The 197,568-nt window shown below is 71.8% G+C and carries 188 protein-coding genes, 1 tRNA gene, 2 pseudogenes and 1 riboswitch; of the genes and pseudogenes, 98 read left to right on the top strand and 93 right to left on the bottom strand.

The genetic code is table 11. The annotated features are described in order from the left end of the window. Positions 1-168 precede the first annotated feature (168 nt). Together AB0K36_RS09620 and AB0K36_RS09615 are read right to left on the bottom strand one after the other, a co-directional pair. Positions 169-1,518, bottom strand: coding sequence for an MFS transporter (locus tag AB0K36_RS09620; protein WP_364590676.1), 1,350 nt, complete (start codon positions 1,516-1,518; stop codon positions 169-171). Between the two features lie 67 nt (positions 1,519-1,585). Then, positions 1,586-2,032 (bottom strand): MarR family winged helix-turn-helix transcriptional regulator, encoded by a 447-nt coding sequence (locus AB0K36_RS09615; RefSeq protein WP_189468766.1) that lies wholly within the window; start codon positions 2,030-2,032, stop codon positions 1,586-1,588. 130 nt (positions 2,033-2,162) lie between these two features. On the opposite strand from AB0K36_RS09615, the gene AB0K36_RS09610 reads away from it, so the two are divergent. Continuing rightward, on the top strand, positions 2,163-2,345 hold the full coding sequence (locus AB0K36_RS09610; RefSeq protein ID WP_005315906.1) for a hypothetical protein: 183 nt from the start codon (positions 2,163-2,165) through the stop codon (positions 2,343-2,345). A 111-nt stretch (positions 2,346-2,456) separates the two neighbouring features. On the opposite strand, the gene AB0K36_RS09605 is transcribed toward AB0K36_RS09610, so the two are convergent. Beyond that, on the bottom strand, positions 2,457-3,911 hold the full coding sequence (locus AB0K36_RS09605; protein WP_364590672.1) for an NCS2 family permease: 1,455 nt from the start codon (positions 3,909-3,911) through the stop codon (positions 2,457-2,459). Positions 3,912-4,117: 206 nt separating this feature from the next. Here AB0K36_RS09605 and AB0K36_RS09600 point away from each other — a divergent pair, with 206 nt between their 5' ends. Beyond that, positions 4,118-4,417, top strand: coding sequence for a DUF2530 domain-containing protein (locus tag AB0K36_RS09600; RefSeq protein WP_364590669.1), 300 nt, complete (start codon positions 4,118-4,120; stop codon positions 4,415-4,417). A gap of 88 nt (positions 4,418-4,505) precedes the next feature. Next, positions 4,506-6,947 (top strand): HAD-IC family P-type ATPase, encoded by a 2,442-nt coding sequence (locus AB0K36_RS09595; protein ID WP_364590666.1) that lies wholly within the window; start codon positions 4,506-4,508, stop codon positions 6,945-6,947. A gap of 46 nt (positions 6,948-6,993) precedes the next feature. Here AB0K36_RS09595 and AB0K36_RS09590 read toward each other — a convergent pair whose 3' ends face one another. Together AB0K36_RS09590 and AB0K36_RS09585 are read right to left on the bottom strand one after the other, a co-directional pair. Further along, positions 6,994-7,797, bottom strand: coding sequence for a MerR family transcriptional regulator (locus AB0K36_RS09590; protein ID WP_364590663.1), 804 nt, complete (start codon positions 7,795-7,797; stop codon positions 6,994-6,996). After that, complete coding sequence (locus AB0K36_RS09585) at positions 7,790-8,326, bottom strand: VOC family protein (protein ID WP_364590660.1); 537 nt, start codon at positions 8,324-8,326, stop codon at positions 7,790-7,792. Before AB0K36_RS09585 ends, AB0K36_RS09590 begins: the two co-directional genes overlap by 8 nt. Before the next feature lie 143 nt (positions 8,327-8,469). Here AB0K36_RS09585 and AB0K36_RS09580 point away from each other — a divergent pair, with 143 nt between their 5' ends. Further along, a complete protein-coding gene (locus tag AB0K36_RS09580; RefSeq protein WP_364590657.1) occupies positions 8,470-9,213 on the top strand; it encodes a hypothetical protein in 744 nt (247 codons plus the stop codon). A gap of 197 nt (positions 9,214-9,410) precedes the next feature. Further along, positions 9,411-10,718 carry a phytase gene (locus AB0K36_RS09575; protein ID WP_364590654.1) on the top strand — a complete coding sequence of 436 codons (1,308 nt, stop codon included), beginning with the start codon at positions 9,411-9,413 and terminating at the stop codon, positions 10,716-10,718. Between the two features lie 55 nt (positions 10,719-10,773). Here the strand turns inward: AB0K36_RS09575 and AB0K36_RS09570 are convergent, their stop codons facing one another. Beyond that, positions 10,774-11,181 (bottom strand): VOC family protein, encoded by a 408-nt coding sequence (locus AB0K36_RS09570; RefSeq protein WP_364590651.1) that lies wholly within the window; start codon positions 11,179-11,181, stop codon positions 10,774-10,776. Between the two features lie 276 nt (positions 11,182-11,457). On the opposite strand from AB0K36_RS09570, the gene AB0K36_RS09565 reads away from it, so the two are divergent. Beyond that, positions 11,458-12,057, top strand: a complete 600-nt coding sequence (locus AB0K36_RS09565) for a hypothetical protein (protein ID WP_364590648.1) — start codon at positions 11,458-11,460, stop codon at positions 12,055-12,057. Here the strand turns inward: AB0K36_RS09565 and AB0K36_RS09560 are convergent. Beyond that, a complete protein-coding gene (locus AB0K36_RS09560; protein WP_364590645.1) occupies positions 12,015-12,509 on the bottom strand; it encodes an ATP-binding protein in 495 nt (164 codons plus the stop codon). The genes AB0K36_RS09565 and AB0K36_RS09560 overlap by 43 nt on opposite strands. Before the next feature lie 193 nt (positions 12,510-12,702). Between AB0K36_RS09560 and AB0K36_RS09555 the strand changes: the two genes are divergently transcribed. From AB0K36_RS09555 to AB0K36_RS09520, 8 genes and pseudogenes are all read left to right on the top strand, one after another. Continuing rightward, positions 12,703-13,617, top strand: coding sequence for a helix-turn-helix domain-containing protein (locus AB0K36_RS09555; protein ID WP_364590693.1), 915 nt, complete (start codon positions 12,703-12,705; stop codon positions 13,615-13,617). Next, positions 13,580-13,708 (top strand): DUF397 domain-containing protein, encoded by a 129-nt coding sequence (locus tag AB0K36_RS09550; protein ID WP_307707056.1) that lies wholly within the window; start codon positions 13,580-13,582, stop codon positions 13,706-13,708. Before AB0K36_RS09555 ends, AB0K36_RS09550 begins: the two co-directional genes overlap by 38 nt. A gap of 273 nt (positions 13,709-13,981) precedes the next feature. Continuing rightward, positions 13,982-14,947, top strand: a complete 966-nt coding sequence (locus AB0K36_RS09545) for a hypothetical protein (protein ID WP_364590642.1) — start codon at positions 13,982-13,984, stop codon at positions 14,945-14,947. 83 nt (positions 14,948-15,030) lie between these two features. Continuing rightward, positions 15,031-15,687, top strand: coding sequence for a DUF433 domain-containing protein (locus tag AB0K36_RS09540; protein WP_364590639.1), 657 nt, complete (start codon positions 15,031-15,033; stop codon positions 15,685-15,687). After that, positions 15,677-15,919, top strand: coding sequence for a PIN-like domain-containing protein (locus AB0K36_RS09535; RefSeq protein ID WP_364590636.1), 243 nt, complete (start codon positions 15,677-15,679; stop codon positions 15,917-15,919). The genes AB0K36_RS09540 and AB0K36_RS09535 overlap by 11 nt, the downstream gene beginning before the upstream one ends. 79 nt (positions 15,920-15,998) lie before the next feature. Next, a complete protein-coding gene (locus tag AB0K36_RS09530; protein WP_364590633.1) occupies positions 15,999-16,796 on the top strand; it encodes a DUF4158 domain-containing protein in 798 nt (265 codons plus the stop codon). After that, a complete protein-coding gene (locus AB0K36_RS09525) occupies positions 16,724-17,917 on the top strand; it encodes a hypothetical protein (RefSeq protein WP_364590630.1) in 1,194 nt (397 codons plus the stop codon). Before AB0K36_RS09530 ends, AB0K36_RS09525 begins: the two co-directional genes overlap by 73 nt. Next, positions 17,914-19,035 (top strand): annotated as a pseudogene (locus tag AB0K36_RS09520) (Tn3 family transposase). The gene AB0K36_RS09525 and the pseudogene AB0K36_RS09520 overlap by 4 nt, the downstream one beginning before the upstream one ends. A gap of 72 nt (positions 19,036-19,107) precedes the next feature. Here the strand turns inward: AB0K36_RS09520 and AB0K36_RS09515 are convergent. Continuing rightward, entirely contained in the window at positions 19,108-19,566 is a 459-nt protein-coding gene (locus AB0K36_RS09515; protein ID WP_364590627.1) for a carboxymuconolactone decarboxylase family protein, read from the bottom strand. An 87-nt stretch (positions 19,567-19,653) separates the two neighbouring features. On the opposite strand from AB0K36_RS09515, the gene AB0K36_RS09510 reads away from it, so the two are divergent. From AB0K36_RS09510 to AB0K36_RS09500, 3 genes are all read left to right on the top strand, one after another. After that, the gene (locus AB0K36_RS09510) at positions 19,654-20,529 is read left to right on the top strand and encodes a sigma-70 family RNA polymerase sigma factor (protein ID WP_364590624.1); all 876 of its coding nucleotides are present in this window, start codon (positions 19,654-19,656) and stop codon (positions 20,527-20,529) included. Between the two features lie 360 nt (positions 20,530-20,889). After that, a complete protein-coding gene (locus tag AB0K36_RS09505; protein WP_364590622.1) occupies positions 20,890-21,819 on the top strand; it encodes a recombinase family protein in 930 nt (309 codons plus the stop codon). Between the two features lie 121 nt (positions 21,820-21,940). Further along, positions 21,941-22,093 carry a hypothetical protein gene (locus tag AB0K36_RS09500; protein ID WP_364590620.1) on the top strand — a complete coding sequence of 51 codons (153 nt, stop codon included), beginning with the start codon at positions 21,941-21,943 and terminating at the stop codon, positions 22,091-22,093. Positions 22,094-22,231: 138 nt separating this feature from the next. Here the strand turns inward: AB0K36_RS09500 and AB0K36_RS09495 are convergent, their stop codons facing one another. The 4 genes from AB0K36_RS09495 to AB0K36_RS09480 form a co-directional block, all read right to left on the bottom strand. Then, positions 22,232-22,885, bottom strand: coding sequence for a class I SAM-dependent methyltransferase (locus AB0K36_RS09495; RefSeq protein ID WP_364590617.1), 654 nt, complete (start codon positions 22,883-22,885; stop codon positions 22,232-22,234). Positions 22,886-22,897: 12 nt separating this feature from the next. Next, positions 22,898-24,064 (bottom strand): cation diffusion facilitator family transporter, encoded by a 1,167-nt coding sequence (locus AB0K36_RS09490; RefSeq protein ID WP_364590614.1) that lies wholly within the window; start codon positions 24,062-24,064, stop codon positions 22,898-22,900. Positions 24,065-24,178: 114 nt separating this feature from the next. Continuing rightward, positions 24,179-27,325 (bottom strand): sacsin N-terminal ATP-binding-like domain-containing protein, encoded by a 3,147-nt coding sequence (locus AB0K36_RS09485; RefSeq protein WP_364590611.1) that lies wholly within the window; start codon positions 27,323-27,325, stop codon positions 24,179-24,181. A gap of 938 nt (positions 27,326-28,263) precedes the next feature. Beyond that, on the bottom strand, positions 28,264-29,208 hold the full coding sequence (locus AB0K36_RS09480; RefSeq protein WP_364590608.1) for a DUF3027 domain-containing protein: 945 nt from the start codon (positions 29,206-29,208) through the stop codon (positions 28,264-28,266). A 501-nt stretch (positions 29,209-29,709) separates the two neighbouring features. Here AB0K36_RS09480 and AB0K36_RS09475 point away from each other — a divergent pair. The 4 genes from AB0K36_RS09475 (at position 29,710) to AB0K36_RS09460 (ending at position 33,239) form a co-directional block, all read left to right on the top strand. Beyond that, the gene (locus AB0K36_RS09475; RefSeq protein WP_364590605.1) at positions 29,710-31,062 is read left to right on the top strand and encodes an MFS transporter; all 1,353 of its coding nucleotides are present in this window, start codon (positions 29,710-29,712) and stop codon (positions 31,060-31,062) included. 141 nt (positions 31,063-31,203) lie between these two features. Beyond that, positions 31,204-31,683, top strand: coding sequence for a hypothetical protein (locus AB0K36_RS09470; RefSeq protein ID WP_005315843.1), 480 nt, complete (start codon positions 31,204-31,206; stop codon positions 31,681-31,683). Positions 31,684-31,704: 21 nt separating this feature from the next. Next, the gene (locus tag AB0K36_RS09465) at positions 31,705-32,394 is read left to right on the top strand and encodes a futalosine hydrolase (RefSeq protein ID WP_364590602.1); all 690 of its coding nucleotides are present in this window, start codon (positions 31,705-31,707) and stop codon (positions 32,392-32,394) included. After that, a complete protein-coding gene (locus tag AB0K36_RS09460; RefSeq protein WP_364590599.1) occupies positions 32,391-33,239 on the top strand; it encodes a 1,4-dihydroxy-6-naphtoate synthase in 849 nt (282 codons plus the stop codon). Before AB0K36_RS09465 ends, AB0K36_RS09460 begins: the two co-directional genes overlap by 4 nt. 18 nt (positions 33,240-33,257) lie before the next feature. Here AB0K36_RS09460 and AB0K36_RS09455 read toward each other — a convergent pair whose 3' ends face one another. After that, complete coding sequence (locus AB0K36_RS09455) at positions 33,258-33,641, bottom strand: cold-shock protein (RefSeq protein ID WP_356630895.1); 384 nt, start codon at positions 33,639-33,641, stop codon at positions 33,258-33,260. A 181-nt stretch (positions 33,642-33,822) separates the two neighbouring features. Between AB0K36_RS09455 and AB0K36_RS09450 the strand changes: the two genes are divergently transcribed. Then, entirely contained in the window at positions 33,823-34,071 is a 249-nt protein-coding gene (locus tag AB0K36_RS09450) for a hypothetical protein (protein WP_189468719.1), read from the top strand. Here AB0K36_RS09450 and AB0K36_RS09445 read toward each other — a convergent pair. Beyond that, a complete protein-coding gene (locus tag AB0K36_RS09445) occupies positions 34,050-34,685 on the bottom strand; it encodes an HAD family hydrolase (protein ID WP_364590595.1) in 636 nt (211 codons plus the stop codon). The two genes, AB0K36_RS09450 and AB0K36_RS09445, sit on opposite strands and share 22 nt — an antisense overlap. Before the next feature lie 147 nt (positions 34,686-34,832). Here AB0K36_RS09445 and AB0K36_RS09440 point away from each other — a divergent pair, with 147 nt between their 5' ends. The 4 genes and pseudogenes from AB0K36_RS09440 (at position 34,833) to AB0K36_RS09425 (ending at position 38,736) form a co-directional block, all read left to right on the top strand. Next, a complete protein-coding gene (locus AB0K36_RS09440) occupies positions 34,833-35,843 on the top strand; it encodes a FecCD family ABC transporter permease (RefSeq protein ID WP_364590592.1) in 1,011 nt (336 codons plus the stop codon). Then, positions 35,840-36,910 carry a FecCD family ABC transporter permease gene (locus AB0K36_RS09435; RefSeq protein ID WP_364590589.1) on the top strand — a complete coding sequence of 357 codons (1,071 nt, stop codon included), beginning with the start codon at positions 35,840-35,842 and terminating at the stop codon, positions 36,908-36,910. Before AB0K36_RS09440 ends, AB0K36_RS09435 begins: the two co-directional genes overlap by 4 nt. Next, positions 36,907-37,737: an ABC transporter ATP-binding protein gene (locus AB0K36_RS09430; RefSeq protein WP_189468711.1), complete on the top strand. Its 831-nt coding sequence runs from the start codon at positions 36,907-36,909 to the stop codon at positions 37,735-37,737. Before AB0K36_RS09435 ends, AB0K36_RS09430 begins: the two co-directional genes overlap by 4 nt. A gap of 13 nt (positions 37,738-37,750) precedes the next feature. After that, positions 37,751-38,736, top strand: a pseudogene (locus AB0K36_RS09425) (ABC transporter substrate-binding protein). A gap of 446 nt (positions 38,737-39,182) precedes the next feature. Here the strand turns inward: AB0K36_RS09425 and AB0K36_RS09420 are convergent. Next, positions 39,183-40,247 carry a hypothetical protein gene (locus tag AB0K36_RS09420; protein ID WP_364590586.1) on the bottom strand — a complete coding sequence of 355 codons (1,065 nt, stop codon included), beginning with the start codon at positions 40,245-40,247 and terminating at the stop codon, positions 39,183-39,185. Positions 40,248-40,396: 149 nt separating this feature from the next. Between AB0K36_RS09420 and AB0K36_RS09415 the strand changes: the two genes are divergently transcribed. After that, on the top strand, positions 40,397-42,859 hold the full coding sequence (locus AB0K36_RS09415; protein ID WP_364590690.1) for a helicase-associated domain-containing protein: 2,463 nt from the start codon (positions 40,397-40,399) through the stop codon (positions 42,857-42,859). Here AB0K36_RS09415 and AB0K36_RS09410 read toward each other — a convergent pair. Beyond that, complete coding sequence (locus AB0K36_RS09410; RefSeq protein WP_364590583.1) at positions 42,822-43,388, bottom strand: VanZ family protein; 567 nt, start codon at positions 43,386-43,388, stop codon at positions 42,822-42,824. The two genes, AB0K36_RS09415 and AB0K36_RS09410, sit on opposite strands and share 38 nt — an antisense overlap. A 107-nt stretch (positions 43,389-43,495) precedes the next feature. Here AB0K36_RS09410 and AB0K36_RS09405 point away from each other — a divergent pair, with 107 nt between their 5' ends. Continuing rightward, entirely contained in the window at positions 43,496-45,151 is a 1,656-nt protein-coding gene (locus tag AB0K36_RS09405; protein WP_364590580.1) for a DNA repair helicase XPB, read from the top strand. 438 nt (positions 45,152-45,589) lie between these two features. Here the strand turns inward: AB0K36_RS09405 and AB0K36_RS09400 are convergent, their stop codons facing one another. Continuing rightward, positions 45,590-45,772, bottom strand: coding sequence for a hypothetical protein (locus AB0K36_RS09400; RefSeq protein ID WP_364590577.1), 183 nt, complete (start codon positions 45,770-45,772; stop codon positions 45,590-45,592). A gap of 321 nt (positions 45,773-46,093) precedes the next feature. On the opposite strand from AB0K36_RS09400, the gene AB0K36_RS09395 reads away from it, so the two are divergent. Next, positions 46,094-48,166: a HelD family protein gene (locus AB0K36_RS09395; protein ID WP_435877820.1), complete on the top strand. Its 2,073-nt coding sequence runs from the start codon at positions 46,094-46,096 to the stop codon at positions 48,164-48,166. A gap of 635 nt (positions 48,167-48,801) precedes the next feature. Here AB0K36_RS09395 and AB0K36_RS09390 read toward each other — a convergent pair. Next, positions 48,802-49,500 carry a copper homeostasis protein CutC gene (locus AB0K36_RS09390; RefSeq protein ID WP_364590574.1) on the bottom strand — a complete coding sequence of 233 codons (699 nt, stop codon included), beginning with the start codon at positions 49,498-49,500 and terminating at the stop codon, positions 48,802-48,804. Positions 49,501-49,687: 187 nt separating this feature from the next. Here AB0K36_RS09390 and AB0K36_RS09385 point away from each other — a divergent pair, with 187 nt between their 5' ends. The 3 genes from AB0K36_RS09385 to AB0K36_RS09375 all read left to right on the top strand — a co-directional run bounded on the left by AB0K36_RS09385 (position 49,688) and on the right by AB0K36_RS09375 (position 53,954). After that, entirely contained in the window at positions 49,688-51,946 is a 2,259-nt protein-coding gene (locus AB0K36_RS09385; protein WP_364590571.1) for a heavy metal translocating P-type ATPase, read from the top strand. 66 nt (positions 51,947-52,012) lie between these two features. Next, positions 52,013-52,663 carry an HD domain-containing protein gene (locus AB0K36_RS09380; protein WP_364590568.1) on the top strand — a complete coding sequence of 217 codons (651 nt, stop codon included), beginning with the start codon at positions 52,013-52,015 and terminating at the stop codon, positions 52,661-52,663. A gap of 88 nt (positions 52,664-52,751) precedes the next feature. Beyond that, positions 52,752-53,954: a Cmx/CmrA family chloramphenicol efflux MFS transporter gene (locus AB0K36_RS09375; protein WP_364590685.1), complete on the top strand. Its 1,203-nt coding sequence runs from the start codon at positions 52,752-52,754 to the stop codon at positions 53,952-53,954. Between the two features lie 54 nt (positions 53,955-54,008). Here AB0K36_RS09375 and AB0K36_RS09370 read toward each other — a convergent pair whose 3' ends face one another. Both AB0K36_RS09370 and AB0K36_RS09365 read right to left on the bottom strand, forming a co-directional pair. Further along, complete coding sequence (locus AB0K36_RS09370; protein ID WP_364590565.1) at positions 54,009-54,275, bottom strand: DUF4031 domain-containing protein; 267 nt, start codon at positions 54,273-54,275, stop codon at positions 54,009-54,011. Next, positions 54,272-54,628 carry a DUF8819 family protein gene (locus AB0K36_RS09365; protein WP_364590562.1) on the bottom strand — a complete coding sequence of 119 codons (357 nt, stop codon included), beginning with the start codon at positions 54,626-54,628 and terminating at the stop codon, positions 54,272-54,274. Before AB0K36_RS09365 ends, AB0K36_RS09370 begins: the two co-directional genes overlap by 4 nt. Before the next feature lie 56 nt (positions 54,629-54,684). Here AB0K36_RS09365 and AB0K36_RS09360 point away from each other — a divergent pair, with 56 nt between their 5' ends. Beyond that, positions 54,685-55,599 carry a MurR/RpiR family transcriptional regulator gene (locus AB0K36_RS09360; protein ID WP_159690556.1) on the top strand — a complete coding sequence of 305 codons (915 nt, stop codon included), beginning with the start codon at positions 54,685-54,687 and terminating at the stop codon, positions 55,597-55,599. A gap of 39 nt (positions 55,600-55,638) precedes the next feature. Then, positions 55,639-56,571: an N-acetylmuramic acid 6-phosphate etherase gene (murQ, locus tag AB0K36_RS09355; RefSeq protein WP_364590559.1), complete on the top strand. Its 933-nt coding sequence runs from the start codon at positions 55,639-55,641 to the stop codon at positions 56,569-56,571. Between the two features lie 133 nt (positions 56,572-56,704). On the opposite strand, the gene AB0K36_RS09350 is transcribed toward murQ, so the two are convergent. Next, entirely contained in the window at positions 56,705-58,150 is a 1,446-nt protein-coding gene (locus tag AB0K36_RS09350) for an alpha/beta hydrolase (protein WP_364590557.1), read from the bottom strand. A 49-nt stretch (positions 58,151-58,199) separates the two neighbouring features. Next, complete coding sequence (locus AB0K36_RS09345) at positions 58,200-62,609, bottom strand: AAA family ATPase (RefSeq protein WP_364590554.1); 4,410 nt, start codon at positions 62,607-62,609, stop codon at positions 58,200-58,202. A gap of 87 nt (positions 62,610-62,696) precedes the next feature. On the opposite strand from AB0K36_RS09345, the gene AB0K36_RS09340 reads away from it, so the two are divergent. Next, positions 62,697-63,692, top strand: coding sequence for a translation initiation factor 2 (locus AB0K36_RS09340; RefSeq protein ID WP_364590551.1), 996 nt, complete (start codon positions 62,697-62,699; stop codon positions 63,690-63,692). A gap of 201 nt (positions 63,693-63,893) precedes the next feature. Here AB0K36_RS09340 and AB0K36_RS09335 read toward each other — a convergent pair whose 3' ends face one another. After that, a complete protein-coding gene (locus AB0K36_RS09335) occupies positions 63,894-64,586 on the bottom strand; it encodes an ABC transporter ATP-binding protein (RefSeq protein WP_189468687.1) in 693 nt (230 codons plus the stop codon). A 49-nt stretch (positions 64,587-64,635) separates the two neighbouring features. Continuing rightward, complete coding sequence (locus AB0K36_RS09330) at positions 64,636-66,096, bottom strand: ABC transporter permease (RefSeq protein WP_364590548.1); 1,461 nt, start codon at positions 66,094-66,096, stop codon at positions 64,636-64,638. 149 nt (positions 66,097-66,245) lie between these two features. Between AB0K36_RS09330 and AB0K36_RS09325 the strand changes: the two genes are divergently transcribed. Both AB0K36_RS09325 and AB0K36_RS09320 read left to right on the top strand, forming a co-directional pair. After that, a complete protein-coding gene (locus AB0K36_RS09325) occupies positions 66,246-66,914 on the top strand; it encodes an ArsR/SmtB family transcription factor (RefSeq protein ID WP_364590545.1) in 669 nt (222 codons plus the stop codon). Further along, positions 66,911-68,269, top strand: coding sequence for an MFS transporter (locus tag AB0K36_RS09320; protein ID WP_364590542.1), 1,359 nt, complete (start codon positions 66,911-66,913; stop codon positions 68,267-68,269). Before AB0K36_RS09325 ends, AB0K36_RS09320 begins: the two co-directional genes overlap by 4 nt. Here AB0K36_RS09320 and AB0K36_RS09315 read toward each other — a convergent pair. The 3 genes from AB0K36_RS09315 to AB0K36_RS09305 all read right to left on the bottom strand — a co-directional run bounded on the left by AB0K36_RS09315 (position 68,251) and on the right by AB0K36_RS09305 (position 72,049). After that, on the bottom strand, positions 68,251-70,572 hold the full coding sequence (locus AB0K36_RS09315) for a hypothetical protein (RefSeq protein WP_364590539.1): 2,322 nt from the start codon (positions 70,570-70,572) through the stop codon (positions 68,251-68,253). The genes AB0K36_RS09320 and AB0K36_RS09315 overlap by 19 nt on opposite strands. 128 nt (positions 70,573-70,700) lie before the next feature. Then, complete coding sequence (locus AB0K36_RS09310; protein WP_364590536.1) at positions 70,701-71,726, bottom strand: hypothetical protein; 1,026 nt, start codon at positions 71,724-71,726, stop codon at positions 70,701-70,703. 116 nt (positions 71,727-71,842) lie between these two features. Further along, a complete protein-coding gene (locus AB0K36_RS09305; protein ID WP_364590533.1) occupies positions 71,843-72,049 on the bottom strand; it encodes a hypothetical protein in 207 nt (68 codons plus the stop codon). Positions 72,050-72,570: 521 nt separating this feature from the next. Between AB0K36_RS09305 and AB0K36_RS09300 the strand changes: the two genes are divergently transcribed. Further along, entirely contained in the window at positions 72,571-73,800 is a 1,230-nt protein-coding gene (locus tag AB0K36_RS09300) for an MFS transporter (protein WP_364590530.1), read from the top strand. On the opposite strand, the gene AB0K36_RS09295 is transcribed toward AB0K36_RS09300, so the two are convergent. The 5 genes from AB0K36_RS09295 to thrC all read right to left on the bottom strand — a co-directional run bounded on the left by AB0K36_RS09295 (position 73,785) and on the right by thrC (position 79,833). Next, positions 73,785-75,296: an alpha/beta hydrolase gene (locus tag AB0K36_RS09295; protein ID WP_364590527.1), complete on the bottom strand. Its 1,512-nt coding sequence runs from the start codon at positions 75,294-75,296 to the stop codon at positions 73,785-73,787. The genes AB0K36_RS09300 and AB0K36_RS09295 overlap by 16 nt on opposite strands. Before the next feature lie 235 nt (positions 75,297-75,531). Further along, positions 75,532-77,154 (bottom strand): chaperonin GroEL, encoded by a 1,623-nt coding sequence (gene groL, locus AB0K36_RS09290; RefSeq protein ID WP_005315739.1) that lies wholly within the window; start codon positions 77,152-77,154, stop codon positions 75,532-75,534. Between the two features lie 402 nt (positions 77,155-77,556). Continuing rightward, the gene (locus AB0K36_RS09285) at positions 77,557-77,760 is read right to left on the bottom strand and encodes a cold-shock protein (RefSeq protein WP_005315736.1); all 204 of its coding nucleotides are present in this window, start codon (positions 77,758-77,760) and stop codon (positions 77,557-77,559) included. A gap of 434 nt (positions 77,761-78,194) precedes the next feature. Continuing rightward, entirely contained in the window at positions 78,195-78,470 is a 276-nt protein-coding gene (locus tag AB0K36_RS09280) for a MoaD/ThiS family protein (protein ID WP_283299638.1), read from the bottom strand. A gap of 49 nt (positions 78,471-78,519) precedes the next feature. Then, positions 78,520-79,833: a threonine synthase gene (thrC, locus tag AB0K36_RS09275; RefSeq protein WP_364590523.1), complete on the bottom strand. Its 1,314-nt coding sequence runs from the start codon at positions 79,831-79,833 to the stop codon at positions 78,520-78,522. A gap of 17 nt (positions 79,834-79,850) precedes the next feature. After that, positions 79,851-79,978, bottom strand: a riboswitch (SAM riboswitch). Between the two features lie 173 nt (positions 79,979-80,151). Between thrC and AB0K36_RS09270 the strand changes: the two genes are divergently transcribed. The 3 genes from AB0K36_RS09270 to AB0K36_RS09260 are packed head-to-tail and all read left to right on the top strand — an operon-like array spanning position 80,152 to position 83,159. Further along, positions 80,152-81,120 carry a glucosyl-3-phosphoglycerate synthase gene (locus AB0K36_RS09270; protein ID WP_364590520.1) on the top strand — a complete coding sequence of 323 codons (969 nt, stop codon included), beginning with the start codon at positions 80,152-80,154 and terminating at the stop codon, positions 81,118-81,120. A 38-nt stretch (positions 81,121-81,158) separates the two neighbouring features. Continuing rightward, entirely contained in the window at positions 81,159-81,644 is a 486-nt protein-coding gene (locus tag AB0K36_RS09265; RefSeq protein ID WP_364590517.1) for a hypothetical protein, read from the top strand. 57 nt (positions 81,645-81,701) lie between these two features. Next, entirely contained in the window at positions 81,702-83,159 is a 1,458-nt protein-coding gene (locus AB0K36_RS09260; RefSeq protein WP_364590514.1) for an alpha,alpha-trehalose-phosphate synthase (UDP-forming), read from the top strand. Here AB0K36_RS09260 and otsB read toward each other — a convergent pair. From otsB to AB0K36_RS09245, 3 genes are read right to left on the bottom strand one after another with little or no spacing between them, the layout of a single operon-like run. Continuing rightward, entirely contained in the window at positions 83,156-84,010 is an 855-nt protein-coding gene (otsB, locus tag AB0K36_RS09255; RefSeq protein WP_364590511.1) for a trehalose-phosphatase, read from the bottom strand. The genes AB0K36_RS09260 and otsB overlap by 4 nt on opposite strands. Positions 84,011-84,020: 10 nt before the next feature. Then, positions 84,021-84,299, bottom strand: a complete 279-nt coding sequence (locus AB0K36_RS09250) for a DUF3263 domain-containing protein (RefSeq protein ID WP_364590508.1) — start codon at positions 84,297-84,299, stop codon at positions 84,021-84,023. Positions 84,300-84,358: 59 nt separating this feature from the next. Further along, positions 84,359-85,585: an extracellular solute-binding protein gene (locus AB0K36_RS09245; RefSeq protein ID WP_364590505.1), complete on the bottom strand. Its 1,227-nt coding sequence runs from the start codon at positions 85,583-85,585 to the stop codon at positions 84,359-84,361. 333 nt (positions 85,586-85,918) lie between these two features. Between AB0K36_RS09245 and AB0K36_RS09240 the strand changes: the two genes are divergently transcribed. The 3 genes from AB0K36_RS09240 to AB0K36_RS09230 all read left to right on the top strand — a co-directional run bounded on the left by AB0K36_RS09240 (position 85,919) and on the right by AB0K36_RS09230 (position 89,106). Next, positions 85,919-86,851, top strand: a complete 933-nt coding sequence (locus AB0K36_RS09240) for an ROK family protein (protein ID WP_364590502.1) — start codon at positions 85,919-85,921, stop codon at positions 86,849-86,851. Then, positions 86,851-88,053: an N-acetylglucosamine-6-phosphate deacetylase gene (gene nagA / locus AB0K36_RS09235; RefSeq protein WP_364590500.1), complete on the top strand. Its 1,203-nt coding sequence runs from the start codon at positions 86,851-86,853 to the stop codon at positions 88,051-88,053. The genes AB0K36_RS09240 and nagA overlap by 1 nt, the downstream gene beginning before the upstream one ends. A gap of 117 nt (positions 88,054-88,170) precedes the next feature. Continuing rightward, complete coding sequence (locus AB0K36_RS09230; RefSeq protein ID WP_364590498.1) at positions 88,171-89,106, top strand: 1-phosphofructokinase family hexose kinase; 936 nt, start codon at positions 88,171-88,173, stop codon at positions 89,104-89,106. Between the two features lie 116 nt (positions 89,107-89,222). Here AB0K36_RS09230 and AB0K36_RS09225 read toward each other — a convergent pair whose 3' ends face one another. Both AB0K36_RS09225 and cdgB read right to left on the bottom strand, forming a co-directional pair. Next, on the bottom strand, positions 89,223-90,209 hold the full coding sequence (locus AB0K36_RS09225) for a carbohydrate-binding protein (RefSeq protein WP_364590496.1): 987 nt from the start codon (positions 90,207-90,209) through the stop codon (positions 89,223-89,225). A gap of 163 nt (positions 90,210-90,372) precedes the next feature. Next, a complete protein-coding gene (cdgB, locus tag AB0K36_RS09220) occupies positions 90,373-92,010 on the bottom strand; it encodes a diguanylate cyclase CdgB (RefSeq protein ID WP_364590494.1) in 1,638 nt (545 codons plus the stop codon). A 384-nt stretch (positions 92,011-92,394) separates the two neighbouring features. On the opposite strand from cdgB, the gene AB0K36_RS09215 reads away from it, so the two are divergent. Beyond that, the gene (locus tag AB0K36_RS09215; RefSeq protein ID WP_364590491.1) at positions 92,395-92,895 is read left to right on the top strand and encodes a flavin reductase family protein; all 501 of its coding nucleotides are present in this window, start codon (positions 92,395-92,397) and stop codon (positions 92,893-92,895) included. Between the two features lie 108 nt (positions 92,896-93,003). Here AB0K36_RS09215 and arfB read toward each other — a convergent pair whose 3' ends face one another. Beyond that, a complete protein-coding gene (arfB, locus tag AB0K36_RS09210; RefSeq protein WP_189468639.1) occupies positions 93,004-93,438 on the bottom strand; it encodes an alternative ribosome rescue aminoacyl-tRNA hydrolase ArfB in 435 nt (144 codons plus the stop codon). Between the two features lie 220 nt (positions 93,439-93,658). On the opposite strand from arfB, the gene AB0K36_RS09205 reads away from it, so the two are divergent. Continuing rightward, a complete protein-coding gene (locus tag AB0K36_RS09205) occupies positions 93,659-94,234 on the top strand; it encodes a TerD family protein (protein WP_005315705.1) in 576 nt (191 codons plus the stop codon). Between the two features lie 89 nt (positions 94,235-94,323). Here AB0K36_RS09205 and AB0K36_RS09200 read toward each other — a convergent pair whose 3' ends face one another. Then, positions 94,324-95,733: a M1 family metallopeptidase gene (locus tag AB0K36_RS09200; protein ID WP_364590487.1), complete on the bottom strand. Its 1,410-nt coding sequence runs from the start codon at positions 95,731-95,733 to the stop codon at positions 94,324-94,326. Positions 95,734-95,845: 112 nt separating this feature from the next. Continuing rightward, entirely contained in the window at positions 95,846-96,385 is a 540-nt protein-coding gene (locus AB0K36_RS09195; RefSeq protein ID WP_364590484.1) for a GlcG/HbpS family heme-binding protein, read from the bottom strand. Positions 96,386-96,760: 375 nt separating this feature from the next. Here AB0K36_RS09195 and AB0K36_RS09190 point away from each other — a divergent pair, with 375 nt between their 5' ends. The 4 genes from AB0K36_RS09190 to AB0K36_RS09175 all read left to right on the top strand — a co-directional run bounded on the left by AB0K36_RS09190 (position 96,761) and on the right by AB0K36_RS09175 (position 99,763). Then, the gene (locus AB0K36_RS09190; protein WP_364590682.1) at positions 96,761-97,894 is read left to right on the top strand and encodes a sensor histidine kinase; all 1,134 of its coding nucleotides are present in this window, start codon (positions 96,761-96,763) and stop codon (positions 97,892-97,894) included. After that, positions 97,891-98,514, top strand: coding sequence for a response regulator (locus AB0K36_RS09185; RefSeq protein WP_364590481.1), 624 nt, complete (start codon positions 97,891-97,893; stop codon positions 98,512-98,514). Before AB0K36_RS09190 ends, AB0K36_RS09185 begins: the two co-directional genes overlap by 4 nt. Positions 98,515-98,730: 216 nt before the next feature. Further along, entirely contained in the window at positions 98,731-99,249 is a 519-nt protein-coding gene (locus AB0K36_RS09180; protein WP_364590478.1) for a hypothetical protein, read from the top strand. A gap of 13 nt (positions 99,250-99,262) precedes the next feature. Then, a complete protein-coding gene (locus AB0K36_RS09175; protein WP_005315692.1) occupies positions 99,263-99,763 on the top strand; it encodes a hypothetical protein in 501 nt (166 codons plus the stop codon). A 26-nt stretch (positions 99,764-99,789) separates the two neighbouring features. Here AB0K36_RS09175 and AB0K36_RS09170 read toward each other — a convergent pair whose 3' ends face one another. After that, positions 99,790-100,458, bottom strand: a complete 669-nt coding sequence (locus tag AB0K36_RS09170) for a pentapeptide repeat-containing protein (protein ID WP_364590475.1) — start codon at positions 100,456-100,458, stop codon at positions 99,790-99,792. 120 nt (positions 100,459-100,578) lie between these two features. Here AB0K36_RS09170 and AB0K36_RS09165 point away from each other — a divergent pair, with 120 nt between their 5' ends. Further along, a complete protein-coding gene (locus AB0K36_RS09165; RefSeq protein WP_364590472.1) occupies positions 100,579-101,763 on the top strand; it encodes an NAD(P)-binding protein in 1,185 nt (394 codons plus the stop codon). Between the two features lie 61 nt (positions 101,764-101,824). Continuing rightward, entirely contained in the window at positions 101,825-102,820 is a 996-nt protein-coding gene (locus AB0K36_RS09160) for a zinc-binding dehydrogenase (RefSeq protein ID WP_364590470.1), read from the top strand. Between the two features lie 59 nt (positions 102,821-102,879). Here AB0K36_RS09160 and AB0K36_RS09155 read toward each other — a convergent pair whose 3' ends face one another. Beyond that, positions 102,880-103,350, bottom strand: coding sequence for a GNAT family N-acetyltransferase (locus tag AB0K36_RS09155; protein WP_364590467.1), 471 nt, complete (start codon positions 103,348-103,350; stop codon positions 102,880-102,882). A 167-nt stretch (positions 103,351-103,517) separates the two neighbouring features. Here AB0K36_RS09155 and AB0K36_RS09150 point away from each other — a divergent pair, with 167 nt between their 5' ends. Beyond that, entirely contained in the window at positions 103,518-104,909 is a 1,392-nt protein-coding gene (locus AB0K36_RS09150; protein ID WP_364590464.1) for an NAD(P)/FAD-dependent oxidoreductase, read from the top strand. Positions 104,910-104,962: 53 nt separating this feature from the next. Here the strand turns inward: AB0K36_RS09150 and AB0K36_RS09145 are convergent. Next, positions 104,963-105,039, bottom strand: a tRNA-Thr gene (locus tag AB0K36_RS09145). Between the two features lie 175 nt (positions 105,040-105,214). On the opposite strand from AB0K36_RS09145, the gene AB0K36_RS09140 reads away from it, so the two are divergent. The 3 genes from AB0K36_RS09140 to AB0K36_RS09130 all read left to right on the top strand — a co-directional run bounded on the left by AB0K36_RS09140 (position 105,215) and on the right by AB0K36_RS09130 (position 107,908). Next, a complete protein-coding gene (locus AB0K36_RS09140) occupies positions 105,215-106,342 on the top strand; it encodes an ABC transporter ATP-binding protein (protein WP_189468622.1) in 1,128 nt (375 codons plus the stop codon). A gap of 230 nt (positions 106,343-106,572) precedes the next feature. Continuing rightward, a complete protein-coding gene (locus AB0K36_RS09135) occupies positions 106,573-106,995 on the top strand; it encodes a hypothetical protein (RefSeq protein ID WP_364590461.1) in 423 nt (140 codons plus the stop codon). Positions 106,996-107,185: 190 nt separating this feature from the next. Beyond that, complete coding sequence (locus AB0K36_RS09130; RefSeq protein WP_005315660.1) at positions 107,186-107,908, top strand: nucleotidyltransferase family protein; 723 nt, start codon at positions 107,186-107,188, stop codon at positions 107,906-107,908. A gap of 99 nt (positions 107,909-108,007) precedes the next feature. Here the strand turns inward: AB0K36_RS09130 and AB0K36_RS09125 are convergent, their stop codons facing one another. From AB0K36_RS09125 to AB0K36_RS09100, 6 genes are all read right to left on the bottom strand, one after another. Beyond that, a complete protein-coding gene (locus tag AB0K36_RS09125) occupies positions 108,008-109,558 on the bottom strand; it encodes a DoxX family protein (protein ID WP_364590458.1) in 1,551 nt (516 codons plus the stop codon). A gap of 179 nt (positions 109,559-109,737) precedes the next feature. Next, positions 109,738-110,691 (bottom strand): 23S rRNA (guanosine(2251)-2'-O)-methyltransferase RlmB, encoded by a 954-nt coding sequence (gene rlmB / locus AB0K36_RS09120; RefSeq protein WP_364590455.1) that lies wholly within the window; start codon positions 110,689-110,691, stop codon positions 109,738-109,740. A 78-nt stretch (positions 110,692-110,769) separates the two neighbouring features. Beyond that, positions 110,770-112,164 carry a cysteine--tRNA ligase gene (cysS, locus tag AB0K36_RS09115; protein ID WP_364590452.1) on the bottom strand — a complete coding sequence of 465 codons (1,395 nt, stop codon included), beginning with the start codon at positions 112,162-112,164 and terminating at the stop codon, positions 110,770-110,772. A 97-nt stretch (positions 112,165-112,261) separates the two neighbouring features. After that, complete coding sequence (gene ispF / locus AB0K36_RS09110) at positions 112,262-112,765, bottom strand: 2-C-methyl-D-erythritol 2,4-cyclodiphosphate synthase (RefSeq protein ID WP_364590449.1); 504 nt, start codon at positions 112,763-112,765, stop codon at positions 112,262-112,264. Then, positions 112,755-113,492: a 2-C-methyl-D-erythritol 4-phosphate cytidylyltransferase gene (ispD, locus tag AB0K36_RS09105; protein ID WP_307707128.1), complete on the bottom strand. Its 738-nt coding sequence runs from the start codon at positions 113,490-113,492 to the stop codon at positions 112,755-112,757. The genes ispF and ispD overlap by 11 nt, the downstream gene beginning before the upstream one ends. Before the next feature lie 287 nt (positions 113,493-113,779). Further along, the gene (locus AB0K36_RS09100; RefSeq protein WP_003953493.1) at positions 113,780-114,262 is read right to left on the bottom strand and encodes a CarD family transcriptional regulator; all 483 of its coding nucleotides are present in this window, start codon (positions 114,260-114,262) and stop codon (positions 113,780-113,782) included. Between the two features lie 693 nt (positions 114,263-114,955). On the opposite strand from AB0K36_RS09100, the gene AB0K36_RS09095 reads away from it, so the two are divergent. After that, a complete protein-coding gene (locus AB0K36_RS09095; RefSeq protein WP_364590446.1) occupies positions 114,956-115,648 on the top strand; it encodes a DUF461 domain-containing protein in 693 nt (230 codons plus the stop codon). 91 nt (positions 115,649-115,739) lie between these two features. On the opposite strand, the gene phoP is transcribed toward AB0K36_RS09095, so the two are convergent. Together phoP and phoR are read right to left on the bottom strand one after the other, a co-directional pair. Next, positions 115,740-116,420 (bottom strand): two-component system response regulator PhoP, encoded by a 681-nt coding sequence (gene phoP, locus AB0K36_RS09090; RefSeq protein WP_189468606.1) that lies wholly within the window; start codon positions 116,418-116,420, stop codon positions 115,740-115,742. Then, on the bottom strand, positions 116,417-117,673 hold the full coding sequence (gene phoR, locus AB0K36_RS09085; protein WP_159690443.1) for a two-component system sensor histidine kinase PhoR: 1,257 nt from the start codon (positions 117,671-117,673) through the stop codon (positions 116,417-116,419). Before phoR ends, phoP begins: the two co-directional genes overlap by 4 nt. A 196-nt stretch (positions 117,674-117,869) precedes the next feature. Between phoR and phoU the strand changes: the two genes are divergently transcribed. The 3 genes from phoU (at position 117,870) to AB0K36_RS09070 (ending at position 119,326) form a co-directional block, all read left to right on the top strand. Continuing rightward, a complete protein-coding gene (phoU, locus tag AB0K36_RS09080; protein WP_005315637.1) occupies positions 117,870-118,547 on the top strand; it encodes a phosphate signaling complex protein PhoU in 678 nt (225 codons plus the stop codon). Between the two features lie 115 nt (positions 118,548-118,662). Then, positions 118,663-118,812 carry a hypothetical protein gene (locus tag AB0K36_RS09075; protein WP_364590442.1) on the top strand — a complete coding sequence of 50 codons (150 nt, stop codon included), beginning with the start codon at positions 118,663-118,665 and terminating at the stop codon, positions 118,810-118,812. Between the two features lie 268 nt (positions 118,813-119,080). Beyond that, on the top strand, positions 119,081-119,326 hold the full coding sequence (locus AB0K36_RS09070) for a hypothetical protein (protein ID WP_364590439.1): 246 nt from the start codon (positions 119,081-119,083) through the stop codon (positions 119,324-119,326). A gap of 111 nt (positions 119,327-119,437) precedes the next feature. Here the strand turns inward: AB0K36_RS09070 and AB0K36_RS09065 are convergent, their stop codons facing one another. Beyond that, complete coding sequence (locus AB0K36_RS09065; protein WP_364590436.1) at positions 119,438-119,839, bottom strand: DUF4234 domain-containing protein; 402 nt, start codon at positions 119,837-119,839, stop codon at positions 119,438-119,440. 141 nt (positions 119,840-119,980) lie between these two features. Here AB0K36_RS09065 and AB0K36_RS09060 point away from each other — a divergent pair, with 141 nt between their 5' ends. Next, positions 119,981-120,739 carry a DUF6928 family protein gene (locus AB0K36_RS09060; protein WP_364590433.1) on the top strand — a complete coding sequence of 253 codons (759 nt, stop codon included), beginning with the start codon at positions 119,981-119,983 and terminating at the stop codon, positions 120,737-120,739. Positions 120,740-120,806: 67 nt separating this feature from the next. Here AB0K36_RS09060 and AB0K36_RS09055 read toward each other — a convergent pair whose 3' ends face one another. Further along, a complete protein-coding gene (locus AB0K36_RS09055) occupies positions 120,807-121,568 on the bottom strand; it encodes a phosphoglyceromutase (RefSeq protein ID WP_364590430.1) in 762 nt (253 codons plus the stop codon). A 153-nt stretch (positions 121,569-121,721) separates the two neighbouring features. On the opposite strand from AB0K36_RS09055, the gene AB0K36_RS09050 reads away from it, so the two are divergent. Further along, positions 121,722-123,050, top strand: coding sequence for an MDR family MFS transporter (locus AB0K36_RS09050; protein WP_364590427.1), 1,329 nt, complete (start codon positions 121,722-121,724; stop codon positions 123,048-123,050). A gap of 31 nt (positions 123,051-123,081) precedes the next feature. Here the strand turns inward: AB0K36_RS09050 and AB0K36_RS09045 are convergent, their stop codons facing one another. From AB0K36_RS09045 to mshA, 3 genes are all read right to left on the bottom strand, one after another. Next, a complete protein-coding gene (locus AB0K36_RS09045) occupies positions 123,082-124,758 on the bottom strand; it encodes a glycosyl hydrolase family 28-related protein (RefSeq protein WP_364590424.1) in 1,677 nt (558 codons plus the stop codon). Between the two features lie 114 nt (positions 124,759-124,872). Then, on the bottom strand, positions 124,873-125,373 hold the full coding sequence (locus tag AB0K36_RS09040) for a type III secretion system chaperone family protein (RefSeq protein ID WP_364590421.1): 501 nt from the start codon (positions 125,371-125,373) through the stop codon (positions 124,873-124,875). A 77-nt stretch (positions 125,374-125,450) separates the two neighbouring features. Next, positions 125,451-126,791 (bottom strand): D-inositol-3-phosphate glycosyltransferase, encoded by a 1,341-nt coding sequence (mshA, locus tag AB0K36_RS09035; protein WP_364590418.1) that lies wholly within the window; start codon positions 126,789-126,791, stop codon positions 125,451-125,453. Positions 126,792-126,993: 202 nt separating this feature from the next. On the opposite strand from mshA, the gene AB0K36_RS09030 reads away from it, so the two are divergent. The 3 genes from AB0K36_RS09030 to AB0K36_RS09020 all read left to right on the top strand — a co-directional run bounded on the left by AB0K36_RS09030 (position 126,994) and on the right by AB0K36_RS09020 (position 130,641). Beyond that, positions 126,994-127,779, top strand: coding sequence for a class I SAM-dependent methyltransferase (locus tag AB0K36_RS09030; RefSeq protein WP_364590415.1), 786 nt, complete (start codon positions 126,994-126,996; stop codon positions 127,777-127,779). 260 nt (positions 127,780-128,039) lie between these two features. Next, a complete protein-coding gene (locus AB0K36_RS09025; RefSeq protein WP_364590412.1) occupies positions 128,040-129,137 on the top strand; it encodes a C40 family peptidase in 1,098 nt (365 codons plus the stop codon). A gap of 265 nt (positions 129,138-129,402) precedes the next feature. After that, positions 129,403-130,641 (top strand): PP2C family protein-serine/threonine phosphatase, encoded by a 1,239-nt coding sequence (locus AB0K36_RS09020; RefSeq protein WP_364590409.1) that lies wholly within the window; start codon positions 129,403-129,405, stop codon positions 130,639-130,641. Positions 130,642-130,953: 312 nt separating this feature from the next. On the opposite strand, the gene AB0K36_RS09015 is transcribed toward AB0K36_RS09020, so the two are convergent. From AB0K36_RS09015 to AB0K36_RS09000, 4 genes are all read right to left on the bottom strand, one after another. Continuing rightward, positions 130,954-131,298, bottom strand: a complete 345-nt coding sequence (locus AB0K36_RS09015; RefSeq protein ID WP_364590406.1) for a DUF2516 family protein — start codon at positions 131,296-131,298, stop codon at positions 130,954-130,956. 130 nt (positions 131,299-131,428) lie between these two features. Then, positions 131,429-132,031: a hypothetical protein gene (locus AB0K36_RS09010; RefSeq protein WP_364590403.1), complete on the bottom strand. Its 603-nt coding sequence runs from the start codon at positions 132,029-132,031 to the stop codon at positions 131,429-131,431. A gap of 25 nt (positions 132,032-132,056) precedes the next feature. Next, complete coding sequence (locus AB0K36_RS09005) at positions 132,057-132,494, bottom strand: helix-turn-helix domain-containing protein (RefSeq protein WP_159690415.1); 438 nt, start codon at positions 132,492-132,494, stop codon at positions 132,057-132,059. Between the two features lie 275 nt (positions 132,495-132,769). Further along, a complete protein-coding gene (locus tag AB0K36_RS09000) occupies positions 132,770-133,363 on the bottom strand; it encodes a hypothetical protein (RefSeq protein ID WP_364590400.1) in 594 nt (197 codons plus the stop codon). Between the two features lie 291 nt (positions 133,364-133,654). On the opposite strand from AB0K36_RS09000, the gene AB0K36_RS08995 reads away from it, so the two are divergent. The 3 genes from AB0K36_RS08995 to AB0K36_RS08985 all read left to right on the top strand — a co-directional run bounded on the left by AB0K36_RS08995 (position 133,655) and on the right by AB0K36_RS08985 (position 136,116). Beyond that, positions 133,655-134,107 (top strand): hypothetical protein, encoded by a 453-nt coding sequence (locus tag AB0K36_RS08995; RefSeq protein ID WP_364590397.1) that lies wholly within the window; start codon positions 133,655-133,657, stop codon positions 134,105-134,107. A 67-nt stretch (positions 134,108-134,174) separates the two neighbouring features. Next, positions 134,175-135,083, top strand: coding sequence for an aminoglycoside phosphotransferase family protein (locus AB0K36_RS08990; RefSeq protein ID WP_364590394.1), 909 nt, complete (start codon positions 134,175-134,177; stop codon positions 135,081-135,083). Positions 135,084-135,132: 49 nt separating this feature from the next. Further along, entirely contained in the window at positions 135,133-136,116 is a 984-nt protein-coding gene (locus tag AB0K36_RS08985) for a phosphotransferase family protein (protein WP_364590391.1), read from the top strand. On the opposite strand, the gene AB0K36_RS08980 is transcribed toward AB0K36_RS08985, so the two are convergent. The 3 genes from AB0K36_RS08980 to AB0K36_RS08970 all read right to left on the bottom strand — a co-directional run bounded on the left by AB0K36_RS08980 (position 136,107) and on the right by AB0K36_RS08970 (position 138,544). Continuing rightward, a complete protein-coding gene (locus tag AB0K36_RS08980; protein ID WP_364590388.1) occupies positions 136,107-137,009 on the bottom strand; it encodes an aldo/keto reductase in 903 nt (300 codons plus the stop codon). The genes AB0K36_RS08985 and AB0K36_RS08980 overlap by 10 nt on opposite strands. Before the next feature lie 93 nt (positions 137,010-137,102). Next, positions 137,103-137,732, bottom strand: a complete 630-nt coding sequence (locus AB0K36_RS08975) for a TetR family transcriptional regulator (protein WP_364590385.1) — start codon at positions 137,730-137,732, stop codon at positions 137,103-137,105. Further along, positions 137,729-138,544, bottom strand: a complete 816-nt coding sequence (locus AB0K36_RS08970; RefSeq protein ID WP_364590382.1) for a TetR/AcrR family transcriptional regulator — start codon at positions 138,542-138,544, stop codon at positions 137,729-137,731. The genes AB0K36_RS08975 and AB0K36_RS08970 overlap by 4 nt, the downstream gene beginning before the upstream one ends. 122 nt (positions 138,545-138,666) lie before the next feature. Here AB0K36_RS08970 and AB0K36_RS08965 point away from each other — a divergent pair, with 122 nt between their 5' ends. Beyond that, a complete protein-coding gene (locus AB0K36_RS08965; protein WP_364590379.1) occupies positions 138,667-139,659 on the top strand; it encodes an ATP-binding cassette domain-containing protein in 993 nt (330 codons plus the stop codon). Then, on the top strand, positions 139,652-140,425 hold the full coding sequence (locus tag AB0K36_RS08960) for an ABC transporter permease (RefSeq protein WP_364590376.1): 774 nt from the start codon (positions 139,652-139,654) through the stop codon (positions 140,423-140,425). The genes AB0K36_RS08965 and AB0K36_RS08960 overlap by 8 nt, the downstream gene beginning before the upstream one ends. Here the strand turns inward: AB0K36_RS08960 and AB0K36_RS08955 are convergent. The 3 genes from AB0K36_RS08955 to AB0K36_RS08945 form a co-directional block, all read right to left on the bottom strand. Continuing rightward, positions 140,406-141,482 (bottom strand): phosphotransferase, encoded by a 1,077-nt coding sequence (locus AB0K36_RS08955; protein WP_364590373.1) that lies wholly within the window; start codon positions 141,480-141,482, stop codon positions 140,406-140,408. The two genes, AB0K36_RS08960 and AB0K36_RS08955, sit on opposite strands and share 20 nt — an antisense overlap. A gap of 122 nt (positions 141,483-141,604) precedes the next feature. Then, the gene (locus AB0K36_RS08950) at positions 141,605-142,327 is read right to left on the bottom strand and encodes an HAD family hydrolase (RefSeq protein ID WP_364590370.1); all 723 of its coding nucleotides are present in this window, start codon (positions 142,325-142,327) and stop codon (positions 141,605-141,607) included. Between the two features lie 2 nt (positions 142,328-142,329). Next, positions 142,330-143,256, bottom strand: coding sequence for a GntR family transcriptional regulator (locus AB0K36_RS08945; protein WP_364590367.1), 927 nt, complete (start codon positions 143,254-143,256; stop codon positions 142,330-142,332). A 222-nt stretch (positions 143,257-143,478) separates the two neighbouring features. On the opposite strand from AB0K36_RS08945, the gene AB0K36_RS08940 reads away from it, so the two are divergent. Beyond that, positions 143,479-143,646: a hypothetical protein gene (locus AB0K36_RS08940; protein ID WP_189468559.1), complete on the top strand. Its 168-nt coding sequence runs from the start codon at positions 143,479-143,481 to the stop codon at positions 143,644-143,646. A gap of 23 nt (positions 143,647-143,669) precedes the next feature. Here AB0K36_RS08940 and AB0K36_RS08935 read toward each other — a convergent pair whose 3' ends face one another. Continuing rightward, positions 143,670-144,551, bottom strand: a complete 882-nt coding sequence (locus tag AB0K36_RS08935) for a winged helix-turn-helix domain-containing protein (protein ID WP_364590363.1) — start codon at positions 144,549-144,551, stop codon at positions 143,670-143,672. 149 nt (positions 144,552-144,700) lie between these two features. Between AB0K36_RS08935 and AB0K36_RS08930 the strand changes: the two genes are divergently transcribed. Next, on the top strand, positions 144,701-144,868 hold the full coding sequence (locus AB0K36_RS08930; protein WP_229834970.1) for a hypothetical protein: 168 nt from the start codon (positions 144,701-144,703) through the stop codon (positions 144,866-144,868). 28 nt (positions 144,869-144,896) lie between these two features. On the opposite strand, the gene AB0K36_RS08925 is transcribed toward AB0K36_RS08930, so the two are convergent. Genes AB0K36_RS08925 through AB0K36_RS08915 form a run of 3 tightly spaced genes read right to left on the bottom strand, consistent with a single transcriptional unit; the run spans position 144,897 to position 147,842 of the window. Then, entirely contained in the window at positions 144,897-146,141 is a 1,245-nt protein-coding gene (locus AB0K36_RS08925) for a GNAT family N-acetyltransferase (RefSeq protein ID WP_364590360.1), read from the bottom strand. Positions 146,142-146,201: 60 nt separating this feature from the next. Beyond that, the gene (locus AB0K36_RS08920; RefSeq protein WP_364590357.1) at positions 146,202-147,173 is read right to left on the bottom strand and encodes an asparaginase; all 972 of its coding nucleotides are present in this window, start codon (positions 147,171-147,173) and stop codon (positions 146,202-146,204) included. A 45-nt stretch (positions 147,174-147,218) separates the two neighbouring features. Further along, a complete protein-coding gene (locus tag AB0K36_RS08915) occupies positions 147,219-147,842 on the bottom strand; it encodes an RsiG family protein (protein ID WP_364590354.1) in 624 nt (207 codons plus the stop codon). A 168-nt stretch (positions 147,843-148,010) separates the two neighbouring features. Here AB0K36_RS08915 and dtd point away from each other — a divergent pair, with 168 nt between their 5' ends. Further along, on the top strand, positions 148,011-148,448 hold the full coding sequence (gene dtd / locus AB0K36_RS08910; RefSeq protein WP_364590351.1) for a D-aminoacyl-tRNA deacylase: 438 nt from the start codon (positions 148,011-148,013) through the stop codon (positions 148,446-148,448). Positions 148,449-148,493: 45 nt separating this feature from the next. Here dtd and ygfZ read toward each other — a convergent pair whose 3' ends face one another. The 6 genes from ygfZ to AB0K36_RS08880 form a co-directional block, all read right to left on the bottom strand. Beyond that, on the bottom strand, positions 148,494-149,465 hold the full coding sequence (gene ygfZ / locus AB0K36_RS08905; protein ID WP_189468546.1) for a CAF17-like 4Fe-4S cluster assembly/insertion protein YgfZ: 972 nt from the start codon (positions 149,463-149,465) through the stop codon (positions 148,494-148,496). A gap of 9 nt (positions 149,466-149,474) precedes the next feature. Further along, positions 149,475-149,912: a Fur family transcriptional regulator gene (locus AB0K36_RS08900; RefSeq protein WP_189468544.1), complete on the bottom strand. Its 438-nt coding sequence runs from the start codon at positions 149,910-149,912 to the stop codon at positions 149,475-149,477. A gap of 89 nt (positions 149,913-150,001) precedes the next feature. Then, entirely contained in the window at positions 150,002-150,574 is a 573-nt protein-coding gene (locus tag AB0K36_RS08895; protein WP_189468542.1) for a heme-binding beta-barrel domain-containing protein, read from the bottom strand. A 245-nt stretch (positions 150,575-150,819) separates the two neighbouring features. Then, positions 150,820-151,761, bottom strand: a complete 942-nt coding sequence (locus tag AB0K36_RS08890; protein ID WP_364590346.1) for a hypothetical protein — start codon at positions 151,759-151,761, stop codon at positions 150,820-150,822. Continuing rightward, the gene (locus AB0K36_RS08885; RefSeq protein ID WP_364590344.1) at positions 151,758-152,675 is read right to left on the bottom strand and encodes a hypothetical protein; all 918 of its coding nucleotides are present in this window, start codon (positions 152,673-152,675) and stop codon (positions 151,758-151,760) included. The genes AB0K36_RS08890 and AB0K36_RS08885 overlap by 4 nt, the downstream gene beginning before the upstream one ends. After that, positions 152,672-153,304, bottom strand: coding sequence for a hypothetical protein (locus AB0K36_RS08880; protein ID WP_364590341.1), 633 nt, complete (start codon positions 153,302-153,304; stop codon positions 152,672-152,674). Before AB0K36_RS08880 ends, AB0K36_RS08885 begins: the two co-directional genes overlap by 4 nt. A 432-nt stretch (positions 153,305-153,736) precedes the next feature. Between AB0K36_RS08880 and AB0K36_RS08875 the strand changes: the two genes are divergently transcribed. After that, entirely contained in the window at positions 153,737-154,099 is a 363-nt protein-coding gene (locus tag AB0K36_RS08875; protein WP_189468536.1) for a DsrE family protein, read from the top strand. 27 nt (positions 154,100-154,126) lie between these two features. Here the strand turns inward: AB0K36_RS08875 and AB0K36_RS08870 are convergent, their stop codons facing one another. From AB0K36_RS08870 to AB0K36_RS08835, 8 genes are all read right to left on the bottom strand, one after another. Next, complete coding sequence (locus AB0K36_RS08870; protein ID WP_364590338.1) at positions 154,127-154,390, bottom strand: DUF3099 domain-containing protein; 264 nt, start codon at positions 154,388-154,390, stop codon at positions 154,127-154,129. A gap of 86 nt (positions 154,391-154,476) precedes the next feature. After that, positions 154,477-154,764: a DUF1416 domain-containing protein gene (locus AB0K36_RS08865; protein ID WP_159690353.1), complete on the bottom strand. Its 288-nt coding sequence runs from the start codon at positions 154,762-154,764 to the stop codon at positions 154,477-154,479. A 28-nt stretch (positions 154,765-154,792) separates the two neighbouring features. Further along, positions 154,793-155,632: a sulfurtransferase gene (locus AB0K36_RS08860; protein ID WP_364590335.1), complete on the bottom strand. Its 840-nt coding sequence runs from the start codon at positions 155,630-155,632 to the stop codon at positions 154,793-154,795. A gap of 148 nt (positions 155,633-155,780) precedes the next feature. Further along, positions 155,781-155,864, bottom strand: coding sequence for a putative leader peptide (locus tag AB0K36_RS08855; RefSeq protein ID WP_355648638.1), 84 nt, complete (start codon positions 155,862-155,864; stop codon positions 155,781-155,783). A 190-nt stretch (positions 155,865-156,054) separates the two neighbouring features. Further along, complete coding sequence (locus AB0K36_RS08850; protein ID WP_364590332.1) at positions 156,055-156,747, bottom strand: LmeA family phospholipid-binding protein; 693 nt, start codon at positions 156,745-156,747, stop codon at positions 156,055-156,057. A 129-nt stretch (positions 156,748-156,876) separates the two neighbouring features. Further along, a complete protein-coding gene (locus tag AB0K36_RS08845) occupies positions 156,877-158,163 on the bottom strand; it encodes a hypothetical protein (protein ID WP_364590329.1) in 1,287 nt (428 codons plus the stop codon). A gap of 10 nt (positions 158,164-158,173) precedes the next feature. After that, complete coding sequence (locus AB0K36_RS08840) at positions 158,174-158,428, bottom strand: MoaD/ThiS family protein (protein WP_364590327.1); 255 nt, start codon at positions 158,426-158,428, stop codon at positions 158,174-158,176. A gap of 44 nt (positions 158,429-158,472) precedes the next feature. Then, positions 158,473-159,300, bottom strand: coding sequence for an alpha/beta hydrolase (locus AB0K36_RS08835; protein ID WP_364590324.1), 828 nt, complete (start codon positions 159,298-159,300; stop codon positions 158,473-158,475). Between the two features lie 239 nt (positions 159,301-159,539). Between AB0K36_RS08835 and AB0K36_RS08830 the strand changes: the two genes are divergently transcribed. The 6 genes from AB0K36_RS08830 (at position 159,540) to abc-f (ending at position 166,491) form a co-directional block, all read left to right on the top strand. Beyond that, entirely contained in the window at positions 159,540-160,319 is a 780-nt protein-coding gene (locus AB0K36_RS08830; protein ID WP_005315520.1) for a winged helix-turn-helix transcriptional regulator, read from the top strand. Between the two features lie 23 nt (positions 160,320-160,342). Then, positions 160,343-161,371, top strand: a complete 1,029-nt coding sequence (locus AB0K36_RS08825) for a LacI family DNA-binding transcriptional regulator (protein WP_189468519.1) — start codon at positions 160,343-160,345, stop codon at positions 161,369-161,371. Between the two features lie 199 nt (positions 161,372-161,570). Then, positions 161,571-162,653: a S1C family serine protease gene (locus AB0K36_RS08820; RefSeq protein ID WP_364590321.1), complete on the top strand. Its 1,083-nt coding sequence runs from the start codon at positions 161,571-161,573 to the stop codon at positions 162,651-162,653. Between the two features lie 20 nt (positions 162,654-162,673). Then, positions 162,674-163,387 (top strand): response regulator transcription factor, encoded by a 714-nt coding sequence (locus AB0K36_RS08815; RefSeq protein ID WP_189468515.1) that lies wholly within the window; start codon positions 162,674-162,676, stop codon positions 163,385-163,387. Next, positions 163,384-164,784 carry a HAMP domain-containing sensor histidine kinase gene (locus tag AB0K36_RS08810; protein ID WP_364590318.1) on the top strand — a complete coding sequence of 467 codons (1,401 nt, stop codon included), beginning with the start codon at positions 163,384-163,386 and terminating at the stop codon, positions 164,782-164,784. The genes AB0K36_RS08815 and AB0K36_RS08810 overlap by 4 nt, the downstream gene beginning before the upstream one ends. 108 nt (positions 164,785-164,892) lie before the next feature. Further along, entirely contained in the window at positions 164,893-166,491 is a 1,599-nt protein-coding gene (gene abc-f / locus AB0K36_RS08805) for a ribosomal protection-like ABC-F family protein (RefSeq protein ID WP_364590315.1), read from the top strand. A gap of 105 nt (positions 166,492-166,596) precedes the next feature. Here abc-f and AB0K36_RS08800 read toward each other — a convergent pair whose 3' ends face one another. Together AB0K36_RS08800 and AB0K36_RS08795 are read right to left on the bottom strand one after the other, a co-directional pair. Beyond that, positions 166,597-167,469 (bottom strand): phosphatidylinositol-specific phospholipase C, encoded by an 873-nt coding sequence (locus tag AB0K36_RS08800; protein ID WP_364590312.1) that lies wholly within the window; start codon positions 167,467-167,469, stop codon positions 166,597-166,599. A gap of 109 nt (positions 167,470-167,578) precedes the next feature. Continuing rightward, positions 167,579-169,399 (bottom strand): bifunctional metallophosphatase/5'-nucleotidase, encoded by a 1,821-nt coding sequence (locus AB0K36_RS08795; protein WP_364590310.1) that lies wholly within the window; start codon positions 169,397-169,399, stop codon positions 167,579-167,581. A 397-nt stretch (positions 169,400-169,796) separates the two neighbouring features. On the opposite strand from AB0K36_RS08795, the gene mshD reads away from it, so the two are divergent. The 11 genes from mshD to pstB all read left to right on the top strand — a co-directional run bounded on the left by mshD (position 169,797) and on the right by pstB (position 181,548). After that, on the top strand, positions 169,797-170,720 hold the full coding sequence (mshD, locus tag AB0K36_RS08790; RefSeq protein ID WP_364590307.1) for a mycothiol synthase: 924 nt from the start codon (positions 169,797-169,799) through the stop codon (positions 170,718-170,720). 107 nt (positions 170,721-170,827) lie between these two features. After that, positions 170,828-171,226, top strand: a complete 399-nt coding sequence (locus AB0K36_RS08785) for a GntR family transcriptional regulator (protein ID WP_189468502.1) — start codon at positions 170,828-170,830, stop codon at positions 171,224-171,226. After that, positions 171,223-172,107 carry an ABC transporter ATP-binding protein gene (locus tag AB0K36_RS08780; protein ID WP_364590304.1) on the top strand — a complete coding sequence of 295 codons (885 nt, stop codon included), beginning with the start codon at positions 171,223-171,225 and terminating at the stop codon, positions 172,105-172,107. The genes AB0K36_RS08785 and AB0K36_RS08780 overlap by 4 nt, the downstream gene beginning before the upstream one ends. Then, the gene (locus AB0K36_RS08775) at positions 172,104-173,069 is read left to right on the top strand and encodes an ABC-2 membrane transporter-related protein (protein WP_364590301.1); all 966 of its coding nucleotides are present in this window, start codon (positions 172,104-172,106) and stop codon (positions 173,067-173,069) included. The genes AB0K36_RS08780 and AB0K36_RS08775 overlap by 4 nt, the downstream gene beginning before the upstream one ends. A gap of 213 nt (positions 173,070-173,282) precedes the next feature. Further along, positions 173,283-175,514, top strand: a complete 2,232-nt coding sequence (locus tag AB0K36_RS08770) for an RNA degradosome polyphosphate kinase (protein WP_364590298.1) — start codon at positions 173,283-173,285, stop codon at positions 175,512-175,514. After that, positions 175,501-176,829 (top strand): CHAD domain-containing protein, encoded by a 1,329-nt coding sequence (locus AB0K36_RS08765; protein ID WP_364590295.1) that lies wholly within the window; start codon positions 175,501-175,503, stop codon positions 176,827-176,829. The genes AB0K36_RS08770 and AB0K36_RS08765 overlap by 14 nt, the downstream gene beginning before the upstream one ends. Beyond that, positions 176,826-177,245 (top strand): NUDIX hydrolase, encoded by a 420-nt coding sequence (locus AB0K36_RS08760; RefSeq protein WP_364590292.1) that lies wholly within the window; start codon positions 176,826-176,828, stop codon positions 177,243-177,245. Before AB0K36_RS08765 ends, AB0K36_RS08760 begins: the two co-directional genes overlap by 4 nt. Before the next feature lie 221 nt (positions 177,246-177,466). Next, complete coding sequence (pstS, locus tag AB0K36_RS08755) at positions 177,467-178,603, top strand: phosphate ABC transporter substrate-binding protein PstS (RefSeq protein ID WP_189468489.1); 1,137 nt, start codon at positions 177,467-177,469, stop codon at positions 178,601-178,603. A 95-nt stretch (positions 178,604-178,698) separates the two neighbouring features. Continuing rightward, entirely contained in the window at positions 178,699-179,694 is a 996-nt protein-coding gene (gene pstC / locus AB0K36_RS08750) for a phosphate ABC transporter permease subunit PstC (RefSeq protein ID WP_364590289.1), read from the top strand. Continuing rightward, the gene (gene pstA, locus AB0K36_RS08745) at positions 179,691-180,764 is read left to right on the top strand and encodes a phosphate ABC transporter permease PstA (RefSeq protein ID WP_189468485.1); all 1,074 of its coding nucleotides are present in this window, start codon (positions 179,691-179,693) and stop codon (positions 180,762-180,764) included. Before pstC ends, pstA begins: the two co-directional genes overlap by 4 nt. A 7-nt stretch (positions 180,765-180,771) precedes the next feature. Then, on the top strand, positions 180,772-181,548 hold the full coding sequence (gene pstB, locus AB0K36_RS08740) for a phosphate ABC transporter ATP-binding protein PstB (protein WP_159690301.1): 777 nt from the start codon (positions 180,772-180,774) through the stop codon (positions 181,546-181,548). Between the two features lie 815 nt (positions 181,549-182,363). Here the strand turns inward: pstB and AB0K36_RS08735 are convergent. Beyond that, the gene (locus tag AB0K36_RS08735; protein WP_364590284.1) at positions 182,364-183,362 is read right to left on the bottom strand and encodes an inorganic phosphate transporter; all 999 of its coding nucleotides are present in this window, start codon (positions 183,360-183,362) and stop codon (positions 182,364-182,366) included. Between the two features lie 5 nt (positions 183,363-183,367). Next, positions 183,368-183,988: a DUF47 domain-containing protein gene (locus tag AB0K36_RS08730; protein WP_344357841.1), complete on the bottom strand. Its 621-nt coding sequence runs from the start codon at positions 183,986-183,988 to the stop codon at positions 183,368-183,370. Positions 183,989-184,181: 193 nt separating this feature from the next. On the opposite strand from AB0K36_RS08730, the gene AB0K36_RS08725 reads away from it, so the two are divergent. Next, positions 184,182-184,526, top strand: a complete 345-nt coding sequence (locus tag AB0K36_RS08725; RefSeq protein ID WP_229834967.1) for a metal-sensitive transcriptional regulator — start codon at positions 184,182-184,184, stop codon at positions 184,524-184,526. 100 nt (positions 184,527-184,626) lie between these two features. Here AB0K36_RS08725 and AB0K36_RS08720 read toward each other — a convergent pair whose 3' ends face one another. Together AB0K36_RS08720 and AB0K36_RS08715 are read right to left on the bottom strand one after the other, a co-directional pair. Next, on the bottom strand, positions 184,627-184,797 hold the full coding sequence (locus AB0K36_RS08720; RefSeq protein ID WP_189469521.1) for a hypothetical protein: 171 nt from the start codon (positions 184,795-184,797) through the stop codon (positions 184,627-184,629). 149 nt (positions 184,798-184,946) lie between these two features. Continuing rightward, positions 184,947-185,786 carry an SCO4651 family lipoprotein gene (locus tag AB0K36_RS08715; RefSeq protein ID WP_364590280.1) on the bottom strand — a complete coding sequence of 280 codons (840 nt, stop codon included), beginning with the start codon at positions 185,784-185,786 and terminating at the stop codon, positions 184,947-184,949. A 397-nt stretch (positions 185,787-186,183) separates the two neighbouring features. Between AB0K36_RS08715 and AB0K36_RS08710 the strand changes: the two genes are divergently transcribed. From AB0K36_RS08710 to AB0K36_RS08690, 5 genes are all read left to right on the top strand, one after another. After that, positions 186,184-187,743 carry an FAD-binding oxidoreductase gene (locus AB0K36_RS08710; RefSeq protein WP_364590277.1) on the top strand — a complete coding sequence of 520 codons (1,560 nt, stop codon included), beginning with the start codon at positions 186,184-186,186 and terminating at the stop codon, positions 187,741-187,743. Positions 187,744-187,878: 135 nt separating this feature from the next. After that, positions 187,879-188,304, top strand: a complete 426-nt coding sequence (locus tag AB0K36_RS08705) for an SseB family protein (RefSeq protein WP_100107924.1) — start codon at positions 187,879-187,881, stop codon at positions 188,302-188,304. Continuing rightward, a complete protein-coding gene (locus AB0K36_RS08700; RefSeq protein ID WP_364590679.1) occupies positions 188,301-188,948 on the top strand; it encodes a hypothetical protein in 648 nt (215 codons plus the stop codon). Before AB0K36_RS08705 ends, AB0K36_RS08700 begins: the two co-directional genes overlap by 4 nt. Positions 188,949-188,975: 27 nt before the next feature. Next, positions 188,976-193,652 (top strand): putative T7SS-secreted protein, encoded by a 4,677-nt coding sequence (locus AB0K36_RS08695; protein WP_364590273.1) that lies wholly within the window; start codon positions 188,976-188,978, stop codon positions 193,650-193,652. 6 nt (positions 193,653-193,658) lie between these two features. Beyond that, on the top strand, positions 193,659-194,054 hold the full coding sequence (locus tag AB0K36_RS08690; protein ID WP_364590270.1) for an Imm7 family immunity protein: 396 nt from the start codon (positions 193,659-193,661) through the stop codon (positions 194,052-194,054). A gap of 84 nt (positions 194,055-194,138) precedes the next feature. Here AB0K36_RS08690 and AB0K36_RS08685 read toward each other — a convergent pair whose 3' ends face one another. The 3 genes from AB0K36_RS08685 to AB0K36_RS08675 form a co-directional block, all read right to left on the bottom strand. Further along, on the bottom strand, positions 194,139-194,855 hold the full coding sequence (locus AB0K36_RS08685) for a phosphatase PAP2 family protein (protein ID WP_364590267.1): 717 nt from the start codon (positions 194,853-194,855) through the stop codon (positions 194,139-194,141). 249 nt (positions 194,856-195,104) lie between these two features. Then, entirely contained in the window at positions 195,105-196,124 is a 1,020-nt protein-coding gene (locus AB0K36_RS08680) for a C40 family peptidase (protein ID WP_189468467.1), read from the bottom strand. A 188-nt stretch (positions 196,125-196,312) separates the two neighbouring features. Then, positions 196,313-197,101 (bottom strand): SAM-dependent methyltransferase, encoded by a 789-nt coding sequence (locus AB0K36_RS08675; RefSeq protein WP_364590264.1) that lies wholly within the window; start codon positions 197,099-197,101, stop codon positions 196,313-196,315. 221 nt (positions 197,102-197,322) lie between these two features. On the opposite strand from AB0K36_RS08675, the gene AB0K36_RS08670 reads away from it, so the two are divergent. Further along, positions 197,323-197,493 carry a hypothetical protein gene (locus tag AB0K36_RS08670; protein WP_167306841.1) on the top strand — a complete coding sequence of 57 codons (171 nt, stop codon included), beginning with the start codon at positions 197,323-197,325 and terminating at the stop codon, positions 197,491-197,493. The last annotated feature ends 75 nt before the right edge of the window (positions 197,494-197,568 follow it).

Below are 197,568 nucleotides of genomic sequence, written 5' to 3'. Positions count from 1 at the left end.
CCGAAAACACGAGGTAAAATCCGATCTGCATTATGAGCCGCGGGGGTCCGGTGGGGGTCCCCCCACGCCGCCAGGCGTAGGGGGAGGAGCCCCCGGTTACGGGAAGGGGCGGGTAGGGGAAAACGCCCGCCGCAGGCGACACGCACCCGCAGCGGCCCGCCCCAAGGGCTACGCCGCCGTCGTCAGCCCCTCCCGCGCCACGAACCGCACCTGCGGATGCCCCCGGTGCCAGCCGACCGACAGGCGCAGGCCGCCGACCCGTGCCAGCATCACGCCGACGCCGGCCGCCGCCACCGCGGCCACCGCGCCGCCCGCGGCGAAGCCGACGCGGGCGCCGTACGTGTCGGTGACCCAGCCGACGAGCGGCGCGCCCAGCGGCGTGCCGCCGGTGAAGACCATCATGAACAGGCTCATCACGCGGCCCCGCATGAGCGGATCCGTCGCCATCTGGACGCTGGAGTTGGCGGTGACGTTGACCGTCAGGCCGAACATGCCGATCGGGACCATCATCACCGCGAAGATCCAGAACGCCGGGGCGAAGGCGGTCACGATCTCCAGCACCCCGAAGAGCACCGCGGCTCCGACGAGCAGCCGCAGCCGTGAGGTGCCGCGCCGGGCGGCGAGCAGCGCCCCGGCCAGGGAGCCGGCGGCCATCAGCGTGTTGAGCAGGCCGTACGTACCGGCGTCGCCGTGGAAGACGTCGTCGACGAACGCGGACAGCCAGATCGGGAAGTTGAAACCGAAGGTGCCGATGAAGCCGACGAGGACGATCGGCCAGATCAGCTCGGGCCGGCCGGCGACGTACCGCAGGCCCTCACGGAGCTGGCCCTTGCCCCTCGGCGCGCGCTCGACCTTGTGGAGTTCGGAGGCCCGCATCATCAGCAGTCCGGCGATGGGCGCGATGAAGGACAGGCCGTTGAGCAGGAAGGCGTACCCGCTGCCGACGGCGGTGATCAGCACACCGGCCACGGCGGGTCCGACGAGGCGCGCGGACTGGAAGTTGGCCGAGTTGAGGGAGACGGCGTTGCGCAGCTGGTCGGGGCCGACCATCTCGGCGACGAACGACTGCCGGGCCGGGTTGTCGACGACGGTGACCAGACCGAGCAGGAACGCCGTCAGGTAGACGTGCCAGACCTGGACGTGCCCGCTGAGCGTGAGCACGGCGAGCGCCAGGCCGGTGAGGCCCATCGCGGCCTGGGTGGCGAGCAGCAGCTGCCGCTTGGGCAGCCGGTCCGCGAGCACCCCGCCGTACAGGCCGAAGAGAAGCATGGGGAGGAACTGCAGCGCGATGGTGATGCCGACGGCGGACGCGGATCCGGTCAGGCTGAGCACCAGCCAGTCCTGGGCGATGCGCTGCATCCAGGTGCCGGTGTTGGACACGACCTGTCCGGTCGCGAAGAGCCGGTAGTTACGGATCTTCAGCGAGCTGAACATGCTCTGCTTGCGGTCGGGCCGGGTGGACAGGGTGTCGGGGTCGGTCGGTGCGGGGGCGGAGTCTGCTCCGGATCCCGTACTCAAAAGGGTTCGCCTCCTCAAGGCCGGCGTGCAGGGCGTACGGGCGGACGGGCTGCGCTTCCGCCCGCCGTCATTGCAGGTGTGCGAGCTTCTCCAGGACGGGGGCGGCTTCGCGCAGCTTCGCCCACTCCTCCTCGTCCAGACCTTCGGCGAGCGAGGCCAGCCAGGCGTTCCGCTTGCGGCGGGACTCCTCGAGCATGGTCTCCGCCTGTGCGGTCTGGCTGACCACCTTCTGCCGGCGGTCGTCGGGGTGCGGCTCGAGCCGGACGAGTCCCTTGGCCTCGAGCAGTGCCACGATGCGGGTCATCGAGGGCGGCTGCACGTGTTCCTTGCGGGCCAGCTCACCGGGGGTGGCCGACCCGCAGCGGGCGAGTGTGCCGAGCACCGACATCTCGGTGGGGCTCAGCGATTCGTCGACGCGCTGGTGCTTCAGGCGGCGGCCCAGCCGCATGACGGCCGAGCGGAGCGAGTTCACGGCGGCGACGTCCGCGTCAGTACCGTGGGACAGGTCAGGCATGTTGTTAGCGTAACTCATTACCCTGGCTAAAGACCAGTCGGTTACGGGCCTGATAGATGTGTCACCCATATGAGTGAGAGACAGCCGGAAAGTGACGCCCTGGCGGCGGGAGTGCGGCGACTCTGGCCCCATGAAATCGACTGTGCTCAGCCTGCGCATGGACGGTGAGCTGCTCGACCGGCTCCGGCAGCATGCGGCGAAACGACAAATGAGCGTCCAGGACTATGTGGTCCGGACGCTCATTCGCGACGACTTCGACGAGCGCTTCAAAGCGGCGGTCGACGAGACGGAGAAGTTCTACGGCGTCACGTGAGGGAGCCCCTCGCGGGCGGCCCGCCGGACGGCCCCGCAGAAACGATCACGCGGTGGCGTTCAGGCAAGGGCGACCGTCAGGCACGGGCGGCCCGTCACGCGGGGGCACCCGTCAGGTGAGGCCGAGAGCCGGCATGGCGTAGTAGAAGACGAACACCGCCGACACCGCGTACATCGCCGCGGGCACCTCGCGCCCGCGCCCGACGGCCAGGCGCAGCACGCTGAACGTGATGAAGCCGATGCCGATGCCGTGGGTGATCGAGTAGGTGAACGGCATCATCACCATCGCCAGGAACGCCGGCGCGGCGATCGTGAAGTCGCTCCAGTCGATGTCCTTGACCGAACCGGCCAGGATCAGGAAGCCGACCGCCACCAGCGCGGGCGTCGCCGCCTGGGACGGCACCATCGTGGCGAGCGGCGTGAGGAACAGCGCCAGCGAGAACAGCGCGCCGGTGACGACCGACGCCAGACCCGTACGGGCGCCTTCGCCGACGCCCGCCGTGGACTCCACGAAGCAGGTGTTGGCGGAGCACGAGGCGCCACCGCCCGCGGCGACGGCGAGGCCGTCGACGACCAGGACCTTGTTGATGCCCGGGTAGTTGCCGTCCTTGTCCATGAGCTTCGCCTCGTCGCCGACGGCGAGGATGGTGCCCATCGCGTCGAAGAAGCAGGACAGCAGCACGGTGAAGACGAACAGGACGCCGGTCAGCAGGCCGACCTTCTCGAAGCCGCCGAACAGGCTGACCTGGCCGAGCAGGCCGAAGTCGGGCGTCGAGAGCGGATTGCCCGGCCATTCGGGCGTCGTCAGGCCCCAGGACTCGATGTCCGCCACCGCGTGGATGATCATCGCGAGCACCGTCATGACGACGATCGAGATGAGGATCGCGCCCGGCACCTTGCGGATGATCAGCGCCAGCGTGAGCAGCGTGCCGAGGGCGAAGACCAGGACCGGCCAGCCGAGCAGATGACCGCCGGTGCCGAGCTGGAGCGGGACGGTGGTGTGGGCGGCGTCCGGGATGCGGGTGATGAAGCCCGAGTCCACGAGCCCGATCAGCATGATGAACAGGCCGATACCGATCGCGATCGCCTTGCGCAGGCCGAGCGGGACGGCGTTCATCACGCGCTCACGCAGGCCGGTGGCCACCAGCAGCATGACCACGACACCGGCGAGCACGACCATGCCCATCGCGTCCGCCCAGGACATCTGGGGCGCGAGCTGGAGGGCGACGACCGTGTTCACGCCGAGGCCGGCGGCGAGCGCGATCGGGACGTTGCCGATGACGCCCATCAGGAGGGTCGAGAAGGCCGCGGTCACCACGGTGGCGGTGACCAGTTGGCCGCCGTCGAGCTGGTGGCCGTACATGTCCTTCGCGCTGCCCAGGATGATCGGGTTCAGCACGAGGATGTAGGCCATCGCGAAGAAGGTGGCGACTCCGCCCCGGACCTCGCGGGCGACCGTGGAGCCGCGTTCGGTGATCTTGAAGAAGCGGTCAAGACCGCCGGACGGCTGCGGGGTCGTGGGCGGCAGGCCGGGAGACCCGACCTCGACGGTGGCCGTGGGGGACATGCGGAAACCTCAGACGTACGCGAAGGGGGGCGACACGAGAAGGGCAGAGAAAACCGGCCAGACTTGGATGATCCAACGAAGGAAACCAGTCAGCCGGAATCGGTTTCAGTATGAACATATGAACGAAAGATCGCCACTCTCCGCGCGTAGACCCTTGTGGTTCCTGACCCCTCAGCCGTCCCGCCCGCCCCGCCTACACTGTGCGCATGGCGAAATGGACCCCCCGGCACGAGGCACCCCCACCCCTTGAGGGCCCGATCGTCGCCACCATCACGGGCGGCACGATCCTGTGGTTCGTGATGTTCCTCGTCCAGGTCCCCTTCTACGGCTGGTTCGACGACCGCGACCTGACCTGGTGGGTGTGGACCTGCCTGGCCGGCGCGGGCCTCGGGCTCATCGGCATCTGGTACGTGCGCAGCCGGGAAGCCGCGATCAAGCGCGCCGCGACCTCCGACGCGGCCGACGCGACCGAGCATCCGGAACCGGGTGCCCCGCCTGCTCCGTAGTCCCCCAGGGGGATTCGTGTCCGACCGTGGTCCGATCTTCCCGCCGTCCGGGGGGTGAACGGTCCGGCCCGGCCGTAACGTCGGAACCATGACGCAGCGGGCGGACATGGGCCGCGGCCCCGAGCCGGAAGGACCCGTCATCGACGCGGGCGCAGAACTCGACCCCGTACACCCCCGGCGGCCACCGGGCGGCGGGCCGCCCGCCACCGGTCTGACGTCGGCGGAGGTGGCGGAACGGGTCGCACGGGGCGAGGTCAACGACGTACCCGTACGCAGTTCACGCTCCGCCGTCGACATCGTCCGCGCCAACGTCCTCACCCGCTTCAACGCCATCATCGGCGTCCTCTGGGTGATCATGTTCTTCGTCGCGCCGATCCAGGACAGCCTGTTCGGCTTCGTGATCATCGCCAACACCGGCATCGGCATCATCCAGGAACTGCGCGCCAAGAAGACCCTGGACTCCCTCGCGGTCATCGGCGAGGCGAAACCGAGAGTCCGCCGGGACGGTGTCGCCGCCGCGGTCTCCACCTCCGAGATCGTCCTTGGCGACCTCGTCGAACTCGGCCCCGGCGACAAGGTCGTCGTCGACGGCGAGATCGTGGAGGCCGACAACCTGGAGGTCGACGAGTCGCTGCTGACCGGCGAGGCCGACCCCGTCCTCAAGCAGCGCGGCGACCAGGTCATGTCCGGGAGCTTCGTGGTCGCGGGCGGCGGCGCGTTCACGGCCACGAAGGTCGGGCGCGAGGCCTACGCGGCGCAGCTCGCGGAGGAGGCGTCCCGCTTCACACTCGTCCATTCCGAGCTGCGCTCCGGTATCTCCACGATCCTCAAGTACGTGACGTGGATGATGGTCCCCACCGCCATCGGACTGATCATCAGCCAGCTGGTGGCGAAGGACGACAACTTCAAGGACTCGGTCGCGAGGACCGTCGGCGGCATCGTGCCGATGATCCCCGAGGGGCTCGTCCTCCTCACCTCCGTCGCCTTCGCGATCGGTGTCATCCGTCTGGGCCGCAAGCAGTGCCTGGTGCAGGAGCTCCCCGCCATCGAGGGCCTCGCCCGCGTCGACGTCGTCTGCCTCGACAAGACCGGCACCCTCACGGAGGGCGGCATGGACGTCACCGAACTGCGCACGCTGGACGGCGCGGACGAGGAGCGCGTCCGGGCGGTCCTGGGCGCGCTCGGAGCGTCCGACCCGCGGCCGAACGCCTCGCTCCAGGCCGTCATCGCCGCCTACCCGGACGGCGGGGAGCACCGCTGCACCGCCGCGCTGCCCTTCTCCTCCGCCCGCAAGTACAGCGGCGCGACCCTCGCCGACGGCGACGGCGCGAGGTCGACCTGGCTCCTCGGCGCACCCGATGTGCTGCTGCCCCCCGGCAACCCGTCCCTCGCCGAGGTGGACCTGCTCAACCGGCAGGGCCTGCGGGTGCTGCTCCTCGCGCGGGCGGAAGGCACCCTGGAGGCCCCGGAGGAGAAGACGCCGACCGCTCTGGTCGTGCTCGAGCAGCGCCTGCGCCCCGACGCGTCCGCGACCCTGCGCTACTTCGCCGACCAGGACGTCGCGGCGAAGGTCATCTCCGGCGACAACGCGGTCGCGGTCGGCGCGGTCGCGGCCAAGCTCGGCCTGCCGGGCGCCGACTCGACGCTCGACGCGCGCAAGCTGCCGGCCGAGCGCGAGGCGATGGGCGCGGAGCTGGACGGGGCGGCGGTCTTCGGCCGGGTCAGTCCGCAGCAGAAGCGCGACATGGTCGGCGCGCTCCAGGCCCGCGGCCACACCGTCGCGATGACCGGCGACGGCGTCAACGACGTCCTCGCGCTGAAGGACGCGGACATCGGCGTGGCGATGGGGGCGGGCTCGGAGGCGACGAAGGCCGTCGCCCAGATCGTCCTGCTGAACAACAGCTTCGCGACGCTGCCTTCGGTGGTCGCGGAGGGCCGCCGGGTCATCGGCAACATCACCCGCGTCGCCACCCTCTTCCTGACGAAGACGGTGTACTCGGTGCTCCTGGCGATCCTCGTGGTCTGCAGCCAGGTCGAGTACCCCTTCCTGCCCCGGCACCTGACCCTGCTCTCCACCCTCACCATCGGCGTCCCGGCCTTCTTCCTGGCGCTCGCCCCCAACAAGGAGCGCGCCAAGCCCCACTTCGTCCGCAGGGTGATGCGCTACGCCGTGCCGGCGGGCGTGATCGCGTCGGCGGCGACGTTCTGCGCGTATCTGCTGGCCCGCTCCCACTACTCGGGGCCGTCCTCGCTGGCCGCGGAGACGAGCGTGGCGACGCTGACCCTGTTCCTGGTCGCCATGTGGGTCCTCGCGATCATCGCCCGCCCCTACACGTGGTGGCGGATCGGCCTGGTGGCGACGATGGGGCTGGGCTTCCTGCTGGTGCTGACGGTGCCGTGGCTCCAGGACTTCTTCGCGCTGAAGCTGGTGGGTACGACGATGCCGTGGACGGCGGTCGTGATCGCGGCGGTGGGGGCGGCGCTGCTGGAGCTGTCGTGGCGGATGGTGGGGCGGCGCTTCCCCGCCTAGCAGCTGTCCGGGCGCGCCCTCTGCTGCCGGGTCGAGGGCGCGCCGTCTACTGCCAGGTCGCGGTGTCGGGGTCGATGCCGTGAGCGCGCGCGCCGGCGTCGATGATGCGACGGAACCACGTGGCAAGGCCGGGGCGGATGCCGTCGTAGTGGGCGGCGAATCCCGGATCGGCCTCGTACTTACGGCCGAGACAGACCTGCATCTGCCTGGTGAGGGGAAAGTACGAGGCGAACACTTCGCGGTGCCGCTCGACGAGTCGATTCGCCTCCGGGCTGCCGGGTACGACGCCGGCGTCCATCGCGTCCCCGAGGGCGCGTTCGAGGCCGGCCATGTCGTCGGCGACGGCCTGCCATTCCTCCGGACCGCGAGAGGCAGAGCGTTCGGCGTACTGCCGCCATTGCGTCGTGTCTCCGTAGCGCTGACGGGCTTGGGCGGGCAGGTCCGGGTTCCACCGGGGGCCGAAGATCGCGGCCTGCTGCTCGGTGGTCAGCAGCAGACCGCGCTCGTGGGCGTCGATCATCCGGTCCAGTCCGGCCGCGAGCTGTCGGAGCCGGTCGATCCGTTCGGCGACCTGGGTGCGCTGCGCGCGCAATGCGGCGGGCACGTCCGCGGGCGAGTCGTCCAGGACGGCCCGGATCCTGTCCAGGCCGAGACCGAGCTCGCGGTAGACGACGACGCGGTGCAGGCGTTCCAGATCAGCAGCGGTGTAGAGCCGGTATCCGGCAGCCGTGCGCAGCGACGGTCGCGCCAGTCCTGTCTCGTCCCAATGGTGCAGCGCGCGGACCGTCACACCCAGGCGCGCCGAGACCTGACCGACGGTCAGGCCATCGGTGTCGGTGGCATCAGGCATGCTCCCCATTGTCACCGCGACGCTCGCCCGGTGGAGTGATCCCGATGGCTTCAAGGTTCCGCGCCTCCTGACTGGTCGGATCAAAGGGCTTCGCCGCGGTGAAGACGATCCGTGCGTTCTCGGGGGTGATCACCTCCACGTCGCGGGTGTTCCAGGGAGTGTCCCGCGGCCCGTCGACCGAGTCGGGGCGCACCGCACGACATGCCTCGACAAGGGAATCGACCTGGCTGAGCACGCCCGCGAAACTGAAGCCCATCGCCGGCGGCTGCTCGGGCACGCTCTCCGCCGAGACGAGGAGGACGTCCTGGAACGCCCACCGGCGCAGATGCACGAGCCTGCCGGGGATGCTGAACAGCTCGAAGAACCCGAGCCCACGGATCCAGAAGTCCACGGACTCCGCCAGGTCGCTCGTGGGGATCGTCACGAACGCGGGCATTCCGTAGATGCCACGGAACGGCTCCGGCGGAACCGCGTCCGGGCCGGGAGCGGGCACGGGACTGATCTCGAACGCGTTGTAGTAGTCGCTCATGCACCCCACGGTCCGGCCTCACGCGGCGTGAGGGTCAAGCCGGTCCGTGAATCCGGCCCTGCTCCGACGGTGAGTGCGGCGGCGCGGCCGGAATGAGTACGCGTACTCAAGGGCGGCGGGCGGCTCGGCCGAAGACTGTGCACATGACACACACCCCCGCCCTCGCCGACTCTCCCGCCCCGACCGTCCTGACCGGCTCGACCGTCCTGACCGGCTCGACCGTCCGCTCGCCGCGCCGCCTGCGGCTCAGCCTCGTCGTGACGGTCGTCGCCGCCACTCTGGCGCTCACCGCCTGCGGCACGGAGAGACCGGGTGCCGACGGCTCCCGCAGCAAGCCCGCCGGAGCCGTCGGCGCCCGGACCACCGAGTCACCGGCCGCCCCCGATCCGCAGGTGGCTTTCGCGGAGATGCTGGAGACGGTCGCGCAGCCGTGCTCCGCGGAAACCCCGTCGTCCGGGGAGGAGCCGGCCGCTCCGGCGGAGACGCCGGCGACCGGCCCGGCGAAGACGCCCAGGCCCGGTCCGGCGAAGACGCCGTGGCAGGACGGTGACGACCCGGCGGCCCCCACGACGGGTCCGGGAGTGGACATGAGCGCTGCCGAGTGGTGCGCGGGCCACCTCCACGTCGAGCGGGTCACCCACGCGCTCATGGGGCCGGCCGATCCCACCCCCGCCAAGGTCAGGAAGGTCCTGAACGGTCTCGGCTACATCGACGAGCGCATCCACGGCCTCGAGCAGTCCGGCCCGGTCACGCGGTTCTTCGTCGACCTGCGGGTCGCGGGCGGCTCGCTCTGCCTGAAGGGATCGGCGGCCGGAGAGAGCACCGACATCGAGTTCTTCGCAGCTTCCGGTACCGGCCCGTTCACGCCGGTGAAGCGGAAGCAGTGACCGACGCGCGCGCGGAACGGTACGGCGGCGCCACCGCCGCCCCCGGTGGGCGCCCAGGCGGACCCGCCGCCCCCGGTTCGCGTCGGCTCGCCCGAATTCACCTGGGCGACATGCGGCCATCACGCATTGCCCACCGGCCGCGACAAGGGTCCACTACGACGAGCGAAGCGTCATGTACTCGACATAGAGGAGCTCATGTGACCCCCCGCCGCCCCCTCTGCACCGCCGCTCTCGTGGCGGGTACGGCCCTCGCGGCCGTCGCCGCGACCGTGCCCGCCGCCGCCCACCCGCACGGCCGGGCCGACGCTCTGCCCGCCGTCCAGCCGCGGGCCGAGACGGCCACGCTCTACGACGACGAGGCGGGCGGCAACGCCAACGCCGACGACCCCGCGATCTGGCGCAACCCCGCCGACCCGGGCCGCAGCCTCGTCGTCGCCACGGCGAAGGAGGGCGGCCTGCGGGTCTACGACCTCGACGCACGCCAGGTCCAGTCGATCGCGGCGCCCGCCCCGGCCACGGAGGACGACGCCCCCGGTCGCTTCAACAACGTCGACCTCCTCCAGGGCCTCCGGCTCGGAGCCGGCCGCGCCGACCTCGCCGTCGTCAGCGACCGCGGCAACGACCGGCTGCGCTTCTACCGCATCGACCGCGACCGCCCCGGCGGCCCGCTGACCGACGTCACCGATCCCGCGGCCGCGCCCGTGTTCTCGTCCGGCCAGGACGAGATCAACGAGCAGGCGACCGCCTACGGCCTGGCCACCTGGACCGACCGGTCGACGGGCCGCTCCTACGCCCTGGCCAGCCGCCGCAACCGGACGGGCATCGCCCTGCTGGAGATCACCGCCCGTCCCGACGGCACGGTCGGCTACCGCAAGGTCCGCACCCTCGAACTGCCCTCCGCCTTCCGCCTCCCCGACGGCACGTCCTGGTCCCCGTGCGGCGAACCCGGTGAACTGCCCCAGGTCGAGGGCATGGTCGTCGACCCGGCGAACGGCATGCTCTACGCGGGCCAGGAGCGCGTGGGCGTCTGGCGGATGCCCGCCGACCTCACCGGCAGGCCCGTCCTCGTCGACAAGGTCCGCGAGTACGGCGTCCCCGGCACGTACGACGAGGAGACCGAGGAGTGCACGCCCGGCGCCGACCCGGGCTACGGCGGCACGCGGCTGGCAGCCGATGTCGAAGGGCTGGCCCTGCTGACCGAGCCGGACGGCGACGGCTATGTGATCGCCTCCGGCCAGGGCGACAACAGCTTCGCCCTCTACGACCGTGAGGTCGGCGACCGCAACGAGTACGAGGGCGGCTTCCGGATCACCGCCGCCTCCGCCACGCTCGACGGCTCCGAGGAGTGCGACGGCGCGGCCGTGCTCAACGCCCCGCTCGGCCACCGGTACCCGAACGGCCTGCTCGTCGTCCAGGACGGCCACGACGCTCCCGGGGACGGTGACCGCGAGGCGACCAACTTCAAGTTCGTCGACCTGGCCGACGTCCTCGACACCGTCGACTGAGACCGGCCCGCGCGGGGGCGCCCGGCCGCCCCCGCGCGTACGGAACCCCGGTCCGCTACGGCCGGGCGTAGGGCCGGGTCATGATCTCCATGTTGTGGCCGCTCGGGTCGTCGAAGTACGCGCCCCGACCGCCGAACAGCCGGTTGACCGCGCCCGGTTCGGTGTGGCCGGGGTCGGCGTAGTACGTGACGCCGATCGCCTCCAGGCGGGCGATCATCGCGTCGAACTGCTCGTCGGGCACCAGGAACGCGTAGTGCTGCGCCTGGATCGGCTCGTCGGTCAGCTCGTAGTAGTCGAGCGTCACGCCGTTGCCGAGGTCCACGGGCAGGAACGGCCCGAACGGCGCGGCGACTTCGACGCCCAGGACGGCGGCGATGAACTCCGCCGACAGCCGCCGGTCCTTGGCGTACACGGCCGTGTGGTTCAACTGGACGGTGGTGACAGGCGGTTGCTGCTGAGGCATGGTGTGGTGACTCTCCAGGTCTTGGTTTTCCTCGAGGGACAGGTCGGAGATGGAGAGACAACGGCGGGCCCCTGGCCCGCCCCGGGCTCACGCCGAGGCCGGGCGCCTCACTCGTGCGTGGCCCATGGCCGACCCGGCAGTCACGTTGCCGAGCGTAGTCCCCGGCCGGACACGGCGCACCCGCATAAGCAGGCGTACTCATGACAACGCCACCCGCGGGGCGAGATGATCAGCGAACGCGTATGCCACGCCCTCGCTGACCGCCGGAGTGCCCAGGTGAAACGACTCGCCCCCGCCATGACCGGCGTGGCCGCCCTGCTGCTGTCGCTGCCCCTCGCCGCCGGTTGCGGGACCCTCGTCGGCGACGACACGGGCGCCTCTCCCCCGCGTGACGCGTCGAGCGCGCCGGCCATCGACCACGCGGCACAGGTCAAGGCGGCGAAAGCCGCACACGACCGGAAGTTCCCGGAGGTGGCGAAGATCTGCGCCGACGCGCCGGCGAAGCCGTCCGAGGAACCGACCCCTTCCGAGGCGCCCACCGACCCGTGGGCCCGCAGGGTCGCGGAGAACCACGCCTACAAGGCACAGGCACGCCTGGACGACGACGCCCGCTGCCGTGGCGACGCCCACGCCCGCCGGATCACCGCCGGTCTGGAGGGCGTACACGACGAGAAGGCGCTGCGCTCCGCACTCGGCCGTCTCGGCTATCCGCCGGAAACGGTGGAGGTGTACGGAACAGGCGCCGCCCCGGGATTCACGTTCGGCATCCCGGACGCCGGTCCGTGCATCACCGGCACCCTGACCGACCCGGCGAAGGCGGAGGCGCACGCGCACTACGTCGAGGGCGGCTGCATGGAGCCCAAGGGAGGGCACTGAGCCGCGACTTCGGCCCAGACGGTCTTCCCGACGGGGCCGCGCGGCTCCACGCCCCAGCGGTCGGCGAGTACGTCCACGAGGACCAACCCCCGCCCCGACACGTCGTCGTCGGCGGGGGTCGGTACGTCGGTCGGCGGATGCACCGAGGAAGCGTCCGAGACCTCGACGCGCACCCGCCGTCCGTCCAGCGTCAGCCGGAGCCGGAAGTCCCGCCCCGGTACCCGCCCGTGCCGTACGGCGTTCCCGGCCAGCTCCGCCACCAGCAGGGCGACGGTGCAGGAGAGGTCGGAGCCGGCGGGGTGACCCCACTCGGCCAAGTGCCGCACGGCCACCCGCCGGGCCAGCCGCGCGCCCCGGGGCGTCGAGCCGAACAGCGCCGCGAACCGGCCTTCCGTGCGCGGCTCTTCGTCCGCCGCCCGCTGGTGGTCCGGGCCTTCGCCCGGCGTCGTCATGGTCCTCAGCACTGTGTCGCCCGTCCCGTTTCGCCGCTTACTCGATGCACGACCCGTGCGTGTACGGACCGTGACGTTCCGTGTTCAAGAGTCGTCGCGCGGCTCTACGCTCGGAAGGGCATGCAGCCTTACACCGCGAGCCGTAAGGAACGGAAGTAAGCCCATGGCCAAAGCAATTGAGCCCGAGGAGTCGATGGCCGCGCTCTTCGGCTGCCGGGTCCGCCGACTGCGCACGGCCGCCGGTCTGACGCAGGAACAACTGGGCGCGAAGACCCATGTGGTGAGCACCCGCATCACACAGGTCGAGCGGGCGTCCGGCGCCCGGCCGACGCTGGAGCTCGCGCGCGCACTCGACGCGGCGCTCGGAGCGGACGGGCTGCTGGTGGACCTGTGGCCGCACGTCTACCGGGAGTCGTTCCCGGACTGGTCGCGGACGTTCATGGCGTACTCGGCGCGGGCCGACGCCATCCGTGAGTACACCGCACACGTCGTGCCGGGTCTCCTGCAGACGGAGGAGTACGCCCGGGCCGTGCTGAGCGTCGGCCTGTCCCACCGGGACGAGCAGCACCTGGAGGAGCGGCTGGCCGCCCGGCTGGAGCGGCAGAAGCGGCTCGCCTCGCCGGACCGCCCGGAGCTGCTGGTGATCCTCGACGAGACGGTGCTGCGGAAGCGGATCGGCGGAGACGATGTCATGCGACGGCAGCTCGCGCGCCTGCTGAAGGCCGCCGCCGAGCCGCACATCACCGTGCAGGTCCTGCCGTTCGACGAAGGCGCGCACGACGTGCTGGGCGGCTCGCTGACCGTGCTGACCCTGGCGGACGGATCCGAAGTCGCCTACACGGAAGGCGCGGACCACGGTCAGCTCTTCGAAGACCGGCCGGATGTGCGGCGTTTCGCGGTGGCCTACGATCGGCTGCGGGCAGCGGCCCTGCCCCCGCGCAGGTCGCTCACCATGATCCGATCCGCGATGGAGGAGGACTACCGTGACCCCGAACTCCCTTCCCGGTCCGCGCGACGCCGCCTGGCGAAAGAGCAGTTACAGCAATCAGGAGGGCGGCAACTGCGTCGAGGTGGCCGACGGAATCCCCGGCGTGGTTCCGGTACGTGACAGCAAGGCCCCGCACGGTCCCGCGCTCACCTTCGCCACCGCGTCCTGGACCGCGTTCATAGGCGAGTTGAAGGCCGCCGACCGGGCCTGAGCCGAGCGGGACCCGGTGCGCACGCCGGTCCTCCCGGCCCGCCGGGACCTCGCCCGCGAGGCGTCGGTGAGCCACGAACTCCCCCGAAGAACCTGGGGGAAAGAACCACCTGCCCACCCTCCCCTCCCCGCATCACCCGGACGGGTGACCGGCTTGCGGGGGCGGGAAGTCGGCCGTTACGTTCGCGGCAACAACCTCAGACATATGACGGCCCCCGGCCGGGACGGCAATCCCGATCGAGGGCCTCACCGATCAGGAAGCGATACCTTCCCGATGGCTGAACGGCAGTCTAACGCGCCCCTGCGCGCCCCCGCCGGAGCTCCGACCTCCGGCGTGATCCACGTCCGCACCCGGCTCGCCGGCGACTTCACGGTGATCGCCAACGCCCTGCTCCAGCGCCGGGGCAGCGCGGTCACGGTCGGCGTCGCGGGCTACATCCTGTCGCTGCCGGACGGCGCGGCCGTACGCATCGACGCGCTGTGCGAGCACTTCACCGAGGGCGAGATCCTCATCTCCCGGGCCCTGCGGGAGCTGGAGGCGGACGGCTATCTCGAGCGGCGCCGTGAGCGCGGCCCGAGCGGCCGGCTCCGCACCCGGACGTTCTTCCACGACGTGCCACCGGGCGCCGACCCCGAGCCCCTTCGCCCGCGCCCCCACAGGCCCGAGCCCTCCCCGCCGCAACAGCCCGCACCCGGGCCCCGGCCGGAGTCGCGGCCCGGGCACGAGCCGCATCACGCACCGGATCGCGCACCGGAGCACGAGCCGGACCCGGCGGCCGCCGCGGAGAGCGCCACCACGGAACCGGGCCCTGCCGCCCCGGAGCCCACCGGCACGGAACCTTGCCCCGCCCGGGGCCCGGCCGCCCAGCCCGCGCCCGACCCCCGCGCCTCGGTGATCCTGGCCTCGCTGCGCATCGTGGACCGCAGGCTGATCCTGTCCCGGCGCGAGGCGGATCGGCTCGCCCCGGCGGTCACCCAATGGCTCGACCACGGCGTCAGCCCCGAGGACATCACCGCCCACCTCACCACCCGCCTGCCGGAACCCTTGCGGGCCCGCCCGGCCCGCATCCTCGCCTACCGCCTCCGCGAACTCCCCCCACCCCTCCCCGACCGGCCCCCGGCCCCCGCCGTCCTCCCCTGGCAGACCTGCGACGGCGGCTGCGAACGCGCCTTCCGCGCGGCCGAACCGGGCCACTGCCGCGACTGCCCACCGGCCGCGGGCCTGGCGACAGCGTGCTGACCCGCTCCTACGTGGGCGGCGCCCGCGGGCAGACGTGGTTGTGCGACGATGCAGAATCCGACGGCTGCGGGAGGTGGCGCATCATGGTCGACAGATTCACCGACGGACTTCTCACGCCCACGGAGACATCCTCGTACCTGCAGATCCCGTCTTCGACGCTCACCTCCTGGCTCAGGAGCACCGCCGCAGACGCACCTCTGGTGCACCAGGTGGAACCGGCGCGGAAAGGCCAGCCTTCGGTGCCGTTCATCGCCGTGGCCGAGGCGCATGTTCTCCGCTCGCTCCGCTCCCTCGGCCTGCGGATGAGCGAGATCAAGGAAGCGGCGGCCGCAGTACGAACCGCCTTCGACACGCCGTACGGCCTCGTCTCCAGGCGGATCGCCACCGATGGCGTCGACATCTTCGTCGAGCACGGCCTTGGGGACCTGCGCAGGGCCCGCGACGGCCAGGCACCTATCCACGAGGTCGTGTCCGAGTACCTCCGCTATCTGACCTGGGATGCGGACGACGACTACCCGTCCAGCCTGAGGCTGCGCCAGTACCCGGACTCCGTTCCGGTCATCATCGATCCGCGCTTCGGCCATGGCCTGCCGGTCATCGCCGCCAACCGCGTCCCGGTCAAGGCCGTCACCGACCTCTGGGAAGCCGGCGAGACCGTCGAGGACATCGCCTACGAGTTCGACATGCGCCCCGAGCAGGTGGACTCCCTGTGTGACGCCGTGGTGCACCTTGCCGCCTGAGTTCTTCCTCGACCGCAACCTCGGACGCCGCGTCGCGGAAGATCTCAGGATGCGCGGCTGGATCGTTCACCGGATCGGCGACGTCTTCCCCACGGACGCTCAGGACATCCCGGACGAGCAATGGATTGCCCACGGACTTGACCGCGCCTGGGTACCGCTGTCGAAGGACGGCCGCATCAAGACGGCCCTGTTCTCGTATAGCTACGGTCAGGTGGCGTGTAGCCCTGCGTAACGACTCGGGTCGTCGTTTCTCCTCGTCGGTCGGCTCGTTGAGCTGAACGAGTGATCGCGGGTGGGGCGGAGGGGCGCAGGTGCGGCAGGACTGGGAGCCGGAGGACCTGATTGAGGTCTGGACGCTACTCGAAGACGACATGAAGCGGGTGCGGAACAAGTCCGGGGCGACCCGGCTCGGGTTCTCGTTGTTGCTGAAGTTCTTCGAGGTGGAGGCGCGGTTCCCGGAGTCGGCCGGGGAGATACCGACCGTCGCGGTGGAGTACGTGGCCCAGCAGGTGAAGGTCCCCGCGGAGGCGTGGGGCGCCTACGACTGGCAGGGCGACCGGATCAAGCGGCACCGCAAGGAGATCCGGGCGGCGTACGGGTTCCGGGCGAACACCGAGGAGGACCAGGACCGGTTGGCCGCGTGGCTGGCGACCGAGCTGTGCCCAGTGGAGCTCTCCCGCGACCGGCTCGCCGCCGCAGTGGTGGCCCGGTGCCGCAACGACCACATTGAACCGCCGGCCCCGGGGCAGGTGCGGCGGCTGGTCGGCAAGGCGGTCAAGGTCTTCGAGAAGCGGTTTTGCCGCAGCACGCTGGACCGGCTCAGCCACACGACCCGCTCGCGCCTGGAGGACCTGATCGCGGGTGACGACGGCGGCCGGGACGTGGACGGCGGCGTCGCCGTGGCGGGCGGTGGACGCTCGCACTTCGCCGAGCTGAAGATGGACCCCGGCGCCCCGGGGCTGGAGAGCCTGTTGGCCGAGGTGAACAAGCTGGAGCGGTACGGCGCCTGGAGCTGCCCGCAGACCTGTTCGCGGACGTGTCGGAGAAGCTGGTCGACGCCTGGCGGGCGCGGGCGTCGAAGGAGTACCCGGCGAACCTGGAGCGGATGACGCCGCCGCGGCGGCTGACGCTGCTGGCCACGCTGTGCCATGTGCGGCAAGCGGAGATCACCGACTCGCTGGTGGACCTGTTCATCCAGCTCGTGCTGAAGATCAACACGCGTGCGGAGCGGAAGGTCGACAAGGAGCTGGGGGCGGAGCTGAAGAAGGTCCGCGGCAAGGAGGCGATGCTGTTGCGGGTCGCGGAGGCGGCGTTGTCGGAGCCGTCGGGCACCGTGCGGAGGGTGATCTTCCCGGTGGTCGGAGGAGAGAAGACGCTCAAGGCGCTAGCGGCGGAGGCCGCAGCGAACGAGGCCCGCTACAAGGCGAGGGTCCGTACGGTGCTGCGGTCGTCGTACTCGGCGCACTGGCGGCGGATGCTCGCGCCGCTGCTCAAGGCGCTGGAGCTGAAGTGCAACAACACCGCCTACCGGCCGGTGATGGACGCGATCGACCTGCTCAAGCGGTACCTGGAGCAGCCGCTGAAGGAGGGCGCGTTCTTCGACCCGGCCGAGACGGTGCCGCTCGACGACGTGGTGCCCGAGCAGTGGCGGGCGGCGGTCGTCGACGACGACAAGGGCCGTGTCGAGCGGATCCCGTACGAGCTGTGCGTGCTTGTGGCGCTGCGCGACGCATTGCGGCGGAGGGAGATCTGGGTGGTGGGCGCCAGCCGGTGGCGGAACCCGGAGGACGACCTGCCCGCGGACTTCGAGGACAACCGGGACGTCCACTACGCCGCGATCCGCCAGCCGCAGGACGCCGACGAGTTCATCACGGCGCTGCAAGGCAGGCTCCGCACGTCGCTGGACCGTTTCGAGGCGGCCCTGGCGGAGGGCACCACGGGCGGGGTCGCGATCGTCAAGAAGCACGGCGAGCCGTGGATCAGGTTCTCCCCGCGCGGCAAACAGGAGGAGCCGGAGTCCCTGGTCGCCATCAAGGGGGAGATCGAGCGCCGGTGGGGCACCATCGACCTGCTGGACATCCTGAAGTACGCCGAGTTCGATACGGACTTCATCGCCGAGTTCACCTCGGTGGCCACCCGCGAGAACCTGTCCAAGGACGTGCTGCGGCGCCGCCTGCTGCTGGTGCTGTTCGGGCTGGGCACCAACATGGGATCAAGCGGGTCGCGGTGACCGGCAAGCACGGCGAGTCCGAGGCGACGCTGCGCCGGGTGCGGCACCTGTTCGTCAACCGGGCCAACATGCGCGCCGCGCTGGTGAAGCTGGTCAATGCCACCCTCGCCGCCCGCGACGAGGTGTGGTGGGGCACGGGCACAGCGTGCGCGTCCGACAGCCGCAAGTTCGGCTCCTGGTCCTCGAACCTGATGACCGAGTGGCACCAGCGCTACCGGGGCCCCGGCGTGATGATCTACTGGCACGTCGAGCGGAAGTCGGTGTGCATCTACTCCCAGCTCAAGAGCTGTTCGGCCTCCGAGGTCGCCTCGATGATCGAGGGCGTGCTGCGGCACTGCACCGACATGGACGTCGACCGGCAGTACACCGACACCCACGGCGCCTCCATCGTCGGGTTCGCCTTCGCGCACATGCTGGACTTCAAGTTGATGCCCCGGTTGAAGAACATCGGCTCCGCGCGGCTCTACCGGCCGGCTGCCGGGCAGGACGAGAGCTGGCCGCACCTGGCGCCGGTGCTGTCCACCAAGACAATCAACTGGGATCTGATCCGCCAGCAGTACGACCAGATCGTGAAGTACACCACCGCCTTGCGCCTGGGTACCGCCGAGGCCGAGCAGGTCCTGCGCCGCTTCACCCGCGGCGGCCCCAAGCACCCCACCTACCAGGCGATCGAGGAGCTGGGCCGGGCGGTGCGTACGGCGTTCGTCTGCGATTAACTCGCCGACGTCGAACTGCGCCAAGAGATCCACGAGGGATTGCAGGTCGTGGAGAACTGGAACTCCGCGAACAAGGACCTCTTCTACGGCAAGGACGGCGACCTGGCAGGACAGGACAAGGAGTCCCAGGAGGTGTCCATGCTCGCGCTCCACCTACTCCAGTCCGCCCTGGTTCACGTCAACACGCTGCTGATGCAGCAGGTCCTCGCCGACCCGAAGTGGGCCGACACCCTCACCGACGCGGACCGGCGGGCACTCTCCCCGCTGTTCTGGACCCACGTGAATCCCTACGGCCGGTTCGAACTCGACATGAACAGACGCCTCGACCTGGATCTGACCGCCCGGGACGCCCTGCCCGCGCCGCGCATCCCCGAGGACAGACCAGCTGCGGCCCCGGGGTGAGGAGCTGGGGCCCCGATCTCCCTACGAGCTCAGTCACCACTGCTCGGTCAGTGGGTAAGCGCCACGCTGGGCTCAGCCCCAGGTCTGGCCGGCCGGTTCCTTGATGGTGCGGTTGATCCGGTTGAAGAAGTTGGTCAGCGCGATCTCCAGGTTGATCGCGCCGATCTGTTCCTCGGTGAAATGGGCGTTGATCTCTTCCCAGATCTCATCGGTGACGCCCTCCGCACCGTCCTGCAGCCGGGTGGCGGCCTCGGCCAGCGCCAATGCCGCGCGCTCCGCATCGGTGTAGAACGGCGCCTCTCGCCACGCCGCCACGTTATGCAGCCGCTCGTCAGTGTCACCGGCCTTCTTCCCCCCGGCGACACTGGCGTAGACGCACGCCGAGCAGCCGTTGATCTGGCTGGCGCGCAGGTGGACCAGCGCGAGCAGCTTCGGGTCGACGCCCCCGGCGGCGATCGCCTTCTGCAGGTGCCCGACCGCCTTCCACACGTCGGGGTTGTTGGTGCTCTTGTTCTTCAGTCGGTTCTGCATGGCAGGGTGCTCTCCTTGATCGGGGTTACCTTGCGGGGCTGGTGCCCGTCACCCCTATGACGGAGCAGCTTCCAGGGAGGTAACACCATGTCCGGCGCCCATCCCGCCGATCCGATCGCCGAGGCCTTCGAGGGGCACCGCGCCCGGCTCACAGCCGTTGCCTATCGCGTGCTCGGCTCGCACGCCGACGCGGACGACGCGGTCCAGGAGGCGTGGCTGCGTCTGTCCCGCCAGGACGCCGACGCCATCGACAATCTCGGCGGTTGGCTGACCACCGTGGTCGGCCGCATCAGCCTCGATCTCCTACGCTCGGGCCGAACGCGCCCGACAGTCCCCCTCGACGACCAGCTGCCCGAACTTACCGTGACGCTCGACGATGGCCCGGCTCCTGAAGAGGTTGTGGCACTGGGCGACTCGGTGGGCCTGGCGCTGTTGACGGTCCTGGACTCGCTGCGCCCCGACGAGCGGCTGGCGTTCGTGCTGCACGACGTGTTCGCCGTGCCCTTCGCGGAGATCGGCATCATTCTCGGCAAGTCCGCTGACGCGACCAAGATGCTCGCCAGCCGCGCCCGCAGGAAAGTACAAGCCGCCCGGCAGCCGGCGAGCGCCGGACGACAACGACGCGAGGTGGTCCAAGCCTTCCTGGCCGCGGCCCGCGACGGTCAGTTCGAGCAGCTGCTGCAGGTTCTCCACCCCGAAGTGAAGTTCACCGTCCACACACCGAACGGCACGTTCGTCACCCTCGGAGCCACCGAAGTCGCCACCCGCGCACGAGTGGCCGGCAGCGCGGCACGAGGACATGCGGCGACCGTCAACGGCCTCCCCGGCGTCATCTCCTGGAGTGAAGACGGCATCCCGCTCTCCCTCCTTGCCTTCATCGTGGCCGCCGGCCGCATCACCGAGATCATCGCCGTGACAGACCCGGCCAAACTTGCGCTCATTGACCTGCCGGACCCGGTGTGACTCCCTGCCGGCGACGGCCGCTCGGTCCATGCCGGATCCCGCCGAGACGGTGGTGTAGCCCACCTGGTGGATCGAGAGTGCGGGGCCTGGGATGAGCGCCCCGCACCGATCGGCAGGGCCCCTTGCAGTACAACGAGCGCTCGACCCCGGTGCCGGGCGGTCAGCACCCCACCGCTGTTCCGCCCGCCGCTTTCCGCCCTGTCGGCAAACGATCGTTTGACGACAGACGTCCGACGCGCCCAATGAACCCGTGCAATCCGGGGGTCCGAGGCGGCGCGAATCCAATCAGATCCGATGGCGATTGCTGACAGGGTTTGACGACAGATAGGGTCCGATCCTCCGTACGGAAGGGGCTCCTCGGTGGCGAACCTGGTCTACAAGCGGGTCTCGACCGACCAGCAGTCGACCGCTCGGCAGAACCTCGTCCTGGACGGCGCCGGGATCGCGGCCCCGGTCGTCTTCGAGGAGGAGCCGGGCACCTCCAGCCGCCTCCACCCCCTCCAGCGCCCAAAGTTCCGCGCGCTCCTCGACTACGCGCGGCCGGGCGACACCGTCCACGTCTCCGAGATGTTCCGCCTCGTGCGCGGCACCGGGCACATCCTCGACGTGCTCGACGTCCTGCACCGCGACCAGCTCGCCCTGCGCATCCACGACGGCGCGTTCTCCGCGATGGACCTCACCGCCCGCCACCCGCGCACCGGCGAGCTGCTGTCCACCGTGAAGTTCATGGTGCAGACCCTCGCCGCCGCCGGCGAACTCCAACGAGACCTCCAGCGCGAGCTGACGTACGACGGGCTGCGGGCCGCCGAGGCGAAGGGCAGCAAGGGCGGGCGCCGCCCTGCCGTCCCGGCCGCGAAGACCGGCGACGTGCGCACCGCGTACCTGGAGGGCCGCTCCATCGCCGCCCTGGCCCGCGACCACGGCGTAAGCCTGGGCGCGATCCGCACGGCCGTCGCCGACCTGATGCCCGACCACACTGCCATCGAGGAGGACGCCCCCGCACCGGAGCTGCCGGTCGCCCTCGACATGCCGGGCAAGGTCGCCGACTACCTCCGCACCACCGACCTGGGGCCCGACGAGCGGACCGCGCTCGACCAAGGGGTGACCGTACGACGCGGCCAGGGCTACACCTTGCGCGTCACCGCCGCCCCCGCCGTGCACCGACAACTCCTCATCCGCTGCCAACCACTCGACGGCGGCCAGGGTGTACTGACGGTTCCCGCCCAGCGCAAGGCCCGCCGTGAGTACGAGAACCGCGTCAACGCCCTGGAGGGTGCGGCGCGGCGCTGAAGAGCTGTCAGGGCCGCAGCCCGAGCGTTACGCAGTGCTACACGCCACCTGGCCGTAGCTATACGAGAACAGGGCCAAGACCCGCGACCTGGAGATCCAGCCCGTACTCGACCGCAGTGCGGTGCTCTTCTACCTCGACAACCAGCAGCTCCGCAGCATCGAGATGGTCGAGCGTCTCGACGCGCACCGCGACGCGATCCATCGGGCCATCGAGAAGGGCGGCCCCGCCGCGTACGCCGTACGGCGGGACCGCGTCGAGCGCACCTGGCCCTGACGGCTCGCGACGTTTGATCGGACCCTGTTGGTCGCCGTCGGCCGTGGGACCGTGCCCGTGGTCTCGCGGTCCGCCGCACGCGCCTGAGCGCAGGGTTCCGGCCCGGGATCCGTATGCCGCCCGGGCCCCCCGGCGCCGTCAGACGCGGGCGATCAACGCGTAACGCTCGTCCGGCACCGGGCCGCCCCACAAGACCGGGTCGCCGCTGAGGAGTTCGACGCGCAGGTCGGCCACGAGAGGCCGGACGGCCGCCGACAGGTCGGCGGCCGTGACGCCGCCGTGCCAGGGCAGGGCGTCCGCGCCCGCCACGTACTCCACGCCGGCCTGACCGGACTCGCGCCAGCGGCCTTCGACGAGGATCAGCGTGCCGCCGGGGCGGATGCGGGCCGTCCAGTCGGCGAGGGCGGCCTCGGGGTCGGGCAGGGTCCACACGAGGTGGCGGGAGAGCAGGGCGTCGAACCGCTCGTCGCCGGTGGGTGGTGCCGCCGCGTCGCCCACCAGGAAACGGGCCGGGAGACCGGCGGCGGAGAGCTTGGCCCGGGCCTGGTCGACCATCCGGGGCGAGAGGTCGACCCCGGTGACCCGGTGCCCGGCCTCCGCCAGCAGCGCGGAGAGCGAGCCCGTGCCACAGCCGACGTCCAGCACGGACGACGGGTCCGACGGGAGCCAGGCGGTGAGCAGTCGGGACCAGGCAGCGCGGGTCCCGGCGGCCCTCAGGCCGTGATCGGGCTCCGCGTCGAAGTCGGCGGCGGCTGCATCCCAGTACGCGGTGATCGCTGCGGAGTCGGTCATCCGCCGATCCTCTCAGCCGCCACCGACAGTGCCGTGGTGGGCGAGCGCCGCGTGCGGATCGCCCTCGACGGGACGGTGGTCGATGTGAACGGTGGCCGCCGTCAGCCGGGGCACGGCGTGGATCAGCGCGTGCTCGGCCGCGACGGCCAGCGAATGCGCCTGGACGACGGTCAGTCGCGGGTCGACCACGATGTCGGCCTCCGCCCGCAGCGCGTGCCCGATCCACCGCATCCGCACCTGCCCGGTGCCCAGCACCCCGTCCACGCCGCGCAGCGCGGTCTCCGCCGTCCCGACGAGGGCCGGATCGACCGAGTCCATCAGACGCCGGCAGACCTCACGGGCGGCGTCCTTCAGGACCAGCAGAATGGCGGCGGTGATCAGCAGACCGACGACCGGATCGGCCCACCGGAGGCCCAGCGCGGCGCCGCCCGCGCCCAACAGGACGGCCAGCGAGGTGAATCCGTCCGTACGGGCGTGCAGACCGTCCGCGACGAGCGCGGCGGAGCCGATCCGGCGGCCGGTGCGGATGCGGTAGCGGGCGACCCACTCGTTGCCCGCGAAACCGACCAGCGCGGCCGCCGACACCGCCCACAGGTGCGTGATCTCACGAGGATTCAGCAGCCGGTCGACGGCCATCCAGGCGGCGACGACCGCCGAGGCCGCGATGGCGGCCACGATGACGATGCCCGCAAGGTCCTCGGCCCGCCCGTAGCCGTACGTGAAGCGGCGGTTCGCCGCGCGTCTGCCGAGGATGAAGGCGATGCCGAGCGGGACGGCGGTCAGCGCGTCGGCGGCGTTGTGGACCGTGTCGCCGAGCAGCGCCACCGACCCGGACAGGGCGACGATGACGGCCTGGACGACGGTGGTCGCCCCCAGCACCACGAGCGAGATCCACAGCGTGCGCATCCCGTCGCGGGACGTCTCCATCGCCGCGTCGACCTTGTCACCGGACTCGTGGCTGTGCGGCCGGAGGAGATGGGCGAGGCGGTGCGCGAATCCGTGCCGCGGCCCGCTGCGCCCAGGTCCGTGATCGTGACGGGCGTGATCGTGACGGGCGTGATCGTGATCGCCGTGGTCGTGATCGCCGTGGTGGTGAGCGCCGTGTTCGTGATCGCCGTGGTGACGATCACCGTGGTGGTGTTCGTGCCCGTTCGGATGCCTGTGCCGAATCCCCGCCATGGCACCCACCGTCGCACAGGAACCACGTTGCGGCTACAGCCGTCATACGCCCTGTGACCAGGTGCGATTCCCTCGCAAGTACGCGCGGGCGGCACCTGGCCCACCAGAGACGGCCTACGCGTCGAACCAGCGGTCCCGCGCCAACTCCTCCGTACGGGACGGGTCCTCCAGCAGCGCCGCGACCTCGAAGCGGCGCGGCCACTGGCCCGCCGCCCAGGCGAGACCGGCCGCCACGCCTTCCAGCGTCGCGGCGTGCAGCACGCCGTCGGGCGTGCGGCGCCAGTCGAGTTCGGTGCCGCCCGCGACCAGTTCCTCGTGCTCGACGTACGAGTCGGGCGTCGCCGGGCCCAGCAGGACGCGGACCGACTCCGGGACCTCGTGCTCCTCGCCCTCCGTCGTGACGTCCGCGTCCACCGTCTCGCTCAGGCGCCTGACCTGGAACAGGTCCGCCAGGTCCGCCGCGCGGGTCGGCGCCACCGGAAGCAGGGGCAGACCGGCGGACAGCGGCAGCAGGTCGGGGGTGTCCGCGACGACCGCGTCGGCGGCGTCCACCACACGCACCTCGCCGTCCACCACCGCGCGCAGCTCGTCGGGGAGCGTGACCTGGTCGGGGTCCAGATCGGCGAGCGCCGTGTACAGGCCGTGCAACTGCCGGCCGGTCACCTCGCGGTCGGGGTCGGCCAGGCGGGACAGCAGCTCCGCCGCGCCACCCGGCTCGTCCAGCAGCGCCGCGACCGAGGTGCGGACGCCGAGGGCGTGCAGCACCTGCGCGTCGGCGAAGCCGGTCGTGTCGGCCGACTCGTACAGGCCCTCCAGCAGCGGGTCCGCGCCCGACGCGCGCAGACCGGCGGGGCGGCGGCCGTCCAGCACCGGATGGTCGCGCAGCCACCACGCCGTGTACGGGCGCACGGTCTCCGTCGTGCCGTCCGGCATCAGGATCCGTACGGACTGGGTGAGCGCGTCCCGCAGCGGCGGCTGCGCCAGCAGCGCGAGCGCCTGCGGCCAGCAGTCGTCGTCCACCAGGTCCAGGTCGCGCACGGCGACGATCTCCGTGGCGACCGGCGGCACGGGCGTGTCCGGCAGCCGGTCGAGGAGGTCCTCGCACCACACGTCCACCGCGTCGAGCAGGCCCGCGTCGTCGGGCTCGGCGAAGTCGCCTTCGCGCGGCTCGAGTTCATCGGGGTCGAGGACGACGTCGGTGGCACGGACCAGGGCGAAGTTCGCGAGGACACCACAGGCGGCGAGGGGCTGTTCGCCCCAGCGCTCGGCCAGCTCGGCGTCGCACAGGGCGAGTTCGCCCTCGCGCATCACCGAGGCGAACGGGCTGTCCGGCAGGACCAGTTCACCGGCCGGGGCCGGCTCGCCGTCCTCGTCGGGCAGGGCGAGCGCGCCGAGCCACGGCTCGTCGCCCGGCTCCAGCTCCGCGTCGCGGACCAGCGCCAGCACCGTCTCGGCGAGCTCTTCGGCGTCGAGCGTGTCGGCGTCCTCGTCCCACACCTCGCCCTCGTCGAGCGAGGCCGCCACCGCCGCCCGCACCTGCGGGGTCCGCAGAACGGCGCGCGGCGTCGCGGGCAGCGCCCCCAGCTTCTCCAGCAAGGGGTGGGCGGCGTCCGGGTGGACGACCTTCAGGCCGAGGCGGGCCAGGTCGGCCGGGGTGTCCGCGAGCGGGAGCAGCGTCTGGCGGGGCCCGATGGTGGTGCGCGAGTCGGCGAGCGGGACGGGGAGACCCGACAGACGGTCCGGGTCGACGCCCGCGAGGCTCTCGTACAGGCGGTGCCACCAGGCCGGTTCGCGTTCCAGACCGGCCAGCCGGTCGATCGCCTCCGTGAGCGGCACCCGTGCCACGCCCAGCGTGCGCAGCTCCACCCGGCGCTCGAGACCGGCGGGCAGCAGCGTCGGCATGACCTCCGCGAGTACGCGCACGGTGTCCGTGCCCGCGCCCTCCAGCACCTCCGCCTCGATGGGCCGCAGGCCACCGGTGGTCACCCGGTCCGGCAGCCCGGTGTCCTCGTCGGACATGTCACGCGGGACCGCCGCCTCGAGGAACGCGGTACGCGGCAGGCGCCGCAGGATCGCCGCCCGCAGCGCGCCGTCGAGTTCGCCCTTGCCGAGCGGGCCGGGCACGAGGTCGATGACGCCGGTGGTCACCGGCTGCCAGCCGCCGAGCAGTTCGGCGTACGCGTCCGCCGCGCGCTCCACCAGGAAGTCGGTGAGCGGCCCGCGGGCCGGGTGGCGGCGGGTCGTGTCCAGCGGCAGCGACGCGATGAGCAGCGCGGGCACGCCCAGGGGCTCGTCGGTGGGGGTCGGCGCGTGCACCACGGGGGCGGTGAGCGGCCGGGCGGGCGCGCCCTCGTCGTCGACGGGGACGGCCCAGGTGACGGTCCAGTGCGGCCGCAGCCGCTCCTCGACCGGCCGGTCCGCCAGCAGGGCGGGCTCGGTCGCCCCGCCGTGGCTGACGACGCGCCAGCGGCGCTCGCCGTGGACGCTGTCCTCGATCCGGACGTACGGCTCCTGCTCGTAACGCTTCAACACCCGCGTCGAGTCGGGGGTTTCGATGACGATCTCGGCGAGGCCGGGCAGCGTGAGCAGCAGCGCGTCGTCGATGCCGGCGAGCAGACGCTCGACGAGGTCCACGGCGGCGCCGTCGCGCAGCGGCAGCACGACGACCGTGTCGTAGCCCTCCGGCGCGGTGCCCTCCGCGGGCAGCGGGAGCCGCAGCAGGGGCACGTGCCCGTCCCTGCGGCGCAGCTCGTCCCCGAGGCCGGGGCTGGCCTGGGCGGCCCGGCCCGCCAGCTCCCTGGCCTCCGCCAGGGACCAGCGCACGCCGCCGTGCCGGCCGACGACGGCCGGCTCGTCGCTGACCGCGAGGACAGCGGCGAAACCGACACCGAACCGGCCGACGGCCGCCTCGTGGCCCTCGCGCTTCGCGGAGGCCCGCAGGGTGCTCAGCGACTCGACGCCGGTGGCGTCCAGCGGGGCGCCGGTGTTCGCGGCGGCGAACACGGGGGGCTCGCCGGCCGCTCCGGCGGGCCGCAGGTTCAGCCGCAGCCGGCCGGGGACACCGGCACGGGCGGCGGCGTCGGCGGCGTTCTGCGCCAGCTCGACGACGAGACGGTCCCGGTAGCCGCCGAGGGCGAGATCCTCCTCGGCGTTGGCGTCCTCCCGGAAGCGGGCGGGGCTCGCGCCCCACGCGTCGAGCACGCCGCGCCGCAGCCGCGCCGTCCCGAACGGGTCGGCCCACTCGGTCGTCCTGACGCTCACGCTGTGCTCCACTCTCTTACGGCTCCCGGGCGCGGGGCCGGCCAGGCCGGCCTGCTCCGACTCCTGATGGGCCCGAAGGTACCGCGTACCGGCGCGAGGTGCGGTCCCCGCCCACCGCTCGCCACGACGCACCGGGCGTGTCCCCCTGCCCCGCCGGCCCCACGCAGCTCCGCCGTGCCGGCGGAACCACCGGCCGCCACCTCCGTGGCACCCGACCCGCCGGCAGCCCCCGCCCGGAACGCCGCGACGCACCGGGGCGGAACGGGTGCCCGGGCCGCGGAAACGGGGGCAAAGCCGGGGCACGGCCCGGCCGAGAAGGGACGGGATGGGACACAGCGGACCACACCCCCCGGGACCGGTAGCCGGGCCATTGCCCCCGGACCGAGCGCAGGACCGGGACACGGAAGCTCCGAACCCGAGGTGCTGGGCCGGAGCCGGGCCCGGCCCCGGGCCCCGGAAGAGCACGGGTTCAGGACGCGGGCGGGGCCGTCGCCCCCCGCAGGGGCAGGGCCGGGACCGCACGCGCAGGCAGTGAACGGCGCGAGCCCCGAGGCACGCGCGGCGACCCGGTGGAACCCTCGCCAGGCACCGGCGCAGAGCCAGGCATCGCGGGTCCGGGCCTGGACGAGGGCGAGGCCCGGGACCACCCGCACAGGGCAGGGCTCGGCCCCCGGCCGGGAGAGGCGAGGCTCCGGCCAGGCACGCCGGGCCGGGGCCCGGGCGTGGTGGGCCGCGGCCCGCACCCGGACTCCACCGGGACGGAACCGCCGCCACACGCCAGGGCAGGGCGTAGCCCGCTCCTGGGCGCAACGCCGACGGGCCGACGGCCAACCCGCCACGGATGCGCTCAGACTCCCCCGGGACGGAACCGTCGCCACACCAGGGCAGGGCGCAGCCCGTCCCCGCGCGCAACGAGAACGGGCCGACGGCCCAGGCCGCTACGAGTGGCCGAGGTCGTCCGACGTGCCGTCAGGCTCCTCCGGGACGGAGCCGCCGTCGCGGGGCGGGCGCAGCGGGAACTCGTCCGCCGCCATGGAGTCGAAGACCGGCGGCGGCGGTGTCGGCGGCTTCGGCATCACCGCGGCCTCCGAGTGGCCGCCGCAGCCGTACGCCAGCGAGACCACGCGGCCGTCGGCCGGCGAGAACTCGTTCGCGCAGATGCCGAACGCCTGCCGCAGCGAGCCCGCGATCGGGACGAGGAAGCCGCAGGACTCGCAGGACGCCGGGGCAGCCTGCGCCATGGGCGTCTTCGCGCCGTAGGACTCCTCCCAGCGGTCGGCCGCCGCGTGGAGGCCGTACCGGGACAGCACGCGCGCGCGGCGCATGCCCAGTTCCTCGGCGAGCGCCGCGATCCGGCCCCTGCCGTTGTCGGTCGTGGACTCGATCGCGGTCCTGCGGTCGGTGAGCTCCGCGTCCTCCGCCTCGACCAGCTCGACCAGGTCGTGGGTCGGGGGGTGCTCCGCGAGGACCGAGTTCGGCGGCGGCTCGTCCTCGCCGCTGTAGCCGGGCTCGAGGCGGAGATCCTCCGCCTCGGTGGGCAGCAGGTCGCCCGGGCCCATGTCACCGGGCCGCAGCCGCTCGCTCCACGGGACCCACTCGGGCGCCAGCAGCGCGTCGGGGCCGGGCAGCAGGACGGTTTCGTCAAGGGTGACGTTCTTCGCCCGTGAGGCGCGTGTGACGGTCACGGCCCAGCGCCAGCCTCGGTAGCCGGCCTCCTGGCACTCGAAGAAGTGCGTGACGACCCGGTCCCCCTCGGAGACGAGCGACACATGCTCTCCGACCACCCCTGGCGCCGCGGCCTCCTCGGCCGCCTTCCTGGCGAGGTCTACCGCCTCGGCGCACAGGCGGTCGGGGGTACGGCTTCGCGTCGTCGCAGCACTCACTAGTCTCGCTTCTCTCCTACGCCGTCTCACGGATGCGCTCGGCCGATGACGAGGTACGGGGCGGCGCACGGAGCGGACCAGAGGGCCGCATCGACGTCCACACGCCCGGACCGTCCTGATCCCGGGCACACCTAACGTCATCCATTCTGCGGGATGCCGAAGAGGCGCGCGGCCGAGAACAACCGCCGGTGGCGCGCTACGCACGCTACCCCTTCCTACGCCCGCCGCCCACCTGCCCGTCCCAACACGGGCCGAACCGGCCCCGGCGAAAGGGCCGCCGCGACCGGCACGAAGGCTGCGGAAACCGTGCAGGAAGGGGGCGGGAAGCGGTCGGGGACCGGGCCGGGGCCCGCAGGAACAGCGCGGCGGCCCGGCACGGACCGGTCACGAACCCACGCAGGAAGACCGCAGGAACACCCACGGAACTCCGCAAGGAGAAAACACGCCGCACCGCGGGCGGGATCCGGTTCGGGGCGGCCGGGCTTGGGGCACTATGACGGGGTGGCAGCCGCAAGGTCGTCCGAAGGGGACGGCCCGGCCCGCAGGGCGGGCCGGGCGGTCGGCCGTGCCTTGCACCTTCCCTTCACCGGCACCGCCCGCGGCATCCGCAGGGCGACGCACGCGCACGGCGCGGGCGAATCGGGCCTCGGGAAGCTGATCGAGCTGCACGCCGTGAACGGCGCGGGGGACGTCATGATCACCGTGGCGCTGGCGTCCACGGTGTTCTTCTCCGTCCCGACCGACGAGGCACGCGGCCGGGTCGCGCTGTACCTGGCCGTCACGATGGCGCCCTTCGTCCTGCTCGCTCCCGTGATCGGCCCCCTCCTCGACCGCCTCCCGCACGGCCGGCGCGCGGCCATGGCGGGCGCGATGCTCGCCCGCGCGCTGCTGGCGATCATGATGTCGGGCGCCGTCGCGACGGGCGGCCTGGAGCTGTACCCGGCGGCGCTCGGCGTGCTGGTGTCGTCGAAGGCGTACGGGGTGGTCCGCAGCGCCGTCGTGCCCCGGCTGCTGCCACCGAAGTTCGCGCTGGTGAAGGCGAACTCCCGGGTGACGCTGGCAGGTCTGCTGGCCACGGGAGCCGCCGCGCCGATCGGTGTGGGGCTCCAGCAGATCGGGCCGCAGTGGCCGCTGTACGGGGCGTGCGCGCTGTTCGTCCTCGGCACGTACTGGGCCTTCACGATGCCGCCCAAGGTCGACTCGGCGAAGGGCGAGACGCCCGTGCGCATGCTCGCGCACGGCGAGAAGAGGCCGACGCTGCGGACGGTCGGCCCGTCGGTGCTGCACGGCCTCCAGGCGAACGCCGCGCATCGGGCCCTGTCCGGCTTCCTGATCTTCTTCCTCGCGTTCCTGCTGCGCGAGCATCCGCTCTCCGGGCAGTCGGCCGCGGTCTCGCTGGGAATGGTGGGCGTCGCCGCCGGCGTGGGCAACGCGCTCGGCACGGCGATCGGCGCCTGGCTCAAGGCCCGCGCCCCGGAGGCGATCATCGTCACGATGCTGGCTCTGGTGCTGGGCGCGGCCGTCATGGCGGCCGTGTTCTTCAGCACGGGCATGGTGGCGGTCCTCGGCGCGACAGCGGGGCTGTCCCAGGCACTGTCCAAGCTGTCCCTCGACGCGGTGATCCAGCGGGACGTGCCGGAACAGGTCCGCACGTCGACGTTCGCCAGGTCGGAGACGCTGCTCCAGATGGCATGGGTCGTGGGCGGCGCGATCGGCATCGTGCTGCCGCTGAACGGCGTGGTGGGCATGTCGGTGGCCGCGGGCATCGTCGCGGCGGGAGGGATCACGGCGGGGCGCGGGCTGCTCGGCGCGGCACGTCACCGCGGGGCCACGCCGAAGGCCCGGGTGGCGTAGGCCCGGCCCCCCGGGGCACCGGGCCCGCCGTGCGACGTGCGGTCACGGGTACCTCCCGCGGCGTAACCGGGGCGCGCTTCGGGCCGCCGCGCCGCGCACCCCCGCGCGGCAGGGCGAAGCGCGCCCGATAGCCTTCGGCTCATGACCGTTGCGTTCTTCTCGGGCAAGCGCCGCCGGGCCGCTGCCGCTCTCGGTGCCGTCTCCGCCGGGCTCCTCGTCCTTTCCGCCTGCGACAAGCCGACGCCGCTCGTCACGGTGACCATCGGTTCGGACTCCGTCCACGCGGAGGCCGCCTGCTACAACGACGGCGAGGCGATCAAGGAGTCCGAGATCCAGGGCTGCCTGACCAAGAAGCCGTCGGAGATCATCAAGGTCGCCATGGACGACCAGGTCCGCATGGGCGTCGACCCGGAGATCGCGGACAACGGCTGGACCCTGTTGTTCGGCGCGCAGCCGGTGGAGCAGGAGCCCTTCAAGAAGACGTACCGGACGATCCCCGGCAACGCCTTCTTCTCCTCCGCGACCGGCGAGCCGACGACCAAGACGGCCGTCAGCGTCATGGAGACCAAGGGCAAGAAGGTCGTCGGCATCTGGAACTTCCAGTTCGAGAAGGAGTCCTGACCGGGACCGGAAGGTGACACCGTGCGCGTGCTCGTCGTGACCGCGGTGGCGGCGGAGGCCGCCGCCGTCGTCGCGGACGCCGGTCCTCCCGGCGCCGCCGCCGTGCCGCTCCCGGGCGGATATGCGCTGACCCGCACCCCGGACTACGACGTGCTCGTCGGCGGGGTCGGCCCCGCCGCTGCCGCCGCGGCGACCGCGACCGCCCTCGCCGTGGCCGACACGCCGTACGGTCTCGTCGTCTCCGCCGGGATCGGCGGCGGCTTCCCGCCGCACGCCCCCGTCGGATCACTCGTCGTCTCCGACGCCGTCGTCGCCGCGGACCTGGGCGCCGACACGGCCGACGGCTTCCTGCCCGTCGACAAGCTCGGCTTCGGCCGTACCGTGCATCCCTCGCCCGCCGGCCTGTCGGCGCTCGTCGCCGCCGCCCTCGGCGCCGCGCACGCGCCCGTGCTGACCGTGTCCACGGTCACCGGCAGCGCCGCCCGTGCGGCCGAGCTCGCCCGCCGGCACCCGCGTGCCGCCGCGGAGGCGATGGAGGGTTTCGGCGTCGCCGAGGCCGCCGCCGCCCACGGCGTACCCGTCGTCGAGATCCGCGCGGTCTCCAACGCCGTCGGCCCCCGCGACCGCGCGGCCTGGCGCATCGGCGAGGCGCTGGCCGCCCTGCGGAAGGCGTTCCAGCAGCTCGCCCCCGTCCTCCAGGAGCAACCGTGACCCTGCGTATCGCGTACTCGCCCTGCCCGAACGACACCTTCGTCTTCGACGCCTGGGCCCACGGCCGGGTCCCCGGCGCGCCCGCGCTCGATGTGACGTTCGCTGACATCGACATCACCAACGGATGGGCCGAGCACGGCGGCGCCGACGAGTACGACGTGCTGAAGGTGTCGTACGCGGTGCTTCCGTGGGTGCTCGACGAGTACGCCCTGCTCCCGTGCGGCGGCGCGCTGGGCCGGGGCTGCGGGCCGCTCGTCCTCACCCGGGAGGCGGGCACGGAACTGACCAGGAAGACGGTCGCCGTGCCGAGCGAGCGGTCGACGGCGTACCTGCTGTTCCGGCTGTGGGCAGCGGAGGTCGTGCCGGAAGGCGTCGGCGAGGTCGTCGTGATGCCGTTCCACGAGATCATGCCCGCCGTGCGCGACGGCAAGGTCGACGCCGGACTCGTCATCCACGAGGCCCGCTTCACGTATCAGGACTACGGGCTGCACTCGCTCGCCGACATGGGCGAGCACTGGGAGTCCACGACGGGCCTGCCGATCCCGCTCGGCGCGATCATCGCCAAGCGGTCGCTGGGCGAGGAGACGCTGCGCCTGCTCGCCGAGTCGGCCCGCGCCTCGGTACGGATGGCCTGGGACGACCCGGAGGCCTCGCGGCCGTACGTGCTCGAGCACGCCCAGGAGATGGACCCGGCCGTCGCCGACCGCCACATCGGGCTGTACGTCAACGAGTTCACCGCGGATCTCGGGGACGACGGCTACGCGGCCGTGCGCGGACTGCTCACACGCGCAGCGGCCGAGGGGCTCGTACCGCCCCTCGGCCCGGAAGCGCTCGACTTCGTGTGACGCACCCTCCCGCGACGGCTACACGTCCAGCTGGTCCGCCACCGCCCGCAGCAGGCCGGCGATCTTCGCGCCGTGCACCTTGTCGGGGTAACGGCCGCGCTCCAGCATCGGGGTGATGTTCTCCAGGAGTGTGGTGAGGTCCTGGACGATGGACGCCAGCTCGTCCGGCTTGCGCCGCTGCGCGGCCGCGACGGACGGTGTCGGGTCCAGCAGCGTCACCGACAGCGCCTGGTCGCCGCGCTGGCCGGCCACCACACCGAACTCGACGCGCTGGCCCGGCTTCAGGGCCTCTACCCCGGACGGAAGTACAGAGGAGTGCACGAAGACGTCGCCGCCGTCGTCGCGGGAGAGAAAGCCGAAGCCCTTCTCACTGTTGAACCACTTGACCTTGCCGGTAGGCACGTCTGTCCTCGTCCTCGTACTCGTTGGGCGCTGGGGCACCGCAAGTCGGTCCGCCGAAAAACGGCTCTTGATAGCACTACAGCGGGTCGCCTGACCCGCCACCCCCAAGGCTAATGGTCCAGAGGCTGGTGACAAGACGTCCCCGGTCGGTTCGTACGCGCAAGGGAACTACCCTGGCCGAATGACTGCTACTCCTCCCGCCACCGCTCCCGCCCCGGGCGACGGGCTGGTGCGTGCCGGCGCTGTCCTGTTCATCGTCGGCGCGGTGGCCACTCTGGTCACGGTCGCCCCGCTGTTCCTGGGAACCGAGCCGTTTCCGACCGTCGCGTACATGGTGAGCATGCTGATGGGCGTCGGTTTCATGGTCGCCGCCGCGGGCGTGCTGCGTTCCATCGCCGCGCAGCGGCGTCAGGCCGGATCCGGGCGGTAGGAACGCAGCCACGCCGGGAACGCGGTCAGGTCGTCGAGGACCACGTCCGCACCCGCCGCGCGCAGTTCGTCCGCGTCGCAGGGGCCCGTCGTCACCGCCACGGAGAGCGCGCCGGCGACCCGCGCGCCGCGCACGTCGCCGATGTGGTCGCCCACGTACACGCTCGCCCCGTGCTCGTGCAGCGCCTCCCCCTTGGCCTCCGCCCACAGCCAGCCGATCGTCTCGTCGGGCACGATGCCGAGGTGCGCGAGGTGGAGCTTCGCGTTCGGCTCGTGCTTCGCCGTGACGACGATCGACCGGCCCCCGGACTCCCGTACCGCGGCCATGGCCTCGCGGGCACCGGGCATCGCGGTCGTCGGGGCGATCGCGTGCACCGGGTAGATCTCGCGGTACCTGTCGGCCGTCTTCTGGATCTGCTCGTCCGGGAACCAGTGCGCCAACTCCTGCTCCAGCGGCGGCCCGAGGCGCGTGACGGCCAGGTCGGCGTCGATCGGCACGCCCGTCTCCTCCGAGAGCGCGCGAAAGGCCGCGCGGATACCCGGCCTCGAATCGATGAGCGTCATGTCGAGGTCGAAACCGACGGTCAGGGGGCGCGGGGCGGGGTGAGCGGCCATAGGGGTCATTGTGCCCGCCCGTAGGCACGCGTTTTCGGACGCATAGACTTAGCCAAGCCTTACCAACCCTGGCCCGGTCCTGGCGCTGCCGCGCTCCGGCCCCGGGCCGTCCTCATGCCCGACACGACCGCACCTCGATTGGTTCCCATGTCAGCCAGACGCGCGCTCGCGGCCCGCCGCATCGGGTGGACGGCCGCCGCCGTCGCGGCCCTGCTGCTCGCGGTGCTGCTCAGCCTCGCGGTGGGGGCGCGCCCGGTCGCCCCGACCGCCGTCCTGGACGCCGTGCTGAACGGCGGACACAGCCCCGACGCCGAAGTCGTACGCGAGCTCCGGGTGCCGCGGACCCTCATCGCACTGATGGTCGGCGCGGCGCTGGCCCTCGCCGGCACGGTCCTCCAGGGCATCACCCGCAACCCGATCGCCGACCCCGGCATCCTCGGCATCAGCCAGGGCGCCTCGGTCGGCGTGGTGCTGGCCATCGCCTTCGCCGGGGTGCACACGCTGAGCGGATACGTGTGGTTCGCCTTCGCGGGCGCGGCGATCGCCTCGGTCGCCGTGTACGCGATCGCCGCCCGCGGCCGCGGCGGCGCGACGCCCGTCAAACTGGCGCTCGGCGGCGCGGCGATCAACGCGCTGCTGGTCTCCGTGACGATGGGCGTGCTGACGACGAAAGCGGCGGCGCTGGACGAGTTCCGCTTCTGGCAGGTCGGCTCGGTCGCCGGCCGTGACGCCGAAGTGGTCGGCCAGATCTGGCCCTTCCTGCTCGTGGGCACCGTCCTGGTGATCTCCGTGGCCCGCGGCCTGGACGCGCTGGCGCTCGGCGAGGACATGGCGAAGGGCCTCGGCCAGAACGTCGCCACGGTACGGATCGTGGGCGGCGTCGGCGCCACCGTGCTCACCGGCGCCGGGGTGGCGGCGGCCGGCCCGATCGCGTTCATCGGCCTGGCCGTCCCCCACATCGCCCGCGCCGTCGTCGGCAGCGACCACCGGTGGGTGCTGCCGATGGCGGCGCTGATCGGCCCGGTGATGCTGCTCGTCTCCGACGTCATCGGCCGGATCGTCTTCCCGCCGGGCGAGGTCCCGGCGGGCGTGATGACGGCCCTCATCGGTGTGCCGTTCCTGGTCACCCTGGTCCGCCGCAAGGCGGTGCCGGCATGAGCGCGGAGACCGTCACCGGCCGCCGGATCCGGCCCGCCGGCTACACCCTCGTCCGCACCACCCGCGGCAGCTTCCTGCTCCACCGTCGCGCCGCCGCCGTCGCCCTCGGCCTCACCGCGGTGCTCGCCGCGGGCTGCGTGGCCTACCTGAGCGTCGGCGAGAGCTTCGTCGCCCCCGCCGAGGTGCTCAAGGTGGTCCTCGGGCAGCCCTCGCCGGACGAACTCGTCGTCGGGACACTGCGGCTGCCCCGTATGGTCCTCGGACTCCTCGTCGGCGCCGCCTTCGGCGTCGCGGGCGCACTGATCCAGACCGTCGCGCGCAACCCGCTCGCCAGCCCCGACATCATCGGCATCAGCCAGGGCGCGAGCGCGCTCACCGTGGGCGCGATGACGTTCGGCGTCACCTCGTACTCGGTGCTGCCGTACCTGTCCGTCACCGGCGGCATCGTCGCCGCCGCGCTGGTGTACGTGTTCGCCTGGCGCGGCGGGCTGCACGCCACCCGGTTCGTGCTCATCGGCATCGGCTTCGCCATCGCGCTCCGCTCGGTCACGACGCTGTTCATGACCAAGGGCGACTACCTCGTCGCCCAGCAGGCACAGATCTGGATGACCGGGTCGCTGAACGGCCGCGGCTGGGAGGAGGCCGCGCCGCTCGGCTGGACGCTGCTCGTCCTGCTGCCCGCCGTGCTGTGGGCCGCCCGCGCCCAGCGCACGGTCTCCATGGACGACGACACCGCGACCGCCCTCGGCGTACGGCTCGGCCGGGTACGGCTCGGGCTCGTGCTCCTCGGGGTCGTGCTGGCGTCGGTCGCGACCGGCGCCGCCGGGCCCGTCGACTTCGTGGCGCTGCTCGCACCGCAGATCGCCCGCCGTATGACCCGGACCGCGCAGATCCCGCTGCTGTGTTCGGCGCTGCTCGGCGCCGTGATCGTCGTTCTCGCCGACCTCGCGGCCCGCCGGATGTTCTCGCCCACGGAGCTGCCGGTGGGTGTGCTGACGGCCGCGATCGGCGCCCCCTACCTGATCTGGCTGATCGTTCGCAGCCGCACCGCTGGAGGTAAGTCGTGAGCAGGCTGACGGCGCGCGAGCTGACGCTCGCCTACGAGGACCGCACGGTCGTGCACGAACTCGACCTCGCGGTCCCCGACGGGCAGGTCACGGTCATCGTCGGCCCCAACGCCTGCGGCAAGTCGACCACCCTGCGGGCGCTGGGCCGGCTGCTGAAGCCGAAGGGCGGCGCGGTCCTCCTCGACGGAGCGGAACTGTCCGCGATCCCGACGAAGAAGATCGCCCGGTCGATCGGACTGCTGCCGCAGTCCCCGGTCGCACCGGAGGCCATCACCGTCGCCGATCTCGTGGCCCGCGGCCGCCAGCCCCACCAGCACTGGTGGCAGCAGTGGTCCCAGGAGGACGAACGAGCCGTGACGGACGCCATGGAGCGCACGGACGTCACAGCCCTCGCCGACCGGCCCGTCGACGAACTGTCGGGCGGTCAGCGGCAGCGCGTGTGGATCGCGATGGCGCTCGCGCAGGAGACGGACCTGCTGCTGCTGGACGAGCCGACGACGTTCCTCGACATCGCGCACCAGGTCGAGGTGCTCGACCTCGTACGGCAGTTGAACCACGAGCGCGGCCGCACGGTCGTCGCCGTGCTCCACGACCTCAACCAGGCCGCCCGCTACGCCGACCACCTCGTCGCCATGAAGGCCGGCCGGATCGTCGCCGAAGGCGCCCCGGCCGACATCGTCACCGCCGAGCTGGTCCGCGAGGTGTTCGGCATGGAGTCGGTCGTGGTGCCCGATCCCGTGACCGGGTCGCCGCTCGTCGTGCCGGGAGCGCCGTACTCCCCTCCGGGCCGGCCCAAGACCCCCACATCCACCGCACAGTCCGCCTGAAAGGTTCCCGTCCATGAGCAGCACGCTTCGCCGCCGCGGCCTCCTCGCCGGATCCCTCGCCCTCACCGCCGCGATGACGCTGGGCGCCTGCGGCGCGAACGACGACGCCGCCTCCTCCTCCGACTCGGCGGCCTCCGGCGGCGCCGGGGGCAAGCACACGGTGAAGACGGCCATGGGCGACGTCGAGGTCCCCGACGCGCCGAAGCGCGTCGTCGTCCTCGACACCGCCGAGCTGGACTCCGCGATCACCCTGGGCGTCAAGCCCGTCGGCGCCACCCACACCGGCACCGAGTCGGGCTTCCTGAACTACCTGCCCAAGGACAGGCTCGAAGGCATCACGGACGTCGGCGAGATGATGACCCCCAACCTGGAGGCCATCGCCGCGCTCAAGCCCGACCTGATCCTCACCAGCAAGATCCGCCACGGCGACAAGTACGCCGAGCTGAGAAGATCGCGCCGACGGTGATGACCGAGACCACCGGCGAGCCCTGGAAGGAGAACTTCCGGACCCACGCGGACGCGCTCGGCAAGAAGGCGGAGGCGGCGAAGGCCGTCGCCGCGTACGAGGCGCACGCCGGGAAGGTCACCGAGGCGCTCGGCGGCAAGGAGAAGGCGGCGGCGACCGAGGTCAACGTCGTCCGCTTCGTCGAGGGCGCGGACATCCGCATCTACGGCAAGAAGAACTACATCTCGACGATCCTCGCCGACGTCGGCCTGGGCCGCCCGGCCATCACCGACAAGGCCAAGGACGGCTTCTCCTACGACGTGAGCCCCGAGAAGATCGACCTCGCGGACGCGGAGGCCGTCTTCCACTCGACGTACGGCGACCCGGAGAAGGCGAAGCGGAAGCAGACGCTGGACAGCGCGCTGTGGAAGAGCATGAAGGCGGTCGAGAACAACAAGGTCTTCGCGGTCGACGACGAACTCTGGATCCAGGGCATCGGCTACACGGCGGCGTCCCGCATCCTGGACGAGCTCGAGGCGAACCTGACGAAGTAGCGGGCGGGGCGGGTTCCGCTGCGCGGGGCGGTTCCGCTGCGCGGGGCGGTTTCGCTGCGCGGGGCGGTTTCGCTGCGCGGAGCGTGGCCGCGGGAGCGGGGGGCGTCGGCCCCCGAGCGCTCGCCGGTGCCACGGGCGCGCTGAGCGGGGGCGGGTTCCGCTGCGCGGGGCGTTTCCCCTACCCGCCCCTTCCCGAACCGGGGCCAGCCCCGGGCCCCGTGCCGCCCTGCGGGCGGCGTACCGCGCTTCGCGCGGTGCCCTCAAACGCCGGGCGGGCTGACTTTGTCAGCCTCGCCGGCGGCGGAGGCAACTTCAGCCCCGCCGGCGATTGAGGCGCGGGGGTGCGGGGGCGGAGCCCCCGGAAACACCGCGCGCAGCGCGGTGGCGGGTCCGGGCGGAGCCCGGTTCGGGAAGGGGCGGGGTGGGGAACAGGCCCGCCGCAGGCGTCAGCGCAGGCGCCGCGAGCGCCACGCCAAGAACACCGCCGACGCCACCGCCGCCCCCCTCACCACCCACGGCCACGTCCCCGTCAGCGCGTCCCGCATCCCGTCCTCGGGAATCTCGTCGCCCCAGTGGCGGTTGATGCGGCCCCACAGCCACAGCGCACCGCCCGCCACCGCGGCACCCGGCAGGCCGAGCACGGCGAACTTGACCTCCGTGCGGGACAGCCGGCGGGAGCCGTACGCGAGGAGCCAGCCGAGGCCGAGCGCGACGAGCGAGCCGAGGACCGCGCCGGCGACGAGCAGCGCCGCGGCGAGCAGCAGCATCGGGCTGCCGAGGCCGGTCCGGGCCCCGGCGGCGGTGTCGGCGTCGGTGTCGGCGTCGGCCGCGGCCCGGCGGCGCAGCAGCCGCCTCAGCGAACGGCGCCGCCCGCGCGCCCCGGCGTCCTCGCCCTCCGAATCGTCCTCGGACTCGGACTCGGCCTCGTTCTCGTCCTCCGACGGCGGTGGCTTCAGTATCTCGGGGATCTCGACACCACCGACGAACCCGGCCACGGCGTCGCCCGGGCCGAACGGTGCCGGATCGATACGCCACCAGTCCGGCTCGGAGCCGGAGGGGCCCAGTTCGTCCATGCCGGCGAGATGCGGCGGCGACGCCGCCTCACGCGGCAAAGGCGAAGGAGTGGGCGTGGGCGCCTCCCCCGCACGCGGCCGCGGCACGCGCCGCCGCCCCCGCGGACGCGGCGGCGCGGACGCCTCCGGCTCCATGTCCCGGGCCGCCGGGGCCGCCTGACGTGACGTCGGCCGCGACTCCGCGTCCCGGGAGCCGGCCGGGGCCGCGGGGGTCGACGTCGCCGACGCCACCACTTCGTCCGGCGTGCCGAGCCGCCCGAGGATGCGGCGTACGCCCGCCGGGCTGTCCCCGCCGAACTTCGTCCGCTGCTTGTCGATCTCGGTCCGCAGCGTCGTCACGAGCCGCATACGTTCGCCGGACGGAAGCTGGGCCTGCTGGGCCAGGTCGCCGACACGGCTCAGATAGTCGTAGACGAGCTGGTCGCTCTCGATCCCCACCGACGGTTCCCCTGACGTTCCCGGTGTGCCCGGCGTTCCCCGGTGTTCCCGTGCGCAGGCCGGCGGACGCCAAGAGCCGGCCCGCCTTCCCGGGCCGTCCCGTCCCCGACGGTAGCGCTCCAGGGGCTAACGTGGGGCGGATGGGGACCATGCCCGAAGAACGCGGCGGCAGCCCGCGCACGCTCGCGGAGGCGCTGCGCGCCCGCGACGACGAGGAGCTGGCCGCGCTGTTGCGCGCCCGCCCCGATCTGCTGAGCCCGGTGCCGAACGACGTCACCCAGCTCGCCACCCGGGCCGGTACCCGCGCTTCGGTCGTACGGGCGCTGGAGCGGCTGGACCGGTTCACCCTGCAGACCGCGGAGGCGCTGGCGGTGGCGCCGGACCCGGCACCGTACGGGACCCTGCTCGCGCTGATGGGAGGCGACGACGGGGACGCGGACGTCGAGGCCGCCCTCCCCGGCGCCCTGGGGGTCCTGCGCGGCCAGGCCCTGGTGTGGGGCGACGACGACAAGCTGCGGCTGGTGCGCACGGCCCGTGAGCTGCTCGCGCCGTCGCCGACCCGTCCTTCGCCGACCGGGCTCGGCCCCACGGTGACGGAGGCGACGGCCGGGATGTCGCCCGGCCGCCTCCAGGAGATCGTGGCGGCGGCGGGCCTGCCGACGACGCACGACCCGGTGTCGGCGGTGGCGTCGCTGACCGCGCTGTTCACGGACCGGACGCGGATGGCGACGCTGCTGGACACCGCCCCGTCCGACGCCCTGGCGGTCCTGGACCGGCTGGTGTGGGGGCCTCCGTACGGGGAGGTGACGGCCGATCCCACGCCGCCCGTGCGCTGGCTGCGGGACCGCGGTCTGCTGCTGCCGGCGTCGCCGCGCACGGTGGTGCTGCCACGGGAGGTGGCGCTGCATCTGCGGGCGGGTCGAGCGCACCGGGTGCCGGAGCCGGTTCCGCCGGCCGTCACGCCGGCCGCGGAATACGGTCCACGGGCTGTGGACAACGCGGCGGCCGGGCAGGCGTACACGGCGCTGACCACGGTCGAGGACCTGCTGAAGGACTGGCACGAGGGCGGCCCGGCGGTGCTGCGCGCCGGAGGTCTGGCCGTGCGGGACCTCAAGAGGGCGGCCGCGGCGCTGGACACCAGCGAGCAGCTCGCCGCGTTCTGGATCGAACTGGCCTACGCCGCGGGGCTGCTGGCCTCCGACGGCGAGGCGGAGGAGCGGTACGCGCCGACACCGGCGTACGACGAGTGGCTCGAACTCCCGACGGCGGAGCGGTGGGGTGAACTGGCCGTCGCCTGGTTGACGGCGACGCGTACGCCGGGCCTCGTCGGCAGCCAGGACGCCAAGGGCCGCACGCTCTCCGTCCTCGGCCCGGACCTGGACCGCTCGGCCGCCGTGGAGGTGCGCCGGCGCGTCCTGGAACTGGCGGCGGAGCTTCCGCACGGCACCGCCCCCGCCCCCGAGTCGCTGCTGTCCCGGCTTCGCTGGGAGCGGCCGCTCCGCGGCGAAGCGGCGGGCTCCACCAAGGACCTGCGGGCACGCGTCGCGGCATGGACCCTCTCGGAGGCGGAGCTGCTCGGCGTGACGGGCCGCGGAGCGCTGTCCACGCACGGCCGCGCCCTGCTCGGCGGGGAAGGGCCCGGTGCCGGCGGCACGCTCGCCGACCGGCGCGCCCGGGCCGTCAAGTCCCTCACGCCGCTCCTGCCGGAGCCGCTCGACCACGTCCTGCTCCAGGCCGACCTCACGGCGGTCGCCCCGGGGCCCCTCGACCGTCCCCTCGCGGAGACGCTCGCCGTCCTCGCCGAGATCGAGTCCAAGGGCGGGGCCACCGTCTACCGCTTCACGCCCGGCTCCGTACGACGGGCTCTCGACGCCGGCATGGCCGCCTCCGACGTGCACACGTTCCTGGCCACGCACTCCCGCACACCCGTGCCGCAGCCGCTCAGCTACCTCGTCGACGACGTCGCCCGCCGCCACGGCCATCTGCGGATCGGCGCCGCCTCCGCCTACGTGCGCTGCGACGACGACGCCGTCCTCGGCGAGATCCTCGCCGACAAGCGGTCCCAGGGCCTCGGGCTGCGCCGCCTGGCGCCGACCGTGCTCGCCGCCCAGAGCGATCCGCGGACCCTGCTCGAGGGCCTGCGCGCGATGGGCTACGCGCCGGCCGCCGAGTCCACGGAGGGCGATGTGGTGATCACCCGCGCCCATGCCCGCCGTACCCCGCCGCGCACCCCGCCCGCCCCCGTACCGGAAGGGCCGCCCGTACCGGACAGCACGCTGCTCGGCGCGGCCGTGAAGGCGATCAGGGCCGGTGACATGGCGGCCAGCGTCGTACGGAAGCCGGCCGCCGAGGAGGGCCGGCCGCCGGCCGGTGAACTGCCCCGCACCTCGTCGGCGGAGACCCTGGCCACCGTCCAGGCCGCCGCGCTCACCGGTTCGGCGGTGTGGATCGGTTACGTCAACGCGGAGGGCGCCGCCAGCCAGCGCGTGATCGCGCCGGTCCGCGTGGAGGGCGGCTTCGTGACGGCGTTCGACCACACCGCGGACGAGGTGAGGACGTATCCGCTGCACCGCATCACCGGCGTGGCGGAACTGGCCGACGACGCCCTTTGAGCCGCCCGGTGAGAAGCCCGGAACGTCCGGTCGCGGGCTCTGCGGGCTCCGCCTCGCCGCGCCGCCGGCGCCAGGCACGGCCCAGCCTGCGACCGAGCAGGACGTAACCGATCAGCGCGCCCGTGGTGTTGAGGATCACATCGTCCACGTCGAAGGCCCGGCCGGCGACGATCGCGCCCTGCGCCAGCTCCACCAGGGCCATCACCACGACCGTGAGCACGATCACCCGCAGCAACCGCAGCGACCGGGGCACCAGCACCGGCAGCAGCACGCCGAAGGGCACGCCGAGCAGCAGATTGCCGCCGGCCTGCTTGGCGGCCGCCAGGAACGTGTAGTCCTCCGCGTACTGCCGCAGCGACGCTCCGGGACGCATGTTCGCCGTCGCGACGCCCTCGGAGGCGTGCGACGGCGTGAGCGTCAGCCGCGCCAGGACGGCGGAGAACAGGACCAGGGCGGCGAAGGCGCAGACGATCAGACCTGCGCGGAGGAGGGTTCTGCCCCACTCGCGGGGCGGGTCATCTGTGGTCATGACAACCCGGCTACCCGCGCGCTCCCCGGACAGGCCCGCGATGCGGGACACTGGATGTTTGGCCGTGTCCCGGACGGACGGACCGGCCCGACCGAAAGGGTGTGGCGTTGAACGGACCGCTGATCGTCCAGAGCGACAAGACGCTCCTGCTCGAGGTGGACCACGAGCAGGCGGACGCCTGCCGTCGCGCCATCGCGCCCTTCGCCGAACTGGAGCGCGCGCCGGAGCACATCCACACCTACCGGGTCACTCCGCTGGGCCTGTGGAACGCCAGGGCCGCGGGCCACGACGCCGAGCAGGTGGTCGACGCGCTGGTCGAGTTCTCCCGCTACCCGGTGCCGCACGCACTCCTCGTCGACGTGGCGGAGACCATGGCCCGCTACGGCCGGCTCACCCTGTCCAAGCACCCCACCCACGGGCTCGTCCTCACCTCCACCGACCGGCCGGTGCTCGAGGAGATCCTGCGGTCGAAGAAGGTCCAGCCCCTGGTCGGTGCCCGCATCGACCCGGACACGGTCGCCGTGCACCCCTCGGAGCGCGGCCAGATCAAGCAGACGCTGCTGAAGCTCGGCTGGCCGGCCGAGGACCTCGCGGGCTACGTCGACGGCGAGGCGCACGCCATCGAGCTCGACGAGTCGGGCTGGGCGCTCCGCCCGTACCAGAAGCAGGCCGTCGAGGGCTTCTGGCACGGCGGCTCCGGCGTGGTCGTCCTCCCCTGCGGCGCGGGCAAGACCCTCGTCGGCGCGGGCGCGATGGCCCAGGCGAAGGCCACCACGCTGATCCTGGTCACCAACACCGTCTCGGCCCGCCAGTGGAAGCACGAGCTGGTGAAGCGCACGTCGCTGACCGAGGACGAGATCGGCGAGTACAGCGGCACGAGGAAGGAGATCCGCCCGGTCACCATCGCCACCTACCAGGTGCTGACGACCAAGCGGAAGGGCATCTACCCCCACCTGGAGCTCTTCGACTCCCGCGACTGGGGCCTGATCCTCTACGACGAGGTGCATCTGCTGCCCGCGCCGGTGTTCAAGTTCACCGCCGACCTCCAGGCCCGCCGCCGGCTCGGCCTCACGGCCACGCTGGTGCGCGAGGACGGCCGGGAGTCGGACGTCTTCTCCCTCATCGGCCCCAAGCGTTTCGACGCGCCGTGGAAGGAGATCGAGGCCCAGGGCTACATCGCCCCCGCGGACTGCGTGGAGGTCCGGGTCAACCTGACCGACTCCGAGCGGCTGGCCTACGCGACGGCGGAGCAGGAGGAGAAGTACCGCTTCTGCGCGACGACCGCGACGAAGCGCAGGGTGACCGAGCAGCTGGTGCGCAAGCACGCCGGTCAGCAGACCCTCGTCATCGGCCAGTACATCGACCAGCTCGACGAGCTCGGTGAGCACCTGAACGCGCCGGTCATCAAGGGCGAGACGCCGAACACCCAGCGCGAGAAGCTCTTCGACGCGTTCCGCAACGGCGAGATCAGCGTGCTGGTGGTGTCCAAGGTCGCGAACTTCTCGATCGACCTGCCGGAGGCGACGATCGCCATCCAGGTGTCGGGGACGTTCGGCTCCCGGCAGGAGGAGGCCCAGCGCCTCGGCCGGGTGCTGCGACCGAAGGCGGACGGCCACAAGGCGCACTTCTACTCGGTGGTGGCGAGGGACACGATCGACCAGGACTTCGCGGCACACCGCCAGCGGTTCCTGGCCGAACAGGGCTACGCGTACCGGATCATGGACGCGGACGACTTGCTGACGGGCGAGGACCCGGTGCGCTGACGTCGGGGGCGCGTACCCGCTGCGCGGGGCCGTTCCCCTACCCTCCCCCTACGGCCTGGCGGCCGTGGGGGGACCCCCACTTCCCGACCCGGGGCAAGCCCCGGACCCTGTGCCGCCCTGCGGGCGGCGTACCGCGCTCCGCGCGGGGCCCTCAATCTCCCCCTACGGCCTGGCGGCCGTGGGAGGTGCCCCCAGGCGGGCTGAAATGCCGCTGCGCGGCATCCAGCCAGGCCGGCGGCCGAGGCCACTTCAGCCCCGCCGGCGTTTGAGGCGCGGGGGTCCGGGGGCGGAGCCCCCGAAACACCGCGCGCAGCGCGGTGCCGGGCCCGGGCGGAGCCCCCACGCGGCGGAGCCGCACATCGGTACAGCGGGAAGGGGCGGGGTGGGGAAACGCCCCGCGCAGCGGCCCCAGGCACAGACCCCACGCCGCCACCCCGCTCAGCGGCGCCGGACGCCGGCCTCCTCCGCGTACTCGCCGAGGACGGCGACGCTGAAGACGGCACCCGCGAAGACCCTGACCGCGCGCAGCGCGTTGCCGACGCGATGGTGCCGGTCGTCTCCGGCACCGCTCGCGGCGGCTCCGTGGCGGGTGGTTCCCGGGGTGAGGATCGCTGTGGTCATGAGTCCATGGTGCTGCGCGTCACCCGTCCGGAGCATCGGGCTGCGGGGTGAACCGGAAGGCACTCCCCGTACTACTCCAGACAGAGCGCGTCCCCTACGGGAATGACCCCGCCGCCCCTACGGCCGGGAACAGTTCGCCGTCGCACCCCCTGGAAAAACCGTTCGCGCCCCTTCGGCCGCCCCACTAGAATCGCGGGCTTGCCCCTGGTCGCCTGTCCGCTGCCCGGGGCCTTCCCCGCCTCCCCCGAGGAGAGCCGCCGCCCGGACGGAAACCGGCCGGTCCGCCATGTCGTGATCACGCAGCTCAGCCGGAGGCAACTCGTGCCCGCGCACGCCCCTGTACCCGACGTATCGACCTCCACCGTGGCCATCGACGGGGACGACCCGCTCTCCCGCGAGCGGGCCCACCTCGCCGCGTCGCGGTCCGCCCTGCGCGCGATGCGCGAGGACGTCCAGTCCCTCGACATCAAGGACGTCACCGCGAACTGGGTCAACGCCGCCGTCCTCCAGTCGCAGATCGAGGACCGCATCAAGGCGCTCGCCGACCTGTCCCACACCCCGCTCTTCTTCGGCCGCCTCGACTACCTGCCCACCACGCAGGAGGGCCGCCGCTTCTACATCGGCCGCCGCCACGTCCACGACGCCGGGGGCGACCCGATGGTGATCGACTGGCGTGCGCCGGTCTCGCAGCCCTTCTACCGGGCCTCCCGCAAGGACCCGCAGGACGTCGGCCTGCGCCGGCGCTTCGGCTACACCGGCGGGGACCTGACGGCGTACGAGGACGAGCACCTCACCGACCCGTCGGAGACCGAGCAGACCTCCAGGCTCCTCCAGGCGGAGATCGAGCGGCCGCGCGTCGGCCCCATGCGGGACATCGTCGCGACGATCCAGCCCGAGCAGGACGAGATCGTGCGCAGCGGCCTGTCGGGCACGGTGTGCGTGCAGGGCGGGCCGGGCACCGGGAAGACGGCCGTCGGCCTGCACCGTGTCGCGTACCTGCTCTACGCGCACCGGGAGCGCCTGGCGCGCACCGGCACCCTGGTCATCGGGCCGAACCGTTCCTTCCTCCACTACATCGAGCAGGTGCTGCCCGCCCTCGGCGAGCTCGAGGTCAAGCAGGCCACGGTCGACGACCTGGTCGGGCACGTGGAGGTCAGCGGCCGGGACACCGCGGCGGCGGCCGTCGTCAAGGGCGACGCCAGGATGGCGCAGGTCCTGCGGCGCGCGGTCCGTTCGCACGTCACGATGCCGACCGAGCCGGTGGTCGTGGTCCGCGGATCACGGCGCTGGCGGATCCCGGCGTACGAACTCGAGGAGATCGTCCGCGAGTTGCTCGACCGCGACATCCGCTACGGCGCCGCCCGCGACGCCCTCCCCCAGCGGATCGCGCACACCGTGCTGGTCCGCATGGAAGAGGCGGGGGAGGCGCCCGACGACCGGGTCCAGGACGCGGTCGCCCGCAACCCCGCCGTCAAGGCGGCGGTCAAGGCGATCTGGCCGCCGGTCGACCCGGCGAAGCTCGTGCTGCGGCTGCTCTCCGACGCGGAGTTCCTCGCCGCGCACGCGGAGGGCGTCCTGACCCCCGAGGAGCAGGCGACGATCCTGCTGCCGAAGCCCGCGCGCAGCGTGCGGTCCGCGAAGTGGTCGGCGGCGGACGCGGTGCTGATCGACGAGGTGACGGACCTGGTGCAGCGCACCCAGTCGCTGGGCCATGTCGTCCTCGACGAGGCGCAGGACCTGTCCCCGATGCAGTACCGGGCGGTGGGCCGCCGCTGCTCCACGGGTTCGGCGACGGTCCTCGGCGACCTGGCCCAGGGCACGACGCCCTGGGCGACCGCGTCGTGGGCGGAGGCGCTGTCCCACCTCGGCAAACCCGAAGCGGTCGTCGAGGAGCTGACCGCGGGCTTCCGCGTCCCCCGCGAGGTGATCGCCTACGCGTCGCGGCTGCTCCCGCACATGTCCCCCGGGCTCGCGCCGGTCTCCTCGGTCCGCGAGTCCCCCGGTTCCCTCGAGGTCCGCGCGGTCGCGGACGTCGCGGACCTCGACGCGGCGGTCGTCGCGGCGTGCGCGGAATCCCTCCGCAACGAGGGCTCCATCGGCCTGATCGCGGCGGACTCCCGTGTCCCCGCGCTCTCCGCCGCGCTGGCCGCGGCGGGCCTCCCTTACCTCTCCCCCGGCGAGGAGACCTCCGCGGAGGCGCGTCTCACCCTCGTCCCGGCGTCGCTGGCGAAGGGCCTGGAGTACGACTACGTGGTCCTCGACGAACCGGCGTCGGTCATCAGCGACGAGCCGGACCTCCGCACGGGCCTGCGCCGGCTGTACGTCTCCCTGACCCGCGCGGTCTCCGGCCTCACGATCCTCCACGCGGCCCCGCTCCCGCCCCAGCTGACCTGACCACCGCCGGGCGGCTGCGCCACGCGCCGCCGGGGTCCGGGACCACCCGGCCGCGCCGCCGCACGAGACCGGACCTCCCGCGCCCGCGACCGGATACCGACCGCATCCACATCCCGCCCGGACCGGCCCCCCGGCCCCGGCGGGAAGCCCTTCGCCCGGAGGGGCGTGGCCCGCCGCACCTGCGGGCCTGAGCCGGACCCGAGCGGCAAGCCCCCGCCCGGCACACCGGCGGCCGGGACCTGACCCGGTCAGGAAGCCCGTCGCCCGGCGGGGCGGGACCGGGCACACCCGGCGGGAAGCCCCTCCGGCTGGCACATCCGCGGTCGGGGCCGGACCGGGAAGTCCCTCGCCCGGCGGGCGCGTGGCCATGCGCCCCCGGCCGGTGTGGCATGGGCCGTCCTGCCCACCCCGGCCAGGGCCGCACGGCCCGACTTGTCACCCGTCCAGGGCCGAACCCCGTCGGCACACCCCTCGCCCGGCGAGCGCGCGACCGGGCATACGCCCGGCCGGTGCCGCATGGGGCCGACCCGCCATCCCCGCCTGGGCCGCACGGCCCGACCCGTCACCCCGGCCGAGGCCGGCATGGCCCCCGGCCCGGGCCGGGCCGGGGGCGAGACCGCCGCGCCCCGGGCTCGCTACGCGTCGAGCGCCGTGCGCCATTCGCGGACCGCTGCCGGGTCCACGGGGGTCGACCATCCGCCGGGACGTGCCGCGCCGCCGATGTGGAAGCCCGTCAGGCCCGCCTGCCGCAGACGCGGGACGTGGTCCAGGCGCAGGCCCCCGCCGACCAGGAGCCGCGGCTCGTAGCCCGGTTCGCCGTGCCGTGCGGCTTCGGCGAGAAGCGTGCGCATGCCGTCGTCGACGCCCGCGGGGGAGCCGGCCGTGAGATACGTGTCGAGCCCGGGCAGGTCCGCCAGTTGCTTGCGCAGGGAGTCGCGGTCCGCCGCGTGGTCGATCGCGCGGTGGAAGGTCCAGCGGCAGTCGTCGACGACGGCCAGCAGCCGTTCGATCGTGACGAGGTCCGGCTGCCCGTGGTCGTCGAGGAACCCGAGGACGAACTCGTCCGCCCCCACCTCACGCAGTGCTTGCGCGGCCCCGACGAGGGCGTCCACGTCCGCCGGGCCGCCGGCCGCGAAGCCGTCGGAGAGGCGGAGCATCACGCGCAGCGGGATGTCCACGGCCGCGCGGATCGCCGTGAAGGTGGAGACCGGCGGCGTCAGCCCGTCGGCCGCCATGTCGGTGACCAGCTCCAGCCGGTCGGCCCCTCCGGACTGGGCGGCGACCGCGTCCCCCGCGTCGAGGGCGATCACCTCCAGGAGTACACGGTTGCTCATGGGACCCATTCCTCCAGGCTCCGACAGGTCTAGTCCATTGGCCAGCCTAATGCTCGGCGAGCCGGACGGCAGCCACACCCCTGATCCTTCCCGGGAAGCGGGCTTGCATCCAGTACGGGGTGGGGGTATACATGGAGACATCAAGAGATACCCCCTAGGGGTATCGAGAGAGGCCGAGGAGAACACCATGCCGCAGACAGCGACCGAATCCCGCTCCGTAGAGCTCGCCATCGGCGGGATGACGTGCGCTTCGTGCGCGGCGCGGATCGAGAAGAAGCTCAACCGCATGGACGGTGTGGAGGCGACCGTCAACTACGCCACCGAGAAGGCGAAGGTGACCTTCGCCGAGGGCACCGCCGTCGCCGATCTGATCGCCACCGTGGAGGCGACGGGCTACACCGCCGCCGAACCGGCGCCGCCACCTGTCGAGGGCGGGCCGGCGGCGCAGGAGGAGGCCCCGGCGGACGACGGGCTGACCCCACTGCGGCAGCGTCTGGTGACCGCGGTCGTCCTCGCCGTCCCGGTGATCGCCATGGCGATGATCCCGGCGCTGCAGATCGAGTACTGGCAGTGGCTGAGTCTGACCCTGGCCGCGCCGGTGGTCACCTACGCGGCCTGGCCCTTCCACCGGGCGGCGTGGACGAACGCGAAGCACGGCGCGGCGACGATGGACACGCTGATCTCGGTCGGTACGTCGGCGGCGTTCCTGTGGTCGCTGTGGGCGCTGTTCTTCGGCACCGCCGGCACTCCCGGCATGACGCATCCGTTCGAGTTCACGATCGCCCGCAGTGACGGGGCGGGGAACATCTACCTGGAGGCGGCGGCAGGTGTCACCGCGTTCATCCTGGCCGGGCGGTACTTCGAGGCGCGCTCGAAGCGCCGGGCGGGCGCGGCGCTGAAGGCGCTGCTGGAGCTGGGCGCCAAGGACGTGACCGTGCTGCGCGACGGCCGGGAGGAGACGATCCCGACGTCCGGCCTGAAGGTCGGGGACCGGTTCCTGGTCCGGCCGGGCGAGAAGATCGCCACCGACGGCACGGTGGTGGAGGGCGCCTCCGCCGTCGACGCCTCGATGCTCACCGGCGAGTCCGTCCCGGTGGAGGTCTCGGTCGGCGACACCGTCACCGGCGCCACCCTGAACGCCGGCGGCCGCCTCGTCGTCGAAGCCACCCGCGTCGGCGCCGACACCCAGCTCGCCCGGATGGCGAAGCTGGTCGAGGACGCGCAGAACGGCAAGGCCGCGGCCCAGCGCCTGGCCGACAGGATCTCCGCCGTGTTCGTCCCGGTCGTCATCGCGCTCGCCCTGGGCACCCTGGGCTTCTGGCTCGGCAACGGCTCCGGCCTGACCGCCGCGTTCACGGCCGCCGTCGCCGTCCTGATCATCGCCTGCCCCTGCGCCCTGGGCCTGGCCACCCCGACCGCGCTGATGGTCGGCACCGGCCGCGGCGCGCAGCTCGGCATCCTGATCAAGGGACCCGAGGTCCTGGAGACCACCCGCAAGGTCGACACGATCGTCCTCGACAAGACCGGCACCGTCACCACCGGCAGGATGACCCTGCTCGCCGTGCACACCGCCGACGGCACCGAGGAGGCCGAGGTGCTGCGGCTGGCCGGTGCGCTGGAGAACGCCTCCGAGCACCCCATCGCCCAGGCCGTCGCCGCCGGGGCCACCGAGAAGCTCGGCGGCCTGCCCACCCCCGAGGACTTCGCCAACATCCCCGGCCTGGGCGTCCAGGGCATCGTCGAGGGCCACGCCGTCCTCGTCGGCCGCGAGCGGCTGCTCGCCGAGTGGGCCATGGAACTGCCCGCCGGCCTCGCCCGCGCCCGGCACGAGGCCGAGGCCGCCGGCCGCACCGCGATCGCCGTCGCCTGGGACGGCGAGGCCCGCGCGGTCCTCGAGGTCGCGGACGCCGTCAAGGACACCAGCGCGGAAGCCATCAGCCGCCTGCGCGCCCTGGGCCTCACTCCCATCCTCCTGACCGGCGACAACGAGGCCGTCGCGAAGAGCGTGGCCGCCGAGGTCGGCATCTCCCCCCAGGACGTGATCGCGGAGGTCATGCCCGAGGACAAGGTGAACGTCGTCAAGCGCCTCCAGGCCGAGGGCCGCAGCGTCGCCATGGTCGGCGACGGCGTCAACGACGCCGCCGCCCTCGCCCAGGCCGACCTCGGCCTCGCCATGGGCACCGGCACCGACGCCGCCATCGAGGCCGGCGACCTGACCCTCGTCCGCGGCGACCTCAACGCCGCCGCCGACGCCATCCGCCTCTCCCGCAAGACCCTCGGCACCATCAAGTCCAACCTGTTCTGGGCCTTCGCCTACAACGTCGCGGCCCTCCCCCTCGCCGCCGCCGGACTCCTCAACCCCATGATCGCCGGAGCCGCCATGGCCTTCTCCTCCGTCTTCGTCGTCGCCAACTCACTGCGACTGCGCGGCTTCAAGGCCGCGTGAAGGCACGCGAAGGGCCCCGGGGCACCCGCCCCGGGGCCCTTCGCGTGTGCGGGCACAATATGAGCCATGACCGATCGATCCGCCGACCTCCGCGCCCGCTGGACCGACGCGCTCCTCGCGGCCCGCGGGGACGCGAACGGCCCCGACCCGCTGCCGTACGGGGAGAACCTGCTCGCGCGCTGGGCCGAGCCGCAGCGGCGGTACCACACCACCGGCCATCTGATCGCGGTCCTCGGCCACATCGACACCCTCGCCGGCCATGCGGACGATCCCGACCCCGTACGGCTGGCCGCCTGGTTCCACGACGCCGTGTATCTCCCCGACCGCTCGGAGAACGAGGAGCGCTCCGCCCGCCTCGCCGAGCGCGCCCTTCCGGAAGCCGGGCTGAGTGAGCGGGCGACCGCGGAGGTGGCCCGGCTGGTGCGCCTGACCACCACCCACGCCCCTGACGACAGCGACCGCAACGGCCAGGTGCTGTGCGACGCGGACCTGGCGATCCTGGCCGCCGCCCCCGACGCGTACGCCGCATACGCGGCGGCGGTACGCGAGGAGTACGCCTTCGTCCCGGACGAGGCCTTCCGTGACGGCCGTGCCGCGGTGCTCCGGCAGCTCCTCGCCCTGCCCCGGCTGTTCCGTACGCCGCACGGCCGGCAGGAGTGGGAACAGAAGGCCCGCCACAACCTCACCGTCGAGCTGGAGCTGCTCGCCGCGTCCTGACCACGCGGCCCGGCCGGGAATTCCAGGCTTCAACCACCTGTTGGCAACTGTCATGCCCGACCCTTCCGAACGCCCCGCTCGCGCCCGTATGCCGCTCGCCGTCTACATCCTCGGCCTCTCCGTCTTCGCCCTCGGGACGAGCGAGTTCATGCTCTCCGGGCTGCTGCCGCCCATTGCGGCGGACATGGACGTCTCGATCCCCCGGGCCGGGCTGCTGACCTCGGCGTTCGCGGTCGGCATGGTGGTCGGCGCCCCGCTGCTCGCCATCGCGACGCTACGGCTGCCCCGCAGGACCACGCTGATCACGCTGATCTCCGTCTTCGGCGTCGGCCAGGTCGCCGGCGCCCTCGCGCCCAGCTACGAGATCCTTTTCGCTTCCCGTGTGATCAGCGCGCTCGCCTGCGCCGGCTTCTGGGCGGTGGGCGCGGCCGTCGCCATCGCGATGGTGCCGGTGACCTCCCGTGCCCGGGCCATGGCCGTCATGATCGGCGGACTGTCGATCGCCAACGTCCTCGGCGTCCCCGCCGGCGCGTTCCTCGGCGAGCACCTGGGCTGGCGGTCCGCGTTCTGGGCGGTCGGCGCGGCGTCCGCCGTGGCGCTCGTGGGCGTACTGATGCGGATCCCGCACATCCCGCTGCCCGAGCAGAAGCCGCAGCTCCGGAAGGAGCTGACGATCTACCGTGACCGCCAGGTCTGGCTGGCCGTGGCGATCACCGCGCTGGCGGCGGGCGGTGTGTTCTGCCTGTTCACGTACCTCAGTCCGCTGCTCACCGATGTGGCGGGACTGGACGCCGGCTGGGTGCCGACCGTGCTCGCGCTGTTCGGCATCGGCGCGCTGGCCGGCTCGACGATCGGCGGGCGGGTGGCCGACGCGCACCTGTTCGGCGTCATGCTCAGCGGCATAGCCGCGTCGACGGTGCTGCTGACGGCGATCGCGCTGTTCGCCTCGTACGCCGCCGCAGCGGTGGCGCTGTCGTTCCTGCTCGGCTTCTCCTCGTTCTTCACGGCCCCGGCGCTCAACGCCCGGATGTTCAACGTCGCGGGCGCGGCGCCGACGCTCGCCGGAGCGACGACGACCGCCGCGTTCAACCTGGGCAACACCGGCGGGCCCTGGCTCGGCGGCGTGGTGATCGACGCGGACCTCGGCTTCACGTCGACGGCCTGGGCGGGCGCGGCCATGATGGTCGTCGCCATCGTCCTCGTGGCGGCGGCGCTGCGGCTCCACGGCAGCTCACGGGTGGTGTCCCAGTCGGTCCCGGGCGAGCGGGCCGTCTCCGCGGAACGGGTGTGAGCGGACGTCCGGGCGAACGGGTCCGGGCCGCCCGGTTCCCCCTCCGCCGGTCCCTCAGACGGAACGCCCCTTGGGCCGCCGCAGCCCCGCGCCCGTGAGGCGGCGTACGAGCTCCTTGGAGCCGATCTCCACCGCGCCCGCCGCGACGGCGTCCGCGTAGCGGTGCGAGGGGACGTCGTAGTGGTCGCGTTCGAAGGCGCGCGGCGGGCAGCCGATGGACGCGGCGAAGGCGTGGAGCTCCTCGAACGACACGTCACTGACCAGGTGGGACCACATGCGGCCGTGACCCGGCCAGGTCGGCGGGTCGATGTAGACCGTCACGTCAGGCCGCCTATGGGTGCCACCACCACGCCCGCCTTGCCGCACACCCAGTGCGGGTCGGGCCCGAGCTCCGGCTGGATCTCCAGGGCGTGCGGGTCGCCGGCGTCGCACACCGGGCACAGCGGCCAGCGGCCGTGCCGCTCCAGCAGGGCGTCCTGGACGTCTTGGGCGACCAGACCGGCGATGTACTCGACGCCTTCCGGCCACTGCTCGACCCACCAGCGGCGGTGCGTGACGGCGTCCTCGACCATGGAGACGACTCCCGCGTCGGCCACGTCTCGGGCGGCCAGATCGGTGAGGACCAGGGCCCGGGCCCGGTGCAGAGCCTGTTCCAGTGGGTTCGAGTCGTCCATGCACCCATTGTCTCCGGGTCTTGACGCCACCCGAAACGCGAAAATACCTTTCAAGTGTGACCAATCAAGTGAAGGAAATTTTCAGCGGTGACGCTCCCGCCCCCGCCGCCCTCGCGGCCAAGGTGCGTACGCTCTCGCCGTCCATGACCCGCTCCATGCAGCGGGTCGCCGAAGCCGTCGCCGACGACCCGGCAGGCTGCGCGGCCCTCACGGTCACCGGCCTCGCCGAGCTCACCGGCACCAGTGAGGCCACCGTGGTCCGCACCGCCCGCCTGCTCGGCTACCCCGGCTACCGCGACCTCCGCCTGGCGCTCGCCGGCCTCGCCGCCCACCAGGAGTCCGGCCGGGCGCCCGCCATCACCACCGACATCGCCGTCGACGACCCCATCGCGGACGTCGTCGCCAAGCTCGCCTACGACGAGCAGCAGACCCTCGCCGACACCGCCGCCGGTCTCGACACCGTCCAGCTCGGCGCGGCGGTGGCCGCCGCGTCGACCGCCCGCCGCATCGACATCTACGGCGTCGGCGCGTCCTCGCTCGTCGGCATGGACCTCGCCCAGAAACTGCTCCGCATCGGCCTGATCGCCCATGCCCACGCCGACCCGCACCTCGCCGTCACCAACGCCGTGCAGCTGCGCTCCGGCGACGTGGCCATCGCGATCACCCACTCCGGCTCCACGGGTGACGTGATCGAGCCGCTGCGGGTCGCCTTCGACCGCGGCGCCACGACGATCGCCATCACCGGCCGCCCCGACGGCCCGGTCTCGCAGTACGCCGACCACGTGCTGACGACGTCGACCGCCCGCGAGAGCGAGCTGCGGCCGGCCGCGATGTCGTCCCGCACGAGCCAACTGCTCGTCGTGGACTGCCTGTTCATAGGCGTCGCCCAGCGTACGTACGAGTCGGCGGCCCCTGCCCTCGCCGCCTCGTACGAAGCCCTCGCGCACCGCCACAGCCCGCGCACCCGCTGACCGAACCCCCCGCGTACCAAGAAAGCCGAGCCGCTCTTCATGACCTCCACCTACGGTGAACTCCGCGCCCAGCTGGCCACTCTCACCACTGAGGCGTTCCGGCCCGAGCTCGCCGACATCGACCGGCTGCCGACGCTCGAGATCGCCCGGATCATGAACGGCGAGGACGAGACCGTCCCCGCCGCCGTCGCCGCGCAACTGCCCGCCATCGCCGCCGCGATCGACGGCACCGCGGAGCGGATGTCCCGCGGCGGCCGGCTGATCTACGCGGGGGCCGGCACGGCGGGCCGGCTGGGCGTGCTCGACGCCAGCGAGTGCCCGCCCACCTTCAACACCGACCCGTCGGAGGTCCTCGGCCTGATCGCGGGCGGCCCGACCGCGATGGTCAAGGCCGTCGAAGGCGCGGAGGACAGCAAGGAACTGGCCGCGGCGGACCTGGACGGCCTGGAACTCACGGCCGACGACACGGTCGTCGGCATCTCGGCGTCCGGCCGCACCCCGTACGCCATCGGCGCGGTGGAACACGCCCGCGCCCTCGGCGCCCTCACCATCGGGCTCTCCTGCAACGCGGACAGCGCGCTGGCCGCGGCCGCGGAACACGGCATCGAGGTCGTCACCGGGCCCGAACTCCTCACGGGGTCCACCCGGTTGAAGGCGGGCACCGCGCAGAAGCTGGTGCTCAACATGATCTCGACGATCACGATGATCCGCCTGGGCAAGACGTACGGGAACCTGATGGTCGACGTCCGCGCCTCCAACGACAAACTCCGCGCCCGTTCCCGCCGCATCGTGGCGCTGGCCACGGGCGCGTCCGACGAGGAGATCGAGTCGGCCCTGGAAGCGACGGACGGCGAGGTGAAGAACGCGATCCTGGTGATCCTGGGTGACGTCGACGCCCCGACGGCGGCCACGCTCCTGGCCCGCACCTCGGGCCACCTGCGCGCGGCCCTCACGGCCTCGTCGGGGACCTGACCGGGCTCACTTCCAGGACCGCCGGCCACACCTGCCGGCCCGTCACCGGTGAGGGACGGTCCGATCCGCCACATCGGGCCTCGACGACCGTGACGACATCGCGTCGGCCCTCGACGACCGTGACGACATCGCGTCAGTCCTCGACGACCGTCACGACGTCACGGCACAGCACCCGCGGCCGCTCCGCCTCGACCTCCAGCACCCAGGTACCGGAAGGGGCCGTGAGGTCCGCGACCAGGCTGCCCGTACCGTCCGGTTCCAGCCGGACCGGGGCTGCCGCCGGCACCCCGTCCCGGACCATGCGTGCCCGTACCGTCCTTCCCAGGTCGGCCATCCCGGTGACCGCGACCTCGAAGGGCTCGCCCGCGACGGCGAAGTCCGGAGCCGCCAGTCCGAAGTCCTCCCCCGCCAGCGTTTCCCTGGCGGGCTTGCCCCTGCGGATGGCGGCGAGTTGGTGGCCGACCGACTCCGCCCCCGCCATCGTGGCGTGGCGCTCACCGCCCCAGACCGCCTGCGACATGTCGTCGAGGGCCCACTTGGCGAAGGCCGACTCCTCCGGGACGGTGCCGTCGCCGGTCCACTCCTGGGAGTTGTCGAGCCAGGTGGGGAACTCGAGCGTTCCCTCCACGCCGACCACCACACCGTGCACGGTGGGGTGCGCCCTGCCGCCCAGGCAGTGCACCCGGTACGGAGGCACGGGCAGGGCCGACCGGCTCGCCTCCCAGGCATCGGTGAACTCGCGATGGAAGGCGAAGGCGTCGTCCACCAGCTCCGACGGCAGATCAGGCACGAACCCGTCGGTCAGCGGACGCCACCGGCTGCCGCCGTCGGCCATGGCCGCCTTGTACACCGGCAGCAGCTGCGCCACGGACGGAAACGTGCGGGCCAGGTCCACCAGTGCGGAGTTGACCCGCGCCGCCTTCCGCATCGCCTTCCGGCGCAGCCTGCCCTGGTCCGCGCCGGGCCCCACACCGTTCTTCGTGAGGAAGCGGACCGCCTTGGCCGCGCCGCGGTGCGGCGTGCCGATGGTGACCAGCGAGCGGGCGATGTCCCGGCCGCCCAGGCACTCCAGGTAGTAGCGGGCGATCAGGCCGCCCATGGAGTGGCACATGAACACGACCTTCGGCACGTCGTCGTGTGCCTGGGGATAGAAGCCCGCGGCCCGCTCCCGCCATCGGGCGAGCGCCGATTCCACCCGGGTCCGCAGACGGCGCGCGTTGAGCCGATTGGACAGACGCCAGTCGTAGGCGAAGGCCACGTACTGCCCGGGGCGCAACCCGCCCTGCGGATGGTGGTCGGGGCTGCGCTCCAGCATCGCCCTGACGTCCGGGTAGCCGAGGAACGACACCAGACCGGGCAAGGCGTCGGGTCCCTTGAGCAGTTCGTCGGCGTCCACCGCCCACGGCTCTTCCGGTTCGTCGTCGCCGATACCGGGCGGCAGCGCGAGGCGCTCCGCGGCCTTGGAGGGGCGCAGCATCTGCAGCGCGGCCTGCTTCGACTGATGCCACAGGTCCCGTCCGTCCCGGGTCAGCCGGCTGCCGAGAATGCCCGGCACGAAGACCACAAGGTCGTGCTCCATCGCGGATGTTCTCCCTTTCCTTGTCCGTTCGGGCTGCCGTCCCGGGCCGTCAGGACCGGGCGGCCTGCACGGCACTCCGGATCAGCGGCTCCGGCAGTCTGATCTGGTCGCAGCGGACGCGTCCTTGCACCGCGAGCGTGATGCCGAGCCCGGCGTCGAACGCGGCGTCGGCCGCCTCGATGTCCAGGCCCCGGTGCGGCGCGGTGAGTTCGTCGAGCCACACCTCACCCCCGACGTGCCGCACGGACGCGGTCCGCGCGCCGCCGAGGACCAGCAGCAGCGGATCGCGGGCGCGCCCGCAGAAGGCGAGGGCCGCAGGGCTTCCGTGCGCGTGCGCGAAGCTGGTCGTCGTCCACTCCCCCTCTTCGCACTCCGCCAGATGCACCGCGCCCGCACGGGTCCAGGCGATCAGTGGCAAGAGCTCGCCGTCGACGAGTCTCGCGCCGAGCGCGGCACCGACGGGGCGGTCGGGTGCGGCCCGCTGCCCACCGGCGGCGACGAGGCCCGCCCCGGTGCTCTCCCACAGCCGCAGGGCGTCCACGCAGTCCGCCAGCACCCAGGTGCGCCCACCCGCCGAGTGGGCGTGCACGTCCCGGATCCGCACCTCCGGGACGCCCGCTTCGCCGGAGCTCTGCCACGGACCGGTCCCGTCGGGCCGGGTGAAGCGCCGGACCTGACGTCCGTCGGGGACGAACAAGTGCAGGCCGTCGGGCGTGGACGCGAGTCCCAGGCCCTCCGCGTGGTCGCCGGCATCGCCGCCGAGGCCGACATGCCCGTCGCGTTCCCAGTCGCCCGTATCGTCGGCGAGCCGCCACATCTGGACGCGCCGCCCGGCGACAGCCGCGACCACCCACTGTCCGCCGTGCCGGACCGAGGACACGGCAGTGACCCTCGCGTCGTGACGCAGCACGGCTTCCGCGCCGACCGGTCCTTCACGGGCGTCCTGCCGGGTGACGAGCACATCGCCGCCCCAGACCCTGGTGAGCAGGGCGGGAGCCCCTGGTTCCGCCGCTGTCAGCCGCACGACCGGGCGCTCGTCGTGATCGCGCCGCCGGACCTCGCGGCCCGCGCGCACCGCGGCGGGCACATCGAGCAGCCTCACCTCCGCGCCGTCGCCGACGGCAAGCCGGCCCGAGCCCGACGGGTCGAAAGCCAGGCCGTTGCGCCTGCTGCCCAGGCCGAAGGAACACCCGAAGGTGCTGTCGGTGACACCCGTCACCCGCACCGTGCTGCCATGGTCCTCGTACAGCGCGACGAGCGGCAGTTCACCGCACAGCCCGAGCGCCACGTCCCTGGAGGCCGACTCGGCGACGAGCTCCGGCGTGAAGCGCGGGGTCGCGGTGTACCCCTCCGCGAACAGCCGCCACACACGGACCTGTTCACCGTCGACCACCGCGAGCAGGCCCCTGTCGTCCCCTTCCGGCAGCGCCGCCGCGGCGAACGCGGTCCCGTGGAGCGTGTCGAGCTCCCACTCCCGCCGGACCCAGTGCTCGTCACCGGAGAGCTTGCCGTGCAGTTCGTGCACGGTCACCGTGCGGCCCGCGGTGAGCAGGAAGCCGCGGTCGCGCAGCCCGAGCAGCGCGACGCGACCCGCCTCCACGGGCAGAACGGTGCCGCGGACCTCGGCCGACAGTCCTGCCACGACCGGCCAGCGCCACGCCCAGACACGGCGGCCGTCGGCCGCGGCGACCAGCAGGTCGTCGCCGAGCCGCGCGGCGGCGACGCTGCCCGGCGTACCGCCCCAGTGGAACGTCCTCCGCGGCAGGCGTTCACGCCCCGACCACAGGTGCACGGAGGAGCCGTCGTGGGCGACCGTCACCCGCCGGGTCCGGGTACCCGCTTCGCACACCTCTGTCAGAACGGCCCGGCTGCCGTGCTCCGACCCGGTGGTGCGGCGTGTCAGCACATGGTCGCCGGTGCCCGCGTCGCGGACGGAGATCTCTCCTCGCCCCGCGACGGCGATCGTGCCTCCCTCCGCGGCCGACCAGCTCACCGCCCGGGCTCCGCCGAGGGGCGCCGGCAGGGACAGCTCCAGCGGCTCCGGTGGCGTGTCGGTCCACACCTCGTCCCAGCACAGTTCCTTGAACTCCCGCAGGCCCTCGATCCGGCGTACGTACTCCGGATGGCCGGCGTGGGCCACCGCACGAAGAATCGCTCTGCGCTCCCGGCGATCGGTGTGCCGCCGGAATTCGCCGCCCACCCGCCGGTACAGCGCCGCGCCCTCACAGGTGGCGGCCAAGGAGGCGGCGAGCGGCAGCATCACGTCCGGCCGGGTCCGCACCAGGAAACACGGGTCCCCGAACAGCTCCTCCAACGGATCCGGCTCGTCGTCGAGCACGACCGCCGCGCTCCGGGCCTGCGCTGCGTGCGCTCCGAGGTAGGCGAGGGTGTACTCGTCGGCCGTGTCCCAGTCACCGGCCAGTTCGTCGTAGACGCGGCGGTGGGCGGCGGCGTGACCGAGCTTCGCGCGGGCCAGCAGCGCCGTTCCGTAACTGGCGTGCCCCAGGCGGTGAACGGGAGGTCTCCCCCGCCGGTGCTCCACGGTCAGGAGGACGTCGGTGACCCTGCTCAGCACGGTGTCGAGCGACTGACGCGACACCTTCGGCGAGCCGCGGCGCAGCAGTGCCCGCGCCATGCGGAACCACAGGTCGCGATCGGACAGTCCGTCGCCCTGGGCCAGGGCCAGCGGCAGCAGCAGTTCAGCGGCGCCGAACCGGCCGGACGGATCGAGGGCCTCGAGCTCGTCCTCCATCCGTGCCCGCAGGTCCGTGCCTCCCTCGCGGACGAACTCCTCCAGCCGGCTGCCCGACAGGCACTCCGGCTCCCGGGCGAGGGCCCGGGCGACCAGCTTCGCCACGAGAAATCGCCGCCGGCACTGTTCCGCCACACGCCGAGCGGTCTCCAGGCGCACGCCGTCGTTCTCGCGACCCGCGTAAGGAGAACCCTCGTACGCGGCGAGGTCCGCCGCGACGACGGAGGCGATGTCCCGCTCGGTGTCGGCGTCCTGGTCGATCCGGAGGTCGGGCGCCGTCCGGTCCAGAGCGTCCAGCAGCGATTCGCGGCCCACTCCGTCGGTGATCTGCCGGGGGTGGGCACGGGTGGCCACCACGACCTTCACGCCCGGGCGGTGCGACAGGGGGTTGAGCAGCCTGCGCGCGATCTCGTGGGCCTGGCCGGGCATGGCCTCGTCGAGGCTGTCGACCAGCAGGTTCAGCCCACCCACCCGCTCCACCAGCGAGCTCACGCGGTCCACGCACTGCTCCGGGGTGATACCCGCCGGCGGCGGCTCGGCACCCAGCGGCCCCAGCGCCTCGACCACGGTCCTGGCCAGCGAATGCGGCGACCCGCCCTGGCAGGACACCGCGGCGTGGATCGAACCGGGGCGGGGCCGGGTCCGGACCGGGGGTTCCGGCCGGAGCGACTCGCGCATCTCCGGCACGGACAGCAGGGCCAGCCGGCCGAGCAGTGCGGACTTGCCGGTGCCGGCCGCGCCGGTGACGACGAGCATGCCCTGCGTCGTCGCTTCGAGCCAGGTGACCAGTCTGCTCAGCGGCTGTACGCGGCCGGTGAAGCGGAGCCGGGAGGCGCGGTCGGAGATCTGGTCGAAGTGTTCCGGCCGGAGCCACGGCAGGTGGTCGGGCGGCCGGGCGGCCGTCCGGAACACCTTGTTCTTCTCCGAGAAGTACGGATTGTGCAGGAACCGCGTGTCCAAGGGCCGGATCACGGCCGCCCTGGGCCGCTGTTCGGGATCGGTCAGACCCGCTTCCCTGGCCTTGAGGTCTACGGCCTCCAACAGGTCCGGTAAGGAGAGGTAGAGCGCCGTGGGCTCGAAGGGCCGCACCATGCCCTCGAGTTCGAGCCGCTCGTCCGCGACGGCCTGCTCCAGCCAGTCCACCCAGCGGCCCTCGTCCACCTTCAGGCCGGCGCCTGCGGTGGCGGCGACGACGAGGCCCCGTTCACGCGGCGATCCGCCGGAGAATCGGCCGTACGCCTCGACGAGGGGGCGCGCGGCTCCCAGCGTGCTCTGCGACTGGCAGGCGTCGACGACGATCAGGAATTCGGTGTCCCGCTCGACGGCGCACCTCTGGAGCAGGTCCGTGAAAGGCATGGCCCGGTTCAGGTCCATGCCTCCGGTGGAGAAACTGTCCCGGCAGCCCAGGATGTAGCCGCGGTCCCCGAGGTCGTAGCCATGACCCGTCCAGTAAAGGATCTTGCGGGTCGCCTCGTGCTCGAGGAAGCGGCTGAGCCCCGCCTTGACGTCGTCCAGCGTGCCGCCGCCGTCGAGCCGCATCTCGTGGGCGAACCCGAACCGCTTCACGCACAGCTCGGTGAACCGCCGACGCGCGTCCTCGACGAGCTTGCGGTCGAGCCGCCCCTCGGGATCGTCGTACGCCTCCATGGCCACGGTGCCGACCAGCCCCGACGCCCTGAGTTCCTCACGTACGAGGTGAACAGTCATCCCCTCCCCCTCCCGTCCCTATCATGGTCCATCTGCCGTGACGTGCGTCATGCCGACTGTCAACCGCCCGGGGCGAAAGGCGAATTGATGACTCAGAGGGACCGTTTCACCGTGGTCGGACGACAGACCGACTGCCATGTCTACGAAGGCGACGGGACACGGCCGATCGCCGAGGAGAACATGCGGGTGAAGTACGTTCCCGGGCGCGTCCGCTTCCCGGAGGAGATCGGCCGCTGGCGGCGGGAGATCGAGGAGGAACAAGCCGCCAAGGAGGCGGCCGGGGAACCGCATCGCTGGAACAACCCGCGCTTCGCCGTGGAGCGCCTGACCGTCGCCCGCACCCACACCGCGGAGGAGCCGGTCGCGACGCTCACGCTGCGGGACGCGGACTACTACGACTTCCTCACCACCTCCATCAACCTCGACCGCATGAAGAGTGACGGGCAGACGCTCCGCGAGCAGTACATCGACGGCAAGGACCCGCTGGACGCGGAGCCGTTCATGTTCTGCAGCTTCGGCGTGAACGTCGCGGTGGAGACGGGCAAGGACAAGAAGACGGTCATCTCCCACCGCAGTTCCCGGGTGGCGGGACACAACAAGTCGAAGTGGAACTCGTCCGCGAACGAGGGCCTGGCCCGTAACCACGACCTGGCTCCCGACGGGAGGATCAGCCTGCACGCCGTGGCCCGCCGGGCGATGCGCGAGGAGCTGGCCGTGTACGAGTCCGACGAGGTCGACCTCGAACTCCTCGGCTTCGGCCTCGATGTGCGCAACAACCAGTGGGCGGCGTTCTTCCGGGCGGTCCTCACCGATCTGACCGAGGAGGAGCTGAGGGCGCGGTGGAGCCGCGGCATCGAGGACAAGTGGGAACACGACCGCCACGCGTTCGTGCCGGCCGACCCGGAGAGCGTTCTGCGCTTCCTCCGCGACGAACCGGCGGAGAACTGGACCCCGTGCGCCCCCGCCCTCTTCTACCTGTCGCTGGTCCGAGCGGCGGTCCGCGCCCGGGACAACGACCCCGCGGCCCGCTTCGAGGTGGAGGCGATCGAACGCAGGATCGTGCGGGAACTCGACGACGAGTAGCCCCCGGGACGGAGCCCCGGCGACCGGGCGAGCGCCACGTCTCCGGCCGCCCGGTCGCTGCTCACCTCCGAGGGTGCCCTCAATCGCCGGACAGGCCGAGGCCGGCAAGTTCAAGCCCCGCCGGCGATCGAGGCGCGGGGCCCGGGGCGGAGCCCCGACAACCCGGCCGCGCCACGACGCCGACCCCGGCCACGCCCCGCGCTACGCCGCGTCGACCGCTCGTTCCTTCACCGTCACCCGCCCCTTGCGGATCGTCGCGATCCGCCTCGTCCGGCGCGCCAGCGCCGAGTCGTGGGTGACCATCACGAACGTGAAGGCGTGCTCCTCCCACAACGCCTCCAGCACCTCCATGATCTCGTCGCGCATCGACTCGTCCAGGTTTCCCGTGGGCTCGTCCGCGAGCAGTACCGCCGGCCGCTTCACCAGCGCACGCGCGATCGCGACCCGCTGCTGCTGCCCGCCGGACAGCTCGCCGGGCAGGTGCCGCAGCCGCTCGCCGAGCCCGACGGCGGCCAGCGCCTCACCGGCGCGTTCCCTGCGTTCGCGCGCCTTGAGACCGGGGAGCGGCACGAGCGCCGTCTCGACGTTCTCCTGCGCGGTCAGCGTGGGGATCAGGTTGAAGCTCTGGAAGACGAAGCCGATCTTCTCCGCCCGCACCCGCGTCAGCCTCGCCTCCGGCAGGGTCGCCAGGTCCGTCCCGTCGAGGACCACGCTGCCCTCGCTCGGCCGGTCGAGGCCGCCGAGCATCTGCAGCAGCGTGGACTTGCCGCCTCCTGTGGGGCCCTGGATGACGAGCCGGCCGCCGTCCTCGATGGTCAGGTCGACGCCGTCGAGGGCGTTCACACTGTCCTTGCCCCGCCGGTAGCGCTTGGTGACGCCACTGAGCTGGTACATCGTCAACTCCTGTTGTACGTGGAAGAGAAGGGGCCCGGTCCGGGCCTGGTCACTCGACGCGGCGCAGCGCGTCGGCGGGCCGGAGCCGGGACGCCCGCCAGCCGCCGAAGCCGCCCGCGACGAGACCGCCGGCGACGGCGAGGGTCACGGCGAGGCCGATCGTGGTGAGCGAGACGGGCGCGGTGAGCGCGATGTCGAGGGCGCGGTCGGCCGAGTCCCTCAGGGGTCCGCCACCGCCGCCGGGACCGGCGACCCGGAGGCCGCCGCCACCGCCCGCCGCGCCCGCCCCGGCGCCGCCGCCGAGCTGAGCCGTGAGCGTCGGACTGAAGGTCGTGATCAGCCACGCACCGGCGAGCCCGAGCGCGATCCCGAGCGCACCGCCGACGAGCCCGTTGACGAGGGCCTCACCGGCGACCTGCCGGGTCACCCGGCCGCTGCGCCAGCCGAGCGCCTTGAGCGTGCCGAACTCCCGTACGCGTCGGCTGACCGCCGAGGACGTCAGCAGTCCGGCGACGAGGAACGCCGCGGCCAGCACCAGGAAGGAGAGCCACTTACCGACGCCCGACGCCAGGTCGGACGCCGTGGACAGCGATCCGGAGACCGTCTCCGCGAGGTCGGCGGACGTGGTCACGGTCGTACCGGAGATGTTCTTCTGGATGGTCTCCTTGACGCCGTCGATCTTCTGCGAGTCGGTCGCCTGGACGTAGACCGTGGTCACCTTGTCCTTGGCGTCGGCGAGCTTCTGCGCCTGGGCCAGCGGAAGGTAGACGTTGGCCGCGGCGTCGCCGCTGTCCGCGGTCGCGATGCCGATGATCTCGAAGTCCGTGCCGGAGATGGTGAGTTTCTTGCCCGGGCCGAGGTCCTTCTCCTTCGCGTAGGCGCTGTCGAGGACGGCGACCCGCGCGTCGGTCTCGCTCTCCTTGAAGGTCCGCCCGGAGGTGATCGTCGAGGAGGTCAGGGGCCCGAGCTCCTGGTGGGCGACGTCCGTTCCGTACGCCGTGTACGAGTCGACGTCGAAGTCGGCCCCACCACCGCGCACCGCGCCCCCACCGGCGCCCGGCCCGCCCTGGCCGGGCTTCTGCTGCACCGCCCCGCGCTTGAACTCGCCGTTGACCTTCATGACGTTGACGCTCAGTCCGCCGACCGCGCCCGCGACGCCGTCCTGCTTCGCGACCTCGGCGACGGTCGAGGAGGCGAGGGTCTCGAAGCCCTGGACCATGACGATGTCGCTGCTCTGCTCCGCGTCGTCGCCCTCGTCCTTGGCGTCGAACCGGAAGCGGGGCCGCCGCACGGTCTCGCCCTCGCCGGGCGGCTCCGCGGCCTTGGTGACGGTCATGTCGGTGCCGAGCCCGTACAGCGATTCCAGGACCTTGTCCTGGGCGCGGTTCATCCCGGACGAGACGGAGTTGACGACGATGACCAGCGCGATCCCGAGGGCGAGCCCCGAGGCGACGACGAGCGCCGCTTTTCTGCGGCGGCGGAGTTCACGCCGGAGGTAGGTGAAGAACATGGCGTGACGGTATGGACGCGGCGTGATGAGGAGTTAAGGCCCGCATGAGAGCCGCATGAGTTGTTCCGCCGACGCCGGGCGGCAAGACTCCCAAACAAATTCTGCAAAAACTATTTTGCTAAGTACCCGGCTCGCCCTACGCTCGCCCCGTGACCGATGACGAACACCGCCGCCGCGTACTCGATCCCCACCAGGACGCCGCCGCCCTCAAAGCGCTCACGCACCCGCTGCGGATCCGGCTGCTGGGCCTGCTGCGCATGGAGGGGCCGGCCACAGCGAGCGAACTCGCCGTCAGGACGGGCGAGTCGTCCGCGTCGACCAGCTACCACCTGCGGGTGCTGGCCAAGTACGCGTTCATCACGGAGGCGGAGCACCGCGACGGCCGCGAGCGGCGTTGGAGGTCCGTCCACGAGGTCACGAGCTGGAGCAACGCCGCGATGGCCGGCTCACAGGAGGCGCGGGCGTTCGTCGACGTGGCCCGCCGCGCCCAACTCGACCATCTGGCGCGCTCCCTGGCCCGGCACCAGGAGGACCTCGACACCGGAAGGCTCGACGGGGAGTGGCTGGAGCCGTCCGGCTTCACCGACCTGGTGGCCCGCCTCACGCCGGAGTCGCTCACCGAACTGTGGGCGGCGTTCGAGCGCACCGTGAGCGAGCTCGCCGCCCGCGACGAGGGCGACCCCCGCACCGAGCAGGTCGTGCTCTTCACGGCCGGGCTGGCACTCGCCCCGGAGACCGGGGCGCGCGGAACGGCGCCGGACGTGGGAGCGAACAGCGCGAAGGCCGGTACGGAGTCAGCGACGGAGGACGGCTCGTGAAGCCGCTGGACCCCCGCGCCGCACGCCGCCGCTTCGCCACCGTCACGTTCCTCTTCTGGCTCCCCGTCGGCCTCTACCTGCCGTCCCAGGTCCTGCTGCTGACCGAACGCGGCATGAGCCTCGCCGTCGTCGCCGGGCTCTTCGCCGTCCACTCCCTCACCGTGTCCGTCATGGAGCTGCCCACCGGCGGCCTGTCCGACGTCCTCGGCCGCCGGCCCGTCCTCGCCGCGGCGGGTCTGCTCAACCTGTGCGCCCTGACCGTGATGGCACTCGGAACCACCGTGTGGGCGCTCGCCGTCGCCATGTTCCTGATGGGCTCCGGCCGCGCCCTGTCCAGCGGCCCCGCGGAGGCCTGGTACGTGGACACCGTCCAGGCCCACTCCGGCGCGGGCGCCGAGCTGCGCACGGGCCTGGCGCGCGGCAACACCGCATCGGCCGCCGCGCTCGCCGCCGGAACCCTCCTCGGCGGGACGCTGCCGCTCCTGCTCGGTCTCGGCGCCGACCCGGGCGCCCGGCTGGCCGGCGCCACCGGCGGCCTCGTACTGCCGCTGTCGGTACCCGGCCTGCTCGGCGCGGCCGTCGGTGTCGGTTTCGTCGCGTACGTGCTCACCGCCCTGCCGGAGCCGCCCCGTCCGCCGGCCACGCTGCGCGGGGTGCTCCGCGGCGTCCCGGCGACGATGCTGGGCGGGCTGCGCCTCGGTGTGCGGGACGCCCTGATCCGGCGGGTCCTGCTGACAACAGGGGCCGTGGGCGCGGCGCTGGCGGCCCTGGAGCTGCTCACCCCGGGAAGGGCCGCCCGGCTGACCGGCGCCCCCGAGTCGGGCGCGGTGCTGTACGCGGCACTGGCCTGCGCGGGATTCGTCTGCACGGCGGTCGGGAGCCACTGCGCCCCGTGGGCCGCCCGGCTGACGGGCAGCAGCGAGCACGCCGTACTCGCGAGCATCGGCACGGGGGCCTGCGGGCTGACGCTTCTGGGTGTGACGGCGGCCTGGGACGGCCCGGCCTCCCTGGTCCTCGCCGTCGCCGGCTACGCGCTCGTCCACCTCGGCCTCGGCGCCGCCGGCCCGAACCAGAACGACCTCCTCCACCACCGCGTCGACAGCACCGTCCGTGCGACCGCGCTGTCGGTGAAGTCCCTCGCGCTCCAGTCGACCGCCGCCCTCACCGGTCTGGTCGCGGGCTCCCTGCCGATCGGGCCGCTGCCCTGGCTGGTGAGCAGCGCGGTCCTGTTCACGGGCGCCCTGCTGTGGACGCGCCGGGCGCGGACCTCACTCCCGGCCCCGGCCCCGGCGGTCGCCGGCCTCCGGCCCGGACACCCGGCGCAGCCGGCTTCCCTTCAGAAGAAGTCGTCCTGACTTCCGCGTCGGGCCCCGTCGCGTGCGGCGGGAGCAGCGGCGCTCCGCCGAGACCCTGCCGTGGCAGCGGCATTCGGACGGCGCCGTCTCCACCACAGCAGCAACGCCGCTGCCGCCAGAACCACGGGCAGCAGACGCAGGGCCGACGCGACGACACCCAGGGGCTCTTCCTGCGGGTCGAGGTCGGCCGCCCGACCCGGTGCGGGGGCCGGCGGCTCGGGGCCGGCCGCCTGACGCGGTACGGGCTCGCCGAGCCAGATCGCTCCGTGGCCGTCGGCGGACGGCGCGCTCAGGGAGCGGTTGATCTTCTGGGGGAGGTCCGCGAAGGCTGCCGTGAAACGGTCGTCGGAGACCTTCGTGACGGGGATTCTGGTGAAGTCGACGCCCCCGTAGACGTAGCTGCGTACATAGGTCGTCCCGCCTTCGGTGGTCCTGTCGGTGACCTTGAACTCGCCCTTGGTGTACGAGTCGACGAACCGGTCGAAGGTGTCGGTGGGCTTCCAGCGGCCGTCGCTCCGCCAGTTGTCGATGTCGCCCGTGTCGATGAGGTCGCCGTAGGTGGTGTCCTTGCTGCGGCTCAGGTCGCGGTACCACTCGGCGGCGACCCGGGCGAGGTAGACGCGCCGTAGTTCTGCGTACTCGGGCGCGGTGTTGATGGCCTTCTTGAGCTCGGGAAGGATCAGGCCGCGGAAGTGCTGCTCGTTGTGGTCCTCGGTGGCCTTGTCCTGCCGGGGACATGTACCGGTGGCGGACTCGCCCCGCTGCTTCAGGTACTGGGTCTCCATCTTGACGTCGAGGGGCGCGTCGAGGATGTAGAGCTCGTCGCCGTCCTGGCGGACCGACGCGGGTGCGGGCAGGATCCACGTCCGGTAGGACATGCAGCTTCCGCGGATGCCGTCCCAGAACTGCCGGCCTCGTGCGGAGTGGGGGTGGATGAGCTCGCCGATCGTCTTCTTCATCCGCAGATCGGCCTCGAGCAGGACACGTCCGGCGTCCGTACGGCCGAGCCGGTCGTCGACGATGCGGTCCGGCTCGTCGGGATTGAGGTTGACCCAGAAGGCCGACGGGTCGAGGGAGAGCCAGACGAAGAACGCGTCCGAGCTGCCCTCGGCGGCGTCGAGGCCCGCTCCCGGAGAGCTGCCGCCGTCGGCGGAGAGGGGAGCCTGGAAGGAGTACCGCAGACCGCCGCCGTCGCCGGGGTCGGCGAGATAGCGCAGTTGCAGGGACGAGAAGTCGATCCCGCCGGGCGCCTCGGGCACGGGCTGTGTCAGGGCTCGGGTCAGGCCGCCCTCGGTGTCGTCCGCGGTGCCGTTCTCTCCGCACGGGTCGGCCGCCCGGGGTGCGTTGCGTGGAGCGGTCAGCGCGACGGTCGTCAGCTGGGGGCGCAGGCCGAGGGCCTGGCCGTCACACGGTTCGGCGGCGCGGGGGTTCCGGAAGAACCGGTTCTCCTTCCTGGTCTGCGCCAGGCGCCGACTCTCCGCAGCTTTGCGCTCCTTGATCAGCGTCTTCTGTGCCGCCACCTCCCGGGCCATGGTGGTCTTCTCGGCGTCGGCCTGCGCCTTGGCCCTGTTGATCAGGTCGTTCAGCTCGTCGGCCGAGCCCCTGCCGTCCACCACGGAGTAGATGACATCGGTGGTGGCCGGGATCCTGCCGGCACACTGCGGCTTGCACGGCGACCGGTCGCTGTAGATCACGAAGAGCCGTTCCTGGGGCACCGGTTTCCGCGCGTCCTTGCTCAGCAGGGCCAGGTCCCACACAAGGATGCGCAGTTCGGAGTGGTTGCCGTCCATGCCCGCCGAGGCCTCGTTGGCGTGCGGGACGACGACGAACTTCTCGATCCCGGGGCGTTCGCCCATGCGTAACCGCTCGTACAGCGCCGGGTCGTCGTGCTTCAACGCGGCGGTCTCCACCACCTCCAGGCCGCGGGTGTCCACGTCGTCGAGCCCCGTGATGTCCACGAAGCCGAGCGCGACGTTCCGCGCCCCGTCGATCCGTTGCGGGTTCCTGCCGCCCTCGAGCTGGGACCGGTGGCCCCACACCGCCTGCCGGTAGACGTACGACCGGTGACCGATCGGGTCGCGGTACCAGTCGCCGTCGATCCGTGTCAGTGATCTCCCGGACGGAGCGGGCTTGCGGTCCTTCTTCCCCCCGTCGGACGTGAGCTTCAAGGTGTGGCCCGGCGATTGCGTCCGCGGCTCGGCGGAGGCGTCCGCCGAGCCGCCGCCCGTGCCCAGTGACAACCCGAACATCAGCAACGACGCGGCCAGAGCCCGCGGCCCCCTGCGTCCTCCGGTCAACGACATGTCGCTCCCCCTGTTTCCGTCCGCCCACGGTGAGCCGTGGCCGGTCCGTCGGGAAAGGGCCTTCCCTCTTGTCCGGCGCCGAGAACCTGAAGACCCGTGCGACGGCCCGCGCCAAGGAGCCGGCCGCGTCAGCCGCGCAGCGTCACCCCGTACCTGGTGCGCAGGCGCGCGATCTCCCACCACGCCACCGCCGTCACCGACGCCGGGCCGCCGAGGACCGCGCAGAACTGGACGGCCGGCGGCCCCGGCGGCGCTCCGGCCATGGCCAGGTTGATCGCCGCGAGTTCCCACACCAGGACGCCGGTGAGCAGAGCGGGGAGAGCCGCGTGCGCGTCGGCCGTGTTGAAGGCGGTACGCAGCGCCGTCGTGGACGCGAAGACGACGAAGAACAGCACCCACACCACCGGCAGCAGCAGCGCGAGCGTGATCAGCGGGCTGAGACGGCTGCTCTCGTAGCTCCGGGCGAGGAGCATCACGCCGGCGAAGAGCAGCGGTACGGCCGTGAAGGCGCCGAAGTACCAGAGCACCGAGCGGACCGCGGGCCGCAGCCTGGCCCGCATGCCGGGCCGTGCGTGCGGCGGCGCGAGCCGGAGGAGGACGAGGATCACCACGGGAGCGGTGAGGAGCAGCAGCCACGGCGTGACGACCAGCCGGAACAGATACTGGTCCTGCACCTCCGCCCAGTCCGCCTCGGTCCCGTACGCGGCGAGGATCAGGAAGGACGCGACCAGCGCGACCCAGGCCCTGGTCTTCTGCACACGCCACACCTCGGGGTCCTGGAACCGCCGGTAGCTGTGCGCGGGGAACCGCAGCCTCGCCTGACGGCGGGCGGACCTGGCCAGCGGGTAGCCCAGCAGCACCATCAGCGCGGGCCACACGCAGAGCAGGCCGATCACCCAGAGGCAGCCGGGCATCCGGCGCACATGCCGCAACACCTCGCCGAGCGGCGGCCATTCGTCCTGGCGGAGCTGCTGCCACAGCGACGGTGGCGGACCGTAGGGAGAGTACGGGTACGGCCCCGGGTGGGGCGGCGGTCCCGGATACGGGCCCGGCCCCGGATACGGCCCGGGCTGCGGCGGCACGCCCGGACGCGGCGGTACTCCCGGCTGCGGCCGCCCCGTCCGCCCGTACGGATCCTGTCCCCCGAATGTCACGCCTTCACCCTTCCTGGAGTGGTCCGCCGATCATTCCAGGAGAGTGAACTGCCGTGCACCGCCCGGTACATGGCGGGCCGGAACCACGACGGGCGGACGTCCGCCGGCCCCTTCGGTCACTCGTCGGTGCCGGGCCCCCGGAGCACGGCCGCGAGCCGCAGTGCGGTGTCCAGGTTGCAGCGGCCCAGTTCGATGAGCGGGTACGGCGCCTCGCTCGCCAGGGACACCACGTCCACACCCAGCGACGGCAGGGTCACCGACACCGCCGCCAGCCCGTCCCTGAGCCGGGCCACCGCCTCCTCGGTGACCCGCAACCGGTCCACCGGCCGCAACCCCTCCGAAGACGCCGACCGGTCCACCGACAGCAACCCTTCCGAAGACCGGGGCCTGTCCGCCGACCGCACCACTGCTGCCATGAGCACCACACCTCCGTGCCGCGTAACCGCCGGGTATCCCGATCTCCTCACCCGTGTGTCCGGGTGCGGCCCTGGCCTTCCGGAGCAAGTTGATCTTGGCGTTCCCGCCGCCGGTGAAACCGCATCACGCGCCATCCGCCGCGGCGTTCACCCGTCCGGCAGCGGCGCACTCGAAGCACGACCGGCGCACGGACACCGGCGGCCGGCACGGCCGGTCGTCACCCGCGCACGCGGCGGGTCACGAGGTCCGGAAGCCGTCGCACCCCCCGGAAACCACCCGCCCGACGACCGCCCCCGGGCGTAAACTGGTCCGCATGAGCCGACGACGACATTGATCCACCGCAGCGGGTCCTGGAACGGGCTGTCGCGGGCCGCCGCGCGGGTGAGCACCCCGCGTCCCCCGTCCGTTCCGCAGAAGGACCACACGCATGCTCACCGTTCCGTCATGCCCGCCGGACCCCCGTCCCCTGGGTGTCCGCCGCCTCGAGCGAAGGCTCTACACCTACGCGGGTCTTGAGGACTTCGTCCTCCTCTACCCCCTCTACGCCCTGCTCTTCGCCGAACACGGCCTGACCACCGCCGAGATCTCCTCCCTCTTCGCCATCTGGTGCGTCGTAGGCCTGCTGGTCGAAGTGCCGTCGGGTGTCTGGGCCGACGCGGTGTCCCGCCGAGTCACGCTGGTCGTGGGCCCGCTGCTGACCGCCGCCGGATTCGCGCTGTGGGCGCTGACCCCCTCCTACGCGGCCTACGCCGCGGGCTTCACGCTCTGGGCGGTCGGCGGCTCCCTGCGCTCCGGCTCCATGGAAGCCCTCGTGCACGACGAACTCGAACGGCTCGGCGCGACCGACCGCTACGGCCGGATCATGGGCCGGGCCGCCGCCTTCGGCATGGCCGCGACGGCGGCGGCCACGGCCGCGGCCGCGCCCGTGCTCGCCTTCGGCGGGAACGCGCTGGTGTGGGCGGGCAGCATCGGCGCCTGCCTGCTGTGCGCCGCGGCCGGCGCGACGCTCCCCGAGCACCGCGCCACCACCCGCCACGACACCGCCGAACGGCCGGGCTACCTCGCCACGTTGCGCTCCGGACTGGCCGAGGTGCGCGGCAGCCGTCCCGTCCGGCGGGCGATGGTCCTCGCCGTGGTGATCACGTCGGTCTGGGGCGTGCTGGACGAGTACGTACCGCTGCTCGCCGCCGCCACGGGCGTGGCGACGGAGACCGTCCCCCTGCTGGTGCTGGTGGTGTGGGTGGGCGTGACGCTCGGTTCGCTGCTGGTGACGGCAGGCGAACGGCTGTCGGTCCGGGCGACCGGGGCGCTGGTCGCCGCCGCGGCCGCGGCCCTCGCGGCGGGCGCGCTGTCGGGCACGCCCGCCGGATTCGCCCTGCTCGCCGTCGCGTTCCTCGTCTTCCAGCTCGCGGACGTGCTGGCCGACGTACGCCTCCAGGCCGCGATCACCGGCAGGAGCCGGGCGACCATCACCTCGCTGACGGGCCTCGGCACCAACATCGCCTCGCTGCTGGCGTACGGCGCGTACGCGGCACTGTCGCCGTACGCCTCCCACGGCACGGTCTTCGCGCTGCTCGCCGTGCCGTACCTGCTGGTCGCCGCCGCGATGGGCCGGCCGCGTCCGGCCCCCGCGCCGGCCGGTCAGGAGGCGCAGTAACGGTCCCGCGCCGGGCGCTCCCCGGTGAGCAGGAAGCGGGTCACGGTCGCGTCGCCGCACTCGTTGCCGTTGTCCACGTAGGCCCCGTGGCCGGCCGCGTCGACGACGACCATCCGCGCACGGTCCCCGAGGGCCGCCCGCATGTTCTTCGCGCCCGCGAGCGGGGTCGCCACGTCACGGTCGTTCTGGACGAGCAGGACGTTGGACGGGCCGTGCGGCGTGATGCGGACGGGCCGCTCGGTGGGGCCGAGCTCCCAGAAGGCGCACGGCATCACGTTGACGGGCATGCCGGCCGTCAGCGGGTGGCGCTCCCGGCTGTCGGCCACGGCCTTCTCGTAGGAGGCCTGGTCGTCCCTCCAGGCGTCCACGTCGTTGCAGATGGTCGCCGCCGACGCCGCGACCGTGTTCTGCATGGCCTCGTCCGCCGACGTGTTCGGGGCCGGCAGCTCGGCGCCGGAGCGGGCGGCGGCGATCACGCGGGCGACGACCGGGAACCGCCTCGGCGAGTAGAGGCTGTCGAGCAGCGTCTGGCGCAGCACGTTGCCGTTCAGTTCCTCGGGGTTGGCGCCCGGCCAGGGGATCGGCTCGCGGTCCAGGCGCGCGGCGAGGGCGAGGAAGAGGGGCCGTACCTCCTCCGGTGTCCCCGCCAGCCGGTCCGGGTTGGCGGGGTCGGCGGCCCAGGCGGCGAAGTCGGGGAAGACGTCCTCGACGCCGACCGCGTAGTTCGCCAGCCAGCCCCGCGCGACCCGCTCCGGATCGGGGTCGTCGTTGCTGTCGAGGACCCACCGGTCCGTGCGGTGGGGGAACATCTGCGCGTAGGCGGCACCGGCGTAGGTGCCGTAGGAGACGCCCCACGCGGACAGTTTCCGCTCTCCGAGCGCCTCGCGGATACGGTCGATGTCGCGCGCCTCGTTGCGGGTGCTGACGGTACGCAGGACCTCGCCGCCGTTCTCGGCACAGGCGTCGGCGAGGCGGCGGCCGGCGGCGACGTTGTGGTCGACGGAGCCGTCGGGGGCCGGCCAGGGGCGCAGGCGCTCCATGGCGAGGTCCTCGTGCGGGAGGTCGCAGCTGACGGGTGCGGACCGCCCGACGCCGCGCGGGTCGAAGCTGACGACGTCGTACGCGTCGCGCACCGACTGCGGCAGGGCCTTCCCCCGCCGTGAGGGCTCGTGCAGACCGGGGTTGCCCGGTCCGCCCGGGATGATCAGCAGGGTGCCGCGCCGGGCCTCGGGCTTCTCGCTGCGCAGCCGGGACACGGCGAGCGCGATGTGCGGGCCGCGCGGCTCGGCGTGGTCCAGCGGCACGGACACGGTCCCGCACTCCTGCCGCGGGTCCAGCCCGGTCCCGGGGCAGGGGCCCCACCGGACGGTCGACACGGGACGGCCGGTCGCCTCCGCGGACGGCGCGGGGAGGGCGACCAGCGTGGTCGCGAGGGCGGGCAGCGTCAACGCGACGGTGACGGCGGGACGGAGCCGGAACGTTCGGGTGATTGCCATGGCACGACCCTCCCGGATTTACGCTCCCGGCCCCACGGGACCAACTGCCGTATCCGGCAGGGGGTTTGCCCCACCTCGAGCCGGTCACCCCCAGGGGCGGACTCCGGGCCCACGTCCGCGCCCGGGCGCGGGCGTACGTCGTGCCCCGTGCGCCGCCGGGGAACGCCCGAGGGCGGCACCCCCGTGCAGGGGTGCCGCCCTCGGTGTGAAACCGGTCCGCCGATCCGCGAGCGGATCAGAAGTCCATGTCACCGCCCGGCATGCCGCCCGGAGCGGCCGCGGCGGCCTTCTCCGGCTTGTCGGCGATGACGGCCTCGGTGGTCAGGAACAGCGCCGCGATGGAGGCCGCGTTCTGCAGAGCAGAGCGGGTCACCTTCGCGGGGTCGATGATGCCCTCGGCGATCATGTCGACGTACTCACCGGTCGCGGCGTTCAGGCCGTGGCCGACGGGCAGGTTGCGCACCTTCTCGACGATGACGCCACCCTCGAGACCACCGTTGACGGCGATCTGCTTGAGCGGGGCCTCCAGCGCGAGCTTCACGGCGTTGGCGCCGGTCGCCTCGTCGCCCTGGAGCTCGAGCTTCTCGAAGACCGAGGAGGCCTGGAGCAGGGCCACGCCACCACCGGCGACGATGCCCTCCTCGACGGCCGCCTTCGCGTTGCGAACGGCGTCCTCGATGCGGTGCTTGCGCTCCTTGAGCTCGACCTCGGTCGCCGCGCCGGCCTTGATGACGGCCACGCCGCCGGCCAGCTTCGCGAGGCGCTCCTGGAGCTTCTCGCGGTCGTAGTCCGAGTCGCTGTTCTCGATCTCGGCACGGATCTGGTTGACGCGACCCTGGACCTGGTCGCTGTCACCGGCACCGTCGACGATCGTGGTCTCGTCCTTGGTGATGACGACCTTGCGGGCGCGGCCCAGCAGGTCCAGGCCGGCGTTCTCGAGCTTGAGGCCGACCTCCTCGGAGATGACCGTGCCGCCCGTGAGGATGGCGATGTCGTTCAGCATGGCCTTGCGGCGGTCGCCGAAGCCCGGGGCCTTGACGGCGACGGACTTGAAGGTGCCGCGGATCTTGTTGACGACCAGGGTCGACAGGGCCTCACCCTCGACGTCCTCGGCGATGATCAGCAGCGGCTTGCCGGACTGCATGACCTTCTCCAGCAGCGGAAGGAGGTCCTTCACGTTGCCGACCTTGGAGTTGACGATCAGGATGTACGGGTCGTCCAGGGACGCCTCCATACGCTCCATGTCGGTGGCGAAGTACGCCGAGATGTAGCCCTTGTCGAAGCGCATACCCTCGGTGAGCTCGAGCTCCAGACCGAAGGTCTGGGACTCCTCGACGGTGATGACGCCTTCCTTGCCGACCTTGTCCATGGCCTCGGCGATGAGCTCACCGATCTGGACATCAGCGGCGGAGATGGAGGCGGTGGAGGCGATCTGCTCCTTGGTCTCCACGTCCTTGGCCTGCTCGAGCAGGGCGCCGGAGACGGCCTCGACGGCCTTCTCGATGCCGCGCTTCAGGGCCATCGGGTTGGCGCCGGCGGCCACGTTGCGCAGGCCCTCACGGACGAGCGCCTGGGCGAGGACGGTCGCGGTGGTCGTACCGTCACCGGCGACGTCGTCCGTCTTCTTGGCGACTTCCTTGACCAGCTCGGCGCCGATCTTCTCGTACGGGTCCTCGAGCTCGATCTCCTTGGCGATGGAAACACCATCGTTGGTGATCGTGGGGGCGCCCCACTTCTTCTCGAGGACGACGTTGCGACCCTTGGGGCCAAGGGTGACCTTGACGGCGTCGGCGAGCTGGTTCATCCCGCGCTCGAGACCGCGCCGTGCCTCCTCGTCGAACGCGATGATCTTGGCCATGTGAAGTGGTCCTCCCGGACTGGGGTGGATTGCTTCGGATCGCATCCGGCGCCCGCGACGGACGGCCTGCGCGCCTTGTGGTTCCTTGCCCCACCAGGCTCACGGACCTCACCGACCCGATCCAAGTTCTGTCACTCTCACTGGGAGAGTGCTAACGCCAATGATTAGCACTCGACCCCTGAGAGTGCAAGCGCCTTCGAAGGCTCCATGAGGGCCGGCGGTCGGTGGGGACACCACCCGGGCGAAGCTCTGGGGGAGGGTGGACGCACGCGCGCCTCCGATGAAGGCTCGGCGGCCGCGGCGGTGTCCGGACACGCGTGAGGGGCCCGCTTCCCGGTGGCCGGGAGGCGAGCCCCTCATGCGTGAGTGCGTCGGTGGCCGATCGCGCCTCGATCAGTTGGATCAGACGGCGAGCTTGACCATGTCCGCCTGCGGACCCTTCTGGCCCTGCGAGATCTCGAATTCGACTCGCTGACCTTCTTCAAGGGTGCGGTATCCGTCCATCTGGATCGCGCTGTAGTGGACGAAAACATCCGCACCACCGTCGACCGCGATGAAGCCGTACCCCTTCTCCGCGTTGAACCACTTGACGGTGCCCTGAGCCATGCCTAACTCCCCTATTACTGGCCCTTGCGCAGGACCGCACTTCGCGGACCCGGGTCAGACCTCCACCCCAGCAGGAGGGGTGTGCGCCGGAACGCGTCGACCGCGGCTGAATGTATCTGCCCAACTGCCCTCTGCAACAGGTCAATCGGACGAGAAATCTGGGCAGGACCGAACGACCGATCCGTGTCAATTCATGGAATTCCGGGGCAAGTCGGGCCCGGCAAATAACGCCTAAGTGGCAATTCGATCGCATGGTTTGGCCGCATTCTTGCGGAACTTGAAGGCATTCTCGAGCGGCCGGCGAAGGGGGCTTCCCAAACTCTACCGCGCTCAACCATGCAGAATTGCCCCCTCCGCTTCTCTGGCGGAGGGGGCAATTCAGTAACTGCGGGTAAATCCCTGGGGAAAGCTTGGCGTCCGCTCCCCCGATACCGTCAGCCGCCGGCGACGGCGGGGATGATCGACACGCCCGCACCGTCCGGCGTGGCCGTCTCGAGGCCCTGCTCGAAACGGACATCGTCGTCGTTCACGTACACGTTGACGAACCGGCGCAGCTTGCCCTGGTCGTCCAGGACACGGGCGGCGATGCCCGTGTGGTTCTTCTCCAGGTCCGCGATGACCTCGGCGAGGGTCGCGCCCTCCGCCGGGACCTCGGCCCGGCCGCCCGTGTACGTACGGAGGATGGTGGGGATGCGGACGTTGACGCTCATGTTCGTCACCTCTCGGCGGAGTACGGCGTGGCAGTGCGGAGCAAGGTTCTCAGTGGGCGGCCAGGCCCGCGTCGCGGAACGCGGCCAGGCTCGGGCGGATGACGGCGGTCGCCTGCGAGGTCTCCGCGACGGCGTCGAGGGTCTTGAGACCGTCGCCGGTGTTGAGCACGACGGTGGTGAGCGCCGGGTCGAGCAGGCCCGCCTCGATCAGCTTCTTCGTCACACCCACCGTCACGCCACCGGCCGTCTCGGCGAAGATGCCCTCGGTGCGGGCCAGCAGCTTGATCGCGTCGACGACCTGCTCGTCGTTCACGTCCTCGACGGCTCCGCCCGTGCGACGCGCGATGTCCAGCACGTACGGGCCGTCGGCCGGGTTGCCGATGGCGAGGGACTTGGCGATGGTGTTCGGCTTCTGGGGCCGCACGACGTCGTGACCGGCCTTGAAGGCGGTCGACACCGGCGAACAGCCCTCGGCCTGGGCGCCGAAGATCTTGTACGGCTTGTCCTCGACGAGCCCGAGCTTGATCAGCTCCTGAAGACCCTTGTCGATCTTCGTGAGCTGGGAGCCGGAGGCGATCGGGACGACCAGCTGGTCCGGCAGCCGCCAGCCGAGCTGCTCGCAGATCTCGTACGCGAGGGTCTTGGAGCCCTCCGCGTAGTACGGGCGGAGGTTGACGTTGACGAAGCCCCAGCCCTCGCCCAGCGGGTCGCCGATGAGCTCGGAGCAGAAGCGGTTCACGTCGTCGTAGTTGCCCTCGATGCCGACGAGCTCGCCGCCGTACACCGCGGCCATGACGACCTTGCCCTGCTCGAGGTCGTGGGGGATGAACACGCAGGAGCGGAAACCGGCCCGCGCGGCGGCGGCGCCGACCGCGCCCGCGAGGTTGCCCGTGGAGGAGCAGGACAGGGTGGTGAAGCCGAAGGCACGGGCGGCCTCGAGGGCCTGGGCGACGACCCGGTCCTTGAAGGAGTGCGTCGGGTTGCCGGAGTCGTCCTTGATGAAAAGGCCGCCGGTGACGCCCAGTTCGCGGGCGAGGTTGTCGGCCTTGACCAGCTTGGTCCAGCCCGGGTTCAGGTTCGGCTTGTCGGCCACGTCGGCCGGGACGGGCAGCAGCGGGGCGTAGCGCCAGATGTTGGCCGGGCCCGCCTCGATCCGCTTCCGGAGCTCTTCGGGGCTGCCGCTCGGCAGGTCGTAGGCGACTTCGAGCGGCCCGAAACACTCGGCGCAGGCGAAGATGGGACCGAGTTCGAAACGCTGTCCGCACTCGCGGCACGAGAGTGCGGCGGCGGGGCCGAGGTCCACGGAGGTGGACGCGGTGGCGGAGGTGCTGGTGCTGGTGCTTGCGACGGTCTGCGCAGCCATGATGGCGAGGCCCTTTCTCCTCATCTTCCTCGTGACGCACTTCGCCACGAGACGGAATTGGCACCTTCCCCACCGTGACCTCGCGGTCGGCGGGAGGGTTGCCGGGGCTTCAACGGGCCGTTCCCTCTGCCCCTCTGGATGAGCGGTATGGCTCCGGACGTGCGGTCCGGGCGTTTGTGTGCTGGGACCCCCCGAGATGCGAGGGTCCTTCGCGTTGCTCAAGACTGTAACCGAAGCCCCGGACGCTTGAGATAGTCGTCCGACCCGCGAGATGGATCACACGACCGACTGTCGATCGACTGTCAAGGGAGACGCGAAGTGCTCGATGAGGTGGCCCGCTGGCTGAGCCGGCGCTCCTGGTCCGCGTCCGACCGCTCCCTCGAGAGGCTGATGTCCGCCAAGGTCAGGCAGGGCACGACCGTCAGCGTCGTGCTCCCCGCGCTGAACGAGGAAGCGACGGTCGGAGAGATCGTCACGATCATCCGCCGGGAGCTGATGGAGAACACCCCGCTCGTCGACGAGCTGGTCGTCATCGACTCGGCCTCGACCGACCGCACGTCGGAGGTGGCCGCGGCCGCCGGGGCCCGGGTGGTGCACCGTGACGCGATACTGCCCGGCCTGCCCGCGGTGGCCGGCAAGGGCGAGGTGCTGTGGCGCTCGCTGATGGCGACGGGGGGTGACATCGTCTGCTTCTGCGACGCGGACCTGCGCGAATTCTCCGCGGACTTCGTCTCCGGCATCGTCGGCCCGCTGCTGACCGAGCCCGACGTCCAGTTCGTCAAGGCCATGTACGACCGCCCGCTGGGCGGGGGCGCCGCGCCCGGCCCCGACGGCACACCGGCCCAGGGCGGCCGGGTGACCGAGCTGGTGGCCAGGCCGCTGCTCAACCTGCACTGGCCGCAGCTCGCCGGGTTCGTGCAGCCGCTGGGCGGCGAGTACGCGGCACGGCGCTCGCTCCTGGAGCGGCTGCCCTTCCCCGTCGGGTACGGCGTGGAGCTCGGCCTGCTGGTCGACTCGCTGAACCTGGTGGGCCTGGACGCGCTGGCCCAGGTCGACGTCGGCACCCGCAAGCACCGCCACCAGGACGGGCAGGCGCTCGGCAGAATGGCCGCGACGATCTATCGCACGGCCCAACTGAGGCTGTCCCGCCCGCACTTGGTGCGCCCGTCGATCACGCAGTTCGAGCGGGTGGGGAACGGGTTCGTACCGCGGACGCACCCGGTGGACACGGAGGAGCGCCCGCCGATGCTCGAGATCGGTGAGTACGCGGCGCGTCGCGCCGCATAAGCAGGACTCACCGGTCATTTTGCCTACATTTCCCATGTATGGGACTTATGGGATTTCTTGTTCTGTCGTTCCCCGGATCCCCGGGCAGTCGCGGCAGGCACCGCAAGCAGACGCCCTCCGGCGGCACGGAACGGCTGACCCGGCTCCTCGGCACCCTGGCGGTCACCGCCGCCGCGGCGTTCGGACCGGCCGTCCCCGCGGTGGCGGTGCCGACCGGGCCGGCGGCGCCGGGAACGCTCCCCGGTGAGCGGCCGGCGCACCGGGCCGCCCCGGACGCCTCCGGGCAGCGCACGGACGGCGGGGCCGCGGACGCGGACGCCGCGGCCCGGGACGCGGGCGGCCCGGAGGGGGCCGCGGGCGGGGCCGAGGGCCTCCACGGCGGGGAACCGGTCCGTCACGTGGAGATGGCCCGCACCGGCGGCACGGCGGAGCAGCTGTGGCTGCTGGGCGGCGTCGCGCTGAGCCTGACGGCGGCGGGCATCGTCGCCGTGGCCGCCACCCGCGGCCGCCGCCGTGACCACTGACCTGCGCGGGGCCGTACGCACGTTTGAGCTTTTGCGGTACGGGCTAGATTTCGGCACATGGTCTCCGACGCAGCCCAGATCCTCGTCGCGTCCAACCGCGGCCCTGTCTCCTACGAGCTGAACGAGGACGGAGAGCTCGACGCCCGCCGCGGTGGTGGAGGACTCGTCTCCGGCCTGTCGGCCATCGGCTCCGACGCGCAGTCGCTGTGGGTGTGCGCGGCCCTCGGCGACGGCGACCGCGAAGCGGTCCGGCGCGGGGTCGGCGAACCCGGTGTGCGGATGCTCGACATCGACGCCGCCGTCCACGCCGACGCGTACAACGGCATCGCGAACTCCGTGCTGTGGTTCGTCCACCACATGCTGTACCAGACTCCCCTCGAGCCGGCCTTCGGCCGCGAGTTCCGGCGTCAGTGGGGCGCGTACCGGCTCTACAACCGGGCCTTCGCCGAGGCGCTCGCCGCGGAGGCGGCCGACGACGCCGTGGTTCTCGTGCAGGACTACCACCTGGCCCTGGTACCGGGAATGCTCCGCGAACTCCGCCCCGATCTGCGGATCGGCCACTTCTCGCACACCCCGTGGGCGCCCCCCGAGTACTTCGCGATGCTGCCCGGCGACATCGCGGAGGAACTGCTGCTCGGCATGCTCGGCGCCGACCGGCTCGGGTTCCTGACCAAGCGGTGGCTGCGGGCCTTCCAGAGCTGCGCCACCGCCGTCCTCGCGCCGTACGACGGGACGTCGCTGTGGCCGAAGGACAACGAGCCGAGCTTTGAATTCCGGATCCCCGGCCGGGGCCGCCACCGGACCCGGCTCGGCGTCCACGGGCTGGGTGCCGACGCCGACTTCCTGCGTGAGCGTGCCGCGCGCCCCGATGTCGACGAGCGGATGGCCGCCCTGCGGGCACAGGCGGGCGAAGGCCGCCGGACGATCGTGCGCGTCGACCGCACGGAACTGTCCAAGAACATCCTGCGCGGTCTGCAGGCCTACCAGGAACTCCTGGAGGAGCACCCCGAGTGGCGCGAACGCGTCGTGCACATCGCGCTCGCCTACCCCTCGCGCCAGGACCTCGAGGTCTACCGCCACTACACGGCGGAGGTCTCCCGGCTCGCCGACGAGATCAACGCCCGGTACGGCACGGCCGGCTGGACGCCGGTCGTCGTGCACGTCAAGGACGACTTCGCCCGCTCGCTGGCCGCCTACCGGATGGCCGACGTGGCCCTGGTCAACCCGATCAGGGACGGCATGAACCTGGTCGCCAAGGAGGTGCCCGTCGTCACCGACCTCGGCTGCGCACTGGTCCTCTCGCGGGAGGCCGGCGCCCACGAGGAGCTCGGCGACGACGCGATCACCGTCAACCCGTACGACGTCAGCGGCACGGCGGCGGCGCTCCACGAGGCGCTGACCATGTCCGCCGACGAGCGGGCCGAGCGCTCCAAGCGCCTGGCGGCGGCAGCGACCGCGCTGCCGCCGCGGCAGTGGTTCCTCGACCAGCTCCAGGCGCTGCGCGAGGAGGGTTAGACCCGCCGGGCGAGGGCGGCCAGGAAGTCCGCCAGCTGCGCCGGCCCCGGGAGCACCAGGTCGGCGCGGTCGGCCAGTTCGGGGACCTCGTTGCCGCTGCACACCAGCAGGCCGGGCACGCCGTCGGAGCGCAACTTCTCGACGGCGCCGTAGGCGGCGAGGTCGCCCAGGTCGTCGCCCGCGTACAGCACGGCCCCGGCGCCCACCTCGCGCACGTACTCGGACAGCGCGACGCCCTTGTCGACGCCCGGCGGGCGCAGCTCCAGGACCATGCGTCCGGGCTCCACGATCAGGCCGTGCCGGGACGCGAGCTCGGCAAGGGGCTCACGCAGGGCGTCGAACGCGGCCTGCGGGTCCGCGGCGCGGCGGGTGTGCACCGCGACGGCCCGGCCCTTCTCCTCGATCCAGGTGCCCTGCCAGGCGCCGATCCGGTCGAGGAAGCCGGGGAGCTCGGCCCGCACGGCCGCGACCCCGGGATCGGGGGCCGGCGCGCGTACGGTCCCAGTGACCGCGTCCCAGCGCTCCGCGCCGTAGTGCCCGAGGACGACGAGGTGGTCAAGACCGGTGACACCGGAGAAGCCGCCGTAGCGGACGGCGACCCCGGCCGGGCGGCCGGTGATCACCGCGACCGAGGCGACCTTCGGCGCGAGCGCGGCCAGCGCGGGGACGGCGCGCTCATGGGCGCGCGCCTGCTCGGGGTCGGGCACGATCTCGGCGAGCGTGCCGTCGAAGTCGAGTGCGATCACGGCCTGCCCGGGCCGTTCGAGGAGTGCCGCGAGGCCGTCACGGCCCGCGGGAGTGGACGGCGTCGGCATGGAGTCTGCGGCTTCTGCATACGGGGAGCTGCCCATGCCGTCGACCCTAGCGGCGACTTCTCCTCGCGTCCCTCACACGGCGAAGCCGGTTGACCGTGATTGGGTCGTGGGCGAGGGCACGCGCGTCGTCGAGCAGGGCGTTGAGCAGCTGGTAGTAGCGGACCGGGGAGATGCCGAGCTGCTCCCTGACGGCCCGCTCCTTGACGCCGGGGCCCGGCCAGGAACGGCGTTCCATGGCCAGGACGGCCCGGTCCCGCTCGGAGAGCTCCTGAGCGCCGGGCCGGTCGCCGGCCTCCTGCTCCTCAGGCGCCTGGTCGTCGGTCATACGATCCAACATATCGGTGCCCACCGACGCCCGTACCGGCCTGTGGAGAGGCTCCGCAGTCACTCCGCGCTCTCGGCCGCCCTGGCGTCCTGGGAGATCCGGTCCAGCGTGCGGGCGGGGCTGCCGCCCGGTCCCACGGCGTCGCCGATGTTCTTCTTGATGTTCTCGCTGGCCGAGGCCCACGACGTCTTGCCCACCGGCGGCAGCACGGAACCCGGCAGCACCTCCAGGAACTCCTTGAGGTCCGCGTGATCCGGGTCCTTCTTCATCTCCTCCTGGGCGGAGACGGTCACCGGCAGCAGATCGTTCTGCCCGGCGAACTCCAGGACGTTCTCGTCCGTGAAGAGGAAGTCCAGGAACTTGCCGATCTCCGCGCGGTGGCCGTTCTGCTTGAAGCCCATGATCCAGTCGGCCACGCCCATCGCCGTGTCGGCGGCGCCGCTCCTGCCCGGGAGCGCGACCTTGCCCACGTCGATGCCCGCCTTCTCCGCGGCCTGGAGCAGCGAGGGGTGACCGTTGAGCATGCCGACGTCGCCCCGGGTGAACGCGGCGAAGGCGTCCTTGCGGTTGAGCTTGCCGGGGGCGACCGGGCCGGTGAGCTTCTCGTCGACCAGGTTCTCCTTCAGCCACTCGAAGGTGTCGATGTTCTGCTGGGAGTCGATCGCGTACCTGCCGAGCTCGTCGGTGTAGCCGCCACCGCCGCTGAGCAGCCACATCATCGTCTCGGCCTGGGCCTCCTCGGGGCCGAGCGGCAGCGCGAAGGGGTAGTCGACGTCGGTGTTCTGCTTGAGCAGCTCCGCGTCCTCCTTCAGCTCCTCCCACGTTCCGGGGGCGCCGCTGATCCCGGCGTCCTCGAAGAGTTCCTTGTTGTAGAAGAGCAGCCGGGTGGAGGCGACGAACGGCAGTCCGTACTGGGTGCGCTTCATCTCGCCCGCGTCGGTCAGCGGGGGCAGGAAGTTGGACTGGACGGGGATGGAGAGCATCTGGTCGGCGGAGTACAGCTTGTCCGCCGCGGCGTAGTCGGCGTAGGCGCCTATCTGCGCGATGTCGGGGGCCTTGCCCGCCTTGACCATCTCGGCGACCTTGCGGTCCACGTCGTTCCAGGACTCGATCTGGACGTCGACCGTGATGCCGGGGTTCTCCGCCTCGAAGGCGGCCGTCAGATCGGCCCAGTACTTCTTGCTGCTCTCACCGCCGGCGACGTCGTAGTCGGCGGCCACCAGCTTGAGCGTGACACCGTCCCCGGAACCGCTGGAGCTGCCGCAGCCCGCGAGCGAAACCGTCATTCCGAGTGCGGCGACAGCCGCTGTCAGACCCAAGAAGCGCCGCTGCACAGCTCTTCCCCACCCTCTGCTACCTAGTACGTGTTGTCCGTTTGTCCCAGTCGGTCCCCCGCGACGTCCTGTGAGATGAGGAGCGATCTTTCCCCATCCGGCGTACAAGGTCTACACCACTGCGGTCTCACTTTCACAACGCCCGCACGGCCCCGCGCGGGGCATGGGGCGCGCGGGGAGCGCCCGTGGCGGGCCCCGCGCCCGCCCCACCCGGTTTGTATGGCGTGGCAACAATCTCGGCGAGTGGACTAGACCTTTACCCGTTCCACGCGCCAGACTGTTCCCGTGAGACACGTCATCGCCCTCGATGTGGGCGGCACCGGTATGAAGGCTGCCCTGGTCGGGGCGGACGGCACGCTCCTGCACGAGGCACGGCGGCCCACCGGGCGCGAGCGCGGGCCCGACGCCGTCGTGGAGTCGATCCTCGGCTTCGCCGCCGATCTCCGCGCCCACGGCCAGGAGCACCTGGGGCAGGCCGCCGAGGCCGCCGGCGTCGCCGTGCCCGGCATCGTCGACGCCGAACACGGCATCGCCGTCTACGCCGCCAACCTCGGCTGGCGCGACGTCCCCATGCGGGAGTTGCTGAGCAGCAGGCTCGACGGCGTCCCGGTGGCGCTCGGGCACGACGTGCGCACGGGCGGCCTCGCTGAGGGCCGCATCGGCGCCGGCCGGGGCACCGACCGGTTCCTGTTCGTCCCGCTCGGCACCGGCATCGCGGGCGCCATCGGCATCGCCGGCACCATCGAGGCGGGTGCCCACGGCTGCGCCGGCGAGATCGGCCACATCGTCGTACGGCCCGGCGGCCCCGCCTGCGGATGCGGGCAGCGCGGCTGTCTGGAGACACTGGCCTCCGCCGCCGCCGTCACCCGCGCCTGGTCCGCCGCCGCCGGTGACCCCACCGCCGACGCCGCCGACTGCGCCAGGGCGGTCGAGGCGGGCGACAAGGCGGCGACCCGGGTGTGGCAGGAGGCGGTCGACGCACTCGCCGACGGCCTCGTCACCGCGCTCACCCTGCTGGACCCCCGCACGCTGATCATCGGTGGCGGCCTCGCCGAGGCCGGGGAAACCTTGTTCTCACCCCTTCGGGCGGCCGTAGAGGAACGTGTGACGTTCCAGAAGCTGCCCACGATCGTCCCGGCGGCCCTCGGGGACACCGCCGGATGCCTGGGCGCAGGGCTGCTCGCCTGGGATCTACTCGCCACGGAGGTAACCGCCTGATGGCCGCCAGCGCCGCTCGCGCCACGAGCACGGTCCACGCCAGGAGCCCGCACCACCCGCCGAGCACTGTCCTGGCCGGTGCCCGGGTGGTGCTGCCGACCGGGACCGTCGACAACGGACGCGTCGTCGTCGAGGGCACGAAGATCGTCACGGAAGCCTCCACCGCGGAGGCCCACGTCCACGACCTGTCCGGCCACTGGGTGGTCCCCGGCTTCGTCGACATCCACAACCACGGCGGCGGCGGAGCCTCCTTCACCTCCGGCACCGCGGAGGACGTCCTGCGCGGCGTCATGACGCACCGGCGGCACGGCACCACCACACTCGTCGCCTCCACCGTCACCGGCGACATGGACTTCCTCGCCCACCGGGCCGGCTTCCTGTCCGAACTGGTCGAGCAGGGCGACCTCGCGGGCATCCACTTCGAGGGGCCCTTCATCTCCCCGTGCCGCAAGGGCGCCCACAGCGAGGAACTGCTCCGCGACCCCGACCCGGCCGAGGTCCGCAAGCTGATCGACGCCGCCCGCGGCACCGCGAAGATGGTCACCCTCGCCACCGAACTGCCCGGCGGCATCGACTCCGTACGGCTGCTCGCCGAGCACGGCGTGATCGCCGCGATCGGCCACACCGACGCGACGTACGAGCAGACCCGCGAGGCCATCGACGCCGGCGCCACCGTCGCCACGCACCTGTTCAACGCGATGCCGGCGCTCGGCCACCGGGCACCCGGCCCGATCGCGGCGCTGCTGGAGGACGAGCGGATCACCGTCGAGCTGATCAACGACGGCACGCATCTCCACCCGGCCGCGCTCGAGCTGGCCTTCCGCAGCGCCGGCGCCGGCCGGGTCGCGTTCATCACGGACGCCATGGACGCCGCGGGCTTCGGCGACGGCCGCTACCAGCTCGGCCCCCTCGAGGTCGAGGTCAAGGACGGTGTGGCGCGGCTGGTGGAGGGCGATTCGATCGCGGGCTCCACGCTCACCCTGGACACCGCCTTCAAGCGGGCCGTCACCGTCGACCGCATCCCGGTGGAGGACGTCGTCGCGGCGATCTCCGCCAACCCGGCGAAGCTGCTCGGCGCGTACGACAGGGTCGGCTCGCTCGATCCCGGCAAGGACGCGGATCTGGTGGTCCTCGACGCCGACTTCGCCCTCAAGGGCGTGATGCGTCGCGGCGAATGGATCGTCCGCCCCGAAGCGGGCTGACGGCGCGGCACCTCACGGCAGGCGGTTGGACACCGGGTCTTGGGCCAACCGCCTTCCGTTTGGCATGATCAGGACCCGTACGAGCACGGCAAACGCGTTCTTCGGGGGTGTCCACGGGTGATCCTTACGGTCACGCTCAACGCCGCCCTCGACATCACGTACAAGGTGGCCGCCCTCACCCCGCACACCACTCACCGGGTCGGCGAGGTCGTGGAACGCCCCGGCGGCAAGGGCATCAACGTCGCCCGCGTGCTCGCGGCCCTCGGCCACGAGTGCGTCGTCACCGGCTTCGCCGGCGGGGCCACCGGGGCCGTGCTGCGCGGGATGCTCGCCCCGCTCGCACCGCACGACGCGCTCGTCGAGATCGCCGGCACCACCCGCCGCACCATCGCCGTCACCGACGGGACCAGCGGCGACACGACGCAGCTGAACGAGCCGGGACCGACCGTCCTGCCCGAGGAGTGGACCGCCTTCCTCTCCTCGTACGACTCCCTCCTGCGCGACGCCGACGCGGTCGCGCTGTGCGGCAGCCTGCCGCCGGGCATCCATGTCGGCGCGTACGCCGAGCTGGTGCGCCGGGCGCGCGCCCGCCAAGTGCCCGTACTCCTGGACACCAGCGGCGAACCGCTGCGACGCGGCATCGCCGCCCGGCCGGATCTCGTCAAGCCCAACGCCGACGAACTCGCGCAGCTCACCGGCTCACGCGAGCCGCTCCGCGCGACCCGTGACGCCCGCCGCCGCGGCGCGCACACCGTGGTCGCCTCGCTCGGCCCGGACGGGCTGCTCGCCACCACCCCGGACGGCACCTGGCAGGCCGCCCCGCCTGAGCCGGTGAGGGGCAACCCGACGGGCGCGGGCGACTCGGCCGTCGCCGGCCTGCTCTCCGGACTGGTCGCGGGACTTTCCTGGCCGGAACGGCTGTCCCGGGCGGTGGCCCTCTCCACGGCGACCGTGCTGGCCACCGCGGCGGGCGAGTTCGACGCGGCCGCGTACGAGCGGCTGCTGGGGCGGGTCACCGTCGTCGAGCACACCCAGGCCGCCTCCGGGAAGTGACCGCGCGGGAGCCGGACCTGAAACGCCTCGTCCCGGCTCGCGCGGGGCGCGGCCGGGACGATGACGGGTGACGCGTACGGGCTACGGCCGCCGTGCGGCCGTAGCCCGGCCCGCGGTCAGCTCTTGCTCTGGCCGGCCTCCAGCCAGACCTGGTCGAGATAGGCCTCGCACTGGTTCCCCTGCTCGCAGGAGATCTTGAGGTCGTTCTTGCCCTTCTCGAGGTTCACGAAGGCGTAGGTGTTGGTCCAGCCCTTCTCCCAGTCGCCCTCCGCGGCCTTCGCGAAGTTCGACATGTTGAGCTCGCGGGGCTGCCCGCCGTTGATCGTCAGGGAGGTCTTCGCGTCCTTGCCGGGCACGCTGTACGTGATGTACATCGTGTAGGCGCCGGCCTCCGGGACGTCCACCGACCAGCCGGCCGAACCGCCGACACCGTTGAACATCACGTACGCGCCGTCCGCGCCCTTCGCACCGGGCACGTCCTTGGCGAGCGCCGCGGGCGGCCCCAGCGTCAGCGTCGCCGCGTCCTGCTTGGGCAGCTCGACGGGCTCCGGCTCCTTCTCGGACGGCGACGGCTTCTCCTCGACGGTCTCGCCCGCGGACGGAGTGGTGCCTCCGCCGCCCTTGCCGGCCGTGTCGTCCTTGTCGCCGTTGCTGGTCATCAGCGCCGCGGCGATACCGATCACCACGACCGCGACCACCGCGATCGCGCCGATCAGCAGGCCCTTGGTGTTGGGGCCGCCGCCGCGGCCGCCGCCGTGACCGCCCTGGCCGTGGCCGCCGGGCTGGACCGGGACCTGGCGCGTCTGGGCGGAAGCACCGGGGTACGTCTCCGGTGCGGCGTACGCGGCCGTCGGCTGCTGGCCGTAGCCGGGCTGCTGGCCGTACGCCTGCTGCTGCGGGACCTGCTGGCCGTACTGTCGCTCACCGACCGTGCGGACCTGGTTGTACGAGGTGCGGGGGACCCCGGGCTGCGCGGCCGGACCGGGGTAGCCGTAGCCGCCCTGGCGCGGCGGCGTGGCGCCTGCCTGCTGCCCGTCGGCGTACAGGTAGCCGAACGGGTCGTCGTCCTCGGGCGTGCTCGCGCCGTTGTTCCCGGCCGTCATCCCAGTCACTCCTCACCATCTCGTCAGCACAACGCTGACGCGAGGCGAGCCTACCCGGTTCCACTCACCCCATTGGGTGTCGTGGGCCTCATCCGGTGGGACCGCGGCCGGTCACCAGGCCGGGCGCCGCCGGGTGTGATAGGTCACCCGGCCCCGCGGGGGCTCAGCCGGCCCTGCGGTGGACCTTCGAACGGGACCGCTTCTCGATGTACATCCGCTGGTCCGCGGATTGCAGGACCTCCTCGACGGACATCCCGCAGCTCGCCCAGCCGATGCCGAAGCTGGCGCCCACCCGCACCCCGCGCCCGCCCACCCGGATGGGCAGGATGATCGCGTTCCGCAGGCGTACGGCGAGGTCGGCGGCGTCCGCCGCGCCGAGGCCGTCGGCGAGGACGACGAACTCGTCACCGCCGAGCCTGGCGACCGTGTCACCGTCCCGCACTCCGGTGGTGAGCCGGCGCGCGACCTCGACGAGAACGGCGTCACCGGTCTGGTGACCGAAGCGGTCGTTGATCGACTTGAAACCGTCCAGGTCGCAGAAGAGGACCGCGAGCCCCTTGGCGCCGTCGTCGATCTCGCCGTCGGGCGCGACGGTGTGGACGTGGTGGTCGTAGGGCCGGCCGCCGACCGTGTCGAAGTCGAAGCCGTCGCTCCGGAAGCCGCGGTCGGTCTCGTACGCGGCGTCCAGCGCCTCGATGTCCGTCGCGTACGTCGCGTGCGGCCGCTCGCACAGGCGCGAACTGAGCCTGGCGCGCAGCTCGGCGCTGTTGGGCAGGCCGGTGAGCGCGTCGTGCGAGGCGCGGTGGGCGAGCTGGAGCTCGTGGCGCTTGCGGTCCTCGATGTCCTCGACGTGGGTGAGGAGGAAGCGGGGACCGTCCGCGGTGTCGGCGACGACCGAGTTCCGCAGCGACACCCACACATAGCTGCCGTCCCGGCGGCCCAGTCTGATCTCCGCGCGTCCGCCCTCGGCGGAGGTGCGCAGCAGGGTGCCGACGTCCTCCGGGTGGACCAGGTCGGCGAAGGAGTAGCGGCGCATCGCGGAGGCCGGGCGGCCCAGCAGCCGGCACAGGGCGTCGTTGGTGCGCAGCAGGCGGCCGTGCTGGTCGCCGCCCATCTCGGCGATGGCCATGCCGCTGGGCGCGTACTCGAACGCCTGACGGAAGGATTCCTCGCTCGCGCGCAGTGCCTGCTGCTCGCGCTCGAGGCGGACCAGGGCGCGCTGCATATTGGCTCGAAGTCGTGCGTTGCTGATGGCGATCGCGGCCTGGGAGGCGTACATCTGCAGCGCCTCCTGGCCCCAGGGGCCGGGGCGGCGGCCGTTGCGGGGCCGGTCCACGGAGATCACGCCGAGCAGTTCGCGGCCGCCGCCCGACGCGTACATCGGGGCGTAGAGACGGTCCTGCGGGTGCCACTCGTCCTCGAAGCGGGGCTCGGGGCCGTCGGTGTGCCACTGGGGCACGTCGTCCTCTATGAGGACCCAGCCCTCGGTGTGCGGGATGAAACGCAGGTCGCCCCAGGCTTCGCCCATGGACAGGCGGCGGTCCCAGGAAGTACGCGAACCGACGCGGCCGGTGATCAGTGCTTCGGCGGCGGCGCTGCCGGCGAAGGCGGCGACGACGAGGTCACCGTCGGGGCGCACCAGATTGACGCAGGCCAGTTCGTAGCCCAGTCCGGTGACGATTCCGTCGGCGACGGTCTGCAGGGTGTCGGCCAGGCTGCGGGCCGTGTTGAGCTCCGCGACGACCCGGTGCAGCTGCCGCAGGGTCGCAAGACGGACATAGGGCTCCGACTCGGTCTCCATCGCTCGCTCTCCCCGAGACCTCGACAGCAAACTCCAGGGCGTCTGATTGGCGTACTTGTAGCGGTATCCCGGCCACTGAATCACAGCCAGCAGCCCACCCGGTACACAGGGTCAACAAATACTGGCCTCTGTGACTCAAGTCACATCAGGTGATGAAGGGTCAGATGCTGACCGGCCGGACACACCGTAGCTTTCTTGAAGTCAATTATTGAACGCAAAACCATCGGAACGTACCCATGGTTACTCATGGTGGTCGGCCTGCGGTCCTAGGACCCGGCTGGTCCCCGGGCCCGATGCGGCGGCGGAACGGCCGACACTAGCGTTCCGTGTGTGTTGCAGACGACCCCCGCTCCGGCCACTCCTGCCATCCCCCATCCTGAGGGGGTGAGCAATGAGGAATTCCGTGCCGCCATGTCCCGTCTGGCCGCCGGCGTGGTGCTGGTCACCGCGCGCGACGCCGACCACGGGCCGCGCGGTGAGGACGTCGGCATGACGGCGACGGCCTTCATGTCCGTCTCCCTCGACCCGCCGCTGGTGCTCGTCAGCCTGCGCAACGGCTCACGCATGGACGACCTGCTCGCGGAACAGCCGCTGTGGGGCGTCTCCGTCCTCACCGAGGGCCAGCGGCAGATCGCCGGCCGCTTCGCCATGAAGGGCCGGCTCAGCGACCGCCTGCTCTTCGACGATCTGGCCCATGAACGCGGCGAGATCTGCGGGGCGCCTCTGGTGAAGGACGCGCTGGCGACCCTCGAGTGCCGCACGGAACAGCGGGTGGAGGCCGGCGATCACACACTGGTGATCGGTCACGTCCTGAAGGTGGGCCTCTCCGACGTGGTCGCCGGGCCCCTGACGTACTTCCGCGGGCGGTACCGGCACCTGGGGTGAACGCGCCGGGGTGGGCGTACCGGGGCCCGACGTGGCCTGCGGCCGAGGTGCGCGCACAGGCCCGAGGTAGCGTGCGGGGCGCACCGGCCCGAGGCGGCGTGCGGCTCCCTACCAGTCGCGGCCGGCGCGGCCCCGCTTGGTCTCCGCGCGCTGCTTCTTCTCCCGCAGCCGGCGCTCGTTGATGCCGCGCGGGATCTTCGTCGCCCGGCGCGGCCTCGGCGGCGGGGCGGTCGCCTCGGCCAGCAGGGACGCCAGCCGTACCGCCGCGGTTTCGCGGTTGCGCCACTGAGAGCGGTGCTCCGAGGCGCGTACGGCGATCACACCGCCCACCATCCGGCTCGCGAGCCGCTCCAGCGCGCGGTCCTTCCAGACCGGCGGCAGCGCCTCCGTCCTCGCGAGATCGAAGCGGAGCTCCACCTGCGAGTCGCTGGTGTTGACGTGCTGGCCACCGGGTCCCGAGGACCGCGAGAAACGCCACATGAGCTCGGCCTCCGGAAGGGAGACGGAGCCGCGGATGATGTAGGGCCCGGACATGTCCTCCATGGTCCCGCGCCCCGGAGGCGCCCGTCACCCTCTTTTCCGCCCGGCCTTCCCCGGGATCCCGCTCCCGCCGCGCGCCTGCCCCACGCCGTCCCCGCTCACGGTGAGTGGGAAACGGACCCCGGCGGATGGAACCTGACAGTCCCCTGCCCGCGTTATGACCTGTGACGGTAGCTTCGGGAGGACCCGTAGCCCGCAGATACGAAATGAAGGGGACTTCCCAATGGCAGTAAGCCTGTCCAAGGGCGGCAACGTCTCGCTCACCAAGGAGGCCCCGGGCCTGACCGCCGTCACGGTCGGCCTCGGCTGGGACGTCCGCACCACCACCGGCACGGACTTCGACCTCGACGCGTCCGCGATCGGCGTGAACAACGCGGGCAAGGTCGCCTCCGACGCCCACTTCGTCTTCTTCAACAACAAGGCGACGCCGGACCAGACCATCGTCCACACCGGTGACAACCGCACCGGCGAGGGCGGCGGCGACGACGAGCAGATCAACGTCAACCTCGCGGGCCTGCCGGCCGACGTGGACAAGATCGTCTTCCCCGTCTCGATCTACGACGCCGTCTCCCGGAGCCAGAACTTCGGCCAGGTGCGCAACGCCTACATCCGCATCATCAACCAGGCCGGCGGCGCCGAGATCGCCCGCTACGACCTCAGCGAGGACGCCGCCGTCGAGACCGCCATGGTCTTCGGCGAGCTCTACCGCAACGGCGCGGAGTGGAAGTTCCGCGCGGTCGGCCAGGGTTACGCCTCCGGCCTCGAGGGCATCGCCCGCGACTTCGGCGTCAACCTCTGACCTGAGGTCCTGACGTCCTGAGGTCCTGACGTCCTGATGTGACGCGGCGTTCGACAGGGTCCCGGCGCGCAGCCGGGGCCCTGTGGCGCTCAAGGCCTCGGGGGTTTCTCGTCCCCGTACAGCCACACCTTCCACAGATCCGTCAGGTCCTTGCCCGACCTCGCCTCCGCATAGGCGGTGAAGTCCCCTGTGGACGCGTTGGCATGACGGTGCTCCCGCGCCCAGCCGCGCGCGATCCCGAAGAACACGTCGTCTCCGACGGCCTCACGGAGCTTGTGCAGCACCATCGCCCCCCGCCCGTAGACCGGCGCCGCGAAGATGTCCTCGGCCCGCGGAGGCGCCGCCGGGGCGAAGGCCCAGTTCTCCCGGTCCGCGAACGCGTCCTCGAAGCTCTCCCGCACCGGGGTGTCCCCGGCCTCCGCCAGCCACATCCACTCGGCGTAGGTGGCGAAGCCCTCGCTCAGCCAGATGTCCCGCCAGGTCGCGGGCGTCACCGAGTTGCCGAACCACTGGTGGGCCAGCTCGTGGACGAGGGTCTCCTCGTCGAAGCGGTCCAGCGGGAAGACCGGCCGGCTCTGCGTCTCCAGCGCGTATCCGACCTCCCCGGCGGGCACGACGACGGCGCCCGCCGACGAGAACGGGTACGGCCCGAATCTCTCCGTCCCCCACTCGACGATCCGCGGAATCCTGCGCAGCAGCGCCGAACTCTTCCCGGCCGCCGCCGGATCGACGGCCGTCACGACGGGCAGTCCGGCAGCGGTGCGGGTGGTCGCCGTACGGAAGTCGCCGACCGCGAGCAGGACCAGGAAGCTCGCCATCGGCTCCTCTGACCGCCAGGTGAAGGCGGTCCGGCCGCCCTTGGTGCGCTCACCGGCCGGCTCGCCGTTCGACACCGCCTCGTAGCCGTCGGGAACGGTGACGGTGATGTCGTACGCGGCCTTGTCCGACGGGTGGTGGTTGCCGGGGAACCACGCCATGGAACCGACCGGTTCGCCGACCGCGAGGGCGTCGCCGTCCGGCACCCGCAGCCAGCCCTCCTTGGAGCCGTCGGCGTCCGTGACCGTCTGCGGGACCCCGGTGTACCGGACGACCGTACGGAACTCGGCGCCCTTGTCGATGTCCCGGCGCGGACGCACCGTCAGTTCCGTACCGGCCCGGTTGACGGCGGCCTCCGCGCCGTCGACCGTCACGCGCTCCACCGTCATCCCGCGCAGGTCCAGGTGGAAGGCGCTCAGGTGCTGGGTGGCGAGCGCCGTGAGCTCCGCGGTGCCCCGGAGCCGGCCGGTGCGGGGGTCGTAGCCGAGGGCGAGTCCGTAGTGCCGGACGTCGTAACCGCCGTTGCCGAGCCGGGGGAAGTACGGATCCCGGAGCCCCGCGGCGCCCGGTGTTCCCCGCACGCCCGCGCCGCCACCGGCGCAGCCCGTGGCGGCGGCCGCGACCAGCGACAGGGCGAGGGCGGTACGCAGGAGGGCGGAGCGGCGAAAGACGTACGGGTCCACTCCGAGATCTAAGCAGGCGGCACCCCGGGGCGGCCCTGAACAGGCCTGCCCCAGGACGCCCGTCCGGTCTCTGTACCCCAGGACGCCCGTCCGGTCGGCTGTGCCCGCCCGGTCAGCGGCCGAGCGCGGCGGCGCCCGCCTGGGCGAACTTCTCGTCCAGCTCGCCGCTCGGCGCGCCCGCCACGCCGATGCCGGCGACCGGCGCGCCCTTGGCCTGCACCGGCACACCGCCGCCGAGGAACAGCGTCCCCGGGATGTCCTTCAGGTTCGGGGCCTGCTCCAGCCGCTCGACCAGGTCCGAGGTGGCAGCGTTCCAGGACACCGCGGTGTACGCCTTCTTCTCCGCCGACTCGTACGACTGCGGGCCCGCGCCGTCGCCGCGCAGGGTGACGATCGTGTTGCCGTTCCGGTCGACGACGGCCACGGTGACGCGCTGGTTCTCCTGCTCCGCGGCGTCGAGAGCGGCCTGCGCGGCCCTGGTGGCCGCGTCGATCGTCAGGTGCGTGGACTGCTGAAGGCCGCGGGACGAGACGTCGGCGGTGACGGCGGCCTTGGTCTCCGCGGCCGGGGCGGAGGCGTTCGCCGCCACGGCGCCGAATGTACCGGCGGCGACAACGGCCGCGGTGGCTGCACCGATCAGGGTCTTCTTCATCCGAGTGGCTCCTTCATCAGGGCGGCTGTTCCGCCGTGGCTCTCGCTCTGCCATCGATCCTCCGGCCGTGGACGGCCCTGTACGGTCCACGCTCCGGCTGCCCCTCGCGCGCATGATGGACGACGGGCGGGTCAGCCGATCGGTTGATGCCGCCATGGGTCCGCCGGGCCACCATGAAGAAGCAGGCCCAGGTCAGAGGCCTGGTCGGTCGAGGAGACGACGGTGGACGAGGAGCAGGACAGGGGCGGGGCCCGAGCCCCCGGGCGGGTACGGCCCCGGGAGCGGACCCGTCCCCCGGTGCGGGACCGGCACGGCGAGCACGCGGGCGGGCCGCACGGCGAGGGGGACCCCGACGCCCGCTGGCTGGCCGGTGTGATGCACGCGGCGTTCTTCCTGCTGCTCGGCGCCTCGCTCGCCCGCTATCTGTTGCGCCACCCCTGGGAGTTCCGGTCCCCGTGGATCATCGGGCTCTCGGCGACGCTCGCCGTCCTCTACACGGTGGGCCCCGTGTTCGGCCCGCGCGCCACCCCCCGCCGGCTGATGTGGCTGGTCACCGTCGTGGCCGTCTGGGTGGTCCTCGTCCTCCTCGCCCCGAGCTTCGCCTGGTGCGCCGTGCCCCTCCTCTACACGGGGCTGCGCGCGCTGCCGACCCGCGCGGCGATCGCCCTGGTCGCCCTGCTCACGGTGTTCGTCGTCGCCGCGCAGCTGCAACTCGCGCAGGGCGGCTTCGACCCGAACCTGGTCATCGCGCCGCCCGCCGTCGCAGCCGTCGCCACGGCCGTCTTCGTCCACGCGGAGCGGCTCGCGGACCGCCGGCGGGCACTCATCGACGACCTGGTCCGCACCCGCCGGGAACTCGCCGCGACCGAGCGCCGTGAGGGCACCCTCGCCGAACGGCAGCGGCTGTCCATGGAGATCCACGACACCCTGGCGCAGAGCCTGTCCAGTCAGCAGATGCTGCTCCAGGCCGCTGACCGCACCTGGGACAGCGACCCGTCCACCGCCCGCGGTCATGTCCGCACCGCCGAGTCCATCGCGGAGCGCAGCCTCGCCGAGGCGCGCCGCTTCGTCCACGACCTGGCCCCGGCGGACCTCGCCGAGGGAGGGAGCCTTCCCGAGGCACTCCGGGCGCTCGCCGCCCGGGAGTCCACCGACGCCCTCCCCGTCCGCTTCCACCTCGACGGCCCGCCCGCGCCGCTGCCCGACCGGGTCCAGTCCGCGCTGCTGCGTATCGCCCAGGGCGCGCTGGCGAACGTACGGGAACACGCCGGTGCCACCGCCGCCACGCTGACCCTCACGCTCATGGACGACCAGGTCGTCCTCGACGTCGCGGACGACGGACGCGGCTTCGACCCCGCCGCCGGCCGCTCCTCCCCCGGCGTCCGCGGACACGGCCTGCCCGCGATCAGGGCACGCGTCGAACAGCTCGGCGGCACCCTCACCGTCGAATCCGCACCCGGCGAGGGCACTGTGCTGTCCGCCGCGATCCCGTTGGAGGCCCGGCCGTGACTGCCGTACGGATCCTGCTCTGCGACGACCACGCCGTCGTCCGCGCCGGACTGCTCGCGCTCCTCGGCAGCGAGCCCGACATCGAGGTCGTCGGCGAGGCCGGCAGCGGCGAGGAGGCCGTCGCGATGGCCGCCAAACTGAAGCCGGACGTCGTCCTGATGGACCTCCAGCTGGGCGCGGGCATCGACGGCGTCGAGGCCACCCGCCGTATCGCCTCGCCCGGCACCCATGTGCTGGTCCTGACCACGTACGACACGGACGCCGACATCACCAGGGCCATCGAGGCCGGGGCGACCGGCTACCTCCTCAAGGCGGAACGCCCCGAGGAACTGTTCGCGGCGATCCGCGCCGCCGCGCAGGGCCGCACCGCGCTGTCGGCGCCCGTGGCGAGCCGGGTCATGGACCGTATGCGCGGAGCCGCCGGCCCGTCGCTGACCGACCGGGAACGCGACATCCTCGGCCAGCTGGCACGCGGCCTCGGCAACCGCGAGATCGCCCGCGCGCTGTTCATCAGCGAGGCGACCGTGAAGACCCACCTGGGCCGCATCTACGCCAAGCTCGGCGTCGACACCCGGGCCGGCGCGGTGTCGGTGGCGAAGGAACAGCGCCTGCTGCCATGACGCCCGACGCCTGCGGCGGCGATGCCGGCCGCGGTGGTTCCGGCTACCGCTCCGGCCCCGGCGGCCGGCAGCACCGCCCGTGACCGGGCCGACCCTGTGACGGCCCGGCGGAGACGCGTCTGCGACCCGCGGGCGGGCCGTCTCCGCCGTGCGGCGGAGACGGTCCGCCGCACAGACGGAAGCGTCCCCGCGCCCTCCGCGGTCATCGTGGATGTCATGACCACCCCGACCGGGTACTGCCGCCCGTCAGCCCCGCCCGCCGCCACCGGGCCCGCGATCACCCCCGCTCCGCGCTGGGCCCGCCGTGCCGCCCACGCCATCGCGCTGTGCGCCCTGCCCTCCGGTCTGTGGCGCATCGCCATGGCGAGCGGTGTCTACGTCGGCTACAGCGACCAGGTCCTGCGCGACGCCTTCGGCATCCCCGGCTGGGGCATCGCCTACGTCGTCGGCCTCGCCGTACTCTCCGAGCTCGCCGCCCTGTTCCCCCTGCTCCTGGTCAGCGACCGGTGGCAGCCACTGCGCCCCCGCACACTCGCCGCTCTCGCCTGGACCGCGTCCGCCCTGACGATCGTCTTCGCGCTGTGGCAGCTGGTGGTCCTGTTCACCGTGGAGAGCCGGACCTACCTGACGGGCACCGCCGAGACCGTCTGGGCCTGCTTCTTCGGACCGCTCGCCGCCGTCCCCTTCCTGCTGACCGCCGTCACCTGGTCGTACAGCAGGCGCCGCCGGGCATGACACCATCGACCACGTGCTCGACATCGGCTACTCCCTCTCGCGCCGCTTCCCCGACCCGCCGCAGACCGACTACCGGCGCGCGGACGTACAGGCGCTGCGCCACGACCTCTTCTGCGGCGACGTCTATCTCGCCGACACCGAGAAGGACCGGGAGGTTTCCACAGCCTGGGGATGGGTCCCGGTGCTCGACTTCGCCTGGGCCCTGTGCGACATCGTCGAGCAGCTCGACCGCGACCCGCTCGGCAGCCGCGCGTCGAAGCCCCAGTACGCCGAACTCGACTTCACGGAGTCCAGCGACCGGATGCTCTTCGAGCGCCGCTTCGGATGGGTCGACGTCGAGGCCGACTGGATGCCCGGCGACGAGCCGCCGATCACCTTCAACCACGCCGAACTCCGCCGTGAGGCACGCGACTTCCTGCACGACCTGATCGCCGACCTCACCGACATGCACGAGGGCCTCGGCGACAACCCGGTGATCTGGGACCTCCAGGCCCGCTTCCCCCGCACGGCCTGACCCCGGGGCCCGGCCCGCCCCGGCCCCTACTCCACCCGTACGCCGATCTGCGCCGCGAACGCGGGTGCCAGCTCCAGCAGTTGCCCCGGGCTGATCACCGCACCCGCCAGCCGCTCCACACCGCGCGCGATGTCCAGCTCCGCGGCCCCCCGCAGGTCGACGTCCTTCATCCGCACCGCGGTCAGATCCACCCGGCGCAGCACACAGTCCCGGAACTCGACCCGTTCCAGCCGCGCACCCCCGAAGTCGGCCTCCGACAGCACGCAGCCATGGAACACGACGTCCGTCAGTCTCGCCTCCCGGAGATTCAGATAGTCGATCTTTCCGCCGCGCAGCACCACCCCCGTCAGCGACGCCCCGTGCAGCTGCGCCCCGCCCAGCCGCGCCTCCCGCACCTCCACGTCACGCAGCGAGGCCCCGGCGAGATCCGCCCCCACCCCGCGGACCCCCTCGAGCACGCAGTCCACGAAACGGGCCTGCGTCAACTGCGTACCGTCCAGGGCGCAGTCCGTCAGCGCGCAGTCGATGAAGCGGGCCCCTGAGCCTTGCTGGCCGCCCAGGTCCAGCCCCGCGAACCGCACCCCGTCGTAATCCCCGTCCGGCTCCAGAGCGCCGCCGCCGAACTCCTCGAGCTGCGGCAGCCGCACCTCGGTCACCCTCGCCGCCACCACTGCCGGTCTCCGCGCCTTCGCCATCCCCCCATGGTGACGTGCGCCACTGACAACGCCTTCCCGCCCGTCCGATGTCACATCCCCCGGCCCCCGATCCGTCGCAGCCGTGAGAGCGACGAGCCGAACGATCCGGGAGAGACAGCCATGCATGAGATCACCGTCATCGGCGGCGGCTTCGCCGGCCTCACCGCGGCCATCACCGCCGCCGAGTCCGGCGCCCGTGTGTCCCTGTACGAGGCCCACCACACCCTCGGAGGACGCGCCCGCACCGGCGAAGGCCCCTACCGGACCAACGACGGTCCCCATGCCCTCTACAACCGCGGCCCCCACTGGACCTGGCTGAAGCAGCGCGGCCTGCTCGGCCCCCTCGCGCCCCTGTCCCCGCTCGAAGGGGCCCGCTTCCGCTTCCGCCGCGACGGCGTGCTGCGCCGGACCCCGCCCCTCGGGATGCTCCGGCTCGCCCGGCGGCCGGCCGGCTCGGCCCCCGTCGACACCGACTTCCTGACCTGGGCGACGACCGTCGTGGGCGAGCGCGCCGCCCGGGCGGCCGCCCACTACATGGGCGTCGCGCTCTTCCACCACGACCCCGGCTCGCTCTCCGCCGCGTTCGTCCAGGAACGCCTCCGGCGCGCCACGGCCCTGCCGCCGGAGGCGCACTACCCGCGCGGCGGCTGGGGGCAGGTCGTCGAACGGATGGCCGCCCGCGCCTGGGACCTCGGCGTACGCATCGAGACCACGTCACGCGTCGACGCCCTGCCCGAGGGGCACGGCCCCGTCATCGTCGCCACCACCCTCGACGCGGCCCGCCGCCTCCTCGGCGACGACTCCCTGCGCTGGACCAGCGGCCGCACCACGCTTGTCGACCTGGCGCTGCGGACGCGTCGCGGCGACGCGTTCGTGGTCTCCGACCTCGACGCCCCCGGCTGGCTGGAACGCTTCACCGCCCAGGACCCGACCCTCGCCCCCGCCGGGGAGCAGCTTGTACAGGGCCAGCTCCCCGTCGGACCCGACGGGTCCAAGGCCGAGGGAACCGCCCATGCGGAGGCCCTCCTCGACCTCGGGTTCCCCGGCTGGCGGGAGCGGACCGTGTGGCGGCGCGAAGCGCTCGCGAACGGCCGCACCGGCGCCGTCGACCTGCCCGGCACCACCTGGCGCGACCGTCCGGCCATCGACCGCGGTGACGGCGTCTACCTCGCCGGGGACCAGGTGGCGGCACCGGGGCTGCTCTCGGAGGTGTCCTTCAACAGCGCGCTGGAGGCGGCCTCGCTCGCGCTGCGCGGCAACTCGCACACGGCGGCCCGCAACCGCCTTGACGTCAAGCGCGCTTGAGGTTGAAGAGTGGGCCCGACGACACCAGCACAGTCGACCCCGTCACAAGGGAGCCCACACCATGCACGCCGTCCGCCTGCACGCCTTCGGCCCCGCGGAGAACCTGACCTACGAGACGACCGACGACCCCGTACCCGGCCCCGGCCAGGTACGGATCGCCGTCGCCGCCGCCGGTGTCCATCTCCTCGACACCGCTCTGCGCGAGGGCGCGCGGGGCCCGTACCCGGTCGCCGTGGAACTGCCGACGATCCCCGGCCGCGAGGTCGCCGGCGTCGTCGAGTCCCTCGGCGAGGGCACCGACCCCGCCTGGCTCGGCAAGCGCGTCGTCGCCCACCTCGGCATGGCGCCCGGGGGCTACGCCGAACTCGCCGTCACCGACGCCGACCGGCTCCACGAGATCCCCGGAGAACTCGACGAGGCGGCGGCCGTCGCCATGATCGGCACCGGAAGGACCGCGCTCGGCATCCTCCAGTACACCGACCTCCGGCCCGACGACATCGTGATCGTCCCCGCCGCCGCGGGCGGCATCGGCACCCTGATCGTCCAGTACGCCAAGAACGCCGGCGCCACCGTCGTCGGCCTGGCCGGCGGTCCCGCCAAGACCGCCCGCGTACGCGACAACGGCGCCGACCTGGCCGTCGACTACACCCGGCCGAACTGGCCCGACACCGTACGCGGCCACCTCGGCGACCGGCGCGCCGATGTCGTCTACGACTCCGTCGGCGGCGAGGCCGGCCGCGCCGCCGTGGACCTCCTCGGCAAGGGCGGCAGACACATCGTCTTCGGCTGGTCCAGCCAGGGCATCCTCTCCGACAGCCCACTCACCCTCACCGAGGAGGAGCTCGCCGAACGCGGCATCACCTCACAGGGCGTACTCGGCCCCGCAATGCTCGAGAAGGCCGGCGGTCTGCGCGCCCTCGAGGGCCGCGCCCTCGCCGAGGCCGCCGCCGGCCGGCTCCGCCCCGCCGTCCAGCGCTACGCCCTGGCGGACGCCGCCGACGCGCACCGCGCCCTCGAGACACGCGGCACCGTCGGCAAGGTCGTCCTCGTCCCGTAGGCCCCAGGCCTCCGCCCGTCATGACCTGGGCCCCTGGGTCCGGCCCCAGGTTCCGAAGGTCAGGCTCCGAGGCTCTTGAGCGCCCCGTCGGTCAGCCGGTAGACCGTCCACTCGTCCTGCGGCCGTGCCCCCAGCGACCGGTAGAAGTCGATCGACGGGGTGTTCCAGTTCAGCACCGACCACTCCAGGCGCTCGTAGCCGCGCTCCACACAGATCCGCGCCAACTCCGTGAGCAGCGCCTTCCCGTGGCCGCCGCCCCGCAGCGCCGGCCGTACGTACAGGTCCTCCAGATAGATCCCGTGCACACCGCGCCACGTGGAGAAGTTCAGGAACCACAGCGCGAAACCGGCGACCTCGCCGTCCTCCGTCTCCGCGATGTGCGCGAACGCGGCGGGCCGCTCACCGAACAGCGCCTCACGCAGCTGCTCCTCGGTCGCGTTCGCCTCGTGCAAGGCCTTCTCGTATTCGGCGAGCTCCCGGACCATCTCGTGGATCACGGGCACATCGGCGGGTGCGGCAGTACGAATCATGCGCCCAGCCTGCCTTTTCGACCGCTCGGCGCGCCAGAAGATTCCACGGAGCGGACCACCGCCCGCCCGACCGCCGCCCGCGCACGGCCCTACGTCGCGGAATGGGGCCCGGAGCAGTAAATTCCCGCCACACGGCCCACCCAACGGCAGGGAAAGCAGCGACCCACATGAACACCGTCAACGGCGGCATATCGTTCTGGTACGCGCAGGACGGCGCCCCCGTCCCCCGCGAACCCCTCCCAGGCGACAGCAGCGCCGACGTCTGCATCGTCGGCGGCGGATACACCGGCCTGTGGACCGCGTACTACCTCAAGAAGGCCGTCCCCTTCCTCAACATCACCGTTCTGGAAGCCAGGTTCTGCGGCTACGGCGCCTCGGGGCGCAACGGCGGCTGGCTCTACAACGGCATCGCCGGACGCGACCGTTACGCCCGGCTCCACGGCCACGACGCCGCCGTACGCCTCCAGCAGGCCATGAACGACACCGTCGACGAAGTCGTCCGCGTCGCCGGCGAGGAGAAGATCGACGCCGACATCCACAAGGGCGGCGTACTCGAGGTCGCCCGCACGCCCGCCCAGCTCCAGCGCCTGAAGGACTTCCACTCCGTCGAGATCGCCTTCGGCGAGAAGGACCGGACGCTGCTCGGCGCCCGCGAGACCGCGGAACGCGTCCACGTCAGCGGCGCCGTCGCCGGCAGCTGGACCCCGCACGGCGCCCGCCTGCACCCGGTGAAACTGGTCAAGGGCCTGGCCGCCGCCGTGGAGGCGCTCGGCGTCACCGTCCACGAGTCGACGCCCGTCACGGAGATCCGGCCCAAGCACGCCGTCACCCCGTACGGCACCGTCCGCGCCCCCTACATCCTGCGCTGCACCGAGGGGTTCACCGCGTCCCTCAAGGGCCAGCACCGCACCTGGCTCCCCATGAACTCCTCCATGATCGTCACGGAGCCGCTCCCGGACGACGCATGGGACGAGATCGGCTGGTCCGGCCGCGAAACCCTCGGCGACATGGCCCACGCCTACATGTACGCCCAGCGCACCGCCGACAACCGCATCGCGATCGGCGGCCGTGGCGCCCCCTACCGCTACGGCTCGCGGACCGACAACGACGGACGCACCGGCCCCGCCACCGTCGAGGCGCTGCGCGAGATCCTGATCCGCTTCTTCCCCCGGCTCGCCGGCGCGCAGATCGCCCACGCCTGGTCGGGCGTCCTCGGCGTCCCCCGCGACTGGTGCGCCACCGCCACCCTCGACCGCTCCACCGGCCTCGGCTGGGCCGGCGGCTACGTCGGCTCCGGCGTCGCCACCTCCAACCTGGCCGCCCGCACCCTGCGCGACCTGATCCAGCAGGACTCCGGCCAGTCGGGCCCCACCGACCTGACGGCGCTCCCCTGGGTCAACCACAAGGTCCGCAAGTGGGAACCGGAACCCCTGCGCTGGCTGGGCGTCCACACCCTCTACTCCGCCTACCGCAGGGCCGACCGGCTCGAGGCCGCCACCCACACCCCGACGACGGCCCGCCTCGCGACCCTGGCGGACAAGATCTCCGGCCGCCACTGACCGGCACACGGCGAAGGGCCCCCGGACGGTCTGTCCGGGGGCCCTTCGCGTGCTGGAGCCTCCTGTCGGAGTCGAACCGACGACCTCAAGATTACAAGTCAAGCGCTCTAGCCAACTGAGCTAAGGAGGCAGCGAGAGAAGTGTAACCAACGCTCACGCCGCCCCGGCGGGATTTCTCCTGCCACCGGCTACTGACAGATCCCCGATCGCCAGGTAGCGTCACCGCAGGTCCACTCCGTTGGACCAGACCACTCCCTTACTCGGATCGTCCGGCACGTTCCTGCCGGTGAAGGAGACACATCAGCATGGCTACTGTCACGTTCGACAAGGCGACCCGGATCTACCCGGGCTCCGAGAAGCCCGCCGTCGACCAGCTCGAGATCGAGACCGAGGACGGCGAATTCCTCGTACTCGTCGGGCCGTCCGGCTGCGGCAAGTCGACCTCCCTGCGGATGCTCGCGGGTCTCGAGGACGTCAACGGCGGATCCATCCGGATCGGCAACCGCGACGTCACGCACCTGCCGCCGAAGGACCGGGACATCGCCATGGTGTTCCAGAACTACGCGCTCTACCCGCACATGTCCGTCGCCGACAACATGGGCTTCGCGCTCAAGATCGCCGGCGTCAACAAGAGCGAGATCCGCAAGAAGGTCGAAGAGGCCGCGAAGATCCTCGACCTCAGCGACTACCTGGACCGCAAGCCGAAGGCCCTCTCCGGTGGTCAGCGGCAGCGTGTCGCGATGGGCCGCGCCATCGTGCGTGAGCCGCAGGTCTTCCTCATGGACGAGCCGCTGTCGAACCTGGACGCCAAGCTCCGTGTCTCCACCCGTACGCAGATCGCGAGCCTGCAGCGCCGTCTCGGCATCACCACCGTGTACGTCACGCACGACCAGGTCGAGGCCATGACCATGGGCGACCGGGTCGCCGTGCTGAAGGACGGCCTGCTCCAGCAGGTCGACTCGCCGCGCAACATGTACGACCGTCCCGCCAACCTCTTCGTCGCCGGCTTCATCGGCTCCCCGGCCATGAACCTCGTCGAGGTCCCGATCACCGACGGTGGCGTGAAGTTCGGCAACAGCGTCGTCCCGGTCTCCCGCGAGGCCCTGTCCGCCGCCGCCGACAAGGGCGACACCACCGTCACGGTCGGCGTCCGCCCCGAGCACTTCGACGTCGTCGAGCACGGCGCGGGCGACACGAAGACCCTCTCCAAGGACGCTCCGGCCGGCCTCGCCGTGTCCGTGAACGTCGTGGAGGAGCTCGGCGCCGACGGCTACGTGTACGGCTCCGCCCAGGTCGGCGGCGAGCACAAGGACCTCGTCGTCCGCGTCGGCGGCCGCGCCGTCCCGGACAAGGGCAGCGAGCTCCACGTCGTGCCGCGCTCCGGCGAGATCCACGTCTTCTCGACGTCGACGGGCGAGCGCCTCAGCGGCTGACCCGCCGCGCGGCCGGGCCGCGAAGCACAGCAGCGACGAAAGGCCGGGCCCCGCACTTCGGTGCGCGGGCCCGGCTTTTCGGGTAATTCGGCAAATAAGCCGTCAGAGGCTGACGTTCAGCTCATTTCACCGACCGGCGTCAACACGGTAATCGAAAGCCGCAGTCGAACCATCCCTCGCGTGAGTGACTAAATGTCGCCAAATCATCACTGGCCGCTACGCTCGCGAGCGTGACCCACACAGCCCGCCGAATCGGCCGCACTCTCGCCCTCGTTCTGCCTGTCGTCCTGGTGCTCTCCGGAACCCTCGCGGTCACCGCCGTCCCGTGGGCAGGGCAGGCCACCCAGTCGCAGATGCTCACCGCCTCCTCGGAGAACGTGTCCGTACGCGCCAAGTCCCGCGCCCCGCAGGACGTTCTGCGCGACCGGCTGCTCATGGAACTGCAGACCAAGGACCCGGGTGTCGCCCTCACCCACCTCCAGCGGGAGATCGAGGCGCGCCCGTCGCTCGCCGAGCACTGCATGTCCCTCGCGCGTGCCCTCGGCCGTGCCGCGGTGGACCTCTACGGGCCGACCCGCGCCCAGTCGTTCTCCCGGCCCGTCTGCGACACGTCGTTCGCCACGGGCGTCGCGCAGCAGGCACAGGGCTCCTGACGGCCGTCGCGCACCATGAGGGGCCCGGGGCAGCCCACCGGGCCCTGAGCGCCGTCCAAGGCGCTCCTGCGGCCCCCAAGGGCCGCTCCCACCGCCCCGCACGGCCACCGACGCCGTCCCGGGCCTAGGGGCGGCCACCGACGCAGTCCCGGGCCCAGGGGCGGCCGGCCCGCCGCATATCGTTCAGGTCATGCAAACGCCTACGTTTCCGACGCAGGCCGTTGTCCTGGCGGGCGGCCAGGGCTCTCGGCTGCGCCCGTACACCGACGACCGCCCCAAGCCGATGGTCGAGATCCCGGGGACCGGCACCCCGATCATCGGCCACCAGCTTGCCTGGCTGGCCGAGGAGGGCGTGACCGACGTCGTGGTGTCCTGCGGGCACCTCGCGGAGGTCCTCCAGGAGTGGCTGGACAGCGCGGTGCTTCCCCTGCGCGTCAAGACCGTCGTCGAGACGGAGCCCCTGGGCCGGGGCGGCGGCCTCAAGTACGCCGCGGCCGCCCTGCCGCATCCCGATCAGCCCTGGTACGCGACCAACGGCGACATCTGGACCCGCTTCTCGCTGCGCGAGATGGCCGCCTTCCACGCCGAACGCGACGCCGCCGCGACCCTCGCGCTCGCGCGTCCGCGCATCCCCTGGGGTGCCGTAGAGACGGACGCCTTCGGGCACATCACGGACTTCATCGAGTCGCCGCCGTCGCCGTACCTGATCAACGCCGGCGTGTACGTCTTCTCCGCGGAGTTCACGGGGCTCCTGCCCGATGTGGGCGACCATGAGCGGACGACGTTCCCACGGCTGGCGCGCGAACGACGGCTGGCCGGCTTCCCGTTGCCCAACGGGGCCTACTGGCGGGCGATCGACACGGCGAAGGACCTGACGGAGGCCGCCAAGGAGCTTTCCACCCAGGTGCGTTGACGTTCCCGTCCTGCGCTTCCCGCCGGACGGACGAAGGGGCGGCCACCGGATCGATCCCCGGTGGCCGCCCCTCCGCGTCTTTCGCGGCCGGACGGACGGTCAGCCGAGCAGGCCGCCGATCACGCCGCCGCCCCCGTCGGAGCCGCCGCTGCTGCCGCCGGAACCGTCGTCGGATCCGCCGCCGGTCGTGCCGCCCGAGCTGCTGCCGCCGGTCGAGGTCGGCCCCGTGGTGCCGGAGGACGGCGGAGGGGCGGGCTGGGAGCCGCTGGGCGACTGCGGGCCGCTGCCCTGCGTCTCGCTGGGCGTACCGGCGACCTGCCCGCTCTCCCGCACGGCCTCCCGTGCGGGCGTGGACGCCGCTTCCTGGGGCTTCTCGGTGGGCCGGCTGGCGGACGGGGAGGGCTTCTCCTTGCGCGGGCGCGGCGAGCCGGCGCCGGTTCCCGACTCCTCGGGCAGCGGGGCGCCGGGCAGGTAGTTGGTCGGGTTCTGGTTCGGGCCGGGCACGGTGACCATGTCGTTCGAGCGGACGGCGCCGCCGAGGATCGAGCCGACGAGCATCGTGAGCCCGACGACGACCGCGGCGACGAGGCCGCCGCGGCGCAGGACGCGCCGGCGCAGGTCCCACAGCTCGGAACGCGGCCCGAGGGTGCGCCAGGCCTCGCCGGCGAGACGGCCGTCGATCGAGTAGACGGGCGCGCCGGCGATGATCAAAGGCGACCACGCCGCCAGGTAGATGAGGTCCGGCGTCTCGTAGACGGGGACCGAACGCCAGCTCACCGTCATGATCAGAGCCGCCGAGAGCAGCGCTCCGACGACCGCCGCGACGCGCTGCCACAGCCCGAGGACGGTGAGGACGCCGACGATGACCTGGAGGAAGGCGACGGTGAGCCCGGCGCCGACCGGGTGGGCGATCGCGAAGTCACGCATCGGCTCGCCGAGCGCCCACGGGTTCAGGGCGTTGAGCCACTTGACCATGGAGCCGCGGTCGCCGCCGTCGAAGTAGACGGGGTCGCAGAGCTTGCCCATGCCGGCGTACACGGAGATGAGGCCGAGAAGCACCCGGAGCGGCAGGAGCACCACTCCGAGGTTCATCCGGCGGCCGGGGTAATAGGCGTGCCGCACGGAGTCCGCGCCGTGGCGCTGCGGGGAGCGCCGCCCGGCCCGTTCCTGCTCGAAGCCCTCGTCGTCGTACGCCTCGACCTCGTACGTCCCCGCGTCGTACGGCTGCTCGCCGTGGGAGGGGGCGGTGTCGTACGAGTCGTAGGCGCCGACCGCCTGCCGCATCGGAGGCAGCAGGGGCCTGTCCCGGCCGGGGCCCCCGGGGGCAGGGACCGTGGGGGCCGCCACGGTCTCGTCGAGGTCGACGCGGGGCATGACCTGGGTGGCGCCCGCGCTGTAGGCGTCGTGCTCGAGGGTGGAGTTGCGTACGGCCTGGAGCAGCCCGGTCGCCCCGGAGTCCCCGGGAGCCGACCTGCCGCTCCAGACGACGGGCGCCCTGCGCGGCCGAGCCGCCGCGCCGGCTCCGGCGAGCGGGGCGAGGCGCGCGGTGTCCGCCGTGGCACGTGCGGGGCGGGGGCTCCGGGCGAGCTGCACCCGGAAACTGGCGTGGCTGACGATGACCTGCGCGGGATCGCAGTCCACCTTCACCATGCTCAACGCAGGCTGATCATCGAACCCGGACCGGGGCGTTCTGGTGTCCACACTCATCTAACCGAGTGATGCGTGTTTAGGGCACGGCCGGGACGGGCCCGATCTGTCCGAGACCCGTCAAGCGTTCCTAATCGACCGGTTTGCGCCCACGGCCGTCCGAAAACGGCCCGATACGGTCCTCAGGCGCGCCGCTTGGCCGCCTCGTACAGGACGACACCGGCCGCGACACCCGCGTTGAGGGACTCCGCGCCGCCCGGCATGGGGATGCGGACCAGGTAGTCGCAGGTCTCGCCGACGAGACGGGACAGACCCTTGCCCTCGCTGCCCACGACGATGACCAGCGGGCCGGCGAGAGCCTCGAGGTCCCCGACCTCGCTCTCACCGTCGGCGGCCAGACCCACGACGGTCAGACCGGCCTTCTGGTACGACTCCAGGGCGCGCGTCAGGTTGGTGGCCCGCGCGACCGGCGTCCGGGCGGCGGTGCCGGCGGAGGTCTTCCAGGCGCCCGCGGTCATCCCCGCGGCGCGGCGCTCGGGGACGACCACGCCGTGGCCTCCGAAGGCCGACACGGAGCGGACGACGGCGCCCAGGTTACGGGGGTCGGTGACACCGTCGAGGGCGACGATCAGCGGATCCTCACCGTCGTCGAACGCGGCGGCGGCGAGGTCCTCCGGGTGCGCGTACTCGTACGGCGGGACCTGGAGCACCAGGCCCTGGTGGTTGAGCCCGTTCGTCAGCCGGTCGAGCTCGGGGCGCGGCGCCTCCATGATGTTGATGTTGCCGCGTCCGGTGGCGAGCTGGAGCGCCTCGCGCACCCGCTCGTCGTTGTCGATGAACTGCTGGACGTAGAGCGTGGAGGCCGGCACGCCGTCGCGCAGCGCCTCGAAGACCGGGTTGCGGCCGACGACCATCTCGGACGTGCCCTTGCCGCCGCGACGGGCGACGGGCCGACGGGTGGAGGCCTTCCTCGCCTGCGCGTTGGCGACCCGGTTCTTCTTGTGCCCCTTACGGGCGGCGGCGGGCGGCGTCGGGCCCTTGCCCTCGAGACCGCGGCGACGCTGGCCACCGCTGCCGACCTGCGCGCCCTTCTTGTTGGACGTGCGGCGGTTCCTGCGCTGGCTGTTCCCGGCCATGACTTTTCGTTCCTCTGGATCGCGTCGTTAAGTGAAAGTGTGCCGCCCGGAACCCCGGGCGGCACATGCGCCCGGTGCTCAGCGCGGTCCGAGTGTCCAGCGCGGTCCGTCGGGACCGTCCTCGATGACGAGTCCGGACTGGTTCAGCTGGTCGCGGATGGCGTCCGCCGTCGCCCAGTCCTTGCGGGACCTGGCCGACTCGCGCTGCTGGAGCACGAGCCTGACGAGCGTGTCGACGACCCCGTGCAGGTCTTCGCCGCGGTCGGCCTCGCCCGCCCAGTGCGGGTCGAGCGGGTCCAGGCCGAGGACTCCCAGCATGGCACGGACCTCGGCGAGGCGTGCTACGGCGGCTTCCTTGTCGTCGGCGGCCAGCGCGCTGTTCCCCTGCCGGACCGTGGTGTGGATGATCGCCAGGGCCTGCGGCACACCCAGGTCGTCGTCCATGGCCTCGGCGAACGCGAGCGGCACCTCGGCGGCAGCCGCCACCGGCCCCGCCTTCTCGACGACCCGCTGGACGAAGCCCTCGATCCGCGCGAACGCCGACTCGGCCTCGCGCAGGGCCTCCTCGCTGTACTCGATCATCGAGCGGTAGTGCGGGGTGCCGAGGTAGTAGCGCAGGACGATGGGCCGCCAGTTCTTCACCATCTCGGAGACGAGCACCGAGTTGCCGAGCGACTTCGACATCTTCTCGCCGCTCATGGTGACCCAGGCGTTGTGCACCCAGTACGAGGCGAAGGCGTCGCCGTAGGCCTTGGCCTGGGCGATCTCGTTCTCGTGGTGGGGGAAGATCAGGTCGAGACCGCCGCCGTGGATGTCGAAGGCCTCACCGAGGTACTTGTGCGCCATCGCCGAGCACTCCAGGTGCCAGCCCGGCCGGCCGCGGCCCCACGGGGTCTCCCAGGAGGGCTCGCCCGGCTTGGTCGCCTTCCACATGGCGAAGTCGCGCGGGTCGCGCTTGCCCGAGACCCCCTCGTCCGGCTGGCGGAGGTCGTCGATGTCCTGGTTGGACAGCGCCAGGTACTCGGGGAAGGACCGCACGTCGAAGTAGACGCTGCCGTCGGCCTCGTAGGCGTGCCCCCGCTCGATCAGGCCGCGCATCATCTCGACCATCTCGGTGATGTGGCCGGTGGCGCGCGGTTCGTAGGTGGGCGGGAGGCAGCCGAGGGCCTCGTAGCCGTCGTTGAAGGCCCGCTCGTTCTCGTAACCGATGGACCACCAAGGGCGGCCCTGGTCCGTCGACTTGGCGATGATCTTGTCGTCGATGTCGGTCACGTTCCGGATGAACGTGACGTCGAAGCCGCGGTACTCGAACCAGCGGCGCATGATGTCGAAGTTCAGTCCCGACCGGATGTGCCCGATGTGCGGGGCGGCCTGCACAGTCGCACCGCACAGGTAGATCGAGACACAACCCGGCACGAGGGGGGCGAAGTCACGGATCTGCCGGGCGCTGGTGTCGTACAGGCGAATGGTCACGCAACAAGGGTAGTGGGCGCGTGGTAGTGCCTCGCGACCGTTTCCTGCCAGGACATGACATCAAGGTGACACGGACCACATCCGTGCCGGCCCCCCGTCACCCCGTGCGGACCACGAGCGCGGTCGCCATGGCGGCGAGCCCTTCCGCCCGTCCGGTCAGGCCGAGACCGTCGGTGGTGGTCCCCGACACCGAGACCGGCGCGCCCACCGCGGCGGACAGCGCCTTCTGCGCCTCCTCGCGGCGCTTGCCGATCTTGGGGCGTACGCCGATCACCTGAACGGAGACATTGCCGATCTCGAACCCGGCGGCACGCACGATCCGCGCCGCCTCCGAGAGCAGGGCGACCCCGGAGGCGCCGGACCACTCGGGCCGCGACGTGCCGAAGTGCGCGCCGAGGTCACCGACGCCGGCAGCGGAGAAGAGGGCGTCGCAGGCGGCGTGCGCGGCGACGTCACCGTCGGAGTGCCCCGCGAGGCCGTACCCGTCGCTTTCCGGTCCCTCCCAGAGCAGGCCGGCGCACCACAGCTCGCGGCCCTTCTCGAAGGCGTGCACATCGGTGCCGATGCCGACCTGCGGCAGGCGGAGCTCCTCAGAAGCCATCGGTGGCCCTCCTCCTGGCGAGTACGGCCTCGGCCAGTACGAGATCGAGCGGCCGGGTCACCTTGAACGCTTCCTCGTGCCCCGGTACGACGACGACCCGCAGGCCCAGCTGCTCGACCATGCTCGCGTCGTCGGTGACGTTGTCGGTGACCGTCGCGTGCGCGCGCACGAGGGTCTCGCGGTCGAAGCCCTGGGGTGTCTGCACGGCGCGCAGAGCGGCCCGGTCGGGAGTGGCGACGACGGGCTCGGGCTCGTCCTTGCCGGCCGGTTCGACCAGCTTGACGGTGTCCGCGAGGGGCAGCGCGGGCACGACGGCGGGAGCGCCGTCGCGTACGGCCTCGATGACCGAGTCGACGGTCTCCACGGGCACCAGCGGGCGGGCCGCGTCGTGCACGAGCACGGTGCCGATGTCGTCGGGGAGCGCGTCGAGACCGAGGCGTACGGACTCCTGCCGGGTGTCCCCGCCGGGGACGACGAGGTAGTCCGTCCGCTCGGGCAGGGAGTGCGCGTCGAGGAGCCGCTTCACCTCGGGGGCGCCGTCGGGCGGCGCGACCACCACGACCAGCGAGACGGCCCTGGATGCGGCCATCGCACGAACGGCGTGGACGAGCATGGGCGTGCCGTTCAGCGCGCGGAGCGCCTTCGGGGCACCGGGACCGAGCCGCACACCCCGGCCCGCGGCCGGGATCACGGCCGCGGTGCGGTGGTGGCGCGATACGTCTGACATCGGTTGCACTCCGGCAGGTTTGTTTCCTCAGCCGACATGGGTATGGCCACAGCGTGCCGGGCGCGACGCCTTGACGGGCCCTTCCGTGACCACTGGTCTGCGCCAGCCGCCGAGGCCCGGCACGCCACGGTGCCGGACGACGACGGTCGCGACCGTCAGAAAGTTGCGACCCTTGCGAGCCTTCAGCTGCGACCTGTCCTACACATGCCGCAGCGCCCGGCGGCAGGCTGGATTTCACGGAGGGTGATTTCACAGCGTGCCAGCGGGCACCGCGGCATTATTGTGCGTCAGGACGCGAGGACCTCGTCGAGCAGAGCCTCGGCCTTGTCCTCATTGGTGTTCTCCGCGAGGGCGAGCTCGCTCACCAGGATCTGGCGCGCCTTTGCGAGCATCCGCTTCTCACCTGCGGAAAGCCCACGCTCGCGCTCACGACGCCACAGGTCGCGCACTACTTCGGCGACCTTGATGACATCGCCCGAGGCGAGCTTCTCGAGATTTGCCTTGTAGCGACGGGACCAGTTCGTCGGCTCTTCGGCGTACGGTGCACGAAGCACCTCGAAGACCCGGTCGAGTCCGTCCTGGCCGACCACATCGCGAACGCCGACGAACTCCGCATTGTCCGCTGGCACGCGAACCGTCAGGTCACCCTGGGCGACCTTGAGCACCAAGTAGGTCTTGTCCACGCCTTTGATCTGGCGAGTTTCGATGGCCTCGATCAGCGCGGCCCCGTGATGGGGATAGACCACGGTGTCGCCAACCTTGAACGTCATGTGACAGGTACCCCTTCCGTGGCTATCCAGGGTAACACGGATACGGCTTCTTCTGAATGGCGTTTTCGCAGGTCAGGGCATATCTCGGGGCTTGACAACCGAGACAGGAACGTGCTGCGGACGGCTTCCGGAGTGCGGTATTCGCAGGTCGGAGCCGCTGCGCGGGCGGACGGAAACGCGCGCGTCACAGAGCGCGTACCCCCCTCCGAAGAGGCTGAACGTCCCGATTTGCCGGATTCTTGACGGTGAACTTCCCGTACTCCGTTCGGCCGCCGCTCACCCGTACGGACCGACGCGCCGGAGAATCCGGAATTGATCACCGCTGCTATTCGCAAGGAATGCGCGACGCCCCAGGAAATTGATCACCACGGTTATGTGAACCGGCGGGTCGGCGGGTGATCGGAACACATGATCGGAACGCGTGGCCGGGGCACGGCATCCGGACACGTCAGAGGGTCACGTCAGAGGGTCACGTCAGAGGGTTCAAAGGGTCGCGCGGGACACCCGCCGACAAGCCGGCCGGATGTCCGACCTGATGTCCGCCCGGACGGGTCCTTCTCGTCCGCCGCCGGCAAAGGGCGGGTCGGGTGCGGGACGTGATCGGCGGCTCGGTAACCTGAGCGCGAGCTGACACGCCCTTAGCCGGTGACAGCCGCCACCACCCCGTCCGTACGTAGAAGGAGAAGCGCCGCCGTGAGCAGCAGCCTTCGACGCGGTGCCCTCGCCGGCGCTGCCATCGTCTTCTCGATCGCCTCGCTCTCCGCCTGCGGTGCGGGCAACGACGCGCAGACCCTCGGTGTCAGGCCGGACAACGCGGCCACCGCCGTCGACAACCTGAAGCTGCAGAACGTGAACGTCATCACGCAGCCGAAGCCGGACGTGAAGGGCCCCGCCGTGGTGGCCCTGACGATCTTCAACGACGGCGTGAAGCCGCAGACCCTCGAGTCGGTCACGCTGCCGGGCTCCGACGTCAAGGTGAAGCTGACCCCCGCCAAGGGCTCCAAGGCCGTCACCGTCCCCGCGCAGGGCCGCCTCATCATCGGTGGCAAGGACAACGCGTCCGCCGTGATCGAGAACGGCAACCAGGCGATGAACGACGGCTCCATGCAAGAGGTCGTCTTCCGGTTCAGCGAGACGGGCGACGTCAAGCTGCAGGCGCTGGTCGTCCCGGCGACGAACTACTTCAAGGACTTCGGCCCGACCGAGGTGCCGAAGCCGAAGCCGTCGCCCGCCACGCCGACGAACTCCCCCTCGGGCAGCCCGTCCGGCACCCCCACCGGCACCCCGGCCTCCCCCGAGGCGCCGGCCGGCGACACGGAGGCGGCCGGCAGCGAGCCCGAGCAGCCCACCGACTCGGCGTCCGCGTCGCACAGCGCGGGCCACTGACCCCCGCTCACGAACGCCGAAGGGGCGCCCGCCGGATTCCGGTGGGCGCCCCTTCGCTGTGCGTCCGGCGGACGGCCGGTCCGCCTGACTCCTACGGCTCGAACTTGTAGCCCAGGCCGCGGACCGTCACCAGATAGCGCGGCGCGCCCGGGTCCGGCTCGATCTTGGCGCGCAGCCGCTTCACATGGACGTCGAGGGTCTTGGTGTCCCCCACGTAGTCCGCGCCCCACACCCGGTCGATCAGCTGCATACGGGTCAGCACGCGGCCCGCGTTGCGCAGCAGCATCTCGAGCAGGTCGAACTCCTTGAGCGGCAGGTCCACCTTGCCGCCGGAGACGGTCACGACGTGGCGGTCCACGTCCATGCGCACCGGCCCGGCCTCCAGGGCCGCCGGCGTGACCTCCTCCGGCTCGCCGCGGCGGCGGAGCACCGCGCGGATGCGGGCGACCAGTTCCCGCGTGGAGTAGGGCTTGGTGATGTAGTCGTCGGCTCCTATCTCCAGGCCGACGACCTTGTCGATCTCGCTGTCCTTGGCGGTCACCATGATCACGGGCACGTTCGAGCGGCTCCGCAGCTGGCGGCACACCTCGGTGCCGGGCAGTCCGGGCAGCATCAGGTCGAGGAGCACCAGGTCGGCTCCGTTGCGTTCGAACTCGTCGAGTCCGTCGGGGCCCGTGGTCGCCACAGCGACCTCGAAGCCCTCCTTGCGGAGCATGTAGGACAGGGCGTCGCTGAAGGATTCCTCATCCTCGACGACGAGCACTCGGGTCACGGAAGGACCTCCGGGGCAGGAATTTCGGTGTTCGGATCGGTGTCGTAAGGCCGGTCGTCGTCCTCTTCGACGCGATCCTGGCCGCTGGTTGCGCGTTCTTTCGCCGCGCCTGCTTCTGGCAGCCGCAGCGTGAAGGTGGAGCCCTGTCCCTCGGAGCTCCACACCGTGACCTCCCCGCCGTGCGAGGCGGCCACGTGCTTGACGATGGCCAGCCCCAGGCCGGTGCCCCCGGTGGCGCGGGAACGGGCGGGGTCGACCCGGTAGAACCGCTCGAAGATCCGCTCGCGGTCCTTCTCGGAGATGCCGATGCCCTGATCGGTCACGGCGATCTCGATCAGGTCCCCGCCGGGGGCCGAGACGCGGCGGGCGGAGATGCCGACGCGGGTACGGGCCGGGGAGTAGTTGACGGCGTTCTCGACGAGATTGCCGAGCGCGGCTGCGAGCTTGCCACGGTTCCCCCAGATCCGCAGGTCGGCGGCGGCTCCCGCGGCCATGGTGATCTGCTTGGCGGACGCGGTCTGCCGGGAGCGGTCGATGGCCTCTGCGACCAGTTCCTCGACCCGTACGGGCTCGGAATCCTCCAGCGGGTCGTCGTTCTGCACCCGGGAGAGGTCGATGAGCTCCTGCACGAGGTTGGTGAGCCGGGTCGCCTCGATCTGCATCCGGCCGGCGAAGCGGGTGACGGCCTCGGGGTCGTCGGAGGCGTCCATGACAGCCTCGGAGAGCAGGGAGAGCGCCCCGACGGGGGTCTTGAGCTCATGGCTGACGTTGGCGACGAAGTCACGCCGTACGGCCTCTATGCGGCGGGCCTCCGTCAGGTCTTCGACCAGCAGCAGCACGAGACGCGAGCCCAGCGGCGCGACGCGGGCCGAGACGGCCAGCGCCTCGCCGCGACCGGTGCCGCGGCGGGGCAGGTCCAGCTCGACCTGTCGTATCTCCCCGTCACGCCGGGTGTCGCGGGCCATGTGCAGCATCGGTTCCACGGCGAGTTTGCCGCCGCGGACCAGGCCGAGGGCGTACGCCGCGGAGCTGGCCTTGACGACGGAGTCGGACTCGTCGAGGACGACGGCCGAACTGCGGAGCACCGACAGGACCGTGTCGACGCCGGGCGGGAGCACGGCATCGGTGTGGAGCGACGTCCGGGTGGGCCGCTTCTGTTCGCGCTCGCTCCAGCGGAACGCCAGCACCGCGATGACACCGGTGCAGAGACCGGCGATCGCTGCTGCTGCGGCAACCGCCGCGTTCACGTCCATGCATTCAGGTTATGCGGGTCGCGGGGCACTCTCCCAGCCAAACGGGTGGCACCTCGAACAGTCGTCGCTCAGAGTTCACCAAGGGGATAGTGCTGGTTCATTTGGGATGGAGCCGTCGGACTCCTGCCCGGCGGAACGTGGGAGCGTGGGGGTTCGAGCCCCACCCGGACCCCGGTCGTATCAAGAGAGGGACACCATGCGGGACGCGTACCACGAGGAACTGGACTCGATCGGCGAGGGCCTGGTCGAAATGGCCCGGCTGGTCGGGTCGGCGATCGGGCGCGCCACCACGGCCATGCTCGACGCCGATCTCAAGCTCGCAGAGAACGTGATCGCCGGCGACCAGAAGGTCGACGATCTTCAGCACGACCTGGAGGCACGGGCGATCGCCCTGCTGGCGCGGCAGCAGCCGGTCGCCACGGATCTGCGGATCGTGGTCACCTCGCTGCGGATGAGCGCCGACCTGGAGCGCTCCGGCGACCTGGCCCAGCACGTGGCCAAGCTGGCCCGGCTGCGCTTCCCGGACCGTGCCGTGCCGAACGACCTGCACGCCACGATCCTGCAGATGGGGCAGCTGGCCCAGCGCCTGATGGCGAAGGCGGCGGAGGTCATCATCACCAAGGACGTCGACCTCGCGCTCCAGCTGGAGCAGGACGACGACGAGATGGACCTGCTGCACCGCACGCTCTTCCAGCACCTGATGGACGACCGCTGGAAGCACGGCATCGAGACGGCGGTCGACGTGACGCTGCTCGGCCGCTACTACGAGCGGTTCGCGGACCACGCGGTGTCGGTGGCCAAGCGCGTCGTGTACCTGGTGACGGGTGAGCACGCCGACGAGATCCAGCAGCAGACGACGGTGGAGGGCGCGTAACGGCGCCGAGGGGGCGCACGAGGGGGCGCTTGCGCGCATGCGCCGTTGATGCGCCCGGCTCGGCGGGACTGCAATGGGCGTGGCGGCATTCCCGTACGCCCCTGAGGAGGGACCCATGGCCGAATCCCCCACCACCGACCCCCGGCAGGAAGCCCCGCGCGAAGCGGTCCATCTGCCGGTCCTCGGCGCCTGCGGCTGCGGCTCCGGCTGCGGCTGCGGCTGCCAGTCCGGCGCCCCCTGCCAGTGCGGCGGCTGCTGCGGCTGACGCGCACACGCACACGCACGACGAGGGCCCCGTCCGCTCGCGGACGGGGCCCTCGCTGTGGCGCGTCCGGTCGCGGACAGGGCCCTCGCTGTGCCGGGCCGCACCGGTGCTGCAGGCGCACCGCGAATACCAATTACCCCTATTTACAGTAAATTTACCCGATTTGGTTGACATCGCCGGTCCACCCGAGAAGCGTCGGCAGCGGACATGCGCGACAGCCGGCGACGCTCTGCCGCGCAGCCCGATCAAGCTTGGAGGCTGAGCGACTATGACCAGCAGCTTGACGGTGAAGAGGCTGGGAGCGGGGTTCGCGGCGGGAGCCGCGGCATGTGCGCTCGCTCTCGGCGGCGCCGGGATCGCCGACGCCAAGATCCAGCCTGTGCCCGTCTCCTGCACCAACCCGGCCGGCCAGGAGCCCGGAGGCCAGCAGCCCGACTGCAAGGGCGGCGCGCACACCCAGGAGACGGAGAACCGGAACCCGGCGGGCCACGCCCCGGGCGGACACAACAAGTGACCGGCCGCACAGGCTGACCCCTTGCCCCCTGCATCCCCGAACTTGAAGCCCCCTGCCCGTTGGTCCCTGCGGGCAGGGGGCTTGTTCGCGGCTCGACCGTCCCCTCGGACATCAGGCCGCGAGGGGCACCTGCTCGCCCTCCGCCGGGTTCCTGTAGTGGGTCCAGATCTGGTTCAGCTCGTGCTGGTAGTACAGCGCGTGCAGACCGGCGACGATCATGAGGATCAACCCGATCCAGGGATTGCAACTGGGCTGCATCCCGGCCGCCTTCTGCATGTCGGCGATGCGCTGACCCGTGTTGTAGACCGACACGAAGGGCGGCACGATCACGAGCCAGCCGACGAGCACGGCCAGAACCGCGTACGCCGGATTGACCTCGATCCGGCGATCGAAGTCCCGGGCCTCGCGGTTGACCTTGTAGTACCAGACGAAGTGATACACACCCAGAGTGATCAGCGGCCAGATCAGCCACACGAGAAAGATGTTGCGGGGCTTGCCGACACGACCGGACACGACGCACCTCCTGTCACTCCAGTGCATCACGCCCATCGGGACCATGCGCGCGGTGCGGGCCGGGCGCCGTCCCGTCCCCTTCCGTTGTCGGAGGCGAGGGATACGGTGCAGGCCACGATCGAGCGCGTTCGGGGAGGGGCCTTGGGAGCGAAGACCGGTCTGCTGGTGTACGCCGACGGCTGTGTGCCGGACCTGTTGCGGCAGGTGGGAACGGCGGACCGGGGACAGACGTCGACCATGATGCGACGTCTTTATCCGGGGTGCGACGTCGAGGAGTGCGAGGGTTCGGACCTCTACGAGGGCGTGTATCCCTCCGATGGAACGGCCTACGCCGCGAGCTGGCCGGGCGTGGAGATCGTCTGCGATCGGCGCGTGATGATCGATTACCCCTCGCAGCTCCCCGAGCATCTCGTGGCCGCGAGTTCCGGCCGGCGGTTGGTCCTGCACGCCATGCACAGCGTGGTCGACTGGCTGGCGTTCGGTGTGTGGGAGGACGGACGCCTCATCCGGTCTCTGAGCCTGTCACCGGACCACGGGATCATCGAGAACATCGGGGAACCGCTGGCCTTCGAGCTTCCCTACTGGGCCGGGCACCGTCCGGCGGATGTCGTCCCCTGGCCGGGCGAGGAAGAGGAGCCCTACGCCCTGCCGTTCCACCCCCTGGAGCTCGGCGAGGACGCGCTGCGCGCACTCTGCGGCTTCATCCAGGAGGGCATGCCGGAACCGGAGGACGTCGACGCGGAGAACATCGAACTCCATGGCTTCCTCGTACGGGACCCGAACGGCCCCGACCTCGCAGAGAAGGAAGCGGAGCGGAGGCAACTGATGGAAGCAATGGGGCCGCCACGGTTCTACACGATGGGCCCCGACGGCTTGCTGATCGAGCAGAACAGCCCTTAGCACCGCCCGCAGCAATCGGCCCCCTGCCCGCGGAAACCGGCGGGCAGGGGGCCTGATCGTGCTTGGGCTACTTCTTCTTGCCCTGGTTCTTGACCGCCTCGATCGCGGCCGCCGCCGCGTCCGGGTCGAGGTAGGTGCCGCCCGGGTTGACCGGGTTGAAGTCGGCGTCGAGCTCGTAGACGAGGGGGATGCCGGTGGGGATGTTCAGGCCGGCGATGTCCGCGTCGGAGATGCCGTCCAGGTGCTTGACGAGCGCGCGCAGGCTGTTGCCGTGGGCGGCGATCAGGACCGTGCGGCCGGTGAGCAGGTCGGGGACGATGCCGTCGTACCAGTACGGCAGCATGCGCTCGACGACGTCCTTGAGGCACTCGGTGCGGGGACGCAGCTCGCTCGGGATGGTCTGGTAGCGGGCGTCGTTCGCCTGCGAGAACTCGTTGTCGTCGGCGAGGGCCGGCGGAGGCGTGTCGTACGAGCGGCGCCAGAGCATGAACTGCTCCTCGCCGAACTCGGCCAGCGTCTGGGCCTTGTCCTTGCCCTGAAGGGCGCCGTAGTGGCGCTCGTTCAGCCGCCAGGTCCGGTGGACCGGGATCCAGTGGCGGTCGGCGGACTCCAGGGCGAGCTGCGCCGTGCGGATGGCGCGCTTCTGGAGCGAGGTGTGGAGTACGTCGGGGAGCAGACCGGCGTCCTTGAGCAGCTCACCGCCGCGGACTGCCTCCTTCTCGCCCTTCTCCGTGAGGTTGACGTCCACCCAGCCGGTGAACAGGTTCTTCGCGTTCCATTCGCTCTCGCCGTGGCGGAGGAGGATCAGCTTGTACGGTGCGTCGGCCATGCGTCCGAGCCTAATCGACCCGCCGCCGGCGCCGCGCGCCTGCCCGAGGAGCGGACCGTTGACGATCGCCGTCAATTGAGTGGCGGCCGGCGCCTCCCGCTAAGTAAGTTGCGGATGCTCAAGAGGACCATTACAGCCGTGGGGGGCTCCCGTATGTCCATCGCTTCACTCGGACGCGCAGCGCGCACGACCGTCTCGGGCCTGCCCCCCGGCTTCTGGTGGCTGTGGACCTCCACGCTGGTGAACCGGACCGGCGCGTTCGTGCTCACCTTCCTGTCGCTCTACCTCACCCAGGAACTGGGCTATTCGGCCTGGTACGCCGGTCTCGTCATCGCGTTGCACGGGCTCGGCGGCGTGGCCGGGTCCCCGCTCGGCGGGATGCTCACCGACCGGTGGGGCCGGCGGCCCACGATGATCTCGATGCACCTGGCGGGCGGGGCGTGCGCCGCCGCCCTCGCCGTGGTCAGCAGCGCCTGGGGCATCGCGGTCGTGGTGCTCCTGATGGGCGTGGCGATGCAGGCCGTGCGGCCGGCGATCAGCGCGATGATCGCGGACATGGTCCCGGAGTCCGAACTGCGCCGGGCCTACGCGCTGAACTACTGGGCCCTCAACCTGGGCTTCGCCGTCGCCGCGCTCGGCGGCGGCGCCGCGATCTTCCTCGGCTACCGCACCCTGTTCGTGGCCGACGCCGTGGCGACGGCCCTGTGCGCGGTGATCGTCTTCATGCGGCTGGGCGAGACCCGGCCCGCGGCCCGGGTCGACAGTGCCGGCGACAGGGTCGAGGAGGAGCGGGTAACCGTCCTCGACGTGCTGAAGGACGCCCCGTTCCGCACCCTGGTCCTGCTGAACCTGCTGGTCTGCCTGATCTTCACCGCCCCGTGGGTGGGTCTGCCGCTGACCATGGCCGGTGAGGGGCTGTCGGCCGATTCGTACGGCATGGTCATCGCCGTCAACGGTGTGGTGATCGTCGCCCTCCAGCTGCTCGTCAACAGGATCACGGACAAGCGCTCGCCGGCCGCGCTGCTCACCGTCTCCTCGTTGCTCTTCGCCGTCGGCACGGGGGCGACGGCCCTGGCGGGCACCCCGCTGGTGTTCGCGGCGACCGTGGTGGTGTGGACGCTCGGCGAGATGGTGCACGTCCCGACGAACGCCGCCGCCACCGCCCGGCTGTCCCCCGAGCACGCCCGGGGCCGCTACCAGGGAGTGATGGGCATGTCCTGGGCCGTCGCCGGATTCGTCGCTCCGATCCTGGCGGGCTGGGTCGTGGACGGCCCCGGCTCCGACGTCCTGTGGATGGGCTGCGCGGTGGTCGGCGCGGTGGCAGCGGCGGGTTACTCGCTGCTGCTGCGGCGGGCGCTGGCGGAGACGGGCGGTCCGGTGGAGCCTTCGGCGACCAGGACCGTGGAGGTCGCGAAGGCCGCGGAGGTGACCGCCGTGAACGACAAGGAGACCGAGCAGGGCGCGGCCCCCGTCGGGGGCTGACGGGGGCCGGCCCGCGCGGACATGCCGCTGTTCAGCGGCCCAGTCGGCGCTGCGCCTCGTAGAGGTTGACGGGGTGGACCGTGCCGGGGGCTCCGTACGCCTCCAGGCGGGAGTTGAGCGCTCCGGTGAAGTCCGGCACGTCGGTCTGGTCGAACTCGCGGACCTCGCTGATGGCGACGGTGGCGCTGTACGGGGCGATCCCGTCGATCCGGACCAGGCCCGCGCGGCCGTTGGTGACCGTGACGTTCCAGTGGGTGAAGCGGGCGCCGTACAGGGGGCCGGCGCTCGCGTCGCCGCCGTGGCGGCCGTTGTTCTCGACCGTGATCTCGGTGCGGACGCATGCGAACGGCATGCCGCGGTGGGTGTCGAAGGTGCCCATCTCCATCACACCGCGCGACCAGACGTTGCAGCTGGACAGGCCCTCGACGTTGATGCCGTGGAGCTGGGTCCCCGCGGGTGCCGGGACGGTGCGGCGCGCGACGGTGAAGTCCTCGACGAGGTTGTCGTGCGAGCCCTCGCGGCAGAAGTAGGGGTGGTGCGAGCCGCGCCCTTCGACGCGGGTGCGCCGCAGGGTGCAGGCAGAGGCCGCGACGAGGCCGAACCCGTTGTCGACATGGCGCACGGTGACGTCGTCGGCCCAGCAGTCGTACGCGCACTGGAAGGTGACGCCGTTGTAGCCCTTGTCGAGCAGGTGCGGGGACTGCGGCGTCTCGATCGCCGCGAGCGTCAGTCCCTCCACGCCGGAGCCGGTGAGCGGTGTGACGAGGGTGGTGAGTCGGGGGTCCCATTCGGGGCGTACGTCCAGGGGCAGCGGGCGCTCGAGGGTGACCCGGCCGCGTGTGACCGAGGTGATGCGCACGGGCCACTCGTAGGGGACGTAGGACGTCAACTTGGTCTTGTCGTCCCAGACATACGTCTTCGTCCCCTCCCCGTCGCCGGCCATGTGCCGGAGCAGGGTGTGGCCGCCGTCGTCGGCGAGGCGGAGCATCACGAGCTGTCCGCGGCGCAGTCCGGAGGTGTCGGAGACGGTGACGGACCGGTCGCCGCGGCGGGCGGGGGCCACGGTCGCGAGGGTGGTCCACTCGTCGCGCAGGTTGCCGGTCCAGCCCTCGAAGGGCCATGCCTTGGCCCTGATGGCAGCGGTGAGGGAGGCGTAACGGTCCTTCGGGCACAGCCAGATGAGGCCGCCGGCCCAGGACCAGGAGGACTTGTCCCCGCCGTAGCGGGAGCCGTAGGGGCCGATGAGTTCGGTGAGGCTCCTGGTGGCGAGGAGGGTGGTGCGGCCGCTCCCTGCGCCGCGCAGGACGACGTCGCTGTGCCCGATGCGGATGACGTCGTCGATGCGGTACGTGCCCGGCGGGACGAGGACCGTGCCGCCGCCGCGTTCGCCGACAGCGGCGACGGCGCGGTTGATCGCGGGTGCGCAGTCGACGGAGCCGTCCCCCTTGGCCCCGTAGTCGCGCACGTCGGCTCTGACGGGACGCCGCGGGAAGTGACGCGCCCCGGCGCCCCTGCCGGCACTGCCGATGTACGGGATCTGCGGGTGCGTGTAGGGCGCGCGGCGGAACTCCCGCCACAGTTCAGGGGTGGTGCGCGACCGAGCCGCCGCGGGTGCCGCCACGAGGCCGCCGTTCGCGGCGGTCGCCGCGACGGCCGTCGCACCGCCGAGCAGTGCGCGTCTGCTGATGGCTCGTTGATCCGTCCCCATGACGCCACCTTCCATGGATGTGAACGACGTTCATATTTACGTCGGCGGTGAGCATGCCACGAGGACCCGGCGCACCGAAAGAGTCGTGCACCGGGCAACGCGGAAGTAGGAACGTCAGTCGGCGGGCCGCTGGGTCAGGTGCGTGAACGCATCGAGGTTGCGCGTCGATTCGCCACGCGACACGCGCCACTCGTACTCACGGCGGATCGCGCTCGCGAAGCCCAGCTCCAGCAGCGTGTTGAACGAGCCGTCCGCCGCCTCCAGGATCGAGCCGAGCAGCCGGTCGATCTCCTCCGGCGTGACCACGGACAGCGGGAGCCTGCCCACGAGGTAGATGTCGCCGAGCCGGTCGATCGCGTAACTCACCCCGTACAGCTTGAGGTTGCGCTCCAGCAGCCAGCGGTGGACGGCCGCGTCGTTCTCGTCGGGGTGGCGGATGACGAAGGCGTTGACCGAGAGCGAGTGCTTGCCGACGAGGAACGAACACGTCGTGGAAAGCTTGCGCGTGCCCGGGAGTTTGACGACGTAGGAGCCCGTGCCGGGGCTCTCCCATTCGAGGTCGGCGTCCTTGAAGGCCTGCTCGATGACCCGCGTCGCCTGCTGTACGTCAGCCATGGGGCGAGCGTACGTCAGCGGTACACGGCCCGCGTGCGACGGCCGTCACAGCCGCGCGGCCCGCCAGGGGTGACCTGTCAGTGGTGCACGGCGCGCGTACGGCGGCGGTGTTCGTACATGGCCGCCTGGTAGACGTCCGCGGTCGCCGACGCCGCCGCGTCCCAGCCGAACGACTGCGCGTGCCGGGCCGCCGCCGCCCCCATCCGCTCGGTACGCGAAGGGTCGCGCACGAAGCCGGCAAGGACGTCCGCGTAGTGCGCGGGATCGTGCCCCGGCACCAGGAAGCCGGTGCGCTCGTCGCGGACGGCGACCGGCAGACCGCCGACGGAGGCGGCGACCACCGGCGTCCCGGCGGCCTGCGCCTCTATGGCGACGAGCCCGAAGGATTCGCTGTAGGAGGGCATGACCAGTACGGAGGCGGCACGGAACCAGTCCGCGAGCTGCTCCTGGCCGACGGGCGGCCGAAAGTGGACGACGTCCGCGATGCCCAGCCTGGCGGCCAGCTTCTGGAGCCCCTCCGGCTTGGCGAGCCCGCTGCCGCTGGGGCCGCCGACGACGGGGACGTGGATACGGCGCCGCAGGGACGGGTCGCGCTCCAGCAGCGTCGCGACGGCCCGCAGCAGGATGTCGGGGGCCTTGAGAGGCTGTATCCGGCCCGCGAACAGCGGGATGAACGCCTCCTGGGGGAGCCCGAGACGTGCCCGGGCGGCCGCGCGGCCGTCCGCGGGGCGGAAGAGGTCCAGGTTCACGCCCGGGTGGACGACGGCGATCTTCGCCGGGTCGGCGTCGTAGAAGCGGGCGAGCTCGTCGGCCTCCCCCGCGGTGTTGGCGATCAGCCGGTCGGCGGCGTTCACGATCTGCGTCTCGCCGATCACGCGGGTGGCCGGCTCCGGGGTGTCGCCCTCTGCCAGTGCGGCGTTCTTCACCTTGGCCATGGTGTGCATGGCGTGCACGAGCGGCACGCCCCACCGTTCCGCCGCCAGCCAGCCGACGTGGCCGGAGAGCCAGTAGTGCGAGTGGACGAGGTCGTAGTGGCCGGGGCGGCGGGCCGCCCACGCCTGCATCACGCCATGGGTGAAGGCGCACAGCTGAGGCGGCAGGTCCTCCTTGGCCAGGCCCTCGTAGGGACCGGCGTCGACGTGCCGCACGAGGACGCCGGGGGCCAGTTCCACCGCCGGCGGCAGGCCGCCGGCGGACGCCCGGGTGAATATCTCGACCTCGACGTTGATGGCGGCGAGACGCTTGGCCAGCTCGACGATGTAGACGTTCATGCCGCCCGCGTCGCCCGTCCCCGGCTGGTGCAGCGGGGAGGTGTGGACACTGAGCATGGCGACCCGGCGGGGCTTGCGGTTGCCGCCGGGGAACCGGATACGCGGTGCCATCCGGCTGCTGCCGAGGCGGGACACGTACTGGCTCACGTCGGCGGTCCTCTCGCTGCGGGCACGGCAATGCGCGGGGCAAGCGGGTCCCGCACACGCTGACAACAGCGGAGCGGCCCCTTCCATTTCCCCCGGGGATCACTTTGCCGAATCATTACCGTCCACAGCCGCCGCGCCCCTTGCGCCGGGGGCCGCCGACCACGTCCGTTGTGCGCCGGTCCGACCGCATACCCTCTTCTGCATGAACCGTCCCGTCGGCACCGCGACCCGCGGGACGACCAACCCCAATCGGCTGCGCCGCATGGACCGCTGGATCGCGCATGCGCACGGCCCCGCCCTGCGCCGCGCCGACGGGGCCCCCGTGGCCGTCGACCTCGGGTACGGGGCGGCCCCGTGGACCGCGGTGGAACTGCTTCAGCGGCTGCGCACCGCCGATCCGCGGTGCGAGGTCGTCGGCATCGAGATCGACCCGGCGCGGGTCAGTGCAGCGAAGCCGTACGAGCGGGCAGGGCTCGCCTTCCGCCACGGCGGCTTCGAGGTCCCGACGGCGGACCGGCCCACGCTCATCAGGGCCGCCAATGTGCTGCGCCAGTACGACGAGCCGGAGGTGGCCGCCGTGTGGGCGCGACTGTGCGGCCGGCTCGCCCCCGGCGGCCTGCTGGTCGAGGGCACCTGCGACGAGATCGGGCGGCGGCACGTGTGGGTGGCGCTCGGCCCGGAGGGGCCCCGGACGGTGACGTTCGCGACCCGGCTCGGCTCGCTCGAACGCCCCTCCGACCTCGCGGAGCGGCTGCCCAAGGCGCTCATCCACCGCAACGTACCGGGCGAGCCGGTGCACGCCTTCCTCCGGGACTTCGACCGGGCCTGGGCGGCGGCGGCCCCGTACGCGTCCCTGGGCGCCAGGCAGCGCTGGATCAAGGCCGTGACGGACCTCGCGGACACCTGGCCGCTGGCGGACGACCGGAGACGGTGGCGGCAGGGAGAGGTGACCGTGAAGTGGGCGGCACTCGCCCCCAATTCGGGATGAACGGCACCACGATCGAGTGAACGACCCGAACACGGGAACGCACCGGGGGCCTTGCTCGTCAGTGGAGTGGGAAGACCGGCGGGCGCGCTCAGGGGTGGGTGATCTGCGGGGGTGATCTGCGCGCCGAACTGCCGAGCGACCCTGTCACTTTCGCGTACGTCATGACACCATCACGACGTCACGCCCAAGTTACTGACGGTTAATCACATTCGGTTGTTCCGCAGCAGCCGGATTCCAGGCGTTCGTCCGAAGGGGGAGTCGTGAACCGACGCCACTGTGCCACTGCCGCGATCACACTGGTCTGCGCTCTGACGCTGCTGGCGTCCCCCGGCACGGCCTTCGCGGCCCCCGAGCCGGCCCCCACGACCCCGGCGTCCGTCACCCGGCCGGGCGCGCTCCCGCCGCCCCCGCCCGCCGCGCCGAACGGGTCGCTCGAGGAAGTCCGTCTGGAGATAGACGCCCTCTACCGCAAGGCCGCGTCCGCGACGGACGCGTACAACCTCGCGGAGGAACAGACCCAGAGGCAGTCGGCCGAGATCGTGAAGCTCGCGCAGGAGATGGCCAAGGGCCAGGCCAGGATCCAAGAGCTGAAGAACCGCGCCGGCGCCGCCGCCCGCGCCCAGTACCGCGCGGGCGGGCTGCCTCCGGAGGCGCAACTGGCGCTGGTCGACGATCCCCAGCTCTTCCTCGACGGCGTCGGCCGGATCCAGCAGGGCCAGAAGGCCACCAAGGACCTGATCACAGAACTGACCCGCACCCAGGACGACTTGGCCACCTACACCAAGGACGCCAGCGCCCAGTGGGAGAGGCTCGAGGCCAACCGGGCCAAGAAGGAGAAGGCCCAGAAGGAGATCAAGGAGCGGATCGCCGCCGCCAAGAAGCTCGAGGACCAGCTCGAGAAGGAGGAGCTGGCGACCCTCCTGCAGCTGGAACAGCGGGCGCAGTACGACGCACAGGCCGCCTGGCTGGACTCCGGCGCCCTGAAGGGCGTGGGCGGCACGGCGAGCGAACAGGGCCGCGAGGCACTCCGGTTCGCGACGAAGCAGCTCGGCAAGCCGTACGTGTGGGGCGCCGAGGGGCCGGACTCCTACGACTGTTCGGGGCTCACCTCACAGGCGTGGGCCGCCGCCGGCCGCACCATCCCCCGCACCTCGCAGGAACAGTGGCGGCGGCTGCCCCGGATCCGCATCCAGGACATGCGCCCCGGCGACCTGATCATCTACCACTCGGACGCCAGCCATGTCGGCATGTACATCGGTGACGGCGCGATCATCCACGCGCCGCGGCCCGGCAGGAACGTAACCGTGGCAGGAGCCGGCTCGATGTCCATCCTCGGCGTCGTCCGCCCCGACAAGTGACGCCCAGCCGCCGGGACCACGGCGGCTGGACGCGGACACGACGTCGCACGTGACGCACGCCACGTGGGGGAAGGGGCGAAACGGGCGCCCGGGGTGATGTTCGTCATGGGCCACCCGGCAACTACGCCCCTATGCGCGGCATATGCCATCGGCTCTTCGCTGATCGCCATTCCGTTCGGCCACCGCATACCGCTATGGTCCCCGTCTGGCGGGTCGTCGATCGTCGTCCTGCCGTGCCCTCGGGGGGAGGGAAGGAACAACACCGATGCCCGTACCCGTACCGCGACAGAGGAACGTCCCCGTCGCGGAGACCGCCCCCGGCGGAGCCGGCGGCGACCTGATACTCCTCGTCATCGAGGACGACCCTGCGGGCACCTTCAGCGTTCCCGGTCTGCTGGACGCCGCAGGTGCGCGCGTCCGCATCCGCACCGCCCGGAACCTCACCGAGGCCGAGCGGCTGCTCACGGACGACGTCCACTGCGTCCTCGTCGACCTCGCGCTCCCCGGACGCCCGCAGGACGACGCCCTCGGCGCGCTCAAGCACGTCCTGCGCCTCGCGCCCCGGCACGCCGTGCTGGCACTGACCGCGTCCGGCGACACGGAGCTGGCCGCGGAGGCCGTACGGCTGGGCGCTCAGGACCACCTCGTCCGCGAGGAGCTCGACGGACGCCTGCTGACCCGCGCCGTGCGGTACGCGGTGGAGCGCAAGCGGGCCGACACCGCCCAGGTGAAGCTCGCCGAGTCCCGGCTGCGCGCCCAGGAGAACGCCCGGCTCGAGCGTGGCCTGCTGCCCACCCCCCTGCTGGAGGGCTCGGACCTGCGCTTCGCGGCGCGCTACCGCCCGGGACGCTCCCGCGCCCTGCTCGGCGGCGACTTCTACGACACCGTCCGCACGCCGGACGGCACGGTCCACGCCATGATCGGCGACGTCTGCGGCCACGGCCCGGACGAGGCTGCCCTCGGCGTGGAACTGCGCATCGCCTGGCGGGCCCTCACGTTCGCCGGGCTGTGCGGCGACGACCTGCTGTCCACGCTCCAGCAGGTGCTGGAGCACGAGCGGGAGAGCGACGAGATCTTCGCCACGCTCTGCACGGTGGACATCTCCGCCGACGGGCGGCGGGCCGGGCTCTGCCTGGCGGGCCACCCCTCCCCGCTGATCGCCCGGCACGGCCGGGCCGCACAGCTGCTCCCCTACGACGACGGCGGCCCGGCGCTCGGGCTGCTGCCGCGTGCCCGCTGGCCGCGCCGCCAGGTGGAGCTGGGCGGCTCCTGGAGCCTGATGATGTACACGGACGGACTCATAGAGGGCCGCAAGGGTCCGGACACCAAGCAGCGGCTGGGGCAGGACGGCATGCTCGCGATGATCAACCGGCAACTGTCGGCCGGGCTGGACGGTGAGTCGCTCCTCGAGGCCGCCGTCGGCGAGGTGCGCGACCTGAACGGCGGCGACCTCACCGACGACGTGGCGGTGCTGCTGCTGAGCCGCGACGGGACCCGCCGCTGAGCGACGGTCCGCGCCGCGGTCACCGGTGGTCCCCGGCGTCCCCCGTCCGGCACCACGCAGGCGGTCGCGCGTCGCGTCACCGGTCCGGGCATCGCGGTCGCCGGTAGGCCCTCGCATCCCCGGTCCGGCACCACGCAGGCGGTCGCGCGTCACCGGTCCGGGCATCGCGTCAGCCGTCGCGTGCCGCGGTCATGTGCGGCGATCCTGGGCAGGGCACCACAGGCACCGGCCGAGGCTCGTGGCGGCGGCGAACGCCGGACGTCGAGAACAGGCACACCTACGAGTCGGCAGGTGCGAGCGACCTTTCGGCGGTCAGCGGCCGCCGTTGTAGGGGCCGTACGGGCCGTCGCTGCTGGAGCCGCCACGCCGCCTGCCGCCTCCGGAGACCTGCTGGAGGGCGGGGCGTACGTCGACGAAGAAGACGATCGTGGCGATCAGGCCGGCGATCTGCAGGAACAGCATCGAGATAAACGGAATCAGGTTCACGGCGACAGCGACACCGAGGATGACCAGCCAGAACGGCTTGGTCTTCTTGTCGGCGGCCCGGTAGGCGTCCTCGCGGGCCACGGCGGCCATGACGAAGGCGGCCACGGACGTGACGAGGAAGACCAGATTGACGATCATCCATAGCCCGAAGTCGAACTTGTCAGCCAGCATCCTCAGCACCGCCTACTCAGTGGTTGGTGTCGCCTGCCTCGCGGCTCGGACACGCCCCAAGGTACCTCCGAGGATGCCCGCAGGACCATGAACGTGCCGGGCGCCGCCTCCAGCGGCGCCCGCGCATCGCTCACTTCGCGGCCGGCGGCGTGCTCTTCTTGGCGGCCGGCTTGCGCACGGCGGGCTTGCGCACGGCCGACTTCTTGGCCTCGGCGCTCTGCGGCTCCGCGGCGGCGGCCACGGGCTTCTGCTCGGCGTCGCTCTGCTTGCCCTTCGCCGGCTCGGGCTCCACGGCGACGGCGATCTCGGTGATCTCCTCCGCCGCGTCGCCACGCCACGCACGCACGGTCTGCTCGCCGTGCTCGGCGACCTTCTCGTACGTCTCACGGGCCTTGACCGCGTACTCGGCGGCGACGCCGACACTGCGCAGCGCGAGGTCCTGGGCGCTCTCGCCCAGCTTCTTCAGGTCGGTGTCGAAGTTCCCGATCACCTCGGCGACCTTCGCCTGCACGGTGGCCTGCGCCTCCTTGGCCTGCGCGGTCACCTTCTCCTGCACGGCCTTGGGGTCGGTGTTGCGCACGGCGTCGATACGGTTCGGCGCCTCGGCGGCCAGCTGCTCGATCAGCGCGGGCACCTTCCTGGCCTGCTGGACGGCGAGGTCGGCGGTGCCGGCGGCGAAGTAGAGGGGAGTCGGGTCGGTGAGGGTCTTACGCAGGTCATCGGTGATGGCCATGACTGTGGTCCTCCCGGAACGCAGATCAGTTCGTCTTCGGTTCGGCATCGCCCGTGCCGGCCGTGCGGGGGCCGTCAGCGGCGGTGTCCTCGTGGGCTTCCGTGGCAGCGGCGGTCTCGAGCCCGTTCTCCTTGCGGAAGGACTCGTAGATCTGGAGAAGCACCTGCTTCTGCCGCTCGTTGATGGAGGGGTCGGCCAGGATGACGGCACGCGTCTCCAGCTCGTCCCGCTCCTGCTCGTCCAGGATCCCGGCCCGCACGTACAGCGTCTCCGCCGAGATCCGCAGGGCCTTGGCGACCTGCTGAAGAACCTCGGCGCTCGGCTTGCGCAGCCCGCGCTCGATCTGGCTCAGATACGGATTGGACACCCCGGCGGCGTCGGCGAGCTGCCTCAGGGACAGCTGCGCGTTGCGCCGCTGTTCGCGGAGGTACTCACCGAGATTGCCGACGTTGAGCGATGCCATGCACCGATGGTGCCGCACCCGTGCTAACTATTGCAAGCAACTGCTTGCAATAGTGTCGCAAGCAACACCCGGACGGAGTATGACTTCCAGCGTCAGCTGTCCCCTTTCAGTAGTTGTTGTCACCGGTTGCGCCTGAGCAAGATGGTTGTTGCTTGAGGGAGGACAACCTGTCACCGCTCGGCTTGGCGGACTCCCGTGCAGGCGAGGACTGAGCCATCCCGGCGAGTACTGCCCGGTCCATCTGCCCTCCCCTCGCACGGCGCTCCGCTGTCCGCTCAGTCGTCAAAGTGGAGCTCAGGTCGGCTCCAGACAGTGAGGTCGCTGCTGGTGGCGACCGCCAGGGTCAGGCCGGAGGGAGAGAACCCGGCTGCGCGGAGTTCTGAGTACTCGGAGTGGAAGACGTGCCACCACGTCCCTCCCGCCGGCCCTTTGTGAGACCCTCCGTCGGCGGAGAGGATGATGCGGTCGTGAGGCCACTCGGGGCTGACGACGTCCAGGGTCCAGCCGTCCGGTGTCGTGCTGTGCAGGCCGCCGCCGAAGAGCCCGGCAATGCGCACCGGGACGCCTGCGATCGGGCCGAGCCCAGGACAGGCGAGGTCCGGGTGGGCGTCGGGGGTGCTCGTTTCGGGGTCAGGATCCCGGTCGCGGGCGATCTTCTCGCCGGTGACCGCATCGAAGACTCCATGGCCGTCGCTGGACACGACCATGACGAGGTCGTGACCGCTGTCGGGATGAACGGCGAACCCGATGCCAAGCAGACCCCCAAGGGGAGTCCTGCGGTCCAGCACTGGCTGCCACGGCTCGGGAGCCGGCATGACGATGGCGGCGAGGTAGCGCTCGCGCAGCTTCTGCTGATGGTCCGTGATCAACTCGTCTCCTCGGTGCGATCCGCGTCGAGGGTCTCCCGCGCAACGGCCCACGTCGACTCGGAATTTCGCTCTCGTCGTCGTAGGCGATCCAAATCGTCACGCTCGCGTGATCCCTCAGCCGGAAGACGACGCGTCCGGGAGGACCCGCCGACAAGGTAAGGAGGTTCCGGGCACCGACGCTATGGGCGGACATGCGCGTTCAGTTGGCCGCCTGCTGTCGGTGGCCGCCGGGGAGGCGCGGGCCGAATTATGTGGATGCCGAGTCCTGGGCCGGTCGGGCAAGATCCGGGTGTGTCCACCGACATCAGCGGAATGATCGAATGTCGACCAGGGGCGCGCCTCTGGGGTCCCGACGACCCGGACTCCGTGTGGGAAGCCGCCATCGATCTCTTCCTGCTCAACCGGGGTAACGCCTATGACGGCCTCGCCTGTCTCTTCGGAGTCCGAAATTCCTTCGGCTTCGTCCCTCTGGCCGAAGGCCGTGGCTTCCCGGACGATGCGTCGGTAGGGCTGAGGAGCGAGTACGCGGCCCATGGGGGACCCGGTGACGTATTCGGAACGACATGGGTCACCTGGGCTGAGGTCACCGCCGTCGATTGGCACGAAACAGACAGCACCGGCACCCGAAGCCGGGCCGCTGCCGCAGGTGACGGGAGCGACTGGGGGCGAGTATGGAGCGTCATGGGCACGCTCAGCGAGGTCCACGAGGCGGAGAACGTGCGGCTCGTCGTGTGGTTCCACTGACCACGCAGCAACCAGCATCTCCGGAAAGTCACTCGCTTCCCGCTCCGTCCGCGGCGAGACTTCCGGCGTGACGCTTCACGAGAACGAGATCCCGGTCGACGAGACGCTGGTCCGGTCGCTGCTGGAGGCGCAGCGGCCGGAGTGGGCCGGTCTGTCGCTCGCGCCGGCGGGCGAGGGCACGGAGAACACCATGTACCGGCTGGGCGACGACCTGCTCGTGCGCCTTCCACGGACCGCCGACAAGGGAGAGTCCTTGCGGAAGGAGCAGGAGTGGCTTCCCCGCCTGGCGCCCCTCCTGTCCCGTCCGGTCCCCGAGCCCGTCCACGCCGGGACGCCCACGGCCGCCTTCCCCACGATCTGGTCGGTACACCGCTGGATCGACGGTGACCAGGCCGGCCCGGACACCGTCACGGACTGGTCCGCGTTCGGCGCCGACCTGGCGGCGGTCGTCGGCGAGCTGCACAGCGTCGACCTCATGGGAGCGACGCGCGCCGACGACCTCAGCTGGTACCGCGGAGGCAGCCTGGGGCCGTGTGACGAGTGGGTCGGCCGAGGTTTCGACGACTGCCGGACCACCGTGGGTTCCGAGCTCGACGTCGACGCCCTGGAACAGCTGTGGCGCGCCGCGCTCGCGCTGCCCGAGCCCTCCGCACCTCACGTGTGGCTCCACGGCGACCTCAAGCCGACCAACCTCCTGGTCCGGGAAGGAAAGCTCCACGCGGTCATAGATTTCGGGGCGCTCTCGGTCGGCTTCCCCGATGCCGAGCACTCCACCGTCTGGGACCTGCCGGCACAGGCACGGCAGGCCTATTGGGACGCTTTGAGCCTCGACGACGTGACCTGGGCCCGCGCCCGCGCCTGGGCGATCGCCGTGGGCATCAGCGGGATCTCCTACTACTGGGACACCTATCCCGCCTTCGTCGCCGAATGCCGGGCACGGCTTCAGGCGATCCTCGCCGACGCCGCGACGCGTTGAGCGGATTCGCCGGCTCATGAGGCGCAGCGCGGGCCGTAGGGTTTCGTCCATGGGCGGGGACTCGGACCACGGACGGAGCCAGGAGCGCGCCGAGGACTGGGCGGCGACGCGCGCCTGGGTGAGTGGGCAACTCGCGGAAGGCGAACGGATCGAGGGCGTCGAGCGGCTTCTCGGCGGATGGACGTCCACGATGCGGCGCCTGCGCGTCACGGGGCCCGCGGGCGCGGAACGCACGCTGGTGCTCCGGTCGTTCGTCCAGCCGTTCTACGTCCGGCACGCGGCGGGACTCCTCACTCGCGAGGCCCGCACGCTGCGTCTGCTCGCACCGGCCGGCGTGGTGCCGGTGGCCGAGTTCCGGGCCGTAGACCCGGACGCAGAACACTGCGACCATCCCTCGCTCCTGATGAGCCTGCTCCCGGGGCGTGTCCGGCTGGAGCAGAGCGGCGCCGGCCGCCGGGCCGCCCTGCTCGCGGACCAGTTGGTACGCATCCACCGGCTGGACGTACCCGAAGGGGAGCGGCCTCGCGCCTACCAGGCGTGGACCGCTCCCGACCGCGTCCGGCTGCCCGGGGCGACGGACCGGCCCGCCGTGTGGCGGCGCGCGGTCGACGTCATACGCCGGGACCCGCCCGCCCACCGGGCCTGCTTCCTGCACCGCGACTTCCATCCCGGGAACGTCCTGTTCACCGGGGCGGCGGAGGAGCCGCGGATCAGCGGTGTCGTCGACTGGGTGGAGACCTCCTGGGGCCCCGCCGACCTGGACGTCGCACACTGCTCCACGGCGCTCGCCCTGCTGCACGGCCCCGAAGAGGGCCTGCGCTTCGCGGACCGCTACGCCGCCGCCGGCGGGCGGCTCGCGGAGGATCCGGCCGACCACCTCTACTGGCGGATGCTCGACGCGCTCGCCTTCGCGCCGGACGCCGAGAAGGTCGCCGTCCCATGGCGGGAGCTCGGGCGCACCGACCTGACCGCGCGGGTGGTCGCAGGGCGTCTGGAGGACTACCTCGAAGCGCTGCTGCGCCGCTACGGCTGAGGCTCCCGCCCGGCCCCGTCCAGCAGTGCCATCTCGTCGGCCGAGAGCCGGAGGGAGCCGGCGGCCACGTTGTCGGCCAGGTGGTCCGGATTGCCGGTGCCCGGGATCGCGAGCACGTGCGGGCCGCGCTGCAGTGTCCAGGCGAGCCGGACCTGCGCCGGGGTCGCGCCGTGCGCCCGGGCGACGGCGCGGACCTCCTCGCCGTCGGCGCCGCTCGCGCCGGCCTCCCGGCCGTCGCCCGCGATCGCGAAGAACGGCACGAACGCCACGCCCTGTTCGCCGCAGGAGTCCAGGAACGCGTGGTGCTCCGGCGAGGCACCCACCCCGTACGGGTTCTGCACACACACGACCGGCGCGATGGCGCGGGCCTCCTCGAGGTGGTGCGGCCTGACGTTGGAGATGCCGAGATGGCGGATCAGACCGGCGTCCCGCAGTCCGGCGAGGACCTCGAAGTGGGCCGCCAGCGAGCCGGTTTCACCGCTCCGCGGGACGCGGAGGTTCACCACGTCCAGGTGGTCGCGCCCGAGCTGCCGCAGGTTTTCCTCGACCTGTCCCCGCAACTGCTCCGGCGAGGCCCACCACCAGTTCCCGGACGGGTCGCGGCCCGGCCAGACCTTGGTGGTGATGACGAGGTCGGAAGGGTACGGGTACAGGGCCCGGTTGATCAGCTCGTTGGCGGACCGGGTGGCCGAGAAGTAGAAAGCGGCGGTGTCGATGTGGTTCACGCCGAGCTCCACGGCCCGCCGCAGCACCGCGACCGCCCTGGCCCTGTCCAGGGGAGCGCCGTCCGCGTCCGCCGTCAAGCGCATCGCGCCGAACCCGATCCGGTTGACCGTCAGGTCACCCAGCTGCCAACTCCCCGCGGCGGAGGTGGTGATCGTCTCTGTGGTCATCCCGGAAGTCTGACACGCACGCCGGCCGGACGACGGGGAGCGGGCGACGGCCCCGGCAGCGCAGCGGCCGGGTGAAGCCCGCCGCACCGGGATTCACCCCAGACCGGCCCGGAGCTGCGCGAAGGCCTGATCGGCCGCCGCCACCGCGTCCGGCGCGATGTCCCCGGCCCGTTCACCCGCCTCGATCCGCCGCCAGTTCTCCTCCGCGAGGACGCGCAGCACGGCGACGATCTGCCCTGCCGCCAGCCGGGCGCCGAGCCTTCGAGACCCCGCCGCGCACAGCGCCTCCGCCAGTGCCCGTTCCGATCTGGCCCGGTAGGCGTGCAGCCGCGTCACCAGGCTCGGCGTTCCGTACAGCAGCCGGTGGAAGGCGAGCACGCCCTCTTCGTCGTTCAGCCCGGTGACCGGGTCGCGACGTGCCAGGCCGTCGAGGACGTGGCGGTGCAGCGCCTGGAGCGGCGGGACACCGGCCGGCCGGGCGGCGACCACACGCGCGGTCTCGTCCTCGTGATCGGCGAACCGGTGCAGCGCCAGGTCCTCCTTCGTGGGGAAGTACCGGAACAGCGTCGGCTTCGAGACGTCCGCCGCGGCCGCCACCTCGGCGACGGAGACCGCGTCGAAGCCCCGCTCGAGGAAGAGCGCGACGGCGGCGTCGGAGATCGCCCGGTAGGTGAGGCGCTTCTTGCGCCCGCGCAGCCCCGTTCCGCTGTTCGCGCCGCTCATTCCCGCGGCCCTCCCTCGGACCGCGCCCCGCCCGCGAGGCGCTTCTCGACCAGGACACCCACCCCGTCCAGCAGCCGCTCCAGACCGAAGACGAACTCGAAGTCCTGGGTGTCCGGTTCGTACATCACCCGCGACTCCAGCAGGCGGGCGAGCGCCGGATAACGCTCGGCGTCGGCGAAGCGCTCCAGAGTGTTCGCGTAGCGGCGCATGACCACGTCGGGGGACTCGCCGCTCGCCGCGATCGCCGCTCCGAGGTCGGCCATGAGCAGTGCCTCGTTGCGCACGAAACCCCCGACCAGCAGGACCACCGAGATCTTCTCGCCCTCGTCGAGACCGGTGTCCGCGAGGGCGGCGAGGCCGCGGTCCCACCAGGCGACCGAGTTGGGGGTGGCCGGCGGGCCGGAGATGGGGATGCGCAGCATCCACGGACTGCGGTGGAAGACCTCGCGCTGCGCCCACGCCCAGGCCGCCAGCGCCTCACGCCAGCCGGTCCCGGGGGCCGGGGGTTCGGGCGGCAGGCCGACGGCCTCCTCCAGCATCAGGATGTAGAGCTCGTCCTTCGCGGCGACGTACCGGTACAGCGACATGGTGGAGACGCCGAGTTCCTTGGCGACCCTCCCCATGGAGACCGCCGGGAGCCCTTCGGCGGACGCCACGGCGACGGCGGCCGCGACGATCCGCTCGATGCCGATCCCCGGCTTGGGGCCTTTCCCGGGGCGTTTGCGCAGGCCCCACGCCGCCTCGATGCTCGCGGGCAGCCCGGACTCCGTCCTCGCACCGTCCGGGGCGCGCCTGCGTCCACTGCCCGCCATCGACTCCGCCGCCTTCTGCTGTCGTCCGCTGCCGCCGCCCTCTCGCGCTTGACGCCCATCCTAGTAATGCGTAACCCTTACACAGTAACGCGTATCTCATACGCAGAAGGGGGCTCGCCATCATGAGCACCGGACAACCGACGGCCAGGCCGCCGGACGCCACGTCCACCACCGGGCCGGCGATCGAGGCGCACGGCCTGCGCAAGGCTTACGGGAAAGTGACCGTGCTCGACGGCGTAGACCTCAGGGTCGAAACGGGCAACGTCTTCTCGCTGCTCGGACCGAACGGAGCGGGCAAGACGACGACCGTGCGGATCCTCGCCACACTCACCGCCGCCGACGCGGGACGCGCCCGCGTGGCCGGTCACGACGTGACGGCCGACCGGGGCCGGGTGCGCCGGGCGATCAGCCTCACCGGCCAGTTCGCGGCGGTCGACGAGAAGCAGACCGGCGAGGAGAACCTCCGCATGATGGCCCGCCTCAGCGGTCTGTCCCGGGCGGCTTCACGCCGTCGCGCGGCCGAGCTCCTGGAGCGCTTCGACCTGGCCACCGCCGGGCGCCGCCTCGCCCTGACGTACTCCGGCGGCATGCGCCGGCGCCTCGACCTCGCCGCCGGGCTCGTCGGCGACCCCCAGGTCGTGTTCCTGGACGAGCCGACGACCGGCCTCGACCCACGCAGCCGCCAGGAGCTCTGGCAGGTCGTCCGCGACCTCGCCGACCGCGGCACCACGGTCTTCCTGACCACCCAGTACCTGGAGGAGGCCGACCGGCTCGCCGACCGCGTCGCCGTCATGGACGCGGGGCGCATGGTGGCGGAAGGCACCGCCGCGCAGCTCAAGGCGCAGGTGGGAGGCCACCGACTGGACGTCGTGTTCACCGACCGGGCCGCCTACGCGCGGCACGAGCAGCGGGCCGTGCACCGCTCCCCCGAGTCGCTCACGCTCGGCCTGCCGACCGACGGCACCGCCCTCGAGGTGCGGGCGCTGCTCGACGACCTCGACCCGGAGCGGCGGGACGTCTCCCGCTTCTCACTGCACACGACGACGCTCGACGACGTCTTCCTGTCCCTCACCCGCACCCGCGCCGCTTCCCGGCAGGAGCCCACCCATGTCTGAGACGTCGGGCGCCGGGCGCCTGCTGACCCCCGCCCTGACCATGACCGGCCGCTGCGTCCGCCTCAGCCGCCGCGACGTCGACGCCGTCGTCACCTCGATGATGCTGCCGGTCATGCTGATGCTCGTCTTCGTCTACTTCTTCGGCGGAGCGATCAACACCGGTACGGAGTACGTCAACTACGTCGTCCCGGGCATCCTCGTGCTCTGCTCCGCCTTCGGCTCGTCCGGCACGGCGGTCCGGGTGAGCGAGGACATGAAGGGCGGCATCATCGACCGTTTCCGGTCGCTCGACGTCGGCGGCACGTCGATCCTGGCCGGTCATGTCGTGGCGAGCACCGTGCGCAACGTCTTCTCGACCGCGCTCGTCCTCTCCGTCGGCCTCGTCATCGGCTTCCGCCCGTCGGCCTCCGCGGCGGGCTGGCTCGCCGCGGCGGGCATCCTGCTGGCGTTCCTGGTGGCGCTCTCCTGGCTGTCAGCGGCGGTCGGCCTCATGGCGAGGACACCGGAAGCAGCGTCCGGCTTCACCTTCTTCATGATGTTCCTGCCCTATCCGAGCAGCGCGTTCGTCCCTGTCGAAACCATGCCGTCCTGGCTCCACGGCTTCGCCGACCACCAGCCGGTCACGCCGCTGATCGAGTCCCTCCGCGGCCTCCTGCACGACGAGCCGGTCGGCACGGCGCCGTGGACGGCGCTGGCGTGGTGCGGGGCGATCCTGGCGGTGGCGGTCGCGCTGTCGGGGGTGCTGTTCAGGGTGCGGACACGCTGAACGAGACCAGGGCGGTCATGATCCGGGGCACGTCCGGCGGCGGCGCCGAGCCCAGCGCCGCACGCCCCCGGGCGAGGACCGCCCGCAGCTTGTGCGAGGTCGCCTGAAGGGCACGCCAGTCGATGTCCCCCCGGGCCACACCGAGGGCGGCGCGGATGACGTCCGTGTAGACGGACTGGGCCCGCTTGTAGCGCAGCAGATGCGGAAGGTCCTTGCGCCAGCCGCGCGAGCTGCCCGGTCGCGCCTCCTCGACCGCGTCCCGCCAGCGGCGCGCCACCGCCGCCTCCTGCTCCGCCGGATATCCCATCAGGTGCAGATGGGTGGCGAGGTCGTACAGCGGGTCGCCGAACATGGCCAGTTCCCAGTCGATCGTCCACAGCCGGCCGTCGCCGTCGACGATGAAGTTCTCCCGGTGCAGGTCCCCGTGCAGGAGGCAGAAGGGACGCCTGCTGAAGGAGCGGGTCCGCTCGGCGAGCCGGAGCAGCCCTTCCTCGGGCACGCCGAGCTCCTCGAACAGCCGCCCGTAGACGGGCCGGTGAGCCTGGTGGACGCGCTCCTCCGTGAAACGGATCAGCCCCTCGGCGAACGCGCCGCAGTCCCCGTCGGCGGCGCCCACCGCCGCGTGGGCCGGCTCCTCCGGCGGCAGCGCCGCCGGAGGAACGGCCGCCAGCTCGCGGAACAGCCGCTCTATCTGGGCGACATGAGCCTCTTCGACAGCGGTCCCCGGCCGCCCGTGCAGGGCGAGCGTCGAGCCCTCGATGAACCGCTGGAGGCCGATGTCGTCGACCACGATGATTTCCGGGACGCTGGAGACATGACCGGCCAGAGCGCGGACCAGCGCCCCTTCCGAAGGGAAGGAGCGCCGGTCGAAGCGGAGGATCCCCTCGCGGGGCTCCCGGCACTTCCACCGCACGGCCCCGGCGCCGCCCGCCGGGTGGGGCAGCGGGAAGGCGTAGGTCTCGTGGTGGTACCCCTTGAGCGGCCCTTCGATCAGCGCCTCGCCGGCGCTGAGCCGCACGGCCTGCTGCCACACCCTCGCCGAAGGGTCGGCCGTCATGCTCGCTGCCCCCGTGTGAATGCGGCCGCCTCCTCGTTCACGGACCTCCCTGGGTGGTGCGGTCCTCCTCCACAAGCACGGTACAACCGCCGCACCGCTGTGGGTCTTCGGCCGCCGCACCCTCAGGCGAACGGAAGAAAATCCGCCATCCCGGAAGCGATCAGCGGCACACCGGCCTCCCGCAGCCGTCGCCTTCCCCGCTCGGACCGGTGGTACCCGTAGAACGGCATCCCCACTTCCCGGGCGGCCCGGAAGTCCGTGCCGGTGTCGCCGATCATCAGGTGCCGGTCCACGGCGACGCCGCGCAGCATGGCCTTCCTGAGCGGCGCCGGATGGGGCTTCATCAGCAGCGCGTCCCGGCCCCTGCCGACCACCGGACCCTCGAAGCAGTGGCGCACCGACATGCGCGCCAGGATCCGTGTCGCCGCGTCCACATGGTTGTTCGTCGCGATGGAGAGGGTCCTTCCGGAGGCATGGCACGCCTCGATGAAGGCCGCGGCGCCCGGTGTGGGCGTCGCCGACTCGGCGGCCTTGCGCTCGTAGGCGTCGAGCTGGTCGTGCATCTTGGCGACGGTCTCCGCCCAGCCGCCGCCGCCGTTGTTCCTCCGCATCTCCGCGGTGTGCCCGTACAGGAGGGCCATCGGGTCGAGGCAGCCGCGCAGTTCCTCGACCAGGCGGCCGTCGCGTTCGGCGATCTCCCACAGCTCGCGGGCGATGACCGCCGCGGGCTCGCCGGCGAAGACCCGCGCGATCGGGCCGTCCAGGTCGAACACGATGCACTGGGCCCGGGAGAACATCTCCCGCATCGCGTCCGGGACCGCCACGGACGTGGTGACAGATGGCACGGTCAGAAATCCGCCTCTTTGGCTTGGTGCTTCCACATCGAATCGAAGAGGTACTGGAACGCCCGCACGATGCCGACCTGCTCGGGTGTGGAGTCGGCGGCGGCACGGAAGGGGAACAGGGTCGCCCCGGTCCCGTACGCGTCGAGGATCGTCACCTCCTCACCGTCCGGTGCGACGGTGATCGTCCCCAGCTCCGGCGGGTAGAAGCCCTGGAGCGCCAGCCGGCGGTTGAGGATGTACAGCTTGAGCTGCGGCGCGAACGGGACCAGCCGGACCTCGACGGAGACCTCGGACACCAGCCCGCGGTCGCGCAGCTCGTACAGAGACTGGCTGAGCATGGACGCGTGCGCCTGGAGAATGCCTCGCAGCCGGCGCCGTACGCGGGGATCGTCCCGCCCGTCCTCCAGCCGTGGGATCGCCAGGACGGGAGAGTCGGTGTCCGGGAGCATCAGCCGGGCGCTGATGCTGCGCGGCGGCTGGATCTCGCCGTCCATGATGCGGGTCTTCTGGGCGGACACCCTGGCCGCGAGGGTCTCCGTGGTCATCGAGAAGACGTCGAGGGTGACCTCCGTGGCCTCGAACGCCTCTTCCAGGTAGGGCGCGAGCACCACCGGCGGGACACGCTCGGAGACGACCGCCCACACGTCCTCGCCGTCGCCCGCGCCGGTCTGCGCCGGGATGCTGCGCTCGCTCCGGCTCACGAACGTCCCGCTGCCCTGCCGCGACTCGATGAGCCTCTGCTCCCTGAGGACTTCGATGGCCCGGTTCACCGTCGCCCGGGACACACCGAACCGGGAGACCAGCTCGCTCTGCGTGGGCAGACGGTCGCCCGGCCGGCGTGTCCCGTCGTTGATCTCCCTGCGCAGGGCGTCGGCGACCGACAGGTACCTGTGCGTGTGGTCTCGCGGGGCAGATCCATGACTCGTCACGCCGCAACCTTACAACTGACGTACAGCCAAGGAGAGATGCCTCGCACCGACCCGACAAGAAACAAGCAACCAGACAAGTTTGCGACCATGCCCCCAGGGGGCATCACCCATACAGGTCAACCAGACGAATTTGTACGGCAGTTGACCTAACATCCGGTCCATTCAGCCCCGCAGCACAACGGAGTGCGAGCCCGGCGCCTCTCCCTCGAAGGAGTGATCCCCATGCCTCTCATCACCCTCCTCGCCGAGCAGTACGTGCAGCTGCGGTACGGCTTCGTGGCCGCCCTGGGGCTCGCCCTGCTCGCGGTCGGCATCAAGGCGGAGAACGCGGCCTGCGCCGGCATCGGCAGCTTCCTGCTGATCGCTCCGGCAGTCGGCACGGGGCCCTGACGGCGCTCGTGTTCGGCGGCTCGTCAGCCGTCGAACACGACGTCCGCGGCCAGCGTGCCCCAGAGGCTGTCGAACCACGTCTGCGACTGGGCCACGAACGCCTGGTCCCGCCGCCCCCCGCCGGACTCGAAGGGGAAGAGCGTCGAGTCGCTGCCGAGGGCGTCGAAGATCCTCGTGTCCGTGCCGGCGATGCGTTCCGTGCGCTCATGGACGTTGTAGTACGCGAAGAGGGCCTCCGCGCCGTTCAGCAGATAGAGCTTCACCGGCGGAGTGAAGGGCAGCGTCCTCAGCGTCACCTCGACGTCGATGCCCCGGGTGGCCAGTGCCTCGAGGCTCAGCAGCAGTCCCCGCCCGTGGCCGTCGCGCCGCACCTGCCAGTGCCTGTGCACCTTGTCGTCGTCGGCCGCCCCCTCCGCCGGCCGCGGGAAGGCCAGCCGCACGTCGTGCGCCGGCACGAGGACCCTGACCCGGACGCTCTCCGGCGTCACGATCTCCCGCGCCTGGACCCGCCGCAGCGGTTCGGCGAGGGCCTGGTTGAGGGTCTCCGTGGTGAGACAGATCGCGTCGACCCGCACGCTCGGCTTCTCGAACGCCGCGATCAGACGCGGCCCGAGGGCGGCGGCCGTCGTCCTGGGCGTCTCCTCCGCGTCCCTGGGCGACGGGACGGAGACCCGGGCGGGCGCGCCCTTGCCGCCCTCCGTGATCAGACCCGCGTCGCGCAGCAGCTCCAGCGCCTGGCGGACCGTGCGCCGTTCGACGCCGAACTCGGCGGCGAGCTGTTCCTGCGTCGGCATCCGCTCGCCGGCTCTCAGCAGACCGGTGCGGATGCGTTCGGTCAGGGCGTCTGCCACCTCGCCGTACGAGGGCCTGCCCCGGGCGGCCACTGCCTGTTGCTCGTGGGTCACATCTGAACGCTACAACTTCGCCACCCATGGCGGGAGTTACCAGGAAGTTGTTTATCTATCTTGGCCAACCGGGGACAACTTCAACAAGTTGGCGGCCAACTCGGCTGACTTCATCCGCAACTCCCCTTCAGAGCGTGAGGAGAACAGCCGTGCCTCTGGTGTCCCTGGTCGTCGAGCAGTACGTGCAATGGCGCTTCGGTCTCACGGCCGCGTTCGGCCTGGCCCTGTTGACGGTCGGTCTCAGGTCCGAGAACACCACCTGCGCCACCATCGGCGGCTTCCTGCTCGTGGCCCCCGCGCTGACCGCCGGTGCCTGACCCCGATCGCGTGGGCCCCGTCCCGCCCTCAGAACACGTCCGGGCACCAGGGCCGGCGCCCCGTGCGGAACAGCAGGTCCGCCCGGGCGGCCGCGCCCGCGGTGTGCTCGTCGAGGCGGCCCAGGGCCATGAGGCGGGTCGCGGACTCGTCGCCCAGGCTGAGCGTGGCCAGTTCCCGTACGTCCAGGGTCAGGTCCGGCGACTGCGACGAGGGCGTGCAGGACGCGCCCGAGGGCGACGCGTCCAGCCGGAAGCGGCCGGACGCGAGGGCCGAGTCGTCCCTCACGTCGAGCACCAGGGTTCCCGAGCCCGGGTACGTCCGGGCGGTCAGCGCGGCCGGGACGTCCAGCAGCCGCAGCCACAGGAAGTCCGCCTGCGTGACGATCCGCGCCGCACGCGGGTCGGGCAGCAGGTGGGGCAGCAGGTCGTCGGGGGCACGCCGGCCGGAGCGGACCGTGGTGATCCAGTCGACCGAGCAGACGAAGCGCCACAGGGCGCGCTCCGCGGCCGGGCTCAGCGCGATCATGTCGCGCACGGCGGCGGTGTTGAGCGGCTGCTTGCCGTCGCCCCACTTGTCGTCCGCCGAGTAGGTCAGCAGCCCTTCGACCGTGCCGTCCGGCGAGCGGTACACGGCGTAGAACGGCTCCGTCCACGGATGCGCGGGAAGCTGCGCCTGGCCGGTGTTCACCCGCCACCAGCGCTCGTCGCGGTCGACGACGCCGTGCTGCGTGGCCGCCAGCCGCTGGTGCAGCTCCGGCCCGAGTTTGCGTACGTCGTCGCCGTCGACGAGGTCGACGCGGCCGCCGTCGTCCGGGCCCGCCGCCCGCGGGTCGAGGCCGGCGCGGGGCACGTCCACGGACCACTCGGCAGTGGTGGTGGCCGGGCCGTAGCCGTACCGGCCGTAGATCGGGTACTCGGCGGCGATCAGCGTCGAGACGCTGTCGCCGCGCTCCTTGGCCTCGGCGAGATCGGCGTCGATCATCCGGCTGAGCAGGCCCCGGCGGCGGTGCGTCGGGGAGACCGTGACGTTGGAGACGGCGCTCGCCGCGAGCCGCGCCCCGCCGACCGTGGTGAGCCGCTGGGCGAAGGAACGGTACGTCGCCACGCACCGGCCGGCGTCGAACGCACCCCTGACCCGGCCGAGGTCCGTACCCGACCGGCGTTCGGCCACTTCCTCGTCGGTGACCACCGGCGGCCGGAGAAAGCCGGTGGCCAGCGCCCTGAGCCAGTCGGGGTACTCGGACTCGGCGATCAGGCGCGTTTCGACAGTCATGCACGACACGCTAGGCGGGCGGACGAAGCCGCCGCATCCTGATTTCCGCCGCGCCCGGCGTCAGAACGCCGCCCGCACCGACCCGACCTCGACGCCCCCGCCGAGCAGCGGAAGGTGCCCGATCCGGGCGACCACCGGCGAGTCCACGCCCATCAGCGTGAGCGTGCGCGCCAGCACCGGTCCCAGCGCCCGGGTGGAACCGTCGTCGATCTTGAAAGCCAGGGCGCGGCCGTCCGCCAGCGCCACCGCCTGCACCGCCTCCGCGCCCATCTTGGAGAGCGTTCCGGGCACCTCGCGCATCAGCCAGGTGTCGGGCCGGCGGGTACCGGCGACGTACTCGGGGTGGGCGCGCATCGCGTCTGCGACGCGGCGCTCGGCCGTACCGGGCGCGGCGAGCACGAAGTGCCGGAAGGCGCGGGCCAGACCGGTCAGCGAGACGGCCATCAGCGGCGCGCCGCAGCCGTCCGTGCCGACGGCGCCGACCGGTTCGCCCGCCGCCTCCTCGACCACCGTGCGGACCAGCCGCTGGAGGGGGTGGGCGGGGTCCAGGTAGTCCTTCCGGTCCCAGCCGTTCACGGCGCAGACCGCGAGCATGGCGGCGTGCTTGCCGGAGCAGTTCATCGTGACCTTGTCGCGCACCTGCCCCGAGGCGAGGTACGCCTCGGCCTCCACCGGGTCGAGCGGCAGGTCCGCCGGGGTCCGCAGCTCGTCGGCGGTCAGCCCGTGTCCGGCGAGCATCTTGCGTACGAGCTCGAGGTGGAAGGCCTCGCCCGAGTGGCTGGCCGCGGCGAGCGCCAGGCGCTCCCCGTCGATGTCCAGCCCGGCCCGCAGTACGGCCGCGGCCTGCATCGGCTTGTTGGACGAGCGGGGGAAGACGGGCAGCGACGGGTCACCGAGCGCCAGCTCCACGCTGCCGTCCGCGGCCAGGACGACCAGCGATCCCCTGTGCCGGCCCTCCACGAAGCCGGAACGCACCACCTCGGCGAGGACCGGGGATATGGCGACGGCGTTGGAGGAGGACGAGGAGGACATCGGCGGCCTTCCGGGGCAGGGGATCCGCCCACCGGAAGGATCGCTTCAGGTGAGCAGGTCGTCTACTTGTGCTTCGCCTTCACGGTACCTGCGGGCGATCTCGGCACTGCAATCGTCGGCCGTCCGCTGGAGCAGTCGGCGGCGGTGCGAGACCTGCTGCTCGTAGCCCAGCAGCCGGCCCATCGCCGTGCGCAACTCCTCGTCGGTGCGGGCGTCGAGGTCCGAGAGCTGGATCTCGTCGAGCATCTCGGAGGCGAGCCGGCGGTACTCCTCGCCGCGTGGTGTGGAGAGCGTCACATGGCGGGCGGAGGACCCCCGTCTGGACGGCGGGTCGGCGAGGATCTCCGACAGCCGGTCCACGACCAGCCGGTCCACCACCGGTGTCCCGGGCGTGCCGGTCGTGCCGGGGCCCTGGCGGCGCGCCAGCTCGGCCCGGAGGATGTCGATACGGCCCTGCACCAGGCGCCGCACATAGCTGAGGTCCGCCTCGTCGCGCTGCGAGTCGCGGCGCAGCGTGCGCAGCTCCGGCAGGCGCAGCGCGGTGAGGTCGTGCTCCGGGTGCGCGGGCAGTTCAGCGCCGTTGCGCTGCCGCGGCGGGCGGACCGCGGAAGTGGAATGCGGCCGGATCGGTACGGGACCGAGCGACTGCCCGGCGCCAGAAGTGCTCATGTGCGTGTATCCGTCCCCTCGACCGGTGCATGGTCCTTCCCGGGCCCGGAGGGCCGAGGGGTTGCACCGCCTTCGTGCATGGTGCCACTCCGATACGTCCCCATGCAGGCGCATCGCACCCGTTCGGCCCTGAATGGCGGCCCGGACGGTCCCGATAGGTTGCTCCGTATGCGAGCAGTGGTACAGAGGGTCGACGGCGCGAGCGTCGTGGTGCCCGGCGAGTCGGGACCGGAGACCGTCGGTGAGATCACCGGCGAAGGGCTGTGTGTGCTGGTGGGGGTCACGCACACGGACACCGAGGAGAAGGCGGCGCAACTGGCCAGAAAACTATGGTCGGTTCGTATGCTCGAGGACGAGAAGTCCTGCTCGGACGTGGGGGCGCCCCTGCTGGTGATCTCGCAGTTCACCCTCTACGGGGACGCCCGCAAGGGTCGCCGCCCCACGTGGAACGCGGCCGCCCCGGGCCCGGTTGCCGAACCGCTCGTCGACGAGGTGGTGGCGCGGCTGCGGGCGCTCGGCGCGCACGTGGAAACGGGCCGCTTCGGCGCCAAGATGCGGGTCTCGCTCACCAACGACGGCCCGTTCACCGTGCTGATCGAGGTCTAGGGCCTCTCGTTCGTGCCGGACGGGACGCCCCGGCGGTCGTCGGCCCTACGGCTCGACGACCGTCTCCTGGGCGGCCGCCGTGTCCCCGGCCAGCAGCTCGGCGTCCACCGGCACGTTCCGCTTCACCAGCGCGAGCGCGATCGGCCCCAGCTCGTAATGGCGGGCGGACGTCGTCACGAAGCCCAGCTGGCGGCCCTCCGCCCCCTCGGAGGCGAGGCGCACCGGAGTACCGGGCGGAGGCAGGTGCACCTCGCTGCCGTCCAGGTGGAGGAAGACCAGGCGGCGCGGCGGCTTCCCCAGGTTGTGGACACGCGCGACGGTCTCCTGCCCGCGGTAGCAGCCCTTCTGGAGATGGACGGCGCTGCCGATCCAGCCCAGCTCGTGCGGGATCGTGCGGTGGTCGGTCTCGAACCCGAGACGCGGACGGTGGCTCTCCACCCGAAGCGCCTCGTACGCGAGGATCCCCACGGCCGGCCCTGCCTCCGCGGCGAACGCCTCGAGGCCGGCACGCGGCAGGAACAGGTCGCGGCCGTGCGCCGTCTCCCGTACGACGACGCCTTCCGGCACCTCGGCGATGGACCCGGCCGGCAGATGGACGACGGCGAAGTCGTCGGTACGGTCGGCGACTTCGGCCTTGTAGAAGAACTTCATCGACTCCAGGTAGCCGATGAGCGCCTCCCGCGAACCCGGTTCGACGTGCGCCCAGACCGTCTCGCCGTCGTCGACGAGATACAGGGCGTGCTCGATGTGACCGTTCGCCGAGAGGATCAGCGCCTCCGTGGCCTGCCCGGGGGACAGCTCGCTCACGTGCTGGGTGAGCAGCAGATGCAGCCAGCTCAGCCGTTCCTCGCCGGTGACCGTGACGACCCCGCGGTGCGACAGGTCGACGAAGCCCTTGCCGTCGGCGAGGGAGCGCTGCTCACGGAACAGGTCGCCGTAGTGCGCGGCGACCCCTTCGTCACGCCCCTCGGCGGGGACCGCGCCGGGCAAGGACAACAGAGGGCTGGTCGATGACATGGCCCCAGCCTACGACTCGGCCTCTGCGGCCTTCGCCGTGCAGTCCTCGCAGCGCCCGAAGATGGCGAAGTGCTTCATGTCCGTCTCGAAGCCGAACGTCTCACGCAGCTTGGCGGTGAAGTCCGCGGCGACCGAGACGTCCGCCTCGATCACGTCCGTGCAGTCCCGGCACACCAGGTGGAGGTGGTGGTGCCGGTCGGCGAGATGGTAGGTGGGCGCGCCGTGCCCGAGATGGGCGTGCGAGACGAGGCCCAGCTCCTCGAGCAGCTCCAGCGTCCGGTAGACCGTGGAGATGTTCACGCCGGACGCGGTCTTGCGCACCTCACCGAGGATCTCGTCCGGTGTGGCGTGCTCAAGGGTGTCGACGGCCTCGAGGACAAGCTGGCGCTGCGGAGTCAGCCGGTAGCCGCGCTGCCGCAGATCGCTCTTCCAGTCGGTGCTCACCACGCCCCCAGTGTAGGCAGCGCGCACCGTCCGGCGGCCGTCCGGTGCGAAGGGATGTCCTGCCGGCTGAGTGCGGTGTCCGGGAAAGAGTCCTACTTGAAGAAGGCGATGCCGTCGTCGGGCAGGTCACCGAGGTCCTTCGCCCACGACTCGACCTGCTCGGGGGTGACGACCTTCTTCAGGTGCGCCGACATGTACGGGCGCAGCGGCACCTCGGGGGTGGCCTTCTCGCCCACCCACATCAGGTCGCTCTTCACGTAGCCGTACAGCCGCTTGCCGCCGCTGTACGGGCCCGAGGCCGCGGTGCGGGCGACGGCGTCCGTCGCCAGGTCGATCTGCGGCTTCTGGTGGGCGAGCTCGCCGTACCAGATCTCCACGATGCCCTGGTCACGGACCATGACGACCTCGACCTTGCGCTCCTTGTCGATGCGCCAGTAGCCGGACTCGCTCTCCAGCGGCTTGACCTTGTTGCCCTCGCTGTCGAGGACCCAGGAGTGCGAGACGTACTCGATGAAGTCCCGGCCGTCGTGGCTGAAGGTCACTGACTGGCCGAAGTTGCACTTCTCGGCGCCGGGAAAGTCCGCGACACCCGCGCCCTCCCACGTGCCCAGCAGGAACGCGAGGGGGACGAGGTCCGGGTTCAGGTCGGACGGGATCTCGATCATGAGCAGCTCTGTCGATCTCTAGGGTGTCGAGTGGTACGGGTCCCGAGGGTACGGGTGACTACCGCTGGCCCTGGTACAGCTTCTTCACGGTCAGACCGGCGAAGGCGAGGACGCCGACGCAGACCAGAACCAGCAGAGCTTCGAAGAAAACGATCACGGGGTGCTCCTCGGATGAGCGTGGAGGCGAAAGCGGGCCGGGCCCCAGCTTAGTGGGCGGGGGCCCGGCCCGTTCTGTGAGGTCCGCGTCAGCCGAGCAGCTGGTTCTGCAGGACGACGGTCTGGTGGAAGGGCACGAGCGGGGCCGTGCCCTTACGGGAGACCACCACGAGCGCGAGGGTGTCACCGGCGGTGACGTACGCGTGCCGGACGTGCACCGGGCCGCGGGGCGCCGGCTCGTCGTAGACGTAGCGCTCGGTGGACGTCACCTTGGCGTCGGTCTCCCAGTCCAGGTCGAACGACGACACCTCCTCCACGCCCTCGGGCCGCAGCCCGGTGTCCGGCGCGCCGCCGATCTGCGCGTCGAAGTAGTGGCCGGCGAGGGCGGAGGTGTGGAAACGGAGCAGGAAGATCCGTGTCGAGGTGCCGTCCGGCATCGACCAGCCACGGGCGACCACATGACGCAGACCGCCCTCGGTGAGGTGCTCCCGCAGGCTCTCGCGGCCGTCCTCCGCGTACTCGTCCAGGTACCGGTCGACGGTCACCCGGCTCCGCTCACCCCGCAGGGACCGGTCGGGGGTGCTGCCCGCGGGCGCCGGAAGCAGCAGCTGCTCCAGGTCCGCGTAGTGGATCTCGCCCGGGTTCTCCTGCACGAACGGGAGCGGTGCACCGGCCGGCAGTACCGGCTTGGTCAGCTCCGGGTAGTCCCAGCGTCCGTCGGAGAGGGTGGACAGTCCCGGGACGTCGGTGCGCTCCTGGTCGACGACGGCAAGCGCCGTGCCGGTGCCGGCCGCGGCGAAGACCGCCACGGCGGCCGTCCAGCGCAGCACGGCCCGCAGCACCCGGCGGTCACGCTGTCGCGGGACGGCGGCGGGCTGCGGCTCCGGGGCTCGGGCGGCGGTCCCGTCTGATGCGGGGGCCTCCTGCGGGGCGGACCCTGTCGCCGGCGTATCCGGGAGCGCCGCGGCAGGCGGTGCCGACTCAGGGCCGGGCGCCGGGGCGGGGGCCGCTGGGGCGTTCTGATCGGTCACACGGACTCCCCGGGTGAAGCAATGTGGTCGAGCTGCTCGCCGACGAGCTGGGCAAGCGACTTGGTGGTCAGCGGCTTGGGCCCGTACGCGTACATGGTCACCAGCACCTCACCCACGTGGCCGGTGCACATCATGGCGTCCAGCTTCAGGTCCTTGACCTTCGGCAGCAGGAAGCACGCCGCGTCCGGATGCCCCTTGATCTTCGGCCCCTTGCGGAAGACGCCGAGGGCCTCGGTCATCTCCTTCTGGAACGCGGTGATACCGCTGACCGCCTTGGTGTTCTCCAGCTGTGCGAGGCGCGTCTCGAGGACGTACCGGTTGCCCGAGTCGCGGTAGCTGCGCATGGCCAGGCCCTTGATGCGCAGCTTCTCGACGGCCTTGTCGTACGCCTTGCGCTTCGCGCTCGGCAGGCCCCGGGAACCCTCCTTGAAGAGTGCGACCGCACGCCGCTGGTCCACGACGGAGTCGTTGCCGAACTCGTCGATGTCCGGACCCGGGCGGTCGAAGGGCGGCAGGGGGAGCAGCTGTGCCGCCAGCCCGGTCGGCTCCAGAGGCGGAAAGTCCAGCTCCGGATGCTCGGCCGGCTCGGCCCAGGTGACCGTCGGCGCGGTCCGGTCCGCGTCCCGCAGGGCGGTACGGCCCCAGCCGGCGGCGCCGGCTACGAGGCCGAGGCCCACCACGGCGGCGACGAGCTTCACGGGGAAGCGGCGCCGGGCGACGGGCGCGGGCGCCTCGGGCTGCGGGACGGTCGCAGGCGGCTCGGGCTGCTCTGGCTGCTCTGGCTGCTCGGGCTGCTCGGGCTGCTCGGGCTGCTCGGGCTGCTCGGGCACGGAACCCTGGGCGGGCCGCTCGGGCTTCGCATCGGGGGCCGGCGCCTCGGGCGTCGCCTCTGGGCGTTCGTCGTGCTGGGTCACAGTCGCTCCAACTGGCGCTTCGCGAGCGACTTCAGGGCCTTCTCGCTGATCGGGCCCGAGTTGTTCACGTATTCGATGATCATGACGAGGTCGCCGCGCCAGGCGACGGCCCGGCCCTGGTAGAGGGGCTCGTACCCGGCCTCGCGGTGAGGTTCGTCGTAGACATAGGTGCGGCCGTTGGCGCTGCCGGGGATGGGCTCGCCGTCGTTGCCGGCCCACTCGTCCTCGCTCATGTACGCCTGCTGACCCTCGCCGAACCGCTCCGCGTTGAGTTCGGTGTTCTCTCGGAACTGCACCAGGCGGATGTCGACGTAGACCTTCTCGTCCTCGGACCATCCGACGCTCACGGCCCGGCGGAAGTCGTTCTCCGCGAGGTCCTCGAACATGTAGTCCTCGTCCTCGAACCACGTCGCGAAGGAGAAGAGGTCGTCCCAGTCGGCCTTCTTCTCCGTCTTCGCGCCCTTGGGTTCGGGGACCAGCAGTTGCCGCAGGTCGCCGTCGGTCTTCACCCAGCGGTTGACGGACACGGACCGGGCGGTGGTGTGCTCCCCCGCCGTGACCGGCTTCGGGGTCCTGATCTCCGGCTGGGAGAGCGGCGGGAGCGGCGTCGGCTCCCGGTGGTACTGCACGGTGTAGCCCGTGACCGCGCCCGCGACGACCCCGAGGACCGCGGCGGCGGCGACGAGGAGCGTCGTGCGCCCTCTGCGGCGGGGCCGGACGGCCGATGCTGTCGGCGCCGGCTCCGGGACGGCTGTCGGCGCCGGGTCCGGGACGGCTGCTGAATCTCCCGGGTCTACCGGGTCTGCCGGGTTCGGGCCTGCTGCCGGGTCTGCCGGGTTCGGGCCTGCTGCCGGGTCTGCCGGGTCTGCCGGCTCCGGGACGGCTGCCCGCGGCACGGCCGGCTCCGGTCGTGTGTCGGGCGCCGCCTCCTGCGGCACCTGATGGTCCTGCGTTTCCAAGAGTCCCCCCACGAGACCTGAGCCGCGGATTCCGTATCCGCGTATCCAGCAGACACGGGCCGCAGGGCCAGGGTTGTAGGGCGGCGCATTACAGTTCGGCATATGGCGAACAAGCTCGTGATCAAGGTGACCGCAGGTGCCGACGCACCCGAGCGCTGCTCCCAGGCCTTCACGGTCGCGGCCGTGGCCGCGGCCAGCGGGGTGGAGGTCTCGCTCTGGCTGACCGGGGAGTCCTCCTGGTTCGCGCTGCCGGGGCGGGCGGCCGAGTTCGAGCTGCCGCACGCGGCGCCGCTGCCCGAGCTGATCGAGTCGATCCAGGCGAACGGGAAGATCACGCTGTGCACGCAGTGCGCGGCGCGCCGGGACATCACGGAGAAGGACACGCTCGAGGGCGTGCGGATCGCGGGCGCGCAGGTGTTCGTCAGCGAGATCATGCCGGAGGGTGTGCAGGCCCTGGTCTACTGACCGCGCCCCGCTCCGCGCCGGCCCCGCCTACTGGTGCGGCCGGCGCCTGCCGTCGAGCTCGTCCCACCACTCGTCGGACTTCGGGTCGCCCGAAGGGTCGTCCCACCAACGGTCCTCCGGGCCGCGTCGGTTGGCGATCACGGCGGCGACCGGCGGGATGACCATGGCGACGACGCACATGCCCACGGCCGCGGGAACGGACCACAGCCGCACCACGGCCCAGGCGGCGACGAAGAGGAAGAGGCAGCCGCCCATCAGCAGGAAGTAGACGTGCCGACGCCTGGCGTACATGCCTCAAGCGTACGACCGAAGGGCCGCACCTCGTTCCCGGTAGCGTCCAACCCCCAGGAGGTGCGGCCCTTCGGCCTGTCCTTGACTCAGACGGCGATGGCGACCTCGGAGAGGCCCCCCGTCCGGGCGACGACCGTACGGTCCGCCGTACCGCCGGGCACGAGCGCGCGCACGGTCCACGTGCCCTCGGCCGCGTAGAAGCGGAACTGTCCGGTCGCGGAGGTCGGGACCTCCGCCGTGAACTCGCCGGTCGAGTCCAGGAGACGGACGTAGCCCGTCACCGGCTCGCCGTCGCGGGTCACCTGACCCTGGATGGTGGTCTCACCGGGCTTGATCGTCGAGGCGTCGGGGCCGCCGGCCTGCGCTCCACACATGCTGTTCTCCAGAAAAGGTCGGGGCGGATTACTTGTTGGCGCCGAGCTCGATCGGCACGCCGACGAGGGAGCCGTACTCGGTCCACGAGCCGTCGTAGTTCTTGACGTTCTCCTGGCCGAGGAGCTCGTGCAGCACGAACCACGTCAGCGCGGAGCGCTCGCCGATGCGGCAGTACGCGATGGTGTCCTTCGACAGGTCGACCTGCTCGTCCTCGTAGAGGGCCTTGAGCTCCTCGTCGGACTTGAAGGTGCCGTCGTCGTTGGCGTTCTTCGACCACGGGATGTTGCGGGCGCTGGGCACATGGCCCGGACGCTGCGACTGCTCCTGCGGGAGGTGCGCCGGGGCGAGCAGCTTGCCGCTGAACTCGTCGGGCGAGCGCACGTCGACCAGGTTCTGGCTGCCGATCGCGGCCACGACGTCGTCGCGGAAGGCGCGGATGGACTTGTCCTGGGGCTTGGCCTTGTACTCGGTCGCCTCACGGACCGGGACCTCCGCGACCAGGTCGCGGGAGTCGAGCTCCCACTTCTTGCGGCCGCCGTCGAGCAGACGGACGTCGCCGTGGCCGTAGAGCTTGAAGTACCAGAAGGCGTAGGAGGCGAACCAGTTGTTGTTGCCGCCGTAGAGGACGACGGTGGAGTCGTTCGCGATGCCCTTCGCCGACAGGAGCTTCTCGAAGCCCTCCTGGTCGATGAAGTCACGGCGGACCGGGTCCTGGAGGTCCTTGGTCCAGTCGATCCGGATCGCGTTCCTGATGTGGTTCTTGTCGTAGGCCGAGGTGTCCTCGTCGACCTCGACGATGACGACCTTCGGGTCGTCGAGGTGGGCCTCGACCCAGTCGGCGTCTACCAGGACGTCGCTGCGGCTCATGGTTGTTCTCCTCCGGGGCAGTGTGCGGCGGTGGTGCGCGAGGGGTTGTGCGCGAGAGGTGTGCGGGTACGCGGAAGAGCGTCGATCAGCACGGGGCGGCCCTGACATGGAGGTCGAAGGGCCTGGGGATACGGGGCAGTGCTCCCGCTCAGACAGTGCGACAGAGCATGGCGGCGACGCGGCACAGGTCTACTGCCCGCCGCTTCGTGAGATCCGCCTGTCGCTGCTTCATGGGACCGATCGTAGGGACGAGTCGGCGGCCATGTCACCGGCGTGTCGTATGTTGAGACGCGATCGTCCACTATTCGGGACGTGGATCAGCTCCGGGCCACAGGGGGACGTCCGGGAGGCGGCCTCCGCCCCCTGCGCTTCTGACCGGCGGACAGACCTGTCTCACCATTCGGCGCGCCCGGGGGCGCGGCTCAGCCCGCGAGCCGGACGTCCTTGCCGGTGACCGTGATCACGACGCCGTCCGGCCCGGCCTCGACCTTCTCGAGCTTCAGCCCCGCCGGCAGCCCGCCCAGCTTCCGGTCGAAGTCCGTCTTCTTACGGATCTCGCCCTCGAGCCCGGGGATGCCCTCACCCGGGACCTTGTCGGCGCGGACCCTGATCGTGTTCCCGTCGACGATGCTCACCGTGGACACGACGCTGCGCGTGATCTTCCCGAACAGCGGCAGCGTCACCGAGCCGGTGACCTTGACCTTCCCGTTCTGGCCGTACGCGACGGTGACACCGTCGTCGGCGGCATCCGTGAGGTCCGCGTAACTGATGCGGGCGGTGCCCTCGGCACGGGCCGCCGTGGCGCTGGAATACCCCTCGGCGACCCGGACGTCGAACAGGTCGGCGGTCATCTCCTCGATCCGCACCGGCCGGCCCGCGGCGCTGGTCCGGATGCCGTCGAGCTTGATCTCGACCTCGTCGAACCTGCTGTCCATCGCCTGCGTCAGGAAGGGAAAGCCCTTGATGGAGACGGCGGTCGAGTCGGCCGTCCCCTCCTGGACCTTGATCCGCTCCGCCGCCTCCGACTCCGCCACGTTGAGCGCGATCCGGTCCGCGGCGACGAACAGACCGCCGAGGACGACGGCGATGACGATCAGTATTCGCAGTGCACGCATGTGTTCGGTGTCCCCCACCCTGTCTGGCCACGGACGCCCGTTGAGCCCGAGCCGGTCGGGACGACGCCTGCGCAGTGATCGACGTCCGGCGGCCGCCGATGGTTCCGAACCTGCCCTCCGTGCGGGCGGCTATGCGAGCGCGCGCCCGATCAGGTACACGGCGGGGGCGGCCACGCTCAGCGGAAGCGCCACACCGGCGGTCATGTGGACGAAGCGGGAGGGGTAGTCGTAGCTCGCCACCCGCAGCCCGATCAGCGCACACCCGCCCGCTGCCAGACCGAGCAGCGCGCCCCCGGAGCCCGTGCCGGTGAGCCCGCCGGCCGCGATGCCGGCGCCCGCCGCCGACGCCAGGGACAGCGCGACGGAGACGGCCCCGCCCAGCGGCAGCGCACGGACCGTCGTGGCGACGGCGACGGCGATCGCGCCGACCACCACCGCGTCGTCGGCGGCGGCGAGATGCCCGGCGGCCAGGACGGCGAACGCCGCGGAGGCGACCGTCGCCATGAGGCCGTACATCCGTTCGTCGGCCCCCGCGTGGCTGCGCAGTTGGAGGACGAGCGTCAGCAGCACCCACACCCCGAGCGTTCCGATGACCGCGGCGGGCGCGTTCCCGTCGCCGGACGCGAGGAGCGCGGCGTCGGCCGCGAGGCCGCCGAGGAACGCGAGCGCGATGCCCTGCCTGGCCGGCCACATGCCGTTCAGGCGGAACCAGCCGGCCGCGGTGACCGCCTGGAGCAGTACCAGCGGTACGAGCAGCGCGTACGGGCCTACGGCAGCGCCGCCGGCGAGCAGCAGCGCGAGCACGGCGGTCAGCCCGGCGGGCTGCATGCCCGGCGCGATGACCGGCGAACGCCCCTCGGCGCGGGCGCGCTGGGCGTCCGTGATCCGGGCGTTGCCGCCGACGGTCGGCGAGCTGTATCCGGCCGGGCCCTCGGGCGCCGGCTCCGCCACGGGGGCGGGCGCGCTCGGGCGGGCCGCCGAAGCGTGGGCGGGAGCGTGCGGGACGGGTGCCTCGGGCGGCAGCGGCAGACCCGCGGCGGCGGGCACCGGCGGCAGGTACGCCGTTTCGCCCGCACCCGGAACGGACGCGGGCGCCTGCTGCCGCGGCTCGGGCCCGCCCCAGGAACCGCCGGCCCCGGCGGACGGGTATGCGCCGGGCCGCACGACCGGCTGGTACTGCGTGTCCCAGGTCTCGCCCTGCCAGGTCTGCGTCTCGCCCGGGTCCCGGTACGGCTGCTGCCGGTAAGGGCCTTCGTGGCCCGCCGGCTGCTGCTGCCGGTGGGCGTCCTCGTGCCCCGTCGGCTGCTGCTGCCCCTGGTAAGGGTCCTCGTGGGCCGCCGGCCGCTGCTGCCCGTACGCGTCCCCGTAGGACGGGTACGGCTGCTGTCCGTACGGATACTGCTGGTCGCTGCTCATGCTGTGCGGTTCACCCTCCTGCGAACGGCGGGAGCACCTCGACCGTGCCGCCCTCGGCAAGCCGTACGGTCTCATGACTGCGGGTCCCGACGGGGTCACCGTCGACGAGGAACGAGCAGCGCAGCAGTACGCGCGTCAGCTCCCCGGGGTGCTTGTCCCGCACCGCGTCCAGGGCCTCCGCGAGCGTCTCCGCCGCGTAGGGCTCCTCCGCGATGCCGGCCGCCGCCTTGGCCGCGGCCCAGTAGCGGATGGTTCCCGCTGCCATAGCGGCACTCCTTTCGTCTCGTGCGCGCCGCTCACCATGATGGGCTATCGGCCGGTGAGCCATTCCCCCAGGCGGCGCAGCAGCGCCTCGTCCGCCGCGTTCTCGGCGTGCCCCATGCCCGGCTCGAGCCACAGCTCCGCCGTCCCCCGCGCCGCCGCGGCCAGCATCCGCGGGTGGTCGAGCGGGAAGTACGGGTCGCTGTCGCCGTGCACGATGAGCAGCGGCGTCGGTGCGATCAGCGGCACGGATTCGGCCGGGGAGAGCGGCACCGGGTCCCAGTCCCGGTGATGGATGCGGGTGCGGAACCCGTACCGCCCGACGATCCGGCCGGCCGGGCGCGTGACCACCCAGTGCAGCCGCCGCATCGGCGCCGTACCGCGGTAGTACCAGCGGGCGGGGGCGCTCACCGAGACGACCGCGTCCGTACGTGCCTCCGTGCGCCCCTCGTGCATCCGGGCGCCGTACAGCGCCGCGTGCCGCAGCACCACCGAGCCGCCCATCGAGAAGCCGACGGTCACCACCCGGGTGTGCCCGAGCGACCGGGCCCACTCCACGGCGGCGGCCAGATCCAGCACCTCGCGGTCACCGACGGTGGAACGCCCGCCGGAGCGGCCGTGGCCGCGGAAGGAGAAGGTCACGACCCCCGCGTACCGCGAGAAGGTCCGCGCCGCGCGGCGCACCGCGGGCCGGTCGACCGAGCCGGTGAATCCGTGCGCGACGACGACGGCGGTGCCGGTCGGTCCGCTCGCGCAGGGCTCGTAGCGGGCTTCGATCCGGACACCGTCGGATGTCAGGAGAGTGGCGCCCCGAGGGCGCTGAGAGATCCTTGACACGTCCACAGTGTGAAATCGGCCCTCTCGCCCAGAACTCATGTGGGCTATTCTGCTGCGAGAGGATCCGGGCAATGCAGCCCCCGGATCCTTTTGTGTTTTCCGGCCATTGTTACAGGCTGGTGAACAAAGCCTCACAAAGGCTCTCGGGCGCGAGAGAGCCGCGTACGAAGCAGTGCACGTCCTCGCAGGGACCGAGGAGGAACCGACGTCATGGACGAGCGAACCGACGAGCGACCCCAGCACGCCGAAAGCACGACGATCAGGGCAGGTGGGACGCGATGAGCTCCCTGCTGCTCCTGACCAATGCCCTCCAGCCGTCGACGGAGGTGCTTCCCGCCCTCGGACTGCTTCTGCACAACGTACGGGTGGCACCGGCGGAGGGGCCGGCCCTCGTCGACACCCCCGGTGCCGACGTGATCCTCGTCGACGGCCGCCGCGACCTGCCGCAGGTGCGGTCGCTGTGCCAGCTGCTGCGGTCCACCGGGCCCGGCTGTCCGCTCGTCCTCGTCGTGACGGAGGGCGGCCTCGCGGCCGTCACCGCCGACTGGGGCATCGACGACGTGCTGCTGGACACGGCCGGACCGGCCGAGGTCGAGGCACGCCTGCGGCTCGCCACCGGCCGGCAGCAGATCACCTCCGACGACTCGCCGATGGAGATCCGCAACGGCGACCTGTCGGTGGACGAGGCGACGTACAGCGCCAAACTGAAGGGCCGGGTCCTCGACCTGACCTTCAAGGAATTCGAACTGCTCAAATACCTCGCGCAGCACCCCGGCCGGGTCTTCACCCGGGCGCAGCTGCTCCAGGAGGTCTGGGGCTACGACTACTTCGGCGGTACGCGCACGGTCGACGTCCATGTGCGGCGGCTGCGCGCCAAGCTCGGCCCGGAGCACGAGTCGCTCATCGGGACCGTCCGGAACGTGGGCTACCGGTTCGTCGCCCCGGAGAAGGTCGAGCGGGCGGCCGAGGAGGCCAAGGCGAAGGCCGCCAAGGCGGTAGCCCGTACGGATGACGGCGCCGAGGTGGAGGAACCGGCCGTACGCCCTGCCCAGAGGTAGGTCACCACGCGTAGACTTCGCGCGTGGCCAAGGTGACGCGGGACGATGTGGCACGACTGGCGGGGACTTCGACCGCGGTCGTCAGCTACGTCATCAACAACGGACCCCGGCCGGTCGCCCCGGCCACGCGCGAGCGGGTACTCGCAGCGATCAAAGAGCTGGGGTACCGGCCCGACCGGGTCGCGCAGGCGATGGCGTCCCGGCGCACCGACCTCATAGGCATGATCGTGCCCGACGCCCGGCAGCCCTTCTTCGCCGAGATGGCACACGCGGTCGAACAGGCCGCGGCCGAACGCGGAAAAATGGTGCTCGTCGGCAATTCCGACTACCGCGACGAGCGTGAGGTCCACTATCTGCGGGCCTTCCTCGGCATGCGGGTCTCCGGCCTGATCCTGGTCAGCCAGGGCATGAGCGAACGCGCGGCGGCCGAGATCGAGGCGTGGGACGCACGGGTCGTCCTGCTCCACGAGCGGCCCGAGGCGATCGACGACGTCGCCGTCGTCACGGACGACATCGGCGGCGCGCAGCTCGCGACCCGGCACCTGCTCGAGCACGGGCACGAGTACGTCGCCTGTCTGGGCGGCGTCGAGTCGACCCCGTCGGTCGGCGACCCGGTCGCCGACCACGTCGAGGGCTGGCGCCGGGCCATGCAGGAGTCCGGCCGCACGACGGAGGGGCGGCTCTTCCAGGCCCCGTACAACCGCTACGACGCCTACCAGGTCGCCCTGAAGCTGCTCGCCGGGCCCGACCGCCCGCCGGCGATCTTCTGCTCGACCGACGACCAGGCCTTCGGTGTCCTGCGGGCGGCGCGTGAACTGCGGATCGACGTGCCGGCCGAACTCGCGGTGGCCGGCTTCGACGACGTCAAGGAGGCGGCCCTCACGGACCCGCCCCTCACGACGATCTCCTCCGACCGCCCGGCGATGGCCCGGGCGGCGATCGACCTGGTCCTCGACGACGGCCTGAGGCTGGCGGGTTCGCGGCGCGAACGGGTCAAGCAGTTCCCGTCGGGCCTGGTGATCCGCCGCTCCTGCGGGTGCGGCGAGCCGTAGCGGCGAACGGGCCGGACCGGGGACGCTTCCCCGGTCCGGGCGCCGGATCACCGGACGCCGTCGAGGCCCCACAGCTCGCCGCCGACCGCCTCTGGGCCCGCCGTTCCGCCGGCGGCCTTATATCGGGCATACACGGTTCTGTCGGGCTTCTCAGCACTGTCTCAGACGGCTCTCATCCGGGCCGACGACAGTCGGTGCCATGAGCGACCACTACCGCCGAAGCGGCGACGATGCCCACCACCAGCAGCCGTACGGTGCTCCCCTTCCGCAGGGGGCGGGCGGCGGGTACCCGCCGGTCCCGCCCTACCACCCCGGCGACGCCACGGCCGGACACGCGCCCGGACCGCACCCGACCGTTCCCGTTCCCGCTCCCGCTCAGGCGGACGGGTACGTGCCCGTCCCGGCGCCCCGGGCCCGGGCGAAGCGTCCCGTCGCGCTGCTCGCCGCCGTCGCCCTCGTCGCCGCGGCCTTCGGCGGCGGGGCCTCCGTCCTCGTCGGGGAGCTCACCAAGGACTCCGGAAGCGGCGGCTCCGGCGCGGTGACCGGCACGAACGTCTCGCAGAGCAGCAAGGGAACGGTCGCCGGCGTGGCGCAGGCGGTCTCCCCGAGCATCGTGGAGATCAGCGCGGACTCGAACACCGGGCAGTCGACCGGCTCCGGCGTGATCATCACCGGGGACGGCGAGATCGTCACCAACAACCACGTCATCTCGGGCGCTTCGACGATCAAGGTGCAGCTCAGCAACGGCAAGACGTACGAGGCGGACGTCCTCGGCACCGACCCCGGCAAGGACCTCGCCCTCATCAAGCTCCAGGGCGCGTCAGGTCTGAAGGCCGCCTCGCTCGGCGACTCGAGCGAGCTCAAGGTCGGCGACGAGGTCGTCGCGATCGGCTCGCCCGAGGGCCTGACCGGCACGGTGACGAGCGGCATCGTCTCCGCGCTCGACAGGGACGTGACCGTGGCCAAGGACGAGGAACAGCCGCGGCAGCAGGACCCCCGGCAGGGCTGGCCCTTCGAGTTCGGCGGGCAGCAGTTCAACGGCGACACCGGCGACTCGACGACCACCTACAAGGCGATCCAGACCGACGCCTCCCTCAACCCCGGCAACTCCGGCGGCGCCCTGATCAACATGAACGGCGAGATCATCGGCATCAACTCGGCGATGTACTCGCCCAGTTCCGCCACCGGGTCCACCGCGGGCAGCGTCGGTCTCGGCTTCGCCATCCCGATCGACACCGTCAAGGCCGACCTGGACGCCCTCCGCTCCGGCGACGGCAACTGATCGCGTGCGAGGCTTGGTCCATGACTGAAGGTGAGCGCATCCTGATCGTCGACGACGAGCCCGCCGTGCGTGAGGCGCTCCAGCGCTCGCTCGCGTTCGAGGGGTACGGCACCGAGGTCGCCGCCGACGGCATCGACGCCCTCGCCCGCGCGGAGGCGTACGCACCCGATCTGATCGTCCTCGACATCCAGATGCCGCGGATGGACGGTCTGACCGCGGCCCGCCGGCTGCGGGCCGCCGGATCGACCGTGCCCATCCTGATGCTCACGGCCCGCGACACCGTGGGCGACCGGGTCACCGGCCTCGACGCCGGCGCGGACGACTACCTGGTCAAGCCGTTCGAGCTCGACGAGCTGTTCGCCCGTATCCGCGCGCTGCTGCGGCGCAGTTCGTACGCCACGGCCGGCCCCGGGGGCCCGGAGGAGGACGTGCTGTCCTTCGCCGACCTGCGGATGGACCTCGCGACCCGGGAGGTCACCCGCGGCACCCGCCGGGTCGAGCTGACCCGTACGGAGTTCACGCTGCTGGAGCTGTTCCTGGCGCATCCGCGCCAGGTGCTCACCCGTGAGCAGATCCTCAAGTCCGTGTGGGGCTTCGACTTCGAGCCGAGCTCCAACTCCCTGGACGTGTACGTCATGTACCTGCGGCGCAAGACGGAGGCGGCCGGCGAGCCGCGCCTGGTCCACACGGTGCGCGGCGTGGGGTACGCGCTGCGCACCGGCGGCCCGGAATGACGAACAGGTTCCGCGCGCTTCCCCTTCGTTCCCGCCTGGCGCTGCTGGTGGCGACGGCGGTGGCGGTGGCCGTCGCCGCGGCGGCCAGCGTGTGCTGGCTGGTGGTGCGCAGCGCGCTGGTCGACTCGCTCGACAACGCGCTCAGCGCCAACCGGATGGCGCCGCGCCAGGTGCTCGCCTTCGTCGACCCCGCAGGGCAGTGCCGCAAGGCCGAGCCCGCCGGTCCCGACACCGACCTCTTCAAGTCGACGATCCAGCTGCTGGACCGCCAGGGGAACAGCTGTGTGGTCCTCGGCGACGAATCGGTCGAGGTCACGGACGCCGACCTCGACGTCGCCGGCGGCCGGTCCGACTCCTCCTTCCACAACGCCACGGCGTCCGACGGCTCCGAGTACCGCGTCTTCACCTATCCCATCGAGGGCTACGCGGGCGCGGTGATCGTCGCCCGTCCCCTCAGCGAGACCGACGACACCCTCGGCAATCTGACGCTGGTGCTGGCCCTGGTCGCCGGCGCCGGTGTGCTGGGGGCCGGCGCGGCCGGCGCCTGGGTCGCCAGGACCGGACTGCGGCCGGTGGACGAGCTCACGGGCGCGGTCGAGCACGTGGCCCGCACCGAGGACCTGAGCGTGCGCATCCCGGTCGAGGGGGACGACGAGATCGCCCGGCTGTCCCGTTCGTTCAACGCGATGACCGCGGCGCTGGCCTCCTCGCGCGACCTCCAGCAGCAGCTGATCGCGGACGCCGGTCATGAACTGCGCACCCCGCTCACGTCGCTGCGTACCAACATCGAGCTGCTCGCCAGGAGCGAGGAGACCGGCCGCGCCATCCCGCCCGACGACCGCAGGGCGCTGCTCGCCTCGGTCAAGGCACAGATGACCGAACTGGCCGCGCTCATCGGCGACCTCCAGGAGCTGTCCCGGCCGGACGTGGGCGCGAGCGGCAAGGTGCAGGTGGTGGCCCTGCACGAGATCACGCAGGCGGCTCTCGACCGCGCGCGGCTGCGCGGACCGGAGCTGACGTTCACGGCCCGGCTGGAGCCCTGGTACGTACGGGCGGACCAGGCCGCGCTGGAGCGGGCCCTGGTCAACGTCCTGGACAACGCCGTGAAGTTCTCGCCGCCGGGCGCCGAGGTCGAGGTGGGCCTGCGCGGCGGTGAACTGACGGTCCGCGACCACGGTCCCGGTATCCCGCCGGAGGAACTGCCGCACGTCTTCGCACGGTTCTGGCGCTCCCCCTCGGCGCGGGCGCTGCCCGGCTCGGGGCTGGGGCTGTCGATCGTGGCGCGCACGGTCCGGCAGGCGGGCGGCGGCATCACCCTCGAACCGGCCGCCGGCGGCGGCACCCGCGCGGTGATCCGCCTGCCGGGGGCGGCGGGTCCGCCTCCGGCAACCCCCTGAGACATCTCGCGAGACGGAACGTCTTGCCAGGGAGGGCCGCCGGCGCTAAAGTCTCTCGAGACGAACCGTCCCGTCTCATTTCCTTGCCGTCCATCGAAGGAAGCGCCCTTGTTCCCAGCCACCGCCACGGCCGCCCAGTTCGTCGTCACCGACGTCACCAAGCGCTACAACGACCATGTCGTCCTCGACCGTGTCTCCTTCACCCTGCGCCCCGGCGAAAAGGCCGGCGTCGTGGGCGAGAACGGCTCCGGGAAGTCGACACTGCTGCGGCTGCTCGCCGGAGCGGAGCAGCCCGACAACGGCACGGTGGCCGTCACCGCCCCCGGCGGCATCGGCCACCTCGCCCAGACTCTCGAACTGCCGGGTACCTCCCGCGTCGCCGACGCGATCGACCTGGCCCTCGCCGACCTCCGGTCCCTCCAGCGCCGGATCCGCGTCGCGGAATCCGTGCTGGCGACCACCGGTGAGGCCGGCCACGAGCGGTACGCACGACTGGTCGCCGAGTTCGAGGCACGCGGCGGGCACGACGCCGACCGCCGGGTCCAGGTCGCCCTGCACCGGCTCGGCGAACGGGCGGCACCGGCGCCGGACCGGCCGCTCGGCACACTCTCCGGCGGTCAGCTCTCGCGGCTCGCGCTCGCCGCGACGCTCGCCTCCTCCCCCGAACTGCTGCTGCTCGACGAGCCCACCAACCACCTCGACGACACGGCCGTCGCCTGGCTCGAGGAACGGCTGCGCGCCCACCGCGGCACGGTCGTCGTGGTCACCCACGACCGCGCGTTCCTCGACCGGGTGACCGCCACCGTGCTCGAGGTGGACGACGACAAGAAGACCGTGCACCGCTACGGCGACGGTTACGCGGGTTACCTCACCGCCAAGGCCGCCGCCCGCGCCCGCTGGGCACGGGAGTACGAGGAGTGGCGCGACGAGGTGGCCCGGCGGTCGCGACTGGCCGACACCAACATCGGGGCCCTGTCCGCCATCCCGCGCAAGATGCCGCGCGGCTTCAGCGGCGCCGGCGCGTTCCGTGCCCGCTCGCGGACGCACGGCGCGGCGAGCCGCGTCCAGGACGCCCGGGAGCGGCTGCAGCGCCTGACGCAGAACCCGGTCCCGCCGCCTCCGAAGCCGCTGCGGTTCACGGCCCGGTTCGAGGGAGGGGCGGCCCGCGGGGTCGACCTGGCGGATGTGCGTGTGCCGGGACGGCTCTCCCTGGACTCACTGCACATCGAACCGGGTGGGCGGCTACTGGTCACCGGCCCGAACGGCGCCGGGAAGTCGACGCTCCTGAAGGTCCTGGCCGGCGAACTGGTCCCGGCGGCCGGCACGGTCGAGCGGCCCGATCGGGTGGGCCTGCTGCGCCAGACCACCGGGCCCGTGCCGGACGGCCGCACAACCCTGGAGGCGTACGGCGAGGAGCGGGCCGAAGCCCTGCTCGCGACGGGGCTGTTCCGGTCCGCCGACCTGTCCAAGCCGGTCCGCACGCTCTCGGTGGGTCAGCGGCGCAGGCTCGGACTGGCCCGGCTGCTCACCGGCCCCGTGGATCTGCTGCTGCTCGACGAGCCCACCAACCACCTCTCCCCCGTACTGGTCGAGGAGATCGAGGCTGCGCTGGCGCAATACGCGGGGACGCTGGTGCTGGTCACCCACGACCGGCGGGCACGGGCGGCCTTCGACGGGCCGGAGCTGGCACTCACGCCCTGCCGATGACCAGGGTGCACCACCGTCACCGTCAGGTCTTCGAGGTCGACGCCGAGGTGAGGAGGGGAACCGGCCAGGGCCCGCGACAGCTGCGCGGACCTCTGACCTGGCACCTCAGCCGTTGTGCCGGATGAGCGAATCAACCAGCCCCGCCCGGGTGTTGGGGAAGTCGAGCGGAACGATGCCGAGGCCCCGCCAGCCGCTCGCCTCCGCGCCGTCGATGAAGCGGTGGACGCGCGGGTTGAGGTTGTCGGAGTTCCAGCGGGGCGGCAGATACGCGGACGTGCTCACGTAGTTGACGAACAGCTTGCCCGGCTGCTGCGCCGCCTTGCGGAAGTGCGCCTCGATCTTCGTGTACTTGGGGTCCGGCAGCGCGTTCCAGTCGTCCTGGATGTCGAACCACGTGCCGTCCCCGTAACGCACCCCGGGCAGACCGCCGTTGTCGCCGAGAAGCACGACGCGGCCGCGCGCCTCGCCCAGCACGGGGATGCCGTCGCCGATCCGGAAGAGCGGGCGCCAGCCGCGGCGGTCGAGATAGTCGTCGAAGATCGCACGGAAGGTGGCGTCGCTGTCCTCGGAGTACTCCTGCTTGACCCGCATCAGCACCGTCTCCGACGGGTGTGCGGCGAGGAAGTCGCGGCAGGCGACGAGGACATCACCGAACATCATGTTCTGGTACGACGGGCCGTGGTGGATGGCGAACGAGCCGCCGGTGACCCGGCACCGCACGTCGAGGAAGCGGATACCGCTGCCCAGCTGCTCGGCGATGGTGGTGTTCTGGCATTCGCTCCACAGCCCGCCGAAGCGCGCGCCGGAGTCGTGGGTGCCCGGGATCGTGAGCCTCTGCAGCGGGGTCGAGTCGGCCGGGCCGGCCATCCAGTCCTGTGCGGACAGGGTGCGGCGGGGCGTTGCGGTGGCGTGGGGGGCGCCGATGAGGGCGGCTGCGGACAGTGCGGCAGCGCCTGCGAGGAATCTCCGTCGGTCCATGGCGAGGGAGTATGACGCGTCCACGTCAGAGTCACCAGACTCCCGTACCGCCCGGTAACGACGAAGGGGCGGCAGGCCCGTGGCCTGCCGCCCCCATCGCCGGGCAGTGCTACTGCACGACCGTGATCCGGTCGGCCTTCGGCGGCGCGATCGGCGCGGTGGCCGAGGAGTTCGCCGCCAGGTAGGCGTTGAAGACGTCCAGGTCGGAGGCGCCCACCAGCTTGTTGGTGTGCTCCTTCAGGACGGAGAAGCCGTCACCGCCGCCCGCGAGGAACTCGTTCATCGCGACGCGGTAGGTCTTCGACGGGACGATCGCCTCGCCGTTCAGCTTCACCGAGTCCACGACGATCCGGTCGGCGCCGGTCTTCGTCAGGTCCAGGGTGTACGTGAAGCCCTGCGAGACCTGGAGGATCTTCGGGGAGGCCTCGTTCGGGCCGCTGACCTGCTGCTGGAGCGTGGTGATCAGCTGGGCGCCCGTCAGGTCGACGACGTTCATCATGTTGGTGAACGGCTGGACCGTGAAGGCCTCGCCGTACGTCACCACACCGTCGCCCTCGCTGCCCGACGCCTTGTACACCAGGTCCGAGCGGATACCGCCCGGGTTCATCAGGGCCAGCTGGGCGCCGCCCTTGTCCGCCGGGGCGAGGCCCGCGAGCTGCGCGTCCGCGATGAGGTCGCCGAGCGGCTTCTCCGGGGTGGTGGCGCCGCGGCCGTTGATGTCAGCGGAGATGAATCCCTGCGGACGGCTCGCGATCGGCGCGGCCAGCTTGTTCCAGCGCGTGATCAGGTCGGTCATGTCCTGGGCCTTGGCCTGGTCACGGCTGACCACGTGGTTCGCCGACCGCACGGACGTCCGCACGATGTCGTCGGTGCGGCGGTCGTAGGTGAGCGTCGTGTCCGTGTAGAGCTTGCCGTACGAGGACGCCGACGTGACCATGCGCGGCTTGCCGGACGGGTCCGGGATCGTGCACACGTACGCCTGGTGGGTGTGGCCGGTGACCAGCGCGTCGACCCGGGGCGTGATGTTCTTGGCGATGTCCGCGATCGGGCCGGAGATGCCGTCGCCCGCCCCCGGCGAGTCGCAGTCGTAGTTGTACGACGCCGACGCCGGCGAGCCACCCTCGTGGATGAGGGCGACGATCGACTTCACGCCCTTGCGGTCGAGCTCGCGGGCGTACTTGTTGATCGTCTCGACCTCGTCGTGGAACGCCAGGCCCTTGATGCCGTTGGCGCTGACGATGTCCGGCGTGCCTTCCAGCGTCACGCCGATGAAGCCGATCTTGACGCCGTTCTTCTCCCAGACCGTGTACGGCTTGAGGATCGGCCTGCCCGTGGACTCCTTGGTGACGTTGGCCGCCAGGTAGGGGAAGTCCGCGCCCTCGAACTCCTTGCCCTCCTCGTAGCAGCCGTCCGTCGGGTGGCAGCCGCCGTTCTGGAGGCGGGCCAGCTCGAGCGCGCCCTCGTCGAACTCGTGGTTGCCCACGCCCGTCACGTCGAGGTCGAGCTTGTTGAGCGCCTCGACCGTCGGCTCGTCGTGGAAGAGACCCGACAGCAGCGGGCTCGCGCCCACCAGGTCACCGGCAGCGGCGGTGACGGAGTACGGGTTGCCCTGACGCGCGGTGCGCAGCGACGTCGCCAGGTACTCGACGCCGCCGGCCGGGATGGACTTGACCGTGCCGTCGTGCTGGATCTCGGAGACGTTGCCGGCGGAGCCGGCCGGGGGCTCCAGGTTGCCGTGCAGGTCGTTGAAGGAGAGCAGCTGCACATCGACGGTGCGGCCGTGGTCCGGCCGGTGGGCGGTGCGCTCGCCGGAGGCGGCGCCGGCCGGCATGGCGGCGATGAGCGCGCCGACGGTCGCGAGACCGGCGGCGGCCGCGAGCACGCGGCGGTTCCGCTTGGCCGCGCGATGGTTGGGAGGTGTCGCTGACATCTGTCCCCTTGTCAGTCCAGCGTGGTGTGAGGGCCGGGGGCTGTCCGGTGGATCAGGGCCGGATGGGCCACGGCGTCCGGTGCGGTACATCGCAAGGCGCCGGAGTGCCTTAATAGCTCCGCTATCAAGGCATTTCGGCAACGCAGCGAGGTGCCGTGCCATTCGTCGCGGGCCCGGCCATGATCCACCGGACAGCTCCCACGGGCGGCAGCCTAGAGTCAACGCGCGTAGCGCGACAGGGGGATGTGGGTTACGACCTGGTTGCCGTCTTTCGTCAACGGGTGATTACGGCACTATCACCCGCATGACGGACATATCTCCGCACACGTGGCGGCCACTTCGGCCCCTCGGCCCCTCGAGCCACTGACCGGGGCCCCCTCCGCCGTACCCTCGAAGCATGACGATCGACGCAGTGATTCCGGAGCCCGGCCGGCAGATCCAGTCCCTCGACGAGCTCACTCCCGAGCAGGCGGAGGCCGTGCTGGGCGTACTCGCAGAGGCTGCGCGGAACGACGGGATGCAGGCCGTCTCGGAGCAGGGCCGGCTGCAGCTGCGCGGCGGGCGACGGGAAGGCGTACGCCACTTCCTGCTCACCGTCGGCGACCAGCTCGTCGGCTACGCCCAGCTGGAGGACACCGACCCCGTCGAGGCCCCGGCGGCCGAACTCGTCGTCCACCCCGGCCACCGGGGCCGCGGGCACGGCCGGGCGCTGGGCACGACACTCCTGGACGCCTCCGGCCGGCGGCTGCGGATGTGGGCGCACGGCGGGAAGTCGGCCGCCCGGCACCTGGCCCAGGTGCTCGGCCTCGCGCTCTTCCGCGAACTGCGCCAGCTCCGGCGTCCCTTGGATCTGCGGGACATCCCCGAGCCCGTCTACCCGCCCGGCGTCACCGTGCGGACCTTCCGGCCCGGCGAGGACGACGCCGCGTGGCTCGCCGTGAACGCCGCCGCCTTCGCCCACCACCCCGAGCAGGGCTCACTGACCCAGCGGGACCTCGACGACCGCAAGGCCGAGCCGTGGTTCGACCCGAAGGGCTTCTTCCTGGCCGAGCGGGACGGCGAGATCATCGGCTTCCACTGGACGAAGATCCACGCGGAGGAGCAGCTCGGCGAGGTGTACGTGGTCGGCATCCGCCCCGACGCCCAGGGCGGCGGCCTCGGGAAAGCCCTCACCGCCACCGGCCTGCGCCACCTCGCCGCGCAGGGCATGCCGACCGCGATGCTCTACGTCGACGCCGACAACCCCGCGGCGCTGCGTGTGTACGAGCAGCTCGGCTTCGCCACGCACGAGGTCGACCTGATGTACCGCACGGAGTCCTGACCGCGGCCGGCCGGCACCCGGGCGACAGAGGGGCGGTGTCCGTTGACACCGCCCCTCTCTTGCATCACTATTCCACTACTCAACTAGTGAAAGGGTGGTGCAGCGGCATGGTCGAGTTCCGGATCGACCGGCGCAGCGGGGTCGCCACGTACCTCCAGATCGTCCAGCAGACCAAACAGGCCCTGCGGCTCGGCCTGCTGGAGCCCGGCGACCGGCTGCCCACGGCCCGCGAGGTCGTCGAGGCCACCGCGATCAACCCGAACACCGTGCTCAAGGCGTACCGCGAGCTGGAGCGCGAAGGGCTCGTCGAGGCCCGCCGGGGGCTCGGCACGTTCATCACCCGCACCCTCGGCGGCCAGGCCGCCGACACCCCGCTGCGGGCCGAACTCGCCGACTGGGTGGACCGGGCGCGTGACGCCGGGCTCGAGCAGGACGACATCACCGCGCTGTTCACCTCCGTGCTGGAGGAGCGCACACAGGACGACCACAAGGGGGACGGCGCATGACGGCGACCGCGATCGAGGCGACGGGCCTCGGCCTGGCGTACGGGAAGCGGGGCCGCCGCGCCCTGCACGACTGCTCGTTCCGGATACCGGCCGGGCGTGTCTGCGCCCTCGCCGGCCCCAACGGCGCAGGCAAGTCCACGCTGCTCGCCCTAGCGGCGGGTCTGCTCCGGCCGACCGAGGGCGCGCTCCGCGTCCTCGGCGGCACACCCTCCGGCGCACGCGCACGCACCGCGTACGTCGCCCAGGACAAGCCGCTGTACCCGCAGTTGACGGTCGGTGAGACGCTGCGGGTGGGGCGCGAGCTCAACCCCGGCCGGTGGGACGCGACCGCCGCGGAACGGATCGTCGAGGAGGACGGCGGACTCGATCCCCGGGCCCGGATCCGCAGCCTCTCCGGCGGCCAGCGCACCCGCGTCGCCCTCGCCCTCGCGCTCGGCAAGCGCCCCGAATTGATGCTGCTGGACGAGCCGATGGCCGACCTCGACCCTCTGGCACGGCACCGGCTGATGGCCGCGCTCATGACGGAGGCGGCCGACCACGGCACCACCATCGTGATCTCCTCGCACATCCTGTCCGAGCTGGAGACCACCTGCGACTACGTGCTCCTCGTCGACGGCGGCCGGGTGCGCCTCGCCGGCGAGACGGAGGACCTGATCGCCGCCCACACCCTGGTCACCGGGCCGGTCGCCGACCTGCCCGGCCACATCGTCGTCGAATCACGCACGACGGGCCGTCAGCTGACCGCGCTGGTACGGGGGTCCCGCGCGGTCGGCGGCGGCTGGCAGACCGCGAGGCCGTCCCTGGAGGAACTGCTCATGGCGCATCTGCGCAGCCCCGACGCACCGCCCCTGGTCACCCCGAGCGCGGAGGTGGCGGCATGAGCACACCGACGGCACGAGGCACGGCCTGGGTGACCTTGCGGCAGCATCGCACCGCGCTGTGGACGGCACTGTTCCTCCTGATCGCCGCGTCGGTCGTCATGACCGGGGTGCGCTGGTGGGAGGCGGCGGCGTCCGACCGGGCGTTCTGTCTGGACGTGACGCGGTCGGAGCGCTGCGGTACCGGCCCTTGGGGCCACTCGTCAGCCATGGAAATGCTCAGGCTCACCGGCATGCACGGATCGGCCGCCCTGCTGCTGGTCCCGCTACTGGCGGCGGCCTTCGTGGCGGGGCCCCTGATCGCCCGCGAGTTCCAGAGCGGCACATGGCGACTGGCGCTGACGCAGTCCGTCACTCCCGTGCGCTGGTTCACCACGAAGCTCGCGGTCGCGGCAGTGGTCGTCTTCTGCGGAACAGCGGCGCTCGTCCTCGCCTACCGCGTCGCGTGGGACCCGGTCGCCGGCACGCACGACCTCGGCTGGCCCGACCGAGGGGTGTTCGAGGCCACCGGCCCCGTCCTCGTCGCGTACGGTCTCCTCGCCGTCGCCGTCGGCGGCCTCGTCGGCCCGCTGATCCGCCGCACGCTGCCGGCGATGTCCGCCGCCGGCCTCGTCACCGGCACGGTGATGCTGGTGCTCGGTTCGCTGCGCTGGCAGTGGATACCGGTGAAGACCCTCACAGGGCCGTTCCCGAGCGACCCTCTGCGGCTCGCCCCGGAGGCGTTCCTGGTGGAGTCGGGCTTCCTCACCGCCGACGGCGGGCGTCTGCCGCACGACGCCTGCTGGCAGCGGACGCACGACCTGGGCGACTGCCCGGCCGACCTGGACATCACCGGCAGGTTCGCGGACTACCATCCGTACGCGCATTACTGGCAGACACAGCTCGTCGAGACCGGCATCGTCCTCGTCCTCGCCGCCGTGGCGGCCTACGCGGCCTTCCGGATCTTCCGCCACCGCCACGCCTGACCCGCACGCGAGGCGTACGGCCCCCGGGGAGCGACCCTCGGGGGCCGTACTGCGCTTTCCCTCACGTCATGTCCTTGTTACCGGGCATTCAGACGCCCTTGCGACCCTCACCCAATGCAGCCCGCTGTGCCCGCCTCCCCCAACGGGAGAAAACGTCTCGCCCCGGCCCTCTCCGACGCGCCGTCGACGCCTCTCGCGCGGAACAATGGGCCCATGAGCCAGCAGCCCGCCGAGGTCCCGGTCCAGCACCCCCAGCCGTCCGTCGCGTCCATAGCCGCGCACCGGCCGCACACCGTCGCCGCCACGGTCTCCGATCTCGAGCCCGACATCGACGCCGACCTCGACTCCTACCAGGAGGACCCGGAGTCGACGCTCGGCACGGAGCTGCCCCAGGGGCGGTTCCTCGACCGTGAGCGCAGCTGGCTCGCGTTCAACGAGCGGGTCCTCGAGCTCGCGGAGGACCCGGCCACACCGCTGCTCGAGCGCGCCAACTTCCTCGCGATCTTCGCGTCCAACCTGGACGAGTTCTTCATGGTCCGCGTCGCCGGTCTGAAGCGCCGCATCGCGACGGGCGTCGCCACGCGTTCGGCCTCGGGCCTCCAGCCGCGTGAGGTCCTGGACCTGATCTGGACCCGCTCGCGTGAACTCATGGCCCGGCACGCCGCGTGCTACCAGCAGGACGTCGCCCCCGCCCTGGCCGACGAGGGCATCCACCTGATCCGCTGGCCCGACCTGACGGAGAAGGAGCAGGCCCGCCTCTTCACGCTCTTCCGGCAGCAGATCTTCCCGGTCCTGACCCCGCTGGCCGTGGACCCCGCGCACCCCTTCCCGTACATCTCCGGCCTCTCCCTCAACCTCGCCGTCGTGGTGCGCAACCCCGTCAGCGGGCACCGCCACTTCGCCCGGGTCAAGGTCCCGCCGCTGCTGTCCCGCTTCCTCGAGGCGTCGCCCCAGCGGTACGTGCCCCTGGAGGACGTCATCGCGGCCCACCTCGAGGAGCTGTTCCCGGGGATGGAGGTCCTCGCCCACCACATGTTCCGGGTCACCCGGAACGAGGACCTGGAGGTCGAGGAGGACGACGCGGAGAACCTCCTCCAGGCGCTGGAGAAGGAGCTCATGCGGCGCCGCTTCGGCCCGCCGGTGCGCCTCGAGGTCGAGGAGTCGATCGACCCGTACGTGCTCGACCTGCTGGTGCGCGAGCTCAAGGTGTCCGACGCCGAGGTGTACCCGCTGCCCGGACCGCTGGACCTCACCGGACTCTTCGGCATCTCGGCGCTGGACCGGCCGGAACTGAAGTTCCCCAAGTTCATCGCGGGCACCCACCGGGACCTGGCGGAGGTCGAATCGGCGTCCGCGCCCGACATCTTCATGGCGCTGCGCGAACGGGACGTGCTGCTGCACCATCCGTACGACTCCTTCTCGACGTCCGTCCAGGCCTTCCTGGAGCAGGCCGCGGGCGACCCGGACGTCCTCGCGATCAAGCAGACGCTGTACCGCACCTCCGGCGACTCCCCGATAGTGGACGCGCTGATCGACGCCGCGGAGTCCGGCAAGCAGGTCCTCGTCCTCGTCGAGATCAAGGCCCGCTTCGACGAGCAGGCCAACATCAAGTGGGCGCGCAAGCTCGAGGAGTCCGGCTGCCACGTCGTCTACGGGCTCGTCGGGCTGAAGACCCACTGCAAGCTGTCGCTCGTGGTCCGCCAGGAGGGCGAGACGCTGCGGCGCTACTCGCACGTCGGCACCGGCAACTACCACCCGAAGACCGCCCGGCTCTACGAGGACCTGGGGCTGCTGACGGCCGACCCGCAGGTCGGCGCGGACCTCTCCGACCTGTTCAACCGGCTGTCCGGCTACTCGCGCCGAGAGACGTACCGCAGGCTGCTGGTCGCGCCGAAGTCCCTGCGCGACGGCCTGATCTCCCGCATCAACAAGGAGATCGTCCACCACCGCGCGGGACGTCCCGCCTACGTCCGCATCAAGGTCAACTCGATGGTGGACGAGGCGATCATCGACGCCTGCTACCGGGCGGCGATGGCCGGCGTACCGGTCGACATCTGGGTGCGCGGCATCTGCGCGATACGCCCCGGCGTGACCGGCCTCTCGGAGAACATCCGGGTCCGTTCGATCCTCGGCCGCTTCCTGGAGCACTCCCGGGTCTTCGCCTTCGGCAACGGCGGCGAGCCCGAAGTGTGGTTCGGCAGCGCCGACATGATGCACAGGAACCTCGATCGCCGGATCGAGGCGCTGGTACGGGTCACCGACCCGGCCCACCGCGCGGCCCTCACCAGGCTCTTCGAGACCGGCATGTCCGACACCACGGCCTCCTGGCACCTCGGCCCGGACGGCGCGTGGACCCGGCATGCGACGGACTCCGAGGGCCAGCCGCTGCGGCACGTACAGGAGATGCTCATAGACGCCCGGAGGCGCCGGCGTGCACAGCCCTGAACTTTCCAGGCCGGACACCGTCCTCGCGGGCACGGCGGGCGAGGCGGTGGCCCACTACCTCCACGCCCAGGCCGCCGACTTCCTGCGCAGTCTGCGCCGGCACGGCGAGAACGGCGCGGAGACGGCGGCGGTCGCGGAGGCGGCCCGCTCGCTGCGGGCCGCGTCCCGCCGCATCAGCGGGACGCTCCACACCTTCCGCCCGCTGCTCGACCCGGCCTGGGCGGACGGCCTGCGGACGGAGCTGGCGTGGCTGTCCACGACCCTGGCCCAGGAGCACGCGTGCACATCGCGCCTGTCCCGCCTGCTGGACGCCCTGTCCCGCCTGTCGGGCACGGCCCCGCTGCCGCCGGCCCGCGGCGAGAGCCTGCCGCTGCACGGCTCCGCGCCGCACAACGGTTCCGGCGAGGCCCGTCCCCACGGACCGGGCGGCTCCGGCCCGGCTGCCGCGGACGCCGACGACGGGGACATCGGGACGTCGGGCGCCGCCGCCGACGGGCACCGCACGGGTGACACGGCACCGGCCGCGGACGCGCACGGCACGGACGGGCACCGCGCGGACGGGCACGGCACGGACCACGGCACGCCGGCGGCGGCGGACGGAGGTCCGGCCTCCCGCGGCGTCCGCGCCACGGTGACGACGGCGGCGGACCGCGCCGGACGTACGGCCGGCTCCCCCTCCGGCAACGGCGCGCTCGCCGTAGGGGCCGCCCGGGCCGCGGCGCTGTTGGAGCGGCAGCTCACCCTCGCGCGGACCCGCGCCCACTCCGCAGCACTCCAGGCGCTCGGCTCCTCACGTTTCCACGCGGTCGCCGACGCCGTCGCTTTACTGGCCTCCGAGCTCCCGCTCGGCCCCGCGGCCGCCGGTCCGGCCACCGAGACCCTGGCGCTGCCCGCGGAGGCCGCCGAGCGACGGCTGCTGGCGGCGGTCGCCGAACTGCCGCTGCGCAGGGCCGCCCACCCGTACAACGCGGAGGCGCTGTTCAGCGGCCTCGCCGCGGCCTCCGCCGGTGAGGCGCAGGACGCCCCCTGGCACGAGGTCCGCAGACTGCTGCGGCTGCACCGCTACGCGCAGGAGGTCCTGCGCCCCGGCACCGCTCCCGTCCTGTGCCACGCGGGCATCCTGCTCGACCGGCACCGCGACGCGGCGGAAGCGGCAGCCGCTGCGGCCACCGCGGCCCGCACGCCACGCATCGCCCCCGCCACCGCGTACGCCCTCGGCGTGCTCCACGCCGACCAGCGGCACGAGGTCGAGGCGGCCAGGTTCGCCTTCCAGCAGGAATGGCGGCACGCCACCACGGCGGTCACGGCGCCATGAACGGCGGGGCCACCGTGCTCGCCGCGGGGTGCGTGCTCTGGCGCCGCTCCCCGCGCCGGGACGGCGGCATCGAGATCTGCCTGGTGCACCGGCCGAAGTACGACGACTGGTCGCACCCGAAGGGCAAGCTCAAGCCCGGCGAGGACACCCTCACCGCCGCCCTGCGCGAGGTGCTGGAGGAGACCGGCCACCGCTGCGTCCCCGGCGCCCGACTCCCCGCCGTCCGATACCTCACGGGCGGCCGGCCCAAGCAGGTCTTCTACTGGGCCGCCGAGGCGACCAGCGGTTCCTTCGCCGCCGGCGACGAGGTCGACGCCATCGTGTGGCTGCCGCCCGCCGCGGCGCGGACCCGGCTCACCCAGCCCCGCGACCGCGAACTGGTCGACGCGCTCCTCCAAAAACTTCACACAGCGTGACCGCCCGTGGGCGGCCCGTATGGCATCGGAACCGCGAACGAGTGGACATTCGAACGGGCACCGGGTCGCCGGGCACGGTTCACCTTGCGTTCACTCTCGCCAGTCGGCCGCTTCATCTCATCTGCCTAATTTCGGCCTCAGACGGTGACCGGCACGGTGCCGGTCCCCCCACCCCGACGCACGCCGCCACGGACGGCGGCAACTGGAAGGAACACCAGAAAGTGAAGCTTCAGCGCAAGAACGGGCTTCGCGCCACCGCGCTCGGCGCCCTCGCGATCTCCGGCGCCCTGGTCCTCACGGCGTGTGGCTCGGACAACAACACGGCCACCGGCCCCGACGGCGGCGACAAGACCAACGCCGCGTCGAACATCAAGTGCGACGAGGCCAAGGGCCAGATCCTCGCGGCCGGCTCGAGCGCGCAGAAGAACGCCATGGACCTGTGGGTGAAGAACTTCCAGGCCGCGTGTTCCGGCGTCGAGGTCAACTACCAGCCCATCGGCTCCGGTGGCGGCATCACCAAGTTCACCCAGGGCCAGGTGGCCTTCGCCGGCTCCGACTCCGCGCTGAAGCCGGAGGAGGTCGAGGAGTCGAAGAAGATCTGCAAGGGCGGCCAGGGGATCAACCTCCCGATGGTCGGCGGCCCCGTCGCGATCGGCTACAACCTGGAGGGCGTGGACAACCTCGTCCTCGACTCCGCGACCATCGCGAAGATCTTCGACTCGAAGATCACCAAGTGGAACGACCCGGCCATCGCCAAGCTCAACCCCGACGCGAAGCTGCCGAGCTCCTCCATCCAGGCCTTCCACCGCTCCGACGAGTCGGGCACCACGCAGAACCTGCACAAGTACCTCAGCGAGGCCGCCCCGGCCGACTGGAAGCACGACCCCAAGTCGAAGTCGTGGCTGGCCCCCGGTGGCCAGGCCGCCAACGGCTCCTCCGGTGTCGCCGCCCAGGTGAAGCAGACGCAGGGTTCGATCGGCTACTTCGAGCTGTCGTACGCGTCCTCGCAGTCGATCTCCACCGTCAAGCTGGACACCGGCGCGGCCGCCCCGGTCGACGCGACGAGCGAGAACGCCTCCAAGGCCATCGCCGCCGCCAAGGTCACGGGCACCGGCAAGGACCTGGCCCTGTCCCTCGACTACAAGACCAAGGCCGAGGGCGCCTACCCGATCATCCTCGTGACGTACGAGATCGCCTGCGACAAGGGCAACAAGGCGGAGACCCTGCCGACCCTGAAGGCGTTCCTCAACTACACCGCGAGCGAGGAGGGCCAGAAGGTCCTCACGGACGCCGGCTACGCGCCGCTGCCCGCCGAGATCGCGACCAAGGTCCGCGAGATCGTCCCCACCCTGTCCTGATGTCCGGCCGGGGCCGGTCCGCCTGAGACGGACCGGCCCCGGCATCCGGTGCACCGCCGCCTGGAGCCTGCCGGCTCCGCAGACCGGAGACCACGATGGATACAGCAACCACCACATCAGCCCCACCGCCCCGTGCCCCGCAGCAAACGGGCACCACCCGCGGCAAGCCCCGTCCCGGTGACCGCATATTCCTGGGCCTGTCCCGGGGAGCAGGCATCTTCCTGCTGGTCATCATGGCCGCGATCGCGGGATTCCTCACGTACCGCGCGGGCATCGCCATCTCGAAGGACGACGCCAACTTCCTGACCACGTCCGAGTGGAACCCGGCCGGTGACCCGCCGGTCTTCGGCATCGCGGTACTCGCCTTCGGCACCGTGGTCAGCTCGGTCATCGCGATGGTCATCGCCGTGCCGGTCGCCATCGGTATCGCGCTGTTCATCTCGCACTACGCGCCGCGGCGGATCGCCACGCCCCTCGCGTACGTCGTCGACCTGCTCGCTGCCGTGCCCAGCATCATCTACGGCCTCTGGGGCGCCATCTTCCTGGTCCCCTACCTCGACGGCCTGAACAGCTGGCTCAACGAGTACCTCGGCTGGACGTACATCTTCGAGAAGACCGGCGAAGGCGTCGCCCGCAACCTGTTCACCGTGGGCATCCTGCTCGCGATCATGATCCTGCCGATCATCACCAACGTCACCCGCGAGGTCTTCCTCCAGGTGCCGAAGATGCACGAAGAGGCCGCCCTGGCGCTCGGCGCCACCCGCTGGGAGGTCATCCGGATGTCGGTGCTGCCCTTCGGCCGCTCCGGCATCATCAGCGCCTCGATGCTGGGCCTCGGCCGTGCCCTCGGCGAGACGATGGCCGTCGCCGTCGTCCTGTCGCCGAGCTTCATCATCTCCGGGCACCTGCTCGACCCGGGCGGCGGCACCTTCGCCCAGAACATCGCCGCGAAGTTCAACGAGGCGGACGAATTCGGCCGCGACGCCCTGATCGCCTCCGGCCTCGTCCTGTTCGTGATCACGCTGGTGGTCAACGGAGCGGCCCGCGCGATCATCGCCCGCCGCAAGGAGTACTCGGGGGCCAACGCATGAGCCAGCTCGTCCAGGACAAGCGTCCGGTGGCCACCGTACGCAGCGGTCCTCTGTCCCACGCCCGCCTCCCGCGCTGGGCCCCGGCAGCCATCGCGGCCGGCTCGATCGCCGCGGGCTGCGGCATCGGCCTGGCGGCCGGCTGGCAGAGCCGCGTCCAGTGGGGCATGATCGCCGCCCTCGTCTTCGTCCTCGCCACCTACGTGATCACCACGAAGGTCGAGAACTCCCGCCAGGCCAAGGACCGCGTCGCCACCAGCCTCGTCTGGGTGTGCTTCGTGCTCGCCGTCGTGCCGCTGTTCTCGCTGGCCTGGGTCACGATCACCAAGGGCCTGGAGGTGGTCGACGGCTACTTCCTCGGCCACTCCATGAACGGCGTCCTCGACGCCGAGCCCGGCGGCGGCATCTACCACGCACTGCTCGGCACCATCGAGCAGGTCCTCATCGCCGCAGTCATCGCCGCCCCGGTCGGCCTGCTCACCGCGATCTACCTCGTCGAGTACGGGCGCGGGAAGCTGGCCAAGGCCGTCACCTTCTTCGTCGACGTCATGACCGGCATCCCCTCCATCGTCGCGGGCCTGTTCGTCCTCGCCACCTGGAACCTGATGCTCGGCTTCGGCCCCTCCGGTTTCGCCGGCGGTCTCGCCCTCGCCATCCTGATGATGCCGGTGGTCGTCCGCTCCACCGAGGAAATGCTGAAGCTGGTCCCGAACGAGCTGCGCGAAGCCTCACTCGCCCTGGGCGTACCGAAGTGGCGGACCATCCTGAAGGTGGTCCTGCCCACCGCGATCGGTGGCATCACCACCGGCGTGATGCTCGCCGTCGCGCGGGTCACCGGTGAGACCGCTCCGGTACTGCTCCTCGTTTTCGGCACGAAGCTGATCAACCCGAACCCGTTCGAAGGCGCCCAGTCCTCCCTGCCGCTGTACGTGTACGAGCAGTACGCCGTCGGCACGGACGCCTCGATCGCGCGCGCCTGGGGCGCTGCCCTGGTTCTGATCGCCTTCGTCATGATCCTCAACCTGGTGGCCCGCGGCATCGCCCGCTGGAAGGCCCCGAAGACCGGAAAGTAGAACCACCATGGCCAAGCGAATCGACGTATCGGGCCTGACCGCCTACTACGGCTCCCACAAGGCGATCGACGACATCTCCATGACCGTGGAGCCCCGCTCCGTGACCGCCTTCATCGGCCCGTCCGGCTGCGGAAAGTCCACCTTCCTGCGCACCCTCAACCGCATGCACGAGGTCACCCCCGGCGGCCGCGTCGAGGGCAAGGTGCTGCTGGACGACGAGAACCTGTACGCCAAGGACGTCGACCCGGTCGCCGTGCGCCGCACGGTCGGCATGGTCTTCCAGCGGCCCAACCCCTTCCCCACGATGTCGATCTTCGACAACGTGGCGGCGGGCCTGCGGCTGAACGGCACCTACAAGAAGAACCAGCTGGCGGAGATCGTCGAGCGCTCCCTCAGGGGCGCCAACCTCTGGAACGAGGTCAAGGACCGGCTCAACAAGCCCGGCTCCGGCCTCTCCGGCGGCCAGCAGCAGCGCCTGTGCATCGCCCGCGCGATCGCCGTCGAGCCGGACGTGCTGCTCATGGACGAGCCGTGCTCGGCGCTCGACCCGATCTCGACCCTGGCGATCGAGGACCTGATCGGCGAGCTGAAGGAGCGCTTCACGATCGTCATCGTGACGCACAACATGCAGCAGGCGGCGCGCGTCTCCGACCGCACGGCGTTCTTCAACCTCTCGGCGGTCGGCCAGCCCGGCAAGCTGATCGAGATCGACGACACCGAGCGGATCTTCGCCAACCCGTCCGTCCAGGCGACCGAGGACTACATCTCCGGCCGCTTCGGCTGACAGACGCCCCGGACCGCCGGGGAGCAGACGTCCTGGGGTGCTGCATGGCGGTGCCACCCCAAGACGAAGGGCCCGCCCCTCTCCCAGGGGGCGGGCCCAACCACTTCCTCCCCGACCGCGCCCGCGCCCCCACCTCTCCGCGGCGCGGCGACCGGGCCGGGGCGCGAGGCGCCGCCGGCGGGGCGCGAGGCGCCGCAGCGGGGCGCGAGGCGCCGCAGCCGGGGCGCGGACCGGGCGGGGCCGGGCGCGTGACGTCGCGGGCGTGTCCGGACCGGGCGGGGCCGGGCGCAACTGGGACCGATCCGGGCCACGCCGAACCCAGGTGCGATCCGGATGCCGGTCCGGTCGCGGGCGCGGGGTGCGGTGGGCTTGTCCCCTGACCCGCCCCTTCCCGAAACCGGGCTCCGCCCGGACCCGTACCGCGCTCCGCGCGGTGTCCTCAAACGCCGGACGGGCTGAGAATGCCGCTGCACGGCCCCTCAGCCCGTCGGTGAAGACGCTTCGGCCTTCCAGGGAAATGCCGGCCTCGGGCAACTCCAGCCCCGCCGGCGGTTGAGGCGCGGGGGTGCGGTGGGGGTCGCCGCCAGGCGTAGAGAGAGGAGCCTCCCGAAACACCGCGCGGTGCCGGGCCCAGGCGGGGTCCGGTCCCGGGACGGAGCGGGCCCGGTCGGCGAAGGCGCGGGGTCCGGGCCGGGGCCCGGTGCGGGGACGGGGTGGAGCCCGGGCCGGGGACGGGGCCGGGGGGCCGGGGGCGGAGCCCCCGGTTTCGGGGAGGGGCGGGTAGGGGACAGGCTCACGCCCGCCCCCACGCGCCGTCAGCCGAAGATCAGGTACACCACGCCATAGCTCGCCGCCGCCACCATCGCCGCCGCCGGCATCGTGATGAACCACCCCAGGATGATGTTCTTCGCGACACCCCACCGCACCGCGTTCACCCGCTTCGTCGCGCCGACGCCCATGATCGCCGAGGTGATCACGTGTGTCGTCGAGATCGGCGCGTGGAACAGGAACGCCGAGCCGAACATGATCGACGCACCCGTGGTCTCCGCCGCGAAGCCCTGCGGCGGGTCCAGCTCGATGATCTTGCGGCCGAGCGTCCGCATGATGCGCCAGCCACCGGCGTACGTACCGAGCGACAGCATCAGCGCACAGGCGATCTTGACCCAGGTGGGGATCGGGTCGCCCTGGTTCTCGACGTCGGCGATGACGAGGGCCATCACGACGATGCCCATCGTCTTCTGCGCGTCCTGAAGGCCGTGGCCGAGCGCCATGCCCGCCGCGGACACCGTCTGCGCGATCCGGAAGCCGCGCTTGGCCTTGTGCGGGTTGGCCCTGCGGAACATCCACATGATGCCGACCATCACCAGGTAGCCGGCGGCCATACCGACGAGCGGCGAGATGAACATCGGGATGACGACCTTCTCGAGCACCCCGGTCCAGATCACCTCGGTCCCGCCGGCGAGCGCCGCTCCGACCATGCCGCCGAACAGCGCGTGCGACGAGGAGGAGGGCAGCCCGAAGTACCAGGTGATCAGGTTCCAGACGATCGCGCCGACCAGCGCCGCGAACAGGATGCCCATGCCGCGCGAGCCGACGGGCGTCTCGATGAGCCCCTCGCTGACGGTCTTGGCGACGCCCTGTCCGAGGAAGGCGCCCGCGAGGTTCATCACCGCGGCCATCGCCAGTGCCACGCGCGGTGTCAGCGCCCTCGTGGAGACCGATGTCGCGATCGCGTTCGCGGAGTCGTGGAAGCCGTTGGTGTACGTGAAGAAGAGCGCGACCCCGATGGTCACGACCAGGGCAAAGGTGTCCACGTGGTTCAGGACTCCTTGACCGCGATGGTCTCCACCGTGTTCGCCACGTGCTCGAACGCGTCAGCGGCCTCTTCGAGCACGTCGACGATCTGCTTCAGCTTGAGGACCTCGATGGCGTCGTACTTGCCGTTGAAGAGGTGGGCGAGCAGCTTGCGGTGGATCTGGTCCGCCTGGTTCTCCAGCCGGTTGACCTCGATCCAGTACTCGGTGAGGTTCTCCATCGTCCGCAGGTGCGGCATGGCCTCGGCCGTCAGCTCCGCGGCCCGCGCCAGGACCTCGATCTGCTGCTCGACACCCTTGGGCAGCTCTTCGACGTTGTAGAGGACGACCAGGTCGACGGCCTCCTCCATGAAGTCCATGATGTCGTCGAGGGACGACGCGAGGTTGTAGATGTCCTCGCGGTCGAAGGGCGTGATGAACGAGGAGTTCAGCTGGTGGAAGATCGCGTGGGTGGCGTCGTCCCCGGCATGCTCGGCGGCCCGCATCCGTTCCGCGATCTCGGCCCTGGCGGAGGATTCCGCCCCGAGCAGTTCCATCAGGAGCTTCGAGCCCGTGACGATGTTGTCCGCGGAAGCGGAGAACATGTCGTAGAAGCTCGTCTCCCTGGGGGTCAGACGAAATCGCACGTGGGGTCCTCGGGGTGCTTGGATTCGGTCAGGCTGATGCTAGGCGCATCATCCGGCCACGGCTAACCGGCAGTATCCCAGTGTCGCCCATGAGAACAAGGCGATCGGCACGGACCCCCACCGGATTCCACGCGATTCGTTACCATATACCCACGAGGGGTATACACCCCTTTCGGGACAACGGGAGGACACGATGACGACCACCGAGGCGGCCGGCCTTCCGGTCACGGAGCACGAGACCGACCACGACCGCGGCGTGCACGGGTACCACAAGCAGAAGGACGAACACCTGAAGCGGCTGCGCCGTATCGAGGGCCAGATCCGCGGCCTGCAGCGGATGGTCGACGAGGACGTGTACTGCATCGACATACTCACTCAGGTCTCCGCCTCGACCAAGGCCCTGCAGTCCTTCGCGCTCCAGCTGCTCGAGGAGCACCTGCGGCACTGCGTCGCGGACGCGGCGGTGAAGGGCGGCGCCGAGGTGGACGCCAAGGTGGAGGAAGCGACGAAGGCCATCGCCCGCCTGCTGCGCACCTGACCGGCGGCCGCGCGTGGCTTGATCTTTACGGTCTCCGCCGGGTGCGGCACCGGCCGGGCCGGCCCGCGCCGGGACCGGTCGCCAGGGCCGCGGCGCTCCCTCACCGGCAGGCGGCCCGCTCGGCCGCCACCATCAGGACCTCGTCGATACGGTCCGCGCTGAGTCGCTCCTCCGCGGCGGCCGACGCGGCGATCATCAACTCGCCGCACAGCTCGATCTCGGCGAGGGCCACGTGGTCGTCCTGGACGGTGCTCGTACTGGGCGGGGCCACGTGCAATCACCTCTTCCGGCCGATGTCGGTTTCCTAGCGTAGGGAGCGATGCACGCGCTGCGCATGGCACGTCCGGACCATTTAGGTTCTGACTCTCCCGGCCCAGGTTCCCCTGGCCTCCCCCGCGCGGACGGGCCCGTCCGGCACGCTCAGGCCTCGACCCTCCCGGAGTAGATGTCCTTCTCGTCCGGGAGCTGGACGACGACCCGCGCCCCGAAGTCGAAGAGGACCGTGGTCGACGTGACGTCGACCGTACGGCCCTCATTGACGAACGCGAAGCGGTGCCGCACCTTCCGGAGCCTGCCCGCCTCGTCCAGGTAGGCATCGAACGGCACCACGTCCCTGGCGAACCCTTTCGCCGCTGCGGCCAGTGACGCTCTCGCATGAGGTTCCGCGACCCGCGCCGCCCGCCCGATGTCCGTGACGCCCTTGAAGTGCCGTACCTTCTGGCCCGAGATCTCCACATCGCCGACGTATGTCACCTGGTCCGCGCCACGGAGCAGTTCGGCGGCGGTGAGCGGGTCGGTCGCGCCGCCCGTCACCAGGTTCCCGTCGTCCAGGGTGGTCGTGTCCACCCTGACCCACTTGTCCGCGGGCACACCCGCGCCCCGGTTCTTCATGTACAGGGCGCCGGACGTCAGCAGTTCGGTGATGGGTTTGTGCTCGTCCTCGCCGGCGGCGTCCGGCGGCAGTACGACCTTCAGCCTGCCCACGCCCCGGGCGAAGTCGTATCCGCCCTCGCCCCGGATGGTGACCCGGGTGCCGCCCGACGCCATCTCCATGGACGTACGCGCCTTGGAGCTCCTGGCCCCGGTCAGCGCGTCAGCGGCTCTGCGTACCTCGTCCGCCGCGCCGCCGGACCTGCCCGCGGCAGGTCCGTTGCCGTCCTCCGCGGCAGCGCCCGGGTCCGAGCATCCCCCGCCCGCCACCACGGCCATGGCCGCCAGGACGGCGACCGCTCCGCCCCTGCGCTTGTGCTGCACCACCATTGCCTGCCAACCCCCAACACCGGACCGCCGCTTGTACGGGTCCCCCCTTGCCCTCCGCCCGAGGGGCCGGGGAACGACCCATTCGCATAACGACCGCCCCGGCACGTCGTCACGCCGGTCCCGGGGGCTTTGCGGCCCCCGGCGCCGCAGTACCGTTGACCCGTGCCCCAGCAGGACCCCTCGGCCGGCGCCCCGGCGACGCATACGACGACCACGGTCGAACGCGGCTCCTTCGCCGTGGCCCGCTGCACCTGCGGCTGGTCAGGACCGGCCAGACGGTCCCGTGACCGGGCCCGTAGCGACGCCCGGTCCCACGTTCCGGCCCCCACGTCCTGACCGCGCCGTCGGCCCGGGAACCTGCCGGCGCCGGGAGCCGTCTCGTTCCCCAGGAGGTTCCATGGACCGGCGTGCGCTGCTGACCACCGCTGTCGCCCTCACCGCGGCCGCCGCTACGGGCTGCACGGAAAAGGAGGCAGGCACCGCACCGGGCACCACCGCCCCCGTACCCACCTCGCCCGCCCCCTCGGCCACCAGGACCGCCGCCGCGGACTGGGCCGCCCTCGCCCGAAGCCTCGACGGGCAGCTGATCCGGCCCGGGGACGCGGCGTACGCGAGCGCCCGGCAGCTGTACAACACGCGCTTCGACTCGCTGAAGCCGGCGGCCGTCGCCTATGTGGCGGGCGAGGAGGACGTGAAGGAATGCCTCGCCTACGCCCGGGCACACGGCACTCCGGTGTCCATCCGCAACGGCGGCCATTCCTACGGCGGCTGGTCCTCGGGCAACGGACGCCTCGTCATCGACGTGTCACTGCTGGACCGGATCAGGGCCGACGGCTCGATGGGCGCCGGCGCCAAACTCATCGACGTCTACAACACCCTGGCCCGGCACGGCCGTACCGTCCCCGCGGGCTCCTGCCCCACGGTCGGCGTCTCCGGTCTCGCACTCGGCGGCGGCCACGGTGTCACCTCCCGCGCCTACGGGCTGACCTGCGACAGCCTGACCGAGGCGACGGTCGTCACCGCCGACGGCAGGGCGCTGACCGCGAACGCCGACGAGAACAAGGACCTCTTCTGGGCGCTGCGCGGCGCCGGGAACGGCAACTTCGGTGTGGTGACCCGGCTGCGCTTCCGCACCAGCCCCACCCCTGACACCGTCACCGCGTATCTCAACTGGCCGTGGCAGAAGGCGGAACCCGTGCTCGCCGCCTGGCAGCGCTGGGGCCCCGACCAGCCGGACGAGATCTGGTCCTCGCTCCATCTCTCAGCGGGTCCCGGCGGCTCCCGTCCCACCCTGTCCGTCGTCGCCTTCACGCTCGGCGCGGAGAGCGATCTGCAGAACGCGGTCGACCGGCTCGCGGGCGCGGCCGGCTCGGCCCCCTCCTCCGTCGCCCTGCGCCCCCGCGGCTACCGGGACGCCATGCTCGGCTACGCGAACTGCCTCTCCCTCAGCGAGGACCAGTGCAGGCTGCCGGGCAGCACCCCCGGCCGCGGCCGGCGCGGCGCCCTGCCCCGTGAGACGTACGCCTCGGCCTCCGACTTCTACGACCGCGACATCGCCGCCGGCGGTCTGCGCGCGCTGATCGCGGCGGCGGAGGCCTTCACCCGTCTCCCGGCCGGCGCGGGCGGCGGTGGTTCGATCGCGCTGACCGCGCTCGGCGGCGCGGTGAACCGGGTGGATCCACTGGCGACGTCGTTCGTGCACCGGCGCTCCCGGATGCTGGCCCAGTACATCGCCGCCTGGCGGCCCGGCACCGGCGGCACCCCGCAGCAGTCCTGGCTGCGGGACACTCATGCGTCGATGCGGCGCTACGCGTCGGGATCGGCGTACCAGAACTACGCCGATCCGACCCTGTCCGACTGGCGCCGGGCCTACTACGGACCTGCCCTCGGCCGGCTCACCCGGCTGAAGAAGCGGTACGACCCGGACCGCCTGTTCGACTACCCGCAGGCGCTGTAGCGTCGGCCCCCGCGCGCTGTCGCTCGCTCATGGAGAACGTGTGAAACACCTCGGCACACTGGAACCACCATGCCCGGAAGGTGCGTTGTTTCCTACGATTCGAAAGCTGGCAGTGGCTGATCGAAGGGGTCCCGGATGAACACGGACACACCGCTCGAGGAGCGGATCGCGGAGCTGCGGGCCGGAATCGGCGATCCACGGGCCATGGTCGGGGAGTTGCGGCGCGCTGTCGTTCTGGTCCCGCTGGAGGGTGGCGGGCTGTGGACCGCCGAGTCCGGCGGGGTCCGTTGGATCCTCGGATTCAGCGACGAGGAGGCCCTCGCCCGATTCGCCCGGGCGCGGGATGCCGGTGACGGGCGGGACACCGGCCGCTCCTGGGAGTTCGCGGCACTGCTCGGCGCGCGACTGCTGGACGAGATCGTGCCGGCGATCGGAGTTCCGGCAGGCCTGGCGATGAACGTCGCCGACCCCGACGGGGCCATGCTCTTTCCGCCGGTCATGGGCATCGTGCCCGACGCCGTGGCCGTCGATGTCGACGAAACCCCCGGAGGACAGGGCTGATGGGCAGCGGTGCGGAGGACCTCGGCGTCGACCGCCACAGCGTCCAGCGGATCACTCATGGGCTGCGTGCCGCGGTGTCCGAGCTGCGGGAGGTCGGCACCGGGACCGGATCGGTGCTGGGCAAGGGGTTCTCGGAGCTGGCGATGACCGGGATGGAGGTCGGCCACTACGACCTGTCGGTCGACTTCGAGGACTACGCCGAGCGCTGGGAGTGGGGGGTGCGGGCCCTCGTCCAGGACGCGAACGCGATCGCGGCGAAGCTCGGGCTCGCAGCCGGTCTGATCTGGGAGGAGGACCAGTACGTCCAGGGCACCTTCAAGATCGTCGTGAACGCGGGCGTCGGGAACCCCCACGCGTCCGAGGACGAGATCGTCAGCCAGAACTGGGGAGACGTCTTCACCCCGGACTACCTGGACCCGGACTACAGCCCCGAATCGTTCCAGCGGGCGGGGGACGAGGCCGCTCAGACATGGAAGGACACCGGCCGCGCTCTGCTGACCGAAGGCAACGGCGGCCGGCGTACGAGCGCGCTGAACGACCTCATCGGTATCGACCAGGAGGACTTCGACCGGGCGGTGGACGACACGTTCGGACCGTCGCCGGAAGAGCGGGCCCGTCAGCAGCAGGGCGACGCCGGAAACTGATCCACGAGCAACGGGGGACGTTGAGCAATGGGTATCGGCGATTTCGTCAGTGACATCACACCGGATGTGGTGGAGGACGCGGTCGAGGACGCCACCGAGTGGGCCGGCGACCGTGTCGAGGACGCCGGGAACTGGACCGCGGACCGACTCGAGGACGTCGGCTGGGAGTCCGGTGCCGACTGGGTTCGCGAGCAGTCCCGTTCCCTCGCGAACAGGATGGGCGCCGAGGTCGACGAGATGAACCTCGGGCAGACCGAGGACAAGAGCAAACTCGTCTACGGCAGCCCCTCCAAGCTCCGCTCCACCGCCTCCCATCTCAAGGACTTCAAGCAGGCGTTCAACAATGTCGGCCTGGGCCTCGAGGGCCTGGACTCGGACTCGCTCAAAGGACAGGCGGCGGACGCGTTCCGCCGGACGGTGGCCATCGAGCCGCCCAAGTGGTTCAAGGCCGCCGACGCGGCCGAGAAGGCGGCAGGAGCCCTGGAGTCGTTCGCCGGAACGGTGGAGTGGGCGCAGGGCCGGGCGCAGACAGCCATCGAGAAGTGGAAGGCGGGTACCAAGGCGTCCGAGGAGGCCATGGACGCCCACAACAAGAAGGTCGACGAGTACAACAAGGCCGCCGACCGCTACAACGCCCAACCGGCCGACCAGCGCGATCCGGCGTCGCTGCCGCCGAAGCCCGGCGCCTTCACCGATCCGGGCAAGGCGCAGATGGAGGAGGCCCAGGAGATCCTGGCCGAGGCCAGAAAGCAGCGCAACACCGCGGCCGAGACCGCGCGCAAGGCCGTCCAGGCGGCCAGGGACGCCGCCCCGCCCAAGCCGTCGTACGCCGAGCAGGCCGTGGACGGCCTGAGCGAACTCGAGATCATGAAAACCCACTTCGGTGGCGGGATCATCAAGGGCACCGCCGGACTGCTCACCTTCGTCCGCAGCGTCAACCCTCTCGACCTGTACAACATCACCCACCCCGCCGAGTACGCCCTGTCGCTGAACAACATGGCCGCGGGTCTCGTCCAGGTGGCCAACGATCCCTGGGGCGCGGGCAAGCAGATGCTCGACGACTTCATGAAGGACCCGGCCGAGGGCTTCGGCAGGCTGGTTCCCGACGCGCTGCTGGCCGTCGCGACCGGCGGCGCGGGCGCGGGAGTCAAAGGTGTCCGCCTCGCCGACGACCTGTCCGACGCCGCGCGCAGGGCGGACAACGCCGCGGACGCCAGCCGCAAGGTCACGGACAAGTGCTGTGGCCGAGAGCCGGTGGACTTCGCGACGGGACGCATGCTGCTGGCGGAATCCGATGTGTTCCTGCCGGGGACGCTGCCGCTGGAATTCCGGCGTGACCACGAGTCGTCGTACCGGGCGGGACGCTGGTTCGGACCGAGCTGGTCGTCCACGATCGACCAGCGTCTGACGGTCGACTCCCTCGGCGTGGTCTTCCACGGCGAGGACAATCTCCTGCTGGCCTTTCCCCACCCGGCGCCGGGCCTGCCCGTGCTCGCGGAGGCCGGACCGCGCTGGCCGCTGGAGCGGAACGTGGACGGCGGTTACGTCCTCACCGACCCGGACAGCGGCCACGTCCGGCGCTTCCTCGCCCCGTCCGGGGTGGAACCCGGCGGTGACGGCATCGCCCCTCTGGCCGAGATCGAGGACCGCAACGGTCACACGATCACCGCCGAGTACGACGAAACGGGAGCGCCGCTGTCCCTCTCCCACTCCGGTGGATACCGGTTGGTGTTCACCACGGAGGACGGCCGGATCACCTCGCTGCGTCTGGACGACGCCACACCGGGCGCCCCGGAGCCGAGCAGCACCGAGCTCGTCCGGTACGGGTACCGGGACGGCGACCTCACCGAGGTCACCAGGTCCTCGGGCCTTCCGCTGCGCTTCGAGTACGACTCCGAGAGCCGCATCACCGCGTGGACCGACACCAACGGCTCCAGCTTCACGTTCGTCTACGACGAGCACGACCGCTGCGTCAGCCAGACCGGCACGGAAGGACATCTGCGGACGGAGTTCCAGTACTCGGAGCCGGACACCACGACAGGTCTGCGCACCACCACCGTCACCGACTCCCTCGGCCATGTCTGGCGCTACACGGTCAACGCCCGCCTTCAGGTGATCGCCGAGACCGATCCGACCGGTGCGACCGTCCGCACGACGTACGACCGTTACAACCGGCTGCTGACACGCACCGATCCGCTGGGCGCGACGACGGTGTTCGACTACGACGACGACGGGCACCTCACCGGTGTCACCCACGCCGACGGCAGCAGGATGCACGCCACGTACAACGGCCTCGGGCTGCCCGTGGAGCTGACGAGGGAGGGCGGCGCGCGCTGGCGGCAGGAGTTCGACGAGCGCGGCAACCGGCTCTCCGTCACGGACCCGGCGGGCCGCACCACTCGGTACACCCACGACGGCCGGGGCCACGTCACCTCGATCACCGACGCCCAAGGACAGGTCACGCGGCTGCGGCACGACCCCGCCGGCCTGTTGCTCGAACAGGAGGAACCCACCGGCGGGGTCACGCGCTACATCAGGGACACCTTCGGCCGCATCACCGCGCTCGTCCGGCCGGACGGCGCCGTGTCCCGCTTCGAGTGGACACCCGAGGGCAGGCTCGAGCGCCGCACGGGACCGGACGGAGCGACCGAGACCTGGACGTACGACGGCGAGGGGAACTGCGTCCGTCACACCGATCCCATGGGCGGCGTCACGCACTTCACGTACACCCACTTCGATCTGCTGGCGTCGCGCACCGACCCCGACGGCACCCGCCATGAATTCGAACACGACACCGAGCTGCGTCTCACCCGAGTGACCGGCCCCCATGGGCTCGACTGGTCCTACACGTACGACAGCGCGGGCAGGCTCATCGCCGAGACCGACTTCGACGACCGCACGGTCGGATACGAGGTGGATCCCCTCGGCCGGGTGTCCGCCCGCATCACCCCGCTGGGCGAGGTCATCCGCTACGAACGTGACGTCCGCGGGCGGGTGACGAGCAAGGACGCCGCCGGACACGTCACGTCGTACAGCTATGACGCGGCCGGACGGCTGGTTCAGGCCGTCGGCCCCGAGAGCGAGGTCGTCTACCAGTACGACCGCGAGGGGCGGGTCAAGGCCGAACTCGTCGACGGCCGGGCCGTCACGTACGCCTACGACACGGCCGGGCGCCGCGTACGGCGGACGACCCCGGGCGGCCAGGTGACCTCGTACGCGTACGACGCCTCCGGCCGTGCCGCCCAACTGGTCGTCGGCGGACACCGGGTGGACTTCGAACGGGACCGGACGGGCCGTGAGGTGGTCCGCCGGGTCGGCGAGGCGATCACCCTGACATCCCGGCGCGACGAGGCCGGGCGCGTCACGGCGCAGGAGATCTCGGCCGGTGGCCGCAGCCTCAACCGGCGCAGCTACACCTACCGCGAGGACGGCCACCTCACGGAGATCGACGACGCGCTGAACGGACGCCGCCACTTCCGGCTCGACGCCGTCGGCCGGGTCAACGCGGTCACCGCTGCCGGCTGGACCGAGTCGTACGCCTATGACCGGCTCGGCAACCAGACCTCCGCGTCCTGGCCGGACCGGCACGCCGACCGGGAAGCCGCCGGCGACCGGACGTACGCGGGGACCCGGGTGGTGCGTGCCGGCGCCAACCGCTACGAGCACGACGCCGCCGGGCGCATGATCCGGCGTACCAGGAGCCGACTGTCCAAGAAGCCCGCGACCTGGCGCTATTCGTACGACGTGGAGGACCGGCTCGTCGAGGCCGTCACACCCGACAACACGGTCTGGCGCTACCGCTACGACCCACTGGGGCGCCGTACGAGCAAGGAACGCATGGCGCCCGACGGAGGCGTCGCGGAGCGGATCGACTTCACCTGGGACGGCACGCTGCTGGCGGAGCAGACCACCAGGCCCGCCGATGCCCCGGTGGTCACACTGACCTGGGACCACCATGGGCTCACCCCTGTCGCCCAGACGGAACGGCTCGCCGACACCGCGACAGGGCAGGAGATCGACACCCGGTTCTTCGCCATCGTCACCGATCTCATCGGCACACCCACCGAACTCGTCGACGACGAGGGATCCATCGCCTGGCGCAGCCGCACCACTCTGTGGGGCACCACGACCTGGAACACGGACGCCACCGCGTACACCCCCCTCCGGTTCCCCGGCCAGTACTACGACCCGGAAACCGGCCTCCACTACAACCACCACCGCTACTACGACCCGCAGACCGCCCGCTACACCACCCCCGACCCCCTGGGACTGGCACCGGCGCCCAACCCCGTCGCCTACGTCCACAACCCGCACACCTGGAGTGACCCCCTCGGCCTCGCCCCGTACGAGAACAACGGTGGGCTCGGCGAGCTGGTGAAGGTGAACAAGCCCGACCCGGCGGCCGACGCGCTGGCGGAGCGGCTCGGCGGCGAATCACGGGTCAAGTTCGAGAACGACCCGAAGGGGCGGGAGATCGACGCCATCAGCGACGAGTACGTCGCACAGTCGAAACCGGAAGGAATGCAGATGGGCAGCGCCCTCCGGAACCAGGCAAAGGCGACATTCGAGTACGCGCTACAATCCGGCCGCACCCCGTACTTCCATTTCGACGGCGAGCCCGGTCCCGGAGTGATCGACAAACTGAAGGAATACGGCCGCCGTTACGGGATCGAGCCGGTCATCGACACGACTCCGCTGGAATAGAGGACGATGTACGAGTTTCACGGCTGGTTCGGGATCGCCGAGTCCCCCGAGGAGGCCGATGCGGGCACTCTCGACCCGGGCATCGCCGATCTGCGGCAGCGCATCGCGGGAATCGACTGGGCGACGGGCGAAGTGGCGCTGAAGGTCCACAACGGCGAGTACTTCGTGCTGGCCAACGGTCTGATGAACCGTCGCCGTGACGAGGCCGCGGACCTCGACGGCCTGCTGCACCACATCGCCACCCGCTTCCCCGGCTCCTGGGGCCTGCTCTACGAGCGCTCCGCCGACATGGACGAGCCGCCGGGACAGGGGGCCTTCCGCGTCCGCGTCATGGCCCGGGGGGAGATCCAGGTCCGCCTGGACCCGTTCCTCTCCCCGGTCCGGCCGGTCATCGAGGACTGACGCGCCACGCCCCGGACCCGCCGACACCCCCGGACGCGCCGGAGGCGGACCGGCCCCGGACGGGAGCAGGTCCGAGGCCGCGAGTCAGGCCGCCAGGCCGTTCTCGCCCTTGCCCTCGGCCCTCGGCTCCGGGATGTCCAGCGACTCGGGCCGCAGCGAACCGCCCGCCGAGGCCCGCTTGGAGCGCACCAGCCACCCGAAGTGGCGTGAGCCCGCGATCGCCGACACCAGCGGTGTCAGCAGCGCGAGAGCCGGCGGGGCGAGCAGCAGCGCCACCGCCGTACCGAGCGCGAATCCGCCGATGACATCCGTCGGGTAGTGCACGCCCATGTAGACACGGCAGAAACCCTCGGCGAAGGCGAGACCCAGCGCGGCGACGCCGAACCTGCGGTTCGCCACGAACAGCCCGGCGGCGATCGCCATCGCCATCGTGGCGTGGTCGCTCACGAACGAGTAGTCGGTCTTGCCGGCGACGAGAACCTCGAGGCCCTCGTGGGAGAGGAAGGGCCGCGGCCGCTCCACGAAGCCCCGGATGGGGATGTTGACGAGCAGCGCGATACCGGCGGCGAGCGGTGCCCAGATCAGCCCGGCGACCGCCGAGACCGAGTCCTCCGCGCTGCCGCGCCGGCGCACGCTCCACCAGCACCAGAGGACGACCAGCACGAGGGCGAGCATGATCCCGTACTCGCCGACGAACTCCATGGTGCGGTCGAGCCAGGTGGGCGCGTCCTTGGCGAGGCCGTTGATGTCGTAGAGCAGGCCGACATCCGGGTTCACGCCGTCTGCTGCGAGTCCAGCCATCTGCTGCGGCCCCTTGCCTTGTGCCTGCCGGCGCACCTGCCTGTGCGCCGTCCTGAATCAACCCCCGTGGTCAGTGCGGTGTCTGCTGCATGGTCAGTGCGGCCTTCCCTGCCCAGGGAACGACGTGATCGGCGGTCACGTTCCACTCTCCACCGAACGATCACCATGACGTTATCGAAGAGTGATACGTCGTCGCAGCTCAGAGCCCTGTCGCCACCGTCGTGTTCCAGCCACTCGGATGCCTTCCGCTCATGCCTCGGGAGCCTTGGGCAGGTCTGTCGGCAGGGCGCGCGCGCCGTCCTCCGTGACGCGTGTCGCGCCGAAGTAGTCCGGGGTGTCGATCTTGTCGAACCGGATCACCGCACCGGTGTACGGGGCGTTGATCATGTACCCGCCACCGACGTACAGCCCCACGTGCCGGATCGCCCTCGAGTTGGTCAGGTCGTCGGAGAAGAAGACCAGATCGCCCGGCAGCAGCTCGTCCCGCGACGGGTGCGGCCCGGCGTTGTACTGGTCGTTGGCCACCCGGGGCAGCTCGATCCCCACCGTGCGGTAGGCCGCCTGCGTCAGGCCCGAGCAGTCGAAACGCCCGCCCTGCTCGGGCGTTCCGTTGCCGCCCCACAGGTACTTGGTGCCCAGTTTCTGCTGTGCGAAGTAGATCGCCCCGGCCGCCTGCTTCGACGGCTCCACCCGGCCGACCGGCTTGGCGAAGCTCTGCTCGAGCGTCCGGATGACCTTCACGTAGTTCTGCGTCTCACGGTACGGAGGCACACCGCCGTACTTGATCACCGCGTAGGCGCCCGCGTTGTACGCGGCGAGCATGTTGTCGGTCGGATCACCCGGCGCCTTGCGAACATATCCGGCCAGTTCACAGTCGTACGAGGCCGCCGACGGAATCGCGTCGGCCGGATCCCACACGTCACGGTCCCCGTCCTTGTCCCCGTCGATCCCGTGCGTCGCCCAGGTGCCCGGGATGAACTGCGCGATGCCCTGCGCGGCGGCGTGGCTCTGCGCCTTCGGGTTCCAGCCGCTCTCCTGGTAGAGCTGCGCGGCGAGCAGCGCGGGGTTGATGGCCGGGCAGAGGTTCCCCCACTTCTGCACCAGCGGCTGGTACTTCGCCGGCACGGCCCCCTTCGCCAGCCCCACCGCCCCGTTCTTGTCACCGCCGAGGAGTCCGGAGGCGGCGGAGAACGTGCCGACGACGAGCAGCGCGACGAAGCACAGGCAGAACCCGATCGAGAGCCCCGCGACCAGCCACGCCTTACGCACCGTCAAACACCCCTCAGCGCCCGGTAGTCCGCTTCGGCGTCAGTCTAGGCGGCCGCCCCCGCCCCGTGGAGGCGCTCGACCGGGCGCACCGGGTCACCATGTCCGCCGTCCTCGACGAGGCCCGCGGGTGACCACGCTGTTCCCGGAGCGGGCCGGGTCGGCGGGCACGGCCCCCGCCCGACGCGCCGCTACGGCTTGCGCCCCACGCCCCCGTACATCGCGACCTCTTCCGGGGTGAGCGGCTCGGCGGCGTCCGGGCGCCAGCGGTTGCAGGAGACCACGCCGGGAGGCAGCAGCTCCAGGCCGTCGAAGTAGCGCTCAACCTGCTCCGGCGTGCGCTGGGTGAGACGCGGGGTGCCGTGCTCGTTCCAGAAGGCGACCGCCGCGTCCACGTCCGGCATCGACGGGCTGGTGATCGTGTGCGACAGCGCGAGGTGGCTCCCGGACGGCAGCGCGTCCATGAGCCGGCGCACCACCCCGTACGACTCCTCGTCGTCCTCGATGAAGATCACTACGCCGAGCAGCATCAGCGCGACGGGCTCGGAGAAGTCGAGCGTCTTCGCGGCCTGCTCCAGAATCGTGTCGATGTCCCGCAGATCGGCGTCGAGATAGTCGGTACTGCCTTCCGCGGTGCCGGTCAGCAGGGCGCGGGCGTGCACGAGGACGAGCGGGTCGTTGTCCACGTAGACGATGCGCGCGTCCGGGGCGACGCTCTGGGCCACCTGGTGGGTGTTGTCGGCGCTCGGCAGACCCGTCCCGATGTCCAGGAACTGACGGATTCCGGCCGATCCGGCGAGATGCCGCACGGCGCGACCGAGGAACCTACGATCGGCCAGGGCGTAGTCGCCGATACCCGGATGCAGTGTCCGGATCTGGTCGCCGACCTCCCTGTCGACCGGATAATTGTCCTTGCCACCGGTCCAGTAGTTCCAGATCCGCGCCGTGTGAGGGCGCGTGGAGTCTATGCGAGCGGCCATGGGCGCGTTTTCGGTCACCCGGCGAAGCGTAGGCAACTCGCGCTGTGAACAACAGGGTTGGGTAGAGACCGGCACAGACGCCACGGCGGCACCCCGGACCCCGCGAAACTGGTCTGGACCAGTTGCCGCTACTCTGTGTGACACAGCCCAGAAGGCTGAGGTCAGACCCCCCTCCGGTGACCACGGCGGGGACCGGTAACACAGCACCACAGGAGCAACACGTGAAGAACGCTGCGAGCGTGACGGACACACCCGCCACACAGGACGCCCGCAACGGGGGAAGAGCAGAACGCCGAAGCAGTGACGCCGGCGGCACGGTGGCGACGGTGACCTTCATCGCACTCCTCGCCATCGCCCTGGGAGTGCTCGGCTACATGGTGGCCATCCGCTGAACCGGACCGGGCCGAGGCCCGGCGAGCACCACGGCGGCGCGGATCCCGACGGGCCTCGTCGAGGACGGCCAGCAC

The organism is Streptomyces kurssanovii (genome assembly GCF_040677245.1).
Taxonomy (GTDB): Bacteria; Actinomycetota; Actinomycetes; order Streptomycetales; family Streptomycetaceae; genus Streptomyces; species Streptomyces kurssanovii.
The sequence above is the reverse complement of the archived record's forward strand: the minus strand, read 5'-3'. Positions and strand labels throughout refer to the sequence as shown.

Excerpts from the sequence above, each read along its gene's own strand:
- AB0K36_RS08770 (WP_364590298.1), top strand. The coding sequence starts at position 173,283 with ATGAGCCAGCAGCCCGCCGAGGTCCCGGTCCAGCACCCCCAGCCGTCC.
- AB0K36_RS09410 (WP_364590583.1), bottom strand. The coding sequence starts at position 43,388 with ATGACCACAGATGACCCGCCCCGCGAGTGGGGCAGAACCCTCCTCCGC.
- AB0K36_RS09380 (WP_364590568.1), top strand. The coding sequence starts at position 52,013 with ATGACCGATCGATCCGCCGACCTCCGCGCCCGCTGGACCGACGCGCTC.
- AB0K36_RS09610 (WP_005315906.1), top strand. The coding sequence starts at position 2,163 with ATGAAATCGACTGTGCTCAGCCTGCGCATGGACGGTGAGCTGCTCGAC.
- AB0K36_RS09045 (WP_364590424.1), bottom strand. The coding sequence starts at position 124,758 with ATGGGGACGGATCAACGAGCCATCAGCAGACGCGCACTGCTCGGCGGT.
- AB0K36_RS09190 (WP_364590682.1), top strand. The coding sequence starts at position 96,761 with ATGCACGCGGCGTTCTTCCTGCTGCTCGGCGCCTCGCTCGCCCGCTAT.
- cdgB (WP_364590494.1), bottom strand. The coding sequence starts at position 92,010 with ATGGAGACCGAGTCGGAGCCCTATGTCCGTCTTGCGACCCTGCGGCAG.
- AB0K36_RS09265 (WP_364590517.1), top strand. The coding sequence starts at position 81,159 with ATGGGACTTATGGGATTTCTTGTTCTGTCGTTCCCCGGATCCCCGGGC.
- AB0K36_RS08725 (WP_229834967.1), top strand. The coding sequence starts at position 184,182 with ATGACGACCACCGAGGCGGCCGGCCTTCCGGTCACGGAGCACGAGACC.
- AB0K36_RS09160 (WP_364590470.1), top strand. The coding sequence starts at position 101,825 with ATGCACGCCGTCCGCCTGCACGCCTTCGGCCCCGCGGAGAACCTGACC.
- AB0K36_RS08710 (WP_364590277.1), top strand. The coding sequence starts at position 186,184 with ATGGACCGGCGTGCGCTGCTGACCACCGCTGTCGCCCTCACCGCGGCC.
- AB0K36_RS08820 (WP_364590321.1), top strand. The coding sequence starts at position 161,571 with ATGAGCGACCACTACCGCCGAAGCGGCGACGATGCCCACCACCAGCAG.
- AB0K36_RS09515 (WP_364590627.1), bottom strand. The coding sequence starts at position 19,566 with ATGCAGAACCGACTGAAGAACAAGAGCACCAACAACCCCGACGTGTGG.
- rlmB (WP_364590455.1), bottom strand. The coding sequence starts at position 110,691 with ATGGCCGGGAACAGCCAGCGCAGGAACCGCCGCACGTCCAACAAGAAG.
- AB0K36_RS09570 (WP_364590651.1), bottom strand. The coding sequence starts at position 11,181 with ATGCCTCAGCAGCAACCGCCTGTCACCACCGTCCAGTTGAACCACACG.
- AB0K36_RS09400 (WP_364590577.1), bottom strand. The coding sequence starts at position 45,772 with ATGACCACAGCGATCCTCACCCCGGGAACCACCCGCCACGGAGCCGCC.
- AB0K36_RS09130 (WP_005315660.1), top strand. The coding sequence starts at position 107,186 with ATGCAAACGCCTACGTTTCCGACGCAGGCCGTTGTCCTGGCGGGCGGC.
- AB0K36_RS08690 (WP_364590270.1), top strand. The coding sequence starts at position 193,659 with ATGTACGAGTTTCACGGCTGGTTCGGGATCGCCGAGTCCCCCGAGGAG.
- AB0K36_RS08895 (WP_189468542.1), bottom strand. The coding sequence starts at position 150,574 with ATGATCGAGATCCCGTCCGACCTGAACCCGGACCTCGTCCCCCTCGCG.
- AB0K36_RS09250 (WP_364590508.1), bottom strand. The coding sequence starts at position 84,299 with ATGACCGACGACCAGGCGCCTGAGGAGCAGGAGGCCGGCGACCGGCCC.
- phoU (WP_005315637.1), top strand. The coding sequence starts at position 117,870 with ATGCGGGACGCGTACCACGAGGAACTGGACTCGATCGGCGAGGGCCTG.
- AB0K36_RS09100 (WP_003953493.1), bottom strand. The coding sequence starts at position 114,262 with ATGACGTTCAAGGTTGGCGACACCGTGGTCTATCCCCATCACGGGGCC.
- AB0K36_RS08975 (WP_364590385.1), bottom strand. The coding sequence starts at position 137,732 with ATGAGCGGCGCGAACAGCGGAACGGGGCTGCGCGGGCGCAAGAAGCGC.
- AB0K36_RS09495 (WP_364590617.1), bottom strand. The coding sequence starts at position 22,885 with ATGACCGACTCCGCAGCGATCACCGCGTACTGGGATGCAGCCGCCGCC.
- pstB (WP_159690301.1), top strand. The coding sequence starts at position 180,772 with ATGGCCAAGCGAATCGACGTATCGGGCCTGACCGCCTACTACGGCTCC.
- AB0K36_RS09375 (WP_364590685.1), top strand. The coding sequence starts at position 52,752 with ATGCCGCTCGCCGTCTACATCCTCGGCCTCTCCGTCTTCGCCCTCGGG.
- arfB (WP_189468639.1), bottom strand. The coding sequence starts at position 93,438 with ATGGAGGACATGTCCGGGCCCTACATCATCCGCGGCTCCGTCTCCCTT.
- AB0K36_RS09415 (WP_364590690.1), top strand. The coding sequence starts at position 40,397 with ATGCCCGAAGAACGCGGCGGCAGCCCGCGCACGCTCGCGGAGGCGCTG.
- AB0K36_RS09615 (WP_189468766.1), bottom strand. The coding sequence starts at position 2,032 with ATGCCTGACCTGTCCCACGGTACTGACGCGGACGTCGCCGCCGTGAAC.
- AB0K36_RS09345 (WP_364590554.1), bottom strand. The coding sequence starts at position 62,609 with ATGACTGTTCACCTCGTACGTGAGGAACTCAGGGCGTCGGGGCTGGTC.
- ygfZ (WP_189468546.1), bottom strand. The coding sequence starts at position 149,465 with ATGTCATCGACCAGCCCTCTGTTGTCCTTGCCCGGCGCGGTCCCCGCC.
- AB0K36_RS08925 (WP_364590360.1), bottom strand. The coding sequence starts at position 146,141 with ATGACTGTCGAAACGCGCCTGATCGCCGAGTCCGAGTACCCCGACTGG.
- AB0K36_RS09340 (WP_364590551.1), top strand. The coding sequence starts at position 62,697 with ATGACTCAGAGGGACCGTTTCACCGTGGTCGGACGACAGACCGACTGC.
- AB0K36_RS09140 (WP_189468622.1), top strand. The coding sequence starts at position 105,215 with ATGGCTACTGTCACGTTCGACAAGGCGACCCGGATCTACCCGGGCTCC.
- AB0K36_RS09315 (WP_364590539.1), bottom strand. The coding sequence starts at position 70,572 with ATGTCGTTGACCGGAGGACGCAGGGGGCCGCGGGCTCTGGCCGCGTCG.
- AB0K36_RS08810 (WP_364590318.1), top strand. The coding sequence starts at position 163,384 with ATGACGAACAGGTTCCGCGCGCTTCCCCTTCGTTCCCGCCTGGCGCTG.
- AB0K36_RS08970 (WP_364590382.1), bottom strand. The coding sequence starts at position 138,544 with ATGGCGGGCAGTGGACGCAGGCGCGCCCCGGACGGTGCGAGGACGGAG.
- AB0K36_RS08815 (WP_189468515.1), top strand. The coding sequence starts at position 162,674 with ATGACTGAAGGTGAGCGCATCCTGATCGTCGACGACGAGCCCGCCGTG.
- AB0K36_RS09595 (WP_364590666.1), top strand. The coding sequence starts at position 4,506 with ATGACGCAGCGGGCGGACATGGGCCGCGGCCCCGAGCCGGAAGGACCC.
- AB0K36_RS08865 (WP_159690353.1), bottom strand. The coding sequence starts at position 154,764 with ATGTGTGGAGCGCAGGCCGGCGGCCCCGACGCCTCGACGATCAAGCCC.
- AB0K36_RS09600 (WP_364590669.1), top strand. The coding sequence starts at position 4,118 with ATGGCGAAATGGACCCCCCGGCACGAGGCACCCCCACCCCTTGAGGGC.
- AB0K36_RS09450 (WP_189468719.1), top strand. The coding sequence starts at position 33,823 with ATGACTGCTACTCCTCCCGCCACCGCTCCCGCCCCGGGCGACGGGCTG.
- phoR (WP_159690443.1), bottom strand. The coding sequence starts at position 117,673 with ATGGACGTGAACGCGGCGGTTGCCGCAGCAGCAGCGATCGCCGGTCTC.
- AB0K36_RS09440 (WP_364590592.1), top strand. The coding sequence starts at position 34,833 with ATGTCAGCCAGACGCGCGCTCGCGGCCCGCCGCATCGGGTGGACGGCC.
- AB0K36_RS09055 (WP_364590430.1), bottom strand. The coding sequence starts at position 121,568 with ATGGCCGACGCACCGTACAAGCTGATCCTCCTCCGCCACGGCGAGAGC.
- AB0K36_RS09385 (WP_364590571.1), top strand. The coding sequence starts at position 49,688 with ATGCCGCAGACAGCGACCGAATCCCGCTCCGTAGAGCTCGCCATCGGC.
- thrC (WP_364590523.1), bottom strand. The coding sequence starts at position 79,833 with ATGGCTGCGCAGACCGTCGCAAGCACCAGCACCAGCACCTCCGCCACC.
- AB0K36_RS09195 (WP_364590484.1), bottom strand. The coding sequence starts at position 96,385 with ATGAAGAAGACCCTGATCGGTGCAGCCACCGCGGCCGTTGTCGCCGCC.
- murQ (WP_364590559.1), top strand. The coding sequence starts at position 55,639 with ATGACCTCCACCTACGGTGAACTCCGCGCCCAGCTGGCCACTCTCACC.
- AB0K36_RS09335 (WP_189468687.1), bottom strand. The coding sequence starts at position 64,586 with ATGTACCAGCTCAGTGGCGTCACCAAGCGCTACCGGCGGGGCAAGGAC.
- AB0K36_RS08955 (WP_364590373.1), bottom strand. The coding sequence starts at position 141,482 with ATGACGGCCGACCCTTCGGCGAGGGTGTGGCAGCAGGCCGTGCGGCTC.
- AB0K36_RS09225 (WP_364590496.1), bottom strand. The coding sequence starts at position 90,209 with ATGACGGCCGGGAACAACGGCGCGAGCACGCCCGAGGACGACGACCCG.
- AB0K36_RS09010 (WP_364590403.1), bottom strand. The coding sequence starts at position 132,031 with ATGGCCATCACCGATGACCTGCGTAAGACCCTCACCGACCCGACTCCC.
- AB0K36_RS08855 (WP_355648638.1), bottom strand. The coding sequence starts at position 155,864 with ATGAAGCAGCGACAGGCGGATCTCACGAAGCGGCGGGCAGTAGACCTG.
- AB0K36_RS08780 (WP_364590304.1), top strand. The coding sequence starts at position 171,223 with ATGACGGCGACCGCGATCGAGGCGACGGGCCTCGGCCTGGCGTACGGG.
- AB0K36_RS09445 (WP_364590595.1), bottom strand. The coding sequence starts at position 34,685 with ATGGCCGCTCACCCCGCCCCGCGCCCCCTGACCGTCGGTTTCGACCTC.
- AB0K36_RS08830 (WP_005315520.1), top strand. The coding sequence starts at position 159,540 with ATGAGCTCCCTGCTGCTCCTGACCAATGCCCTCCAGCCGTCGACGGAG.
- AB0K36_RS08870 (WP_364590338.1), bottom strand. The coding sequence starts at position 154,390 with ATGTACGCCAGGCGTCGGCACGTCTACTTCCTGCTGATGGGCGGCTGC.
- AB0K36_RS09605 (WP_364590672.1), bottom strand. The coding sequence starts at position 3,911 with ATGTCCCCCACGGCCACCGTCGAGGTCGGGTCTCCCGGCCTGCCGCCC.
- AB0K36_RS09555 (WP_364590693.1), top strand. The coding sequence starts at position 12,703 with ATGGCCGCGCTCTTCGGCTGCCGGGTCCGCCGACTGCGCACGGCCGCC.
- AB0K36_RS08785 (WP_189468502.1), top strand. The coding sequence starts at position 170,828 with ATGGTCGAGTTCCGGATCGACCGGCGCAGCGGGGTCGCCACGTACCTC.
- AB0K36_RS09295 (WP_364590527.1), bottom strand. The coding sequence starts at position 75,296 with ATGGCAATCACCCGAACGTTCCGGCTCCGTCCCGCCGTCACCGTCGCG.
- AB0K36_RS08685 (WP_364590267.1), bottom strand. The coding sequence starts at position 194,855 with ATGGCTGGACTCGCAGCAGACGGCGTGAACCCGGATGTCGGCCTGCTC.
- AB0K36_RS08845 (WP_364590329.1), bottom strand. The coding sequence starts at position 158,163 with ATGAGCAGCGACCAGCAGTATCCGTACGGACAGCAGCCGTACCCGTCC.
- AB0K36_RS08795 (WP_364590310.1), bottom strand. The coding sequence starts at position 169,399 with ATGTCAGCGACACCTCCCAACCATCGCGCGGCCAAGCGGAACCGCCGC.
- AB0K36_RS08965 (WP_364590379.1), top strand. The coding sequence starts at position 138,667 with ATGAGCACCGGACAACCGACGGCCAGGCCGCCGGACGCCACGTCCACC.
- AB0K36_RS09015 (WP_364590406.1), bottom strand. The coding sequence starts at position 131,298 with ATGCTGGCTGACAAGTTCGACTTCGGGCTATGGATGATCGTCAATCTG.
- AB0K36_RS09020 (WP_364590409.1), top strand. The coding sequence starts at position 129,403 with ATGCCCGTACCCGTACCGCGACAGAGGAACGTCCCCGTCGCGGAGACC.
- AB0K36_RS09490 (WP_364590614.1), bottom strand. The coding sequence starts at position 24,064 with ATGGCGGGGATTCGGCACAGGCATCCGAACGGGCACGAACACCACCAC.
- groL (WP_005315739.1), bottom strand. The coding sequence starts at position 77,154 with ATGGCCAAGATCATCGCGTTCGACGAGGAGGCACGGCGCGGTCTCGAG.
- AB0K36_RS09510 (WP_364590624.1), top strand. The coding sequence starts at position 19,654 with ATGTCCGGCGCCCATCCCGCCGATCCGATCGCCGAGGCCTTCGAGGGG.
- AB0K36_RS08940 (WP_189468559.1), top strand. The coding sequence starts at position 143,479 with ATGCCTCTCATCACCCTCCTCGCCGAGCAGTACGTGCAGCTGCGGTAC.
- AB0K36_RS08915 (WP_364590354.1), bottom strand. The coding sequence starts at position 147,842 with ATGAGCACTTCTGGCGCCGGGCAGTCGCTCGGTCCCGTACCGATCCGG.
- dtd (WP_364590351.1), top strand. The coding sequence starts at position 148,011 with ATGCGAGCAGTGGTACAGAGGGTCGACGGCGCGAGCGTCGTGGTGCCC.
- AB0K36_RS08860 (WP_364590335.1), bottom strand. The coding sequence starts at position 155,632 with ATGAGCCGCAGCGACGTCCTGGTAGACGCCGACTGGGTCGAGGCCCAC.
- AB0K36_RS08715 (WP_364590280.1), bottom strand. The coding sequence starts at position 185,786 with ATGGTGGTGCAGCACAAGCGCAGGGGCGGAGCGGTCGCCGTCCTGGCG.
- AB0K36_RS09245 (WP_364590505.1), bottom strand. The coding sequence starts at position 85,585 with ATGACGGTTTCGCTCGCGGGCTGCGGCAGCTCCAGCGGTTCCGGGGAC.
- AB0K36_RS09170 (WP_364590475.1), bottom strand. The coding sequence starts at position 100,458 with ATGGCGAAGGCGCGGAGACCGGCAGTGGTGGCGGCGAGGGTGACCGAG.
- AB0K36_RS09125 (WP_364590458.1), bottom strand. The coding sequence starts at position 109,558 with ATGGTGAAGGTGGACTGCGATCCCGCGCAGGTCATCGTCAGCCACGCC.
- AB0K36_RS08705 (WP_100107924.1), top strand. The coding sequence starts at position 187,879 with ATGAACACGGACACACCGCTCGAGGAGCGGATCGCGGAGCTGCGGGCC.
- AB0K36_RS08985 (WP_364590391.1), top strand. The coding sequence starts at position 135,133 with ATGGGCGGGGACTCGGACCACGGACGGAGCCAGGAGCGCGCCGAGGAC.
- AB0K36_RS09470 (WP_005315843.1), top strand. The coding sequence starts at position 31,204 with ATGACCGTTGCGTTCTTCTCGGGCAAGCGCCGCCGGGCCGCTGCCGCT.
- AB0K36_RS09150 (WP_364590464.1), top strand. The coding sequence starts at position 103,518 with ATGAACACCGTCAACGGCGGCATATCGTTCTGGTACGCGCAGGACGGC.
- AB0K36_RS08695 (WP_364590273.1), top strand. The coding sequence starts at position 188,976 with ATGGGTATCGGCGATTTCGTCAGTGACATCACACCGGATGTGGTGGAG.
- AB0K36_RS08850 (WP_364590332.1), bottom strand. The coding sequence starts at position 156,747 with ATGCGTGCACTGCGAATACTGATCGTCATCGCCGTCGTCCTCGGCGGT.
- AB0K36_RS09030 (WP_364590415.1), top strand. The coding sequence starts at position 126,994 with ATGAACCGTCCCGTCGGCACCGCGACCCGCGGGACGACCAACCCCAAT.
- pstA (WP_189468485.1), top strand. The coding sequence starts at position 179,691 with ATGAGCCAGCTCGTCCAGGACAAGCGTCCGGTGGCCACCGTACGCAGC.
- AB0K36_RS09075 (WP_364590442.1), top strand. The coding sequence starts at position 118,663 with ATGGCCGAATCCCCCACCACCGACCCCCGGCAGGAAGCCCCGCGCGAA.
- AB0K36_RS09040 (WP_364590421.1), bottom strand. The coding sequence starts at position 125,373 with ATGGCTGACGTACAGCAGGCGACGCGGGTCATCGAGCAGGCCTTCAAG.
- AB0K36_RS08800 (WP_364590312.1), bottom strand. The coding sequence starts at position 167,469 with ATGGACCGACGGAGATTCCTCGCAGGCGCTGCCGCACTGTCCGCAGCC.
- AB0K36_RS09585 (WP_364590660.1), bottom strand. The coding sequence starts at position 8,326 with ATGAGCGACTACTACAACGCGTTCGAGATCAGTCCCGTGCCCGCTCCC.
- AB0K36_RS08920 (WP_364590357.1), bottom strand. The coding sequence starts at position 147,173 with ATGTCCTCCTCGTCCTCCTCCAACGCCGTCGCCATATCCCCGGTCCTC.
- AB0K36_RS09560 (WP_364590645.1), bottom strand. The coding sequence starts at position 12,509 with ATGACGACGCCGGGCGAAGGCCCGGACCACCAGCGGGCGGCGGACGAA.
- AB0K36_RS08775 (WP_364590301.1), top strand. The coding sequence starts at position 172,104 with ATGAGCACACCGACGGCACGAGGCACGGCCTGGGTGACCTTGCGGCAG.
- AB0K36_RS08980 (WP_364590388.1), bottom strand. The coding sequence starts at position 137,009 with ATGACCACAGAGACGATCACCACCTCCGCCGCGGGGAGTTGGCAGCTG.
- AB0K36_RS09180 (WP_364590478.1), top strand. The coding sequence starts at position 98,731 with ATGACCACCCCGACCGGGTACTGCCGCCCGTCAGCCCCGCCCGCCGCC.
- AB0K36_RS09350 (WP_364590557.1), bottom strand. The coding sequence starts at position 58,150 with ATGGAGCACGACCTTGTGGTCTTCGTGCCGGGCATTCTCGGCAGCCGG.
- AB0K36_RS09330 (WP_364590548.1), bottom strand. The coding sequence starts at position 66,096 with ATGTTCTTCACCTACCTCCGGCGTGAACTCCGCCGCCGCAGAAAAGCG.
- AB0K36_RS09280 (WP_283299638.1), bottom strand. The coding sequence starts at position 78,470 with ATGAGCGTCAACGTCCGCATCCCCACCATCCTCCGTACGTACACGGGC.
- AB0K36_RS09590 (WP_364590663.1), bottom strand. The coding sequence starts at position 7,797 with ATGCCTGATGCCACCGACACCGATGGCCTGACCGTCGGTCAGGTCTCG.
- AB0K36_RS08840 (WP_364590327.1), bottom strand. The coding sequence starts at position 158,428 with ATGGCAGCGGGAACCATCCGCTACTGGGCCGCGGCCAAGGCGGCGGCC.
- mshD (WP_364590307.1), top strand. The coding sequence starts at position 169,797 with ATGACGATCGACGCAGTGATTCCGGAGCCCGGCCGGCAGATCCAGTCC.
- AB0K36_RS09155 (WP_364590467.1), bottom strand. The coding sequence starts at position 103,350 with ATGATTCGTACTGCCGCACCCGCCGATGTGCCCGTGATCCACGAGATG.
- AB0K36_RS09365 (WP_364590562.1), bottom strand. The coding sequence starts at position 54,628 with ATGGACGACTCGAACCCACTGGAACAGGCTCTGCACCGGGCCCGGGCC.
- AB0K36_RS08960 (WP_364590376.1), top strand. The coding sequence starts at position 139,652 with ATGTCTGAGACGTCGGGCGCCGGGCGCCTGCTGACCCCCGCCCTGACC.
- AB0K36_RS09050 (WP_364590427.1), top strand. The coding sequence starts at position 121,722 with ATGTCCATCGCTTCACTCGGACGCGCAGCGCGCACGACCGTCTCGGGC.
- AB0K36_RS09435 (WP_364590589.1), top strand. The coding sequence starts at position 35,840 with ATGAGCGCGGAGACCGTCACCGGCCGCCGGATCCGGCCCGCCGGCTAC.
- AB0K36_RS09540 (WP_364590639.1), top strand. The coding sequence starts at position 15,031 with ATGGTCGACAGATTCACCGACGGACTTCTCACGCCCACGGAGACATCC.
- AB0K36_RS09300 (WP_364590530.1), top strand. The coding sequence starts at position 72,571 with ATGCTCACCGTTCCGTCATGCCCGCCGGACCCCCGTCCCCTGGGTGTC.
- AB0K36_RS09070 (WP_364590439.1), top strand. The coding sequence starts at position 119,081 with ATGACCAGCAGCTTGACGGTGAAGAGGCTGGGAGCGGGGTTCGCGGCG.
- AB0K36_RS09260 (WP_364590514.1), top strand. The coding sequence starts at position 81,702 with ATGGTCTCCGACGCAGCCCAGATCCTCGTCGCGTCCAACCGCGGCCCT.
- AB0K36_RS08675 (WP_364590264.1), bottom strand. The coding sequence starts at position 197,101 with ATGGCCGCTCGCATAGACTCCACGCGCCCTCACACGGCGCGGATCTGG.
- pstC (WP_364590289.1), top strand. The coding sequence starts at position 178,699 with ATGGATACAGCAACCACCACATCAGCCCCACCGCCCCGTGCCCCGCAG.
- AB0K36_RS08760 (WP_364590292.1), top strand. The coding sequence starts at position 176,826 with ATGAACGGCGGGGCCACCGTGCTCGCCGCGGGGTGCGTGCTCTGGCGC.
- AB0K36_RS09165 (WP_364590472.1), top strand. The coding sequence starts at position 100,579 with ATGCATGAGATCACCGTCATCGGCGGCGGCTTCGCCGGCCTCACCGCG.
- otsB (WP_364590511.1), bottom strand. The coding sequence starts at position 84,010 with ATGGGCAGCTCCCCGTATGCAGAAGCCGCAGACTCCATGCCGACGCCG.
- AB0K36_RS09205 (WP_005315705.1), top strand. The coding sequence starts at position 93,659 with ATGGCAGTAAGCCTGTCCAAGGGCGGCAACGTCTCGCTCACCAAGGAG.
- ispF (WP_364590449.1), bottom strand. The coding sequence starts at position 112,765 with ATGGCTTCTGAGGAGCTCCGCCTGCCGCAGGTCGGCATCGGCACCGAT.
- nagA (WP_364590500.1), top strand. The coding sequence starts at position 86,851 with ATGGCCGCCAGCGCCGCTCGCGCCACGAGCACGGTCCACGCCAGGAGC.
- AB0K36_RS09285 (WP_005315736.1), bottom strand. The coding sequence starts at position 77,760 with ATGGCTCAGGGCACCGTCAAGTGGTTCAACGCGGAGAAGGGGTACGGC.
- AB0K36_RS09005 (WP_159690415.1), bottom strand. The coding sequence starts at position 132,494 with ATGGCATCGCTCAACGTCGGCAATCTCGGTGAGTACCTCCGCGAACAG.
- ispD (WP_307707128.1), bottom strand. The coding sequence starts at position 113,492 with ATGTCAGACGTATCGCGCCACCACCGCACCGCGGCCGTGATCCCGGCC.
- AB0K36_RS08875 (WP_189468536.1), top strand. The coding sequence starts at position 153,737 with ATGGCGAACAAGCTCGTGATCAAGGTGACCGCAGGTGCCGACGCACCC.
- AB0K36_RS08835 (WP_364590324.1), bottom strand. The coding sequence starts at position 159,300 with ATGAGTTCTGGGCGAGAGGGCCGATTTCACACTGTGGACGTGTCAAGG.
- AB0K36_RS09580 (WP_364590657.1), top strand. The coding sequence starts at position 8,470 with ATGACACACACCCCCGCCCTCGCCGACTCTCCCGCCCCGACCGTCCTG.
- AB0K36_RS09545 (WP_364590642.1), top strand. The coding sequence starts at position 13,982 with ATGGCTGAACGGCAGTCTAACGCGCCCCTGCGCGCCCCCGCCGGAGCT.
- AB0K36_RS09390 (WP_364590574.1), bottom strand. The coding sequence starts at position 49,500 with ATGAGCAACCGTGTACTCCTGGAGGTGATCGCCCTCGACGCGGGGGAC.